Origin of the sequence: Propionibacterium sp. oral taxon 192 str. F0372, assembly GCF_000413315.1 — a bacterium.
In the GTDB taxonomy this organism is placed as follows: domain Bacteria; phylum Actinomycetota; class Actinomycetes; order Propionibacteriales; family Propionibacteriaceae; genus Brooklawnia.
The window spans coordinates 2194626-2418339 of sequence record NZ_KE340297.1 but is presented as its reverse complement, the minus strand read 5'-3'; the positions used below and the strand labels follow the sequence as shown (position 1 = coordinate 2418339).

The following is a 223714-nucleotide window of genomic DNA, read 5'->3' as shown; positions in this document are numbered from 1 at the left end:
TGTTGGTTTGGTCGCTGGTTCTGGGGTCTTTTGTGGTTCTGGGGTTGGTGGGTGTGAATTTTGAGAACTCAACAGTGTGCTTTACAGTCATTTTTTTGGCCTTGTCGGAGGAAGGTTTTTCTTCTTTCGTTTGGGTTTCTTTGAGTGATTGATTGTCCAGTTTTCGGATTGGATTGGTCAGTGATTCGGTTCTCTGTTTTTTCGATGGAGAGTTTGATCCTGGCTCAGGACGAACGCTGGCGGCGTGCTTAACACATGCAAGTCGAACGGTAAGGCCCTTTCGGGGGTACACGAGTGGCGAACGGGTGAGTAACGCGTGAGTAACCTGCCCCTGACTTTGGGATAACGGATGGAAACGTTTGCTAATACCGGATATTCAGCTCTTGAGGCATCTTTTGGGTTGGAAAGTTTTTTCGGTTGGGGATGGGCTCGCGTCCTATCAGCTTGTTGGTGGGGTAGTGGCCTACCAAGGCGTCGACGGGTAGCCGGCCTGAGAGGGCGACCGGCCACATTGGGACTGAGATACGGCCCAGACTCCTGCGGGAGGCAGCAGTGGGGAATATTGCACAATGGACGGAAGTCTGATGCAGCAACGCCGCGTGCGGGATGACGGCCTTCGGGTTGTAAACCGCTTTCAGCCATGACGAAGCGTGAGTGACGGTAGTGGTAGAAGAAGCACCGGCTAACTACGTGCCAGCAGCCGCGGTGATACGTAGGGTGCGAGCGTTGTCCGGATTTATTGGGCGTAAAGAGCTTGTAGGCGGTTGATTGCGTCGAAAGTGCAAACTCAGGGCTTAACTCTGAGCCTGCTTTCGATACGGGTTGACTTGAGGGATGTAGGGGAGAATGGAATTCCCGGTGGAGCGGTGGAATGCGCAGATATCGGGAGGAACACCAGTGGCGAAGGCGGTTCTCTGGACATTTCCTGACGCTGAGAAGCGAAAGCGTGGGGAGCAAACAGGCTTAGATACCCTGGTAGTCCACGCTGTAAACGGTGGGTACTAGGTGTGGGTCACATTCCACGTGGTCTGTGCCGTAGCTAACGCATTAAGTACCCCGCCTGGGGAGTACGGCCGCAAGGCTAAAACTCAAAGGAATTGACGGGGCCCCGCACAAGCGGCGGAGCATGCGGATTAATTCGATGCAACGCGAAGAACCTTACCTGGGTTTGACATATGCCGGAAGCATGCAGAGATGTGTGTGCCTTTTTGGTCGGTTTACAGGTGGTGCATGGCTGTCGTCAGCTCGTGTCGTGAGATGTTGGGTTAAGTCCCGCAACGAGCGCAACCCTCGTCCAATGTTGCCAGCGCGTTATGGTGGGGACTCATTGGAGACCGCCGGGGTCAACTCGGAGGAAGGTGGGGATGACGTCAAGTCATCATGCCCCTTATGTCCAGGGCTTCACGCATGCTACAATGGCCGGTACAAAGAGTTGCGAGCCTGTGAGGGTGAGCGAATCTCATAAAGCCGGTCTCAGTTCGGATTGGGGTCTGCAACTCGACCCCATGAAGTCGGAGTCGCTAGTAATCGCAGATCAGCAACGCTGCGGTGAATACGTTCCCGGGGCTTGTACACACCGCCCGTCAAGTCATGAAAGTCGGTAACACCCGAAGCCGGTGGCCTAACCTTTGTGGGGGGAGCCGTCGAAGGTGGGACTGGTAATTAGGACTAAGTCGTAACAAGGTAGCCGTACCGGAAGGTGCGGCTGGATCACCTCCTTTCTAAGGACCATTGACTGCTGCGTGTTGTGGTGGTTTTGTGGTGTTTGTTTTGTGGAAGGCTGTGGGGCGCACTGTTGGGTTTTGAGGGTTCAGGCCGTGTGGTTTGGGTTCTTGTGGCCTTGATTTTCTGGGATGGTTGTGTCCTGGGGGGTTTTGGTTGTGGGTATGTTGAGAATTGTACAGTGGACGCGAGCATCTTTGTAGGCGACAAGCTACTAAGTGCGATCGGTGGATGCCTTGGCACCAAGAGCCGATGAAGGACGTTGTAACCTGCGATAAGCCCTGGGGAGTTGGTAAACGAGCTGTGATCCGGGGATGTCCGAATAGGGAAACCTTGAAGTTACCGGAGTTATGTCCGGCGACCTCTACCTGAATGTATAGGGTAGTTGGAGGGAACGTGGGGAAGTGAAACATCTCAGTACCCATAGGAAGAGAAAACAATAGTGATTCCGTGAGTAGTGGCGAGCGAAAGCGGATGAGGCCAAACCGTGTGTGTGTGATAACTGGCAGGTGTTGCATGTGCGGGGTTGTGGGAGCATCGTGGTCGGGCTGTTGACTGGCCGGCGAGTGGAAATGTGTGGTGAAGTTGAAGTATCTGGGAAGGTACGGCGTAGAGGGTGAGACCCCTGTAGACGTAAGCTGCGCACTCGTTGTGTGTTTTCCCAAGTAATGCGGAACTCCTGGAATTTCGCATGAATCTGGCGGGACCACCCGCTAAGCCTAAATACTACTTGGTGACCGATAGCGGATAAGTACCGTGAGGGAATGGTGAAAAGTACCCCGGGAGGGGAGTGAAATAGTACCTGAAACCGGTCGCATACAATCCGTCGGAGCCTTTTTGTGGGGTGACGGCGTGCCTTTTGAAGAATGAGCCTGCGAGTTAGTGGTGTGTGGCGAGGTTAACCCGTGTGGGGTAGCCGTAGCGAAAGCGAGTCCGAAGAGGGCGGTTGAGTCGCATGCTCTAGACCCGAAGCGGTGTGATCTATCCATGGCCAGGGTGAAGCGACGGTAAGACGTCGTGGAGGCCCGAACCGACCAGGGTTGAAAACCTGGCGGATGAGTTGTGGATAGGGGTGAAAGGCCAATCAAACACCGTGATAGCTGGTTCTCCCCGAAATGCATTTAGGTGCAGCGTTGCGTGTTTCTTGCCGGAGGTAGAGCACTGGATGGTCTAGGGGGCCTACAAGCTTACCGAAATCAGCCAAACTCCGAATGCCGGTAAGTGAGAGCGTGGCAGTGAGACTGCGGGCGATAAGGTTCGTAGTCGAGAGGGAAACAGCCCAGATCATCAGCTAAGGCCCCTAAGTGGTGACTAAGTGGAAAAGGATGTGGAGTTGCGGTGACAACCAGGAGGTTGGCTTGGAAGCAGCCATCCTTGAAAGAGTGCGTAATAGCTCACTGGTCAAGTGATTCTGCGCCGACAATTTAGCGGGGCTTAAGTTATCCGCCGAAGCTGTGGCATTCAATGTTTTGTTGGATGGGTAGGGGAGCGTCGAGTGTGTGGTGAAGCAGCTGGGTGACTGGTTGTGGAGTGCATTCGAGTGAGAATGCAGGCATGAGTAGCGAATGATGGGTGAGAAACCCGTCCGCCGAATATCCAAGGGTTCCAGGGTCAAGTTAATCTGCCCTGGGTAAGTCGGGACCTAAGGCGAGGCCGACAGGCGTAGTCGATGGACAACGGGTTGATATTCCCGTACCGGCGAAACGACGTCCGTGTTGAATCAGATGATGCTAAGCATGTGAGTTGGTTTCCTTTCCTTTCGGGGTTTGGTTTCTGGTGAGTGTGTGAACCGATTTTGTAGTAGGCAAGCTGCGGAGGGACGCATGAAGGTAGCTGTACCCGGTGATGGTTTCCGGGGGTAAGCGTGTGGCGTGTTGGGTAGGTAAATCCGCCTGGCGTGTGCGTGAAGCGTGATGCATAGACATGTTGTGTTGAATTCAGTGATCCTATGGTGCCAAGAAAAGCTTCGTGAGCGAGTTGTGAGCCGCCCGTACCCTAAACCGACACAGGTGGATGAGTAGAGAATACTGAGGCGATCGAGAGAATCGTGGTGAAGGAACTCGGCAAAATACCCCCGTAACTTCGGGATAAGGGGGACCTGAGGGGTGAAGAGCCTTGAGGGTCGCAGAGACCACGCCCAAGCGACTGTTTACCAAAAACACAGGTCCGTGCGAAGTTGTAAGACGATGTATACGGACTGACTCCTGCCCGGTGCTGGAAGGTTAAGGGGAACTGTTAGCTTTTGCGAAGCAGTGAACTTAAGCCCCAGTAAACGGCGGTGGTAACTATAACCATCCTAAGGTAGCGAAATTCCTTGTCGGGTAAGTTCCGACCTGCACGAATGGAGTAACGATTTGGGCACTGTCTCCACCACGGACTCGGTGAAATTGCATTACGAGTAAAGATGCTCGTTACGCGCAGTAGGACGGAAAGACCCCGGGACCTTTACTATAGTTTGGTATTGGTGATCGGGACGATTTGTGTAGGATAGGTGGGAGACTGTGAAGCAGTCACGCTAGTGGTTGTGGAGTCGTCGTTGAAATACCACTCTGGTCGTTCTGGTTATCTAACTTGGGTCCATTATCTGGATCAGGGACAGTGCCTGATGGGTAGTTTGACTGGGGCGGTCGCCTCCTAAAAGGTAACGGAGGCGCCCAAAGGTTCCCTCAGCCTGGTTGGTAATCAGGTGTTGAGTGTAAATGCACAAGGGAGCTTGACTGTGAGACAGACATGTCGAGCAGGGACGAAAGTCGGGATTAGTGATCTTCTGGTGGCGTGTGGAAGCGCCAGAACTCAACGGATAAAAGGTACCCCGGGGATAACAGGCTGATCTTGCCCGAGCGCTCATAGCGACGGCATGGTTTGGCACCTCGATGTCGGCTCGTCGCATCCTGGGGCTGGAGTCGGTCCCAAGGGTTGGGCTGTTCGCCCATTAAAGCGGCACGCGAGCTGGGTTCAGAACGTCGTGAGACAGTTCGGTCCCTATCCACTGCGCGCGTAGGAATCTTGAGAAGGGCTGTCCTTAGTACGAGAGGACCGGGACGGACTAACCTCTGGTGTGCCAGTTGTTCTGCCAAGAGCACGGCTGGTTGGCTACGTTGGGAAGTGATAACCGCTGAAAGCATCTAAGTGGGAAGCACGCTTCAAGATGAGGGTTCCCTCACGTTGTGTGGTAAGGCCCCCGGTAGACCACCGGGTTGATAGGTCGGATGTGGAAGTGCAGTAATGTATGGAGCTGACCGATACTAATAGGCCGAGGGCTTGTCCTACAAAGATGTTACGCGTTCACTGTATGATTTTGAGGGTATCTGTGGTGATATTCTGAAGAGTGTTTCGGTGGCCATAGCGAGAGGGAAACACCCAGTTCCATTCCGAACCTGGTAGTTAAGCCTTTCAGCGCCGATTGTACTGCAGGGGGGACTCTGTGGGAGACTAGGACGCTGCCGGACTTTTAAGCAGTGTTCCTCTACACACGTGTGTAGAGGAACACTGCTTATTTTCTTTTGTGTATATCACCACACCCCAACCCAACACCTCACCCACCCTGGGGACCACCGAATCACACGCAACACCGGTGCGGATTTCGCAGATGAGCTGGCTGGGCGCGCCTATTTGGCTGTCCTTCCGGGTGGGTGCACCCGCCTCAGCACCACGACTATTCGCAGGCCACTCCGTCCCCGTCTCGGTCGAGCGCGGAACGATACCCGGGCTGACCCGCAAGGATGGGGGCCATCCCGGCGGCCCTGACCTCGGCGCAGTTCTTGTAGTAAACCTGTGCAGGTTGCGTCGCTGGGACAGGAGGCTGCACGGGCTTGGCCTGATTCTGCGGTTCAGGTGGCTGCTGCTCCACGGATGCGACTTCTGCTGTCGGTTCAATGGTCATGGTAACCGTCGGACCGGGCGTCATGATGGTGGAAATCGCGGTCATGGTCGTGGTCGCAGTGACAGCGACGGGAGAAGTGGCTGATGTCGGTGCTGTGCTCTCCTGGATCTCTACGCCGAGGATGAATCCCGACACTGCAGCGGCACCAGCCACCAGCGAATGACTCACCACGCGGTGGTGATGGCGTCTGGTTCCTCGCCCCCTGTCGTGCGCCTCGAGCAACGGCTGTTCCTCCGGCCCCCATTGCGCCGTAGATCCTGACCTTCGCATCATGAAAACCCCGTCTTTACTAATGCCCCGATGCACTGTCAACGCACAGTATCACGATGCGTCTCGGCATGCTTACGGTTCGTGCATGTCCGTCGAGGCTTTTTCCCATTCGCACTCGCCCGCGAGGTAGAGGACTGCACCTGCCATCCATCTGGGTCGTTTCGATGACACTCGATATCTGGACAGGTTTGTTTGTGAAAGCTGATCAGGTGCCTGCCGCATCAATCACCCGCACCTGGGTCGCCTTGATTGAGCACCAGAGACTCCCGGAAATCTGTCCGGTCAGCTCTGCCCATGCGGCGGTGGTGACTCGTACGTTCAGTGGAGAACCATCGGAGAGCTCTACGCGGACGGTGACCAGTCCCGAAGCTTGCGTTGCGGACAGAACCTTGGCAGACAGCATCGTCCGTGGAGAACCCGTGACCAGGTGAGGGTGGAGCGATACGGCCTCTGGTGGGAAGACCATCGTCGCGCGCTCGGGCCGACTCTCACCTTCTGTGGGGAACCAGGCAGAGACCAGTTCCTGTTGGCCGATGCCGATCGACAACAGACCGTCCGCTCTGGGTACCACAGGTCCTGAGACGATGTTTAGGCCGGCCAACCGAGCCGTGAATCGGCTCGTGGGTGATCGAAGCAACTGCGAGGGTGGACCTGATTCAACCACTCGCCCGGCGTCCATGATCACCAGCTGGTCCGCCAATTCCAAGGCCTCCATGGGATCATGAGTGATGAGGATCGTGGTCGTCGAGAGGGTGCACAGCCGGTGACGCAGCACCCGGCTCACGCGGTCTGTCGCCTGGACGTCCAGTGCGGCCGTCGGCTCGTCCAACACGAGCAGATCGGGTTCGAACACCAGCGCCCTCGCCAGCGCGATCCTGGCAGCCTGCCCACCCGAGAGCTGGGTTCCCCGTCGACCAGCCAGATGGGAGGCGCCGAAGAGTTGTAACTGTTCCATCGCCCGGGTCTCGGCGGCAGAGCGCGGAATTCCCCTTGATCGCAGGGGATAGGCGACGTTCGCCAGCACGGACATGTGTCCGAATACATTCGGTTGCTGCCCGAGTGCCGCTACCCGCCTGTCCCTCGCAGGGACGAAGACTCCAGGACCGTCCAACTTCCTGTCAGCGATCATCACCGATCCCGAGTCGAGCGCCAGTCTCCCTGCCAGGACGTCCGCCAGGGTTGACTTACCCGCACCGTTGTGACCCATGATCGCGACCACCTGACCTGGTGGAATATCCAGCTTCACCTGCCAGTCCCGTTTCAGGATTCCTCCGTCGACGAGGACGGAAGCTGCAGGAGGAGAGGAAGTCACCTGGTGCTGGCTCTCTCCCGGGGTGTCGTCGTCGGAATCATCGAACACCGTGTCTACGGTGTCAGGGATCCTTCGCCATTCGGTGGTTGCCACGATGATGGCGGCCACGACGACCAGGAGCATGCCTAGGACGAGTGCTTCACCGGGATCGGACTCACGGGCCAGATAGATCTGGAGTGGCAGCGTGCGGGTCGTTCCCTGCAGAGAGCCTGCGAAGGTGAGGGTGGCACCGAATTCGCCAAGGCAACGGGCCAGCGCGAGAGATGCGCCACGAACGAGCCCGGGTACCACTAGGGGCAGGGTGATGGTCATGAGTACCCGGGTCGGGCTTGCTCCGAGTCCCGCTGCAGTCTTCTCCAATTCGCGCGGTCTGACTCTGAGCGCGGCCTCGAGTGTCACCACCAGGAAGGGCAGGGAGACGAACACCTGGGCCAAGACGACGGCAGTGGTGGAGAAGGCGACCTGCCACCCCACCGATTCCAGCCATGGCCCAATGACCCCACGTCGCCCGAACACTGTCAGCAGTGCTAGGCCTGCGACCACTGGAGGCAGACTGAGGGGCAGGGCAACCAGCACCCGGGCGACGCGGACCCCTGGCCAGGGCCGGGACAAGACCACGGCCAGCGGGATGCCCAGCGTGAGGTCGACGAGCAGGGCTACAAGGCAGGTGCGCAGACTCAGCCACAGCGCGTCGACCGATGACCGGTGGCTCAGCGTTGCCAAAATGTTGCTCCACGGGATGCGGCCACTCATCAGGATGAGGGGCAGCACTAGGTAGACGATGCCGATACACGCTAATACCGTTAGCCACAGTGGCGCCGAGGATGCGCGGGGGCAAGACCTGTGCCATATTCGGGTGGGCGCCTTCGCAGGATCAGGACACATGCCATCGACTCGGTCGGAGCCTCGCGGAGAAGCCCTTCGTCGGATCACGGTTGGGCGCCGAAGCCGTATTCCGCCAGTCTCTGCTGACCTTCGGGGGACAACACCGCATCAATGAAGATCTGAGCCGTGTCGGAGTGGGAGGAGTCGGCCACCAAAGCGATTGGATACGTGTTCACCACATCATTCGCCCGGTTAATCTCTATCACTTCCACCTCATCGCCTGCAGAGATCGCGTCGGTCCGGTAGACGATGCCGGCGTCTGCTTCGCCCGACCTGACCTTGTTCATGACATCGGTGACCGACTGCTCCTCGGACACCGGGGCCAAGGAGACGCCGAGCAGCGCGGTGAGTTCGACGGTTGCCGATCCGCACGGTACCTGGGGTGCGCAGACGACCAAATTCTTGCCGTTCATAGAGGAGTCCAAGCCAGTGATGCCTGCAGGATTCCCGGCGGGCGTGACTAGGGTCAGCACATTGGTGGTGAAGGTTCTGGGAGCGGTGACGAGGTTCGCCTGAACAGCCTTGTCCATCGTCGACTGGTTGGCAGTCGCCAGGATATCTGCCCTCGCACCGTTGATCAGCTGGTCGACCAAGGACTGGGAACCGGCGAGATTGAGATTGACGGTCAATCCTGGGGTGGTGGCCTCCACATCGTGGCTGATCGCGGTGAATGACTTCTCGAGTGAAGCTGCGGCAAACACCGTGATCGTGACCTGCTCGTCCCCTGAGGGCTCGGAAGAGGAGACCGACGATGATGAACCACAGGCGAGCAGACCACCGATCAGGACTACCGCCATGAGATGCCACTTGGTCAGAATGCCTGTCATGGTTGGACTCCGATCATCTCCGGATTGTATGCCTGAAGAGGCAGTGCTCACCGACGGTCGCTGACGAAGACCTCTCGCGTGCACGCAGTGGTGAAAGTATACTCCATTTTTTCGGGGATCCTCCCTCGGAAACGGAATCGATTGTGCATTCGCACCGGTTCCGTGACGATCGTCGATTTTCCGGCTCCCACCTTGGGCTTGCAATGAGCTTGTCGTGTATAGGGCATCCCCGGTCTGCTGTCGGATCGTGAGTGGGAAGGATGATCGTTTCGCGCCCTGATGCCTTGCGATGAAGGCATGCGCCGTGCTGGGCTTACCCCGTTCTGTGATTCCGTTGATCGAGATGGGATGAAGGAGGATACCATGACCGGACGTGACTTCGACCTCAGTACGGTGTCGACGACCATCGTGGTCAGCAGCGATCGGGTTCTGCGGGGGGAACGTCCAGACAGGGCGGGGCCACAGGCAACTGCCCATCTGGAGGCCGCAGGCATCGGGCGGGTCGACACCGTTGTCGTGGCCGAGGGATTGGAGCCGGTGGCCACCGCAGTGCGGCGGGCACTGGGAGCAGGGTCCCGATTCATCCTCGTGCTGGGAGGCACAGGTTTCGGACGGGACAACGAGGCGCCTGAGGCGGTTCGCGGTCTTATCGAGGTGGAGATCCCGGGCATCGCCGAACAAATCCGGGCCCACGGCCTAGACAGTACCTCACTGTCGGGGCTGTCCCGGTCGGTGGCCGGTGTCACATCCCGGGAACGAGGAGCCCTGATCGTTGCTTCCCCCGGTTCCGTCGGCGGTGCGAAAGATACTCTTGATGTGGTGATACCCCTTCTCGGGGCCGTGTTTGCGCAGCTCGAGGAGGAACGCTGAGCTTGGTTCAGGGTTGTACCCGGCCGTGCCAGTCGACAACGTCCTGCCACGTGTCGATGTCCTGGCTGAACTCCGGTGCTGTGTGTACGGCTGCGACCTTGAGCACGCCCAAAGCCCGATGAACGCTGCAACCATGGGGAGGAACCAAGGCCAGGGCTCGACGCAGCGCTCCGAGACGATAGCAGGCTTGGAGACGTTGGATGAATGGTTCAGGAGCACCTCCGACCACCACGGCACCGTCCAGCCCCGATCTGCTGGTGGCCTCGACGAGATCACTGACAAAACAGACTGCCCCCGGGGTGTCAACAGCCAGGATCAGCACGAGGTCGCAGGGCGGAGCGTCCTCAAGCTCCGCGATTCCTGCACCGATACCCGCTACGGGACCACCCGCCGGAGGATCTTCCAGGGTGCGTGTCACCGTATCGGGGACGACCACGGAGTCCGGGGCCACCACGATCATCCGCCCATCCGCCACGGCGGCCGCGGCCTCAAGGACGATGTCCAGTACTCGGCGTCCTGACAGCATGATGTCTGCCTTGGAAACACCGCCCAGTCTCTTCCCGCGTCCGCCGGCGAGGATAACGGCATGAACGGTCGTCCTGAAGGAAGGCTGGGATGGACAGAGCATCGTGAACGTGTACCTCAAGGAATCTGAACGTGTGGAGTACTCGTCCCCATACGGTATCGTCGCACCCATGTCCGCAACAGACCGATCCGGGAGGACAGATACCCTTCTGCTGCGCGACAAGTTCGATCGCGTCGCACGAGACCTTCGAGTCTCCCTCACCGATCGGTGCAATCTACGGTGCAGCTACTGCATGCCACCTGAGGGCTTGGAATGGCTGCCCGACGAGTGCACCCTGACCGATGACGAAGTCGTCCGTTTGTGCCGCATCGGGGTGGAGATACTGGGAATTCGAGCAATCCGGTTCACCGGCGGTGAGCCTCTGTTGCGTCCGGGTTTGGAGGCAATTGTGCAGGAGGTATCCCAACTGCGCACCGATGAGGGCATGGTTCCCGACATCTCTATGACGACCAACGGTTTGGGACTTGCACACCGTGCCCACAGGCTCGCCGGAGCAGGGATGGTGCGGGTGAATATCTCCTTGGACACCATCGATGCGGATCATTTCAGACAGATCACCAGGCGTGACCGCCTACCCGATGTGCTGGCAGGTATCGCTGCGGCCGGTGATGCCGGGCTATCGCCTATCAAGGTCAATGCCGTGCTCCTCAAGGGAATCAACGATGAAGGTGCCGGGGCACTGCTGGAATTTTGCCTGAACCGTGGCATCGAATTGAGGTTTATTGAGCAGATGCCGATTGGTCCCCGTCAGGCTTGGGATCGCTCCAGGCTCGTGACACGGGACGACATCCTGGCCTTGCTCGGGCGGGACCACCGGCTTACACCCGTGGAACGCTGCGAGAGGTCGGCCCCCGCACGGCTGTGGCTCGTCGACGACGATCCGGAGAATCGGGTGGGGATCATCGCCTCGGTGTCTGAGCCCTTCTGCGCGGACTGTGACAGGACCCGACTGACGAGCGATGGGCAGATTCGCAGTTGCCTGTTCGCCACCAGGGAATTCGACTTGCGAGGGATCCTGCGCGGCGGTGGCTCCGACGTGGAGGTGGCAAGGGCTTGGGCGGATGCGATGTGGCTGAAGCCTTCCGCGCACGGCTTGGACGAGGTCAATTTTGCGACGCCATCACGTACGATGAGTCGGATCGGAGGATGAGCATATCCACCTCTTAGGTGCCCCTAACCTAAGTGATGATGAGGCTGCTCATCGACGCTCCCGATTTATTCTTGGTAATGTCCCTCCTAAATGAGAGACGGAAACTCCCGCTCGCTTGGCCTGAGGAGTGCGATGAACTCGACACGGTTTGTGCTTACGGAATGGGATGCCGAGGACGCGCAGTCCTGGGACTCGAGGTTGGCTTGGAAGACACTGATCATCTCTACCTACTCGCTGGTGCTGGCCTTCTGCGTGTGGTTCCTGGTCTCGGCCATCGCGCCCAAATTGACCCAGATCGGTTTTGATCTCACCAAGCAACAGCTGTACTGGCTCACTGCGATGCCGGGACTGTCGGGTGGCCTGATCCGGCTGCTCTACATGTTCCTGCCACCAATCATCGGTACGCGCAAACTCGTCGGCATTAGTTCCCTGCTGTACGTCATCCCGATGATGGGGTGGTTCTTCGCGGTGCAGAACACCGACACCTCCTTCGGGGTGTTGATGGGGCTCGCAATCTTGTGCGGCATCGGTGGTGGTACCTTCTCGGGATACATGCCCTCCACTGGTTACTTCTTCCCCAAACGTCTGTCGGGTACGGCCTTGGGCCTGCAGGCGGGAATCGGCAATCTGGGTATGTCCCTCATCCAACTGGTGGGCCCGGTGCTGATGGGGTTCTCGCTGTTTGGTATCACCTGGGTCGCCCCACAGCACAATGCCGATGGCGGCTCGATCTGGGTCCACAATGCCGCAATCTTCTTCGTTCCCTGGGCGGTTCTTGCTGCGGTTCTCGCCTTCACCCTGCTCCGGGACGTCCCTGTGAAGGCCAACTTCCGTCAACAGATCGACATCTTCGGAAACCCAAACACGTGGTTGATGACGCTGCTCTACGTCATGACCTTCGGGCTGTTCTCCGGTTTCAGCGCCCAATTCGGTCTGTTGATTAACAACACTTACGGTAGAGAGTCTGCTTTCGCGGAACAGGACGGGATCCCCCTGGGCGCTACCTACGCTTTTCTTGGGCCGCTCATTGCATCTCTCGTCAGGGCCGCATGGGGGCCGTTGTGTGACAAGTTTGGGGGAGCGATCTGGACCTTTGTCTCGGGCGTGGGCGTCACCGGAACTCTGATCTGGGCGGCACTGTTCCTGAACCCCACGAGTCTGGACCAGTTCCCGGGTTTCCTGTGGGCGATGCTCGCCTTCTTCTTCTTCAGCGGTATCGGCAACGCAGGCACCTTCAAGCAGATGCCAATGGTTATGCCGAGGCTTCAGGCTGGGGGAGCGATCGGCTTCACCGCGGCAGTCGCTTCCTTCGGTCCGTTCTTCGTCGGTATCGCCCTATCCCAGATGCAGGCCGCCACGTGGTTCTGGATCTGTGCCATCTACGCCGCCGTGTGCTCGGGTGTCTGCTGGTTCCAGTACGCCCGCCCTAAGGCCCCCTTCCCAGGTTGAGTTCGCCATTGGCCGATCTGAGTTCAACAAGGAGAGACATGACCGAGACATCGACTTCCACTGGAGGATCACCTCTGCTCCGTATGGGATCCTGGCTGCGTCGCGGCAGGGCCAGCGAGGACACCCGCCAGATCTTCCTGGAAGGTGGCCGTCAGGCCGACGCCTTCTACCGGCAACGCTGGAGTCACGACAAGGTGGCGCGGTCAACCCATGGGGTGAACTGCACTGGATCATGTTCGTGGAAGATCTACGTCAAGGATGGAATCATCACCTGGGAATCCCAGCAGACTGACTACCCCACCACCGGGCCTGATATGCCGGAATACGAACCCCGCGGATGCCCCAGGGGGGCAGCATTCTCCTGGTACGAGTACTCTCCGACTCGGATCAGGTTCCCTTACGTCCGTTCGGTCCTGCTTGACTCTTTTCGTGAGGCTCGCGCCCGGCTCGGGGACCCTGTAGACGCCTGGGGGGAGATCGTCTCCGACCCGGTGCGTTCCCGAGCCTACAAGTCGGCACGTGGCACCGGTGGGATGGTCCGGGTGAGCTGGGAGGAGGCCACCGAGATCATCGCTGCTGCCTACACCTACACGATCAAGACCTTCGGTCCCGATAGAATTGCTGGCTTTAGCGTTATCCCTGCCATGTCGATGATCTCCTACGGGGCGGGCTCCAGGTTCCATGAACTGCTCGGTGGGGCCATGCTGTCCTTCTACGATTGGTACGCCGACCTTCCCCCCGCATCACCGCAGGTCTTCGGGGACCAGACCGACGTCCCGGAGTCCGGGGACTGGTTCAACTCACAGTTCCTCATCATGTGGGGTTCGAATGTTCCGGTCACCCGAACCCCGGATGCCCATTTCATGGCGGAGGCCAGGTACCATGGGCAGAAAGTCGTCGTGGTTAGCCCCGACTTTGCGGACAACACGAAATTCGCCGATGACTGGCTGAGGGTACAACCGGGCACCGATGCGGCGCTGGCGATCGCCATGGGACACGTGATTCTCAACGAATTCCACGTCCGACGCCGGGAGTCGATGTTTCTCGACTACATGAAGCGGTATTCCGACGCGCCCTTCCTGATCGAACTGGACTCCCACAGTCGACACGAGGCGTCCGGCTCCAAGCCATTCGTGCCCGGCAAATTCCTGACCGCGGAGAAGATGCCGATCGGGACTACCGCGCGCACCGAGAACGCAGCCTTCCGTCCATTAGTGCTCGACGTCGACGGCCGGGTCAAGGACCCAGGTGGGACCCTCGCCGATCACTTCGGCGAGCAGGGAGCTGGTCACTGGAACCTGGATCTCGACGGGGTCGACCCGGTGATGTCGCTGATGGACACTGACGATTGGGAGCCGGTCGAGGTGTTGCTGCCCAGATTCGATCTGCCGCCGTCGGCAGGGGAAGATTCCATCGGCGGTGGAATATTGCGGCGAGGCGTGCCCGCACGCCGGATCGGCGGACGGTTGGTGACCACGGTCTTCGACCTGCTGCTGGCCAATTACGCAGTCGCCCGTGAGGGACTGCCGGGCGAGTGGCCGACCGGCTATGATGATGCCTCAGCCCCGGGCACCCCTGCCTGGCAGGAGGAGTTCACCGGAGTGGCCGCGGGTGCCGCGGAGAGAATTGGTCGTGAGTTCGCTCTTAACGCCCTTGAATCCAACGGCCGCTCAATGATCCTGATGGGTGCGGGTACTAACCACTACCTGCACTCGGACACGATCTACCGCACCTTCCTCGCCCTGACCACCATGTGCGCTACTCAGGGGGTCAATGGTGGAGGATGGGCCCACTACGTCGGTCAGGAGAAAGTACGGCCGATCACCGGATGGGCCTCCTACGCCTTCGCCCTCGACTGGCACCGCCCTGCCCGGCAGATGATCGCCACCGGGTGGTACTACCTGACCACCGATCAGTGGCGCTATGACGGAGCCCGTGCCGACCAACTCGCGTCGCCGCTGGGTGCGGGAAAACTCGCGGGCAAGACCACGGCTGACACGCTCGTGGAATCTGCCAAGCGCGGCTGGATGCCGTCCTATCCGACCTTTGACAGATCTCCGCTCGTGCTGGGTGACGAGGCCAGGGCCGCGGGCAAGACCCCGGCGGAATACGTGGCGGAGGAACTGACTGCGGGGAGGTTACACTTCGCCGCGGAGGATCCTGACGCCGAGGGGAACATACCCCGCATCCTGGCGAACTGGCGGACAAACCTGCTCGGTTCCTCCGCCAAGGGCACCGAATTCTTCCTGCGGCACATGCTGGGGGCCAACAATGATGTCAATGCCGAGGAACTGGCCGAGGGGCGACGCCCGTCGACGATGGTCTGGCGTGACGAGACCCCCAGAGGCAAACTCGACCTGATGTGGACTGCGGACTTCCGCAACACCTCGACGACCCTCCACTCGGACATCGTGCTGCCTGCGGCGACTTGGTATGAGAAGAACGACCTCTCCTCGACCGACATGCACCCGTTCGTCCATCCGTTCACAGTTGCCATTGAGCCACCGTGGGAGGCACGATCCGATTTCGAGACCTACCAGACACTGGCGAGGCTGATCTCCATGATGGCGGTCAAGCATCTCGGGAGTCATGTCGACGCCGTGGCCGCGCCGCTCAACCACGACACCCCGGACGAACTGACCACTCCTGGAGGAGTCGTTCCCGATCTGGGGGAGTGGACCCCCGGTGTCACGATGCCGAAGATCGTCGCGGTGGAGCGGGACTATACCCGGATCGGGGAGAAATTCGACACGCTGGGCCCGCTGGCAGACGAGTTGGGCATGGTGACCAAGGGGATCGTTTTTCGCCCTGACCGGGAGGTGACCGAACTCGGTCAGATGAACGGGGTGGCGACCGACGGCGCCGGGGCGGGGCGACCCCTGCTGGATACCGATGTGAAGGCCATCAACTCCGTCCTGCGACTGTCCGGGACCACCAACGGGAGGCTCGCGACCGAGGGCTTCAAGACCTTGGAACAGCGTACTGGCACAAGACTCCACGACCTGTCCGAGGGCGACGAGGAGAAGAGGATCAGCTTCGATGACGTGGTCATCCAGCCCCGTTCGGTGATCACCTCTCCCGAGTGGTCCGGTTCTGAGCACGGCGGTCGCCGGTATTCGGCCTTCGTCCAGAACCTGGAACGTCACCGCCCCTGGCATACCCTAACCGGGCGCCCGCAGTTCTACATGGATCACGACTGGATGATTGATATGGGTGAGGCGATGCCGGTGTTCCGTCCGCCGGTGTCCCTGCCCCATCTATACGGCGAGCACCCGGTCGGTTACGTGGGAACTGCACAGGAGGACGTGGCCGAGGTCGCCGTCCGCTACCTGACGATTCACAACAAATGGGCCATCCATTCCCAGTACTACGACAACCCGCACATGCTGACGCTCGGGCGTGGTGGGCAGACCGTCTGGATGAGTCCAGCCGATGCGACGAAGATCGGGGTGAGCGACAACGAGTGGATAGAGGCCTACAATCGCAACGGCATCGTCTCGGCCAGGGCGATCGTCTCCCACCGGATTCCCGAGGGAACGGTGTACATGTACCACGCCCAGGAGCGCGTGGCGAACACTCCGCTGACCGAACGTTCGGGACGGCGCGGGGGTATTCACAACTCCTTGACCCGGATCCTGCTCAAACCAAGCCACCTGATCGGCGGTTATGCCCAGTTCTCCTACGCTTTCAACTACTACGGTCCCACCGGCAACCAGCGTGACGAGGTTACCCTGATCCGCCGTCGTGACCAGGAGGTACAGTTCTGATGAAGGTCATGGCCCAGATCGCGATGGTGATGAATCTCGACAAGTGCATCGGTTGCCACACCTGTTCGGTCACCTGCAAGCAAGCATGGACCAACCGCGAAGGAACCGAGTATGTCTGGTTCAACAACGTGGAGACGAAGCCCGGCGTTGGGTATCCACGTCGGTGGGAGGACCAAGACGATTGGCACGGCGGATGGCGGCGGACCAGTTCTGGCAAGCTCGTCCCGCGGCTTGGTGGGCGTCTGTCGACCCTGGCCCGAATCTTCTCCAATCCCCGGTTGCCGGTGATGGACGACTACTACGAACCTTGGACCTACGAGTACGACAAGCTGCTCTCGGCTCCTGCTAATTCGAAGAACATCCCGGTCGCCCGCGCGAAGTCCCGGATCACCGGTGAGTACATGGACACCATCAAGTGGGGACCGAACTGGGATGACGACCTGGGTGGGTCTTTGGAGACTTTGGACACTGATCCCGTGCTCACCAGAATGAATCTCGAGGTCAAGAAGACCATTGAGGACTCGTTTATGTTCTACCTGCCCAGGATCTGCGAGCATTGTCTGAATCCAACTTGCGTCTCGGTTTGTCCCTCCGGTGCCATGTACAAGCGTGCGGAAGATGGGGTCGTACTGGTGGACCAGGATAGGTGCCGTGGCTGGCGGATGTGCGTCTCCGGCTGCCCCTATAAGAAGGTCTACTTCAACCACTCGTCTGGCAAGGCGGAGAAATGTACCTTGTGCTATCCCCGTCTGGAGATAGGCCAACCCACCGTGTGCTCCGAGACCTGTGTGGGACGGTTGCGCTACCTCGGCGTCCTGCTGTACGACGCGGATCGGGTTGAGTGGGCAGCCTCACGTCCCGACGAGACTGAACTGTACGCCGCCCAGCGTGAGATTCTGCTCGACCCCTTCGATCCCCAAGTGGTGAGGCAGGCGAAGATGAACGGGGTGCCGCACTCCTGGATCGAGGCAGCCCAGCAATCTCCGATCCGGCAGTTGATCACCGACTTCCAGGTCGCCCTGCCGTTGCACCCCGAGTACCGCACCCTTCCGATGGTCTGGTACGTGCCACCGTTGTCGCCCGTCATTGATGCGGTCACCGCCAGCGGTAACGACGCGGAGAACCACAAGGTGATGCTCAGCGCGCTGTCACAGATGCGAATCCCTCTAGAATACCTTGCAGGCCTGTTTACCGCGGGAGACACCGCACCCGTGGAACGCTCCCTGCGGCGTCTGGGAGCCATGCGGTCGTACATGAGAGATGTCTTCAACGGCAGGCCCGGGGACGAGTCCGTCGCTGCTGCGGTCGGGATGACGGGGAGCCAGATCGAGAAGATGTATCGATTGCTGTCCATCGCCAAATACGACGACCGCTACGTCATCCCCACGACCCACCCTGAGACGCCACGGGGGATCGCCGAACTGGAAGGATGCCCGGTCAGCTACGACGCAGAAGTCTTCTACGACCCCGGTGCCCTCGCTCTTGGCGTCGGCCAGGCAACTGGACGCGGGGCGAGGCTGCTACCCCTAGAGGTGATCAGATGAGCCGTACACTCGATCGGTTCCACCATCCTCAGGGCAGTTCTAGGCTAGCCGGGGCCGTCCACGTCTCGTTGGATCGGCCAGGTCGTCAGATCGTGGAAATGGCCTGTTCCCTGCTTCTGGACTATCCAGAAGAGGACATGACGGAAGAGGTCGCCCAGGTGCGTGCCGAATTGGGATCGTTGCCGAGGGCGGTTGCGGCGTCCATTGAGGAGTTCTGTGCTGCCGCTGAGTCTATGGGGGTACGGGCGAGTCAGGAACACTATGTGCGTACCTTCGACCACCAGCGTCGCTGCGCACTGTATCTCAGCTACTTCGTGGAGGGGGACACCCGTGGTCGGGGACAGGCGATCCTGGCCTTTCGGGAGATCATGCAGCGGGCCGGGTTTGAACAGGTGGGCAACGAACTGCCGGATTACGTGCCGGTCTGCCTTGAGTTCGCCGCTCTGGATGACAGCGGCACCGGGGAGGAACTTGTCGCATCACACCGCGAAGGCCTGGAGGTGGTCCGCTCCGCTCTCACCGACAGCGGGTCACACTACGCGAGGCTGCTTGATGCGTTGTTGATGATCCTTCCGTCACCGTCCCGGGACACAGTCGCGACAGTACGCCGTCTGATTTCCCAGGGCCCACCGACCGAACTCGTCGGACTCGGAATGCCGGGGGTCGGAGCCCCGGTTCCCGATCCGCTGAACGTCCAGCCAGTCCCTGTCGGCTTCAAAGAAAGGTGAATGCCATGTCGGTGGGCTTGATTCTTGCGTGGGCGGTGCTGCCTTATGTGTCGATCGTCATGCTCGTGGTCGGATTGGTCTGGCGATTCCGCACCGATCAGTACGGGTGGACGAGCCGATCCTCGCAGTGGAGGGAGTCCGCCATCTTGAGGTGGTCCTCCCCGATGTTCCACTTCGGTGTGCTGTTCGTGGCCATGGGGCATGTCCTGGGTCTGGCGGTACCGCAGTCGATGACTGATGCTCTGGGAGTGTCCCACCACGCCTACCATCTGATCGCCACCGTCCCAGGTTCCATCGCTGGGGTGGTCACCATCATTGGCCTGCTGGGGCTGCTGTACCGGCGGATCTTCGTCAAGTCGATCAGACTCGCGACGACGCGCATGGACGTCATCGCCTACATCCTGCTCGCCATTCCGATCCTGCTGGGTGCTGTGGCGACCTTCTCCACGCAGGTGTTCGGGCCTGATGGAGGGTACAACTACCGTGAGACGATATCTGTCTGGTTCCGTTCCATCCCGGTGCTCAGCCCGAGACCGGAGTTGATGGTAGGTGTGCCGTTAGTTTTCCAACTGCACATCATCGCGGGCATGCTGCTGTTCTGCATCTGGCCGTTCACCAGACTGGTCCATGTGGTGTCTGCTCCTGTGGGATACTTCACCCGGCCCTATGTCGTCTACCGCTCGCGCAGACCGGCGGATGCGACCCAGCCGGTTCCACGCGGCTGGTGAGGAAGATACGGCAGATCAGGAAGGAGATACGCCCCCGATGCCGAGTACTCCGGATCTAGACACCCTGTTTGACCGTCTGGCTCAGCTGACTCCTTCCCAGAGTTCCCTGTTGCGTCGTATCGCGAGTCATGCCGAGCCTGTGACGGTGGCGGGCTTGGCGGGCGAGGCTGAGCTGCACACCTCCAGTGTCCGGGAAGTCTTGGACGCCTTGGTCGAGATGGGCCTGGTGAGGAGCGTCAAGCTCCCATCCCAGGGCAGAGGGCGCCCTGCGCTGGGATACGCGGCGAACACCGAACCTCAGGTTCTCTCGCCGACCAGCATGATCCGTATGCTGACCGACTGCTATTTCGAGTGGTTGCACGTGACCGGGATCAATCGATCGGAGGCTGCCGAGCAGATCGGTGCTTTGATGGCCATCCGGGCACTGGGATTGATGCACGTGCCGATTCATCATGCCCCGGCACTGGGGTTCGACCTTGATGCTCACATGAACAAGATCCGGATGTTCTTCACCACTTTTGGCATGGGGGCATCTCCGCATCCCAGCGTGACCACTGCATTCGTGCTCAACGCCTGTCCCTTTGATGACAGTGAGGTGCCGAGCTCCGTGGCCCTCACGCTGCGACGGGGGTTCGTTGAGAAAGCGATCGAGCTCACCGCCTGCGGCATGGTGGAGACACGGTTTGAACCCGACGAGAAAGATTCCCGGCGATGCACGGTCCTGCTGTCGACCAAAACTGTCGATGCAGACGAGGAAACTATGATCACGATCAAATATTTCGGGGGCTCTGCCGATGCGGCAGGCTGCTCCAGCGAACGGACGGAGTTCCGTCATCGTCTGGGCGAGGTTCTTGCCGATGCGGTGGAACGGCACCCTGCGCTGGAGCCGATTATCGCGGTGAGCACCTTCTTGGTGGGCCAGCGTCCGGCGGAACGCGACCGGGAACTTGGGCCGGATTCGACGGTAGAGGTGCTGCCCCCCTTCGCCGGTGGCTGATGAGTCATCACCATCGACTCGCCACACCCTGACAGCCTAGAAAGGACGGCATTGACGAATCACGTGCGCACCGCAGTGGTCGAGACACCACTTGACGCTGCTGCCATCACCGCGAACATCGAGAATCCCCGATGCGGGGCGGTCGTCACCTTCTGCGGGGTAGTGCGCAACCATGACGCCGGTCTCGACGTCATCGCCATCGACTACTCTGCTCATCCCAGTGCGGGTCCCATCATGAAGGACATTGCCGACCGGGTCGTGCAAGACCACGGGGTGCATGCGATCGAGGCATGGCACCGGGTCGGTCGGCTAACGGTCGGTGAGGTGGCCATGGTCGTGGCCGCGGCTGCCGAGCACAGAGCGCAAGCCTTCGCGGCCGTGCAGTCCCTGGTCGATGAGGTCAAGACATCGGTTCCGGTGTGGAAATGCCAAATTTTATCCGATGACAGCCGCAGGTGGTCTGGGTTGTGACGGGAGCAAGGATTCCTCTGGGGACACCGGTCGGTCTTCGTCCAGATGCTGAGACCGCGTGGCAACGGCATCGTCGCAACTGGCTCGTATCGGGCATTGGCGTGGAGGGGCAGGCCAGGTTGCACGCTGCCAGGGTACTGGTGGTCGGTGCGGGAGGTTTGGGCTCTCCGGTCCTGCTCTATCTGGCTGCGGCGGGGATCGGACGACTGGGGATCGCCGATTTCGACTTGGTGGAGGTGAACAATCTCGCCCGACAGGTGCTCCACGGTCATGGTGACGTTGGTGATGCGAAATCAGCCTCGGCACGGCGACACTTGCTCCGACTTGATCCTGACCTGCGGGTAACTGAGCTCGGGAGGGTCACCTCCGAACTCCTGGACGGGCAGCGGAACGAATGGGACCTGATCGTTGAGTGCTCCGACAATTTCCCGACCAAGTACTTGGTCGGTGACTGGTGCGAACGCACCGGCAAACCGCTGGTGTGGGGCACCGTGGTGGACATGGTCTGGCAGGTGTCGGACTTCTGGTCCGATCCTCCACAGGGATGGCCGGTGACAAGCTTACGAGGTCTCCATGCGAGACAGCCAGCACCTCGTGAGACTCCTACGAGCACCGAGGTCGGAGTGCTCGGACCGGTGGTGGGTCAGGCGGGATGCACTATGGCGACCGAGGTAGTGAAGCTGATCACCGGTGTCGGTACCCCACTCATCGGGCAACTCCTTTACGGTGACGCTCGACGCAACCGCTACGAGACGCTGACCTTCATGGGCGGTTCGTGATGTCCAGCAGTTGGCAGGTAAAGACACATCGAGAATTCCTCGAATCACTGATCCGGGTGACCTCGACCATAGAGGTCGACGTGTCGGATCCCGAGAGCTGGGGTTGTGTGCTTGCCGCGGATATCCAGGCTAGGTTCGACACTCCACCATTCACGAATTCGGCGATGGACGGCTTTGCCGTCCGACATGCCGACCTGTCGTCGGCTCCCGGCTGCTCGGTGCAACTGGAGGTTAGCGGCGACGTGCCGGCCGGAGACTGCGCTAGTCACCGACTAGAACCTGGTAGAGCACTGCGTATCATGACCGGGGCCCTGCTCCCCAGGGGTGCGGACACCGTGGTGCGTGTCGAGGACACCGACCACCTGCCCGGGGCTCCGGAGGCGCCTCGCTGGGTTACGATCCGAGCCCCGTTCCCCGTGATCGGCTCCAACGTTCGTCAACGAGGTGAGGATCACGCTGTCGGATCCCTCGTCCTTGCCTCCGGAACAATCCTGGAGCCCGCGGCGGTGTCCGCCCTGGTGTCGGTGGGCGTTCCACGGGTACCGGTCCACCGCAGGCCACGGATCGGGATCCTGACCACCGGACGGGAACTGGTCATCCCGGGGGAGACCCCTGTAGCGGGTCAGATACCCGATTCAAATTCCGTCTTGCTCGCGGGGCTGGCCATGGCTGCCGGGGCGGAGGTGGTGGTGACAGAGCGCGTCGGCGACAATCCTGGACACCTGAGATCCACCCTAGCGGCGTGGCCGCAGGTGGATCTGGTCATCACCGCAGGGGGAATATCGGCGGGTGCCTTCGAGGTGGTGCGGCAGGGCCTGGAGTCCGAGGATGTGAGGTTCCACCACGTCGCCCAGCAGCCGGGCGGGCCCCAGGGGGGCGGTATGGTGCGGCTGAGCGGTATCGACGTGCCCGTCGTGTGCCTGCCGGGGAACCCGGTCGGGGTCTTCGCCAGTTTTCACCTGTACGTTGCGGGATTGATCGCCATGCTGGCTGGTAGGCAGGATCACAGCAGCCCTGCGACACTGACCGTGGAGGCAGGGGAAGAATGGAGTTCCCCGTCCGGGAAGGTGCAGCTGTGCCCGGTCCGTCGGATCGGTGCCGTGGTCCATCTCATTCATCGTCTGGGTTCAAAATCGCACCTGGTGGCGTCCCTGCCCCGTGCCGATGGGCTGGTGATGGTGCCGATAGGAACCGAGTGTGTGCGAATCGGAGACGCACTGGAATTCATCCGGACGAGGGGAGGAAACCGTGGTTGGTGAGTTGACCCATATCAGAGGTGACGGCAGCGCTCACATGGTTGATGTGACGGGCAAGCAACCAACAGTGCGCAGCGCTTCGGCAGTGGCGGAGGTAAGGTGCGCCGAGTCAACGCTGGATGTCTTGCGCCAAGGGGAGGTTCCTAAGGGAGATGTGATGGCGGTGGCGCGCATCGCCGGGATCCAAGGAGCCAAACGGGCTTCCGAACTGATTCCATTGGCCCATGTGATCGGGGTTCACGGATGCGAGGTGGATCTGGAACTGCTCGGGAACGGAATCAGGGTCCAGTCCACGGTGCGCACAGCGGATCGAACAGGGGTTGAGATGGAAGCCCTCACCGCGGTTACGGTGGCTGCCCTCACCCTGGTGGACATGCTCAAGTCGATCGACCGGACTCTGGTGATCCGTGAGGCGAAGATCGTCGCGAAGTCCGGTGGACGGTCTGGGGACTGGGTCAGGCCGCACGAGGATTGAAAGTTTCAGTGGTCGCTGCCACGGCGCTGTTCGAGGATGTGGCCGAGGACCGGAACCAGCGTCGCGATTGCATCCTTTACACCCCCGACCGAACCGGGCGCGTTCACCACCAGGCTGGCATCGGGCTCGCGGCTGGTGAGTCCGACGAGTCCGCGACCAAGCATCGCTCCCGGGACACCGGGCAGTCCGGCCCTGCGGATCGCATCGGCAACCCCAGGAATCTCGCAGGTCAGAAGAGGTGCGGTCGCCTCCGGGGTCACATCGCGGGGGCCGACACCAGTTCCCCCCGTGGTGAACACCAGATCAACCCGGTCCGAGGCACCGGTGATGCAGCCACGGATCAGGCCCACGTCATCGGGCACTATCTCCACAGCAACGACGTCCACACCTGCGGCCCTCAACAGGCGTGCGGCCAGGGGCCCCGACTCATCGGTTCTCCGCCCGACGGCGCAACGATCCGAGACGGTGATCACGATTGCGGTGATTGTGGATGCCATGTCCCGAATCTAGTCCATGGGCGGCGGGCTCCGGTCGTGGGCGACCGAGCGTCATATGGATCGCTCGGAACTCCGGACTAGACCGTCACCGGGCCTGCCATAGGCCTCCCCATCCTCAGTGAATCGGTCAGGGTCTAGGCCCAGTCATTACAGGGATCGGTTAACCTTCATGTGCCGATGTCTCCGGACGCGTTCCGGCTCGTCAGCAAGCACAGATACTCGGATAATGTGAGGCGCGCGTTCTGTGTCAGGATGTCGACCGTAGACTGAGCATCACGCATTCCGGCGGACGGAGGACCATGGTGCAGCAGGGGTATCGAGCAATGGCTCGGGTGTTCGGTGTCGTGTTCCCCATAGTCGGTGCAGCTGCCATTGTTGGTGGCAAATTCGCGGAGCATTTCGTCGCCGGACAACTGCGCTCCGAGGAGATCACCATGCCCGGTGCAGAGGACATTGAGCGTGAAGTGGGCATCGGACTGGTCAGTGAACAGGATGCCACCCGTCTCAGGCCCCATGCTGGGATGACCCTGTCCAGCGGCGACCAGGCGAGGATTTACGCAGACCACTACGTGCTGTCGCACATGATCTTCGCGGCTGAAAAGGCCGGCGTGCCCAGGGACAAGGCCACCTATGCCGGGGTAGGGGATTTCGCTCAGGAATTGACCCTCGAACTGCGCGACGAGGTACGTCGGGACAACCCGGAGCTTGGCCCCGGGGAGGTCAATGCCTTAGCAAGGGCCGAAATCAATGATCCAGAATCGGACTACTCACTGGCCAGACGGATCAAATCCCTCCACGAGCTGCGTGCCGAGAATTTTTTCATGGGCAACTCGATTCGGGGCATGCTGCTCAACGCCTACGGATGGTGGCTGCTGGGGCAGATCGCCAAATGGGCCGGCTGCGGGTTGATCGGGCTCGGCGCGGCCCTGTTCGGCGGTAGCTGGTTGGGTCGGCGTGACTGATTGGGCGGGTGAGCACTTCGCGGTCATGGCGCGGTTCATGGGATGATTGAGTGACTGAACCCAGCGGTTGACGAATGTTTCGATGTCCGCTGGCCACCCGAACTTGGAAAGTGTTGATGACCGCTCCACAACCCGGCCGGACCGATCCGGCGCTGATCCGAAATTTCAGCATCATCGCCCACATCGACCATGGCAAATCGACCTTGGCCGACCGGATGCTTCAACTCACCGGCGTCGTCGATGAGCGTGCCATGCGGGCCCAGTACTTGGACCGGATGGACATCGAACGAGAGCGGGGCATCACCATCAAGTCCCAAGCAGTCCGCATGCCGTGGAGTCATGCGGGCAAGCAGTACGTACTCAACATGATCGACACGCCGGGACACGTAGACTTCACCTACGAGGTGAGTCGCTCCCTGGAAGCCTGTGAGGGCGCGCTGCTCCTCGTCGATGCGGCCCAGGGCATCGAAGCCCAGACCCTGGCGAATCTCTACCTTGCGTTGGAAGCCGATCTGACGATCATCCCAGTACTCAACAAGATCGACCTTCCTGGCGCCCAGCCCGACAAATTTGCCAAAGAACTTGCCTCGATCATCGGTTGTAATCCCGGCGAGGTACTGCGGGTGAGTGCCAAGACAGGGGAAGGGGTGAACGGTCTGCTTGACGAGATCGTCACTCAGATGCCGCCACCCGTGGGAGAGACCGACGCGCCCACGCGAGCATTAATCTTTGACTCGGTCTATGACGTCTTCCGGGGCGTCGTCACCTATATCCGGGTGGTTGACGGGAGAATCAGCCACCGTGACCGGATCACCATGATGTCCACCAATGCCACGCACGAGGCCCTTGAGGTTGGCGTGATCTCGCCCGAACCAGTGAAATCGGCGGGCCTGGGCGTCGGTGAGGTTGGCTACCTGATTACTGGTGTAAAGGATGTCCGCCAGTCTCGAGTGGGCGACACCGTGACCCTTTCCCGGCTTCCTGCCGAACAGATGCTTGCCGGATACCGTAACCCCAACCCCATGGTCTTCGCCGGGGTTTTCCCGATCGACGGTAATGATTTCCCCGCGCTGCGGGAGGCCTTGGAAAAGCTACAACTCAACGATGCGGCGCTCACCTTTGAACCGGAGACCTCCGCGGCCCTCGGTTTCGGTTTCCGGGTCGGCTTCCTCGGACTGCTGCACATGGAGATCGTCCGAGAACGCCTTGAACGGGAGTTCAACTTGGATCTGATCTCCACCGCACCCAATGTCAACTACACCATCGTCATGGAGGATGGTAGCGAGCACCATGTGACGAACCCCTCCGAGTTCCCCGATGGCAAGGTGGCCGAGGTGTACGAGCCGATGGTCAAGGGCACGATTCTCACCCCGGCCGAGTTCATCGGGGTGGTGATGGAACTGTGTCAGAATCGCAGGGGAATCCAGAAGGGGATGGACTACCTTTCCGAGGATCGTGTGGAGATGCGCTACGAGCTTCCTCTCGCTGAGATCGTCTTCGACTTCTTCGACGCCCTCAAATCACGCACCAAGGGATACGCATCCCTCGACTATGACGAGGCGGGTGCGCAGTCGGCGGATCTGGTCAAGGTGGACATCCTGCTGAACGGGGAACCGGTCGATGCTTTCAGCGCTATCGTCCACAAAGACAAGGCCTACCAATACGGGGTGGCGATGACCGCCAAGCTCAAGGAACTCATTCCCCGTCAACAGTTCGAGGTGCCGGTTCAGGCTGCGGTTGGTTCTCGGGTCATCGCACGGGAGACGATCAGGGCCATTCGCAAGGATGTCCTGGCCAAGTGCTACGGCGGTGACATCACCCGTAAGCGCAAGCTTCTGGAAAAACAGAAGGAAGGCAAGAAGCGGATGAAGATGGTCGGGCGCGTCGAAGTTCCCCAAGAGGCCTTTGTCGCTGCCCTGTCCACAGGTGAAGGGCCGAGGAAAAGAAACTGAACCGCTGACCTCGGTGGGTGGCCGATTCAGCCCACCCACCGAGGTCGATCGGTCCGGTTAGCCGGGAAGCACCACGTGCTGGACCCTGGCTGAAGTCGTCGCCACCACCGTTCGACGGGCACCGGGGGCGAGATAAACCACGTCACCTGCTACCAACTCGGTTCGACGGCCATCAACGGTGAAACTGACCTGACCATCGAGAACGGTCCAGATCTCTGGGGTCGGTTCGGCATGATCGGTCAGCTCCTGTCCCTGATCGAAGCTGAACACAACTACCCGGGCAGTCGGATTCTCCACGACCAGCCGGGACAGGGTGGAGTCTTTGACCGTGGGTAGCTTCGCGGCGAGACCGGAGATGACGAGACTCTCATGGGATGAGGTGGGTTCCATGGTGTGCTCCTGTGCGAAGTGATCAGCGGGGGTCAACGAGGAAAAATTCTTCGTCAGGCAACTTGCCGCCGATGATGTCTGGGGAAAGGGTTGACAACCGAGTGAAGAAGTTAGTGAGTTCCTGCTTCGCATCGTTGGCGGGAACCATCTCGAGTTGCAGACGAGGGATCACCTGTTTGACGATCCCCGCGTCCACTTGTGTGGTTTCCGCGATTTTGGTGACTGTCGCATCCTCGGCGGCGTTCACTTGGGCGACGGCCGAGCCCAGGTCATCCAGGATGGCACCAAGCAGGGAAGTGTCGGTTGCGATCCGCTGAGATACAGCAATGCCTGCCATCGGGAAGCGGGCTTCGCCCCCGGTAACCTTCGCCCATACCTTCTGCAGATTTGCCACTCGGGTGACTTGACGTCCCGCCTGGGTCGCCTTGGCAATCGCCACGGTGGCCGGATGCTCCAAGAGAACAGCAAACTCGATTCCGCCCTGGACGAAGGCGTTGAGTAATTCTTGGGGCTCGGTGAATGGAACGATCTCGAGTTCATCGGTCGGCACAGATTGTTCCTTGAGAAGGTAGCGGAACACCAGATCCGGCATGTTGTTCGGCATCGGTACACCGACACGCTTTCCTCTGAGGACACCCAGATCGTCAGTCTCCGTCACCTCTGATGGACCGAGCAGATACAGCATGCCCCACACTGTGATCGCGGCCAGCCTGAGATCGGCACCCTTGTTGTACAGATTTGCCGAGACATAAGAGGGCGTGGCGGCCACGTCAGCCTCGCCGTTGACCAGCAGGGAGGTTAACACGTCCACAGAGGCCCATGTCTGCACGTCAACCTTGCCAACCATGCCGTTGGCCTCCAACTGCCTGCCAAAGCCCACCATCGGAGCAGCGAAGGCCAGAGTACTGGGAATCCAGGTGCGCAAGACCTCCATCGGGCTGGGCGTGCCACGATCGGATCCAGGCGCGGAGGAGCCCTTACCGGAGCCGGAAGCAGAGCATGCGACCATTCCGGATGCGGTTGCCAAGCTGGCCAGGGTGAGTAGATGGCGGCGGGAGAGTTTCACTTGTCCTCCTGGATGCTATTGGGCTTGCGCAGCACCATCGCCACGGCTGCGATATGGTCCTGATGGGTTCGGAAGACCTTGCGCATGGCGAGGATCCGTTCCCTGGCTGCAGGATTGCGGCGCACATTGTTGAAGAACTTCAAGGCCCCGATCAGGCCCTCGTCGGCGATGATCCGACTTGGCTCGACTAACCGCATGTCATTGTGGTCTACCCAGTCGATCTCGAAACCAGCATCGGTGAACACTTTCGTCCATCCTGCCGTCGTCAGCGGGCGGGCCCCCACCTTGATGGTTCGCGACAATGCCTTGCTGACATCGGTCGCCACCTTTGGGTCGACGTCGTCGGGGCGAAGGGACATCTCATGGATGCCCCATCGTCCGCCGGGGGCCAGTACCCGGAACACCTCCGCGGCGATCGCTGCCTTGTCCTGCTCGGACTGCATGGTGAGCATAGCCTCGGACACGAGAACCGTAGCTGAGTCATCGGGTTGCCCGGTGGTTTGGGCGTCACCCTCCACGACGATCGCATTATGATGCCCGGCCAGAATGCTCCTGATCTGTTCCCGTGCCTCGGGATTGGGTTCAATCCCGGTGTAACTGGCGTGGGGTCCGGAAACCAGGATCTGGGCGGTGCGTCCGATACCGGGTCCCAGCTCGACGATTCTGTCCTGGCTCTGCGGGGCTAGCCGCGACAACATGCGGCGGGTCAGTTCAATGCCACCGGGACGCAGCACCTTCTTTCCCATCCGAGCCAGCAACCAGTGGCCAGGAGCCCGGTGTTCTTCCGCGGTGCGGGGGCCTGTTGCAGTGTTTTCCTCTTCGGTCATTGCATGCCTTTCGTTGTTGAGGAGTTGGAGCCCATACGGGCCATTCGATTGCGCAGCGGGGTAAGCACGATGGCATCGATCCCCAGAGCCACCAATGCCAGGACGACGGCCTGGGCGAAGACATCGGCGGTGTCCAGATTGACTCTGGCTCGCTGCATCTGGGCGCCGAGCCCGGTGGATGTGACGAGAAGCTCAGCCATGACTGCGATGCGTATCGACTGTCCGGCCGCCACTGTGACAGCCGACAGCACTGGTGGTGCGACCGAGGGAACGATCACGTGACACCACCGCCACATTGAGGACCGGCCGAAGACATGGGCCATTTCCAGCAGGTCCAGATCCACCCCGGCGATCGCATCGCGGCACGTGGTGGTGAGCAGGGGAATCGTGACCAAGACGATGACCAGGACCACGACCTTGGCATCAGGGCCAAAGCCCAACATGCCGATGACCACGATGACAATCGGCGGAACGGCCATCAGGAGAGACAGCCACGATTTGGTGAATAGATCGACCCATCGCTCGACTGCGCAGACCGCGCCCCACGCCAGCCCGACCACAATGGCAATGGCCATGCCTATCACGGTGCGTAACAGCGTGGTCGCGAGCGGCCCCCACAGATGACCTTCGCGGGCCTGACTTACCACGGCCGACCAGGTATCGGCGGGGCCGGGCAGAACATACGCGGGTTGGGATGATGCCACCCACCACCAAGCCGTAATCGCAGTCAGCAGCCCGAGGATCATCACGATCAAGCGGACGGGCGTTGAAGCCCGGCGGGTTGTTCGGATCATGGTGCCTTAGCCCAGTGTCCAGGCGCCGTCGTGACCAAGGAGATGCAGGCAGTGGTCGCCGATGGCTGCATCACGCGAATCGTGGGTAACCCACGCCGTCGCGATGGATCCGGCGTGCACCAACGCGAGCAGGTGGGTGCGTAACTCGTCAGCCAGCGCCCGGTCGAGGGATGCGAAGGGCTCATCGACCAGTAAGAGCCGAGGATGGGTGACCATGGCCCGGGCCATTGAGACCCGCTGCCGCATACCACCCGACAGCTGAGCTGGGTACAAGTTCTTAGCGTCTGCCAGTCCCACCCGATCCAACCACTCATCGGCATCGAACCATCCAGTCACCTCGTCGGCGGCCATCAGCGCCACATTGCGGTGAGCGGTGTACCAAGGCAGCAGTCGTGGTTCCTGGAAGACGTAGCCGATTCGAGGATCGTGGTCGATCTTTCCAGCGCTCACGGGAGCAATTCCCGCGATCGCCTTCAACAAGGTGGTTTTGCCGGTTCCCGAAGCGCCCGTGACCACCAGGATCTCGCCCGGACGCAACTCAAGGTCCAGGTCACGCAGCAGGGTGATACCGCGCCGTTCTAGGTGTAGCCCACTCAGACGCAGTGACGGTTTGCACGGCTGCGAGGTGTCGATCTCGGTGGCCGCCGGGTGCATGGGGAGAGCAATCATTGCTGGGGATCCACCATGACCAATTGCATGCGGCAGGGGCTTTTGGCTGTCAAGGCATGCGGGGCATCGGGGGCCATGTAGAGGACATCTCCGGCATCCATGAGGTGCGGTTCGCCGTCGAGGACGAATTCCATCTGGCCCTCCAGTATGGTCACCACGACTGCTCGTGGTGAGGAGTGGGTGGTGAGGAGCTGTCCGGTGTCGAAAGTGAACATCACTACGCGCAGCAGCGGGTTGTCGAGCAGGGTGCGGGAGGTTGTGGAACCCTCCACAATGGGCAGTTCCTCATTGAGGCCGAGGGAGACGACGCTTTCTTGAACAGTGTGCTTGCTCATGAGGACAGGCTAATCAAAGGGAAAGGTTTACGGAAGATTTTTCACATGTTTGACCTAGGAAAAAATGACGTAAGTTCCGGCCATGGCTAGACAACCTGATGCAGAACCTGCTCCAGCCGATGGTGCGTTGCCGGCATCGGCCCTTGAGGAACTGCCCGCCCAGCCGTTCGGGTGGTACATCCACGTTCCCTACTGCCGAGTGCGCTGTGGCTACTGCGACTTCAATACCTATCTGGCGTCGGCTATGCCTGCGGCGGGGCAACCGGATGCCTGGGAGATCGCTATCCACCGGGAGATCGACCTTGCCCGAAAGGTTCTGGGTGATCGCGATGTTCCGGTGTCGACTGTCTTCTTCGGTGGGGGAACTCCGACCCTGGTACCGCCTCGGGTCCTGACCGGGATCATTGGGCATCTGTGTGAGACATTCGGCCTGCTCCCTGATGCAGAGGTCACCACCGAGGCGAATCCCGAAACCATCGGGATGGCGGAACTCGAGGCACTACGGGCAGGGGGAATCAACCGGTTGTCGGTCGGCATGCAGTCGGCTGATGAGCAAGTCCTAGCTGTGCTCGACCGGATGCACACCCCGGGGCGGGTGGAAGAGGTCGTCGACTGGGCGCGTCGTGCCGGTTTCGACCAGATCAGCCTGGACCTCATGTACGGCACGCCGGGGGAGTCGGACGAAGATTGGATGGCCTCCCTGGAAGCGGTCGTTGCGATGCACCCGGCTCATGTGTCCGCCTATGCCCTCACGGTGGAACCCGGTACCGCGATGGGACGCCGGGTCGCGTCCGGAGAGCTTCCCGACGTGGACCCGGATGTGCAGGCCGACCGCTACCTGATGGCTGAGGAACGGTTGGTGGCTAGCGGATACCTTAACTATGAGATATCCAACTGGGCGCTGGGGCAGTCGTCGGTCTCCCGGCACAATCTCGGCTACTGGCGCGGCTACAACTGGTGGGGGGCCGGGCCGGGCGCCCACTCTCATATCGGTGGGGTGCGGTGGTGGAATGTGAGGCATCCGGCGCGATACGCGGCTCTCTTGAATGCGGGAAAGGCGCCCGCCGAGGCAAGGGAAACACTCTCTGCGCAAGAACGGAGACTCGAGCACCTGTTCCTCGGGATCAGAACCATTGACGGGCTGACCCCGGAGATGCTGACGGCCTCCGAATGGGCGCGGTTAGACGATCTTGTTGCTCGTGGCCTCATTGTTGCCGACGACCAGCGTGTGGTGCTTACCCTTGCCGGACGACTGTTGGCCGATGCTGTCGTTCGCGATCTCCTCGACTGATGGAGTGGCAGGAGCATTGCGGCCCTTGCTGGGGTAACCTCGCAATGATGAGCGACAGATATGGCCACGACGTCCTCGATCCGGGGGCGCAATGCAATCAGCGGCCCCGCACCACCGACGTGCCTATGGAGATCGGCATGGTTGTGGAGGATCCCACCACGGGATACGTGGGGGAAATCATGGGATGGGAGAACGGGCTGGTCATCATGGAGGACCGGGGCGGACATCGCCGCTCCTTCCCGGTAGGCCCGGGTTGGTGGCTCGACGGGAAACCGGTCAAATTGTGCGTGCCCCCACGTACCGGGGCCACCACCGCAGGACGCGGTGCGGTCACCACCCAGCGCACCCCTTCCGGTGCTAGGGACACCGGGCGGACTCGGGCCAGGACCGCACTGCCGTCGCGGATCTACGTCGAGGGACGACACGACGCGGAACTCGTCGAGAAGGTGTGGGGTTCGGATCTCAGGCATGTCGGGGTCGTCGTCGAATACCTCGGTGGCATTGATGATCTCGTTGGAATCGTCGCGGAGTTCCGCCCGGAGCGTGGGCGGCGACTCGGTGTGCTCGTCGACCATCTCATCTCCGGCTCGAAGGAACAGTACATCGCTGGTGAGGTGGCCAAGGGTGGTTATGGGGAGATGGTGCAGATCTCCGGTCACCGGTTCGTCGACATCTGGCAGGCCATTCGTCCAGAGAGCATCGGCATCAGGGCCTGGCCCGCAGTCCCTCGGGAAATTGACTTCAAGAAGGGCACTCTGGCCGCGCTGGGTATGCCCCACAGTGACCGAGCCGACATCGCGCGTGCTTGGCGGTATTTCCTGTCCAAAGTCAACACTTTCAAGGACCTTGATCCAGACTTCACCCGCGAAGTGGAGAAGTTGATCGATTTCGTGACCCAGGACCACTGGGCAGACATCGACCCGGACCTGGAGTCCTGACCGCCACGTGAGAAGGAGAAGACCATCATGTCCGTGCATCCCGCGGCAGTGATCAATGACGGTGACGGCCCGGTCAAGGCCTACGCACCGGAGGTATGGGCCGTCGGAGGCTGGGGGCTCGGAGCAACCCATGACCCGGACAGCGGACTCACCTCCTTCGCCGTCTATGCGCCGGCGGCGACGCGAGTCGTGCTAGAGATCTATCCCGCCGATATCGGTGCCGATGCCTCGCATCGTTTCGACACCGTCAAATCCCAGGACGGGAGTTGGCGGGCCCAGTTGTCCGGTCTGAAGCCGGGGGCCTTCTACGGCTACCGCTGTTGGGGCAGCAACTGGGAGATAGACGAAGACTGGGTGCCGGGTTCCCTTGAGGGCTTCCTGACTGACCGGGACACCGAGGGCAATTTCTTCAACCCAAACAAGGTATTGCTCGACCCCTATGCCCGGGAAGTTTCCCACGTCCCACTGTCACCGCGCATCACGGCCGTCGGCGCAGATCGGGGTGTTTTCGCGACCGGTGGCGGGGATTACCAGGGCCTACCACGGCGCAGCGTCGATTCCGGCCGTTTCGCGCCCAAGGGTGTCATAGTTTGCGACACCACCGACACCGGTGAAAACCCGGAGCGCGCGGCGAAAGACAGCATCATCTACGAGGGGCATCTCAAGAACCTCACCATGCACCCGAGCGCCTCGCGGTTGGGGGACATCTTGGCTGATGAGAAGTTCTACGACAAGGTCGAAAACGTTCCCATGCATCTGCGCGGCACCTATGCCGGTGCCGCCTACTTGGCGCCTTATCTGAAGGGGATGGGATTCACCGCGCTGGAATTGCTGCCCGTCCACGAGACCGACTCCGACCAGGTGGGCGACCACAACGGGACGACGAACAACTGGGGTTACCAGACCATTGGTTTCTTCGCACCCAACCGGGACTATGCCTATGACAAGTCGCCTGGGGGTCCCACCCGCGAGTTCAAGCAGATGGTCCGTACCTTCCACGAGCACGGGATCGAGGTCTATCTTGATGTCGTCTACAACCACACGGCTGAGGGCGGCAACTGGGACGGTGACCCCGACACTGTGGCCTTCGTCTCCTTCGGTGGATTTGCTACTACCCACTACTACGATCTGTCCCCGGATGGAAGAATCATTGACGGGGCGACAGGATCGACAAACCAGACGAATTTTTCCCAAAGGGTCACCTGCGATTTGGTCATGGACTCGCTCATGTACTGGCACGACGTGATGGGGGTGGATGGGTTCCGATTCGACTTGGCGACCGTCCTGGGTCGTTTCCCGGCAGCCTCTGACAAGGATGACTGGGGCGGCCGCCGTCGCTTTTTCAATGCCCATCCGCTGCTGCGCGAGGTGGCCGACCTGGCCAAGGACCGCAACATCGAGGTCATCGCGGAGGCCTGGGACCTGTGGGGCTACGAGGTAGGCAATTTCCCCTCCGGCTGGGGGGAATGGAACGGACGGTTCCGCGATGCCATGCGCCACTTCCTCAAGGGTGATGGCAACACCCGCGCCTTCATGGACCTGTTCAATGGTGACTGGTTGCATTTCAATGACAACGGCGGCCCGCAGAAGTCGATCAATTTCATGACAGCCCACGACGGGTTCACCATGTTCGACCTTGTCTCCTTCAATTTCAAGGAGAACTCTCAACCCTTCCCCTTCGGACCTTCCGACGGCGGGGCCGACCAGAACACCTCGTGGGATTCCGGTGGCGATCATGGCCTGCGCCGGACGAGGTGGCGCAACAACTACTTGGTCACGATGATGTCGCGTGGAGTACCGATGATCGTGAGCGGTGACGAGTATGGGCGCACCCAGAATGGGAATAACAACCCATGGAATCTCAACACGGTGGGTATCTGGAACAACTGGGCGCAGGCCGCCTCGAATGCTCCAACGCGTCTTCCAGTGGATCCTTGGCGTCCCGAAGATGCTGCCTACTACGACGTCGTCGGGCAGATGGATGCCCCGAGCGGGGTCAGCCCGATGTTCCGGTTCGCGCGCTACATCACCCAGCTGCGCGAACTCGACCCCACTTTGCGGCAGAAATCATGGGGGGATGAGAAACTCGGCTCCGACAACGTGACTTTCTTCTACTATCGGCCTGATCTCAACGGCATGCCCGGGCCCACGGACCGTTGTCTCACCGTGCTGCTCAATGGTGCAGGCGTTGGGGGAACCGATTACCTCATGTTCATCAACATGGATGTGTCACCGCTCACCTTCAAGGTGCCCGGGCCGGACCACGAGGCCGGGTCGGAGCTCTCCTGGCACCGGCTGGTCGACACTGCTGGCTGGGCCGAGTGCCACAACAACTGCTGGAACCCTGCCGATAGCAACGTGATCACCGGTCAGTACTCGGTGGAACCCTGGTCCATCGTCGTTCTGGCGGCTGCATCGTCGACCTCGCCGTTGTTCAGCCATTGGCCAGTGGAGTGAATAACCCCCGGAACTGGAACAATTGGGGTCATGACCACCGACGAGATGCTCGAACTGTTGCAGCGGGTCGCCGAATGCGTCATCAACCCGCGGTTCCGCACACTCGTTGACGACCAGGTGGATGAGAAACACCCGGGAGATTACGTGACTGTCGCTGACCGCGAGGCGGAGGCGATGATCACCGAAGTCATCTCGGCTGCCTATCCAGATGCGGTGATCGTGGGGGAAGAAGCTGCCTACAGCGACCCGGGCATCATCGCTCATTTCCAGCAAGCTGACCACGGTTTCACGATCGATCCCATCGATGGCACATCGAATTTTGTGAGGGGCGATGACCGCCACGCCGTGATGGTCGCAGAGACCAGGGATGGATCGGTGATCCGCTCATGGATATGGCAACCTCGTTCTAGCCGTGCCTTGGTTGCCGAGCGTGGCCAGGGTCTATGGGTTAACGGTCAGCGCATGAGTGGTCGGCTGCCCGGGTACCCGGCCTTTGCTGCGGGGTCCCGGCGCTCCTGGAGCGATTTCGATCTAGGGGAGGGGATTCATCCCGTGCGCACCAATTCCTGTGCTGGTTTCGACTACTGGTCAGTGATCAACGGGGAATTCGATGCCCTCACCTATCTGCGACCCATGCCGTGGGACCATCTGCCTGGTTCGTTGATGTTGCAGGAGATCGGCGGGGCGATGTACGAGGTGAACGGCAGACTCTATCGTCCAGCTACCGATGTCCGGACTCCCATCGTCGGTGCAGTCACGGAGGAACTTGCACGATCGCTGGTCGTGAAATACGACCTGACCCGGATAGCTTTGCCTGATCGCCTCGACTGATCGGCTCTGCGGATATGCATGCGTTTCATCATCCGCGCTAGCATTGGCACTCGTTGATCATGAGTGCCAGCTGGGTGAGGAGGATGCCGTGGACAACCGGAAGCTGGAGGTCCTCAAGGCCATCGTCACCGATTACGTTGCCACCAGGGAGCCCGTGGGCTCCAAAGCCTTAGTCGAACGTCATGGCCTTGATGTCTCCCCGGCCACTATTCGCAACGACATGGCAGTGCTGGAGGAGGAAGGATACTTGGTCCAACCCCACACATCGGCCGGGAGAATCCCGACCGACAAGGGGTACCGCCTGTTCGTTGACCGTCTCACGGCTATCAAGCCATTATCCGGAGCAGAGAAGAAGGCGATCTCGACATTCCTCACCGATGCTGATGATCTGGACGACATCATCCACCGCACGGTGCGGATGCTGGCCCAGTTGACCCGCCAGGTGGCCATCGTCCAGTACCCGGTGACCCGTTCGGCCACCATCCGGCACATCGAACTGGTTTCATTGTCGGTCGACCGGGTGATGGTCATCGTGATCGATTCTATGGGCCGGGTCGATCAGCGTCAGTTCATTCTGGAGGCCCATGATGACGAGGAACTGACTTGGTGGCGGGACAGGCTTAACGCGGAGATCGTCGGAATGACCCCTGAATTGGGGTTGGCTACCCTCGGTACTGTCGATCCGAACTCCATGAGGGATCCATTACGCGGCCGTCACATTCTTGAGGTCGTCTCGGCCATGCTCATTACTGATCCCTCGACCGAAGTAGTCGTCGCGGGGGTGCCCAACCTGATCCGCTATGGGGCCGCATACGAGACCGCTATCCGCTCGGTCCTAGAAGCTCTTGAGGAGCAGGTCGTGTTGCTGAAACTGCTTGGTGAGGCCGCAACTGATCAACCTGGCGATGTCTCTGTGCGCATCGGCGTGGAGAATCCCTACCAACCGCTACACACGACCTCCTTGGTTGCATCCAGCTATGGCCCTGACGAGAGATGGGCCTCCATGGGCGTCGTCGGGCCAACCCACATGGACTACCCCTCCACCATCGCGGCGGTACGCGCCGTGGCCCGCTACGTCGGGAAGTATCTGGCAGAAGGATGAGCTGAACACCACATGGCTGATGATTACTACGAGATCCTGGGGGTTCCCCGGGATGCGGATGCCGAACAGATCAAGAAGGCGTATCGCAAGGCGGCACGTACAGTGCACCCCGATGTCTCCAATGACCCGAAGGCCGAGGAAAAGTTCAAGGCGGTCAACGAGGCCTACGAGGTGCTGTCCGATCCTAACAAGCGGGCCGTTTTCGACCGCGGTGGAGATCCGATGGGCCCCGGCGGCAGCGACCCCTTCGGTGGCATGGGCGGTTTCGGGAGCTTCGCTCAGCAAGGTTTTGACCTTGGTGACCTGTTTGGCGCGATGTTCGGTGGGGCCGGAGGAACCCGGGGACCGAAGTCCCGGGTACGTCGTGGACAGGATCAGTTGATCCGTACCAGGTTGAGTCTCTCGGAAGCCGTCTTCGGGGTAACCAAACTGGTCGAATTCGACACCCACGTGGTGTGCTCGGGTTGCCAGGGAAAGGGGGCAGCCAACGGCGCGGAGCCGGTGCCCTGCACCCAGTGCCAAGGGCGCGGTGAGGTCACCACCACCCAGCGCTCTATCCTGGGGGATATTCGCACAGTGCAGGCCTGCCCAGCATGCCAAGGCTTCGGGAATGTCATCGCCGAACCGTGCATCGACTGCTCGGGTCAGGGCAGGGTGTCCAAGCGGCGGACCATTAACGTGCAGATACCCGGCGGGGTAGACACCGGGAACCGAGTCCATCTACAGTCCCAAGCCGAGGTCGGGCCCGGTGGTGGACCGGCTGGCGACTTGTATGTGGAGATCCAGGTGAAGCCCCACGACGTGTACACCCGGGACCGGGCAAATCTGGAGATGGTCGTGCGGCTGCCGATGGCTCTTGCAGCCTTGGGTACTGAGGTGGACATTCCAACCTTGGAATCTGAGGTGGAAGGGTGCCCACCCGATCGGCAGACCGTGCATCTCCAGGTGCCTTCCGGAACCCAGTCCGGCACCAGGCTGGTCGTGCCCGGCCACGGTGTTCCCTCGCTGCGTCCCAATCATCGTGGAGAAACCGCGCGGGGCGATCTGGGAGTTACCCTCGTTGTGGAAACCCCGACGAAACTCGATCAGAGCCAACGTGAGTTGCTTTCCCAGTTCGCGCAGATGCGCGGTGAGGCTGGCCCCGAAATTGCCAATCGTTCGGAGAGCAAAGGATTTTTCGACCGGTTGAAGGAAGCCTTTAGCTGATGACCGATGCTCTCTACCTTGCCAGGCTCGATGGTGCCGTGGTGGAGATCACCGGGGATGAGGGCAGGCATGCGGCGACGGTCAAATGGACCAGCCCCGGGGAGCGACTCATGGTGGCCGATGGATGGCCAAGGTCACGCGATCCGCGGCGAGGCCATTGAGGTGGACAGATCACGGGTCGCGGGTGCGGGGCAAGAAGCTGCTCGCAGCCAGCAACGGTCCTCATCACTGGACCGCGGTGCAGGGGCTGGCGAAGGGGGAGCGTGCTGATGTCGCTGTTGAGGCGCTGACCGAGCTCGGCGCCGACGAGATCATCGCTTGGCAGGCGGAACGTTCAGTGTCTCGATGGGACGGCAAGGTAGCCAGGGGCATTGCCAAGTGGAGCGCAACCGCCAGGGAATCCACTAAACAATCCCGGAGGTTCACTGTTCCCAGAATCAGGTTCGCATCTACCGACATCATCGAGGTGCTCCACGACCACGACATGATTCTCGTGGCCCATCAGGATGCGGTAAAGACCCTGGCCGGTCTGGAGCTTCCGAAATCAGGGCGCATCGCCGTGGTTGTTGGCCTCGAGGGTGGTATCAGCCTCGTGGAGATCGAGCGATTTATCGATGCCGGGGCACACATCATCAGGCTTGGCAATGGGGTGCTGCGGACCTCCTCGGCGGGTATGGTCGCCCTGGCCCAGCTGAAACTACTCGCTGCCCAGCAGATCGGGGAGCCGTCGTCCTGATGGCGAGTACCGGTGGCCTCGGTCATCGGCGCGCATCGGAAAAAATTCGATTCTGATCCGGAAGCCCCGATGTGCTTGGTGCGAGAGGTCCCAGAAGGGCTTGTGAGACCCGAATGAACTGAACCCCGTCAAGATATGCTCGACTGCGCTTCTTGTTCTGTTTCGGTGTGATACTCAGGATACCCAGCATCATGGTAACAACCAGGATGAACATCTTCTATGAGGGGTATACCTTGAGATCATTTCTGCGGTGGCTGTGGAGGACAAAGTGTGTGTCTTGAACTGCTGGGGCAGGATGCGAAATGCATGATTGGCGATTGCTAATGAACCAGATGCGGCATTGGAAGAATTTATAGAAGTGTAAGCGAAATTCTGGTCGCTGTCAGCTTCAATGCCCGCTCAGGCAGATCCAGCAGGGTGCAGACCGGACATGTCGGCCAATACGACGTGGTTGCGATCATGCACACTGCCCAGCATAATATGCGCTCCGACTGACAGCGATTGCCAACGGGAACGGAACATCCACTCGCGTACCCGGTCATCGTCGGGACGATGGAAATTGACCATGAAACCGCCCTCGTGCACTTGGACCAGGGTGTACCCGCCGGGATAGGCCGCGCAGGCCGCGTTCTCCCAATGATGCACCCGGTCACCGATATCTCGGCGGTTCACTTTCATCCGATGTGTATGCCCTGTGACATGGGCAAAGACGCCCTGCGCGGAATGTTCCAGGGACTGCAGACGGATACGATCCCGGCTGCGCAGCATGAACCCCGGGCCCGACGGTGAAGACCAGGCTGCGTGATTGGTTGCCGGATGATGGCTGGTCACCAAGGTCGGGCGATCTGGATCTGCGAGAAGTACCGAGCGGATCTGCTCGTATTGATCATCGCGGATCCACCCACCTCCCGAACCCTTTGTGGAATCGATGCCCAAGATCCGCAACCCGCTGGAATCCTGCAAACTCTGGAGACTCTGGTAGGGACAAAAGGTCTCGCCGAAGGGATCGGTCCGGCCCGGATGATCGTGGTTGCCCCGGGTTGCGAGCCAATCGGTCCCGGCAACACCATAGGAATCCAGTAACTGCTTCGCGGTTGCCACCTCTTCGGGGCGGTTGCCGTAGGTAATGTCCCCGTTGACTACCAGCACCGGGTGGCCAGCGGCATGCAGTTCCTGGAGCGTGGCCCCGACCATCATCTGTGGGTAGTCACACTGCTGCGCGGTCGGAGCCACTGAAGTGGGTAGCGGGCCGAGCACGATGCCTTGGCGGTGCTCCCCGATGTGGATGTCGTTGGTCACCGCGATGGTGGTTAGCAGCCGTCCGGGCGGAGGGACCAAGGTGGTGAACTGTGATCTGGCTTCTGGTGCGGTCGGCGAACGCGTGGGACGCAGGCTGGGGCGGGCTTCGACGCCCGCAGAAACGGCCCGGAAGCGATAGCTGCATCCCGGCTCGAGTCCCGTCAGATGGACTCGGTGATGGGCGGTCGGGGTCGGATCGTCGTGGACCAGCCGTAACGGGGCACCGGAAGCAGAACACCACAACTGTGTGTCTGTCTCGAGGGGATAGGGCACCGGCCCACACCAAGTGGAGCGGGTCGTCCAAGTGATCGTCGCCGATGTTGGCGTCACGGTCAGGACTTCGAGGTCACACACGTTCACTGGTTCACGTCTCGGCACAGACACAACGGTACCGGGCCAAGAATCACCGTCGGCGGACATGCGCAGGTAGAGTCCCGATCATGGATCGCATGGTCACGTTGGTGGTCAATCCCCGATCCGGCAATGGTCGAGCTGCTCGCGCCCTGCCGAGGGTTCTCGCGTGCCTGCGCTCGGGGATGCCGGGAAGCGCGATCAAGGTCATCCGCACTACCGACTACGAATCGGCGCGAGTTCAGGCCTTCCGCGCCGTCGCTTCCTCGGTGTTGGAGCGGCGAACTGAGGATGTTCTACTCGTGATGGGCGGCGATGGCATGGCGAGCCTGGGAGCCAACGCCTGTGCTGACACCGACGTGTGCTTGGGTATCATCCCGGCCGGGACGGGTGACGACTTCGCGCGGGGGGTTGGTATTCCGCGTCATATGCGCGATGCCGTGGAAGCCATCATCGCTGGGCGACGCCGCACCATCGACCTGACTCTTGCCCAAGGAATCATGTCTGACGGGGCGGATCGTCGCTACATCGGCAGCGTCGTCTCCTCAGGCTACGATGCGCGGGTGAACCGCCGCGTGAACAATTCGCGCTTTAACATGGGTATCTTCTCCTACGGGGCAGCCATACTCACCGAACTGGCCGGGCTGGGGCCTGTCGACTACCGCCTTGTGGTGGACGGCGAACTGATGGAAAGGTCCGCACTGCTGGTGGCAGTGGGCAATGCAGGTTGGGTTGGTGGTGGGGTCCACCTGTGCCCACAGGCAGATCCTGCGGACGGGATTCTCGATGTGACGATCATCGATCCGGTCTCCCGCGGCACTTTGGTGCGGCTGTTCCCCAAGCTGTTCGGGGGAGACTTCGTTTCGCATCCTGCCGTACACCACATGCGGGCCAGGGAAGTTCTTCTGGACGGAAAAGGACTGATCCCCATGGCTGATGGTGAGGAATTGGGGAAGGCACCATTGCGGCTGAGTTGTGAACCGAATTGTCTGCAGGTGATTGTGGGATGACTGCGAACGATCACTTCGAGGATTTCCGCGCGGGATTTGATTTTGCGTTGGATGATTTCCAGATCAAGGCATGTCATTGTCTGGCGGCAGGACACAGCGTGCTGGTTGCAGCGCCGACCGGAGCCGGAAAGACGGTCGTTGGCGAGTTTGCTGCCCATCTTGGGCTGTCAACTGGCAAGAAGTGCTTCTACACCACACCGATCAAGGCCCTCAGTAACCAGAAGTACCACGATCTGGCGGCTCGATACGGTTCGGATGCGGTGGGTCTGCTCACCGGTGACCAGTCGGTGAACTCGAATGCGCCGGTGGTCGTGATGACCACCGAGGTGCTGCGCAACATGATCTATGCGGGATCCACGGCTCTGACCGGCCTAGGGCATGTGGTGATGGATGAGGTTCACTACCTCGCCGACCGGTTCCGTGGGGCGGTCTGGGAAGAAGTGATCTTGGGGCTCGCGCCCAGTGTCTGCCTGGTGGCTCTGTCAGCGACGGTGTCGAATGCCGAAGAGTTCGGCGAATGGCTCAATGAAGTGCGCGGCGAGGTCGACCTGGTTGTCTCGGAAAAGCGACCAGTTCCGTTGTTCCAGCACGTCCTGGTGGGGCGTCGACTCAACAACTTGTTCGTAGGTGATGCCATCGCCGGGACAGCCTCGACGAAGGTGAATCCCGAACTGATCTCGCTCGCCAAACAGGAGGCGAGGTTCCTGCGCGATGATTCCCGGGCATCCCGGTCCCGGCACACGCGCGGACGTATCGCGGCCCGCAACTCGGGACGGGGCCGTGACCTACCGACAACAAGGTTACGCCCGCCCCGGCGCGACGGCGCCGTGGAGGCGCTGCATGACCGGAAACTGCTGCCTGCTATCTTCTTCGTCTTCTCACGCCAAGGTTGCGACCAGGCGGTGGGCCAGATCATGGGATCGGGAATCGTGCTGACCACCCAGGACGAGGCGAGACAACTGACCGAGATCGCCGAACGCCACGGTGCGGTTCTCGGCAACGCTGACCGCCGGGTTCTGGGCTGGGATGGCTTCTGTAGCGCGCTGATTCGCGGGATTGCGGCACATCATGCCGGGCTGCTCCCGGTATTCAAGGCCATCGTCGAGGAGGGTTTCGCTCGTGGCCTGATCAAAGTGGTCTTCGCCACTGAGACTCTCGCCCTGGGCATCAATATGCCGGCCCGTACGGTCGTCATCGAGAAATTGGTCAAGTACAACGGGGAGACCCATGTCGAGATTACCCCTGGTGAATACACCCAGCTGACCGGGCGTGCAGGACGTCGCGGCATCGACGTCGAAGGACATGCAGTGGTCTTCTGGCAACCAGGCATGGATCCCCGCCAGGTAGCAGGACTGGCGTCTCGGCGTACCTACCCGCTGCGGTCTTCCTTCACTCCCAACTACAACATGGCCGTGAACCTCGTCGCATCGGTGGGCAGGGTACATGCGCGAGCCATGCTGGAGCAGTCCTTCGCCCAGTTCCAGACTGACCGCAAGGTCGTCACCTGGGCTCGTCAGGCGGCACGTTTCGAGGAACAGACCGCGGGACTGTGGCAGCGGGCCGCCTGCAGCCTTGGTGATTTCCGGGAGTACGCGATGCTGCGCGAGCAAATCCGGGAGATGGAGAACGAGGCCTCACGGTTGCGGCGACTGGACCGGGCCACTGAGATCGCGGAATCGTTGACCGGACTGGAGGCTGGCGACGTCTTCTGGATTCCTGCGGGAAAGCACCTGGGGTGGGCGGTGGTGGTGCGTCCGGGGAATGGGACTCGGGGCCCATTGGTGATGACTGCGACTCATCAGTTGGTGATCGTCTCCGTGGATGACCTCAATGCTGTGGTGCGGACGGTTAGCCGGATCCGGATTCCCAAACGGATGGACGTGCACTCTGCTGCCGATCGTCGCCGACTGGCGAATTCATTGGACGGACGCATCTCCTCACTCGGAGATACCCATCCCGCGTCCCCCAAGCTTGGTGCCGATGCCCGGATGATGGAGGCCATCGCCGAGTTGCGTGCCGAAATGAAGGCGCACCCTTGTCACCGCTGCCCGGACCGGGAGATCCATACCCGGTTCGCCGAAGAAGCCGTGCGAGCTGATCGGGAGTTCAGCCGCACGCGGATCAAACAGCAGGCCCGGGCCAATTCCATCGCCACTCGCTTTGATCGGATCTGCGGAGTGCTGGACGGGCTCGGCTACCTGGAAGGAGATCGGATCACCCAGGTCGGTCGATTGCTATCGCGGATCTACAACGAGCTCGACCTGCTGGTGGCCGAGGCGGTACGTGCTGGGTTGTTTGATGGCCTTGACATACCTCAGTTGGCGGCGGTCCTGTCATCGCTGGTGTATGAATCGCGGATAGATGGCGAGCCGGCGCATCGGATGCCCGATGCTGGATCGGAGGCAGCTCAGTCCCAGCTGCGTCGTCTGTGGATCGAACTGGGAAGGATCGAACGCGACAACCGGGTGGAACGCGGACCAGCGCCCGACATCGGTTTTGCCTCTGCAGCCTATGCCTGGGCAGGGGGCGCAACACTTGCCCAAGTACTGGAGGAGACCCGGATGCCTGCGGGAGATTTCGTGAGATGGGTCCGGCAGGTAATCGACTTGGCGAGCCAAATTTCCAATGCTCCCGGAGCAGGGACAGCTGCCGAGACCTGCCGCGGGGTAATCAACGCGATGCGCAGGGACATTGTCGATCTGGACACTGGGTAAACACTGGGTAAGAGGTAGATCCTCATGGTTGCTCCGGCAGCGGCCGATAGGCTGTGATCATGAGCGTTGCCATCCGGGTCATCCCCTGTCTCGACGTGACCGATGGGAGGGTCGTGAAGGGGGTCAATTTCACCAATCTTCGCGACGCGGGGGATCCCGTCGAGTTGGCTGCCCAGTACAACGAGCAGGGTGCCGACGAGGTGATCTTCCTGGACATATCGGCTTCTTCACGTGGGCGGGAAACCACTAGCGATATGGTTCGTCGTTGTGCCGGACAGGTGTTTATTCCGTTGACCGTGGGCGGGGGAGTACGAACTCCCGAGGATGTCGACCGGCTGCTGCGTAGCGGGGCTGACAAGGTGGGCATCAATACCGGTGCGATCGCCGATCCCGGGGTCATTGACGCGATCACTCGTCGTTTCGGCAACCAGGTGCTGGTCCTGTCCGTCGATGCTCGCAGGGCCGGAGCAATGCCATCCGGCTTCGAGGTCACCACCCACGGTGGGACTCGTTCTGCAGGTCTGGACGCATTGGCTTGGATCAGGGAAGCGGTGGAGCGGGGAGTTGGGGAGATCCTGCTCAACTCCATGGACGTCGACGGCACCACCGACGGATTCGACATTGAGATGATCAGCGCGGTCAGGGAACAGGTGGATGTCCCGCTGGTCGCATCCGGTGGTGCCGGGCAAGTGCAGCACTTCGTCGAAGCGGTTCGTGCTGGTGCGGATGCGGTCCTGGCCGCTTCGGTGTTTCACTTCGGGGTACTCACCATCGCCGAGGTAAAAGATGCCCTTGCCGATGCCTTGGAGGTCCCGGTGCGAATGTGATTTTGTCCGTATGATGGTATGCGTCTGTCCGCCATGTGTCGGCGATGTCATGATTGGTTCGTGATGAACCAGATGATTCTCGTACTGACATAGCGCTTCGGAAGTTCTGACGAAGCGCTCCCTCGTATGCCGCAGGCATCGGGGGTTTTTTGTTGTCGAGAACCATGAGGATCCGGAAAGGATGAGGTCAATGGCCCCCAGCAAGAAGGACCTGCCCATGATGACCGGCGCGCAGGCCGTCGTCGCTTCCCTGGAGAAGTGCGGCGTGGAGGTGATGTTCGGGCTTCCCGGAGGTGCCGCCCTGCCGATGTACGACGAATTCCATGACTCCTCCATCCGCCACATATTGGTTCGTCATGAGCAAGGTGCCGGTCACGCAGCAGAGGGGTATGCGCTGGCCACCGGGCGGGTCGGGGTCTGCGTGGCCACTTCCGGACCCGGCGCTACCAACTTGGTCACCCCGCTGGCTGATGCCTACATGGATTCGGTGCCGATGGTGGCTATCACCGGACAGGTGAACAGCACCGCCATTGGCACCGATGCCTTCCAGGAGGCCGATATTCGCGGGGTGACTATGCCGATCACCAAGCACTCTTTCTTGGTGACTAGGACCGAGAATATTCCCGAATCGATCAAGGCTGCCTTCCACATCGCATCGACCGGGCGTCCCGGACCGGTGCTGGTTGATATCAGCAAGGATGCGCAGGCCGGAACTGCGCCCTTCGATTTCTCGGACACGATCAAGCTGCCCGGCTACAAGCCGACGGTCACCCCGCACAACAGACAGATCAAAGCCGCAGCGAAGATGATCGTCTCTTCCTCGCGCCCGGTGTTGTACATCGGTGGTGGTGTGGTGCGTGCGAGGGCCTTCCAAGAGCTGAAGGACTTGGCAGATCTCGCTGGAATTCCGGTGGTGACCACGCTCAATGCTCGCGGCGCGTTGCCCGATTCGCATCCGATGCACATGGGTATGCCGGGTATGCATGGTACGGTTGCCGCGGTCGGGGCATTGCAGAAGGCGGATCTGCTGATCGCGGTCGGGACCAGGTTCGACGACCGGGTCACCGGCAAGGTCGATTCCTTCGCTCCCGAAGCCAAGATTATTCATGCCGACATTGACCCCGCCGAGATCGGGAAGATCAAGCCTGTGGACGTTCCCATCGTCGGCGATGCCAAGGCCTTCCTCGGTGGACTGCTGGAAGACATGCGCTCGGAGAAGATCCCGGACTGGAGCCGATGGACCACCTATCTCACCAACACCAAGCAGCGTTACCCGTTGGGGTGGAGCGAACCGGGTGATGGCAAGCTGTCCCCCCAAGCGGTGATCAAGCGGCTGGGAGAGATCGCTGGTCCCGATGCGATCTACGTGACCGGTGTTGGTCAGCATCAGATGTGGGCCTCCCATTTCCTACCGTTCGAACGTCCGGCTCATTGGGCCACCTCAGGTGGGCTGGGCACCATGGGTTACTGCATCCCCGCAGCCATGGGGGCCAAGGTTGGCGCGCCGGACAAGGTGGTGTGGGGCATTGATGGGGACGGCTGTTTCCAGATGACGAACCAGGAACTGGTCACCTGTGCGCTCAACAGCATCCCGATCAAGATTGCCCTGATCAACAACAACGTCCTGGGCATGGTTAGGCAATGGCAGACCCTGTTCTACGAGAAGCGGTACTCGAACACTGTCCTGGACAGCGACATTGTTCCTAACTTTCCTGCACTGGTCGAGGCAATGGGGGCCGTCGGGATCCGAGTCACCACTGCTGAGGAAGTCGATGATGCCATCCAACGGGCGATGGAGATCAACGATCGCCCTGTTGTGGTTGAGTTCATCTGCAGTTCCGACGCCATGGTGTGGCCGATGGTAGCCGCAGGCACGAGCAATGATGAGATAAAGATCGCCCGGGATATGGCTCCGGAATGGGAAGAGGAGAACTGGTAATGAGCAGCCACACTCTGTCAGTCTTGGTCGACAATAAGCCCGGCGTGCTGGTTCGCGTCTCGGCGTTGTTCTCGCGACGTGGGTTCAACATCGAATCCTTGGCCGTGGGGCCGACCGAGAACCCCGATGTTTCGCGCATCACCTTGGTGACCGAGGTCGAGGACACCGCTGTGGTCGAACAACTGGTCAAGCAGCTGAACAAGTTGGTTGAGGTGTTCAAAGTCATCGAACTTGAACCCAACTCGGTGCAGCGGGAGCTGATCCTCGTCAAGGTGCGGTGCGACACCACCAACCGGGCTGCTGTCATCGATGTGGTCTCCCTATTCCGGGGAAGGGCAGTCGACGTTGGCCCGGAATCCGTGACCATCGAGGCCACAGGCTCAACCGACAAGCTCGCAGCCCTACTGACCATGCTCGAGCCTTACGGCATCATTGAACTGGTGAAGTCCGGGCAGGTTGCCCTGGGCCGGGGCAACAAATCCATTAATGAGAAAACCAAGTCCGCTCTGCGAACGGCGCACTGAGAATCTGAAAAAGATCAGGAGAATGTGAACATGGCAGAAATCTTCTACGACGACGACGCGGACCTCTCGGTCATCCAGAACCGCGCGGTTGCAATCATCGGTTACGGTTCCCAGGGCCATGCCCACGCGCTCAACCTGCGCGATTCAGGGGTAGATGTCCGAGTCGGGCTTGCTGAGGGATCGAAGTCCCGGGCGAAGGCCGAGGCCGAGGGGTTGCGGGTACTCAGCGTGGCCGAGGCAACCAAGGAGGCCGAGGTGATCATGATCCTCGTGCCGGACCAGGTCCAGCGCAAGGTCTATGCCGAGGAGATCGCCCCCAATCTGGCCGACGGCAATGCCTTGTTCTTTGCCCATGGCTTCAACATCCGTTACGGCTACATTGAGGCCCCCGCCGGAGTTGATGTATGCATGGTTGCGCCCAAAGGACCCGGCCATATCGTGCGTCGTGAATACGCCGATGGGCGCGGGGTCCCAGTGCTAGTGTGCGTCGAGCGCGATGAGACTGGCTTGGCCTGGGAACTGGCCAAGTCCTATGCCAAGGCCATCGGCGGGCTGCGTGCTGGCGGTATTCGCACCACCTTCACCGAGGAGACCGAGACCGATCTGTTTGGTGAGCAGGCCGTTTTGTGCGGCGGTATGTCGCACTTGGTCATGGCTGGTTTCGAGACTCTGACCGAGGCCGGCTACCAGCCGGAGATGGCCTACTTCGAGTGTCTCCATGAGTTGAAGATGATCGTTGACCTGATGATTGAGGGCGGTATCTCCAAGCAGCGGTGGTCGATCTCCGACACCGCCGAGTACGGTGACTATGTCTCCGGGCGCCGCGTCGTGGATGCCCACGTCAAGGCCAACATGAAGGCCGTGCTAGAGGACATCCGCTCGGGTGCCTTCGCCGAGCGGTTCATCGCCGATCAGGATAATGGGGCCCCCGAGTTCTTGGCGCTGCGCGCCGAAGAGGCCGGGCACCCGATTGAGGCCACCGGTAAGGAACTACGCAAGATGTTCTCCTGGCTCAAGGAGGGCACCGATACCGACTATGTCGAGGGTTCGGCGGCTCGCTGATCCGTAGACAACTCGATGGCCCGGGGATTTCTCCGGGCCATCATCGTGTGCTGGGTCCCCTAGGATTGGATGATCAGGCGAAGGAGCAGTCATGACGGTCTTTTGGATATTGGGTGGAATCGGTATCGTCCTGCTGATTCTGGCCCTCACGGTCGGTGAGGTGCTTGACGGGATGCTGGGACTCGACTCATTCAACATCCTCGATTCCGATGTGGTATCGACTGCCGGGGTGGCGGGGCTGATGGGCGGTTTCGGTTTCGCTGGGGCCGTCGCGACCTCGTTGAGCGATTCGGTGGGTGTGGGCGTCGTGGTCGGTGTGCTCGTCGGCGCGCTGCTTGCCTGGGGGGCGGGGCGCCTGACCCGACTGCTGCGCTCTCAGGCCAACGAGGTGACCCATTCCACCGAGTCCCTCATCGGGGCCGAGGGACAAGTCATCACCGACATACCCAGCGAAGGCTATGGGCAGGTTCGTATCTCTTCAGCCGGGAGTCAGCATGTGCTCAACGCCAGATGCCCTATCGAACTGAACAGCGGATCCCGGATCTGGGTATCAGGGGTTCTATCGGCTACCGCCGTCGAGGTACGCCCGGTCACAGAGTGCTGACCGACAGGAATTATCTCTTGTTCTGAGCCTTGTGAGGAAGGATTTGGGCTCTCGGCATTCTACAACTCAGTGGGCCCCGTGCACGTGATGGGAAGCAGCTCCAGTCGACGAAAACTTCGCGGGAGACATCGGTCGTCTCGACGTACTTCTACTTCTTCAGCACGGTGAGGATTTCTGCAGATGATGACGCCTATTGCCGAACAAAAGATCTGTTGGTAGAGGTTTCATTGATCTTTGTAAGATTGATTTTTTGATTTATGAAGGTCTGCGGATGCCTCGATTGGAGCTGAAATCTCGAGAGTGTTGCTTATTTTTCAGCTTTGCTGGGGATCGGAGAAGCTGCGGATATCTTTGATCCTTCAGTCGTCGCCGTTGGGGTGCGCCTGGTGAACCGCCAATAGTTCATTCGATGAGGTGGTAGTGGTGATAGATCAGGGCAAGGACAGGGTCACCTGAACCAGCGATCTCGCTAAGGTGATCCTCACAAGTCAAGAATTTAAGGAGCAAGCATGTTTGACGGCATATCGCCGGTCGCTCTCGGGATCATCGGTTTGGTCGCCCTGGTGGTACTGATCGGCCTGCTGATCGCCAACCGCTACAAGGTGGCCGGTCCGAACGAGGCTTTCATCGTCACCGGGCGTAAGGGCAAGGAAGTACGCAACCCGGAGACTGGCGAGGTGTCCGCGGACCTGTCCGGCCAGAAGGTCGTGATGGGTGGCGGGGTGTTCATCATCCCCTTCATTCAGCGACTGTTTATCATGGATCTCTCCTCGCGGCGCATCTCGGTGCAGATCCGCGGCGCGGTCTCAGGTCAGGGCATCAAGCTGAATCTTGATGGTGTGGCCATCGTCAAGGTCGGGGGTAATGAGGACTCGATCCGTGCAGCCGCCCAGCGTTTCCTTACCCAGCAGGAGGAGGTTGAAACCTTCACCCAGGAGACCCTAGCTGGCTCACTGCGTTCCATTGTCGGTTCGCTGAGCGTCGAACAGATCATTAGGGACCGGGCAGCCTTTGCCCAGCGAGTGGCCGATGAATCGGAGGCCTCACTCACCGGGCAAGGTCTGGTGCTCGACACCTTCCAGATCCAAGACATCACCGACGACGGCACCTACCTAAACGACCTCGGTCGCCCCGAAGCTGCCCGGGTACAGCAGCATGCAGCGGTCGCCGAGGCAGCAGCCCGTCAGGAAGCCGAGCAGGCCCGTATCGACGCCCAGCAGCAGATCGCCATCCGTGAGCGGGAGCTGATGCTGAAACAGGCCGAGATCAAGTCCGAGACCGATGCTGCGAACGCCCAGGCTGCTGCCGCCGGACCGCTGGCTCAGGCCGATCGGGATCAAGCCATTCTCACCGAACAGGAGAAGGTTGCCGTCCGGCAGGCGGCACTCAAGGAACGGCAGCTCGACACTGAGGTGCGCAAGCCTGCGGATGCCGAGCGGTACCGTCTGGAGACCGAGGCCGAGGCACGTCGCAATGCCTCCATCTTCCAGGCTGAAGCGGACAAGGCCGCGGCCATCGCCAAGGCAGAAGCTGATGCTGAGCAGGCCCGACTAATCGGCGTGGGTGAGAAGTCACGACGTACCGCCCTCGCGGAGGCCGAAGCGATTGAGGGCGCCAAGCGCGGTGAATCGGAGAAGGCACGGCGTATCGCCGAGGCTGAGGCAACCCGGGCCGAGGGCGAGGCGTCTGCCGCAGCCATCCTGGCCACTGGCGAGGCCGAGGCAGAGGCGATGAACAAGAAAGCCGATGCCTATGCGCGGTACAACGACGCAGCCATCATTGAGATGCTCGTCCAGGCCCTGCCGAAGGTCGCCGAGCAGGTCGCGGCTCCGATGTCCGGCATTGACCGGATGACCGTGATCTCCAGCGACGGCGCCGGGGAACTGCCCAGGAGAGTCACCGACGGTGTGACGCAGACCATCCAGTTACTCAAAGACACCACCGGAATCGACCTGGGGCAGGTTGCGGCCACCAAGCTGGGAGCAGAACGTGCACCGGAGGTGGAATCCGCCCCGCAGCAGTGACCGAATGACGAAGGGCGGTCCGTCGCACCATCGCGAGACGGACCGCCCTTTCACCTTCGTCGGCGCAGCTTTCCCTGCTTAGTGTGGCGTTTGTTCGTAGTACTGGTACAGCAGGAGCAGCGCAATCACAATGGCCACGCCCAACAGCACCAGCAGGGTGATCTTCACCGCACTCCACGGGCGCTGCCCCTGGACCTCTCCGGTGACTCCGTTGACCATCACTTGGAAGGGCTGACCTTTGAAGGTGACGGTGAGCATCCAGACCGGCAGGGCGAGTTGGGCGAAACGCAGCATGTGCCACAGCACCCGCATCGAGTGGATCCGCTGAAAATCACCACCGATGTCGCTGCAGATGGTCTGCTCAATGACCGATTCCATGCGTGGCTCCACCAAACGGTCGAACACCTGACGAGGATCGGCGTCATAGGTGCGCGCTAGATGACCGGCGACGAACTGCGGCGAATAGGGATGGGCTGCCTCCATCGGCCACGGTTCGAGCTCGGTAACCTTCTCGTCCTGCAGCCCCGCGGTGGCATGACCAGTGACATCGGCGAAGGCATTTTTGACCACACCCGCGACCGGATACCAGTCGACATGAGTGCGGGTATGGGTGTTGCCTTCGGAATCGGTGTAGACCTCGACCCGGGTAACTCCACGGGCCCCGTCGTAGCGAGTCGTGGTGGCCGCATCGTAGCTGAAATAAGGTAGATAGACCGAGGTGAAGGAACCTAGCTGTCGATATTTCTTGAAGGCACTAGGTGCCAGCCGACGGGTGTTGATCCATTTCTCGATGGCCTGGGTTGCGGTGTCCAAGTCGATGCTGAGCGGAAGCACCGCATCAATCGGCAACCTGAGTGGAGAATCCTGCACGTCATCGCGTTGAATCGGAGTGTTGCAGTAAGGGCAGCGTACCGTGGTCAAGGTGCCGGTGAACAGCGTGTGCCCACCACAGTTTTGGCAAACAATCTCCTTGTCAGCCTGGAATTGGGCAGTCTGGTTCTGGGCCGTGAAAGCCTCCATTGTGGAATCTAGATCGCGTTTGATGACCTGCGTGGGCTCCGCGACGTCTGGGGTGAGTGGCAGATGGGTGCCGCAGGCACCACACCCCAGATCCTGTGAGGTTGGATTCCACGCGAGGTTGGCACCGCAGTTTGGGCAAGGGTAGGTGCGGGTTGCCTCAGTCAGGTGGAGAACTGCCCGGTCACTGGTCCGCTCCCGGGTGTGCTCGACGAGCCCCTCGATCCCCGTCCTGGCAGGGATCGAGGGTTGTCCTGTGCTCATCGGGCTTGCGCTCCTTCACCAGGAAGTGGGGGTGGAGTCTGGAAGAGCTGGGACAAGGGGCCCACCTGTGATGCGGGTAGCCAACCAGCCATGCCAGGGGCCCAAACCTGGGAATTGGGATTGATCTGTCCAGCGGAAGCCATGGAGGACAACTGCTCCATGGTATAGGGACCGGCTGCCTGTCCGTTCAATTCCACATGGAAGGACTGCCCAGAAGGGTTCAGCGGTGGGGGAGCCGGTGTGGCGGTTGTCTGGCTGGCCATCTGCTGGGCGATCCCGAAACCGATCCCGGCTCCCATTGCCTCTCCCATGCCGCCACCGGGATTGCCTGCCGCGGTAGTCATGGCGTCGGCCTGCTTGGCCTGCTGGTAGCGGTTCATATCCTTGATCTGGTTGATCCAGCCCTGCTCCTCGACGCCCTTGGCTACGCCGCGGGTCATCGCCTGGGTGATCTCCTCGGGTAGGGAGACGTTCATCGTGATGGAATCAATGCCCAGCCCGAATTCGTCGTCGACGCGGGTGCGCACGATCTCGGCGAGTTTGGCCGAGAGCTCGGCCTGCCTGCCCTGCAAGTCGATAGCACCCAGACCAGTCGACATGATCATGTCGGAGAAGCCCTGGGAGATCTCCCTGCGCAGTAACTCGGTGATCTCGTCGATACCCACCTGGGAATCGGTGCCGATGACCTGACGCAGGAAGATGACCGGATCTATGACCCTGATGATGCACAATCCATTGGCCCTGATCTGCACCATCCCGAAGTCCGGGTCACGCAGGGTGATGGGATTCGGGGTGCCCCACCGCAGATCGGTGACAGGACGGGTGTTGACGAAGTAGACCTCAGAACGGAATGGCGAGTTGAAGCCGTACTGCCAGCCTTGGAGGGTCGACATGATCGGCAGGTTCTGGGTATTCAGGGTGTAAGTGCCGGGCCCAAAAGTGTCGGCAAGCTGACCCTGGTACACGAAGATGGCCATCTGGCCCTCGCGCACGATCAACTGTGCGCCCTGCTTGATCTCGTTCTGGTAGCGCGGAAAACGCCAGGCCAGCAGCGTCCGGGAATCCTCCAGCCACTCAATGATGTCAACGAGTTCTCCACGCAGTTTGTCCATAAGACCCATGGGCGGCACCTTTCGTGATGATGTGTCTGTCACCGAGCATATGGGACCACGGGTGAGCGGACCCTCAAGGTCGGGAGATGATCAGGGTCAAACCGTCATGTCGAGGTAGTAACCGTGGTTCGATGGTTGGGATACCTGGACGGTGACCTTGGACTGGAAGCGCAAGGCGCGTTGGTAGGTGCTGCTGATGTGACTGTGCAACTGCTTGGCCACATCAGTGTTCGCGGTCCCAGTCCCTGGTGCAGTCCACAACGGTCTGTCGTATCTGTGGGCATGTAGAACCCCGGAATCTGGGAGTTCAATGCGGCTGGCTGGCGGTAGCTATCGGCTAGGTCAGCTTTGCTGCTGGATGCCTCGGTAAGTGGTCCTCGACTGACCCCGGGGACGGTGGGGTTGAGCGGGGAACTATTGTCATCTGGGTGATGTCCAGACGCGCTGTTGTGATGGCCGGGGTCGGGGTGGCCCTGGCGGGATGTGGTCATGCCCGGTCCAATGACCTGCCGAGCACTGAGCCGTCTGCCTCGACATCCCCGGGAACCGACGTGAATTCAATGCCCGCAACGTCTGCTCCGCCCCCGTCTGCGGGGGCCTTGGAAGCCGCCTGGGTCGACGGCTTGGGTTACGCCCACTCAGATCTGCCTTCCAGCGGAACCTTCGTGTACAACACCGTTACAGTGCCGACCACCGCGACTAACCCGGATGTGCGTGCTTGGGTGCTGCAGATGGAGGACGCGATTCCGTTGCCGGTCGATGAGATCGCGGCCCGGATCCAGACCATCCTGGACGACGAGCGTTCCTGGCGATGGGACGGGCGGATCGCTTTCTCCCTAATCAACGAACCGGCGCGGGCAGATCTCACCATCCAACTCGCTACGGGCCGTACGACCGATGTGGGCTGCGGAGAGCTAGGAACCTCTCAGATCTTGTCTTGCCGCGTGGGCAACACCGTGTATCTGAACGTCGACCGATGGGCCTTCGGCACCCCGACTTGGGCTTCTCAGCCGGTCGAGGAGTACCGCGGTTACTTGGTTAATCATGAGGTGGGGCACTACCTGGGGCTGGGGCATGTCGGTTGCCCGGTGAACGGCGGCCCTTCACCGGTCATGCAGCAGCAATCCCTCAAGCTCGATTCCTGCGCACCGAATGCCTGGCCTGCGGTGACCGGGGAGACTGGGATTGGATGATGCCGCGGACAAGTTCTCCGGGACTCCATCTGCTCTGGCTGTCATCAACTTCGCACCGCAGCAGCGATTGCGTCGCCGATTTGTGAAGTGGAGCGCGTCGCCGTCGATATGTTATCCGCCATGTCGGCAGCCACAGCCTGCTCGATGCGCCGGGCATCCTCGTGATGGCCGAGATGATCAAGCATGAGGGCCATCGATGCGATGGCCGCGGTTGGATTAGCGATGCCCTGCCCGGCGATGTCGGGAGCTGAACCGTGCACGGGCTCGAACATGGATGGGAAGGTACGGGCGGTGTTGATATTCGCCGAGGGGGCGAGACCGATGCCTCCAGTAATGGCCGCGGCCTCGTCGGTGATGATGTCGCCGAACAGATTGTCAGTGACGATCACGTCGAAACTCCCGGGATCGGTGATCAGCTTGATGGTTGCTGCATCGATGTGTAGGTAGTCGGTGCGCACATCGGGGAACTGTCCTGCAGTTTCGGTGAAGATACGGGTCCACAGCCCCCCGGCATTGACTAGGACATTGTGTTTGTGGAGCAGGGTCAGGTGCTTGCCACGCCGCATGGCCAACTCGAAGGCATAGCGCACCACGCGACGAACCCCCATGGCAGTGTTCACCGAGACCTCCGTGGCCACCTCGTCATCGGTACCTCGGCGAAGGGTCCCGCCGTTGCCTGCGTACAGGCCTTCAGTGCCCTCACGCACGACGACGAAGTCGATAGGACCCTTGGCTGTGATCTGCTCGGTGAGCGGCGAACCGACCCCGGCGTAGGTTTTCGAAGGGCGGAGGTTCACGTCCTGATCGAAGGCGAAACGCAACTTGAGTAGCAGCCCCCGTTCCAGGAGTCCGGAAGGTATTTGGGTGGAGCCCGGGGCGGCTCCGACGGCTCCTAGGACGATGGCGTCCGCGGTGGCGAGTCCAGCCAGGGTGTCGTCGTTCAGGACCTCCCCGGTTTCCAACCAGTGCTGGGCCCCCAGACTGTAGTGGCGGAATGCGAAGGCATCCTCACCAACGGTGGCCGTGAGCACCTTGAGGGCCTCAGCCACCACTTCGGGGCCGATACCATCCCCGGGGATGACTGCGATGGTGGTCTGGGAAGTATTCATGCGTCGAAGCCTAATCAGCGCTCGTTGAGGGGCGCCGCTGATTCCACATGTGGGGACGAGAGCACATCGTGGGTTCACGATGTGTAACGGGAAATTCATGTGGCGCGCGCCAGTCTAGAGTTGCGCTCATGCTGTCATTCGAGCTTCCTGGCGACGCCACTTTCACGGAACAAGCGAGGATCGACGAGGTCTTCGCCGAACCCGGTTTCGGAGTACACTTCACCGACCACATGGCCGTAGCCGACTGGAGCATAACGACGGGTTGGGGAAACGACAGGATCGTGATCAACCAGCCTTTGGGGTTGGGTCCCGGTTCGGCGGTCTTCCACTACGCCCAGGAGGTCTTCGAGGGGCTGAAGGCCTACCGGCATGCCGATGGCTCGGTCTGGTTGTTCCGCCCAGAGAAGAACGGTGAGCGGTTGGCCAATTCGGCACGCCGCTTGGCCCTGCCGCAGCTGCCGGTTAAGGACTTTCTCACATCCGTGCGGAACTTGGTCACCCTCGACGAACGCTGGGTTCCTGCAGGCCACGAACAGTCCCTGTATCTGCGTCCCTTCATTGTCGCCAAGGAGGATTTCCTCGGCGTGCGTCCGGCTCAGGATGTCTCCTACATTCTCATCGCCTCACCAGTGGGCAGCTATTTCACCGGAGGCGTGGCCCCGGTGGACATCTGGGTTTCCCGGGAGTATTCCCGGGTAGCCAATGGCGGTACCGGTCATGCGAAATGCGGCGGAAACTACGCAGCCTCGCTGCTTCCCCAGGAACTGGCCTACGAGCAAGGCTGTTCCCAAGTATTGTTTGTGGACAACGCCCAAAAGCGCTGGGTGGAGGAACTGGGTGGCATGAATTTTTTCATGGTCACCGCATCTGGTCAGTTGGTTACCCCCAATCTGAACGGAAACATCCTGCCGGGGGTTACCCGGGATTCAATCCTGACCATCGCGCCTGAGCTAGGCCTTACCCCGGTGGAGCGCCCTGTCGAGCTAGCCGAGGTGACGACTGGTATCGCGGATGGCTCGGTGACGGAACTCTTCGCCTGCGGCACCGCGGCTGTGATAACCCCCATCGGCTCGCTGAAGGATGTCGACGGGACTCATCAGCTGGAGGTCCGCGAGGATTCAGTCACCATGGCATTGCGTAACTATCTGCTGGATATCCAGTACGGGCGCCGCGCCGACGAGCGGAACTGGATGGTGCGCGTCCGATGAGCCCGATGCCGGTAATGCCTGAGGTCTTCCACCTCTACGACACCACCCTGCGTGATGGGGCTCAGCAGGAGGGGATCACCCTGACCGTTGAAGACAAGCTGCGCATCGCGGGCTACCTTGATCGGCTGGGGGTGAATTTTATTGAGGGCGGTTGGCCTGGCGCCAACCCCTCGGATACCGAGTTTTTTACCCGGGCCAGAACCGAATTGAATTTGTGCAATGCCGAACTTGTCGCCTTTGGAGCGACGCGCAAGGCTGGGATCGGTGCCGCCGAGGATCCTCAGGTGCAGGCTCTGCTTGATGCCGGTACTCGCCACATCTGTTTGGTGGCGAAATCCCATGATGCACACGTCTTGGAGGCGTTGCGCACAACCTTGGAGGAAAACTTGGCAATGGTCTCCGACACCGTTGCCTACTTGGTGAGCAGGAGACGTCGGGTGTTCGTGGACTGTGAACACTTCTTCGACGGTTTTGATTCTGATCCCGGCTACGCATTGGAAGTTGTCCGGGTGGCTGCCGAGGCAGGCGCCGAGGTCGTTGTGCTGTGCGACACCAATGGTGGGATGCTGCCGTCTAGGATGGCTGACATCGTCTCCGCGGCCGCACAGATCGGAGCTGATCTGGGGGTGCATTGCCACAACGACACTGGTTGCGCCGTGGCCAACACCTTGGCTGCGATTGACGCTGGGGTGATGCACGTCCAGGGAACAGTGAACGGATACGGCGAACGCACCGGGAACATGGATTTGACAACGCTGATCGCGAATCTGCAGATGAAATACGACTGGCCGGTGGTCACCGCTCGACAACTCGCCGGGCTGACTCATGGTTCCCATGCCATCGCTGAGATAGCCAATCAGCCACACCTTCCCCGGCAGCCCTATGTAGGCGCTTCCTCCTTCGCCCACAAGGCCGGGCTGCATGCCAGCGCGATCCAGGTCAATGCGGATCTCTACCAGCACATCGCCCCGGAACTGGTCGGCAATGACATGCGGATGCTGATCTCGAACATGTCCGGACGGGCGTCGGTGCAGATGAAGGCCGCCCAGTTCGGTTTGAACCTTGATGACCAGGAACTTGCATCCGAGATTACCCGTACGATCAAGGACAGAGAGGCCCAAGGGTATTCTTACGAGGCAGCGGATGCCTCCTTCGAGTTGCTGGTGCGATCCATGACCGGCGCTCTCACTTTGCCCTTCAAGCTGATCAATTGGCGGGTGCATACTAGTAACGGGCCGACAGTGGGGGAGACCGACAATTCAGAGGCCACCCTCAAGCTGATGGCCGGGGGTGAACGTTATGGAGTCATCGGCGAGGGCAACGGTCCGGTCAACGCCTTGGGTGATGCCTTGGTCCGTGCCTTGACTCCGGTCTACCCGCAAGTAGCCGACTACCAGCTCACTGACTACCGGGTGCGAATCCTAGACGAGGGCCGGGGCACCGACGCCATCGTGCGGGTCCTCATCGATACCAGCGACGGGGAACACGGGTGGACCACGGTAGGAGTGGGGACAAATGTGATCGAGGCATCTTGGGAAGCGCTTTCCGATGCCTATCTCTACGGCTTGGTACGTGTACCGGCGGTGGTGGGCTGACCGTCTGGGTGGGAACTGAATGCGATTGCCTAGAATCAGGGCATGCGTATAGCTCGTTTCGCATCCGTGGGCGCCGACCCGCGCTTCGGGATCGTTGAACTCGCAGCGGACCAGGGGCAATACCCGGAAACGGTGGCCGTCATTGACGGCGATCCGTTGGCCGCACCGGTCAACTGGACGGGGGAGCGACTGGATCTCGCCGATGTGCGGTTGCTGGCACCGGTCATCCCTCGCTCCAAGATCCTGGCCGTGGGCCGTAACTATGCAGCCCATGCTGCGGAACTGGGTAATGAAGTTCCCCCGGAACCACTGATTTTCATGAAACCGAACACCTCGGTCATCGGCCCCGAAGAGCCCATCGTCCGGCCGACCCTATCCCGGGATACCCACTACGAGGGCGAACTTGCGGTGGTCATTGGCAGAATCTGCCGCCAAGTGCCGGTGGAACGTGCCGCAGAAGTCATCTTCGGCTATACGTGTGCCAACGACGTCACTGCCAGGGATCTACAAGGTACTGATGGACAGTGGACCCGCGCCAAGGGATTCGATACCTTCTGCCCGCTGGGGCCGTGGATTGTCACTCACTTCGGCCTCGAGGAAGCCGGTGATTTGTCGGTGGTCACCAACTTGGATGGGCAGGTGAAGCAGAATGGGTGCACCAAAGACATGGTCTTCTCGATCGCCGAACTGATTGCCCATGTCTCGGCCTTTGCTACCCTGCTGCCCGGTGATGTCCTGCTCACCGGGACCCCCATGGGAGTGGGGCCGATGGTTGCTGGGCAGACGGTCAGCGTGAACATCGAAGGAATCGGCGAATTGTCCAATCCAGTGGTCGATGACATCGTGGGGTTCCAGGAGTGAACAGATTCGGATGGTTGTTCGGCACCCGCATCGCCGATCCTAGTCCGGGGCTGTCATATCCGGCGGTACTGCGCCGCGAACCTTTGTCTACCTCGGCCGCGACTTCGTTGGGCGGAGTCTTGGCGATCCTGGCCGGTTATGTGGTCATCGTCCCCGGGCTTGCGTGGCTGCTCGTGGCCTGTGCTTGGGTGTTGAACGGAACCCCTGGGCATTTTGGGGTCTACCGGGAACAAGCGATAGGTTTCCAGCATCTATCCGGAATGGTTGCCACTCACTTGGCGATCGGGGCTCTGGTCCTGCTTGTCCTGGTGGTGGTCGCGCGGGTCCACCATCTCGCCCCGAAATGGGCGTGTTCGGTGCAGCCCGGTTTCAGATGGCGCTACGCCTTGGCTACGCTGCTGGTGGCTGTTGTGATGCTTAACAGTGTCCACTGGCTGTCGCGATGGGATGATCCTCCGACCTGGAACCCGGGCGCGGGATGGGGATGGTGGATGCTGGCAATCGTCCTCACGGCCCCCCTGCAAGCGGCCGGGGAGGAGTTCTTCTTCCGGGGATACCTACTGCAGGCCTCGGGCATCTTGGGGCGGGCTAATTGGGTCGCAGTGGTGGTCTCCGCCCTCATCTTTGCCGGGTTGCATGGAACCCAGGACGTCCCGCTCTTCGTCGATCGGCTAGGTTTCGGGCTGTTGATTGGCACCTTGGTGGTGCTTACCGGCGGTCTGGAGGCTGCGGTCGCCGTCCATGCGGTGAACAATGTTTTCGCCTTCGGCTATGCCGTGGCTGGGAACCGGGTGGAGCAGTTGCGGACGATCTCTGGTTCGCAGTGGTCTACGACGGCATGGAATCTCACGGCATATTTCCTTGTCGTTCTGCTGTGCTGGATTATTGGGCGCCGCATGAACGTCGCTACGGTGACCCCCGATTTGTCATGACCCCACCGGGACGCTATCTTTGGTTCTCGTTGCGCCACCAAGCGTGATGGACTGGGGTATGGGGTAATTGGCAGCCCGCCGGATTCTGGTTCCGTCAGTCCAGGTTCGAGTCCTGGTACCCCAACGCAGGCAGGCCTGCTTCCGGTTTGGAGAACCTTCGCCGGACCGCTAGGCTTCCCAACGCTGCGAACAGCAGTCAGCAACTGAACACATCTGGCCCCGTAGTGTAGTGGCCTAGCACGCGGCCCTCTCAAGGCTGTAACGGCGGTTCGAATCCGCTCGGGGCTACCAGATGAAATGCTCGGCTCAGGCCGGGCATTTTCGTCGGTACGATTTCCCGATCCAGCGGCCGATTTGATCGACGCGGTTCGGCTGCTTCCCTCTAGAGTTGCGGGAAATGGGTCTTGGTCAAGGAGGAAGATATGACCACTGTCGGTTTCGTTGGTTTGGGCACCATGGGTTCGCCCATGGCTCGTCACATGTTTGACTCGTTGCCTCCCGATGACACGATGGTGCTCCATGACCTGTCGGATGCGAAGGTTACTGACCTGCTGGCCGGTGGAGCCGTGTGGTGCGCCACCCCGCGGGAACTGGCGGCGAAGGCCGAGATCGTGTTCTTCATGGTTCCCGACATCCCACAGATCAAGGCTTCTCTTGATGGTGCCGACGGCCTGCTGGCGGGCATTGAATCTGAGACCCTGATTGTGGTGTGCTCCACCGTCGCTCCAGATGCTATCCGCACCTTGGACGCCGAGGTGGCCGAGGCAAGCAATGGGCTGGCCCATGTCATCGACGCACCAGTCTCCGGCGGGCAGGTTGGAGCCGAGGCCGGAACTTTGTCGATCATGGTTGGCGGTCCGGAGAAATTCGTCGAACGAGCAATGCCCTACTTGGGCTTGGCGGGTAATCCCGTCCATCTCGGCCCCACAGGTGCTGGTGAGGTCGCCAAGGCTTGCAATCAACTCATCTGCGCAGCCAGCATTGTCGCTAATGCCGAGGCCGCCGTCGTCGCGGAGCGTGCCGGGCTCGATGTTGCCAAGCTCTTTGATCTGATGTCCGGTGGCTATGCCTCCTCCAGGATCATGATCGACAAGGCCCCGCGTTACATCAACAAGGACTACACAGTCTCGGGTGCTGCGGCCTTCTGGATCAAGGATCTCAGGGCCTACTTGGAGGAGGCAAAGGTCACAGGTACCGTCACTGTTCAGGGTGACCGGCTGCTTGATGCCTTCCAAGGTGTCGTCGATGCCGGATGGGGTGAACAGGACACCGCGATCGTGCAGAAATTCATCGAGGAGAACCAAGCCTGATCGGTTTCGAATGCTGTTCAGTCCTCATCGGCATTTTTGCGGAGTACCTCAGAGAGCCGGTCTGCTGCTGCCATCACTGCGGGAGCATGCAGGCGTCCGGGCTGACGGGTGAGACGTTCGACGGGTCCCGAGACCGAGACTGCCGCAATTACCTTGCCACCGGGGGAGCGAACGGGGGCTGATACTGAGGCCACTCCCTGTTCTCGCTCGGCTACCGACTGGGCCCAGCCCCGCCGTCGTACTTGGGTGAGGGCGACCGCCGAGAAATTGGACGTCAGCAATCCGGCATGTAACTTGTCAGGTTCCTCCCAGGCCAGCAATGCTTGGGCGGCGGAACCGGCATTCATCGGCAGCACTGAGCCGACTGGTATCGAGTCACGAAGACCGGTCGGACGGTCGGCGGATGCGACGCACACCCTGGCGTCGGCCTGGCGGCGGAACAGTTGGGCAGACTCCCCGGTGATGTCACGCAGCCGGTTGAGGATGGGCCCGGCGACGGCCAGGAGGCGATCTTCCCCGGCCGACATGGCGAGTTCTGCGAGCCGGGGCCCTAGGACGAAACGTCCTTGCAGATCCCGGCCCACCAGACGGTGGTGTTCCAAGGCGACTGCGAGGCGATGGGCCGTGGGCCGGGCCAGACCAGTGGCTGCAACCAACCCAGCAAGGGTCATCGGCCCTTGTTCTAGGGCGGTGAGTACCATGGCTGCCTTGTCCAGCACGCCAACTCCCGAAGAACTGTCCATAAAATGAGATTAGCATCTCACGATTTGGTCGGCAATGACATGATGCCACCATGGGAAGAACTCTTAGTGAGAAGGTCTGGGCAGACCACGTGGTGCGATCGGCTGATGGCGAACCCGATCTGCTCTATATCGACCTCCACCTGTGCCATGAGGTGACGAGTCCGCAGGCATACGAAGGACTCCGATTGGCCGATCGGGTGGTTCGTCGCCCCGATCTTACTTTGGCCACTGAGGATCACAACACTCCCACTTGGGACATCGACAAGCCGATCGCTGAGCCGACCAGCCGCAAACAGATCGAGGCGCTACGGCGCAACACTGCGGATTTCGGGGTCCCCATCCACTCCTTGGGTGATAAAGACCAAGGAGTGGTACACATCATCGGTCCCCAGCTTGGGCTGACCCAACCCGGCATGACCATCGTCTGCGGTGATTCCCATACCTCGACCCACGGTGCTTTTGGGGCCTTGGCCTTTGGCATCGGCACCTCTGAGGTTGAGCACGTGCTGGCCACTCAGACCCTCCAGCAGGCGAGGCTGAAGACGATGGCGGTCACCATCGACGGTGTGCTGCCCGCCGGGGTCACCTCCAAGGATCTGGTACTGAAGCTGATCTCCATGGTGGGGACCGGTGGTGGTGCCGGATATGTCGCTGAATACCGCGGATCGACCATTGATGCGATGTCGATGGAAGCGAGGATGACCATCTGCAACATGTCCATCGAGTGGGGCGCCAAAGCCGGGATGATTGCCCCTGATGAGACGACCTTCGCTTACCTTGAGGGGCGCCCCAATGCCCCGCAGGGAGCCGAATGGGATGCGGCCTTGGAATACTGGCGCACCTTGTGCACAGATGACGACGCGGTCTTCGACCGTGAGGTGTTCATCGACGCTACCCTGCTGACTCCCTTCGTCACCTGGGGAACCAATCCCGGGCAGGGTGTGGGGCTGGGGGACAAGGTTCCGGCTCCCGAATCGTTCAACGATGAGGTGGCTCGCAATGCGGCCCAACGAGCCTTGGAGTACATGGATCTGCGTGCCGGCACCCCGATGCGTGAGATCGCCATCGACACCGTCTTCCTGGGATCCTGTACCAACGGGCGCATTGAGGATTTACGACAGGCCGCAGAGGTGCTCAGGGGGCGCCGGGTTGCCGATGGTCTGCGCATGCTGGTGGTTCCTGGCTCCGCGCGGGTACGCCAGCAGGCGATGGACGAGGGGCTGGACAGGATTTTCACCGATGCCGGTGCCGAATGGCGCTTCGCGGGATGCTCGATGTGTCTGGGCATGAATCCAGATCAGTTGGCACCCGGGGAACGCTCCGCATCCACCTCGAACCGAAACTTTGAAGGACGGCAGGGTAAGGGTGGGCGCACTCATTTGGTGAGCCCGGCCGTCGCAGCCGCCACCGCTGTCGCGGGGCATCTGGCCGCCCCAGCGGATCTGTGAGAAGGGACTGAAGCAATGGACAAATTCACTCAGCACACTGGGGTTGCGGTTCCGCTGCGTCGCAGCAATGTTGACACCGATCAGATCATTCCAGCCGTCTACCTGAAACGGATCACCCGCACTGGCTTCGAGGATGGCCTGTTCGCATCCTGGCGCAAGGATCCCGGCTTCGTGCTCAACCAACAGGTCTACTCCAGCGGAACGATTCTGGTACCCGGACCCGACTTCGGAACCGGATCCTCTCGAGAACACGCGGTGTGGGCTCTGCAGAACTACGGTTTCAAGGTTGTCATCGGGTCACGGTTCGGCGAGATATTCCGCAACAACTCCGGGAAGGCAGGGCTGCTGGTTGCCACAGTTGCCCAGGAGGTCGTCGAAGAGTTGTGGGAGTTCATCGAGGCAAATCCGGGTACCAAGTTGTCGGTCGACCTGCCCTCCCGCGCCATCACCGCAGGAGACCGTAGTCATCACTTCGAGATTGATGACTACACCGCCCACCGATTGCTCAACGGTCTGGATGACATCGCGATGACCTTGCAGCATGCCGACCAGATCGAGGCTTATGAGTCGCGTCGTCCCTCATTCAAACCGAAGACGATTCCGGTCCTCGTGTCCGACTGACCACCCGTATGGGTCATGATGGATCCATGGATTCTCCGGGGACCCCATCGTCGCATCCGCTTGCCCCCACTCGGGCCCGTTTCGATCGACTGTCGAGGGTTAACCGGGAATCCACCACGTGGGTTCTCAAATGCTTCGGGCCCATGCTGTGCGGAATCACCAGGCTGTGGACCAGAACCAGTTGGTCAGGCGCCAATCAGTTGGTTGCTCAGGGGCCCATGATCGTGGTGGCCAACCACATCTCTTCCTTAGATCCGGTACTCATCGGGATCTTTCTGGCCTACAACGGTCGTTGGCCACATTTCCTGGCTCGGGCGAATCTTTTTGACTCCAAGCTGCTTGGCCCGTTGCTCAAAATCGCGAGGCAGATCCCTGTCGAGCGCGGGTCGGTGCGCGCGAAGGATTCCCTGGTTGCTGCGCAGCGGGCCTTGGAGCAGGGACGGACGGTGGTCATGTACCCGGAGGGTACGATCACCCTTGATCCCGATGAATGGCCGATGGCAGTGCACTCGGGTGCCGCCCGGTTAGCCATCGCAACCCAAGTCCCGGTTATACCAGTGGGGCAGTGGGGAGCCAACCACGCTCTTCCCCCACGCGGAATCCATCGGTTCCGCCTACGCCGCTGGCCGGTGACCATCGTAGCCGGGGCACGGATCGACCTGTCCGAATATGGCACCGATCCCCGGGACCGGGGCGCAGTGAATGCAGCTAGCACCCGCATTCTTGACGAGGTGATCCGCTTGGTCGAGGTAGCTCGTAACGAGTCGGCCCCCCAGGAACTGTGGCACCCGAAATTGCATTGCAGAGTGCCCCGCGACCAAGCCCTGCAGTGATCCCAGAAGGCCAGTCGGATCGAGAGGATTAGGCTGGAGCCACCGGAGAAAGGTGAACAATATGACATCGCGAGCCTCAGTGGTACTGGTCTTCGGCGGCCGCAGCTCTGAGCATGAGATCTCTTGCCTGACTGCATCCGGTGTCGCGAGGACGATCGACACCGATGCCTTCGAGGTGCATCCAGTGGGGATCTCTCGCGATGGAACCTGGCACCGGATCTCCCTCGCCCAATTGCAGCAGCTCAGGGCCCGTGGCCGCGAACTCCCCACCGTTCCGGCCGACGCCGAACCCGTGGTTCTGATCAGCAAGGGCGACCGCGTGGTACTTGCCGGGCTGGTCGGTGGACATCTTACCGATGAGGTCGATATCGACGTTGCCATGACGATGCTGCATGGTCCATACGGAGAGGACGGTACCGTACAGGGCCAGTTCGAGATGCTCGGCATCCCCTATGTCGGCTCGGGAGTAGCGGCAAGCGCTGTTGGTATGGACAAACATCTGATGAAGGTTGTCCTGGAGGCGAGTGGGTTGCCCGTGGGCCCTCATGAGGTGATCCGTGATCTTGACTGGGTATCCGATTCCGAGGGCTGCTGCGAACGGATCGTCGTGGCCTTGGAATTCCCGCTGTTTGTGAAACCTGCCCGCGGCGGGTCCTCGCTCGGTATCTCCAAGGTTGTGGCAGCAGACCAACTGCCGCGGGCCATTGAGAAAGCACGTGTTCACGATCCGAAGGTCTTGGTGGAACAAGGATTCGTCGGTGCTCGTGAGATCGAATGTGCAGTACTGGGCCCCCTGCCCGGAACAATCACACCCCGGACTTCCCCCTGTGGAGAGATCGTCGTCAACAGTCAGGACGGATTTTACGACTTCGACGCCAAGTACCGTCCCGCGGCCAATCAAGTGGATCTCCAGGTCCCGGCCCGGATTCCTGACTCGGTTTCGGATACCGTGCGGCAACTTGCGGCACGTAGCTTCGATGTACTGGGCTGTGAGGGACTTGCCCGGGTTGACACCTTCGTCACTGCTTCGGGAGAGGTCTTTGTCAACGAAGTCAACACCATGCCCGGATTCACCGAGTTGTCCATGTACCCCAGCCTGTGGCAGGCAGCCGGAATGGACTACCGTGATCTCATCACAGACCTGATCACCCAAGGTTTGTCCCGCCCCAACACCGCCGTTCGCTGAGTCGAGGACAGATGACCGAGCAGACTATCGCCGAGATCGGTGAGTTCGAACTCATCGGTCAGATCGCGCACCGTGTACCACTGCCTCCCCAGGTGTCTGTTGGTCCAGGCGACGACGCCGCGGTTTTTCTCACCAATGGATCGGTGGTGACCAGCGTCGACATGATGGTCGAGGGAGTCGACTTCCGACGTGATTGGTCGAGCCCCCAGGATGTCGGGCACAAGGCCGTCGCCATCAATCTCTCCGATTTGGAGGCTATGGGGGCAACACCGGTCGGCATGGTGATCGCCTTCGGGGCCCCCGCTGATCTGCCAGTGAGTTGGGTGCGTGGTTTCATGACAGGCGTCAACGAGGAGGCAGAAGCTGCGGGGGTGGCTCTGCTGGGTGGGGACCTGAGTTCCGCTCGCGACATCACCGTGACCGTCACGGTCTTCGGGGGACTTGACGGTCGGTCCCCGGTACTGCGTAGCACCGCGCGGATTGGGGACCAGGTCTGCCTGTGCGGGCGACTTGGCTGGGCATCTGCGGGATTGGAGGCCTTGGGACGCGGTTTCCGATCCCCGCGAGCGGCCGTCGATGCGCACCGGCGTCCGCTAATTCCTCACGGCCAGGGGAGAATCGCGTCCTTGGCTGGGGCCACTGCCATGATCGATATCTCCGACGGATTGATCGCCGATCTGGGCCATGTGGCCAAGGCCAGCGGCGTGGGAATCCAGATCGACCCGAACTTGCTGGTCGTTGACGAGCCCGTCGCCACCGTTGCGCGGGCCACGAACTCGGATCCGCTGCGTCACGTGCTGGCTGGGGGAGAGGACTACGCCTTGGTGGCTACTTTCCCGGTCGGAATAGTGCCGGAGTTCTGGCGGGTCATCGGGCAGGTGGTAGCCCCCGATCCCGAGGAGGGTCCAGCGGTGAGTGTCCATGGGCGCTCACTGGATGATTTGGATGGGTGGACCCACTTCCGGCGATGACCAGCTCGGCGTGGTAGCCGGAAGCGACCCGGTGAGTGCGTTATGGTCGAGATCATGGCGACCCGTGCGTCTTCCCCCGCCCGGTCTCGCGGCATGGCCTCCCGGAAGAAGGGCGGATCCAAGTCGTCGAGTCCGCGCGCGTCAGGAAGTTCCAAGAGATCCTCGTCCGCGACGAGTGCTGGTGACAACCAGCCCAATGTGGTGCTGCGTACCGCAGCAGGCATGTGGCGGGCCGGCGCGTCAGGGCTGGGCGGGCTCACGCGTTCCTTCGGTGGCGACCCGCAGGCCCTGGACCCCGGGATCCGCAGGGACGGTGTGGGGTTGTTTCTTACGATCCTCGCCCTGTTACTCGCGGCCTCTGTTTGGTTCCGGATGCCTGGATTGGTGGGGGAGTGGATCCGTGGAGGTGCCACTTGGCTGGCGGGTCTTGGTGCCTGGGTTGCCCCGATACTCATGTTGGTGATGGCATGGCGCACCCTGCGCAACCCGCTTAACAATGGCCCAGCAGGACGCCAGGTAGTCGGTTGGGTCGGCCTAGGGATGGGCGGGCTCGGGGTGGTGAACTTAGCGGCCGAACCGCTGCCCGGGCCTTCGGACGTCGCAGCAATGAGTGCCCATGGGGGCGTCGTCGGCTACATCTCTTCTTCCTTCATGCTTGAGTTGGTGCCGACCTGGTTGGGGGCCTTCGTGCTGTCCATGGTCTGCTTATTCGGGATGCTCGTGGTGATTGGTAAACCTCTGTCCGAATGGGCTGAGATGTTCCGTGACATCCAGGAATGGATCGGCGGCAAGGTTGCCGAACAGCGCGAGGCTATGGCTGCCCGGCAGGAATTCCACGACGAACCTTATGAGTCGCCGATCGTCGCTGGATCCGATGAGCCCTCGGTTCCCCAGATCTCGCCGGTCACATCCAACGGTGAGTTCTATGACATCGACGCCGATCCCATTGATGACCCCGACGAGGCTTCTAGCCAGTCGGCTCCGGCCCAAGATTCGCTGTCGATAGGCCGAGCCCCGGTTACCGCCGGTCTGTCCCAGGTCAAGGTCGCCGAACCGGCCGAACTTCAACCACCGGCTCACACTGAGCACCCGGCACGCAGCGAGCAACTGATGCTGTCGGGTGATGTGGTTTACACTCTTCCGGATTCCGCCCTGCTCAAGGCGGGGACCATTCCCAAGGCGCGGACTGAGGCCTCGGATGCGGTTGTCGGGAAGCTCCAGGAAGTCTTCGAAGAATTCGACATTGACGCCAATGTAACCGGCTACACCCGTGGCCCGACTGTCACTCGGTACTCGATTGAGGTGGGCAGCGGTGTCAAGGTCGAGAAGGTGATCGGTCTCACCAAAAACATTGCCTATGCAGTCGGCTCGGCCGATGTGCGGATCTTGTCACCCATCCCCGGTCGTTCTGCTATCGGCATTGAGATCCCCAACCGCGACAAGGAGATCGTCTCTTTGGGTGATGTTCTGCGTTCCCAGAAGGCACGCAACGATCATCATCCGCTCACCGTTGGGCTGGGCAAGGATGTCGAGGGCGGATATGTGCTGGCTAATGTAGCCAAGATGCCCCACCTGTTGGTGGCTGGAGCCACCGGATCGGGCAAGTCTTCGTTCATCAACTCGTTGATCACCTCGGTGATGATGAGGGCCACCCCCGACGAGGTACGGATGCTGTTGATCGACCCGAAACGGGTGGAACTCACCCAGTATGCCGGTATCCCTCACCTGGTGACACCGATCATCACCTCGGCTAAGAAAGCAGCCGAAGCCCTTCAATGGGTTGTCCGGGAGATGGATCAGCGCTACGACGACCTAGCCAATTTCGGGTTCCGGCATATCGACGATTTCAACGCTGCAGTGCGGGCCGGGGAAATCCAGCCCCTGCCGGGCTCCGGACGAGAACTGATCACCTATCCCTATCTCATGGTGGTCGTTGATGAGCTGGCCGATCTCATGATGGTTGCCCCGCGCGACGTCGAAGACTCCGTCGTGCGCATCACCCAGCTGGCCCGTGCTGCGGGCATCCACCTGGTGCTGGCCACTCAGCGGCCCTCCATCGACGTGGTCACTGGTCTGATCAAGGCGAATGTCCCGTCACGTCTGTCCTTTGCGACTTCCTCAATGACCGACTCACGGGTCATCCTCGACCAGCCAGGTGCGGAGAAACTCGTCGGTCAGGGCGACGGTTTGTTCCTGCCGATGGGTGCAGCTAAGCCGATGCGTGTCCAAGGCGCCTGGGTCGCGGATTCAGAGATCCACGAGGTGGCAGAATTCCTGAAGGCACAGGTGAGCCCACAGTACCGTTCCGACATCGACGACGCGGCTTCCTCGGCTCCCAAGGTTGCCGAGGACATTGGCGATGATCTGGAACTGGTGTTGGATGCAGCACGCAATGTAGTCGAACTCCAATTGGGGTCCACCTCGATGCTGCAGCGCAAGCTGCGCATCGGTTTCGCCAAGGCCGGTCGCATCATGGACATTCTTGAGAACCGGGGGGTCGTCGGCCCATCCGAGGGATCGAAACCACGAGAGGTGCTGGTCAAACCCGATGACCTCGACGAGGTCTTGGCTAACCTCGCAGGAGAGCAGTGAACACATCGGTCCACCTGATCAGCCTCGGATGTGCTCGCAACGACGTCGATTCCGAGGAATTGGCAGCCAGGCTCGACCAGGACGGCTTCTGCCTGGTCGATGACCCGGATGCGGCTGAGGTCATCATGGTGAATACCTGCGGGTTCATCGAACAGGCGAAGAAAGACTCGATCGACACCTTGCTTGCTGCCTCCGATCACAAGTCCAGCGGGCGGGCCAAGGCAGTAGTGGCTGTTGGATGCATGGCCGAGCGTTACGGAACCGAACTGGCCGAGGCATTACCCGAGGCGGATGCGGTTCTCGGTTTCGATGCTTACCCGAAGATCGCCGGAAAGCTGAAGTCTCTGCTCGACGGGAACCGTCTGGGTTCCCACACTCCCGTTGACCGTCGGACTCTACTGCCCGCTGCGCCTAATGCGCGTCAGGATTTGGTCTCTGCAATCGTGCCTGGCCATTCTGGCATTGCAAACCTACCGACTGGGCTGGCCCCGGCCTCCGGGCCTAGGGTGTTGCGCCGACGACTGCACACCGGGCCATTCGCCCCACTGAAGATCGCATCCGGTTGCGATCGGCGCTGTGCCTTCTGCGCCATCCCATCCTTCCGGGGCTCCTACCTCTCCCGGCCCATTGATGAAATCGTCACCGAAGCCCGGTGGCTGGCCTCTCAAGGAGTTCGTGAGGTGATGTTGGTCAGTGAGAACACATCCTCCTACGGGAAAGATCTCGGCATCCGCCATCCACTGCCCACCCTCCTGGAACGACTATCAGGCATAGAAGGGCTGGAGTGGATCCGAGTCTCCTACGTGCAGCCCGCGGAGATCACCCCCGACATGCTGACCGCCATCACATCGACCGAGAAGGTCGTGCCCTATTTCGACATCTCTTTCCAGCATGCATCCCAGCGCGTACTACGCAGGATGAGACGATTCGGCGACCCGGAATCTTTCATCAAGTTGTTGGGGGGTATCCGGGAAGCCGCACCGAATGCCGGGGTCAGATCGAATTTCATCGTTGGCTTCCCGGGGGAAGAACCGGAGGACGTGGAGATCCTCGCCGATTTCATCTGTAATGCCGCATTCGACGCGGCAGGGGTCTTCGCCTACTCCGACGAGGAGCACACTGAGGGGGCATCCCTCGACGGTCACGTCGAGGTGGAGGAGATAGCGCAACGTCATGCCAGGATCGCCCAGTTGATTGATGAGGTCTGCGACCAGCGCGCCGCTGAGCGTGTAGGTGAGCGCGTTACTGTGCTGGCGGAAAGCTTAGATGACCAAGGCGTGGTGGGCCGGGCAGCGCACCAAGGTCCCGAGGTAGACGGAACCACTACCTTGCTCAACTCCACCGCAGCGGTCGGCCAGTTCGTCGATGCGCTCGTCGTGGACTCGATTGGGGTGGATCTGCTCGCCCGCACCGTGGACTGACGTAGAGTTCAAGGCACCACAACGATGGAGGCCACATGTCCCAGGATGTCCCGGGAGACAATCAGCTCACCTTTGCCTGGAACCTGCCCAACATCCTGACCATCGCACGAATGGTGATGGTGCCGGTTTTTGTGGTCGTCTTTCTGGCTGCTCCCCATGAACAGTCGCAACGTCTGTGGTCCACTCTTGTATTCACCTTGGCGATCCTCACTGATATGGCGGACGGAAAGATTGCCCGCAAATACAACATGGTGACCAATTTCGGGAAAATCTGGGATTCCATCGCCGACAAGGCGCTGACCGGGGTTGCTTTCATTGTGCTGTCCATTATCGGCGAGCTGCCCTGGTGGATGACGATCATCATCTTGGGGAGGGAATGGGGTATTACCGCCATGCGCTTCGCCATTCTGAAATATGGGGTCATGGCGGCCAACAAGGGTGGCAAGCTCAAGACACTGATCCAGTCCTTCGCACTCATCGCCTTCCTGGCGTGGGCGCCATCGCTGGGAACTTTCTTCGAGGTGACCAAATGGACCCTAATGTGGGCTGCCTTCCTGCTGACCGTGTTCACCGGAATCGACTACCTGTGGGAGGCCCACAAGCTGCGGCAACGCTGGCTCTCCGAACAGGCTGGTGATATCCCAGCCGCTGCCGAAGATGTCTGAAACGACTCACTTGTTGGCGGCCCAGGTCATCTGGGAACTGCGGGCCGCACGGCTTAGCGTCTCCACCTGCGAGTCACTGACCGGCGGCGGACTTGGAGCGATACTCACATCGATTCCTGGAGCCTCAGCGATCTTCCGGGGCGGACTGATTACCTATGCCAGCGATCTGAAGGTCTCCCTTGCCGGGGTGGATGCACACACGGTGGTCACCAAAGGGGTGATCAACGAGCCTACTGCTCGGCAGATGGCCGTCGGTGCAGCCTGGACCTGTCGCAGCGACATCGGCTTGGCCACTACGGGGGTTGCCGGTCCGGATTCCCAGGATGGGGAGGAACCCGGAACTGTGTGGGTGGGGCTTGCACTGCCTGCCCGCTGGTCGGACAGGGTGCGCGCCCGGGAATTCCGTTTTGCCGGGGATCGTGCCGAGATCCGGGAACAAACCATTCATGGAGCCTTGTCCTGGCTGCTCGTATGCCTGAAGGAAAATTTCTCATGATTGCCGGGAATAATCCTGCTCCGAGCAGTTGTTGAATGTTGTACACGACCTGATCGGAGGCGCTGACATGGCACTGACACGAGAACTGCTCGGAGAGGTTCTGCGCGCCGAGAGAATGCGCCAGGGCCGCACTCTCAGGGAGGTCTCTCTCGCAGCCAGGGTGAGTCTGGGATATCTCTCAGAGATCGAGCGTGGCCACAAGGAGGCGTCCTCAGAACTGCTCCACGCAATCAGCGATGCTCTCGGTGTACCGCTATCGGCCATCTACGGTGAGGTGGCGCGGCTGTTCGCGGTCACCGAGCGAGTCCCGGAACCAATCGCTGCTTGAGGCAGGAAGACGAGAGCGTTAGCAGGGTTTAGTCGCTCAGCGAGCCGCGACGCAATCGCCACCCTTGGGGAACCATCACCGCTCCTGCGGCCTCGAAGAGCCCACGACGCGTGGATAGGGCCGGGGTTCCATTCACCTTTGTGATCGTCAGGTCACCCAATTCGGCGCACAACCTGCGCAGTGCCGAAGCGCCTTCCTCGTCATCAGTGAGCACTAGCATCGTTTTGTGCCCACGCTCCAGATGGGCGACCAAATGCCCATCGTTGATCACCACCACGCTACCCGCCGAACGGGTGGGATGGCAGTCAGGATCTGTCGGCCATGCCAGCACCGAACCGTAGGGATTTGCTGGGTCGCTAGCAGCCAACACGACCATCCCGGTGGGATCCTGATTGCGTAGCCCGGCTGCCACTTGACCGGTGGTGAACTGGACCCCGCCTAGTTTGGGGCAATACCAACCTCGCTGCAATTCGCCGCGCTCCTCCAGGCGAGTCGCCAACCGACGTACATCGGAGAAAGTGGTTGGCAGGTGGTGGGTCTCGAAACCCGGACGGCAAATGATCCCTTGACGGTCGATAAGCAGATCGAGATCGCGTAGAGCGAGAGTGGCTGGATCGGATTTGTCATCCGACCAGGCCCGCCAGGTGGTTGCCAGTATGGGATCGGTTGGTGGAATACGCAATAAGCGCCGGGATCTTCTCGCCCCCGGGCGCGGATCACGGACCCGTACTTGGGCAGCAGAGGTCCCACACAGTTGCCGTAGTGTGGACAAGGAGGCCGAGGTGATGCTTCCAGACCAGACGAGTTCCTGTACCACAGCCCGGGTCGAAATATGGTCCCGAGCATCAGCGAAGAGTTCTGCAATGGTCCACGACCCACCACCCTGCAGCCGTTCAAGGATTGTGGTGGCTTCTGGCGACAATTCTGAACAGCACTCGTGGGCCGGTATGCCGACTGCCCACAATTCGATCCACCCATCGGTGGCACCAATCGCGCCTGCCCCTCTCCAACGAAGCATCCCAGAGGACAGTAAGGCATCAAGCGCGGCTGGGTCGTAGTCGGCGATACGCCCGGACAACACGAGATCCAGCTGGGACAACGGCAGGCGCACCCCACTGAGCTGGCTGACCACCTCACTTAGGGCGGCGGCCCCGCTGGACGGTTCGTCAAGCCCGTGCCAGCGGGTGAGAAAACGTCCGACGTCGTCGGCGGTGACGGGGCGCACTGTGGCACGCCTCCGGGCCACTGTACGGGAACGGACTTTGGCCAAGTTGGCTGATGTGATGTGGGCATTGCCTATCACATTCCATGATTGCTCTGCGGCCACAGTGGCCACCGCTTCGGCCACCAAATCCATGGGTAGTTCGAAACGTTCCGCAATGTCGGTGGCCCGGATCATGATGTGATTCCGGGCCCATCTGGCGATCAGCCGCTCCAACCCTTTGCGGTCACCGTCCAAGGCATTGGGTAGCCAGGAGAAATCCTGGGTGGTCATTAGCCACCGGCCCCACACCATGACGCGGGCATCATTTCGTAGTTCGGTCAACCACCCCCCGGCGGACTGCTGCTGTGGGGGATCGCAGCGATGTTCCACCTCGTCAGGGGTCAGCGGGCCGATCCGGGCGAGCATGTCCCACACGGCCTCTACATCATCGCAGATCCATCCTGGGGCCAAGTTCTGCATCTGTGCAGTGAGTTCATCGGCCACCTCCGGATCCAATAGATCAGTGGTGGCCGGGCGCCCCAGCAAATCGTCGAGGGCCTGCGGGGACAAGTCGAGGACAGCTCCCCCCTCGGGGGTCAGCTGCTGGTCGGTGTCGTAGATCGCCCCCAGCCCAGCGAGCAGGTTGAACATCATGCCCCGGGCCATCGGGGATGCGGTTTCGGTGTACACGTCGACCACTCGGACAGTTCCCTCCCGGATACCGATGAGCAAATCTCTGAGTGCGTCCAGGTCGAGGACGTCCTCCAGGCACTCACGCATCGTCTCCAAGGTGATTGGGAAATCAGGATGGTGCCGGGCTACATCTAATAACTGTGATGCCCGCAGCCGCTGCTGCCACAAGGGTGACCTGCCGCCCTTGAAGGAACGCGGAATCATGAGGGCTCGAGCTGCGCATTCCCGGAAACGTCCGGCGAACAGCGCAGAGCAGGCCACCCGAGAAGTGAGTACTGTCTCGATCTCGGTGGGCAGATCCATGAGCAGTTCTGTGCCCGGTGCCACGGAATCGGAATCTGGGATGCGCAGCACAAGGCCATCGTCGATGGCCGTCACCTGGACCGGGGGCCCCGCACGGTTACCGAGCACTGACTCCATGACCATCCCGAGTCCGGTGGTGATCGCGGTACCAAGACCACAATGGATGCATACCTGCCAGTCGCCCAACTCATCGCGGAACCGTTCGATGAGGATGAGATTCTCACCGGGCAGCACCCCGGTAACCTCTACCTGCTGCGAGACGTGTGCAGTCAGATTGTTTATTGCCCATTCGTCGAGACCGAGCTTTGCCAGCCGGGACCGGGTTGATTTCGGATCGGTGAGTAGCTGATCGGCAATCTGTGTTCGGGTGCCGCCTATGGCTAAAGGGCGCGAATGGGCGTCCGAGCGCCAGAAAGGCAGCCGACCCACCCGACCGGATGCCGGGGAGACAACGACATGATTGGCGGTGATCGCATCGACGAGCCAACTGCTGGTTCCCAAAGTGATGAGATCACCCACCCGTGATTCGTGGACCATCTCCTCATCAAGTTCCCCGATGCGTTGGGTGGGATGCCGTAAATCGGTTCCGTCACCTGATAACAGAACGGGGTAGAGGCCACGGTCGGGGATAGTCCCGGCATTGCGCGTGACTACTGACCGCATCCCGGTGCGGGCCCTCAACCGGTCTGAGGGATCCCGGACCAGTCGGGCACGCAGGGCACTGAACTCCTCTGATGGGTAGGCGCCGCACAGCATGTCGACGACTGCATCGAAAAGGGATCGCGGCAGCGTAGAGAACGGGTGTGCGCGTTTCACCAAGACATACAACTCGCCAGGATCCCAGGATCTGTCGAGACACATGGAGACGAGCTGCTGGGTAAGCACGTCCAGCGGATTGCTGAGCTCGTGCATCGGCTCCACCGCGTTAACGGTCATCAGTTGCAGTACTGCAGTGGAGGTGAGCAGGTCATCACGGGTGATGGGAAACCACACGCATCGCGATGTTGCACCGACCTGGTGCCCGGCACGGCCGACCCGTTGCAGTGCAGAAGAGACCGAAATGGGTGCCCCCACCTGAATGACCAGGTCGATGGTGCCCATGTCGATGCCCAGTTCTAGGGAGGAAGTGGCCACGACACATTTGAGCTGGCCTTGCTTGAGCTGATTCTCGATCCAAGCGCGGTGTTCCTTGCTCACTGAACCATGGTGCGCCATCGCCATTACTTCGATGTCCCCACCCCGACAGGTGGCATCGACACCTACGAAGCTGGAGGGCAACTCGTCGGGCAGTCGTTGTCCTTGACGCTCTAGATGGAGTTCGTTGATCTTCGCCGTGAGGCGTTCTGCGTGGCGCCGAGAATTGACGAAACACAGGGTGGAGGTGTGTGTCTCGCAAAGATCGAGGATCTGCTCGGCGATGAGTGGGTGGATCGAGTTCGAGCGGCGGGTGGTGAGGTTGACGCCGAGGTCGGTCATGTCGGGAACGGCACTGCGTATCTGCACGTCCCAGTCATGACGAATCGGTGGACTTACCACCGTGCAGAGGCGCTCACCTGACAGGAACCTTGCTGCGGCCTGCGGTGGCGACACCGTCGCGGACAGCCCGATACGTTGGTGAGGGTGCATTTCGGCGAGTCTTTCCAAGCTCAGCGCCAAGTGGGCGCCTCGCTTGGTGCCGACCAGGGTATGCACCTCGTCGACGATGACCGTCGACACCGACCCCAAGGTGCGGCGTGCGGCGCTGGACAACATGAGGAATAGGGATTCGGGAGTGGTGACCAAGATATCGGGGGGATGGGTGACTAGTCGTCGGCGCTGGGCCGCGTCGGTGTCGCCGGTGCGCATACCGACCCGTACCGGTGGTCTGGGGGCACCCAGTTGTCGGGACGCCTCCTCGATTCCGCGCAGGGGAATGGCGAGGTTTTTTTCCACGTCGGCGGCCAAGGCCTTGAGCGGAGAGATGTAAACCACGCTGGTGGTCGGGTTATCCCAGGTTCCGGTGATGCGGTCGATAGCAGTGAGGAAGGCCGCGAGGGTCTTGCCCGATCCGGTGGGGGAGATGACCAATACATCGTCCCCACCAGCGATCGCCTGCCAGGCGCCGCACTGGGCCGGGGTGGGTGCGGGGAAGCGGGAGGTAAACCACGATTTGGTGGGTGTCGAGAAACCTTGCAATGGGTCTCGGCGATCCGTCATGGCTTCATTGTGACGCTTTGCTGTGACATTCTGCGATGCGATGTGGCGTGAGTCGCCCAGTATGGTGGTGACCATGCGTGAGGCAGAGCTGTGGAGCAGACTGGAATCCCATCTCGGCTCCGGCTATGCCTTAGTGTGGGCCGAGCAGGTGGTGCTCGCCGATCTGCAGGGGCGCACGGTGTGCGAGGCATTGCATGATGGGGTGGGGTGCAAGACCATCTGGCGTGCAGTGTGGGCGCACCTCGAGCTGCCTGCCCGGGAACGTTGAACTAGAACACGCTCGTTCGCAACTTTTTTTCGAACAAATGTTCGTATACTGTTCCATGTGTTGACCCACCGGGTTGTCCACAGGTTTGGCGCAGGATGAGCATTTGTCAGTCCCGCCGCCTATCTTCTCGGTGTCGGATTACCACGATTTCCTCAGCACTGCTGACCACAGGAAGGACTCGAAGATGGCTGCAACGGATCGCACCAAGGCGCTGGAAGCCGCTCTCGCCCAGATCGAGAAGCAACACGGCAAGGGATCGGTCATGCGTCTGGGAGACCAGACCCATGCTGCCATTGAGGTAATCCCGACCGGGTCGATCGCCCTCGACGTCGCTCTCGGCATCGGTGGGCTACCCCGCGGTCGAATTGTCGAAATCTATGGCCCGGAATCCTCCGGAAAGACGACAGTAGCCCTGCATGCCATAGCGAATGCGCAGGCCGAGGGCGGCATCTGCGCCTTCGTCGATGCCGAGCACGCCTTGGACCCAACCTATGCCGCGGCTCTTGGCGTGGACACCGATGCTCTTCTGGTCTCCCAGCCAGACAACGGTGAGCAGGCCCTAGAAATTGCCGACATGCTTATCAGGTCGGGGGCATTGGCCCTCATCGTTGTCGACTCCGTGGCTGCCCTCACTCCACGGGCAGAGATCGAGGGAGAGATGGGTGATTCGCACGTGGGCCTGCAGGCTAGGTTGATGAGTCAGGCGCTGCGTAAGATCACTGGTGCCCTGAAGTCGGCCAACACCACTGCCATCTTCATCAACCAGCTACGGGAGAAGATCGGCGTCATGTTTGGTAGCCCCGAGACCACCACCGGCGGCCGGGCGCTCAAGTTCTACTCCTCGGTGCGCCTTGATGTGCGGCGCATCGAGTCCCTCAAGGATGGCAGTGAGATGGTCGGCAACCGTACTCGCGTGAAGGTTGTCAAGAACAAGGTGGCCCCGCCGTTCAAGCAAGCTGAGTTCGACATCATGTACGGACGGGGCATCTCGCGCGAGGGTTCGCTGATCGACATGGGCGTGGAGGCCAACGTGATTCGCAAGGCCGGTTCTTGGTTCACCTATGGCGACGACCAGCTTGGGCAGGGCAAGGAGAATGTTCGCAACCATTTGATCGCCCATCCCGAAATTGCCGACGAGATCGACCGCAAGATCCGTGATGCCCTGGGAATGGGAGAAGTACCCGAGGGAATTGACCCAACGACCGGTGAAGTTATTGAGGAGGACTTCTGAGTCGGCGAGAAGTCCCGGAGCCGACCGGGCCTGATCAGTCGGCAGATCCTTGGATATTTACCCGTGAGATGGCGCTTCGAGCACTGGACCGCCGGGCCTACTCGCGTGCCGAGCTCACTTCCTTGCTGATCCGTAAGGGAGCCGACGAGCAGATCGCTGGGCGGGTTCTGGACCGGTTGGAGGAACTGGGCCTGGTCGACGATCTCGAATTCGCCAGACAGTGGGTGGAATCACGGCACCGGGCCCGCGGTCTTCCGGCAGGCAGGCTGGCGATGGAACTGCGGCGAAAAGGCATTGCCCCCGAGACCATTGATGAAGCTATCTCGGTGGTGGATCACGGCGCAGAGTACCAAGCTGCCCTCCAAATTGCTCGGACAAAAGCCAGCACGATGGCCAAACTGGACCACGATAAGGCGCTGAGACGACTGGTCTCCGTGCTCGGACGCAGAGGTTTCTCCCCGGAGATCTCCTGGGAGTGCGCGCGGCGTGCCCTGAATGGTGACGACTGATCCGGGTGCTCTCCCCGCTACTCGGATTGGGTGATCGTTGCGGTGGTGGGTATTAAGGACGAGAATCCCTCACCCACCAAGATGCTCAGGCGGTCAGCCAAAGATGATCGTTATGCCGAGGAACCCAGCCCACAGCACCGCCCAAGTCCGCAAATCTCCTGCCACATCCAGCCTGAGGAACCGTGATGCGACCCAGAAACCAGAGTCATCGATGTGCGGCAGCAAGGTGAATACCATACCGGTGGTTTAACACTTCGATCGGGATTGAAGGAGGATTTCGTGGATCGTGATCCTGCCTGGTTCGTCGAGACGGACACGGCCTTCCACCGCTACCCGCTGCATACTTCGCATCAGCTGAGCGGTCCGACTACAGTGGTCGGGCCATGATTACCACACAGCCTGACCTCGCATCGCCCCGCACCTATCAGGTGATCACCCACGGGTGCCAGATGAACGCGCATGATTCCGAGCGGATCTCCGGCCTGCTGGAGCAGGCCGGTCTGGTCCCGGCACCGTCGAATAACCAGGAACTGGCGGATGCCGACGTGGTCGTCTTCAATACCTGCGCTGTGCGGGAGAATGCGGACAACCGCCTGTACGGGAATCTGGGTCACATGGCGCGGATCAAGCGTGAGCATCCCGGGATGCAGATCGCGGTGGGTGGATGCATGGCTCAGAAGGATCGCGAGGAGATCACTCGCAGGGCGCCGTGGGTCGATGTCGTCTTCGGAACCAACAACATTGGTTCCCTGCCGGTGCTGCTGGAACGAGCACGCATCGAGCAGGAATCCCAGGTTGAGATCGTCGAGGCCTTACAGACCTTCCCATCCAATCTGCCGGCCAAACGTGACTCGGCCTATGCGGCCTGGGTATCGGTGTCAGTGGGCTGTAACAACACCTGTACCTTCTGCATCGTGCCCTCGCTTCGCGGTAGGGAATCTGATCGCCGCCCGGGCGACATTCTTGCTGAGATTCGGATGTTGGTTGACCAAGGCGTCCAGGAGATCACCTTGCTGGGGCAAAACGTCAACACCTACGGGGTGGAATTTGGTGACCGTGGAGCCTTCGCGAAATTGCTGCAGGCCTGCGGGGAGATCGCGGGCTTGGAACGTGTCCGATTCACCTCACCACACCCGGCGTCCTTCACCGACGACGTCATCAAGGCCATGGCCGAGACCCCCAATGTGATGCACTGCCTGCACATGCCGTTGCAGTCGGGTTCGGATGCCGTGCTGCGGGCCATGCGCCGCTCCTACCGGCGCGACAGGTTCCTGGGCATTCTCGACCAGGTACGTGCAGCCATGCCGGATGCCGCGATTACCACCGACATCATCGTTGGTTTCCCGGGTGAGACGGAGGATGACTTCCGAGCAACAATGGAGGTGGTCGAGGCCGCGCGGTTCTCCGCCGCCTATACCTTTCAGTACTCCATCCGCCCTGGTACTCCGGCTGCGACCATGCCCGATCAGGTGCCCGCACCGGTCGTCGCCGAGCGCTACCAGCGTTTGGTCGAGTTGGTCGACGATATCGCCTGGCAGGAGAACAAGGCCCTCGTCGGTACCCCTGTCGAAGTACTGTTTGCCATTGGTGAGGGACGCAAGGATGCTGCCACCGAACGGATCACCGGTCGCAGCCGGGACAACAGACTCGTGCACGTGGCTGCACCCGAGGACCCCGCCGCATGCCCCCGGCCAGGAGATATCGCACGGACGGTGATCACCCGGGCTGCTCCGCACCATCTGGTGGCCGATGCCCCGATCACCGACCTGCGCAGAACCCGCGGAGGAGACGCCTGGGAGGCCGCAAATCAACCAGGTGAACGTCCTCGCGGCGTCGCCTTGGGGATACCGAGCCTCGGGAGAAGCTGAGGTGGTTGAGGCCGAATCCCTTCCTCTGCTGGTGATCGTCGGCCCGACCGCCAGCGGCAAATCCTCCTTAGCCATCGAGGTCGCTCGACGATTGATTGCCGACGGGTGCAAGGCCGAGATCGTCAACGCAGATTCCATGCTGGTTTACCGGGGAATGGACATCGGCACTGCCAAACCAAGCCGTGCCGAACTGCAGGAGATACCGCATCACCTAGTGGACATCATGGAGGTCACCCAGACCGCCACCGTGGCCGACTTCCAGGCAATGGCGCGCCAGATCATCGACGCTCTGCGTTCCCGGCAGGTGGTGCCCATTCTGGTAGGCGGGTCGAGTCTGTACATCAGGGCCATCATCGACGACTTCGACTTTCCCGGAACCGAACCGGTGGTGCGTCAGCGTTGGCAGGAAGAATGCGACAGGATCGGGTCGGTGGCCCTGCATGCCAGACTCCGCGAGATCAACCCCGATGCGGCCGACGCGATCCTACCTGGCAACGCACGCAGGGTAGTCAGGGCCTTGGAGGTCATCGAACTCACCGGAACCTTCCAACCCCGGCTCCCACAGCCTCGATATGCCTTGGCGCACGTGCACCAATTCGGACTGCGTTTGGAACGTGCGGAGATGGACCGGAGAATCGATGCCCGGGTTGGGGCTATGTGGCGCCAAGGGCTGGTTGCTGAGGTGCGGGGCCTCGTTGACAAAGGTCTTCGGCAAGGTCTCACGGCCTCCAGAGGATTGGGCTATCACCAGGTGCTGGGCCACTTGGCGGGGGAGTATGACCAAGAAGTGGCGCGTACCTTGACTGCAGACGGGACCCGGCGTCTCGCGCGCAAACAACTTGGTTGGTTCAAACGCGATCACCGGATCACATGGCTGTCGGCTGATGACGAGAACAACGCGGGTTTCATCGCCGACCTGTGACCCGGATCAGGAGACAAGCCAGTCGGATCATTGCACGGTACCCGGGTGCTATGAAGGAACCCGGTTGTGGCGGTGCGACTTCGCCGTGGTTGACCACCGGTGGGACAATTACGGAGTGCAGACTCTCAACTTCGCCAAGGGCCACGGCACCCACAATGATTTCGTGATTCTCACCGATTACGACGACTTGATCAGGCTTGATGTCCCCACCGTCGCTTGGCTGTGCGATCGCCGTGGCGGTATCGGGGGCGACGGGCTGCTGCGGGCGGTTCGTGCCGGGCTGGTTCCCGAATGGCAGGGTGATCCGGATCTATGGTTCATGGATTACCGCAATGCCGATGGGTCCATTGCTGAGATGTGCGGCAACGGGTTGAGGGTCTTCGTCCGCCACCTCGACGAGCAGGGTCTCATCACCACCGGTGTTCCGGTTCCGGTTGCCACCAGGGCAGGGGTCCGCACCGGACAGGTGCTGCCCGACGGAGTGGTGCGGATTTCCATGGGGGCGGTGACCCTTCATGAGGAACCGACCTGGGTCACCCACGACGGTAGGCAGTGGTCAGCGACCGTTGTGGACGTCGGCAACCCTCACGCTGTCGTCTTTCTTGATACCTTGAATCAGTTGCGTCAACTCAACTTGGAGCAAGCACCCGGCTTCGATCCGGTTATTTTTCCGGCGGGAGTCAACGTGGAATTCGCTGTCGTTACCCCGCAAGGACTCCACATGAGGGTCTTCGAGCGCGGGGTCGGGGAGACTATGTCATGCGGTACCGGGGTCGTCGCCACCGCTGTCGCCCACGCCCGCAGCACCTTCGAATCACCAGATGAAATACGGGTTAGTGTGCCAGGTGGGAGTCTCAGTGTCTCCCTGGGAGAGGAGATCTGGCTGAGCGGACCGGCCGTTGTCGTCGCCCATGGCACCGTGCAGGTTCCCGAGCAGGGGGCGCGATGAGCCGGAAGACCGATGAGTCGGCCGACATCGGAGAACTTGATTTGGCCGACCGGAGGTCCCTGCGTCGCGTCCAGGGAATGTCCACCGAACTGGAGGATGTTTCCGAGGTTGAGTACCGACGTTTGCGCTTGGAGCGAGTGGTGCTCGTCTCTGTGTGGACCGTAGGTTCCCAGGCCGATGCAGACAATGCGATGTTTGAGTTGAAGGCCCTCGCCGAGACCGCGGGTTCCCAGGTACTGGCGGGTTTGGTGCAGCGACGCCAGTACCCCGATCCAGCCACCTATGTCGGATCTGGGAAGGTGGCGGAGATCGCCGATGAGATACGAGTACACGGGGCCGATACTGTCATCTGCGACGGGGAGCTTTCCCCGGCTCAGCTGCGCACTCTTGAGGACCGGCTGGGCGTCAAGGTCATAGATCGGACCGCGCTGATTCTCGATATCTTCGCCCAGCACGCGAAATCGGTGGAAGGCCGTACCCAAGTGGAGCTGGCGCAGCTTAACTATCTCAAGCAGCGGCTGCGTGGCTGGGGCGGCAATCTGTCACGTCAGGTGGGTGGCCGTGCCTCCGGTGGCGTTGGTATCGGCGGTAGGGGCCCGGGTGAGACCAAGATTGAAGCGGATCGCCGCCGGATCAGCCATCGCATCTCGGTGTTGCGATCACGGCTGCGCGATATGGATTCGACCAGGGCGATCAAGCGGTCTGACAGGTTGCGCCGCAAGATGGCATCAGTGGCCATCATCGGCTATACCAACGCCGGCAAGTCTTCCCTGCTCAACCGGCTCACCGGCGCCGGGGTTCTTGTCGAAGACGCGTTGTTTGCCACCTTGGATCCGACCACCCGCCGCTCGACAACCGCCACGGGCCGGGTGTTTACGCTCACCGATACCGTCGGATTTGTCCGGCACCTGCCCACCGACTTGGTCGAGGCCTTCCGTTCCACATTAGAGGAAACCCTTGATGCTGACCTGTTGGTGCACGTGGTGGATGGCTCCGATCCGGACCCGCTAGGACAGATCGAGGCGGTCCACCGGGTTTTGGGCGAGATTGGTGCCCGGAATCGCCCGGAACAACTTGTGATCAACAAGATCGATGCCGCCAATCCCGATACCCTAATGATCCTCGCATCCCATAATCCCGATGCGGTGTTTTGCTCAGCCCGGACTGGGGAGGGAATCGACGCGGTGCGCCGGGCCGTGGAATCCGGCCTACCGGTGCCCGGCGTCGAGGTGGAATTCGTCATTCCTTGGACCCACGGCGAGTTGATTAACCGGGTGCACAAGGAAGGCGAGTTGATCCTCGTGGAGCACCGGGAGAATGGAACCTACATCCATGCCTGGGTGTATCCGGACCTGGCCAGTGCCCTGGAGAATGCGAGTGAGTGATCCGCAACTCGACGACGTCTTAGCCGAGGCCGTTCGCGGAGTCGCAGGCACATCCCGCATCGGTCAGCAGCAGATGGCGCATGCCATCAGCAAATCCCTTGATGACGGTGGTCATCTGCTCATCCAGGCTGGTACCGGTACCGGCAAATCCTTGGGGTATCTCGTCCCGGCGCTGAGCTGGACGGTACTTCATGACCGGACCGTGGTCGTGGCGACGGCGACACTGGCCCTGCAGAATCAGCTCGTCCACAAGGACATCCCGGTGGCTGCCCGGGCGGTGGCCGCTGTCGTGGGTCGTACCCCGCGCACCGAGATCCTCAAGGGAAGATCCAACCATGTGTGCCTGCTCAAGGTGCGTGACCAACCTGGTGCTACCCAGGACTCGTTGCTGGGTGGGACGGATCTCCTTGATGCCACCCGTGCGGCAGGCAGCGACGACGCCTCGGTGCTGGGCGCGGAGGTGCTCACTCTTCGGGAGTGGGCGGAGCTTCAGGCCGGATCCGCAGAACTGGGGGATCGCGACGACGCGCCATCCCATTCGGCGCGGGCTTGGGCGCAGGTCTCGGTGTCCAGCCGGGAGTGTATCGGCGCAAGTAAATGCCCTTATGGCGCAGAATGTTTTGTGGAGGAGGCCAGGGCGCGGGCCCGGCGGGCAGATCTGGTGGTGACGAACCACGCCCTGCTGGCCATCGAAGCCATGACGAACAGCAGTATCCTGCCCGAACACGATGCGGTCATCATCGACGAGGCCCACGAGCTCGTCGCCCGGGTCACTAATGCCGCGACCGCGGAACTGAATCCTGGACTTGTCGAACGTACCACCCAACGATGTCTGCCGTGGCTGGATGATGACCTTGGTGTGGATCTGCTTGGTCTCGCCGATGAACTCCGGGGTGCCTTGGCCGCTCGCGATCCGGGACGTGTGGAGGCCCCGGAGGAAGCACTGGGCGGGGTGCTTGAACGTTTGCGTGAGGCCAGTCGCAGGGCCGTCTCCCAGGTGTCAGCTTCCTTAGACAAGGATCAGCCGGATGATCCGGGACGGGGTCTGGTGGCCGGGGTAATGAAGGACCTCTTCGAGACCAGCGAACGGATGGCGAAGCTCAGCGAGTTGGATGTGGTCTGGACCACCAGGTCGGAGCGTCTCGGTGATGGGCTCAGCGTCGCCCCGCTGTCGGTGGCAGGATTAATGAACCAAGCGGTGTTGTCCCAGCACACCACCATCCTCACCTCAGCGACCCTGACCCTGGGCGGAAGATTCGACGCAATTGCTGGGTCGGTCGGGTTGTGTAAAAATGACCGGATCGCCTTGGATGATGAGGTGGTCGACGAGAGTTCCTGGCGGGGTCTCGACGTTGGATCTCCCTTCGACTATGCCCGGCAGGGAATCCTCTATGTGGCGGCGGGGCTGGGCAATCCGAGACCTGAGGGAATATCAGCCGATGCCCTAGAGCAACTCGCCGGACTCGTATGGGCTGCAGGAGGCCGCACCTTGGGATTGTTCGCATCCCAGCGTTCGGCCGAGGTTGCAGCGGAATATCTACGGACAGCTTTCCCCACTCTTGAGGTGATGTGCCAGGGACAGGATCACCTCGCAGAGTTGACTAGGCATTTCGTTGAGGATGAGAGCTCGGTGCTGGTCGGCACGATGAGTCTGTGGCAGGGGGTTGATGTCCCTGGCGACACCTGTCAGCTGGTGGTCATCGACAAGATCCCCTTCCCGCGCCCCGACGATCCGTTGATGCAGGCCCGTCAGCAGGCCGTCGCCCGGGCGGGAGGCAACGGGTTCATGCAGGTGGCGGCCACTCAGGCGGCTCTGTTACTCGCTCAGGGGGCGGGGCGGTTGATCCGTCGCGATACGGACCGTGGTGTCGTTGCGATTTTGGATCCACGGCTGGTTACCGCACGTTACGGCGGTTTCCTGTTGTCCTCACTACCACCGTTCTGGACAACGACGAACCATGAAGTGGCAATCCGGGCGTTGCAGCGGCTGCGTGGTGGGTCCTGATCAAAGGCTGCGCAAAACGGCGACGACCTTGCCGAGAATGGTCGCCGCATTCCCGTCGATCGGCCGGTATGCGGGATTGTGCGGCATCAGCCACACTTGCCCCGGGGTGCGGTGCAGGGTCTTGACCGTGGCTTCCCCGTCGATCATCGCGGCGACGATTTCCCCGTTGTCCGCAGTGGATTGCTGGCGAACAACTACGTAGTCGCCGTCACAGATCGCGGCATCGACCATCGAATCGCCGTGTACTTCTAAGGAAAACAACTGTCCGGGGCCGACGAGCTGTTTGGGTAACGGCAGCACTTGTTCGATCTGTTCTTCAGCGAGGATCGGCGTCCCTGCAGCGATGCGCCCAAGCACTGGTACATGGATCGCGGCCGGGAACTCGTCGCCGACCCCTGTGGGATCAGTAGCCTGGCTAACCGCAGGGTCGACAGGGTGGATGACCTCCAAGGCACGGGGACGGTTCGGATCGCGGCGTAGGAAACCTTTGGCCTCCAGCACCTTCAACTGGTGGGAAACCGAGGAAGGTGAGGCCAGTCCTACAGCCTCGCCCAGTTCCCGGATGGAGGGCGGATAACCACGTGTCGCGACGGTCTCTCGCAGTACCTTGAGGATGCGACGCTGACGCGGACTCAGGCCATCGGTATCGCTTGGGCTGTCCGGCAGTCCGGTGACCTGGGCCGAAGGAAAGTCGGATGACGCATCGGTAACGTGGTTCGCGATGCCTACCCGACTGGGACGATCAGCTCCTCTGGAGTTCTGTGCTGTGATGCGCCGAACGGTGACCATGGAATCACGCTAGGGGAATGTCGCAACTGAATCAAACACATGTTCGAGAATGTCCGGTCTTGTGGGAACTGCCGATGCCTGGTGATTGGGATCGGCGACGCCCAAAACCCGCAATCGAACACTTGAACGATCCGTGTTGAGCGATTAGGGTATTGATCGAACAAAAGTTCGACGAACATCTGTTCGTTCATGGACGGCTGTCCGATGGATGGAGGAAGATAGCATGCTTACCGGTACCCGCCGATTGCACCAGCACCGAGGACGCGGTGTTCGCAGCATCACTGTGCCGACCATTCGACGCGGACCCATCACCCGTGCTAACCAACCTGTTCTTCCTGGTCGGCGTCCCGCCCAGCCCTCGTTGCCCATGCGCGACGGCAATCGACCGCTGTCCCTACTGCAGGCCGGAACGATCGTTCGACCGGCAACCCCAGCGCAGCGGTGGCAGTTCACCGATCGTGGCTTGGCGCTCATCATGGGAATCGTTGCCGTCATCTTTGGTGCCGCAGTGGTCTTCATCATCACCCAGTTCATTGCGTTGGGTGCCCCTCTCGCTTGAGAATGCTCCAACGGTCAGGCATGGTCTGGCACGTCCGATGACATTGAAGGGGTGGTCCCGCATTATTGCGCGGGACCACCCCTTCATCACGTGTTGGCCGATGATCGGAGCGCTGTGTGTAACCCCGTCGGATCAGTAAGAATAGGGCTGCTGAGGCGGCGTAGTGGGCTGCTGAGGCATGTCGTAGCCAGTCGTTCCCATGGATGATTCATCCACCACCAAGGAGCCGACGATCTTGTCGGCAATAGTCTGCCTCTTGGCATCCCACAGTGGGAACAAGTAGCCAATATCGCAGATGATGCCGTCAACCGCGTGAGCCAACTGGCGTAGGAAGGCCATGCCCATGCCCAGCGGCTGGCCGGTGGCCTCGCTGAGCAGACGAGTCTTGGCGACCTTGCGGCCCCAGCTCTGGCCGGTGGTGCCGCCCAAGTACACGGTGTTGTACAGGAACCAAGCGAAGTAAGCACCATACCCAATGAGGGTCAGGACGCCGGCCAGGGTCTCTGAGCCGGTAGCTGTACCGATTCCTGCGAGTGTGTACGCAACAATGCCGGGAGCTGCGAAATCGACCAAGTAGGACAGCACTCGCTTGCCGAAGGAAGCGAGGGGCTGGCCATTGGGGGCTACCGGACCGGTGAGTGCTGTCCCGTAGTTCGGCGTGGTGTAGCCGTAGTTCCCGGCCGATGCGTACTGGTCCTGCGGGGTCTGGGCATAGCTGTTGTAGCCCTGGGATGCGCTGCCGTAGTCGGTGGTGGCGCCATAGCCCGGGGTCGGGGAGTCATAACCTCCGCTCGAATAAGGGCCATCGGCGGGCTGGGTGTAGCCCGACTGGGGAGTCCCGTAGCTCTGCGTTTGGGGAGCGGTCGAGGGGTAGGAACTCTGAGCACCGAGATCCAATGGGGATCCGGTCGATCCCGTCTCGCTAGTGCCATAGTCAGTGGTCCCATACCCAGATGACTCCGGGGTGGAGGTTCCGTAGCCGACCTGCGAAGCAGAAGTGCTGCTTCCATAATCGGAGGTGGAGCCATAGCCGGTGGAGGCGTCGGTTCCGTATCCGGATGGCTGTGGGGTTCCGTAACTGGAAGAAGAGCCGTAACCCGAGCTGGGGGTGGATGGATCGGTTCCGTAGCCTGACGAGGCGCTCGGAGCGGGCTGGCCGTTGTCGGTCGATCCGTAGCCGGTGCCGTATGTGGGCATACCCTGAGCAGGTACCCCGTAGCTGGGGGTGGATGGTTGTGCGGGTTGCTCCGGCTGCGCTGGGGTTCCGTAGCCTGGGGTGGTCCACCCCTGGGCGGAGGCCTCACTCCCGGGCTGGTCGGTGTTGGCCGACTCCTGCGGTTGAGGAGTGGGGTAGTTGGTGTTGCCGGCCGGATTCTGGCCGCTGGGCTGCTGGCCGTCGGGACGACCCCAGTATTCACCGCTCAAGGGATTCTCCGTTCAGATTTCGGTACTTACGCAATCATCCTAGGTGTTCTTGAGGCCAGAGCGAACTGGTGTCCGCGGCACAATGGTTGCGTGTTGCATACATCTAGGTCCGATCCCAGAACCCCCTTCGACGCACGAAGAGCCCTGGCAGGTGTCGGCGGTCTTACCTGCGCCGGGGCTGCAATCTTGGCCGTCCACGCCTTTTTAGGGGTTGGGTTACCCTGCCCGCTGTTCACCCTTACCGGAATCCAATGTCCGCTGTGTGGCACGACCAGAGCAGCCAGTGCCGTGCTCAATGGCGACCTTGCGGGCGCTTGGTCGCTGAATGCCTGGACGACTTGCCTGGGTATCGTGCTAGGGGTCTGCGTGCTGGCCTGGATCGTCGAGGCAATGGGTGGGCCACGGCTGCGTCCGCCACTGTGGGTCGGACCAGTTACCCAGAACCGGGTCTACCGGTGGTTGGGTGTCACGGGCCTAATCTTCATGGTCGTCAGGAATCTCGTGTGAGCCCCTTGCGCAGCCCTACCGATGGTGCTGTGTGATCGCGTGTGGTGCATCGCCGATGAGATCGACACAACACGCCCGCGATATCCCCGACAGGGGGCGGTTCGGGTGTACGGTAACTACATCTAGTAGTTTTATGGATGCCTTTCATCAACAAGTTGTGTTTTTAGGGTGCTCTGTGAACCGCTTTCGCTGACCCATAGGAGATGCATGTACTGCCCGTTTTGCCGGAACACGGACACCCGTGTACTCGACTCCCGTGCCACCGAGGACGGGTGCTCGATCCGTCGTCGGCGGCAGTGTGCGCAGTGTGGTCGGCGATTCACCACCATTGAGCAGACACAGCTGGTGGTAATGAAGCGTTCCGGGGTCACCGAAGCCTTCAACCGACAGAAGGTCATCGACGGGGTGCGCAAGGCCTGCAAGGGCCGTCCGGTCACTGAGGCAGAACTTGCCAGGCTGGGGCAGAAGGTCGAGGAGAGTCTCCGGGCCTCGGGTCAGGCTGAAGTTCCCACCCAAGACGTGGGAGTGGCAATCCTTGGGCCGCTGTCGGAACTTGATCCGGTGGCCTATCTGCGCTTCGCATCTATATACAAGCACTACGAGTCGGCCCAGGACTTCGTTGATGAAATCGAACGAATGGAAACCGAAGGGTCAGTCACCGACTGATCGGAATGCCGGTGGCTTGCGGCACGGTGATGTCCTGGCCCCGGCCGTCTAAGAACCAGAAACAGGTATGCAACCACCCAGGAGATGAGTGTGACCGAGAAAAGCAGCAAGACGGGATCATCCCGGACGCCGAAGTCTAGGGGACTCGTCGTCGACCGTGTCTTCACCACCGAGGGCGTTCATCCCTATGACGAGGTGACTTGGGGGAAACGCGATGTCGTGCAGACCAACTGGAAGACAGGGGAGACTGTCTTCGAACAGCGGGGAGTTGAGTTCCCTGATTTCTGGTCGGCCAACGCGTCGACCATCGTGACCACCAAGTATTTCCGCGGGGCCCAGGGTAGCACCGCTCGAGAGGCGAGCCTGCGCACCCTCATCGACCGAGTGGTGAACAAGTACCGTTCTGCTGGTCTCGAGGCCGGCTACTTCGCCTCCCAGAAGGATGCTCAGGTGTTCGGGGAAGAACTGACCTGGCTGCTGCTCAACCAATATTTTTCCTTCAATTCGCCGGTGTGGTTCAACGTCGGCACATCAGCGCCCCAACAGGTCTCTGCCTGTTTCATCCTGTCGGTAGATGACTCGATGGAATCGATCCTGAATTGGTACCGCGAGGAAGGAATGATCTTCAAGGGCGGTTCTGGTGCTGGACTCAACCTGTCGCGGATCCGTTCTTCCAAGGAACTGCTGCGCTCCTCTGGTGGCACCGCTTCGGGCCCGGTTTCTTTCATGCGTGGGGCCGATGCCTCGGCCGGAACGATCAAATCGGGTGGGGCCACCCGCCGGGCTGCCAAGATGGTCGTACTGGACATCGATCATCCCGACATCGAGGAGTTCATCGACACAAAGGCGCGCGAAGAGGACAAGATCCGCGCCTTGCGTGATGCAGGTTTCGACATGGATCTCGGTGGGCAAGACATCACCTCGGTTCAGTACCAGAACGCCAACAACTCGGTGCGGGTCTCCGATGAGTTCATGCGCGCCGTGATCGATGGCGAAAAGTTCGGTCTTCGCTCTCGCACCACCGGCGAGGTGATTGAGGAGGTGGACGCCAAGGAACTGTTCACCAAGATCGCCAGGGCTGCCTGGGAGTGCGCCGATCCCGGCGTGCAGTACGACGGCACCATCAACGACTGGCACACGAACCCCAACACCGGACGGATCAACGCATCCAATCCCTGCTCTGAATACATGAGCTTGGACAACTCCTCGTGCAATCTCGCCTCGCTGAACCTGATGAAGTTCCTACGCACGGATGACACCTTCGACGTCGAGAAATTCGCCCGGGCCGTTGAACTGATCATCACCGCGATGGACATCTCCATTACCTTCGCCGATTTCCCGACCGAACCGATCGGTGACACCACCCGGAAGTTCCGTCAGCTGGGCATCGGCTATGCCAACTTGGGAGCCTTGCTTATGGCTCTCGGCAAGGGTTATGACTCCGAGGGCGGACGTGCCTTGGCAGCTGCCATCACATCTTTAATGACCGGCACCGCCTACCGGCGATCCGCAGAACTCGCCGGAATCGTGGGTCCTTATGAGGGATACACGATCAATGCCGCCCCGCACAACCGAGTGATGCGCAAACACAAGGCGGCTAACGATGACCTGCGCACCTTCAACAGAATTGACTCTGAAGTACGTGATGCAGCTGGAGAGCAGTGGAGCCGGGTGGTCGAACTGGGAGAGATCCAGGGCTTCCGCAACGCCCAGGCCTCTGTGCTCGCGCCCACTGGCACCATCGGCTTCATGATGGACTGCGACACCACCGGCGTTGAGCCGGACTTCTCCTTGGTGAAGTTCAAGAAGCTGGTTGGTGGATCGTCGATGCAGATCGTCAACCTCACAGTCTCCAAGGCGCTTGCCAACCTGGGCTACAACCAGGATCAGAGCACCGAGATCGTGGCATACATCCAAGAACACGGCAACGTCGTGGGCGCACCACACCTGTCAAAGGACCACTACGAAGTTTTCGATACTGCCATGGGAGTGCGCTCCATCAAGCCGATGGGGCACGTTCGGATGATGGCTGCGGTGCAGCCCTTCTTGTCTGGGGCCATCTCCAAGACCGTCAACCTCCCCGAATCGGCCACCGTCGAAGAAATTGCCGACGTCTACATGGAAGGGTGGCGCCTGGGGCTGAAGGCTATCGCCGTCTATCGAGACAACTGTAAGGTCGGTCAGCCGCTGTCCGACGCCAAGGCGAAGTCGGCGACTCAGACCGCTGCTCCCGAGGTCCGGATCGAGTACCGGCCTAGACGTAAGCGCCTTCCGAAGTCCCGTAGCGGTCGCACCACATCCTTTGCTGTCTCCGGGGCCGGAGGATACATGACCTCGGGCGCCTATGATGATGGTCGGCTCGGTGAGGTTTTCCTGAAACTAGGCAAACAGGGTTCCACCCTGTCGGGTGTGATGGATGCCTTCTCTATCGCGGTATCCATCGGCCTGCAGTATGGGGTACCGCTGGAGAGCTTCGTACAGAAGTTCACCAACCTGAAATTTGAGCCGGCGGGCATGACTGATGACCCGGATATCCGCATCGCCCAGTCGATCATGGACTACATCTTCCGTCGCCTCGCTCTGGACTACCTGTCCTTCGATGAGCGGGCTGAGTTGGGCATCTTCACCTCAGCCGAGCGGGCCCGCTATGTGGAGACCGGCTCCTACCTGTCCGAGGAGGACGAGGCCCAACTACCCGAATACGAACAGCTGAAGAATGACGCGGCCGACAACCTTCAGGTGGACGAAGCCGGTCCCATCCAGCCCTCGCTCATCGATGCGAAACCGCACACCACTTCGGAATTGATGGAGTCCATCACTGGGATGGCGGTTGATGCTCCGTTGTGCATGACCTGTGGTACGAAGATGCGCCCGTCGGGATCTTGTTATGTCTGTGAGGGCTGCGGATCCACCTCGGGCTGCTCCTGATCGATCACTGCTCGGGGTGGGTCACCGACCCGCCCCGAGTTTTTTTCGTCGTCAGTGGCGATCAGCCCAAATTTTTCTTACATGATGACCAATAGGTGGCGCATACACAACAACCTTTCCGGTCTGCATTATCATCACATGACACTGACCGCGTAGGAGGAATGACAATGCGTTGCATCATGGCTGTGGGCCTTCTGGCCGCCCTTTCCCTCACCGCCTGCGGAGGCGGTTCTGCAACCACTTCCGAGACACCCTCGGGTGGAACTCCAGGTACTGCCGATCGTTCCTACGACGTCTCGGGGATCGTCAAGGACGACAACATCGCAGCTATGCTTCCGGCTGGGGTGACCTCCAAGGGCACCTTGGTCATCGGTGCGGCAACCGACTACGCTCCGGCTGAGTTCCGTGGCGAGGACCTGCGTACCCCCATCGGCTATGACGTCGATCTGGGCAAGGCAATCGGTCGGACCCTTGGGCTGGAGTCGAGCGTGGAGCACGGTGAATTTGCATCTCTGCTGCCGGGCATAGGAACCAAGTACGACATCGGGATCTCCTCGTTCACGGTGACCTCGGAACGTACCGCGGCCTACGACATGATCGCCTACATCACCGTGGGCTCCTCCTTCGCTGTCCAGAAGGGTAACCCCAAAGGCTTCAACCCCGACGACGTGTGTGGCGCCACCATTGGTGTCCAGACCGGCACGTACCAGGTCGAGCAGCTTGAAACGCTGACCGCCGAATGCTCCAGTGCAGGCAAACAGCCCGTCGAGGTGCTGTCCTACCCGCTCCAATCCGATGTGACCACCAATCTGGTGGGTGGCAAGCTGGATGCACTGTACGCCGACTCGACCGTATCCGACTACGCTACCGTCTTGACGAGCGGCCAGCTTGAAGTGGTTGGCGGAGTGCGCGAGGCCGCTTCGCAGGGAATCGTCGTCTCCAAGAACGATCCGCAACTGACCGCGGCGATCCAGGCTGCGATGCAGAAGCTGATGGATGACGGCACGTGGTCAAAGATCCTTGAGTCCTGGGGAATATCCACCGAGGCCGGGCTCAGCACGGCCGAACTGAACCCGCAAGCATGACCGACGTGCCGACCCCGACCGGCAAACCGGAGTTGATCAAGCCAAAGCCGGTGTTCCGCCTTGATCTGTGGATTTGGGCGGGCATTGTGCTGGTTCTCGGCGCAATGCTCGTCCATGCCCTGTTCACCAACCCCAATTTTCGCTGGGATGTGGTCGCCCAGTTCCTGTTTGACGCCAGAGTCATAAAAGGCGTGGGATGGACGCTGCTGCTGACCCTAGCGGCGATGGCAATCGGCATCGTACTCGCTGTGACCACAGCGGTGATGAGGATGGGGACCAATCCAGTGCTTCGCGGGGTTGCCTGGGCCTACATCTGGTTCTTCCGCGGAACCCCGATCTACACCCAGTTGGTGTTCTGGGGGCTGCTCCCGGTGCTGTATCCCAAACTCTCGCTGGGCGTCCCCTTCGGCCCTGAGTTCTTCGTATTCACTACCCAGGAGGTGATCAACGCTGCGGTTGCTGCGATCCTCGGATTGGGACTCAACGAGGGTGCTTATCTGTCGGAGATTGTTCGGTCCGGGTTGAACTCGGTGGACAAAGGACAATGGGAGGCGGCCACCGCGCTGGGCATGAGACACGGCACGGTACTGCGTCGGATTATCATTCCCCAGGCCATGCGGGTCATCGTCCCCCCAACAGGCAACGAGACCATCTCGATGCTGAAAACCACCTCGCTGGTGCTGGCGGTGCCGTTCACCTACGAGTTGACCTTTGTCACCAACGCGATCGGCAACAAGAACTTCCTGCCAGTGCCGTTGCTGTTGGTGGCGGTTATCCACTACTTGGTGATCACCTCGGTGCTCATGGTAGGGCAGACCCATCTGGAAAGGTATTACGGGCGTGGATTCGAGGGACAGCCCTCAGGCAGGCCCCAGAACAAGCGCGCTGCACGGCAGCAGGCGATTGGCGCATCGGGAACGGTCAACGACGTGACGAATCTGGAAGTGACCCCATGACCCAGCAACCAATGGTGGATATTCGTGGAGTCCACAAATTCTTCGGTGACTTGCACGTACTCGCGGGCATCGACCTGCAGGTCGCTCCGGGCGAGGTCTGCGTGCTGATGGGCCCATCAGGCTCGGGTAAGTCGACCTTGCTGCGATGCATCAATGAGATGGAGCAAATCAGCGCAGGGCGGGTATACGTCGATGGCATGCTGATGGGACTACGGGAGGTCGTCAAGGACGGCAGGTCAGTGCTGTACAGGTTGAAGGATTCAGAGATTGCCGCTCAGCGTTCCCGGATTGGCATGGTCTTCCAACGGTTCAACCTTTTCCCGCACCTCACCGCTGTGGAAAATGTCATGGAGGCCCCTGTTCAGGTCAAGAAGATGCCTAAACCCCAGGCGCGCGAGATGGCCATGACCCAGCTTGAACGCGTCGGGTTGAGTGATCGCGCCGATCACTATCCAGCCCAGCTGTCTGGCGGCCAACAGCAGCGGGTGGCCATCGCCCGGGCGTTGGCGATGACTCCCGAGTTGATGCTCTTTGACGAACCCACCTCCGCGCTAGATCCCGAACTCGTCGGGGAGGTGCTGGGCGTTATGCGGGAGCTTGCGGCATCGGGTATGACGATGATCGTGGTTACTCATGAGGTTGGTTTCGCCAAGGAGGTTGCCGACCATGTCGTGTTCATGGATGGGGGAGTGGTGATCGCGGACGGTTCCGCGGCCGAGACTATCGAGAATCCCACGCACCCCAGGGCCGTTGAATTCTTTGGCAAGGTACTGTGAGTCACCGGTAGCCGCCGGGCAAATCGGTGGTGTACGCGAAGACGGATGTGGGACGGACCATTAGGTCCGTCCCACATTGCTTCGACGTTCAGGGTGATATGACCCCGATCACACCGTTGTCAGGCCTTATCAACCTGGTCCTTGAGGAAGTCTTGAGCCTGATCGACCTTGTCAGCAAATTTGCCATCGGTCTTGTCATCAATGACATCGCCAACCTTGTCGATGGCGTCCTTGACCTGGTCCCCATGATCGTTCACGGCGTTTTTGATCTCGTCGAAGGCTCCCATGAGGCCCTCCTTCCTATCGACTGTGGCCGGGCTGATGCACTCGGCCCATCCACAAGCCTAGGGCTAACAGGGGACAAGGTCGCAGCAAGTGCCGACATCATCCGATATTCGGCTACCATGCTCCCACCGCACAGATGACTCCGATGAGCACGACTACGAGAAATGGGACCCGAAGTCGCAGTAAGGCATTGGCTGCCATCAAGGAGATGACCCGGGCTTCCAATGAAAACTCCTGTTGTGCGCACATGTTGTTCGTCACGATAAGCGCAGCCAGTACACCGAGAATCCCCAGCGATTCACCCGCCTAGGCGCCGACGAAGGTGAATTATGACCTATCGGTGACCATAAAGGCGCTGAGCATCTGTTCTTGTCAGCGAGCTAATGCGGCAGTAACGACTAAGACGCCGAAGGAGATTTGGACGCTGTCGTCCCATTGCCCACCGGTCTCAGAAGTCCTCGTGGTCAGGGGATTCTAGAGAACAGCCTGGGTGCGGAGCACGAATCAGTCCTAGGGTTGGGGCGTGGGACAGGTGCTGCACGGATTCGCGATGATCTGGTTGATCATCGGTGTCGGTTGGTTCGTAGGGCACCTGAAGGTCATGGATGATTCCGCGCAGCGTGTGCTGACCCGGGTCGCCTACTACGTGGGGCTCCCGGCTATTCTCTTCCACTCATTGCAGTCAGCAGATTTGGGGCGGATCTTCTCCAGCAACGTCATCGTCTCCGCTGGAGCTGTCGCGACAACCCTCGGTATCTACCTTCTGCTAGCCACCTTCTTGTGGCACAGATCGCTGCCCCACAAGATCATCGGGGGGTACACGAGCTGTTATGTGAATGCCAATAACATGGGGCTTCCGGTCGCCGCCCATGTCCTGCACGACACTTCCTGGGTGGCTCCAGTGCTGCTCATGCAGGTAGCTTTCCTGCAGCCAGTCGGCCTTGCCGTACTTGATGCCTCCCGGGCAGCTCGTGAGGGACATCGGTCATCGCTGTGGTGGAGCATCAGCCTGCCGTTGCGCAATCCGATGACCCTGGGCGTATTCGGCGGGTTGGCCAGTAATCTCGTAGGGCTCCCGGTACCCAGGTTGTTGTTGGAGACTAGTGAGCTGATGGGTGGCATCGCGGTGCCCGCGATGCTGCTCGGTTTCGGTATCTCCCTGCGTCTTGGGCCGTTGCCCGGGAAGAGCAACATGCCCGAAACCCTCACGGTCATAGGGCTAAAGGCCATCGTCCAGCCGCTGATCGCCCTGCTGCTCGCCGAATTGCTGCGCCTGGATGCAACCACCACCTTGGCGGTGGTGGTCATGGCGGGGCTACCTACCGCTCAGAATGTCTTCGTCTTCGCGACATGGGCCGATGAATCCGTCACGTTGGCGCGCGATGTGATCTTTATCACTTCGGTGGTCTCAATCGTTTCGGTGACCGCCATGGTGTGGGTCGTCTCCCTGTGATCGGTGGCGTCCACCGGATTGGCACTCCCCTGAACACTGTACGGCTTTCGTCGGAGTAACATCCGTGAGCAGGGCGGTAGCGGCCAGGAACGGTGACGACAACAGGGCTGTGGCTTCACGGTGCTTCCAGGGCATTTGAGGCAACGCCCGGCCGCTGTCGGGTGCAGGTATCATGAAAGGTAGCCAGGCTAGGATTGATGGGCTATGACCGATGACAGTGTTCGCCTCGATTTCGACCCGTTATTGCCGATCAGTGCCCACGTCGACGAAATCGCCGCACTGATTCGCGCTCATCCGGTCGTAGTCATCGCGGGGGAGACCGGATCGGGCAAGACAACCCAATTGCCCAAAATTGCGATGCTTGCCGGGCGCCAGTCGATCGGACACACTCAGCCGCGACGCATCGCAGCCCGTTCTGTGGCCGAGCGCATCGCATCTGAGACGGGCACCGACCTGGGCGAGATCGTCGGCTACCAAGTGCGGTTCACCCGACAGGCCTCGAAGGCCACCCGGCTCAAGGTGATGACCGACGGCATCCTGCTCAACGAGATCGCCCATGACCGTGATCTGAAACGCTACGACACGGTGATCATCGACGAGGCCCATGAACGGTCACTCAACATTGATTTCCTGCTCGGCTACCTGAAACAGCTGATCTCGCGACGTGCGGACCTGCGGGTAATTATCACTTCAGCAACCATCGATACTCAGCGCTTCTCGACCCATTTCGACAACGCGCCTGTGGTCGAGGTATCAGGACGTACCTTCCCGGTCGAGATCAGGTACCGGGAACCCGTCGACGCGAACGGGGAACTGATCAATCAACCTGATGCGATCGTTGCGGCTGTTCGGGAGTTGAGTGCCGAAGCACCGGGGGACATTTTGGTTTTCTGTTCCGGGGAGCGGGAAATCAGGGATGTCATCGACGCCCTGGGCGACGCACGGCTGTCGGCGACTGAGATTCTACCCCTGCATTCGAGGCTGTCAGCCAGCGAACAGCACCGCATCTTCGCATCGCACCCGGATCGTCGCATCGTGGTGTCCACCAATATCGCCGAAACTTCGTTGACCGTTCCGGGAGTGCGCTATGTGGTGGATGCCGGAACCGCGCGCATCTCCCGCTATTCGAATCGCACCAAGGTACAGCGGCTGCCCATTGAGCCAATCTCACGAGCCTCAGCCGACCAACGTTCCGGGCGTTGCGGCCGGGTAGGCCCGGGGGTAGCAATCCGTCTCTACTCCCAAGAGGACTACGAGTCACGACCCGCGTTCACCACTCCCGAGATCCTGCGTACCAATCTGGCCTCGGTCATCTTACAAATGGCTCGGGCAGGGCTGGGAGAGATCGTCGACTTCCCCTTCGTGGAGGCTCCCGACTCGGCACAGATCGGCGACGGACTTCGGCTGCTCACTGAACTCGGTGCGCTCAGTGCTACGAAACCAGTGCGTCTATCACGGATCGGACGAGGACTGGCGCAGCTACCGATCGACCCTCGGCTTGCCCGGATGCTCATAGAGGCCCATCATCGCGACGTGCTGCGTGAGGTGCTGGTCATCACATCCTTCCTGGCGATCCAGGATGTCAGGGAACGACCTGCCAAGCATCGCGAGGCAGCCGACCAACTTCATGCGCGGTTCTTCAGTGACGAAGCCTTGGCTCAGGCTCAGCAGACCGGTTCAGGATCCGCCCGAGGGCTGCGGACTGCGGGCACCTCAGTGCAATTCAGTCTGCAGCGAACGACCGGGGCACCTGCCAGGCACACCCCGCACACCTCGAAGTCGGTTCGCTTCGCATCCCGCGGCACATCCGTCGGGCTGAATCCTGCGGCAGATGCCGGTGGCGACATCATGGCGGTGGTGCGGCTGTGGGGTTACCTGCAGGACCAGCGCAAGGCCCTGTCCGGGAACCAGTTCCGCAGGCTGTGCCATGACGAGTACCTCAATCATCTGCGAATCAGGGAGTGGCAGGACCTGCATACCCAGCTGAAAAGCGCTTGCAAGGACCTCGGTATGCGGCGCAACCGTGGGCCGGGGGCGGTCGACCAGATTCTGGTCTCGGTGTTGTCCGGGTTGTTGTCCCATGTGGGGCTCAGACTTCCGCATCTGAAGAAGGATCCGGCACAACGCCGACGCTCGCAAACCGAATACTTGGGCACCAGGGGAGCTCGTTTCGCCATTCAACCAGGGTCGTCGCTGTCACGTCGGCAACCCGAACTGGTGATGGCGGTCGAGCTGGTGGAGACTAGCCGATTGTGGGCCCGCACCGTAGCCGGGATCCGACCCGAATGGGTGGAACAGGTGGGTCTCCACCTGGTGCGTCGCCAGTACTCGGCACCTCACTGGTCAACGAACTCGGCATCGGTGCTCTGTTACGAGAAGGTCACCCTGCTGGGAGTACCGATCATCGTCGACCGGCTCGTCGATTATGCCCGGGTTAACCTGGCCGAGGCTCGCGAAATCTTTATCAGAACCGGATTGGTCGAGGGGCAGTGGCGGCCTGACCGCGGCCCAGTCGATTACCACTTCCTGAAACACAACGACCGGGTATTGGCCGAGGTAGGCGAGTTGGCCGACCGGGTGCGATCTCGCTCAGTGCGGATCAATGATCAGGACATCTTCGAGTTCTATGACATACGCATTCCTGCCCAGGTCTGTTCTCAGGCAAGTTTCGACGCCTGGTGGCGGGAATACCCGGATAAGACCTTCTTGGAATTCGACGTGGGCATGGTGGCCGACCTCGGTGAGGTGGCCGAGGCAAGATCCAGCTTCCCGGACCGCTGGGTCATCGGTGAGCTCAATCTGCCGGTCAGCTATGTCTTTGAACCAGGTCACGGTCGTGACGGGGTCAGCATTCGGATCCCGATGGCTCAGCTGAACCAGCTCAGCCCTGAGCCCTTCAGCTGGCAGGTACCGGGACTACGCCAGGAACTTGCGGTGGAGCTCATCCGCCACTTGCCCAAATCTCTGCGTACCAATTTCATCCCGGCCCCGGACCACGCCCGCGACGCTCTGGCATGGCTGGCCCACAACGATCCCGACAGATCCAAACGATTCTGTGACGAGCTGGGCCGTGCCCTGACAGCCCTCACCGGAGTGGTGGTGGAACCTGCCCAGTGGAATCCGCAGGCCGTGCCCACTCACCTGCAGGTTGGTTTTGAGATCACTTCTCCGGGAAAGCCCGCGCGTTACTCCCGGGATCTGGGAAAACAACGAACTGACCTGTCCGACCATGTCACCCGAACCATCACCAGAGCCGCGCCGAAGATCCGTGATGCCACAAACTGGGAGTTTGGAACCCTCGACGTCCAGACCACATCGCGCAGTTCGGGGATCACCGCGATCGGGTACCCTGCCCTGGTGGACCGCGGTGACCGGGTGGGGGTCGTGCTGGCCGGAACCCAGCTTGCCGCGGCCAGTTCCCAGCGCCTGGGGCTGCGTCGGTTGTTGGTACTCACCAACCCCGATCCCACCCGCTGGGCGGTTTCCCATCTCACCGCAGCCGAGAAGCTAGCCTTACCAGCGAGTCCTTACTCTTCGGTTCCGCAGCTGCTCGCCGATGCTCGGTTGAAGGCCGTTGAACAGGCGATGCTACGGTTTGTCGATCCCGTCGAGGTGCGTGATCGGGCGGTTTTCGACGCCTTGGCAGTCAAGGTGCGTCAGGTGCAGGCCGACCAGATGCGCCATGTCGTGGCAGTAGCAGCCAAGGTCTGCGATGCAGCCCGGGAGGCCCGCGATGCGATCAATGCCTCACCCATCGCAGCCGAACTCACAGAGCAATTGGACAACTTGCTCTTCGAGGGATTCATCTCCTGGATCAGGGAACCGTGGTATGACCATTTGCCCCGCTACGTGGATGCGATCACCCGGCGTGCTTTGGCCGCACGCATCGACCCGGCCCGTGACGAACGCTTGGTCGCCCCGATTGACGGGCTCCTCGACGAATACGATACGTTGTGTGCTGTGCAACCCACCGGCCGACTGCCTGATGCTGTCGATGACATCGGATTCATGATCGAGGAACTGCGGGTGCAGATCTTCGCCCAGACGCTGGGCACCTCAATCACTGTGTCACCCAAACGGATTCGCAAGGCAATGGCCCAACTGCAGGTCACTTGAGCACCGTGATCGTGAGGAACCCGGTAGAGCCCTGCCGTGCACTCGGCGATGCAACAACTGGGGGTTCGCTCGCATTGGTCCCCACCAAACCAAGGCGGACAGCTAAGCCACGTTGACCCGATGATGCCGGGTGAACCAAAGAATGGGAGCTTGCCACCGCCATCGCTGCCATCGTGTATCAGCCTCCATCCGATGCTCACTCCTTAGGACAGGGGATATCGGGTTCGTATCGAGGCACCTGCTGATGCGGGCGGTGTCATTGACCGGAGTGCTGCTGATCGGATGAACTCTCATTCCCCCAGAACTGCGACACTGTGGGTTCCCATCGACACACTCTGGTCTCCCACCGTCACCTCACCCCATGACGCGAGGAGCCTACCCCGGGATTCGGCGGGTGAACAGGGGTGCTGGCCAGGATTCACGATGACAGTCAACGGCCCATTGACCATGCGGAACCAGCCGTGACCGTGGTCGGTGACCACCGGCGTGCCGATTCCCCGCAGATAGGCCCGGCGCAGAGCGATCAATTGCTTGTACCAAGCGTACATCTCGGCATGGTACGGCTCATCGAGCTCGTTCCAGTCGATGTGAGAGCCCCGGAAGGTCTCCGGATCCTGGGGGTCGGGGAACAGTGCCTCGGTACCATAGACCGAGGCCCAGTCATGGGTAGCGAATTCCCTCAGACGACCCTGGGTAACAAGCGCCCCTAGTTCTGGGTCGTGGTCGGTGAAGAAGCGGAAGGGTGTCCTGGTTCCCCATTCCTGGCCCTGGAATAGCATAGGAGTGTAGGAGGACAACATCACCAAGGCGATCCCGCCAGCAACGGCCCCGGGGGGGATGGCCTCATCAGGGCGATCACCCATTCCCCGGTTCCCGATCTGGTCGTGGTCCTGGGTGAATACGACGAATCGCCTACGGTCCACGGTGGTGTCCACCGGAGCCCCCCAGTTGGTGCCCCGGAAGGTTGAATACCCACCGTCGTACACGAAGACCTTCTCCAGAGCCTTGGACAGTACTTCAGGTGATCCGAAATCCACGTAGTAGCCGAAGCTTTCGTCGGTGAGGTAGGCGTGGATGGCATGATGTACATCGTCATTCCACTGCGCATCGATGCCGAGCCCACCATCTGACCGTGGGGTCACCATGCGCACCTGGTTCAGATCCGATTCGGCGATCAACACCACCTGCTGGGGCAGGCTGTGCCGAGCTGCCTCGACCCTGCGGGACAACTCGGCCAAGATGTGTTCGGTGGAAGAGTCGTGCAGGGTCTGCACCGCATCCAGCCGCAAGGCATCAATGTGAAACTCAGTGAACCAGCGCAGGGCATTGTCGCAGATGAAATTCCGGACCCCGCGGGAATGTTGCCCGTCGAGGTTGATTGCATCGCCCCACGGGGTGGTGTATCGGTCGGTGGTGTAGGGCCCGAAGGTGCTGGTGTAGTTTCCGGCAGGTCCGAAGTGGTTGTAGACCACATCCAGGCAAACCGCGATTCCGTGAGCGTGGGCAGCATCCACGAACCGCTGCAGTGCGGCCGGCCCGCCGTAGGCCTCGTGCACCGCGTACCAGAAGACTCCGTCGTAACCCCATCCATGGTCCCCGGCAAAGGAGGCCAAGGGCATCAATTCGACGGTGTCCACTCCCAGATCGACCAAATGATCAAGCCGGGTGATTGCCGCGTCGAGAGTACCCTCAGGCGTCCATGTGCCGACGTGGACCTCCTGAATGACTCCGCCCAACACCTCGATTCCGTTCCACGATGCGTCGGTCCAGCTGAACTGTGAAGTATCGAACACCCGGGAGGGTCCGTGAACCCCGTGTGGCTGATGGGCACTACGCGGATCGGGCCGAGGAACCCCACCATCGACGCTGATCAGGTAGTCGGTTCCGTGGGCGAGATCAATGCGCCAGTACTCTCGACCGTCGGGGGTCATCGGTTCTGTCCGCTCGCCGATGATCGCATCCACATGTGAGGCGAAGGGGGCCCACACCCTGATTCCGGTCATCCTTCCAGTCCTTCCCGATCGTTGCCCTCAGTCCTGTTCAGTCGTCTGGTGAGCCACCCAAGGATTCCCTGCCCATCATTGGTTGACGGTAGCCCTTGACGGTGTGGGGGAGCTGTGATGGCTCGGAAGGATGAGGTCCGTTCTGCCGAGGAGACCTCTTCTAGCACCGCGCACGGGAAATGGGCAAGCAGTTCCGCCAAATCGATATTTCCGCCATTCCAGTCGTGACCGCTCACCACGTCGTGCCAGCTACCTTCGGGCAGTACCACCGAGGCACCCACTAGGGCATCGCGTTCCAGCACCGGGCGCGGCAGCCGGGTGGCTACCACGATCACCCGGGCATCCTCGCCCCGGGAATAGGCCACGACATGCCCTGAAGAGGTCGGAACCGCGCAGTAGGTTGCCTGCTTGCCGACGAAGGCTTCCGGGCGTCGCCTGCGCAGTCTCATGATCGACCTGGTCAGGTGGAGTTTCTCCTCGGCCAGCGTGACCGGATCGCGTCCTGCGAGGTCCTTCACCGTCCGATAGATTGCCCTGAAGTCAACTGGGCGGCGGTTGTCCGGGTCCACCAGGGTGTTCTGCAGAGTCTCGGTGCCCTGATAGTTGTCGGCTACTCCGACACAGGTCAGCTGGATAGCCTTCATAGACAGGACCGTGTCGCGGGCCGCATCCTCGGTCAGTGCATACCAGTCGGCGAAGGTGCCCATTACATCCTCGTTCGCGCACAGTGCCTTGATCCGGGTGGTCATCCGATCCTCAGCCTCGAGATCCGGGGAGGTCCACGATGTCCAGATCTTCTGTTCTCGTACGACCTTGATCATGTACTCCACCAGCCGCCCCACCTCGATCGGCCCGCTATCGGTCCATGTACCTGCGATCGTCTGCCACAAGAGATTTTCCGCGTGGCCCTCAATGTCCTCGGCGAGCAGGTGCAGGGAGGTAATCATCTCCCGCCATTCCGAGGCATATTGGGAAATAACCAGCTGTCGCGCTCGGACATCCTCGCTGCGTTTCGTGTCGTGGGTGCTTCCTGCGGTCATGGTCGCAGGCCAGTTGCTCGCCGTGGTGGCGCACCAGTGGTGGAAGTCGTCGGGACTCAACCCCCAGGTCTGCGGGGATCCACCCACCTCGTTCAGTGCCACGAGATGGGTCCATCGGTAAAATGCGGTGTCCTCCAGACCTTTCGCCTGCACAGCGCCACATACCTGCTGGAAGCGAATGACCAGTTCGTCGCGTAGCGGCTGTAACCGGTGGTCACCCGATCCCACGTCGTGCCCACTCACCAGGTCGAGCACCACCTCCAATGTGTCGTGGAGGTCTTCGTCCAACATGTTCTTGGCCTTGGCGGCTGCGGTCTCCAATACTTCGGTGGATTTCTCGGGAGCGGGTTCCCCGGGCACTATATAGGCCCGGTAGCGGTCGATGGCCACCACCATTGCCCCCAGACAACTGGCTATCCATCCTTGGGTGTGATCGCGTAACATGATGTCGGCTGAGCAGATCTCATAGGCCAAGGAAGCGATGCGGTGTACCTCGGCCATCAACGATGAATTCATCACCTCGGACTTGGCCTGTTCCACAACCTGCGGGAGGGTCCCAGGAATATCCCCAGCTACCATGTGGCTCACTGACGCTAGTTCCCCGTAACCGTTTGGGTCGCATAGCAAAGCCCCGATGCGCCAGGTCGCGTCGTAGCCCGTCGTCCCGCAGACCATCCAGTCATCGGGCAACGTTTCCTCGGCCTCCAGGATTTTCTCTGCCGCAATCCAGGCTCCTTTGGTGGCAGTGGAGAGACGACGCATGTAGTCACGAGGATTCGCCAGACCATCGGGGTGATCGATGCGGAAGCCGTCAATGTGACCTGCCTCATACAGTTCAAGCAGCAATGCATGGGTGGCGTCGAAGACCTCCGGATCCTCCACACGCACCGCCACCAAGGTGTCAACATCGAAGAACCGCCGGAAGTTCAGTTCCTCGGCTGCCACTTTCCAGTAGGCGAGCCGGTAATATTGCTCAGCGACGCAGACGTCCAACGGCAGGTTCTCGGTTCCGGCACGTACCGGATACACCTGATCGTGATGGACAAGTACCGGCTGCGGTCCTTCGTGTTCCAGTCCGGGAACCACCAGGTTGCGGCGAGTGATCTCGCCATTGGCCAGTGCTGTTCCGATCCGTGATCCCAGGAAGGGCATTAGGATTCCTTCACCCTCGCCAGTGCCATCGAACCACTTGGCATGCTGTGAAGACGGTCCGTAGCGCAGTACCGACCACAAGGCACGGTTGTGATACAGCGGGGTAGGAACCCCCATGTGATTCGGGACGACGTCCACCACCACACCCATCCCACGGCCATGAGCGGCGGACGCGAATCTCTCGAACCCCTCCCGCCCACCGAGCTCGGCAGAGATCCGGGTCGGGTCGACAACGTCGTAGCCATGGGTGGATCCTGGGGCTGCCTGCAGGATAGGAGAGCAGTAGACATCACTTACCCCTAGGTCCTGGAGGTAGTCCAGGGCTGCGGTGGCCGCGTCGAAGTCCAGCTCTGGGCCCAGCTGTAGGCGATAGGTTGTCGTCGGTATGTGTCGTCCCGCCGAGGGGAGGTGGGCGATATCGTGAGAGATGGGTGCCTTGATGGGAACGTTTGTCATCGGGCCTCCGAGAAGATCTGTGTATCTCCAAAACTACCTGCCGCAGGTGGCACCGGGCATCGGCGTCTGTTGCTGACAGGGGCGCACTTGGGAAAATCATCAACACCCCTTGGCTTACGACCCTGGGGACCGCTACCGTCAAGGACAGGACCACGATTGAGGAGATACCACATGGACCTCAGCGAGAAATTCGCCGAATTCGCCCGCACCACCCAGGAGAAGCTCAACGAGTTCACCGACCAGGTGAAGCAGAAGTATGAGGACTCCGATCTGGACGAGAAGTGGGAGTCCTTCCGTACCGATGTTGCAGCCCACTACGAGAGTTTCTCGGGGACGGTGAAGGACAAGCTGGACGATACCGACCTAGACGAGAAGTTCTTGGGATTCACCGCCACCGTGGCTGACAAGTACCGGTCGATCGCCGATGATGTGAAAGCCAAGTACGACGATTCAGACCTGGATGACAAGTTCGAGAATTTCAAGGGCGAGGTAACCGCCAAGTTCAACGAGTTCAAGGGTTCCCTCGGCAAGCGTGACGAGCAGTCCTGAAGACACCGAACCAGGGCCGGGTACCGAGCGTGCCCGGCCCTTTGTGTGAGTTGTGGCACAGTGTTGATGTGCCAGCAACAACACAGGCGGTCGTCGACCTGCTCACCCTCACCGGCCCGGACCGTGATCATTGCGTCGGGGCCCATCCGCGAACTCTCATGCAACGCACCTACGGTGGGCAGGTTCTCGCCCAAGCACTGATGGCTGCTCACCGAACCGTTCCTGATGACCGTCAGGTGCATTCCCTGCACGCTTGCTTTGTCCGCCCGGGGGCCCCGGATGCCGACATCTGCTTCGCCACCGAGAACATCCGGGATGGTGGCTCGTTCAGCACCCGCCAGGTGATCGGGCGGCAACTGGTCACTGACCAGGACAAAGAAATTTTCCGGATGACGGCCTCCTTCCACATCACTGAGCCCGGCTTGGACCACGCCGATCCGATGCCCTCCGATGTTCCCGGCCCCGAGGACTGCCCGACTTTCGTTGAGTACATGGATGCCACCATCGGACCCTCACCGCTGTGGCGGGAGTGGGATGCCCTCGACGTACGTTTCGCGGGGGATTCGGCACCGGGTGGAGTCATCAAACCGGGGCGACATGTGGCCTCGATGAGAATCTGGATGCGCACCCGGGACATGCTGCCCACTGATTCGCGGATCCACCGGGCGATGCTGGCCTACATGTCGGATCTGACGCTGCTGTCGGTCTCGGCGGTACCGCATCCCGTTGCATTCATCTCGAAGCAGTTGCAGACTGCCTCACTGGACCACGCCATGTGGTTTCACCGCGATTTCCGGGCCGATGAGTGGTTGCTCTACGACATGTACTCCCAGTCGGCCTCCGGCGGGCTGGGACACGGGTCGGGACGCATCTTCCAGAACAAACTGTTGGTGTCTGCCACTGCCCAAGAGGGACTCATCCGTCCGGTCGAAGACCGTGCTGTGCTCAGTTGAGGCAATGTAGACCTAGGGAACAACCAAGTTGGGTGGTGTTGCAATGTGCAGCACCACCCAACTTACGTATGAAGTCAATTTTCGTCAGCGGGTCGCGGGAACTGCTCCGGTCTGCCGCAGCACCACCAGGGCAGCCCGCTCAATCTGGCGTACCCGCTCCGCAGTGATTCCCCAGATCTGACCAATGTCGGCCAGCTTGGCCTGTCTGCCATCGACGAGCCCGTAACGACGTCGTACGACATCTGCCGAGCGTTCGTCGAGGCCCTCAAGCATCGCGTCGAGACGATCCCGGTCTTCTTGAGACAGTACGACCTCGTCGGGTCCGGGTGCGGTCTCCTTAGCGATCAGATCTCCCAAGGAGGTATCACCATCCTCCTCAACGGGAGCATCCAGGGAGACATGTTCTCGGGAGTAACGGATGAGGTCCACGACCTTGTCTTCTGGCAGATCCAGTTCGGCAGCGATCTCGCCGATCTCTGGCTCCCGTCCAAGTGTGCGCTCCAGATTGCGGCGCACCGCGGAGATCTGGTTGACCTGCTCGGCGACGTGCACCGGGAGGCGCACTACCCGGCCCTGCTGGGCGATGCCCCGGCTGATCGCCTGACGCACCCACCAAGTGGCGTAGGTAGAAAATTTGTACCCTTTGGCGTAGTCGAACTTCTCGACGGCGCGAATCAACCCGGTGTTGCCTTCCTGAACCAAATCCAGCAGTGGCATCTGGGAGCGCCCGTACTTACGGGCAACCGATACCACTAGCCGCAGATTCGCGCGGACGAAATGCTGCATGGCCTCCTCACCGTCGGTTACCAAGAACTCGAGTTCCTCGCGTGAAGCCTTGTTCGAGGTGGCCACTCGGCCCTCCAGTGCTGCCTGCGCGAACAGGCCGACCTCAATGCGCCTGGCGAGTGAGACCTCCTCGGCAGCACTCAACAGGGGAGTTCTGGCGATGGACTCCAGGTACAGACCGACGGAATCCTTGCCGTCGATGCCCTCGTTAGTACGAATTCTGCTCTTCGAATCCATGCTTCCGCCTTTCCTTCGTGCATCCGGTGTAACGCACCGAGGTGCCCGATTTGTTTCTGTTTCATCACGGTGGCCATGACAACGGGCCACCGTAGGGGCTGCGATGGGACCATGGTCGTAGACTGTGGCGGTTAGTTCGGTCCTAAGGGTGCACAGGCCGATTGGCACACCGATCGGGTGACCCAGTTGGGTTTTGGTAGGTGGTGCGTGGCACTATTGACGAAGCGCTTGACGCCTTCGACGTCCGGCGTGCCCAGAATCATCGGTTCTCCGAAAGGCCCCCCGTGACGACCAGCACCACCAAGAAGGCTGCACCCAAGTCTAAGGCCACCAAGGCAAAGGCATCCGGGACGGAAGAGGAACAGGAGTCGACCACCGCTCGTAGGACGACCCGCCGCACCACCGCCGCGAAAAAGTCCACCACCGCTTCGAAAAAGAAGTCAGCCATGCAGCAACCCACCGTCGCTGATGCCGTCCAGCAGGTCGTTGAGGTCGAGGTGAAGCGTGACGGCGACGATGTCGTGCTCACTGTAGGCGGTAAGAAGCGCAATTTGGACGATGTCGATGACTCAAACTTCGACTCAGTGGAGGCCGCCAAGGATGAGGCCGAGATCAACGCCGAGGAGCAGGCATTCGATGTCTCCGATTCAGATGACTCCGACGAGCCGGAACAGCAGGTGGTTTCCGCTGGCGCCACAGCCGACCCGGTCAAGGATTATCTCAAGCAGATCGGTAAGGTCGCCCTGCTGAACGCCGAGCAAGAGGTGAGCCTCGCCAAGCGCATTGAAGCCGGACTGTTCGCCGAGGAACAGATGACTCTGAACAACGTCGCCGACACCGATCTCGATGACTATGAGTGGATCACCGAGGATGGTCACCGAGCAAAGAACCACTTGCTCGAGGCTAACTTGCGATTGGTGGTCTCCTTGGCCAAGCGCTACACAGGCCGGGGTATGCTCTTCCTGGACCTCATCCAGGAGGGCAATCTGGGCTTGATCCGCGCCGTCGAGAAATTCGACTACACCAAAGGTTACAAATTCTCTACCTACGCCACTTGGTGGATCAAGCAGGCGATTACCCGGGCGATGGCCGACCAAGCACGTACCATCCGGATACCGGTGCACATGGTTGAGGTCATCAACAAACTGGCCCGAGTACAGCGTCAGATGCTCCAAGACCTGGGGCGTGAGCCGCTGCCTGAGGAATTGGCCGCCGAGTTGGACATGACTCCGGAGAAGGTCGTTGAGGTCCAGAAGTACGGTCGTGAGCCGATTTCCTTGCACACCCCGCTGGGTGAGGATGGGGACTCCGAATTTGGTGACCTGATCGAGGATTCCGAAGCGATCGTTCCGGCCGATGCGGTGAATTTCACTTTGCTTCAAGAACAACTCCACGATGTCCTTGACACCTTGTCGGAGCGCGAGGCCGGTGTCGTGTCGATGCGTTTTGGGCTCACCGACGGTCAACCCAAAACCTTGGACGAGATCGGCAAGGTCTACGGTGTCACCCGTGAGCGGATCCGCCAGATCGAATCCAAGACCATGTCGAAGCTGCGTCACCCCTCGCGTTCGCAAATTCTGCGCGACTATCTCGAGTGATCGGACACGGTCGGTCACCAGGAGGTCGCGGAGCCGAGTAAAGCACTGACTAGGAATGACGATGCCGAGGGACATCGGGAACCTCAGGCCAAGATCCGATCACGGAGGCATTGCTCGGAGGGCCACGCTGTCGAAGGGTGCTCATCACGTTGTCGGCTTTCCGCACCGTCGAAATGGTGATCTGGGCCAACCATGTCTCGAAGTTGCAGAATGAAATCGTCGCATGCGGACCGTGGTGGCTGTGATCCTTGACGTGGCTACTCACATCTTCGCTCTCCGACTGGATGTAGGCACCGACACCGATTGCACCAGACGACCCACTCATCGTGTCGGCGGATCCAATCTATATGGGAAATCACGATTAAACGTGGACGCAAGTACGCCCTGGGTATGGGAACGGACCGGTTTCGTTGCGCCGTCGTGTGCTAACCAAGGATAACCTTATCCGACTCGAGATGGTCGATGCAGCGGAATGTTGCTCACATCCTGGCTGACTGCCAGATTGGTGCTGCTGGGCGCAGAGAGCAGGAGAACGACCAAAGCATGTCCACGATGACAAAGACCACCTCCACTTCGGATACCGGATCACCGGGGGATCAGTTGCCCGCCGACCATGCACTGCGCGACGAGCGGACCTTGAATTCCCCTTTCATGCGTGCCTGCCGTGGGCGGCGTGGGGCACCGACCCCGGTATGGTTTATGCGCCAAGCAGGTAGATCCCTGCCCGAGTACCGGGCGATACGACGTGGAACCGCGATGCTGGAATCCTGCCTGAACCCTGAGATGGCAACGGAGATCACGCTGCAACCGGTACGCCGTCACCATGTCGACGCGGCGATCCTGTTCTCGGACATCATGGTGCCGCTGAAGCTGGCGGGAATGGATGTGCGGATCGAGCCCGGAACAGGCCCGGTGATTGATGATCCAATCCGCACCCCGGCCGATGTTGCGGAGTTACCCGATGTAGGTTCCGCGGACATGTCAGCGATCATTGAGACTGTGCGATTGCTCACTGCTGAGCTCAATGGCACCCCACTGATCGGATTCTGTGGAGGGCCTTATACGGTAGCCTCCTACCTAGTTGAGGGTCGTCCCTCGGCGTCCCACTCTGGGATCCGGGCGATGATGCATACCGATCTCGATTCCTTCACCCGGCTGATCGACTGGGTTGCCCGGCTCAATGAGATCTTTCTCACGGCCCAAGTGCTTGCCGGGGCAAGCGCGGTGCAGGTCTTCGATTCCTGGGTGGGAGAATTAACCGAGCAAGAGTACCGCAGTTGGGTGATGCCTACTGCTAGCCGGATGCTGAATGCAATGCGAGGGTTCGGGACGCCTCGGATCCATTTTGGGGTACGCACCGCCCACCTGCTTCCCGCGATGGTCGAAGCCGGGGCCAATGTCATCGGGGTGGGCTCTGACATCACTTTGTCGGCTGCGTCGCAGAATGTGGGAGCCTCGGTGCCCGTTCAGGGAAATCTCGATCCCGGGATGTTGTCGGCTCCGATGGAGTGCATCGAACAGGCCGTGGCTGAGGTGCTGGCCCAGGGACAGGTAGCCGCAGGACACATCTTCAATCTCGGACACGGCGTGCCCAAACAGACCGATCCAGGGGTACTCACCCACATTGTTGATCTGATCCATGAGGCGGGCGTGTGATCTCCTCGCAACCCGCTCGGGTCATCGTGGTGGGCGGCGGCATCACCGGGTTGTCGGCCGCCTGGCAGTGCACTCGCCGGGGAGCGCGGGTATGCCTGCTGGAACGAGATGACCGGTTTGGTGGCAAGATCCACACCGTCACCGATCACGGCTTCCTCATTGAGACAGGCCCGGATTCTTTTATTGACCGCAATCCGGCCCTGATTGAGTTGGCCACTGAGTTGGGTATGGCCGACCAGGTGATCGCTGTCCAGACCGGGCGCCGGGTGAATCTGCTGTCACGAGGTCGGATGCAGGATATGCCGGCAGGCATGGGGATGGTATTGCCCACCAGAATCGGTCCCTTCATGACCACCAGAATCCTCACTTGGCGACAGAAGCTCAGGGCTGCCTGCGATCTGGTGGTCCCCAGAATGCTCATTCCCGGTCGCGACGAATCCATCGGTGTCTTCCTGCGTCGCCGTCTCGGCGACGGGATAGTTGATGGCTATGCGGAGGTGATGGTCGGGGGAATCTATGGCGCCGGGGTTGATGAGTTGAGTCTGGACGCGGTCCTGCCATCTTTGCGTCGCAACGAGGAGGAGTATCGCTCGCTGTTGCTGGCCTCACTGAGTGCCGGACGTGCCGCAGCACGACGCACATCCCCGGCAGGTCCCCCCTTCCATTCCTTGGCGAGGGGACTGGGCTCCCTGATTGATGAGCTAACGGCCCAGCTGGAACAAGCCGGTGTCGAGATGCGACTCGGGACTCCAGTGGATCGGATCGGTTCCTGCTGGATCGAGGCGGCGGGAGAGCGGATCGAGGCTGATGCCATCGTGCTGGCCTGTGATCCCGGTGCCACGGCCCGGCTGCTGCAACCCGGGATGCCGGATCTGGCAGCTGTGCTGGATGAGATTCCGCTGGGATCCACAACGGTGGTCACCCTCGGTTACCCGACCTCGGCAATGGAGCATCCGGTGAACGCACAGGGGTGGCTGGTCTGTGACCGGGGGCCGATCAGCGGGGTGACCTTGTCCTCAGCCAAATTCGATGATCGTGCTCCCGCGGGCCACTTCTTGGTGAGAGTGTTCATTCCGGCAAAGCGGGGACCATTGGTCGATGCCCCCGACGAGGTGGTGCTGCGCGAAGTCACCGCACACCTCACCAAATACTTGGGGGTGCAAGGAAATCCGTTGATCACCAGGATCGACAGATGGCAGAAGGTGATGCCGAAATACACCGTCGGGCACCTGGAGCGGGTGGCCAGGATCGACGGGGAACTGGAACGGCTCTGTCCTCAAGTGGTGGTTGCCGGATCAGCGTTACACGGGGTCGGGGTACCTGACTGCGTGGCGGATGGGCGACGTGCCGCCGACCGGGTCCTCGACACCATCGGTGTAATGGGAAATGCAACGGCGGGCCCGCCCAAAAAGGACGAGCCCGCCGATCAAGCGCGCGTCATCTGAGCTGCTGGGTCTCATCCTGGATGTGTAGGGCGACCTGGTTCAGCTTCTCATGATGGACCTTCCCGTGGTGGGCACAGAACAACAACTCTCCACCGGAGGGCAGGGTGACCCGCATGTATGCTTGGGCACTGCAACGGTCACAGCGATCTTCGGCCGTGAGCTGTCGGTCCAGAGTCATTGCGTCCATGGTTCCTCCTGTAGCGGTGACGCCCTGTCATCCACTGTTGGAATGCTGACCGTGCGGAGAACATTCCCGCTCGGCTGCTTCCCTGCATTGAGACTACCTCGCGAACGAACCACTTCGGAGCACAGATCACAGCTCGGGGCAACATTGCCAACCAACTGGTGCTGGTGGCGTGGTTCTCGGACAAAGCTGTACCCGGTTGATTATGATGCCCGCCGTGCCAGTGACCAAGTCGAACAGCCAGCAGGGCTCTGCAAGGAACTACGAGGCGAAGAATCTCTTGGTCCTTGAGGGCCTGGATGCGGTGCGCAAACGTCCTGCCATGTATATCGGTTCCACCGATACCCGCGGATTGATGCACTGCCTGTGGGAGATCATCGACAATGCGGTGGATGAGGCGCTGGCAGGCTTCGGCTCACACATCGAAGTGGCCCTGGAATCCGACGGCTCAATTTCTGTTGCCGACCGGGGACGCGGGGTACCTGTTGATGTGGAACCGCGCACCGGGTTGGTCGGGGTCGAGGTGGTGTACACCAAGCTGCATGCCGGCGGAAAATTCGGCACCGGGAACTACAACGCCACCGGCGGCCTGCACGGAGTGGGGGCCTCGGTGGTCAACGCGCTGTCGTCCCGGTTGGATGTCGAGGTCGACCGCAACGGCGTCACGTGGGCGATGAGTTTTCGTCGGGGGATGCCCGGGATCTTCGATGGCCCGGGCCCCGACGCCCCCTTCACCCCCGAGCACGGGCTGCGCAAGGTCGGGAAGGTGAGCAAGGACCGTACCGGGACCAGAGTCCATTACTGGCCGGACCGTCAGATCTTTCTCGCCGGTGCCGAACTGTCTGTCTCCCATCTGCTCGATCGTGCTCGGCAGACCGCCTTCTTGGTGCCAGGTCTGGAGCTGGTGGTCCATGATCGTCGTAGCGGCGAGCCCGTCACTGAGACCTTCCGCTTCAACGGAGGTATCTCCGAATTCGTCGACTACTTGGCCACCGACGAGCCGATCACCGATGTGCTGCGCATCCGAGGCAGGGAATCTTTCACTGAAACGGTGCCAATGCTCGACAGTAATGGTGCCATGACCCCCACCGACGTGGACCGTGACCTGGACATCGATATCGCGGTGCGTTGGGGCAACGGCTACGACACTGTTGAACGATCCTTTGTCAACATAGTCGCTACTCCTAAGGGCGGAACCCATATCGCCGGTTTCGAACGGGGATTGTTGCGTGCCTTCCAGACTGGGCTGGAAGGCACCAGGCTGCTCAAGGCCAGCGACGAGATTGTCAAGGACGACGTCCTGGAAGGAATGACCGCGGTCGTCACCGTGCGTCTTCCGGAACCTCAGTTCGAGGGCCAGACCAAGGAGGTGCTTGGCACCCCGCCAGTGTCCCGGTTGGTGACCGGGGTGGTCGAACGCGAGTTGGGGGAGTTTCTCTGCTCGAACAAGACCACCGAACGCCCCCAAGCGCGCACGGTGATGGAGAAGGTCGTCAATGCCTCCCGCACCAGGATCGCTGCCCGCATGCATAAAGAGACCCAGCGTCGCAAGACAGCCCTTGAATCGGCATCAATGCCGCCCAAGTTGAAGGACTGCCGCATCTCCTCGACGGAGCGTGCCGAGTTGTTCATCGTCGAGGGTGACTCGGCCTTGGGTACAGCCAATCTCGCCCGGAACTCGGAGTTCCAGGCCCTGCTCCCCATCCGAGGCAAAATTCTCAATGTGCAGAAGGCCACCGTGGCCGACATGCTCAAGAACCAGGAATGCGCGGCGATCATCCAGGTCGTTGGTGCTGGATCCGGACCCAGCTTCGATATCGACGCGGCCCGCTACGAGAAGGTCATCTTCATGGCCGACGCGGATTCAGATGGAGCCCACATCCGTTGTTTGCTGTCGACCCTCTTCTTCCGCTACATGCGTCCGATGGTCGAGGCCGGGAAGGTCTACTCCGCGGTTCCTCCGCTTCACCGCTTTGAACTCACCAACCCGCGTAAAGGGCAGGAACGTTACATCTACACCTATTCGGATCCCGAGTACCGGCGCAAACTTGCCGAACTGACTAAGAAGCGGATCGGTTTCAAAGAACCGCAGCGTTACAAGGGCCTAGGAGAGATGGATGCCGACCAACTTGCGGACACGACGATGAACCCGCGGCACCGGATGCTGCGGCGACTGACCGTTGACGATGCCGTGGTGGCCGAACGTACCTTCGAGATGCTCATGGGCAATGAGGTGGCTCCACGCAAAGAGTTCATCGTCGAGGGTGCCTATCAGCTCGATGAGAAGCGCATTGATACCTGAGGCATGTCAGTGTGGGGGCTGGACCTTCCTCACGAGATGCTTGAATGCGACTACAGTGCCCGTTGTGAGTGAGACTCTCCTAGACACCGCCCTGACTGCTTCCAAGCAGACCTCACGCTCTAAGGTGCTTGCCTGGGCGATGTGGGACTGGGGTACCCAGCCCTTCAACACGGTGATCACCACCTTCGTCTTCTCGGTTTACATCACATCTGCGGCTTTTGGGGAGGTCAATCACACCTCGCGGGCACTGGCCGTCTCGACGACGATCGGTGGGCTGGTGGTGGCCCTGCTGGCTCCGGTGCTGGGGCAGATGACCGATCGCTCGGGACGGTGTGTGACGGTGTTGCGGGGACTCACTTGGAGCCTGTCCTTGATTTCAATGAGCTTGTTCCTAGTAGCTCCACAACCTGATTTCCTCTGGTTCGGGCTCGGGGCGTTGGCTGTCGGTTCAGTGATCTCCGAGATCGCCGGGGCCAGCTACAACTCACTGATTGAGCAGGTCGCCTCGGACAAGGACGTGGGCTTGGTTTCGGGTTTCGGCTGGGGAATGGGATATCTGGGCGGCATCGTCGTGCTGGTGCTGCTGTTCTTCGGTTTTATCTCGCCCGAGGTCGGGCTGTTCGGGGTGAGCGATGACAACGGCATGGACGTGCGGGTTTCGATGGTTGTCTGTGGTTTGTGGACCTTGGTGTTCACCATCCCCACCTTCGTCAAGCTGAAAGATCCCCCCAGAACCGAGTCGGTGCCTGTACCCGGGGCCGAGCGGTGGGCTGGACGCAGGCCGGAGCTCATCTGGCTGATGCTGGCTCCGGTGCTGGGGGCGTATGCCGGGCTGATCGACACGGTGCGTCGGCTCTGGGCTACGTCACGTTCCACGGTGTGGTTCCTCATCGCCTCTGCTTTGTTCCGCGACGGGTTGGCCGGGGTATTCGCCTTCGGCGCGGTGATCGCATCGGGCACCTTCGGATTTTCCTCGGGGCAAGTGGTCATCTTTGGGGCTGCTGCCAATATCGTCGCCGGTGTCTCGACGATCATCTTCGGGCTGCTGGATGATCGGATCGGCCCCAAGAAGGTGATCATTTTGTCGTTGATCGCCTTGATCGTTTTTGGCACCGGGATCTTCGTCTTCCACGCGATCGGACCGGGCCTGTTCTGGGTGGCTGGTCTGGGCATGTGTCTGTTCGTCGGACCAGCCCAGTCGGCCTCACGTTCCTTCCTCGCCAGGATGATTCCACTAGGCAAATCCGGTGAAGTCTTCGGTCTCTACGCCACCACCGGACGAGTGGCCTCCTTCCTGTCGCCGCTGCTCTTCGGCGTGTTCATCACCATCGGTGGCTGGATGACCGGAGAGGAGAACACCCAGTACTGGGGAATCCTGGGGATTGTCGTGGTGCTTCTCATTGGCCTGCTCGCCATGATTCGGGTGAGGGAAAACAGTCGGCTTCCATCGTGTGCTGATGACAAAATCGGCCGCTAAGTGACGTCAGTTTCGTATCGTTCCTGCTGCAATCCTGCTACCGGATGCAGCACGATCATGGAGTCCGGTAGCCTCGGTGCGTTATCAACCCGGTGCGTGACCGGAGGTGGCGGGCCGGATCTTCGCCGTCCGCAATGGGCGACGTTGCACGTGCTCTTGATGAGGAGGACTCGATGAAGAAGACAATCATCGCAGCCGGAGCAGTTGCCATGGCGCTGTCGGTGGCAGGGTGCAACCTCGGCCCCGTCACCACGGGCAGCGCCGGTTCTACCACGATCAAGGTGGGCAACATCTGGGCCGCTAGCCACCCGATGACCCAAGCTGTCAACGAGGTGTTCAAGAAACAGATTGAGGAGAAGACCAACGGTGCCATCATGGTCGAGGCCCACCAGGACGATGACCGAGGCAACGAGGCAGATCTGTGGTCGAGTGTGCGTGAAGGAACTATCGAGGTCGTGGTGATCGGTTCAGTGATGAACCAGGAATACCCGACCATGCTGATCTCCGACTGGCCATGGCTGTACCGCGACGCCGAGCACGCCAAAATGGTGTGGACCGGCGAGATCTCCGAGGAGGTCTCGGCTTCCTTCAACGAGAAATTCCCAGCCGTTGAGATGCTGGCCTGGGGTCCCAACTCGGCCCGTACCTTCACCTCGAACAGGCAACTGAGTTCGCCCTCGGATTTCGCCGGGCAGAAATTCCGGATGCCCTCAAACCCGGTCCACGTCGGACTGGCGGAGAACCTGGGCGCTTCCTCTCAAGTCATTCCGCTCGGTGAGCTGTTCAGCGCGTTGGAGACCGGAATCGTCGATGGTCAGGACAACGGCATGGTGACGGTGCGCTCGGAAGGTCTCTATGAGGTGCAGAAGTACGTCTACGAGACCAACCACATTATTGCCACGATGGAGATCATTGCCAACAGCGAGTGGATGGAGAAGCTGACTCCCGAGCAGCAGACGATCGTGCGGGATGCAGCCAAGGAAACCTCGGTGGTTGCCTGGGACAAGTACATCGCATCGATCGATGAGGACCGGGCCTTTTTGCAGAGTGAGGGCCTCACGGTCACGGCTCCCAGTGAGCAGGACAGGTCGAAGCTCGTGGAGATGACTCAGCCAGTCACCAACAAGCTATTGGCGGACAATCCCGATTGGGCTCCGCAGCTGGTCGAGAAGATCACCAACGTCAAGTGAGCCATGTGGCGCATCGCGACAGGACGCTGGGCGAGGTTTATACGACCGGGCTGCGGGAAGTCCCGTTGGAACCTAATCCTCAGTCAGAGTAACGATGGGGCTTGCTAGCCGTGATCCATCTCATCAGAACCATCATCGCGAAGAGCCATAAGCCGAGCAACGCCCTATCCGGGTGCTCGACGCAAAGGCTAAGCACAAGGAATGCCGCCCTGGTCAACACTGGAATGATCATTCATCGAGGGGGAACAGCCTCTGCTTCAGCCCTTGTGTGAGCAAGTGATGCCCTACAATCCCCAGGCCATGACCACGCAGGAGGAGCGTCAACGACTGACAAAGCCATGGGCGCGTAGGTGACAGAGGCGAAGGTGACCAGAGCACGGCACACCTGGCACAGCTGTCATCCGGTCCGGTACCAGTCACGGTGCACATCTTACGAAAGTGCGGCCCTGACGCCGCGGATATACGCAGAGTAGGGCGTCATCATTCGGCTGGGTAAGAGCCCGGTATCCGGCCAAACTCATATCCACTTGCAAAAGCATTTCCCCATCCGCGAGGAAAGATGGTACTGGCCCGGGTTAGGACGCGCCGGGCCAGCGGTTTATGTAGAAAGGCATCGGCGGATCACGAATGCACTGATGCCTCCAGGGCCTCGCGTTGCACCGAGACTCTGTCCTCAAGCCTTGAAAAGGCCCAGGAAGCCAGCGTTCCCACCACGAACAAAGCGATTGCAAAGGCTACGGCCGGTCCCATGGACAGCCCTTGGGCGGCCAGGCCCTCGGTGTTGAAGCTGGGGAAGACGACCGCAGGGAAGATCGCCAGCGATGAACCCACGACCATGCCCAGGATGAAGTGATACATGCCCCCGTAGTAGTTGTCAAAGGCCCAGGCGGCCCCCTTGGCCAGCAGCAGTACGCAGGCGAATAGGCCAATGACCAGGGGAATGATTACTGTCAGGTCGAGGGCTGCGATCCCGGAGGCCATCTTGTCGTAAAGGCCGAAGTAGATGAGGAAATTCGACGGAGACATCCCCGGAACGATGACACCCAAACCGATCAGGGCTCCGGACATGACCCAAACCAGGATATTCGGGCTGACGTTCAGTGCGAGAGAGTTCCCGGCAACCATAATGATGAAGATGACCACGGCAGCGATGCCCATCAAGATCCAATGCACGATGGTGCGACCCTGCTTCCCGGCCTGACGGAACAGGGATGGAAAGGTGCCCACCACGAAGCCGATAAACAGGCAGATGAACTGCGCTGAAAAACGCCCGAAGGCTGCCTCGACAACAATGGAAAACAACAACACGCCGATCCCCATTCCGATGGCGATCGGGATGAAGTACATGACATTGCGCCCGAAGCGATGGAAGGGCTTGGCAAGGAAACGGATGATCGGGTCGTAGATGCGGAAGATCACCGCAAGCACTCCACCGGACAAGCCAGGCAGGATGAAGCCAATGCCCACGAGGATGCCTTTGAGCAGGCGGATGAACCATGCCCCGATGGATTCAGGCTCGTCCAAGTAGGAGGTCGTGGTGAGGGTGGGGTTCGGTGTCGATTCAATCATTGCTGTCCTCGTATGCGATGTTTTCGGGCGTGGCCCATGGTAGACAATCGGTCCGCATGGAACTGCTTCGTGGCTGCCTGAGCCGGAGCGCCGACTCACAGGACTTGTGTCAGATGACCCCAGTCGACGTCGTATATGAAACCACCGACCTCTGCGTGACCAGCGATGAACTCGTTGTCCCGCAGGGTGGCGATATCGCTGGCTAGGTGACCCCGTTGGTTAGTGTCGGCTCCTAGCACGAGATCATCGGCGGGCCTGCCAGCTGATGATGCGATGATCTTGCGGATCGCATCATCAGTGCTGGATGCCATGGCACAGCGGGTGTGCTGGATGACCATGATCCGGTTCACCCCCAGTTTGTGGATGCCTACGATGCAACCGACCAGTGATTCCGAGGTGAGGAACCCGCCGGGAGTCCGCAGGATCTTGGCATCGCCAATGCCCAGCCCCATCATCGCAAGCGGCTCGATCCGTGAATCCATGCAGGTGAGCACGAGCACCCCACGGCGGGCCTTCCCATCGAATTCGTGGTCGTGGAAGGTCTTCGCGTATTCGGCATTCGCCGCCAGCAGGTCATCAAAACCCATGGCTAGCAGTGTAGTGCTGTTGCGCAGGTAGGCGTCTTTGGATCAGAGCAATTCCGGTTGTCCCAGACTCTCTTGATCATCAGATACCCCACCTGATAGCAGATCGGTCGAGGCCGCTGCCGACGGGGCCTCGCCACCTAGCCCGGTGTGAGCCAGATGGCGAGATGCCACGGCGACGATCGGCTGGGGAGCGGGAGCACCGGAACCATCGCGTTTGCCGGTGGGTGCCGGCAGATCGATCGGGGCGCCCGAATCGGTCGCGGCGATTGCCGGATATGCCCCGGCCCAACCGAGCATCAGGGCACCTTCCCCCTTGAGGAAACGATGACATCGCACTCCGCCGGTGGCCCGCCCCTTTGCTGGGAACTCGGAGAACCGGCTCACCTTCACAGATCCTGTTTCCGAGCTCAGCAGCGAGTCCACCCCGCCCGAAACGGTGACTACCACGGCATCATCTTCCGGGTCTACGGCCCCGAACCAGATCACTCGCGCTTGGCCAGAGCATTTGATTCCTGCCACTCCGGAGCCTGCCCTACCCTGTGGGCGCACCGCAGAAGCGGGGTAATGGAGCAGTTGAGCGTCATCGGTGATGAACACCAGGTGGAGATCCTCGTTGGCCAGCTCGACTGCACCAACCACCTCGTCACCGGGTGCCAGGTTGATGAACTCCCAGGATTCCTTGGAACTCAGCACTTCCGGATTGACCCGCTTGATCACACCCTTGGCGGTTCCCACGGCGAGCCCGGGCGAATCGAGACGCAAAGAGGTGATACCGATGATCCGTTCCTTTTTCTCCAACTTCACCAGCTGATCGAGGCGTACTCCTCCCTGCAGGTTGGGGGCTGTGGCGGTCACTGGCAAGGCGGGCAGCTCAATCGCTTTTGCCTTGATGAGCCGTCCCGAGGAGGTCAGCACCCCGTAATCGGCATGGGCGGTGGTGTAGATCGCAGCGGTCACCGCATCGTGGTTGGCGCGCCCCTCATCGGCTCTCGGGACCTCGGTCGTGTCCATCCGGGCGATCAGCCCAGTCGAAGACAGCATCACCCAGCAGGGAGCGTTGGGGATCTCCAGGGGAGTCGCAGCCGAGGCCGAGGTGACACCGGAGCCGTTCAGCAGGACCGTGCGGCGTGGTGAACCGTGGGTGCGCGCCACTTCATCCAGTTCTCGAGCCACCAAGGCGTGCAACACCTCGGGGTTGTTGAGAATCTCGCGCAACTCGGTAATCCGGGTGATCAGGTCATTACGTTCGGTCTCCAATTCCAGCCGTGACAAGCGGGTGAGCCGACGCAGCTGGAGATCTAGAATGTAGTTGGCCTGTATTTCAGACAGCTCGAAGGTCTCCATCAACCGGGATCGGGCCTGAGCGACATCGTCGGAGGTCCGGATGATCGCTATGACATCGTCGATGTCCACCATGGCCAGCAGCAGCCCTTCGACCAGATGGAGCCGCTCGGAAGACTTGCTCAGCTGGAAGCGGGTGCGTCGGGTGGTCACCTCCAAGCGGTGATCCAGATAGACCTGCAGCATTTCGAGCAACCCCATGGTGCGGGGCTGCCCATCGACCAGGGCAACAGCGTTTATCGAGAAATTGTCCTCCAGCTTGGTCAGTTTGTGCAGCTGAGCAAGCAGAGCCTCGGGATTGATCCCGTTCTTCGCCTCAATGACCAGCCGGGTGCCATTGGTCAGGTCGGTGAGGTCCTTGACGTCGGCGATGCCGGTGATCTTTTTCTTGGCGATCAGATCCTTGATCTGTTCGATGATCTTCTCCGGACCCACGCCATAGGGAAGCTCGGTGATGACGATACCCCGTCGTCTAGGGGAGGTCTGCTCGATACGGGAGGCTGCGCGCAGCTTAAAGGAGCCACGACCGGATTCATAGGCGTCTCTGATCCCATCGAGACCGATGATCGTCCCGCCGGTAGGGAAGTCGGGGCCGGGAACGAACCGCATGATGGCATCCAGATCTGCATCGGGATCAGCCAGCATGTGCTTGAGGGCACCGACCAGTTCACCAAGATTATGCGGGGCTATGTTTGTCGCCATGCCAACAGCGATACCGGTGGCACCGTTGACCAGGAGATTCGGGAAGGCTGCGGGCAGGACCCCGGGTTCGGTTTCCTTGCCGTCGTAGTTGGGTCGGAAGTCGACGGTGTCCTCGTCCAGCCCGTCCACCATTGCCGAGGCCGCCGGTGCCAGTCGGCATTCGGTGTAGCGGTATGCGGCCGGGCCGGCATCCAGGGAACCGAAATTTCCGTGTCCGTCGATGGTGGGCAACCGCATCGACCAGCCCTGTCCTAATCGGACCAAGGCGTCGTAGATGGCGGTGTCACCGTGGGGATGCAGCTGACCCATCACCTGTCCCACGACACGGGCACATTTGACGTGGGCCTTGTCGTGGCGCAACCCCATGTCGTGCATGGTGTACAAGATCCTGCGCTGGACGGGTTTGAGCCCATCGCGTGCGTCGGGCAATGCCCGGGAGTAGATCACCGAATACGCGTACTCGAGGAAGCTGGTCTCCATTTCCGAGGACACGTCGACGTCGATGATCCGCTCGTCGAAGTCATCGAGTTCGGGGGCTTCCTGCTTGGCCATGCCGCATGATCTCCTAGTGGTTGGTCGACGGATTGCATTGTGCCCTGCGAATCACGGTTTGTGGTGGTGCGACCCTCGGTACGGGAGCACACCGTGTCCGAGATGGGTTACTCAGGTTGCGCATTGAGTACCGAGCACAGTTTCGGAGCTAGCTCGTCCCCGGTCTCGCCAGTTACCTCCGGCACCACCGGTGGTGACCAGCTCAGGTCTGCCGAATCCCGCAGCACGGTGACCGTACCGTGGGCCAATATCTGCTCGGAGGCGGACAACTCGCGGATCGCGATGGCCCGTACCCTGCCGGGGCGTAGCTCGGCGAACTCACGGTAGATCACTGGATCGTGCTGGCCATCATCGCCGATCAGCACCCAGGAGATTCCGGGAAAGTCCCGCGCCAACTCGGCCAGGGCACGTCTTTTGTGCTCCCGACCACTGCGCATCCACGAGTTTTGGGTGGGGCCGATATCGGTCATCAGCATTGGTCCTTGTGGAAAGCCGTGACGTTTCATGAACCGGCGTAGGAAAGGTAAGGTGTTCCAGGCTCCGGTGGAGACGTAGACCAGCGGAGCCCCAGGATGTTCGGCCAGCAACTGCTGGTACAGCCTGGCCATCCCCGGCACCGCCTGCCGGTTGCCCTCGGTGCGTACGAAGGAGTTCCAGGCGGCCAGGAACAATCGGGGAAGGAAGGTCGACAGGATCGTGTCATCAATGTCGGAGATCAACCCAAAACGTACGTCTGATGCGATGACATGCACCGGTGCCGCGACCGTGTCGGCGCCCTTGCTGCGTACCTCCACCGATCCCCAGCCTGGGGTCATACCTTCAGTGCGTACTGCGATGTCGAAATACCCGCCTCGGTCGGTGAGCAGGTCTATCTCCTTGTCACTCACCTTCACTGTCACCTGGTGGCGGGGTACTGCCACGGAGAAAAAGTTGCGCCATCCCCGCTGGTTCAACATGTTCTCGGCATACATGCCCAAGAAGGTTCGTGGTTTCGCCGGTTGCAGCACCAACCGCCCCAGGACCCGGACGTGTTCCGGGGTTCCGTAACCGGTAAACGGAATGATCGTGAGTCGCCAGCCTCGTCGACCGAGGGTCTTGGCCAGCGCGACGGTGAGCAGGTCGTCGATTCTGGCCCCGAGAAATTGGCGTGACTTCATGGTCGTCAGCCTAGCTGCGAAGTGGGGCTCACCCTCCCGCAGCCTGCATGAAGACGACGAAGGTGGCAAGATTGGCCCGTGAATCCACCCGTGTTCTCCGGACCTTCCGCTGCAGCCTTGGACAAGGCGATCATCGACGCCGGCTTCTACCCGGGGCTGGTCGCAGATTCGGCTGCCCTCGCCTTGGGCGGGGAGCCAGTTGAGGGTTTTCTCGTCCATCACGAGGCGACTTTCGCCCACGACGCCTTGGGTCGGCACATATCGGTGTTGGTGCTCACCCCGACCAGACTTGTTGTCGTGCACACCGATGACCGCACCGATGATCAGGGAAAATCGGCTGCCATCTCTTCTTCGGAGACCGTCTCCCTGGACTCGATCCGCAGCGTCGCCCTGACCCGGGCGGTCTCCGCACCGGAGGCCTTCGGTACCAGCGGATGCGAGGTCACCGAGACATGGTTGTCGGTGGTCTGGGGAAATCTGAACAAGATTGATCTCGAACCAGCTTCGTGCGGGGATCCGAATTGTGACGCCGACCACGGATATGCCGGCGCCGGGGTTGCCGAGGATCTGGTGATCCGCATCTCCGCCACCGGCGACGGTAACGATTCGGTGGCCCAGTTGGTTGCTTTCGCCACCCAACTCACCCGAAGGGTTCGCTGATGACCGACATTTTGGTGCCCGACTACGGACACTCCACCTTGGCCGAGGTCTTAGGATCGATCGCTTCGGCTATTGACCCGCAAACCTTCACTCCCGAGGGCAATGCACTTGACTTGCCGATTGCGCGCCGCTACGTCCTAGTCATGGTCGACGGTCTGGGTCATGAACTGTTGCGCACCAATCGGAGGTGTGCCCCTTACCTGGCCGGACTCCTTAATGGTGCCCGGTCGCTGACCAGTGCTGTGCCCTCGACCACCGCAACTTCCCTGACAACCCTGGGCACCGGGCTAGTCCCCGGGATCCACGGAATGGTTGGGTACTCGTTCCGCGCCCTGGGTTCCATCATCAATGCCTTGGCTTGGGATGAGCGGTTGGATCCGCTGACCTTCCAGCCGCACCAGACCTGGTTCGAGCGGATGACTGCGGCCGGGATCATGACGAGCACGGTGTCAATCGCCGACTTCGAGAGATCTGGACTAACCCGCGCGGGACTGCGTGGCTGCTCCACCTTCCGGGGGTTCACCGATGAGGAGGACTCCACCGATCGGATCACTGCAGTGGTGGAGTCCTCCCGTGCCAAGGAATCATCTTTTGTCTATACCTACGAACGTCGTTTGGACCACGTCGGGCACGGGCGTGGGGTTGCCTCTCACGAATGGGCCTCGGTCCTCCACCAGATCGACAACTGGATTGAGCAGCTGCGGGCATCCTTAGATCCCAGCACGGTGCTACTGATCACCGGCGACCACGGGATGGTTGACGTACCGAAGAAGCACCAGATCGTCATTGAGGATGACCCACAGTTGGCCGGTGACCTTGACCTGATCGGGGGAGAGGGGCGGCTGCGCCAGCTTTACACAACAACTCCCAGGGCTGTTGCCCAGCGGTGGGCGAAGGTCATGGGGGAACGGGCAGTGGTGTGCACCCGAGCAGAGGCCATCGAACGGGGCTGGTTCGGTCACGTCGGCGAACTTGCCCATGACCGGATCGGCGATGTCCTCGTCGCGGTGCAGGAGGATTGGGCAGTGATGACCCTGTCCAAGCCCAAGGAACTGAACTTAGTCGGTCAGCATGCCTCACTAACCAGCGTCGAGATGAGCGTTCCCCTACTCATTGACGCGGGTGATCACTGAGGATCCCGAGGCCCCTTGTGTGGGCGTCGTGGCGCCTTGGGGTTCTTGCGGGGCAAAGTCCAATCGCGTGCCTCGGGCAGGCTCCACTTGAACCACTTGGCGGCCAGTCCCAAGCACGAACAGGTGAGGATAGCCAAGCCCATGCCCAGATCCGACATACCCAACCGGACGAAGACCAAGGCCTCGACGGCACCGATGAAAGCAGGCAAGGCGTACAGAGTGTTGCCGCCGAAGATACTCGGAACCCGACCGGTGAGCACATCACGCATCATGCCTCCACCCACCGCGGTGATCACCCCCATGAGGATTGCAGGCAAAGGCGACAATCCGAAGGCCAACCCCTTGACGGCTCCGGTGGCTGCCCAGCACCCCATCGCCAAGGAATCCGCGAGGATCAGCAGGCGTCTCAGCCACCTGTCATGGAGGGTGATGAGGAAGGCCACGGCTGCCGAGATGAGAACACCCACCAGATAGGCGGGATCGGTGAGCATCACGGGGCGGGTGGTGAGCATCAAGTCACGCAACACTCCGCCGCCCAACCCAGAGATCATTGAGATCGCCATGAACCCGATAATGTCGAAACGCATCTGCCGAGCAACGATGCCGCCCAGCAGCCCATTGGCGACAACACCCACGACGTCGACGAAACGGTAGAGATTCGTGGTGGTGAGAAGAGTGACCAAATCATCCATGTCGGTGTCATGTGGTTGGGTTCAGGACCTCGAAGGCCCGCCGAACATGATCTCGTCCCAGCTGGGAACAGAAGCCCGCTTGCGTTTTTTGCTGCTGCTCTTGCGAGATTTCGAAGCGACCTTGGGTTCGGCGGTGGCCAAGGCATCTTGGTCGGTGGTCGTTTCCTCGACCAAATCCGAAACCTTGGGATCCTGCCCCGCCTTGGCCAGTTCCGGCGCTGAGGGAGCGGGCTCGAGTGTTTCCTCCGAGGCCGGACCGGATGCGTCGTCGGGTTCCTGTTGGATGCTGGGAGAGAGATTTTTTCCGGGTTCGGTGGTGGCCTCGATATGCACGGTGCGGGTTACCTCGACGGTCATCTCCTCGACCGCTGGCTCGGCAGGAAGCTGCGGGGCGACGGGCTGGGTGAGCCCGGAGTAGATCCGCACCGAGTCCTCGTTGAACCCGGCGAGCATGTCATACAGCACGTCCATGTCCGAGTCAGGGTTAGGAACGATGTCGTAGATACCGTCTACCTCGGCGAGTTCCGCCTCGGCGTAGTCGGCGGGCTCGAAGGTTTCGGGCAGTTTGACGATGCGCGACGAAGGCACGTCTGGCAACACGGTGACCGGCACCTCATCTTGGACGGCCCGCACGATCGCCAACTCGTCATTGAGGTCGACAGTGGGTTCCTCGTCCTGGTTAACTACCGTGACGGTACTCGGCTTGGGGGTATCACCGATGAGACCGCGAGCTCCCTCGTCTGCCGCAGTGGCGAAGCGTCCCCGCTGGTCGTAGTTGAAATTTGCCTCTTGAGGTTGGTCATCCTGCTGCCAGGTCACCCGTACCGTCCAGCGACGGTTTTCGTCCCGGCGTGCAGTCCAGTTCACCGTCTCGGGATCGATCTCCTGCTTGGTCATCATGGTGTCCACCACGTCGCCGAGGAGTCTCTGGGCACTGGCCTCACCCCGCCGCCGCACCTGGGACTTACGGGCAAGGTGCACCAAGTAGTCGAGTTCGCGGAGGATAGGGGTGGCATAGTCGGCGATGCTGGCAACAGGGACACCTGCGACAGCAGCCACCGATTCGAGGGACTCGCCCCCGCGAATCCGGGCCTGAATGTCGCGCGGAGTGAGTGCGCTTTCCATCAACCGATCTCCTGAACTGTACGAGCTGCGACCGAACCTTGGCGAATCCCACGGAGTCCTGCCACGTGACGTGCGTCCTGCCACGTACCGTACCGCTGTGTCACAAAGATGTGACCTCGGACTCACCGAGTCCGAGGGAATCGTGCAGACTGGGGCGGCGAGCCTTGTGCCGGTATGGTACAACAAGCTTCGTCGCATCGAACGGCAGGATCTGGTGCGGCCAAGTCATCGAGACGTGATGAAAGGGCGAAATGGCTACTGATTACGACGCCCCTCGCAAGAATGAGGAAGATGCCAGCGAGGATTCCCTCGAGGAGCTCAAGAATCGTCGCAATGACAAGGCATCGGGCCAGGTGGACGAGGACGAGGTAGAGGCCGCGGAGGCATTCGAGCTTCCCGGGGCCGATCTCTCGCACGAGGAGTTGACGGTTCGGGTCCTTCCCAAGCAGTCAGACGAGTTCACCTGTGGGTCGTGCTTCTTGGTCAAGCACTCCAGCCAGTTGGCGGAGACCCGTGACGGGATCGGGTACTGCGTCGACTGCGTCTGAAACCTCCGCGCAAGAAACACGAATAGGGGCTCTCACCGACCAGTGGGAGCCCCCATTCGTCATGCGTGTGTCGCAATCAGAGAGTGTCGATTCGTTTCTTGATGAGTTCTGCGCACTTTCCCAGAGTGAACCTACGGATGATGACTTGGGCAACAGCAACGCCGAGGGCAGAGGCAGCGGTCCAGGTCACCACGGAAGCGGTCGATACCTCCATGTCCTCGGGGTCTGGCGGCTCAGTGCCAGTGATGGTCTTCCACGAGGCGTGGATGAGTTTCTGGACGATCATCGTGGTCACCGCGCCCAGGACGCCAGCCGCGATCTTGTTTCCCAGCGACGATGCTTGGATCTGGTCTTTGCTCACGATGTCATCCTAGATCAGTTGGGTAGCTGCGGTGACTGGGAGGCGATATGAATCATCCACGGGCACGAGATCATTGTGGCCGGTTGGTCTGGGCCATCCCTGGTCGTAGAGGGCTTGTCACTGTGAGGGATCATGGGACGACCGGCTGACCTAGTCTTGGGCGGGTGAATGACATCACTGTTCGGATCTTGCGGCTCGACAAGGACCTGCCACTGCCCAGTTACGCCCATGCCCTGGACGCCGGGGTCGATCTATTCACCACCGTTGATATCGTCCTGGCTCCTGGTCGGCGGCAGTTGGTACCCACCGGCATAGCCATTTCCCTGCCCACCGGCTATGCGGGTTTCGTCCTTCCCCGATCGGGACTCGCAGCCAGAAACGGTCTGACCATTGTCAACACCCCGGGTACCATCGATGCTGGCTACCGTGGTGAACTAAAGGTCTGCCTGATCAACACCGACACGAAAGCTGCCATTGAACTGCGGCGTGGTGACCGGATTGCCCAGTTGGTCATCCAGCGAGTAGAGACCGTGAACTTCATTGAGGTTGACGTCCTCGACGATACCCAGCGCGGGACCGGTGGCTACGGTTCCAGCGGTGGGGTCGCCAGTTGGTGCTGAGTTGTGGGGCAGCGAACGCTGGAGGATAGGCTGTAGATACCGAAGAAGGGAAGACAACGTGATGTTTGGCCGTCGCAAGCGCGCTAAGGAATCCGTCGTGGAACCGGATCCCGAGACGCTCGACGAACTGGACGAGGACGAGGTAGAGGCCGGTGAGGCAGAACTCGACGAACCCACCGACAAGTGGGCGGCCCTTGATGTGAGCCGGGACTGGCGCTCGGAGGGCCCCTTCGATATCGAGGAGGTCGACTTGGATGCCGATGAGATCGAGCGACTTGACTTCGGCTGCGTGGTTCTGACCCCCTTTGATGGGATGCAGTTACAGCTCCAAGTGGACCAGAAGACCCAGCAGGTTCAGGCCGCCTTGGTCATGTACGAGAACTCTGCCATCGAAATTGCCCTGTTCGCAGCCCCAGCGCATACCTCCATGGTCGGCGATGTACGTGACGAAATGGTGACAACTACCCAGTCCCACGGGGGTCGGGTCGCCCTGGCGGAAGGCCCCTTCGGCACCGAGGTGCGACGCGCAGTTCCGCTGAAGGATTCCAAGGGAAACGATGCGGTCCACGTGTCACGCACCTGGTTCGCCCAGGGGCCACGCTGGTTGCTACGTGGGGTCGTCATGGGCGAAGCTGGGCAGGTCTCAGGAATCGATGGGCCCACCGAGATGCTTTACGAATTCTTCGCCAACACTGTCGTACGCCGGGATTCCTCACCCAAGGTCCCCGGCGATCTGATCCCGATGACTCTTCCCACAGCCCTAGAGGCCGCAGCCACCACGGCCAAGGGCTGACCTTCCGGTGACCGACATCGGTCCTCTTGTTCTGGGCCCGATCGCCCATGGCGGGCACTGTGTCGCGCACATTGACGGGCGAGTCGTGTTCGTGCGCCACGGAATACCAGGGGAGATAGTCCGAGTGCGGATCACCGACGACTCGAAACCCCGTTTCTGGTGGGGTGAGGTGGCAGAGGTCATTGAGGCATCCTCGGATAGACTGGCCTCACCGTGTCCGGTGGCTGGAGTGTGCGGCGGATGCGCTTTCCAACACATCGCCCTCGACCGTCAACGCGACCTCAAGGCACAAGTCGTCGCCGAGCAATTGCACCGGTTGGCAGGTATCGACCGCAATGTACAGGTGGAGGCTGCTCCCGGAGAATCCGACGGTCTGGGGTGGCGCACCCGGATGCGCTATCTGACCGATGAGGGCCGGTTCGGTCTGCGTGCTTGGCGGTCCGATCAGATGGTTGACCTGAGCGATGTTGGCTGCGCGATTGCCCATCCCAACGGCAGATGGGCCGCCGCTCACCATGCTCAACGTAACCGGGAGATCCAGGTCATCGTCGCAGACTCCGGGATCAGCGTCATCGATGGCTCCGGCTACTGCCTCAGCGGAGCACCAGAGGTAACCCAAACGGTATCGGGCAGGAGATACCGGGTACGCGCCGACGGATTCTGGCAAGTTCACCCGAGCGCTGCACAAGCGCTCACTGATGCCGTCGTCGATATGCTGGAACCATCTCCGGGCGAGCTTGCCCTCGATCTGTACTGCGGGGTCGGTCTATTCGCTGGTCGTCTCGTCGACGAGGGATGCCAGGTGATTGGGGTCGAGATTAGTCGCGCAACCATCGCCATGGCGCGCTACAACGTGCCGCAGGCAAGATTCCGGGTGGGACCGACCGAACGTCTGCTGTCTACCCTGCCCCGATATGTTGATCTCATTGTGCTGGACCCACCTCGTTCCGGTGCCGGTGCCAAGGTGGTACGTCACCTGTCCCATCTGGGAGCCCGCGCGATAGCTTATGTCGCCTGTGACCCGGCAGCCCTTGCTAGGGACTTGGCTACCTTCGCCGATCACGGCTACCGACTTGCCGACCTGCGCGCCCTCGACCTGTTTCCGATGACCCATCATGTGGAATGCGTGGCACTACTGGTGAACCAGCAGATCTGAGGACTCATCCCGAGGACCCTAGACGAGCAGGCGCCAACCGAGCAGGATGGGTCAGGAACCGCCTGGTTCACAGAATGACTGATGACCGTTTCACCATTGTCGGCTGAAGATCTGAGTGGAGATGAGCCATGGAGGCTGAATACAAGAACTGGGTTCCTACGGGAATGATCATCGGCGTGGGTACCGGAGCTTTAGCCATTACTGTGCTGCTGGTGGGTGTATCGGCAGCCGGTGTCGCGACCGGCGCGGTGGGGAAGATCCTGTTCGGTTCGTTGATCCTGCTGCTAGTAGTTCTTCTGTTTGCAGTGGTGGTTCTGGTGCGAATGTACAATGCCTTTTCTTGGACCGGGAAATGGCAACTGGCCAAGCGGATCATCGAAGGGGTGTCGGCTCGAGTGGAGACCGGTGCTGGCGGTAAGATCCTTGATGTCGGTTGTGGTAGTGGCGCGCTGTCCATCGCCTGTGCCAAGCGCAACCCCGGGGCCCAAGTGATGGGGATAGACAGATGGGGCGCCGAGTACGCATCCTTCAGTCAAGCGCTGTGTGAGCATAACGCCCAGGCTGAGGGGGTCTCAGCGCGAACTAGTTTCCTGCGGGGAGACGCCCGGAAACTGCCCTTTGACGATGAATCATTCGACGCGGTGACAAGCAACTATTGCTACCACAACATCCCCGCCAATGACCGGCTGATAATCATCCTGGAAACCCTGCGGGTGCTGCGAAAAGGCGGGACCTTCGTGATCCATGACATCTTCTCGGTATCCAAGTACGGAGACCCTGATGTGCTGGTGGACAGGCTGAGGAAGGCAGGCTGTGCACAGGTGAAGTTCACCGACACCACTGATGGGACGTTCATGAGCCGATGTGAGGCGCACACACTGCTGCTGAGCGGATCGGGGCTGTTGATGGGGACCAAATGATGTGACGAGGACCGTCGGTGGGTGAACCAGTGTCCTCGTCACGCATGTGGGCGTATTGTTCGACGCATCATGAAGCACAAGAAGCCGTCTGCTGCTCGCTGTCCGCTGCGTCCGGGCGACCCTTGTTCGCTGTGCCAGCCCGGAGCCGACGGCCCGCACAACTGCGGGCTGGTCTACCTGGTGATGGATGACCCCGAACTACGCGAACTGTATGCCGAGCAGTTGAAGCGCACCCGTAACCGGCACGAAAGGAACGACAAGAAGCCGTAGATTAGTTCTTGTAGTTCTTGTCATAGGTCGTGATACGCCACTTCATGAGGTAACCCGCCACGACGGCGAGACAGGTGATGGCAGGGGCTACGATGAACCCCACAACACCCGCTGCGACGCCCCACGTGATGGGGATGTCGAACAGTTCCTTGCCGTTGTTGTCCCGCAGAACCATCTGCTTGTTGGTCTTGCCCGTCACCAAGAACTGTTTCATCGCCGAGTTGAAGTTCTGGCCACCTTTAGGGGAGCGGTATTCGCCACTGTCGGATTGAAAGCTGTCGTTGACCATGTACTGACGTTATCCGGGATCAGAAGGACGACCAACCGATATACACCCCAGATCCGGGGTGAACCGGGGGCAGGGATCAGGGAACATCGGGAGGGGCGCAGGAGCTTGCAGCATCCACGATCTTGATGCGCAGCAGTTTCTGCGGCCACAGATCTTGGGTCCCGTTGAGGTGGACGCCTGTGTCAGCAGCGGCTGGTCTGCTGTGATGCGGTACAACATCTTGCCGATTGGCGTTCCGAAGTAACACACACCACGAAGTCTTCGGCTTTCCCGGGCTTCTCAGGGATGTGCTATCTATCGATATGTCTTACGCTGCCCGTACTCCGCCAGGCCGAGACCTTGGTATGAGTGCGATGCACTCAGGCACACCTTCTCCCGAAGTAATGGGGTACAGGCCGAACCAATGATAGTTTGATGTCAAGACAATATCGACGGGAGTCTGAGTGAGTATCGACAGTTTTGGGGCAAAGGACGTTCTCGAGGTCAACGGGACCTTCTACACCTACTATCGAATCGATGCGGTGCCTGGGCATGAGCGCCTGCCGTACTCGCTGAAGGTTCTCCTGGAGAACCTCCTGCGCACCGAGGACGGAGCCAACATCACCCATGAGGACATCACCTTCCTGGGCAACTGGGTAGCCGATGCCGAGCCCGATCATGAGATTCAGTTCACCCCAGCGCGGGTGATCATGCAGGATTTCACCGGTGTGCCCTGTATCGTCGACTTGGCCACCATGCGTGAGGCAATGGCCGAACTCGGGGGAGACCCCGCGCGAATCAATCCGCTATCGCCTGCGGAAATGGTCATCGATCATTCAGTGATCGCAGAGGCCTTCGGTACCCCGGCAGCACTTCGTACCAATACAGACATCGAGTACGAACGCAACCGCGAGCGCTACCAGTTCCTGCGATGGGGCCAGAATACTTTCAACGACTTCAAGGTGGTTCCCCCGGGCACCGGTATAGTTCACCAGGTCAACATCGAACACTTAGCACGGGTCGTCTTCTCGCGCATGACTGACGACGGTGAACTGACTGCATACCCAGATACCTGTGTTGGTACCGACTCACACACCACTATGGTCAACGGTCTGGGCGTGGTCGGCTGGGGAGTGGGTGGTATTGAGGCGGAGGCATCCATGCTGGGCCAGCCCGTTTCTATGCTCATCCCGCGAGTCGTCGGTTTTAAACTTACCGGGCAACTGCCCCAGGGGGCGACAGCCACCGACTTGGTACTCACCATCACTGACAGGCTGCGTGCCCACGGCGTCGTCGGAAAATTCGTTGAATTTCACGGGCCCGGTGTATCAGCGATCCCGCTGGCCAATCGGGCAACTATCGGAAATATGAGCCCGGAGTATGGCTCCACCATTGCAGTCTTCCCGATCGATGACCAGACCCTCGACTATCTGAGACTGACCGGGCGTGACGAAACCCAAGTGGCACTCGTCGAGGCCTATGCCAAGGCTCAGGCACTTTGGTTCGATCCTTCCGCCACCCCCGAGTACTCGGAATATCTAGAACTGGATCTTGGCGAGGTAGTCCCATCAATCGCTGGACCGAAACGTCCCCAGGACCGAATCGCGCTGTCCGCAGCCAAGCAGGCCTTCGCTGAAGCGTTACCCGTCCAGTCGGCCGCACCCGGCGCTTCGGTTCTGACCACCATCGATGGGCAATCGGTCGAACTGGCCGATGGTCTGGTGGGTGTGGCCGCGATCACTTCATGCACCAACACATCCAATCCCTCGGTCATGGTGGCCGCCGGACTGGTGGCCAAGAAGGCCGTTGAGAAGGGTCTCAAGCGGGCGCCGTGGGTGAAGACCACACTGGCTCCGGGCTCCCAGGTAGTTACCTCCTATCTACGCGAATCGGGCCTCAACAAGTACCTCGAAGAGTTGGACTTCGATACCGTCGGCTACGGATGCACCACCTGCATCGGAAATTCTGGTCCGCTGATTCCCGAGGTGTCCACCGCTGCCAACACCAACGGGATCGTCGTCACTTCGGTGCTGTCAGGCAATCGCAACTTCGAGGGGCGAATCAACCCCGATGTGAAGATGAATTACTTGGCATCACCGCCGCTGGTTGTTGCTTATGCCATCGCAGGAACCATGGACATCGATATCACCACCGACCCAATTGGCACCGGTGCCGGGGGAGAAGAGGTTTTCTTGGCCGATATCTGGCCCACCCCCACCGAGATCGAGGAGGTTATCGGATCGGCCATCAATGCGAGGATGTACGCGGATTCCTATGCTGACGTGTTCACCGGTGACGAGCGATGGCGTAGCCTGCCCACCCCGGCGGGCAACATCTTTGAATGGGACGAAGATTCCACCTATGTGCGCAAGGTGCCCTATTTTGATGCGATGCCCCAGCGCCCCGCACCAGTCACCAACATCACGGGCGCCCGGGTGCTGCTCAAACTGGGGAATTCGGTGACCACCGACCACATCTCCCCGGCTGGGGTGATCAAGGAAGATTCGCCAGCAGGCCGCTACCTGACCGAGCACGGGGTAGATCGCAAGGATTTCAACTCCTACGGCTCCCGCCGCGGTAACCATGAGGTGATGATCCGGGGGACCTTCGCGAATATCCGCCTGCGCAATCAGATCGCGCCCGGAACCGAGGGTGGTTTCACCAGGGATTTCACCACCGATGGCGGGCCGGTGACCACCGTTTATGAGGCGTCCGAGAAGTACCGGGAGGCCGGGGTACCGCTGGTGATCCTGGCAGGCAGGGAGTATGGCTCGGGTTCCTCGCGTGACTGGGCCGCCAAGGGCACCATGTTGTTGGGGGTCAAGGCAGTCATCGCCGCATCCTACGAGCGCATCCACCGATCGAATCTGATCGGCATGGGCGTGCTGCCCCTGCAGTTCCCGCAAGGCCAAGACGCCGACACCCTGGGACTGAGCGGTGAGGAGATCTTCGACATCGTCGGGATCACCCGGCTCAACCAGGAGGTGACACCCAAGACGTTGAGCGTCATCGCGACATCTCCTGAGGGAAAGGTGACCACCTTCGAGGCCATCGTCCGCATCGACACTCCTGGAGAGCGCAGCTACTACCTCAACGGCGGCATTATGCAGTACGTGCTGCGCAGCCTGAAAAACGCCTGACTGGCATTTAATGACGGAACTGGCAAGCTGAAGCCCATCTGCCTCCGTCGTCCTGTTGGCTTACTGCTGGTCGATGATCGGCAGGGCTCCCAGGTCGTCGGCAGCGGTGTGCGAATCGGTTTCCACCTCGGTGGTCGAGCGCACCCGGTTCGGATTGCCGATATCGGTGGAGGTCTGCGTCGCGGTTCCGGTGCGGTCGGTGAGTACGAAGAACCCGTTATCCAGATCTACGGGCTTCGGCCCCTCGCCACCCTGCTCAGCGTCGATGAGGAGCATTTTCTCGACCTGTTTCACCTTTTCCCAGTGCGCAGCACCCGGCATGAAGATGCTGAAGACATCGCTCATCAGATCCCCTGACCACCTCGCGTCCATGGACAAGTCCACCATACGCACTCCGCAAGCGTTTCAACAGTCAGTGATCTGTTGGTGTCGTGCAACGACAGCAGAGCTGGTGCTCGGCTGCAAGAATCAACGCACGACACGGGATGCGTGGACCGACGCTGGGGATTGCACTCGTGAGCCTGATCTGGCTGGCCACCATCCCCGACCGGGTATATCGGTGCTGCCAGCACCCGCGATACCAGATAGGCTTGTGGGCATGTCCTTGCTGGAGACGATCAACCAACCAGCCGATCTGCGGAAGGTGGATCGCGAACTGCTACCCGAGTTGGCAGCCGAGATCAGGGCATTCCTGGTTGACAACGTCAGCAACACTGGCGGGCATCTGGGACCTAATCTTGGTGTGGTGGAACTCACCATGGCCCTGCACATGGTCTTCGATTCCCCACACGATCCGATCATCTTCGATACCGGGCACCAGTCCTACGTGCACAAGATCCTGACCGGCCGCGCCAATCGCTTCGATACTCTGCGCCAGAAAGATGGCCTATCAGGTTACCCGTCCAGGGCCGAATCCGAGCATGATTGGATGGAGAACTCGCACGCTACGACCTCGCTGTCCTGGGCCGAGGGAATAGCCCGTGGGTTCCGGTTACGTGGAGAGAACGACCGGGTGGTCATCGCGGTCATCGGTGACGGAGCTCTCACCGGGGGGATGGCCTGGGAATCACTCAACAATATCGCTGTCGATGACGACCTGCCGATCGTTATCCTGGTCAATGACAACGGTCGTTCCTATGCGCACACGGTGGGCGGGCTGTCGCGCAGGCTATCTGCCATCCGCTCCGATCCCCGCTACGAACTCGCCTTGGACAATCTCAAGCATCAAGTCAAGCGGGCTCCCTTCGGCCAGCAGGCCTATGATCTGCTGCACGGTATGAAAGTCGGAATCAAAGATGTTCTCGCCCGCCAGGAACTTTTCGGTGATTTGGGCATCAAGTACCTCGGCCCAGTCGACGGGCATGACGTGCAGATGATGGTCGAGGCATTGGGGCAAGCAAAGAAATACGGTGGCCCGGTTATCGTGCACGCCGTCACTCGGAAGGGCCATGGCTACGAGGCCGCCGAAGCCGACCAGGCGGATCATTTCCATGCTGTCGGGCGGATCGATGCCCGCACCGGACGACCTTTATCAAATTCCACCGCCACTACTTGGACCAAGGCCTTCTCCCGGCACTTGGTGGACATAGCGGAAGCACATCCCGAGGTCGTCGCGATCACTGCAGCCATGCTGCATCCGGTGGGCTTGGGGGAGTTTGCCCACAGATATCCCGAGCGGGTTTTCGACGTCGGCATCGCCGAACAGCACGCCGTCGCATCGGCTGCCGGAATGGCCGCGGCAGGTCTGCACCCGATAGTCGCGGTCTACTCGACGTTCCTCAATCGAGCCTTCGATCAGCTACTGCTGGATGTCGGAATGCACCAGCTTGGGGTGAGCTTCGTCCTTGATCGGGCCGGGGTTACCGGTCCTGACGGTCCCTCCCACAACGGTGTTTGGGACGTTTCGTTGATCGGAATCGTGCCAGGTATTCACTTGGCCAGCCCACGCGACGAGCAGCGGCTAGCCGAGGCGTTGGAAAATGCGGTGAGCATCAATGATGCCCCCACCGTCATTCGTTATTCGAAGGATCCGCTGCCTGCACCGATCCCTGAGATCCGCACCGAGGGAGGCAACGAAATAATCTGGGATGCAACAGATCCACAGGTGTTGGTCGTAGCCTGGGGCGCGATGTGCTCGACGGCTCTTTCAGTTGCCCAGATCTTGGAAGGGCGTGATATCCCGACGATGGTGGTTGACCCGGTGTGGGGGTTGCCGGTCAATCCTGCGCTGGTTTCCATGACTAGCGGCCCACGACTGGTGGTTAGCATTGAGGACAATCTCGTGGTCGGTGGGCTGGGGTCCCAGCTGCGGATCGCGATGGACGAAGCCGGAATCAACACGCCTACCAGACAATTTGGCATTCCTTCGCGGTATCTGCCAGCTGCCACCCGCGCCGAAGTGCTCGCCGAAATCGGCCTGGATGCCAGAACTATCGCGGAGCAGATCCTCACCACAGCGAGTGCGAGAGAACTCGGCTAGCATCGAAGGGCACAGATACCACTCACACCACTTCAGGAGATGCCGGCCAGGATGATCGGAACCACCAGTTCCCGCTGCCAGGCGCGCACATCAAGACCCTCGAGTTGAGTCGCAATCCCTGCATCCTCGGTACTCTCCGGGGCCCATAGCACTTGGCGCAGCGAATCCGGGGAGATCAGGTTCTCCACGGGCAGGCGCAGTTCCTCGGCCAGGGTGACAATCGCGGGACGCACCGCCTCCCAGCGTTGATGGGCCTCGGGACGTAATCGCTCCCAGTTGCGCGGCATCGGAACGCCCTCGGAAGGTCGCTTCATCGGTGGCAGATCGGCCTCCGGCATATCTGCCACTTCGTCCATGGCCTCAAGCCACGCCTGTTCATTGGCTCTGGCTCGGCGCCGCTTGAACCCATCAATGCGCCGCAGGGCGGCGACACCGGGAACTTCCGGATGGGAACGGGTGATCATGGACGCAAGTTCGGTGATGGCCTTGTCGTGCAGGATTTTTCCGTGAGCGGTGTCGGTTCGTTCGGCTATCCGTTCCCGCACCGTCCACAGCTGCTTCACCAAGGCCAATCCGCGTCGGGACCTCACCTGGTGACATCCCGAGGTCTTGCGCCATGGATCAGGCCGCGCCGGACGTTCGGTGAGCGCACAACGGCACAGATGGTCGAACTCTTCGCGTGCCCAACGCTGTTTGCCCGTATTAATGAGTTCAGTGAGCAGGTGATCACGCAGTTCATGAAGCAACTCGACGTCGAGAGCGGCATAGGCCAACCAATCCTCGGGCATCGGACGCCTCGACCAATCAACAGCCGAATGCTCCTTCAGCAAATGAACCCCACAATAGGCCTCCACCATGGAGCCCAAACCGACTCGTTCCAGCCCCAGCAGGCGACCGGCCAACTCGGTGTCGAAGAGTTTGCTAGGCCGCAACCCGAGCTCGACCAGATTCGGCAAGTCTTGGGTGGCAGCGTGGAGGATCCATTCCTGGTCACCGATGATCTCCTGTAGCTCAGTGAGATCGGCCACCGCTTCACCGGGACCCTCTAAGGCCACTGGATCAACGAGGTGGATTCCCGCACCGTGACGCTTCAACTGGAGCAGATAGGCCTTGCTCAAGTACCGGTATCCCTGAGCACGTTCGACATCAATCGCGATCGGGCCCGACCCATTCGCTAATTCGTTGAGGGTTACCCGCCAAGTGTGTGGATTATCGGTGACATCGGGAACGCCGTCGGCCGGTTTGGTCAGCGTCGGCAGTCCAGAGGCCGCGTCGACCGTCATTCAGCGAGCAATTCTGCTAGTCAGAGGAACAACGCCCTCGGGAAGCTGAGGCAGGCCGGTGGTGGTGCACAGCAGGTTCTGCCAAGCTCGCAGATGGGATGCGATGTCCTCGGGTTCGGTGACCTCCGGTGTCCAGGATGCGCGGATCTCGACCTCGGCCCGGTCGGGTTCCCCGGACAAGTCACCGAAACATCGAGACGACACGGCGGTGACCGTCCCCGATACGTCGTGGTGATCAGCTCCCGCGTGCTCGAGAGAGCCGATCAACCATGTCCACCCCACTTCGGCAAGCAGAGGATCGGTGACCATTTCCACCTCCACATCCGCCCTGGCGAAGGAGACACATCGGTGGGTGCCACTCCACGAAGAATTGCCTGCGGGATCATGCAGGATGATCAACCGACCGGTGCCCAGTTCCTGGTTCTTGTTGATGATGACATCTGCCTCGATGGCCACGGAATGGGGGGCGATCCTCTGGGGTGCGGGAATCCTCTCCACCGACAGTTCCTTGCGCCAGCCGAAGTTCTCGACGACGGACACGAGATCGTCGAAACGACCTCGTCCCACAAGACTTCCCAGCTCAGAAACCACACTTTGAGCATATGGCCTCCGAGCGAGGAATCCGCAGTGGCGCGCCGGTCGGAATCAGTCTTCGTCAGGTGTCAGTGTGAGAGAGACCGAGTTCATGCAGTACCGCAGACCCGTCGGGGTGTCATAACCCTCACCCTTGAAGACGTGCCCAAGGTGAGAATCACAATTGGCGCAGCGCACCTCAACCCTCGGGCGCCCGGGGATCGAGTCATCATCCAGATACCTGACCTGTTCCTCTGCCACGGGAGCGAAGAACGAGGGCCACCCGCAGTGGGAGGCAAATTTCGTCTCGGAACGGAATAGCTCATGCCCACAGGCCCGGCAGGAATAGACCCCGTCGGTGGTGGTATCGGTGTACTCACCGGTGAAGGGAGCCTCCGTCCCGGCCTCACGCAGGATGTGGAACTCCTCGGGCGACAGGTACTCCCGCCATTGCTCGTCTGACAAGAAGAAACGCCCATTCCCGGGAAAAAGTTTCGTCATGTGTGCTCCTTTCTCCGGCCAGTCTATGTGCCACATCGGAGCCCGGATTACTGATAGATCACCGCTGGATCACTGATACTTGAGTCATGAAGAACAACATCTCGTCCCTGCTGCGTTGCCCGGTCGCTCCCGTCGATACAGGCCATTGATCTGAGGCCATTCCCGGACTACCCAAGGATACGAGCAAGAAGGACCCCCAAGATGCTGGAAGATCTTGGCATAATGCTCAGCAATCTCCACATGCGAGTGGGCTCTCCATGAGATATCAGGCCCCGTCGGTGCTGCTCATCCTGCAGGACTGGACACCTCGGGTAAAAGAGGAGTGATCCGCCATGTAGTCGGGCAGGTCGACCCTCAGGAGATGCACATCGCATCATTCAAAGTACCCACTGCCGAGGAACGCGCACGCGACTTCCTGTGGCGCATCGAACCGAAACTACCGGCCCGGGCATGATCGGCGTCTTCGACAGATCGCGCTACGAGGACGTCCTCATCCAGCGGGTTGAACAAATGGCGCCTCCGGAAGAAATCGAGCGACATTATGATGTTATCAACGAATTCGAGTCGATGGTTACGGCGCCCAGAACTCGCATCATCAAGTGCTATCTCCATGTCTCGCGGGCGGAGCAGAAACCAGCGTCTTGCCCAGCGGTTGGCTCATCCCGAAAAGTACTACAAGTACAACCCGGAGGATGTCGATGTCGCGAAGCGTTTCGACGACTACGTCGCCGCCTATAACATCGCTTTGACCAGATGCAACACAAAGACATCGCCGTGGTACGTGGTTCCCTCCCACCGGAAGTGGTACCGAAGCTGGGTGGTCGCCAAGCTCTTGGTCGAAGCACTCGGCTCATTGGATCTCGGCTGGCCCGCGCCGAGTTTCGATGTGGAGACCGAGAGACACCGGGTCTCGGCACTGCCCGAGAACTTACCCGACCGAATCCGTACCCGGTGACAGGACTCAGATGACCTCGGCCGTATCAAGATCCTCACCGATGAGAGCTGCGACCATATCCATGGATGCGAAGGCGTAGCGGGCCATGGCCAATTCTGCGATGCGCACGTCGGCACCCAACGGGGCGCTGACGGCGATTGCCCCGCTGGCCAAGGCGATCTCAGCCTGCGCCCGGTAGGACTGGTCGGCTGCGATGTGCAGAGAACCGACCGCGATTGATCGGCGGCCGGTCGATCGCAGGGATGCAATGGCCGCGGCCACGTCAGCTCCTCGTCCGTCGGCGTGGGCGACGAGCGTGGGCAGTTTGTGGTGGGAAGACCACTGCCGGGCGCGACGGGCGATGAGTGCATTTCCTCTTGTATCACCTGCGCTCGGGGCGCACAGGACCAAGGCGTCGAGTTCAGTGGCACGGATGGAATTCAGGGCGCTCCGCAGGCGAGCATCGACGACATTCAGTAATTCACTGACAGGCCCGATTGGCCGGGCCATGGCGAACCTGAGTTTGGGGTAAAGAGTGCAGAGCTGCTGGTAGGTGGCCTGCATGGCTTCGGAGGCCTCGCATACCCTGGCGACATCCATAGGGGCTAATACGACCTCTTGGGCGCCGCGGTGGGCAAGGGTTGAGACGACCTGCTGGGCGGTGGGGTGATTTCCCCCGAGAAAGGCGAGCTGGATCTCCAAGTGGGGATGCGCCGACTGCATCTCGCGGCGCAGGGTATGAAAGACGGAGGCAACCTTCGGGTCCTCAGAGCCCTCCGCGAACAAAATCATCGCCGGTGCAGTCATCGTGCGCCCACCTTCTTCCATCGTCGTGTGCAGAAGCTCGGCGCCTTTGCCGCGTTGCTGCTCAATCCTCCGTCGATCCGCTGGCCAGTGCAAGCCGAATGACCGTATAGTGAGACAAGATCTCGCCATGTTTTCTTGCAACAGGCGGCCAGTCAGCGTGTAATTGTGGCAAGAAGAGGCAAAGAAGAGGTCAAGGTGCGGAAAGTTGTGTCATCCCGTGATCGATGCGTGGACACTAGTCCGAATCGTGGATGTAGTGATGGTCTGGCTGGGATGCTGCCTGGGTGGATCAAGCCACAGTGTCGGGAATCTATATCTGGTCGGATGCATCGATGGATGGGGAAACATCGCACATAGCCTGATTTCCGAGGGATGCTGGAGGCAAGACGATACTCGACGTGGATGGGAGAGGCTGAAAGTAACCAGAGTGGGCGATACTGGGTTCGAACCAGTGACCTCTTCGGTGTGAACGAAGCGCGCTACCACTGCGCCAATCGCCCCTGCGAGGGACAAACATAGCGGATGGTTCGAGTAGGCGACAACTCCAGCTTCCGTCACGGATCGCTGTGATGCCGATTTGCAAGAAGCGACGACCCCCGCTAAGTTCTTCCTTGCGTTACAACGGAGCAAAGCTTCGGTAGGTGCAATGCGGACGTGGCTCAGCTGGTAGAGCATCACCTTGCCAAGGTGAGGGTCGCGGGTTCGAATCCCGTCGTCCGCTCGGAGAGGGTCTTGCGTAAGGCCGCGGCTCACACGCAGAATTCTCCGTGTGGTGGGTTGGCCGAGAGGCGAGGCAACGGACTGCAAATCCGTCTACACCGGTTCAAATCCGGTACCCACCTCGGGCGATTGGCGCAGTGGTAGCGCGCTTCCCTGACACGGAAGAGGTCACTGGTTCGAACCCAGTATCGCCCACCATCCACCGGCTAGCACGGTCAGTTTCTTCGCTTCACTAGGTTATTCAACGCCGCGACGAACGTTTGTCCCGAGTGGTCAGCACACCCGGGATAAACGTTCGCATCCCCCGGTAAGGGTCATTTCGGGTCGAAAGTCTGGGTCACTGGATCGGTTCCATTGTTGGAGGTCATGGACACGGTGATCTTCGTCCCATCGCCCGATGTGATCGTGACCGTCGCCAAGGCTCCCGGCTCATTGTTCGTCGCCTTAGCCACCATTCCATAAATGGCGTCAAGATCGTATCCGGCAAGGGAGAATGGCTGTCCGGCACCGCTCGGGGTGTCCTGAGCGCAGGAGACCGAATAGGGGGCCAGATCTGAGCCGGGAACCCCAACGCTCAGCACCGCATTGCAGGAACTGCCGTCCGCGAGCTGGGCAGTGGGAACGCCGATGCTGGTCAGCACGCCGCTGGCATGCCCGATCTTCAACTGTTGCGGTGCCAACACAGCTAGATAAGCAACCAGGTCATCCCAGGATTCCCGGACCGTGGGATCGAAGCTGGCCGGTATCTGCTGCCCGTTGACCTGCATTGAATTGGGTACTGGCTTCATGTCGCAACTCTGGTAGGAGACTGCACTGCCGAGGATCGTGGTAGTGAATCGCACCGCGGGGTTCTGGCAGCCGTTGATGGCCAGCCGGGACTCCTCTACGAGGACGTCCACCTGATCGGCTGCCCAGGTGGGGCCGACGGCCGTCGCCGGCCCCTGATTGACCGCAGAACTCACCTTGTTGCCAGCGACCAAACGGTGGGTGGTGAGCGTAGTTCCCTCCATGACCGTGGCGGACACCACACGAGTGCCGTCTTGCATGGCAATCTCATAGCCGGAGATCTGGGTGAGCTGGGCTTGTGATACCAACTCATCCCACAGCTGGGAGAAGGACTGCTCCTCGGGGGTCGGACTGGGGGTGGAGTCGCCGTTGTTGACGGGAGAACACGCTGCCAGCACCGAGACGACGGTGAGACCGGCTGCCATCAGGATGAGTCGCTTCATGCATCATGTCTAGCATCCGTCGGGAACCCAGTTCGCGCATCCTGCGACGGCCAGGCTCGATCGTGGTAGTGGGCTCCAGGAATTCGTCCTTCGTGGGAATGCAACGGTCTGCTGGTGATCGTCGTCCTGGTTCCTTGGCAGAGGATTGGAGTTGCGCACCACGAGGGCTGGTAAGAATGCGCCACTGGGGTGGATCTGAGGCACAATGGTGGGTGTTCGCCCGTCGAACTGTTCCCGTCGGATGACGGGAACGACGATGCGTGCGGCCAGGTATGCCGCCGAAAGGAATTGACGTGTCAGTGTCCGTAGTCCTCCTCGCCAATGGTTCGCAGGTCTCGAAGGAGGTGGACAAGGGGGCCACGGGCCTCGACCTGTTCGGCGACGATCTGACCGTCGTCGCCATGCAAGTGAACGGGATCACCGTCGATCTAGCCACCGAATTGCACGACGGCGATCAGGTGGCACGTATTCTCAGCACCTCCGAGGAGGGCCTGACCATCATCAGGCACTCTGCGGCCCATGTCACAGCCCAAGCCCTGCAATCCCTGTTCGCTGATGCCAAGCTGGGCATCGGGCCGCCGATCACCGACGGTTTCTACTACGACTTCATGGTCGATCCGTTGACTCCTGAGGATCTGAAGGCCATCGAGAAGAAGATGCAGGCAATAATCAGGGAGAGGCAGCGCTTCGTCCGTCGGGTGGTTAGCGAGTCAGAGGCCCTGGCTGCCGAGACCAATGAGCCTTTCAAGCTCGAACTCATCTCCGACAAGGGTGGATCTCACGATGACGGATCCTCGGTCGAGGTTGGTGGGCAGGAACTCACCATCTATGACAACGTTCGGCGCAACGGGGAGGTTGCTTGGTATGACCTGTGCCGCGGCCCCCACGTTCCGCACACCGGCTACATCAAGGCGGTCGCCCTGACCAAAACCTCAGCCGCCTATTGGCGCGGTAACCAAGCGAATCAAGGCCTGCAACGAGTCTACGGAACCGCATGGGCCACCAAGGAAGACCTCAAGGCCTACCAGACCCGTATGGCGGAGGCCGCTAAACGCGATCATCGCAGGCTGGGCACCGAACTTGACCTCTTCTCCTTCCCAGAGGAGATCGGCCCAGGTCTGGTGGTCTTTCATCCCAAGGGTGGCATCCTGCGCCATGAGATCGAGAGCTATGTGACCCAGCGCCACATCGAGTTCGGTTTCGACTTCGTGCACACCCCCGAGATTTCCAAGGGTGGTTTATTCCATACGTCAGGCCACCTGCCCTACTACGCCGACACGATGTTTCCCCCGATGCTCGCCGATGAGGAGCGGGACACCGAGGGCAATATCACCAAGGTGGGCCAAGAATACTACCTCAAGGCCATGAACTGCCCGATGCATAACCTGATCTTCAGGTCGCGCGGTCGTTCCTACCGGGAGCTGCCGTTGCGGTTCTACGAACTCGGGCACGACTACCGCTACGAGAAATCCGGAGTGGTGCACGGTCTCACCCGCATGCGCGGCTTCACCCAGGACGACTCACACACCTACTGCACCCCGGAGCAGGCCGCCGAGGAGATCCACAAGCAGATCAACTTCTTTCTATCGATCCTTGCGGGCTTTGGTCTCGACGATTTTTACTTGGAGCTGTCTACCCGGGATGAAGACGGGGCCAGGAAGGGCAAGTTCATCGGCTCCGATGAGGACTGGCAGACCGCCACGCGTATCTTGGAGGAGGTCTGCCACTCAACAGGGCTCGACTTGGTACCCGATCCGGGCGGTGCTGCCTTCTACGGCCCGAAGGTCTCGGTACAGGTCACCGACGCCATCGGGCGCACCTGGCAGATGTCGACGATCCAGTACGACTTCAACCAGCCGGAGCGCTTCGGGCTGGAATACGTCGCATCCGACGGCACCCACCAGAGGCCGGTAATGATCCATTCAGCCAAGTTGGGTTCGGTGGAACGGTTCATCGGCGTGCTCACCGAGCATTACGCCGGGGCCTTCCCGGTATGGCTGTCCCCGGTCCAAGTGGTCGGTATTCCGGTGGCCTCCGCCTTCGACGACTACCTGGCCTCGATATTGGATCGGTTACGGGCGCGGGGCGTGCGTACTGAGCTGGATGCTTCCGACGACCGGATGCAAAAGAAGATCCGCAACGCGCAGAGGCAGAAGATTCCCTTCATGCTGATCGCCGGTGAAACCGATGCCGGGGCAGACACCGTTTCCTTCCGTTTCCGGGATGGATCCCAGCGCAACGGGGTACCCATCGACAAAGCCATCGAGTTCATCTGCGAGTGGGTGGGCTCGCGCCGCAACGACGACCCGAAAGCGGAGGCCGAGGCCTGATGGCCGATTTTATTCCGGTCGACGAGTTCGAGGACCATCCCGGGATCCCCGACGGATTGCAGCGGCTATGGACCCCCCACAGGCTTGCCTATATCTCCGGGGAGAACCGGCCCACGGAACACAACGATGTCCGGTGTCCGTTCTGTGTGTCGCCGACTCATGACGATGCCGAAGCATTGATCGTGGCCCGCGGCGAACACGTCTTTGCCGTGCTCAACCTCTACCCCTACAACCCGGGCCATCTGCTGATCTGCCCATACCGCCATGTTGCCGCCTACATCGATGCCACCGAGGAGGAGGCGGCCGAGATGACCGCATTCACCCGCAAGGCCATCCGGATGATCTCGGCGGTGTCACAACCAGCTGGTTTCAATCTCGGCATGAATCAGGGATCGATCGCGGGCGCCGGGATCGCCGCACACCTCCACCAGCATGTGGTGCCCAGATGGGCGGGGGACTCGAATTTCTTGCCGATCATCGGACAGACAAAGGCCGTCCCATTCTTGCTTGGACAGACTCGGGAGATATTCGCCGGGGCATGGGACGAGGCCTGAGATGCTGGAGAGGATCAAATCCCGGTGGACAAAGTTCATCGAACCGGTGGCCCTCGGGTTAGTGAAGATTGGTCTTAGCCCCAACATGGTGACCTGGTTCGGCACCGCCGCAACCTGTCTGGTGGCGATTATCTGTTTTCCCCAAGGATGGCTGTGGCAAGGGGTGGTCATCCTTCTCGCCTTCATCTTCTCGGACTCCTTGGATGGCACTATGGCTCGCGCAACGGGACAAACGACCCGGTGGGGAGCCTTCCTCGACTCGACCCTCGACCGGATTGCCGACGGCGCGATCTTTGGGGGACTAACCCTGTACTTCTACAATACTGATTCCCAGCTGGGGGCAGCGGTCTCACTGGTTGCCCTGGTATTCGGGCAAGTGACTTCCTATTCGAAGGCCCGTGGTGAGGCCATTGGCGTGCAGGTGAACGGTGGCATCGCAGGTCGGGCCGACCGACTGGTAATCGTCCTGGCCGGGGCCCTGCTGACCGGCTTGGGCATCAACTTGGCCCTGCCAATCGCCATGTCCTTGTTGTGCCTGACAGGGGCGGTCACCGTCGCCCAACGGATGGCCATCGTTCACCGGGCACTCGGTGGGCAGTAATGGATATCCAGTTGCTGGGTTTCCGAGCCGCGGCACGCGTACCCCGATGGCTCTGGTGGCCTGCCGCGAAGTGGGCCGCCGCATGGTTGGGACGTCGTCCTCCGATTCCACTGCGGCAGTGGGCACTCAACGCCGAGGTCGTCACCGGCGTGACACCTGGTCCTGATGACCTGGTAGCTGCCCAGTTCTCATGGATCCGCAATACCGTCGGATCGCTGCAACTTGGCAGCCTTGATCGCGAAAGCCTGGTGTCGTTGGTCGAGGCCGACGAGACGCTGATGGACTGGTTGCGTGAACTCCATGCAACCCGGGGGCTGGTGTTGGCCTTGCCGCACCAGGGTTCCTGGGACCTCGCCGGCGCCTACGCCTGCCAAGTTGGGTTGCCAGTCACTTCGGTGGCCGAGCGCCTGCCCCGTGACCAGTTCGAGTACTTCCGATGGGTACGCGAACAACTGGGCTTTCGGATCCACCCTCACGACGCAGGCAATCTGGTGCCCACCTTGTGCACCGATCTGCGATGCGGCCAAGTTGTCTGCCTGATCGCGGATCGGGACTTCGGACGACGGGGGATACCGGTCAAGTGGCCGACCCCGAAGGGTCCCCGGGAACTCACCGTTCCGGCAGGACCACACCTCATTGCCCGCCAGACTGGTGCCGCACTGGTCGGCGCGGCAACCCACTACCACGGCGACCGGCTCAGGATCGAGCTTAGTGAGGAGATCGCAGGAGACATGGCCGACAGCGCCCAGCAACTGACCAATTTCTTTGCCACCCAGGTGCGCGCCCACGTGCACGACTGGCATCTGATGCAGCGCTTCTTCCCGGGGATAGTTGCATGAGAGCCGGAATCGTCTGCCCCTATTCCTTCGTCGCTCCCGGTGGGGTGCAGAACCACGTGCTAGGGCTGGCGGGGTGGCTGCACCGCAATGGTCACCACGTTGAAATTCTCGCACCCGGCCATCCTGCCCCCGGGGCACTGGCGGCCCACGGCCTGACCGATGCGCAGTTCACCACAGCCGGGAGGGCGGTGCCGATTCGCGCCAACGGATCGGTTGCCCGGCTCAATTTCGGTCCTTGGGTAAGTTCCCGGGCCAAGCAGTGGCTGGATGAGGGGGATTTCGATGCAGTGCACCTGCACGAACCAATCACCCCATCAGTAGCCATCAGCACCCTGTGGTTGACCGATCGTCCGGTGACTGCCACCTTCCATGCTAATTCCAAGGTGGTCAGGTCACTGGTATTGCTCAATCGGTTGTTACCCGGGGCGGTTAACAGGCTGGATGCGACAATCGCCGTATCACGGGCTGCTGCGAAACTCGCTAAGAGTCATTTCGGGGTCCATCCGGTGGTTATCGGCAATGGCATCGAGATTACTGATTACCCGTTCGCCCCGTGCGCCACAACTTGGCGTGGGGGAGACCACCCCAGGCTGGTTTTCTTGGGACGTTACGATGAACCACGTAAAGGTTTCCACGTGCTGACCGCGGCTCTGCCGCTGATTCGCCGGGTACATCCTGACCTGGAGGTGGTGGTCATCGGTCGGGGTGAAGAACTCAGCATCCCGGGTGTCACCTTCGTCGGAGGGGTTGACGATACCGAACGGAACCGGTGGCTGGGGAAAGCTGACGTCTACGTCGCCCCGCAGACCGGCAGGGAGAGTTTCGGCATCGTCTTGCTGGAGGCGATGGCCTGCGGTGCCCCGGTCGTCGCATCCGATCTTGATGCCTTCGCCGAGGTGCTTAGCGATGAGCAGGCGCCAATCGGGCACCTCTTCTCAAGGGGAGAAGCCCAGGAACTGGCCAATGCAGTCATTGAATCCTTGGCCGAGCCCCGGGACTTGAGACTACACCGTGGCCGGGAACGCGCAGCCTGCTTCACGTGGGACAGGATCGGCCCGCAGGTGGTGGCAATGTATCAGTTGGCAGCCGAGCGCCGGTTCACCGAGGTCGATGGCGCACTGGGAAGGTCACGCCGATGGATCGCATAGGCTAGGGGTCGTGACCGACCAGAAACCCGGTGTCCTTGAACATGCCGTCGCATCCCCCGCGACCGTGTCCAACCGTGTCTGGACGATCCCGAATGTCATCTCCTTCGCACGACTGATCGGCGTGCCCTTCTTCTTCTGGATGATCTGGGCGCACCATGACATCGCGGCGATCGTCTTGCTAGCCGTTGCTTCCTTCTCCGATCTGATCGACGGGCGCATCGCCCGGCGGTTCAACCAAATCTCCCGGCTCGGCCAGGTGCTTGATCCGGCCGCCGACCGACTCTACATCTTCGCGACGGTACTCGGGCTGGCGGCCCGTGGGATCATCCCTTGGTGGCTCGTCGCTCTGCTGGTGGGCCGCGACATGATGCTAGCTGCATTGGTCCCAGCGTTGCGCTCTCGTGGGTACTCCTCGCTGCCGGTCAATTTCATTGGCAAGGCTGCCACCTTCTGCTTGCTCTACGCCCTTCCGCTGGTGCTTGTCGGGGCTGGGGAATGGGCACTAGCCCCAGTATTCACGATCATCGGCTGGGCTTTCGCGGTGTGGGGGACTGCACTGTACTGGTGGGCGGGTGGCATGTATGTGCGCCAGGCGATCGAGCTAGTGCGGGCCGGGGCGGAGAACCGATGAGCGAACAAACCTACAGGCCGGATGCTTCGATGGAGCTGCTGAACTCCATTCTGAGGGAAACGATTGACCCGGATTATGTGCAAACCGCCGGACATGCCCGCAGATGGCATGATCGTTTCTTGGCTGCCGCTACTACTGCGCTTGCCGGTCTGATGCTTGCCACATCGGCCCTGCACATCGGGGGCACCTCGCTCGAATCAGCCGAGCGCACCGAGTTAATCAGGCAGGTCGAGGATGCGAGGCAACGGAACATGGACCTCCGGGCCCGCGCCGAGGCTGCCAGCGCCAGGATTGGTGAACTCGAGGCAAACGGCGATCCGGATTCCCAGGACACCACAATTGCCATCTGGGCGGGCTCCCTGGCTGTGAACGGGCCAGGCGTGCGCGTCGAAGTCGACGACAGCCCCGACGATGCGGACGGGATCATCGTCGACCAGGATATGCGGCAGGTGGTCAATGCCCTTTGGGCGGCCGGAGCAGAGGCTGTCGCAGTGAACGGGCACCGGCTGTCGAGCCGCACCGCCATCCGTCAGGCAGGTAACGCAATCACCATCGATTATCGTTCCATGACTACTCCCTACCGAATCGAGGCGATCGGTGATCCCAGTGACCTGGAGAAACGCTTTGAAACAGGCACCGGGGGAGCCTGGCTGAACTTTCTGCGACGCAACTACCGCGTGTCGTGGGACATTGAACGAGTGAATGGCCTCCATTTGGGGGCCGATCCCGGTCTCGGCCTTCAGGTGGCGAGGCCACGATGAGGAGGACACAGTGCTTGCAGTAATCGGGCTGATCATCGGTATCGTCATCGCATTGATGTGGCAGCCGGATCTCCCACCGTGGCTCCAGCCCTACCTACCGATCATGATCGTGGCTGCATTGGATGCCCTCATCGGAGCATGGCGTTCCAGTTTGGAGCACACCTTCTCCGACAGGGTATTTGCGGTGTCCTTCGTATCGAACGTGGTGATAGCCGCGATCATCGTGTGGATTGGTGATCTCATCGGAGTCGGCTCGCAACTATCAACCGCAGTTCTGGTGGTGCTGGGTATCCGGATCTTCACCAATGCTGCATCCATCCGCAGGCAGGTGCTCCATGCTTGAGTGGCTCCGGGGCGCCCTGCGCCCTTCCCGCAAACAGGTCTTGCTGGCCGTGGTGATGTGTCTGCTCGGCATGTCGCTGGTGTTGCAGATGAGAAACGGTGGCCACGGCAACCAGTATTCAGGGATGCGCCGTGATGATCTGGTGCAGTTGCTTGACACCCTCAATGCCGAAACCGAGCAGTTGAATCGAGAGGTTTCGGAGCTGGAAGCCACCCGTGACCAGCTTGAATCAGGTGCCGACGCCAACCAAGTGGCAGCCCATGAGGCCCAAGCCAGGGCCGACGAGCTGGCCATTTTGGCCGGCACCAGGGGTGCTTCCGGGCCCGGAGTTCGTATCACCATCTCGGCTCCCTCGGCAACGGTATCTGCCGATTTGCTCCTTGACGCGGTCCAGGAACTGCGTGATGCCGGTGCCGAAGTGATCGAGATCAACGACAGTGTTCGACTCGTCGCCCAATCATGGATCACCGACGAAGATGGCTTGGTGATCGATGGACAGAAGGTGCAGCTGCCCATAGTCATTGATGCCATCGGGGATCCCCATTCGCTGGCCGAGGGGGCTCGCTTCCGTGGTGGGCTGGTTTCCCAAGTGGAGTCCAGCAAGGTGGGAGGGTCAGTAGAAATTCAGACCCCCGACTCTATCGAGGTCACATCGATTCACTCCCTACACGCCCCAGAGCACGCAAGACCCGCATGAGTGGAAGAACATTTACCGAAGATCACCTGCGGTGTGGATCCCGGCCCTAGCATGGGATCATCACATACCATCACCGTCGGCAAGGAGCTAGACATGGACATTCCCGCGGAGTTGCGTTACAGCATTGAACACGAATGGGTCCGCATCGACGGATCTGTTGCCCGAATCGGGGTGACAGCCTATGCCACCAGCGCTCTCGGCGACATCGTCTACGTCTCTCTGCCCACCGTCGGCTCCTCGGTTGTTGCCCAGGATGCTTGCGGTGAGCTGGAATCCACCAAATCGGTGTCCGACCTGTTCGCCCCGGTGTCCGGGGTGGTCACTTCCGTGAACAACGCGGTGATCGAAAACCCCGAATCCATCGGAACCGATCCCTATGGCGAGGGATGGCTCTTCGACGTCGAACTATCCGACCCATCCCAAGTTGATACTCTGCTCAACGCATCTGGCTACGCGGCGCACGTCGAACAACAGGGTTGATCATTCCGCGCCCGACGGCGTGGTGGGATGCCTGAGCGTTCGCATCCACTAGAATTGTTCAGCAAAGGTCAGCCGTGTGGTGACCGTTCCGGACCAAGAAGGCGTCGATCGAATGCTCGAATGCAGCAAATGCGGCAGTTCCAATGCCGTGGGCAGCAATTTCTGCTCGAAGTGCGGCAATGCGCTGTCGTCTGCCCAGGCAGTCAACGACACGACACGAGTGTTGCTGATTCCTGAGGAGGATGCGCGCACCCTGGAGATCAGCGCTGAGGACGCCGATGTCTTGTCCAAACTGCCGGCCGGGCATGCGATGCTGATCGTCACCCGAGGCCCGGACGTTGGCGCACGTTACCTGCTTGAGAAACCAGTCGTCACCGTTGGGCGGTCAACCCGGTCAGACATCTTCCTCGACGACATCACGGTCTCGCGTCACCACGCTGAGTTCTCCCTGTCCGACGGGGTGATCTCCTTGGTTGACAAAGGAAGCCTCAATGGTTCTTATGTCAACCGGACCCTCGTTGACAACTCGGCCGTCCTGCGACCTGGTGATGAGGTGCAAATCGGCAAGTTTCGGATGCTCTTCTTCGTCAGCGAGCATGGGATGAAGTGATGCCACAGGCTGGCAAACTCACGATCGGTCAGGTCCTCAACGTCCTCAAGGGCGAGTTTCCGGACATGTCCATCTCCACGATCAGGTTCTGGGAGGAACAGGGTCTGGTCTCTCCGGAGCGTGAGGCATCCAGATATCGGCGTTACTCCGATTCCGACATTGAAAGGCTGCGGTACATTGCCCGCGTCAAGCGCGACCAATACCTTCCTCTCAAGGTAATTCGCGACAATCTGGAGATGATGGACCGTGGGGAGCAGCCGCCCACCGAGATTCCGGTTCCAGTTCCGGCCCAGTCTCAAGCAGCGATTGCCGCTGCGAATGCGACCGGAACCGCCGATCCGATCGGGGGAAACAAGAAGCCGCTCAAGCTCAGTCGCCGCCAATTGCTCCAGACCAGTGGGTTGTCGGAGGCCACCCTCATTGAGTTGGAACGCCAAAAGATGATTGCACCCCGCAAGGGCTCCATCTACTATGGCCGGGAGGCCCTGACCGTGTGCGTCGTTGCCCGCAAGCTGCAAGCCTTCGGGCTGGACAGCCGCCACATGAGGGTGATCAAACAGGCCGCCGAACGCGAGGCGGGCTTGGTGGAACAGACCATCCGTCCTGCACTGCGGGCCGCCGAGAACCCCGGACGGGCAATTCATGAGCTCTCCAGGCTGGTGGTGCACGCCCATGCAGCGATGATGTACACCCTGTTGGAGGGGTGATGATCGAACTCGACGTTGTGGGAGTGCGAATTGAGAAGAACACCAACACCCCCATGCTCCTGCTAAGAGATCCGGATACCGGACGGTGTCTGCCCATATGGATCGGTGCCGCGGAAGCGTCAGCCATCGTCAATGCCTTGGAGGGCGTGATCCCATCCCGGCCACTCACTCATGATCTGATGGCCGAGTTGTTGTCCACCCTGGGGCACACGGAACTGTCTGGGCACATCACCTCCACATTGGACGGGGTGTTCCACGCCGAACTCACCGTCGATGGGCAAACCATTGAGGCCAGACCCTCCGATGTGGTGGCCCTCTCTCTGCGCTGTGGTTTCAAGGTGACCTGCTCCGGGGAACTGATGGCTCAAGTAGGGGTTGAGATGTTCGAGCAGAACGAGGACGAGGTAAAGCGTTTCCGCAGCTTCCTAGACACGGTCTCACCGGATGACTTCGAGCAGTAAATCTGCTGGTCAAGTACTGGAAAACCAGAATTGACTGAGAGGTATGGGCAGTGCTTCGCCAAGACACGCTGATAGAACCGATGTTTGCTGCTTCGGATCGGGACACGTAGCGTCGGGTCACGTCAGCAACGGATGATCGAGGTGGAAATGGCTGTGCGCAACGCCGAGCGAGCGGTGGTGGTTCCCGGGGCACAGGACGTCCTGTTCGATGGTGATTTTGGCCCCCTTCCCGATGACCTCGGCTTCCGTGGTCCGCTCACCTGCCACCTCGCCGGAATCACTTACCGACAGCTCGATTACTGGGCACGTACGGGGTTGGTGTGCCCCGGGATTCGTAGTGCGGATGGGTCCGGCACCCAGCGGCTCTACTCTTTCCGCGACATCCTCATGTTGAAAGTCGTCAAGAAGCTCCTCGACGCAGGTATCTCACTGCAGCAGATCCGGATCGCCGTCGATCACCTGCGTTCCCGGGGAGTGCAGGACCTGTCTCAGGTGACGCTAATGAGCGACGGCGTGTCGGTCTACGAGTGCACTTCGGACGACGAGGTCGTCGATCTGTTGCGCGGTGGCCAAGGCATGTTCGCGATCGCTCTGGGCGGGGTGTGGCGTGACCTGGAAAGTACTTTGGTGACTCTATCCTCCGAGGATCATGTTGCGGCCTCCACTGACGCAACCGACGAGCTTGCGATGCGCCGGGCCCGCCGGATCAGGGCCTGAGAAACCTGTCTCCACGCATTAGTGCTGCCGCCGGTCGTAACCGGTCCCAACCTCTACGATTGATTCAACAAACCACGAGAGGTTGGAGTGTCAACGGTGTCGTCTTTTATCTCCCGTCACATCGGCCCCAATGCCGAACAACAGCACGCCATGTGCGAGACCATCCAGGTCGCATCGCTTGATGCCCTCATCGACGAGGTGGTACCCCTGACGATCAGGGATGAGCAGTTGAGTCTGCCCCCAGCACGGGACGAGGCAACAGTGCAGCAACGGTTGCTGGAGTTGTCACTGCGCAACAACCCGGGACGCAGTCTCATCGGCATGGGTTTTCATGGAACGATCACCCCGGCGGTGCTGCGACGCAATATTTTGGAGAATCCAGCCTGGTACACCGCCTATACCCCTTATCAACCAGAGATTTCCCAGGGGCGCCTGGAGATGCTGCTCAATTTCCAGACGATGATCGCCGATCTAACGGGGCTCCCGGTTGCCGGCGCTTCTCTACTCGACGAGGCCACAGCTCTCGCCGAAGGGGTATCGATGGCCAGACGGTTGAACCGCAAGGGGGAGTTGGTTTTGGTGGAGGAAGGAATCCTGCCCTCCTCGCTGGCAGTGCTGCGCACCCGGATGAATACCATCGGCATTGAGGTGGTCGTTTGCGAATCGGCTGCTACGGATCCGCGACTGGCTAGCGCCTTCGCTGTCGTCGTTCAGACCCCGGCCCTCGACGGACGGATGCAATCCACCGCAGAACTTACCGCATTGGCTCAAGCCGCCCACGATGCCGGGGCACTCGTCGTAACAGCCGCTGATCTGCTCGCTCTTGTCTTGGTCACTCCACCAGGGCAGTGGGGCGCCGATATCGCTGTGGGTACCACCCAACGATTCGGTGTGCCTCTGTTCTTCGGTGGCCCCCATGCCGCCTACATCGCAGCCAAGGAAGGAACCCAGCGCAGTCTGCCTGGGCGGTTAGTCGGTGTGTCGCTGGATGCCAGCGGGGCACCTGCGTTGCGGCTGGCCCTGCAGACGCGCGAACAGCACATCCGGCGTGAGAAGGCCACCTCGAACATCTGCACCGCCCAAGTACTGCTCGCCAATATGGCGGTTGGTTATGCCATCCACCACGGACCCGAAGGATTGAAGCGGATAGCCGCCACGATCCACAATCGCACAGCACGCCTGGCCGCAGCAATCACTACCGCAGGTTTCGGTGTCGTCCACGACAGCTTCTTTGATACCCTTCTGGTCGAAGTTCCCTCTGCGGCCGGGATTGTCGGTGCCGCACGGCAGCAAGGCTTCCATCTGAGACTGGCCGACGACACCCACGTAGGAATATCGGTGGGCGAGGACCTGACCGAAGAGGAACTGGCCGCGGTGGCGCGGCTCTTCGGAGCTGTGATCACCGAGGAGAGCTGGGGTGAAATGGGCGCGGATGCCCGGAGCGATACCTTCCTCACAACCCCGGTATTCCATGCCCACCATTCCGAAACCTCCCTGATGCGCTACCTGGCCTCCCTCGCCGATCGAGACTTCGCCCTGGACCGGGGAATGATCCCGCTCGGCTCGTGCACGATGAAGCTGAACTCGGCGGCATCGTTGGAGCCCATCACCCTTCCCGGATTCGCGAACCTCCATCCCTTGGTGCCGGCCCAGGATGCCGAGGGAACCTTGGAGATGATCACCGAGTTATCGGGATGGCTCGGTGAGATCACTGGCTACGATGCCTGCTCGCTGCAGCCCAATTCCGGTGCCCAGGGAGAATTTGCTGGTCTGTCGGCCATCCGGGCCTATCACCTGGCGAATGGGCATTCGCAGCGCACGATCTGTTTGATTCCCGCTTCTGCCCACGGTACGAATGCTGCTTCAGCGGTGATGGCCGGGATGAAGATCGTAGTGGTCGCATCCCAGTGCGACGGTTCGATCGATTTGGACGACCTGCGAGCCAAGGTGCAGACCCACCGCGACGAACTGGCCGCGATAATGATCACCTATCCATCGACTCATGGTGTCTTCGAGGACACTGTGACCACCGCCTGTGAACTCGTACACGAGGCAGGAGGACAGGTGTACGTGGATGGTGCAAATCTGAATGCGCTCATGGGACTGGCACGCCCGGGACGTTTCGGAGCAGATGCCTCCCATCTGAACCTGCATAAGACCTTCGCCAGTCCCCATGGCGGAGGCGGGCCGGGGGTCGGCCCGATCGTAGTGCGGAAACACTTGGCCGAATACCTTCCCGGTGATCCAGCTGCCGGGGGAGCCACAACTGCGGTGAACGCCGCACGCTTCGGCTCTCCCGGAATTCTGCCGATCTCCTATGCCTTCATCGCCATGATGGGCGCTGACGGACTGCGTGAGGCCTCCAAAACGGCTATCCTCAACGCCAACTACATCGCATCTCGGCTTGCCGAGCACTACCCAATCCTCTACACCGGTGCGTCGGGGCGAGTCGCCCACGAATGCATACTGGACACCAGGGCCTTGCTGGCCACAGCAGGCTTGAGCATTGATGACATCGCGAAGCGGCTCATTGATCACGGTTTCCACGCACCGACGGTGAGTTTCCCGGTCGCATCCACCCTCATGGTTGAGCCCACCGAATCCGAGAATAAACATGAGCTCGACAGATTCTGCGATGCCATGATCGCCATCCGCAAGGAGATCGACATGGTAATCGATGGTAGATACCCGGCCGACGACAACCCGCTGGTGAATGCCCCGCACACCCAGGCGATGATCATTGATGATGAATGGTCACACCCCTACACCCGCCGAGTTGCGGCTTTCCCGGATCAAGTCGCCGAAACCCTACGCGGCGGGCTGCTGGACGCCGGAGAGCACGGGAAGTACTGGCCCGGCTGCGCTCGGGTCAATGCCGCCCACGGTGACCGGCACTTGATCTGCTCCTGCCCTCCGGTGGAGGACTGCGCATAGTGAGCTATCGGGTATCCGGGCAACTCACCGGGTGGAATCCCGGTGAGTTGCCTTGCCGATTGGAATGATGAGGCAGTGGGCGCGCGACGGCCTGTAGGTAACAGGGTCCAGTCATCACCGGTACTGTCACACCTGCTGAGGGCCTTCCAACGGTACTGGAGCAGGCTGGGCAATCAGATGGCTGCAGCGATGGCCTTTTTCTCCATCCTGGCTATGGTTCCGGTGCTGATGTTCGTCTTTGCCGGAGTAGGCTTCGCCCTTACCGTGATCCGTCCCGACCTGCTGGGTGAGGTGCAGATCTTTGTCGTGGACAATCTGTCCGCGGGCCCGCTCCAAGACCAAGTGCTCATTCTGCTGTCGGCCTATCTGTTCGACTGGCGTCGTCTTGGTACGGTTGCCGCTATCGCCGGGCTGGCCATTGGGTCCACGTGGGTGGCCAATCTCAAGGGAGTGATCCGGGGGATGGTCCGCCCTGATTTTGATGAGGTTCATCTCAAGCATCACCCGGTGGTAGAGCAGATCATCAATTTTGGCCTGTTGTTGGTGATGGTGGTGCTGATGCTGGTCACCTTCGCTGCCAATGTCACCGGTACCTGGCTGTCCGGGACGATCGTGCGCCTGATGGGAGTGCAGAACCCGGAGATCTTCGCGGTACTCGTCGGGGCGGCCTCATTCGGGCTGGCATTGGCCACTTCTACCATGTTGTTCTGGCTGATGTACCGCTTTTTCCCGGTGGAAAAGCCGGAACATGTCCCGTTGCGGCGTGGGTCACTGGGAGCTGCGATCTGCTTCGTCCTGCTGCAGACCGGGGCATCGGCGGTCACCGGATTGTTCAGTCTCGGGCGAGCCGTTCAGGTGTTCGGACCGATCATCGTAGCCATGCTGTTTCTCGACCTTTTCGCGGCCGTCGCACTGTTCTGGGCAGCCTGGATCGCCACCTGGGATCAACCCGCCCTGTCAGGTTTCCTCAGCCCGGGGGATTCCATCCTGTTGCGCGACAGCGAATGAGGGGTGAGCGGCGCAGAGAGCCGCTCCTGCTGTCCTAGGCGCCGTCGCGGTGCTGTACTGCGGACTGCCTGATGGGTTTTCCACAGCAGTTGGTGGGGGGTTGTCAGGTGGGGTGTGGGTTGGGATGATGGTGGTGACGATGGTGTCGCCGCCCCCTTTTGGAGAGTGTTCATGAGATTCATGACCGCTGTGGTGTTGTTGGTTTTGTTGGTGCTGGTCGCTGGATGCAGCTCGAAGAAGGATGATGGTCCTCCGCCATGGTCACCGACTCCCCTGCCCTCGATGGCTACTGCTCCTGCGGCAACGCAGTCGTCGCCTAGTCAAGACGAACTGTTTGCTGAAGCAGAACGTGTGTTCAGACGCGCAGTGGAGATCTTGGATAGGTTCGAAGGCCAAGGTGATTTCTCCGGTTTCCCCACCGAAATGAACGAAGTCGCCATGGGCGAATACCTGGAGAATGCTCGAGCTGCCTACGAGTTCAGCGCCGAGAAGCAGTGGGTCGGGAAACCGGATGAGCACCCCATTATCAAAAGTGAACCCGCACCGGCATTGGCGGTCCATGGGTCGGTGATCGCCCTGCACGTGTGTACAGACTCACGACAAGCACCGCTGTACGACCAACAGGGAAACGTGGCCTCGCCAGGGCGGATCTTAGAGTCACGGTTCTACTTCAGCTATGACACAGACAAGCTACTGAAAATCTCCGTCGAGCAATACCGGGAGGTCGAATCATGCGCACTACTCGACTGAACCTGACCATCACGATGGCAGCAGCCATGCTCTTCGGGGCAGCAGTTCTGCCTGCGAAAGCCGATACAGACTGGGACAGAGGTCTCGGCTACGGACGCGGTAACATCACCACGTCCTCTTCTGGTGGTTCTGCTCGGGTGGGTGCTTCGGTTGGTGGTTCTACTGGTGGTGGGGTGGTGCCTGCCGCTAACGGGGAATACGTTAGTTATCCTGATGGGCCGGTCGGCGAGAACGCTCCGGCAGTACCCACCCAGATCTGCCGACTCGTGCATGCAGGAGAAATCGACTTCTCCAACGACCAAAAATCCATCACCGTCTGCTACGAACCCACCACTCTCACCACCCCAACTACCGACACACCCACCCCACCCACAACAGGTCTTTCACCCCACACAGCAGCAGCCTTTGCCCTCGCCCAACTCTCAGTCCCCGCCCCACAGCTGACATGGTCACCCGACCCAGCCAACAACGAATGGAACGCCTGGGCCATCGCACTACCCATCTGGGTCGACTTTCCTACCACTAACCCCATCACTACCACCACAACAGCCAGCGGAATCACCATCGACATGGCCGCCACCCAATCAGAAATCCACATCGACTGGGGAGACGCCACCACCTCCACCTGCACCCGATGGGGCCCCATGCCCCGCACCACCAAAATGGGCACCCAATCCCCCTGGTGCGGCCACACCTGGACACAACCCGCCACCTACACCGTCACCACCACATCCGCCTGGACAGTCACCTGGACAACCATGGGACAAACCGGCACCCTCCCCCTCACCTCCACCTCAACAACCACCATCGACATCGCAGAATTCCAAGCCATCGTCACCGGATAAAACCACAACCACCGAAATGGGTAAGAGGTCTAGAACCCACCCACATCAAGGAAGCTGTAGGCATTAGGGTTAGGTTGCGGAATCCATCGGTGTTCCTCGGCAGGTTTTCGAGGAGGCCGTTGATGTTTTCGGTGGGGTTGCTCAAGGACAACTTCGCTTATAGTGTTCCACGTCACTTCAACCATGTCGGCGCCCCTGGTGATTGAGGGGCAGTCAACAACGATCAGCTTCACCATCAGAGTGACCGCATCATGTGACAGCTTGTCTTCTACCTCCACACCCCATCGTAACCTTCACCTTGTTCCCGGAAAAAACGTATGACGGACCACCCTTACCCACGCGGAGAAGTGTGCATGAATCTCGTCGATTTACTGACAGCCAAAGTGAGCTGCGTTATACTTGCAGTGCAATTTACACAAACCATACTTTTGCTAGGAGCGAAGTGGACAAAGAATTAGAGCAGATGAGTTTGAAGGAATTGTGGCAACTGTTCCCTATATTCCTTGTGGAGCATAATAAGGAATGGGCAACCTGGTACTTAGAAGAGGAAAAAGCCATTTTGTCGTTAATACCAGAAAGATATATAACAAGAGTATCCCACATTGGAAGTACTGCCGTTCCATATATATGGGCAAAAGACATAGTAGACATACTGCTTGAAGTTCCTGAGCCAGAAGACTTGGAACAAGTGAAGGATTTTCTAATCAGAGACAGCTGGCTACGCATGAGTCAGAGTTTAGAACGAATTTCGCTAAACAAAGGGTACACGAAACAAGGTTTTGCGGATAGAGTATTTCATCTCCATATCAGAATCACAGGAGATAATGATGAACTTTACTTTAGAGACTACTTAATCGACAATATTGTCATTGCCGAAAAATACGAGGAATTAAAGTTGCATCTTTGGAATAAATTTGAACACGATAGAGACGGGTATACTAACGCGAAGAGTAGCTTTATTAAAATGTACACAGACATAGCCAAAGAAGAATACAAAGGGAGGTACTAATATCTTCAACCCGCCCGCTTTTAATCACCAAGAATTTATTTGAGCACCAACTGCTCCTGTCATCTTCCTAACCATCTCCCGGCCCAGCACACAATCGATGGAGCACATGAGTGAACAAGTTAGCTTCACCACGGCAGTTGCTTCGGTGGCCACAGCGCATCTGTCGCCAAAATCATCGTCAGATAGGTTAAAAATAGGAGACTGGGATGGAAACTTACTAACAACACCTTGCCGATACTTTTGACATGAGGCGCAGCAGGCAAAGGTGGCCCGTTCCCAGAAGAGAACGAGCCACCTGATAGGACCGATTTAGTGCCGAGTTGCGGCCACCGGCGCAGGCATGCCGATCTCTTCCGATAGTTCCACGAACCATGGCTGGGTGATGTCGAAGGGTTTATGTCCGGCAATCCGCGGAAAGGCAATGACCGACAATTTGTCGCCGTTCTCCTCGTCCATGCCGACCACACCGGGAGTCCCGGCCAAAGCAGCATCAACAGCCATCAGGCAGGTACGACCGATCAAATCCAAATCCTCGGCGTTGGAGGCCGCTGCCCTGGAATAGTAGCCCGATTTCTGCACCATGGTTTTCGCCGCACCAATGCGTGCAGAGAACTGCTTGCCGAACCAGGCACCCGGGTTGATCTTGTCGATCTGGACGTGTCCGAAGGCATCCCGCGGGATCTCCTCCCCGGCCTTCTCCATCTGCTCAACGATCTCCGCGACTCCGGCGCCCTCGGACAGGAAAATGTTGACATTGCCGACCTGATCCATCACCTTCGACAACCGCTCGGCCTCGGCCTCGATGTCGACCTGAACCTCCGGCAGATAAACGGCGTGTACGTCCCAAGCCTCCCGGGACAGTCCAATCTCCGGCAACCAGGCCTGCTCGGCCAGCCAGGCACGGTAGCGGCGAGTACTCTCGGCCGCTAGGTATCCGCAGTTGCGACCCATAATCTCGTGGATGATCAGCTCGCGGGGAACGGAATTGTGCTCGGCGATAACATTCTTAGCAAAATTGGCTGCATGGTCGGCGGCCGTCCAGGCGCCGAGCGACTGACGAATCGGCACGATGTCGTTGTCGATGGTCTTGGGCAGCCCGACGACGGTGAGATTGAAGCCATTGTTGGCCAGATAGGCAGCCAAATCGGCCGCGGTCGTGTTGGTGTCATCGCCACCGATGGTGTGTAGTACGTCGACGCCGTCAGCAACCAACTGCTTGGCAGCCACTTCGAGGGGATCTCGCCCCTCGGCGACTAGGCCTCGCTTAACACAGTCAGCAACATTAGTGAGCTTGACCCGAGAGTTCCCGATCGGGGAGCCGCCGAAGGCGTAGAGGCGGTCAGCGTGAGCTCGGACGTTACCGGTGACGGCGATGGAATCACCGGTTAGCAGACCTTCATAACCATGACGGTAAGCGATGATCTCGATCTGAGGCGCGATCTCGGTGTAACGCTGGATGAGACCGGCCACGGCAGAGGACAGACAAGGAGCAAAACCTCCGGCAGTGAGCAATCCGACCTTTTTGACCATGCGTGGATCCTTCCTGTGTGGCAATTATCCACAGCCTAGCCGCACCATACCGCGACACGTGACACACTAGTATGCGACACCATTGATGGAGACCCCATGCATCGTTCCCGCGGAGCCAGTCTCTCGGTGCTGTTTGCCGTGCTCATTCCCGCGTTGCTATTGTGCGTCGGCTTGGGCGTTGACGGCGCTGCGAAGGTGGCAGCCGCTCGCCGGGCAGAGGGGATGGCAGCGAGCGCCGCCCGTAGTGGTGTGGATGCCGCATCCGCGGAGCGCATCGCCTCGCGCCAGGAGGCCTCGCAGATCGCGGTCAGGGCAGCCGAGGAGAACCTTCGTGCCGCAGGTATAGAAGGCTCCGCCAGGGTAAGCGGCAACGATGTCTTGTTGGTCGACACCCGGATCAGCACGCCGACGGTATTCATGTCCCTGATCGGTATCGTCGAGGTGAGCGGGAAAGGTCATGCCGAGGTGTCCTTGCGCAAGCGGTGATCCCGTTTTGATCCCATCAGGGCATAGTCTTGGGCAATGGTCACCTTCATGGAACTGCACCCGGTTAATCCCCAACAGCGCAGCCTCGACCGTGCCGCGAAGATCCTGCGCGATGGGGGAGTGATCGCCTACCCGACCGACTCTGGTTACGCGTTGGGGTCACTGTTCGGTAACCACAGCGGAGCCGATCGGATCCGCGCCATCCGTAATCTCGACGAGCGGCACCACATGACGGTCGTGGTCTCCGAATTTGCCCAACTCGGCCAGTACGTTCACATGGATAATCGGGTTTTCCGCGCAGTGAAGGCTGCCACCCCCGGTGCATACACCTTCATTCTCCCGGCTACCCGCGAAGTACCGCGGGCGATGCAACATCCGAAGAAAAAAACCATCGGTGTACGGGTACCCGAGCACGTCACAACCTTGGCCCTGCTGGATACCTTGGGAGAGCCGCTGGTCTCCTCGACTCTCATCCTGCCAGGCAATCAGGAGCCGATGACCGACGGATGGGCGGTCAACGAGGAGCTTGGGCATCTGCTCGACGCGGTTCTCGATTCGGGCGATAGCGGCTCAACACCGACGACGGTCGTCGATCTGACGGGTGTGAAGCCAGAGATCGTCAGGCTCGGAGGCGGGGATCCGACCCTGTTCGAGGAATGATCCTCAGCCGACCATCGCGCGGCTATCCTGCGGGGCGGCAGCACCGATGAAAGCGGTCGGAGTGCCGATCTGTCCAACTTCCGCGACGACCACCGTCACATTGTCTTTGGTGCAGGGAAGCACCTCGTCGTGCAAGGCTTCGGCCAGTTCCGCCACAGGCAATTCGCTGGTGCACAGGGTCTCAAGCCTGGGGGCGGGAAGATAGCTCGACAACCCGTCGGAACACAGCAACCAGCGATCCCCGGGAATCATCTCAACCGGGAGAATTCGGATCGCTTCAAGATCGCGCCTGGATCCGGTGAGGCAGTGCATGAGCATGTTGCGCATGGGATGGTTGCGCAATTCCTCGGGGGAAATTTCGTTGCGCTCCAGCATCATCTGTACCCAGGACTGGTCGACCGAGATCTGTTCGAGGGCACCGTCATGCATCCGGTACGCGCGGGAATCCCCAACGTGTACCAGCCATCCCTGATCGCCGTCGACGATGAGCCCAGTCATCGTGGTAGCCATTCCCTTGCAGCAGGGATCCTTGACCATGCGTTCCGCGAGCTGCTGGTTTACCCACTGGACCCTGTCGGTCAGCACTTCGCGGGTCAACGAGTGCAGACCGTGCAGCGCATCGGCTAACGCGGTGACTGCGGTCATTGATGCGATGTCCCCGCAAGGGCTTCCCCCGACGCCGTCGGCTACGACGACAAGTTGGGAAGACATGTGACCGGAATCCTGGTTGTCACGGCGACGGGGCCCGACCACCGAGTACCCGGCGGCGTTGAGCGAGAGGTTCACGGATTGAGCCACTCGTCCACCCTAGTCCGTAGGAGCCCGTCAAGGGCAAGCGGTACCAATCGGTACTTGAGAGTTTCGCGCGATCACACCGTATAGCGCAAGAAGACGGCAAGCATTAAGGCTACTGCAAGGCCCACCACACCAAGGGTGATCCACCGTTGTGGATGTTCAGAGCGCCCACGCAACAACGGCCAAGTGATAGCCAAGGTTGTCGTTGCACCGACCAGCAGACCGCCGAGGTGCCCCCGCCAGGATATGGATGGGAACAGCACCGCTATCGCCACGTTGAGTCCCAGCAGCACCCACATTGAGGTCAGTGATCTGCCGGTTAGCCAGGCAAGCACCATGTATGCCCCGAACAGTCCGAAGATCGCCCCCGATGCACCCAAGGAAGACCCATACCAGCCCTCTTGATCGGCGAGTAGTACCTGGAAGATGGAGCCCCCCAGCCCGGACAGCAGGTAGACGAGAAGAAACCGCCGCGCGTGGAGGATGGGTTCTAAGTAGCGGCCCATCAGCCACAGAGTGAGCATGTTGAATCCGATATGGCTCAGCGATCCTGGGACGTGGGCGAAGGGAGCGGTGAAGAATCGCCACGGCTGAATGCCTGCCACGGCGGGGGTCATGACCACCCAGGAGGTGATAGCCGACACGAAGGTCTGCAACAACCACACGACAACGCAAATCCCCATCAGGGTAAAGGTCACCGGACAGTTGGAGGTCTGCAGAAATCCGGTCGCTAAAGATTCTGAAGGCTGAGCGAACCATCGTTCAGAATCGGATCCGCTGGATCGAGAGCCAGAGTGAGGGGCAGGCTGCCAGTCACGTGGACTTGGCGGAAGCCGCGAAGGCTGCGATCCCCAGCGAGGATTTCCCGAGGCATGCCACCCAACTGGACGGTTCGACGCGCTCGGCGGGATGCTCCGGCTGCCAACGTCGGGTTCCTTGGGAGCATCGTCGATGGAGTCGCGCAGATCCGGCGGAACGAAATCGGGCCAATTCCGTTCCTCATCGGATCCTGCAACACTCATGACAAGGATTCTATGTTCGTTGGCCGGACTCGGCAGGGCTTGCGGGCAACCCGCTACCTGCCCGCGCGCCCCGGGGAAGTTGAACCTGCACGACATAGTCTGGGGAAATGATCGAGTTCGAGTCGGTGTCCAAGATCTATCCCTCGGGGGCGATCGCGGTTGAGGAGTTCTCGTTGTTGATCCCATCCCACTCGGTGTGCACCTTGGTGGGTTCCTCAGGGTGCGGCAAGACCACTCTGCTGCGCATGGTGAACCGGATGGTTACCCCCAGCAGCGGCCGGGTGTTGATCGACAGCGAGGACATCGCCGCTGCCGATGCCGTCGAATTGCGACGCTCCATCGGTTATGTCCTGCAAAGCGGTGGGCTACTACCACACCGCACCATCTTGGACAATGTGATCACAGTCCCGGTGCTGAAAGGACGGAAGGGCTCGGCGACCAGGGCACATGGTTTGGAACTGCTCGAACTGGTGGGACTCGATCCTGCCATCGCCACCCGCTACCCAGCCCAGCTGTCGGGTGGGCAACAGCAGCGGGTGGGGGTTGCCCGAGCTCTGGCGGCCGATCCGAACATCCTGTTGATGGACGAACCCTTCGGGGCAGTCGACCCGATCATCCGCCGAGAACTCCAGACGGAGTTGACGCGGCTGCAGACCGAATTAGGAAAGACAATTGTCTTTGTCACCCACGACATCGACGAGGCTTTCCGACTTGGCGACCAAGTGGTGGTGCTGCGTAGCGGAGGCCACATCGCCCAACAAGGCACCCCGGAAGAAATTACCTCGGCTCCGGCCGATTCCTTCGTGTCGGATTTTGTCGGCGCAGACCTTGGCGGGCGGCGGCTGCACGCCATCACCGAATCCGACCGTACAGTCATCGTCGATGCGGACGGTAAACCACTCGGGGTGCTGAGATGACGTGGGTTCTCAATAATCTTGACCAGATCAGGACGCTATTAGCCGCCCATCTGCTGCTCTGCCTCCCGCCGATCGTCGTCTCCTTGCTGGCTGCCCTACCGATCGGCGTACTGACGGCACGCAGGCCCGGGATTGGACGATTCGTACGCACCGCCAGCAGCACCCTGTATGCGGTTCCCGCACTCCCGCTACTCATTGCGATTCCGCTGCTCTTCGGTTTCCCGTTGCGCTCTACCGCGACAGTGATCACCGCGCTGAGCATCTACGGGGTGGCACTGATGGTCGGCAGCACCGCAGATGCCTTCTCCTCGGTCGACCCAATGATCAGACAGGCCGCGGTGGCTGTGGGATACTCAAGAACGGCCCTGTTCTGGGCGGTAGACCTGCCGCTGGCCGGACCGGTATTGCTGGCCGGATTGCGCGTGGTGGCGGTGTCCACGGTCTCCTTGGTGACCATTGGGGCTCTGATCGGGGTCTCCGGGCTGGGCACCCTGCTCACCGATGGTTTCCAACGCGGCATCCTTGCCGAGGTGCTCACCGGGATCGCCGCTACGGTCGTGGTGGCGGTGGTGATCGACGGTCTGCTGTTGGCGATCGGGAGACTGCTCATGCCTTGGACCCTGAAGGACGTGGCGCGATGAAGATCCTCGGTCAGGCATTGCAGTGGTTGTCCGATCCTCAAGTGTGGGGCGGTGTAGAAGGCCTGTGGGCCCGGATCGGGGAACATCTGGGAGTCTCGGCGCTCACCGTGCTGTTGGCTGCGGTGATCGCTTGGCCACTCGGGGTGTGGATCGGTCACACAGGTCGCGGGGCAGGTATCGTCGGAGCGCTCACCGGGGCTGCCCGAGCCCTGCCGACCCTGGGGTTGCTGACGCTGTTCGGTCTGCTGCTGGGTATTGGGCTGGGGGCACCAGTGGTGGCATTGGTCATCCTGGCAATACCATCCCTGCTGGCCGGGGCGCACGCCGGGGTAAGTGCCGTTGATCGCACGGTGATTGACGCAGCCCGTTCCATCGGGATGAGCACACATCAGTTGGTCTGGGAGGTCGAGATCCCGTTGGCGGCCCCAGTGATCGTTGGGGGAGTGCGGACAGCCATGCTGCAGGTGATTTCCACCACCACGCTCGCCGCCTACACCGCAGATGTCGGGTTGGGACGTTATCTCTTCTCCGGACTCAAGACCAAGAACTACGCCATGATGATGGGTGCCAGCTTGGTGGTGGTCGTGTTGACCATACTGGCCGATTTAGGATTTTCCGTGGTGCAGCGTTGGCTTACCCGCCGCACTCACCAACTCAGCCGATGCCCAGCTGGTGAGTACTAGAGTGACCGGTCTCGGTGTCGGTGATCGTCACCTGCACGATGCCATGCGGGTCGATAACATAGGATTCTTCAATCAAGTGCCCCTCCTCGGTGCGCACCACCTCGATCCCAGACAGGTCAAGGTCAAGGGACTGGAGACGCTCCTCGAAGCCGAATCGCACATCGTTCATTGGGACAACATTCCCCGACGGGCGACCGTTGGCCAGCTCGGTGTACTCGACGAAGCGGTACCAACCCAAGTTGTGGGCTGCCCGGTACTGGCGTTGCACCCTAACCTCCATGGTGGAACTGAGCACTTGGGATCGATCGAAGATCGAGTCGAAGCTCTGCCCTTGGCCTCCGGCCACTTCACGAAATACCCCGAAGCCCCGCGACAGCCGGTCCGATAAGGTGAACTCGGAGGCTGGGTCGGCAGCGATAGCCAGCCCGATCGCGGTGGAAGCAGCCGGATAGGGGGAACGGTAGACCCGGCGACCGAAGTGCTCGCGCAGAGTCCGCGGCACCAGGGGCAATACCGAGGCACCGCCGACAAGATAAAATCCAGCGATCTCAGACAAGTCTGGTTCGCCTTGGTCAAGACCATCGACTAGATCACCCATGGCCGACAGAGTCTGGGCAACCAATGGAGCCGAGCGAGCATAGAAATCTGCCACCGGGACAGTCACCGAATGATCACCGACCTCCAGAAGAATTCGTCGCGACTGGGGCTGCAATTGTTCCTTGGCGGCCTGGGCTTGGGTCAGTAGGTCGAAATAGCCGTCCACTCCTAGCTCATCGGGAACGATGCCTGCAGTTTCGCAGGCCAGATCGGCGAGCACAATATCGAAATCGTCCCCGCCTAGGTGGTTTAACCCGACCGAGCCCAGCACTTGGTGAGAAGTGTCGATGATGGAGACCAAGGATGCGTCGAAGGTACCACCCCCCAAGTCGTAGACCAGTAGCCGACTCCGCTTGGCAGAGGGACTGGAGGTCAGCCGGTGGGTGTACTCGAAACCAGCAGCCGAGGGCTCGTTGAGCATACCGGTGACTGGGAAACCGGCGCGAGAGAAGGACTCCAAGGTCCAGAAGCGTTGAGCGCTGTTCGCATGAGCAGGTACGGCCACGACCACCGATTCGATCGGATCCCGGGCCAAGGCCTCGGCAATGGTGGAGGTGGTATGCAGGGCGGTGTATAGATCCTTGAGGAAGACGATCAGCACCTCGGACAACGCGATGTCTCGTTCCCCGATGCGCACTGTGGTGGATTCCGCTGCGACCGAATCGGCTAGTGCCCGCTTGACCGAGCGCAGTGCGGGGTATCCCTTCGCCCTGGCTGTGATGGCCGCAAAGCCACTGCGCAGTTGCCCGCCGACATCGGCGATCAGCGAGGGGAAATACTCGTGAAAGTCGCCGTCGTCGTCGGTGAAGGCCACCACGGGGTAGTTGCCGCGGTCGGCGTGGGCGACGACCGTGCGGGTTGTGCCGAAATCCATGCCCAGATGCATGGCGGCCAGCCTAGTTGGCGCACCGCCCGATGGCGTGGAGGTCCACATTGCATCAGAGGGTATTGCATTGGATCATCAGTGGGTGTTTCTGAGCATGCCGGGAACGGCGCCATAGCGCGCAACCCAGTTGGCTGGCAAGCTTGAGGTCCCCGTCCCCACACGAGCGCTCAGGCGATCACCATGTTCGAGGTCAGGGCGAGCAGCACACCACCGGCCATCGCCGAGGCCACCTGTCCCGCAGCGTTGGCGCCCATGGCGTGCATCAGGACGAAGTTGGAGTTGTCGGCCTTCGAAGCCTCCTGCTGCACCACCCGGGCGGCCATTGGGAAGGCCGAGATACCAGCTGCTCCGATCAGCGGATTGAATTTCCCGCCAGACAGCAGATTCATCAGCTTGCCAAAAAGCACACCGCAGACGGTGTCGAGGCAGAACGCCAGCAACCCGAGCAGCAAGATGAATAGCGTCTGCACCTGGATGAATTTGTCGCCAACCATGGTCGATCCGATTGCCAAACCTAGAAAGAGGGTGACGATGTTGTTCAACTCGTTCTGGGCGGCCCCGGTGAGTCGCTCCACCACCTTTGATTCGCGCATCAGGTTGCCGAGCATCAGGGTGCCGATCAGCGGTAGGGCGAAAGGAACCAACACCCCCACTACCACGGTGACGGCGATCGGGAAGATGATCCTGGTCTTCTGCGAGATCTCCCTGGAAGAATAGGGCATCTTGATGGCCCGCTCCTTGTGAGTGGTGAGTATTCGCATGATTGGCGGCATGATGATCGGCACCAGCGACATGTAGGAATAGGCTGCGACGGTGATCGGGCCCACCATCTCCGGGGCTAGCTTTCCGGACACGAAGATCGAAGTTGGGCCGTCGATGGCGCCTATGACACCGATCGATGCGGCCTCGTTGGGTGCGAAACCGAGCAGCAGGGCCAGAATCAGGGTGAGGAAGATGCCAAATTGACCAGCGGCACCCAGCAGCACCATCCTCGGGTTCTCCAGCAAAGGTCCGAAATCAGTCATTGCGCCGATGCCGATGAAGATGAGCAGTGGGAACAGTTCGTTGCCAACACCCATGTCGTAGAGCACTTGAAGCATGCCCGGGTTCCCGTCGCTAACCATCATGGTGGACAGCGGCATGTTCGCCAGGATGCATCCAGCGCCGATGGGCAACAGCAGCAGTGGTTCGTATTCCTTGGCGATAGCCAGCCAGATCAGCAGGCAACCCACCAGCATCATCACCAAGCCTTGCCAGGAAAGGTTCAGGACCCCGGCGAACAGGTTATTCAGGGTTTCGGCGTCCATCTCATGCCTTCTCGAAGCGCAGCAACAGTTGGCCGTACTTGACCTGGTCGCCAGAGGAAACATTCACCGAGGCCACCATGCCGGTCTGTGATGCATGCAGTTCGTTCTTCATCTTCATGGCCTCCAGCACCATGACGACATCGCCTTTGGTGACCTGGTCACCAGGGGTGACATTGATATCGAGGATCACCCCGGGCATCGGGGCAGTCATCGAATAAGCAAGATCGGTACCGCCGGTCACCGCTGGTGAGGGAGTGCGTGGTGTGGATTTCAGCTCCTGGGGAACCCGTGGGGCCCTGGCAGCCACCGGCGCGGTGACAGAAGCTGTGCGCCCAGCGCTCATCTGCGGGGTGATCTGTGCGTCAGCAGCGTCGCATTGTTCGTGGAGGGTTACCTCGACGAGTTTTCCGTCGATCTGCACCTGGAAATCGTTTGCTGAGATCTCCTCAATGTCGATCTCGTAGGGGTTGTCGTTGACGGAGAGCTGATAACGGCGCATGTCATCTCCTTGAGTTTTGCATCTGGGCCCCACGACCCATGGACACCCAGCGTGACGCCCACAGGCGCGATCCGGGGGAGTGGACGCGGTTGACCGCCGCACCTTGTTTGCGGCGCACATCGGCGTGCATCGCGACCGCCACCGAGATCGCCGCGATCTGTTCGGGTGTCAGCCCACTCGCATCGGCGATGGTCATCCACGCAGTGTCGGACGAACCAGATTCGGTCTCACCGGCCTCAATGGTTTCGGCGGCTCTGGGCCTGATTAACCTGGCCCTGCTCGGTCGATCCAGCAATCCCATGGCCATGAGCACGACCATCAGCACGAACAGCAGCACAAAGACCGTCCCCATGCCGAGGGCAAGCATCTCCAGACCCCATCCAAGATTGTTCATGCCGATCACACCGGGAATAATCCGTGCTTCTTGGGCACAGTATTGACGACCTTGGTCTGGAGCACCTCAAGAGCGCGGATGAGCCGAGGACGAGTCTCCCTGGGCTCGATCACCTCGTCGATCTGGCCAAGATCGGCTGCTCGGTAGGGATTGAAGAACCTCTCCCGGTACTCAGCGACGAACTCGGCTTCAGCGGCCTGCGGATCATTGGATGCCTTGATTGCCTTGCCGTGCAGCAGTTTCGCGGCACCGTCGGGGCCCATGACGGCAATCTGCGCCGAGGGCCAGGCAAAGGCGATGTCGGCGCCCATCTGTCTCGACCCCAGCGCCACATAGGAACCGCCAATCGCCTTGCGGGTAACGACGGTTATCTTCGGCACCGTCGACTGGCAGTAGGCGTAGATGATCTTCGCGCCATGACGGATGACCCCGTTGTACTCCTGCTCCACACCGGGCAGATACCCGGGGCAGTCGACGAAGGTGAGCACTGGTAGGGAATAGACATCACAGATGCGGATGAACCGCGAGATTTTGTCGGAAGAGTCGATGTCCAACACACCGGACATGACGGTCGGCTGGTTCGCCACCACACCCACCGGACGCCCGTCCAACCGAGCGAAGGCACAGATGACATTGGGCGCGAATGCGGCATGGACCTCCATGATCGAATCTGTGTCGAAAATGTCCTCCAAAACCCGGTGCATGTCATAGGCAATCCGGTCGTCGGTTGGAACCACCGTGTTCAATTCATCGGCCATGCGATCAGGAGAGTCGTCAGACACCAGGATCGGGGCATCCTCAGAGGTGTTCGCGGGCAAGTAGCTGAGCAGCAGCTTGGTCATTTCCAGGGCCTGAATCTCGGTTTTCGCCTCGAACTGGGCTACCCCGGAACGACCGGTGTGCACCGCGGCTCCGCCAAGTTCCTCGGCGGTGACCTGCTCACCAGTGACCGATTCCACGATCTCGGGCCCGGTGAGGAACATGTTCGAAGTCTGGTCGACCATGATCGTGAAATCGGTCAGTGCCGGAGAATAGACCGCCCCACCAGCACAGGGCCCCATGATGAGTGAGACTTGAGGTATGACCCCTGATGCCTCCACATTGCGTTGGAAGACCTCCCCGTAGGCGGCAAGCGATCGCACGCCCTCCTGGACACGGGCACCGCCGGAATCGTTGAGGCCGATGATCGGGATGCCCGATTCTAGGGCGAGATCCTGGAGTTTGTTGATCTTCTGAGCCTGCACCTGCGAGAAGGAGCCACCCAAGACGGTGAAATCTTGGGCATACACGGCCACCCGGCGCCCGTTGATCCTCCCGAATCCGGTGATCACCCCGTCACCTGGATAGCGTTTGCGGCCCATGCCGAAGTCAGTCACCTGATGGGTTGCCAAGGCGCCGAGTTCCTGGAAGGAACCCTCGTCGAGAAGAATTGACAACCGTTCTCGTGCCGTCATCTTCCCCTTGGCATGCTGGGCGTCGATTCGTGCCGTGCCTCCTCCTTGGAGGGCCTTGTCCCGCATCTCGCGCAGCTTTGCCAGGTTGTCAATCGACGATTGCTCTGGCGTCACGGTGCCAGTCATTGTCACCTCGCTGTAACGGTGGAAGGTTTTACTTGCTATGGAAATCGTCAGGGCCCCTGAAGGAGAGTGAGTTCGACCCTAGCAATCAGGACCTGCGGGAGGTAATGGTTCACAATGTGGTCCAAAAGTGGTACCTCATCGAGTGCCTGAGGTCCCCATGGTTGCCACAGCTTGCTCGTAGAACTCGACGAGGCGGCAGGTGGCAGAGATCCATGAATGCTTCTCAGCCTCTGCGCGGGCGGCTTGCCCCATGCGGGAACGTAGCCCAGGGTCATCAGCGAGTTCAGCGATCCTGCGGGAGAAGCCACCACGATCATGCGGGGTGACGAGAAAGCCTTCGATCCCGTCGTGGAACAAGTGGGGGATACCACCTGCATCGGCACCGACGACTGGCGTCCCGGAGGCCATTGCCTCCAACCCTGCTAGGCCTAGGGTCTCGGTCGTGGATGGGAAACAGAAGATGTCGGCCGCAGCATAGGCTGCGGCCAATTCCTCGCCGTGCAGGTAGCCGGTGAACACGGTATTGGTACCTGCATACAGCGAGGCCAGATGCTCGGCTGCAGGCCCGGAACCGACGAAGGCGAACCGCACCCCGGGCAGAGTACGCGCGGCCTCCAACAGATCGTCCAGATTCTTCTCGGGCGACAGCCGCCCGACGTAGACCGCCAGCGGAGCCTCAGGATGGCCGTTGGTGAGTAATGTGCGCATCCGGGTGGTATAGGCATCGGGTCGGAAGGCATGGGTATCAACGGCTTTGGGCCACAGGCTAACTCGTTGGATGCCCATCGAGTGAGCCCGCTCCACCATCTGCGGGGAGGTGCACAGGTTCACCTGCGCCATATTGTGCAAGGTAGTGACCCATCTGTCGGCAATCGGGGTGAGTGCTGACAAATGTAGGTCCGCGGTGTAGGCGGCAAGCTGGGTGTGCAGACTAGCCAGCAGGGGCAGTCGACGCCTGTGTGCGGCAAGCACGCCGTATCCGGTCAACCAAGCGGGATTCAATGCGTGCACCACGTCGGGTCGGAAGTGTTCCAAACGCCGACCGATCGCGGGAGTGGGCAGGGCAACGGTGATTTCTGGGTACCAAGGTCGAAAACTGACTCCACGGACCGCGACTACCTCAAAGCCTGCGTACTCGCATGGTGGCTTCCCAGGAGCGAACACCAGTGCCTCGTGACCGAGCCCGGCTAGCGCATCGAGGGTGCGCAACAGCCGGGTAACCACTCCGTCGATCTTCGGGGTGAAGACCTCTGTGAACAGTGCGATGCGCACGGTATCAATGGTCCTCCACCGATGCCGGAACCCCCGCCTGTTGGGCAGCCGTCCACACCGAACGTGCTGGAATCCGGGAGTGATCAGCCCGGTCGGCGTATTTGGCCGCGGTCTCGTTGATTTCCCGGAGCAGCCCCTCATTGAGGGTGATCGGTTCCAAGCCCAAACCCAGGAAGTTGTCGTTGTTCACAAGCAGTTCGTTCTCCTGGGCTTCCTTACGCGGATCGGGAACCATTTCGACGCTCGCCCCGGTGATTGAGGCCACCAGATTCGCCAGATCCCGCACCCGGTGAGTCTCGGTCATCTGGTTGAAGATCTTCACCCGTTCCCCGACCTGCGGCGGGTTGTCCAGAGCAATCGCCACGCAACGCACCATGTCCTGGATGTGTATGAAGGCCCGGGTCTGTCCGCCGGTACCATGCACGGTCAGCGGGTATCCCACTGCGGCTTGCATCAGAAAGCGGTTGAGCACCGTGCCGTAGTCACCGTCATAGTCGAAGCGGTTGATCAGCCGCTCGTCGAGATTGGTCTGGATCGTATTAGTGCCCCAAACGATTCCCTGGTGCAGGTCAGTGATGCGCAGTTCGTCGTTTTTGGCATAATAAGCGAACATTGACTGATCCAAAACTTTGGTCATGTGGTAAATCGACCCCGGATTGGTGGGGTAGAGGATCTCGGTCTCGACCACCGCATCGGTGGTAACAGGGATCCGCACTTCAAGATAACCCTCGGGGATCGCCATTCCGGCTGTTCCATAACCATAGACCCCCATGGTGCCAAGATGCACTAAGTGGATGTCCTGGCCTGAGTCCACGATGGCACACAGTACGTTATGAGTGGCGTTAACGTTGTTGTCGATGGTGTAACGCTTGTGCTTCGCCGATTTCATCGAATAGGGAGCGGCTCGCTGTTCGGCGTAGTGGACGATGGCATCGGGGCGTACCTCGTCGAGCAGTTCCTTCAGCCCTTGGTAGTCTTGAGCGACGTCAAGTTCGACGACATCAATTTGCTTGCCGGAGAGCTCCTTCCAGGCAGCACGACGTTCGACCATGGAACGGATCGGGGTCAACGACTGCGCTCCCAGTTCCTCGTCAATGCGTCGACGCGAGAAATTGTCGACGATCGTCACCGCATCGCCCCGATCCGACAAGTGCAGCGACGCCGGCCAGCCGCAGAAACCGTCGCCACCGAGAACCAGAACCTTCATCAACATCTCCATGTCACGTTGCTGCGCCCGGCGATGGACGCAGGGCCAGCGTAGCGGGAAAACCAGGTGTAACCATCATGGACAGGCTCACCCACCAGACGTGGAGGCCGAATCCGTCTGCTTCGGGCTCGGACCGTGACCACAGTCGGATCGTTGTGTGCGTGACGATAGCCTGTCACCGGTGGCTTGGCGATGTGCCCGGACCGGATGGTGCGATGCGTAAGGAGAGCAACCGATGATCCCAGAAGAAACACTGGAGTTGCGCTGGGTCGCTACGCGCCACAAGGAGATGGATCTTGTGCCGAACCACGCAGCTGCAGGACAGGACTGGTCGGTGAGACCGGGGCGGGGGAGTAGAAATACCATGACTACGTCTGGACGTTCGATGAACACACCACGCCACATCATTAGTAACAGAGCCTGGGAGATCTTCCCAGATTTTGCCCCTAAAAAACGATCCGGCTCAGGCTTGGTGTGGATGATCTTCAACGACTCCCATTGGGATTTAGACTGGTCAAATTCCGACGTACTCATCGAATCTGTCGACCTGCTGTGCTGGTTGACCAACGAGGAAGTCGAGGTGCTTCGGTTGGGATGACGTCGCCTTCATTTGGAAGCAGATGAGAACCAACTGTCAGAATCAACCTGATGTGCACTGCCTCACCGAGATCCTGCGAGTCTGTGTGTGGAACGCGGCCCCGGCTGTGGCCTTCAAGGCAGAGGCGATCGTCGCCCGAGGATTCCATCGCTTATCTGGGCACCAGCAGGCACCACGGACAGGTCTTTGACATGGCCTAGACGAGCCGATAGACCGCCGAGCTGTTGAGCGGCTACCACTACGATCTTTGCCCGTAAGGCCTCGACATTGCCGACTACCAGAGTCTGTGATTGGCGCGTATCTGAGGCCAACGAAGTTTCCAATTGGGCTGGGTCCGCGTATCAATGAACAACGTGACCGGATTACCCATGTATGGACCCCAGCGGTCACACTGGCGGGTAGTCATCAGGGGTTGCCCGGATCATCACGGTCGAGTCCTTTGAGAAACTCCTCGACTTCGGCACCAATCTCTTCGGGACTGGGGATCGCGGGTCGCGGATTGATGGCCCGCTCCGACATCCAGTGGTCGTACTGTTGTTCCAGCTGGGTGACTACGGCTTTGACGTCCTCGGAATCGCGCACCTGGGCCTCGGTCAACTCATGGATCTGCCGGGACTGCTGCATCAACGCATCCCCTGCGGGAAGATTCAAGCCGCTCACCGGGCGGATCTTCTCCAACAAGGCCATTGCCGCCTGCGGGTAGGGGCTCTCCGACAGGTAATGCGGCACATGCGCAACCAGTCCGATGACATCCTTACCGCGCTCGGTGAGCCGGATCGATAGCATGGCTGTGAAGGTGGAACCCATCTTGAACGCTCCGGGAATACCGTCCACCTCGGTCAACAGGCTCGGGTCAGATGCATAGCCAGAAACGAAAACCGGGCGGGTGTGCGGCGCCGGGGCAGGCATTGATTGCAAGAACACGGCCCGGTTGGCGCCCAGATCGTTCATCACCTTGTCGATGGTCCGCGCCAGGCGCTCCCACTGGTACGCCGGCTCTGGCCCGCTCAACAGGACGAAGCGTCGTCCGTCGGAATCCCGTACTTCGTGCAAGGTCATCTCCGGCGGCTCGTACTGGCGGAAATGGTCGTGGTCGAAGATCACCGGGGGACGGCTGCCCGCGTAGTCGACCAGTTGATCGACGTCGAAACTGCCGATCCGGTGATTGGTGAAACCCTCCAGCAGCCGCTTGTTGATCAGCTGTTGCGCTTGACCGGCATCACCGTATCCGGCCATGGTGATCACCAAGGTTGGTTTCTCGTCCTGTGGGTCCTCGTCACTGTTGCCCGGGTACTGCGTCGGTTTGAAAAGGGAGTCGGAATCGAACACTGTCATCACCTCCGGATGGTTTCACCCGCTCAACGGGGATCCGTTGTCTATTATTCCGTGTGTGGGCGATCCGGTTCGATATCTCGACTGGTGAGTAGCAGGATCGAGATGAACCGACCCACCCGCGCCAGGCTGCCAACAGGAATGAGGAGCGTTGTGGATGTCGAATCGATCGCAGCCGAAGCTGTCCGGATTACCCGAGAGTTGATCCGCTTCGACACCTCGAACCACGGACACGACCACCCTGGCCAGGACACCCAGGCCGCCGGTTACGTCATTGATCTGCTGCGCGGGGTGGGCCTCGAGCCTCAGGTCTTCGAACCGGACCCCGGCAGGGTCTCGGTCATCGTACGCATTTCCGGAGCGGACCACCAGCGTGATGGCCTGGTACTGCACGGCCACTTGGACGTCGTTCCGGCTGTCGCCCAGGAATGGACCCATGACCCATTCAGTGGTGAGATCCACGACGGACAGATCTGGGGCAGGGGAGCGGTGGACATGAAATCCATGGACGCCATGATCCTGGCCAATCTGCTGCACATCGCCCGGGAGAAGATCGTCCCACCCCGCGACATTGTCTTCGCCTTCTTCGCCGACGAGGAACAGGGTGGCACCTGGGGAGCAGCGTGGTGCGTGGAGAACCATCCGGAACTGTTTGCCGGATGCACCGAGGCGATCTCCGAAGTCGGTGGCTACTCGATTACCCTGCCCACCCGGGACGGAAACGGCAGCCGACGTGCTTACTTACTGCAAACCGCCGAACGTGGTTTCGCCTGGGCCCGACTGCGGGCCACGGGACGTCCCGGGCACGGTTCCCTGCCCAACAACGCCAATGCGATCGTGCGGCTGGCCGAGGCGATCACCCGGATCAACGATCACGAATGGGACCGGGAATTCGTCGCCAGCGTGGATGCCTTGTTCAGCGGCATCCATCGGATCACCGGAATCGATGCCCACACCGACCTGCCCACCGTGCTCGATATGATGCCCGGCGCTCGGAGCTTCGTCGAGGGTTCACTTCGCGACACCGTCAACCTGACAAGACTTGATGCTGGATTCAAGAACAATGTGGTGCCCGCCGAAGCTATGGCCCACATCGACTGCCGATTCCTGCCTGGGCACCGGGATGCGATGATGCGCACTGTGCGGGAACTGGCCGGAGAACACGTCGAGGTGATCGTGGACCAGCAAGTCGATCCCCTCGACTCACCCCGACAAGTTCCGCTGGTGGCTGCGATGGCCGAGGCCATCGCAGCCGAGGACCCGGGCGCCGAACTATTGCCGTACTGCCTGTCAGCCTCCACCGACAACAAACACCTGGCTCGGCTCGGAATCGCCGGCTACGGATTCGCCCCATTACAGCTGCCCCCAGACCTCGCCTTCGCCGAGCTCTTCCACGGCATCGACGAACGGGTGCCGGTCACCGCAGTGGAGTTCGGTACTCGAGTACTGCACCGGTTGCTGTCGATCTGCTGAGCCCACAACCGCGGCCACGGGAATTCAAGGAGAAACCATGAAGGAGACACGATGACCGACACTCTTCCAATCATCGATTTCAGTGGCGCCGATGAGAGAGCACTTACCGACGCTCTGCGCCCCGACAACGCTGTGGTCCGCAATTCCAAGGGGGAGTGGATACTTCTGCGCCACCGAGACGTAGTCGCAGCAGCAACCGATGACATCACCTTCTCCAGCGCGGTGTCCGCCCACCAGCAGATTCCCAACGGTCTTGATGGGGAGAAGCACACTGCCGCCCGTGCGTTGATCGACGCCTACCTGTCCGCGGATGCCCTAGCACCGCATGCAGCGTCCTTCGAGAAGATCGCCCACGACATGGTGGCCTCACTGCCGAAGGGCGAACCTTTTGATGCGGTGAATGAGCTAGGAGCGCATTTCGCAGTGCGGGCAATGACCGCGTGGCTGGGTTGGCCACAGGAAATGGAGCCACGCCTGCTCGACTGGGTGCAGGAGAACAACGACGCCACCCGTTCCGGCGACCGGAAACGCACGGCTCAGGTGGCCGCCGACTTTGATGCGATGATCCGTGAGGTACTGGAGCCCAGGATGACCGGCTCCGGCCACAACGATGTCACCGCACAACTCGTCGCCGATCGCAGCCTGGGTAGGGAACTTAGCGAGACTGAGCTCGTGTCAATCCTGCGCAACTGGACCGGGGGAGATCTCAGTTCAATGGCGTTGTGCGTGGGGTGCGTCGTCGATTTCCTGGCCCGTGCCCCGCACATCCAAGAGCGCCTGCGCTCCAAAGATGCGAGCGACGAGGAGATCGACGCCATCATTGATGAAATCTTGCGCATCGACGATCCGTTCGTCACCAACCGCAGACGAACCACCTGCCCGGTGAACCTCGACGGCATCGAGATTGGGACCGGGGAGATCGTGCGACTCAACTGGACCTCGGCGAACCGGGACGAACAGCGTTTCGGTGATCCGGCTGCTTTCGATCCCGAGAAGAACCGCCCGCACAATCTGGTCTACGGCATCGGTCGTCACGCTTGCCCGGGACGGCTGCTGTCCACCATGGAGCTGAGGGCCGTCGTGAAAGCCCTGATGAATGACAGATCCACACTGTCCATTGCCCCAAAGATGACTGGGGAACGGGAGATCTCACCGGTCGGCGGATACCGCCAGGTATGGGTGGTGCTGGGCTGAGCTGTCGTCATGCTCAATTTTTGTCGATGCGCAGCCTCAGCCTCAGAAGGGCCAGGCACAGCGCATCGGCCCGTCGACGCCACGCTCAATGTAGTACTCGAAACCCAGCAGGGCCTCAAATGCCGGGGACGGCAGGGAGGCCAGCATGGATGCGTCGTTCTGTGATGCGTGGGCCCGCAACGCCTGACGCTTGCGGTCGGTGAGGTCACGCACATCCACCTGCCAGGTGATCTCTGCTTCCGGCGTGCCGACCGGCAGCCCGTCGTCGCCCAGCCACTGCTCGCCCTCGGGCACATCCATCAACTCATTGATCAAATCTGATGCGATGGCGTCGGTGTTGTGCGTCGACTCCAGCACCCGCGGAGTGCGCCGGGCCAGCTCTGCGGCCCGGTAGGTGACGGCATGCACCTTGACGTGGTCGGGGTGTCCGTAGGAACCATGCCAGTCGTAGCCAACGAGTACATCGGCCTGCTCATCGTCGAGGAGCACGGCCAGTCGGCGAGCCGCCTCGTCCACTTCGGCCAGATGGAAGGAGTCCGGATCCTCGTTCTGCGACCAGCCGGTCATCCCGGAATCACGAAAACCCAGGAAAACCACCCGAGTGGTGCCCACCACCTCGGCCGCGGCCAGCGCCTCGGTCTGACGACGCTGCTCGACGGTCTCGATCTCACCCAGATCAGTCGGCACATTGCCGTGGGCACCGTCGGTGGCGTAGACCACAACCACCCGATGACCAGCAGCTACGGCTTTCATCATGGTTCCTGAGGTCGAGGATGCCTCGTCGTCGGGATGGGCATGGAAGAAGATGATGGTCGACACGGGACTATTTTTTCAGATCAAACAAGTAGTTCCGAATGTGTGTTGTCTCCATCACGGCAACAGGACCTCGGTGACGGTGAGTGTTGCATCGTTCACCCGGAAGCGGACGTCCATTCCGGCGAATACGACCCCATAGCTGCGCTCCGGATCATGCTGGTAGGCAGGTCGTGGATCAAGACCCAGCACCTGCACCAAAGCGGGCAACAACTCAGGGCCCACCACAGCAGCTAACTCATCGGGAACCACCACCGCCAACTGCCGAGGCTGATGTTCATCGGTAAAACCGAAATTCGCCTCGGGATGCACGTCGGGGGCCACATAGGGCTTAATGTCCAGGATCGGGGTACCGTCGACCAGATCGGCGCCACTGACATCGAGCACCGGACCCAGATCGGGATCAATATCTACCGAGAGCAACCGCACGCAAGACAAACCGATCGGATTGGGCCGGAAGGGGGACCGGGTAGCGAACACCCCGAGACGCTGGTTACCACCAAGGCGCGGAGGCCGTACCGTCGGGTGCCAGGAACCATGAGAGTTGGCCGAGAAATACCAGATCAACCAGATGTGGCTAAATCCCTCCAAGCCACGCACAATGTCCGGGTCGCGGAATCCGTGGGCGAGAACCACCCGACCGGGAGTACTGGGAGCAAGACCCGCCTGACGAGGTACGCCGAACTTGGTGGCGAACGGTGTCGCTATATGGGCGATCGGTTCCATGTGCATGCGGTGCACGCTACCGAACACAGGCCGGGGTAGGCTTCGGGGGCGAAAAGACACCATAGGAGGGCCATGTCCACCATCGGATTCGATCGCGCCAAGTACATCACCTTGCAGAGCGAACACATCCGGGAGCGACGGGCACAATTCGGGGGCAAGCTCTATTTGGAGTTCGGCGGCAAACTCTTCGATGACATGCATGCATCCCGTGTGCTGCCCGGTTTCACTCCGGATAACAAGATCACCATGCTCGAAGGGCTCAAGGACGAAGCCGAGATCGTCATCGTCATTTCTGCCAAGGACCTGACGAACAACAAGGTACGTGCCGATCTGGGAATCACCTACGAGGAGGATGTCCTGCGGCTGGTCGACGCCTTCCGCAACTACGGCCTGATGGCCAGCTCTGTGGTCATCTCCCAGATAACCGAGGACAACAAGGCGGCCCGGGCCTTTAGGCGTCGCTTGGAGCGCCTGGGTCTCAAGGTCTTCCGCCACTACATGATCAAGGGCTACCCCTCAAATGTCCCGATCATCGTCTCCGATGAGGGATACGGTCGCAATGAATACGTGGAAACCTCGCGCGATCTGGTGATCGTCACCGCCCCCGGACCCGGATCGGGTAAGATGGCCACCTGTCTTTCCCAGTTGTACCACGACCATAAGCGCGGATTGACCTCAGGTTATGCAAAATTTGAGACCTTCCCAATCTGGAATCTTCCACTCGATCATCCAGTGAACCTGGCTTACGAGGCAGCCACCGCCGATCTGGACGACGTCAACATGATCGACCCCTTCCACTTGGCGGCCTACGGGGAACAGGTGGTCAACTACAACCGGGATGTGGAGATCTTCCCGGTGCTGAACAAACTCTTCGAGCAGATCCTCGGTTCGTCCCCGTACAAATCACCAACCGACATGGGCGTCAACATGGCTGGGTTGTCGATCAGCGACGACGAAGCGTGCCGGGAGGCATCACGGCAGGAAATCATCCGCCGATACTATAAGGCTTTGGTGGAGGAGCAACGAACCGAGGCCGAACCCATCCAGTCCGAACGCATCGCCCTGATCATGGGTTCGATGGGTCTGGAATGCACCGATCGTGCCGTGGTGGCTCCGGCCCTTGAGGTGGCTAAGAAGACCAGGGCCCCCGCCGCTGCGATCCAGCTTCCCAACGGGGAAATCATCACCGGCAAGACCTCGCCGTTGCTGGGTGCCTGCTCGGCGATGCTGCTCGACTCGTTGAAGGCCTTAGCCGGAATCGATGACAACGTGAAGCTGCTCGCCACCGAGTCCATTGAGCCGATCCAGCGGTTGAAAACCGAGCACTTGGGCTCAAAAAACCCCCGGCTGCACACTGACGAGGTGCTCATCGCCTTGTCAGTATCGGCGAACCATGACGAGAATGCCCGCAAGGCACTTGACCAGTTGGCCAAACTCAAGGGCTGCGATGTGCATACCACGACGATCCTTGGATCGGTTGACGAGGGCATTTTCCGTAACCTGGGGATCCAGGTGACCTCTGAACCGGTCTTCGCCACCAAATCTCTGTACCGCAAGCGCTGAGCGGACCGTTGACTCACGGCGATAATCCATCGCAGGTACTGGGATATAGGTACTGATATTGGAAGGTCATCCGGACTGGCGACAGGTGTAGCGTGTAGCCTGATCGGGCCTTCCTGCCGAGACCCTGCGAGGACCTCATGCCCGAGACCGCGACCACTAGCCTAATTCGTCCATGGATCATCTGGGGGATCGGAGCCCTTGCCTTCGCGGTCACCCTGTTCTCTCGCACCTCCTTCGGAGCCCTGGGTACCCACGCTGCAGAACGTTTCGGCATCGGCTCTGGGCTGTTGTCGATCTTTATCGTCGTGCAAATGGTCGTCTACGCATTGATGCAGATGCCCGCCGGTGCCGCTCTGGACCGGATGGGTGGACGGACTTCCCTGGCGATCGGATTCTCGATCATCCTGATCGGACAGCTGGGACTCGCAGTCACCGACAACCTGGTGCTGGGCATCGCCGAGCGAGCCGTCATCGGAATGGGGGATTCACTCATCTGGATGTCGGCCATCCGCGGGATCCCCGAGTGGTTCCCGGCCCGGCGTGCACCAGTGCTTACACAAGTGACCTATGTGTTGGGGCAGGCCGGGCAGTGGGCCTCGGCAGTACCCCTCATCCGGCTTCTGGAAGGCTTCGGCTGGAGTACTGCCCACATCATCATCGCTACTACCTGCGCGGTGGTGGTCGTTCTCGACCTTCTCCTGGTCTGGGATGCACCGGGAATCCGCAGCCTTCGGAGAGCGCCCAAGAGACGGGGTAGCGGTTCAGGCTTCAGCGATGTACTGCATAATCCCGGAGCCCAACTTGGTTATTTCATGCACATGGCCACCGCCTTCGTGCCACTGGTCTTCACCGTGATGTGGGGATACTCCTACTTGCAGCAAGGACAGGGGCTGAGCAAAGACATCGCAGGGAACCTGTTTCTGGTTTATGTCTTCTCCGCCGTTTTGTGGGCCCCGCTGATGGGCTTGCTGTCGCACAGGATGCCCACCAAACGAGTGCACCTGGCCCTCGGATTCTCGATGGGTTTGGCCGCGGTGTGGCTGGTAATCCTGGCGCTGCCAGGACAGGCTCCCTTGTGGTTGCTGACCCTGCTGATGATCATCATGGGTTCGGCCTTCCCAGCCTCGAACATCTCCTTCGACATCAACCGCACCTATGTGCCAGTGCAGGACACCGGGAAGGGCTCTGGCATGGTGGTTATGGGCGGGTTCATGATGGCCATGATGCTGGTCGCCATCATCGGTGTGCTCACCCAGATACTCGGCGCCACCTTCGCCGGGTGGCGGATCGCGATGAGTACCCAAGCGCTCGGCTGGGCCATCTCGTGGACCATGGTTTTGGTGCTCAACCGCAAGGTAAAGCGCGAGATGAGCGACCTCATACCGGTGTGATGGTCGTTTGTGCGAGGATAAGGGACATGATTTTCATCGTCGTCAAGTATCAGGTCAAGCCAGAGTATGCCGATTCATGGATGGAGCGGGTCGCCGAGTTTACCCAGGCGGTTCGCGCCGAACCGGGCAACAAGTGGTTCGAGTGGAGCCGCAGCGTTGAGGATCCAAACCAGTACGTGCTGGTTGAGGGATTCACCCCCGAAGGCGCCAAACCGCATGTGGAGGCACCACATTTCGCTAAAGGGCTGGAGACTATGCGCCCACTGCTCGCCGAGACCCCGCGGATCATCTCCCGCAGCATTGAGGGCGATGACTGGGATCTAATGGGGGAGTTGCAGATCGACTGAGGCCGGACATGACGGAAAGGGATGCTAGGCATGTTCTCAGCCCGATATTATGACATAATGTCCATTATCGGACTAATGATCGAGGTGGCGCACGACCATCGCGGTCCCTTGCCCGCCACCGATCGCGATGGCGCCTAGGCCAATACCGGAGCCACGTCGCATGATCTGGGAGAACAGTCTCGTGGCGATGACGGCCCCCGATGCTGCCCATGGATGCCCTAGAGCAATCGCTCCGCCCTCAATGCAGATCCGGGTTTCGTCGATGCCAAGCCCATCGGCGCAGGCCAATACCTGCGCGGCGAAAGCCTCATTGAACTCGACAACATCGACTTGACCAATGTCGATGCCCGCCAATTCCAGGGCACGCTCCACCGCAGGGACAATTCCCCAGCCGGGCCATGCCGGGACACAGCCCACCGAGCATAATGACAGCACCTCTGCACCCGGGATCCCGAGAGACCTCCAGGTGGCATGGTCGACCATAGCGACAGCTGCCGCACCATCGTTCACCCCACAGGAATTCGCTGCGGTCACCGTCCCGCCCGCACGAAAAACCGGACGGAACCTGGCGAGCCGCTCAATAGTGAAGCCCTCCCGCGGTCGCTGGTCACGGCTCTGTCCCGCGACCTCGACGATCTCCTCGTCGAAAACACCAGCACGCTGCGCAGTAACAGCCCTGAGGTGCGAACGAATCGCGTAGCGATCTTGACGTTCCCGGGTGATCCCGCAGCGCTCGGCGAGCACATCAGCCGCAATACCCAACTCTGGATCCTCGAATCCTGTCGGCGCAAACGGCGCCTTAGTGAAAGATTCCCCCGCACGCGGGTGACCCTCAGGCCAGATAGTGACCGGCTGGGTGGAGGCAGCCTGAACTCCCCCGGCCAACACCAGTCCGGGCACACTGCGACATTTATGGAAAGCGTATTCCAGCGCTGCCATGCCCGAACCACACTGTCGATCAACACTCACAGCGGGCACCTCAACACCGACCCCGGCAGCCAGACCAGCGAGTCGAGCTGGGTTTCCGCCGGGGCCGCGGATATTGCCGAGCACAATCTCACCGACCACAACATCCGACACCGCCTCAGCCAATACCCGCAGAACCGGCGCGGCTAGATCCGCCACGCCGAGGTTTCGGAACACACCACCCGTCGTGCCGATCGGGGTCCGTCGAACCGCGACGATCACCGGATTGTCAGTCATGGCTCTTCCTCACCGCCATCTTGATCGCCTTGAGATCAATCTTCCCGGATGCGGTAAGCGGAAAAGTCGATAAGTGGATCCATCGACGTGGACGGTCGGCACCGGATAGGTTCTCCCGCGCCCAAGACCGCAGCCGCGGCAGATCCCTGCCATCGCTGACCACTGCAGTCAACACCTCACCCACCAAGGGATTGGGCGCCCCGACAAGAATAACCTCACCGATGGCCTGGGCCCGCAGACGATTCTCCAGGGGGGCCAAGCTGACCGTCTGCCCAGCTGTCGTCACCGCACCGGGTCGTCCCTCAATGATCAAGCGGCCATCCTCCATCCGGCCCCTGTCCCCCACGGTCATGAAACCCATCTCGTCGCACATCATCGACGCATCCTCATTGGGTTCCATGTAACCGCAGCTCAACCATGGGGATCTCACCCACAGCACCCCGTCACGCACCTCCATCTCGACCTCATCAAACGCCACGAGATCATCACTCGCCGAGCCTACCGCGACTAGCGAGAGCTCCGCGGCCCCGTAGTAGTGGTGCACCTGTAGACCAGCCTCCCGGGCACGATCACGCAGCCCGGCATCCAGCCCTGCTCCGGCAACGATCGCATGGCTCAGCGTTCCCGGATTGCGGTCGAGGAATCTATGCAGCGTCGCCGGAGTGAACTGGCCAATAGTCGCCCCACCGGGCCCCTGACCCCACTCGCTACCCAGATACTCGGCCATCACCGCGGCAAACAGATTCATCGTCGACGTCATCGGGCCTGGTATCCACCAGCGATGGCCTGAGCCCAGATTCCATTGCGAGGCCAATAGATCGAAGGAATCCACCCAAGACGACGTGGTGCGCACGATTACCCGACCTGTACCAGTGGAGGTCCCGGAAGTGCACAGCCCAATCAACTCGCCGCGGGCATGAGCGGCCCAGAACTGTTGTGAGGACGTAACGATCTCGGGCACATCATAGATTGTGGCTATCCCGAGGAAAAAGTGCACACCGGACTCAAAACACCCTAGCGGCCTGCTGGTCACCCGCTTCCGCAGGCGGTATTCCGGATAATCGCGTCGCTGGCTCAGGAAAGGTAACGAGCCAAGTGCTGACCGGTTAACGTGGTGGGTTCGGTGATTAGGTCACCCGGGGTACCGGTGAACACGACCTGACCCCCATCGGTTCCGGCACCGGGACCCATGTCGATGATCCAATCGGCACAGGCAATCACCGCTAGGTGGTGCTCCACGACGATCACCGAATGGCCCGAGCCGACCAGCTTGTCCAACAAGGTAAGCAGGTGATGGATATCGGCCATGTGCAATCCGCTGGTCGGCTCGTCCAGCACCAGTACCGATGCATCGCTGGCCATCCGGTCGGCCAGTTTCAAACGTTGCCTTTCCCCTCCTGACAAGGTGGTCAATGGTTGTCCGAGGGTCAGATATCCCAGACCTACATCAACGAGCCGCTGCAGAATCCGGGTTGCGGCTGCCACCTTCGATTCGGTGGCAGAGAAAAACGCCAGTCCCTCGGCCACCGACATCGTGAGGACCTGCGCAATGTTGCGTCCACCAAGCTGGTGCTCCAGCACTTCGGGGCGGAACCGTAGCCCGCCGCACGCCTCGCACGTCGACTGCACCGCGTCCATGAAACCAAGTTGTGTGAAGATGATGCCGTTCCCGTTGCAGGCGGGGCATGCTCCTTCGGAATTCGCGGAGAACAGGGCCGTTTCACACCGTTGACCTTGGCGAAGGCCTTGCGCACTGGCTCCAGAAGGCCCGTGAAGGTTGCCGGGGTCGAGCGCCGCGATCCCTTGATCTGATCATGGTCCAGCAGCATCACGTCATCGTGGTGGTTAAGCAGGGCATCCATCAAGGTTGACTTGCCCGAACCGGCAACTCCGGTGACAACTGTTAGTACTCCGCACGGGATGTCCACGTCGACCTCGTGCAGGTTGTTGGCGCTCACTCCACGCAGTTCAATTATCCCGGTGGGCTGACGTACTTCAGAGCGCAGCGACACTCGCTCAAACAGATGCTTACCGGTGAGCGTGTCCGAACCACGCAACCCTTTCGGATCGCCCTCGTAGATGATCTGCCCGCCACCGGAACCCGCGGATGGACCGAGATCAACGACATGATCGGCGATTCGCACCACTTCCGGTTTGTGTTCCACGACGAGAACCGTGTTCCCCTTGTCCCGCAGGGCCAGCAGCAGATTGTTCAACCGACCGATGTCATGAGGATGTAGCCCGGCAGAAGGTTCGTCGAAAACATAGGTGACGTCGGTGAGTGCCGAACCGAGATGGCGGATCATCTTGACGCGCTGTGCTTCCCCGCCGCTCAGCGTTCCCGAGGCCCGTGCCAAGTTCAGGTATCCCAGTCCGATGGCCACGAATCCTTCCAGCAGCCCAGCCAAGCCATCAATCAGCAGCTTGGCGGGGGGAAGACTCAGCCCGCGCACCCAATTCACCAAATCGGTGATCTGCATCTGACAAGCATCGGCGATTGAAACCCCGTCGATGAATGAAGTACGGGCGCCCTCAGCGAGCCTGGTGCCATCGCACTCAGGACAAGTCTGGAAGGTAACCACTCGCTCCACGAAGGCACGGATGTGCGATCGCTGGGGTCAAGCCTTCGAGACGATCCACGTCGGGGCGGTCGATCGTCGGCATGTAGCCCTGCAGGAAGGCCGAATAGGTCTCATTGATCATCCGCTGGGATTCCGCGGCGATCGTGTCGAAGACCAGCGACGACTTACCAGACCCGGACACTCCAGTGAACACCGTCAGCCTGCGTTTGGGTATATCGACATCAACCCCGCGCAGATTGTTCACCCGTGCACCGCGCACTCGGATGAGGTCACGACCAGCCGAATCATTCACGCCGTAAGACTAACCAACCATGTCTACCACTACGCCACTGAGAAAACGATTGGTGGCGCATCAACGTCCCGGACCTCGTCAGGCCAGTAAGCAGTGCGGAAACGGTACGGTTGAACAGTGATCGTGTTGCTCTCCCCTGCCAAGACCTTCGATGTGACCACTCCCGTCGTGCCCACTGTTCATACGACTCCGCGACTGCTCGATCAATCAGAGCAATTGATCAAGGTGATGTCGAAACAGTCGGTGGCCTCGATCCGGGAGATGATGAGAGTCTCCGAGAAAACCGCGGTGCTGACCATTGAGCGCTACCGTAACTTCCAGACCCCGTTCACCCCGGACACTGCCCGGCCGGCCATCAGCACCTTCAACGGCGATGTCTACCGCGGTCTGGACGCCCCCGCCACTTTCACCACCGAGGACTACGACCGCGCACAGCAGGTGCTGCGGATCCTGTCCGGGCTCTACGGGTTGTTGCGTCCCTTGGATCTCATCCAGCCTTACCGGCTTGAGATGCACATCAAGGTGCCCACCCGGCGAGGCAAGAATCTGCACCAGTTCTGGGGTGATCTCATCACCGACCTGATGGCCCAGGATCTGGCAGTGTCACCGGGGCAATGTTGCGTGGTTAACCTTGCCTCCACCGAGTACTCCTCCGCAGTCGATCTCGCTCGTTTCAGAACGGTCGTTTCCCCACGTTTCGAAGACGTCTCTGCCACGGGAGAACGCAAGCTCATCAGCCTCTATGCCAAACGGGCCCGTGGGCTGATGGCCGGCTGGATCATCCGCAACCGCATTGATGACCTTGATGCTCTGAAGGATTTCGCCATTGATGGCTACAGCTATGACAAGAACGCATCGACCCCCGAGATACCGGTCTTCTTCCGTCCATGAGTTACGTTGTACTGGTTCCAGACCAACATTTCACCTGCGAGATCGAGATCAAACGATCCAGGTTCATCGGTCACGCTCGACGAGTGGAGACTGAGGAACAAGCCCGCTGCTTTCTCGACGAACTGCGAGCCGCCAACCGGGAAGCCCGGCATGTGTGCCATGCCTTCGTGCTCGGGGCACACCGTCGAACCCAACGCTTCAGCGACGACGGTGAACCTAGTGGCACGGCCGGTGCCCCCATTCGCACCGCAATCACCGCCCGCCAAACCTCGCCCGGGCACACCGAACTGTCCGATGTCGTGGTAGGAGTTGTCCGCTACTTCGGAGGTGTGAAACTCGGCACAGGCGGGCTGGTACAGGCCTACTCACAAGCAGCCACCGAAACTCTTGATGCGGGCGACTACCTAACCCGGAGGATGATGCGCAAAGTCACCTTGAATCTCGCCTACGACCAAGTGGGACGCATCGAGAACATACTGCGTGCTCAGAGTATCCACGTATCCGGGATCGACTACGGCGCCCAAGCCAAGCTGCACACCTGGGTCGATGACGATGCGGCGGCGTTGGATGCCCATGCCGTCCTCATCGCAGAACTCACCAATGGTCAAATAAACGGCGAACCGGGAGAATCAGCCTGGGTTGACGTCGGCTGAACAGCACCGGCAGCTGATCTCAGGTCCCTTGAGCCAACCCCCGCATCGAATCTGGTGCGGGGGCTGGTGAAGGAAGGGATCGACGATCAGAAGTTAATCATGTGGCCGCCAATGCCCTCGGCGACCTCCTTCAATGCCTCAGACAGCGACGGATGGGCGTGCACCACACGACCGACCTCGTCGGCGGTGAGATCGTATTGTTGAGCCAACTGGTACTCAGGCAACAGCTCAGAGACATCGGGGCCAATCATCGTCAGACCGAGAATCTCGTTGTGGGTCGCATCGGCGATCAGTTTGACGAAACCAATACCATCGCCCAGACCCCAAGCCTTGCCGTTTGCTGCGAAGGGGAACTTGGAGACCTTGACGTTGAACCCGGCATCCTTGGCCTGCTGCTCGGACAACCCGAAGGTACCGATCTGTGGCTGGCAGTAGGTGGCTCGCGGGATCATCGCATAGTTCACCGGCATGGTCTCGGCCCCTGCGATGGTCTCGGCAGCGACGACGCCCTGGGCCTCGGCGGTGTGGGCGAGCATCATCTTCGCAGTGACGTCACCGATCGCGTAGATGCCCGGGACATTGGTCCGGCAGAAGTCGTCAATGTCGATCGCGCCGCGCTCGGTGATCGCCACACCAGTGTTTTCCAACCCGTAGCCGTCCACTCTGGGAGCGAATCCCATAGCCTGGAGCATCTTGTCGGCCTCAAGTACCTCCTGTTCACCGCCCGCTGCGGGTTCCACAGTAACCCGAACCCCTGAGCCGGTGTCCTCGACGGACTTCACCGCGGTCGCGGTCAGCACCTTGATACCGATCTTCTTGTAGGCCTTGAGCAACTCAGCTGAGATTTCCCGGTCCTCGGTCGGGACCATGCGATCGGCATACTCAACGATGGTCACATCAACCCCGTAGTTGACCAGCACATAGGCGAATTCGGTGCCGATCGCTCCGGAGCCGCCGATAATGATCGACGACGGCAACTGCTCGGCAAGGATCATCTCTTCGTAGGTGTACACATTCGCCGACTTCTGTGTTCCAGGCAGCAGCTTCGCGGTGGCTCCGGTGGCGATGATGCAGTTAGCGAAGGATACTTTCTGAGTACCACCATCGTCTGTGGTCACATCCAAGGTGTGGGCATCTACGAAGGTGCCCCAGCCGTTGAACTCGGTGATCTTGTTCTTCTTCATCAGGAAGTGAATGCCCTTGACCATCCGGTCGGACACCGCACGAGATCGGGAGAAGGCCTTCGAGTAATCCAAGGTGACCTCACCATTGATGCCGAACAGATCGGCCTCCTTGGTCACGATGTGGGCGATCTCGGCGTTGCGCAACAGGGACTTAGTGGGAATGCATCCCACGTTCAGGCACACGCCTCCCCACCACTGCTTCTCGATGATTGCCGTCTTCAGGCCAAGCTGGGCGGCTCGGATGGCGGCGACATAACCACCGGGACCAGCCCCAAGGACAACTACGTCGAAATCTGCGCTCATACCAACGAGTCTAGGACGATCGGGACGGTTTGAAGGACCGGAACGCAATCTCCTGAACTGGGTGTCTCTGAGTCTTGGAAGTGAACTCATATGTGAGTTATCCTCGACGGGTGACCGATACTCCTACTCCGCAGAGCGTGGGGCGTCTCATCCGGGATGCCCGAAAGCACCGCGGCCTCACCCAGAACGAACTGGCGTCGCTGCTCAACACCTCACAGTCTGCAATCACCAGAATCGAGGCCGGCAACCAGAATCTCTCCTTGGAGATGATCTCCCGCATAGCTGAGGTACTGGAATCACGACTGATCGCACCTGGCGATCGTCCCGTAACCCCCAATCTGCTGATTGAGGGCGAAACCTCCCTGTCAGGGTCGATCGAGACTCGCTCGTCGAAAAACGCTGCCGTCGCGCTGCTGTGCGCCTCGCTACTCAACCGCGGTCGCACGGTGCTGCGCGGCATTGCCCACATCGAGGAAGTTAACCGTCTGCTCGAAGTGCTGGAATCAATCGGGGTCGAGGTGTCCTGGTCCGAGGACGGCCGTGACCTCACCCTGCAGCGCCCGCAGCACCTGCTACTCGACGACATGAATATCGCTGCAGCTCGTCGTACCCGCTCAGTGATCATGTTTCTCGGCCCGCTGATGCACCTGCAGGATACCTTCAGGCTCCCCTACGCGGGAGGCTGTGATCTAGGGGCTCGCACCGTGGAGCCACACTTGCAGGCGCTGCGCCGCTTCGGACTTGAGGTGGAAGCCACCGACGGGTTCTACCGAGCCCACACCTGCGATGTTGGCGACCAGCAGCGCACCATCGTGCTGACCGAACGCGGCGACACCGTCACGGAAAATGCCCTAATGGCGGCCGCAATGACCCAAGGAGTCACCACGATCCGCAATGCTTCCCCGAATTACATGGTGCAGGACCTGTGCGTGTACCTGCAGATGTGCGGTGTGCAGATCGACGGCGTTGGTTCCACAACCTTGGTCGTTCATGGTCGTCACGAGATCAGCGCCGATGTCACCTACACCATCTCGGAAGATCCGATCGAGGCAATGAGTCTAATCACCGCCGCAGTAGTCACCCATTCCGAGCTGACCATTACCCGGGCACCCATCGAATTCCTTGAGATCGAGCTAGCACTGCTGGCCGAGATGGGGCTCAAATTCACCGTCGGTGGGGAGTATGCCTCCGGCAATGACTTCACCCGCTTGGTCAACATCACAGTGCATCCTTCAGACCTGCACGCTCATCAGGACAAGATCCACCCACTACCCTTCCCTGGGCTCAACATCGACAACCTCCCATTTTTCGCCCTCATCGCGGCGTGTGCGAACGGGCGGACGATGATCCACGACTGGGTCTACGAGAACCGGGCCATTCATCTGCTAGAACTCAGCAAACTGGGTGCCAATGTCCAACTGCTCGATCCGCATCGGCTCAATGTGACTGGGCCGACAAGATGGCGCGCCCGCGAACTATTCTCACCGCCCGCGCTGCGTCCTGCGGTGTGCATCATGCTGGCGATGCTAGCTGCCCGAGGCGATTCGATGTTACGCGACACCTACGTCATCAACCGGGGCTATGAGGATCTTGCCACCCGACTCAACAAATTGGGAGCCAAGATCACCACCTTCGCTGAATAACGATACCCGGGAACGAACGGCCTGGCTAACAACCCGATTGTGGCGCCGTGGGGGTCGCGGCGCCACAATTACGTCGTTACATGCGGCGTCACAAGGGATGGACGTCGAAGCGATCCACCGGGTCTGCCATCAGGTTCTGGCCCTGGACCAAGGCCAACTCCGGGAAATCGAGTTCCGCGGTAGTTTCCAGTACAGCATGCACGGCAGCCGCCGTATCGGACAGCGCGGCACCGAGATCGCCAGGATGGGCCTGCATCGCAGCCAGGAAACAGGCTGAGGTGAGATCCCCTGAACCAGTGAATTTGCGGTCGATCATCGGGGTCTCCACCACCCAGGTGCCGTGGTCATCCTGAGTGATCATGCGCATGCAGTCCGCGCCGAATCTTTCCCCGACCACCGAGGTGACCAGCACCGTGGTGGGTCCCATTGAGCGCAGTGTCTCGACAGCCGACACCACCTCGGTCAGTGAGCCGGGTTTGGTTCCGGTGAGGTATTCCAGCTCGAAGAGGTTAGGCGTGACGACGTCGGCCCGCGGAACCACCTCCGCACGCATGAACTCCGGGATGCCCTCCACCGCGTAGAAGCCACGGTCGACGTCACCCATCACCGGATCGCAGAAGTACTGGGCGGCAGCGTTACGTTCCCGGGTAAGCTCGAGAGCATCAAGGATGGCCCGTCCCATGGTGGGAGCGCCTTGGTAGCCAGACATGACGACGTCGATGTCTGCAAGGTGGCCACGCTCATCAATGCCCTGCACGATCTCCGCAACCTGGCCCGGGGTCATAACATCCCCACGCCAAGCTCCGTAGCCGGTGTGGTTGGAAAAGTTCACAGTGAACACCGGCCACACGTCAACGCCCAGCCGACGCAGAGCGAACACGACCACGGAATTTCCGGCGAATCCGTAGGACACGGACGATTGAATCGACAGGATCTGAACCATGGCGAAAGTGTATGCCTAGGTTCCACATGGCACAGTAGAGGGTATGGCCCTTGCTGAGACCCCTGTCCACGAGCCTGTCGTGATCCGTACCGGGGCCACTCCCTTGCCTCAGCGTGCTCCGGTGCGGGGTTGGCGGGCCAAGTTGCGCGCCCATCCCGTGGGCCGCTTCTGGCTGCGACTTTTCGTCGGGTTGCTTGGGACCGCGATGATCATCGCGGCTCCCCTGCTCGGCTGGCTTCCCGGGCCGGGCGGCATCCCACTGTTCCTGCTCGGCATGGCGGTTCTCGGTACCGAATTTGGCTGGGCCGCCAGGCTGAGGCGTCACTGCGTGCACGGGGTGCACCTCTACCTGACTTGGCCAAAACGTAAGCGATACCTGTTCTGGGTCTGCTTCTTCGCGGTCATCTGGATCTTCTGGTACGTTTCCCTGGTGATCACTGGAGTGCCGTCATGGGTACCCCGACAGGTCGCCGATCTGTTGCGGATGCTGCCTGGGGTGGATACGTCCCGGCCGTCCTAAACTTGATGCGTGAGCGCACATCCCGAATCCCACCCGTACTTCGACGTGCCTTTCGCCCCGATGGCCCACCGGGGTGGTTGGATCAGCGGGCAGGATGAGTCCAGGGAGAATACCCTCCATGCCTTCACCAGAGCTGTGAAACTCGGTTACCGCTATCTGGAGACTGACGTTCATGCGACCCGTGACGGGGAGCTCATCGCCTTCCACGATTCGGTTCTTGACCGGGTCACCGATTCGACGGGGATCATCGCATCGATGCCTTGGTGCGAAATCGCCCGGGCGAAGATTGCTGGGATCGATGAGATCCCCACCCTCGATGAGGTGCTGGAAACCTTCCCCAGCATCCGGTTCAACATCGACATCAAGGCCCCTAGGGCCGTCACCTTGCTGGCCAGAGCCCTACGCCGACATGCCGCCGAAGACCGGGTGTGCGTCTCCTCGTTCAGTGCGCGGCGGCTCGATCACTTCCGCCGCCTGTCCGCGGGCCGGGTAGCCACCGGAACCGCGTTGCCGGGCGTGGCGTGGGCCTCGAAGATACCCTGGCTTCCGGCTCGTCTGCCGATGCGAGGCCAGGCGATCCAGTTGCCGGTGAGCCAACGCATCAAGGGTATCCCGGTGCAGGTGCTGACTCCACGTCTGCTCGACACTGCCCATCGACACGGGATGAAGGTGCACGTCTGGACGATCAATGACGCCGAGACGATGACTGAACTCATCGAGATGGGCGTCGACGGGGTGATCAGTGACCGGATCGACGTGCTGAAATCAGTCGCTCTGGCCCACGGAGTGTGGCACTGACACACTCGGAGACCTCCCCACTTTCTGCCGGATTGCGCGGCAGGGTGGAAGAATCTGTGATGGGCTGGTGTTGGACGGGACGTCAGGCCGGTCCATGGATGAAAGGAGGAACCCCCATGGCTGATCGCGCATTGCGCGGCGTCGGACTGGGCGCCAAGAGTTTCGAGGACGAGGAAGGCATCGAGTTCGCCGCACGCCAGACATTGGGTTTTGACTGCGAAAAAGGCCATCACTTTGACATGACCTTCTCCGTCGAGGCGGACCTTCCCGCCGAATGGGAATGCCCCAAGTGTGGTTCCCTGTCTAAACGGTCGGACGGAACCCAGCCCGAGGAGAAGGACGTCAAACCTCCGCGCACCCACTGGGACATGCTGTTGGAGCGTCGTTCCGTCGACGAACTCGAAGTGCTGCTCGCCGAACGCCTCGAAGAAGTTCGGACCGAACGCATCTACTGAGCAAACCACTCGTTGCACACGGTGGCTTTTACGCTCAGGAGAGCTTGTCGAACAGCCTCCGGAATTGGTTCCAGCGTCGCTGAGCACCCCACACCGCGGTACGTCCGAGAGCTTCCTTGATGATTGAGCCGCTCATCTTCGATTCTCCGAAGGTGCGGTCGGGGAAGTAGATCGGTACCTCTGCTACGGTGCCTCCAGCCTCGATGACCTGTCTCGTCATGTCCACTTGGAAGGTGTAGCCCTTCGATGCGATCGCGTCGAAATCGATAGCTCGCAGGATCTGAGCACGGAATGCGTTGAATCCGCCGGTGACATCGTGTACCGGGAGATCCATGGCAGCCTGCACCCAGATATTCGCTGCTCGTGACAACAGTTCCCGGACAGGGCTCTGATCAGTGGCCCCGCCCCTGATCCATCGCGAACCTTTCACCATGTCGGCATGTTCGAGAGCTGCGAGGACATCGGGCAGCAACTCGGGCTGATGAGAGCCATCGGCATCCATCTCGACCAGCACGTCATAGCCGCGCTCTAGTCCCCAGGTGAAACCAGCCAGATAGGCGGCAGCAAGGCCTTGCTTGCCGGGACGGTGCACGACATGGATGTGATCATCCTCGGCGGCCATCCGATCGGCGATCTCACCGGTTCCGTCAGGTGAGTTGTCATCCATGATCAAGGAATGTGCCGAAGGAACTGCGGCGCGCAAACGCGCCACAATCGATTCGATGTTCTCTGCCTCGTTGTAGGTCGGCGTGATCACCAGGACCCGCGCATCGTTGCCATCAGCCATGTATCGAGTCTAACCAACCAGTGGTCGGTTACTGAACGTGGTACGTAGAACGATGGTGGTCTGAGTGTTGACCGACACTCCGACGCGAATGTCAGTGAGCAATTGGTCGAGAGCTTCCGTCGAGGCCACTTGGACGACGCACATGTAGGAAGCATGCCCGGACACCGAATAACAAGATATGATCTCCGGGATATCGGCAAGGAAACTGGGGATGGGTTCTTCCTGGTCGGCTGCCATCGGCGAGATCTCGATGATGGCTGTCAGCCCTCGTCCAACCATGGTGGGGTCAATGTCGGCCCGGTAACCGGTGATGATGCCGCGTTGCTCCAAGCGACGGACCCGCTGCTGGGTTGCAGAGGTAGACAATCCCACCTTGCGCCCCAGTTCGGTGAATGAGATGCGGCCATCCGTAGCCAGCAACTCGAGAATGCGCCGATCGGTGTCCTCCATGACTCCATCCTGACACCGAGGTAAGACATCATCCCTCACGTCTCAGTTTTTGACAGAAACTTCAACTGGTGCGACGCAGCATGTAGATGGCCGACGACGCCATGAGATTGGCGCCAAACTGGCCCAACCGCCGCGGACGCCCACTTGGGGAAAGCGGGATGCGTTTGTCAACTTCTAGTCCGATGTCGGTAAGCAGCGGTTCCAAGTCGACAAGGGTCGCGTGATGCAGGTTCGGGGTTGAGTACCAGGAATAGGGCAAATCCCGGGATTCGGGCATATGACCACTCAGCAGGCGCAGCCGGTGCCGCCACAGCCCGAAATTGGGCATGGTGAGAATCATCCTCGGGGCGATCGGCCGCAGCTGGGCCAGCACCTTGTCGGGCCTGGTCAGGGCGGGCAACGTACGCGACAGTACGACAACGTCGTAGGAATCGGGAGCAAAAATGTTCAGTTCGGTATCGACATCCAGATCTAGCAGCGGCACTCCCCTGGCGACGGCGGTCAACAGGGATTCCGGATCTTTTTCCACCCCAGTTCCGGTGCACTGCAAGCAACTGATCAGGTGGTACAGCAGTTCTCCATCACCACAACCGATGTCGAGCACCCGGGACCCGGGCTGTATGTGCTGGGAGATAACGTGCAGATCGGGGCGGATGCGCCAGGGTTTGGCACTCATCGTTCCCAACTCGTTCCGCGGTAAGTGGTGTCCGATTTCATGAAGGCGGCCACGGTGGCAAGGTAGTCATCGATGGTCAGCAGGAATGAATCGTGACCCCATGGCGAGCGAATGTCACGGAAGGTGACCGGCTGATCAGCCCTGGTCAGTTGGCGGACGATGTGACGCGATGCCTCAGTGGAGAACCGCCAGTCGGTGTCGAAACTCACCACCAGGAAACGAACTGGATCGTCGAGCAGCCGGTCCAGGCAGCCAGGCTCGGCAAATGGGTTGAAATAGTCCATCACTCTGGTCAGGTAGAGATAGGACAAGGCGTCGAAACGTCCGAGGAAGACTTCGCCCTGATGTTCCAGGTAGCCTTCCACCGCAAAATCGACACCGAAACCGTGGGACCACTCGTCGCGTTGCGGATTGCGCCCGAATTTGGACTCGAAGCCCTCCTCCGAGGTGTAAGTGATGTGTGCCATCATCCTGGCGATGGCCAACCCGGTGTCCGGACTGGTGTCATATTTCTGGAAATAGCCACCGTGGAAATGCCCATCACGCATGATGGCCTGACGGCCCACCGCTGAGAAGGCGATGTTCTGTGCGGTGAGACGGGCCGAGGATGCGACGATCACTGCTTTGTGCACCTGTTCGGGGTGATCCATGCTCCACTGCAGCACCTGCATGCCTCCCATGGAACCGCCTACCAAGGCATGCAAGTGGTTAATTCCCAGATGATCGAGCAGCGCCCGGTGAACGACGTTGAAATCACGCATGTCAAGCAATGGGAAGTCGAGGCCCCACGGCTCACCGGTGGCCGGATTGATCGAGGATGGGCCGGTGGTCCCTTGACAGCCTCCCAGCAGATTGTCGGCGATGACGAAAAACCGGTTTGTATCGATGGGTTTACCCGGACCAATCATGACGTCCCACCAACCGGGGTGTTTGTCGCCCTCATGCCATCCCGCAGCGTGGGCATCGCCGGTGAGGGCATGGCAGATGAACACGGCATTCGACCGGTCATCATTGAGAGTGCCATAAGTCTCGTAGGAAACGATGACCTCGTCCAAGCGCTCACCGTTGACCAAGTGGAGTGGGTTCCGGGCATCGAAGAGGGTGACGAATTGGGTGTTCGTCACCCCCACGCCATCACCGAACTCACTCATGGGATCCTCCTCGGACCCCCACAGGCTACCAGCGTCGATCAACCGATCGCGTCGGTGAACGCTTCGCTGACCACCACCTGGTTACCGAGCAGCCCGTGCGTAGCCATGAACTCGCCCATGGCCGCCCAGGTTTGCGGGTTCTGGATTCCGAACTCGGTTCCATACAAGGCATTGGTCGCCTGAAGCACCGCCAGAGCATAAGTCTTCTGCTCGTCGGATGACAAAGTTTCGACGTAGTTGGTGCACAGTTCGACGGTGTCATCTGGATTCTCGGTGCAGTAGGTGACTGCCTTGTGCACCGCCGTCATGAATTTGTTCAGTTGGTCGGCCCGGTCGGTAACGATCTCATCCGCTGCTCCAAAACCCAGGGCCACAAGCGGGAGATCCTCCACCTCCAGCACTTTAGCGGCAAATCCGGAGGTCCGCAGGCGCACCAGATCGGAGTTCGCGAAGCCGACCACGGCGTCCACATGTCCCTCGGTCAGTGCAGAAAACTGGGTGTAGCCGATAGAGGTGATGTTCACCTGAGCGCGGGACAGCCCCGCGGACTCGAGTGCAGCGAGTAGGAAGAACCAGTTCTCTCCGTATTCCCCCGGCAGCCCAATGGTGCGTCCCGCCAGATCCGCCACTGTGTTCACCGGGGAATCGGCAGCCACGATTAGTGACGACGGGTAGGTCTGGTAGGTGGTGGCAAAGTTCCGTATACCGACCCCTTGGGAACGGGCCTGTAGCATCTCATCACCACCCGCGTAAACGATGTGCTCATCACCGGACTGTAGCGCCCCGAACAGGGATTCCTGGGCTCCGTGGTGACGGATGGTGATCTCCAACCCCTGCTCGGTGAACCATCCAAAGTGATCAGCGACATAGATCGGGGCGAATTGGATGTCCGGTACATAGGTCAACCCGATTACCAAGGCATCGGACTGTTCCTTGGACGAAGGACCGGAGCCACCGCAGGACGGCAATGCTGCGGCGGCGAGAGCTGCTCCGAACCCGGTGAGCAGGGTCCGTCGGGTGGTATTCATTTTAGTCTCCTTCGACTCGCAAATGGATTGGCTAGCCATTCGACCAGCCGCATGGACAAGAAGATCGTCACAGCGAGCACGCTGAGCACGATGAGGGTGGAAAACAGTCCGATGGTGTCGACGGACTGAGACTGGACGGCAAGACGCTGACCGAGTCCCGATCCACCCATGACCAGCTCGCCGACGACCGCACCGGTGATCGACAGGGTGAAGCCGTTACGCAATCCGGTTAGGGTGGCGGGCAAAGCCAGTGGCCACTCCATCCAGCACGCCAACTGCCAGGCGGTCGCACCGTCGACGCGCGCCGCGTCCAGCAGTTCCTTGTCAATCGAGCGCAACCCCAGCACCGTGGACAGCACCATCGGGAAGAAGACCATGACCGAGCACAGCAGCACCACCGGAAGCATCCCGTAGCCAACCCAGATGACCATCAGTGGGGCGACGGCCACCGCCGGGATCGCCTGAGAGGCTGCCAGATAGGGCGAAAGCGCCGCATCGGCAAGCTTGGAGTGAGCTATCAGATAGGCGATCGGCATCGCTGTCAGGGCAGACAGTGCGCATCCAGCCAAAGCCTCAAGGGTGGTGACCCACAGCGGAAGCCACAAGCGTCCCGAGGTCAGATCCCGGCCAAGGCGTTGCAGCACATCACCCGGATCGGGCAGCAGGGTTGTCGGAATGCTGTGCGCGGCGGCGACAGCAAACCAGACCAACAACACAAGAGATGCTGCAACCACTGGAGCTACGATCCGCAGTCCCAGTGGCGAGTTGTCCTTGGTCACGTACACCTCCGGCTTGGACCGGGGCGACACAGAAACGGACACGTGAAGCATCCGACATGACGTGCTCTCCCATCCGGACTCTCACCGTCGGTACCGGAATTCCACCGGTTCAACCACTCACCGTGTGGATCGTGGGTCGCGGACTATCACCGCCGGTTCGGACTTTCACCGACCCCGGGCACATTGATTCTTGCGGAGTTCACTATAGCCGCTGGAACCTGTCGGATGGGTACAGAGCCCATACAGAGATCAACGAGACACCCACGCAAGCCGCGCAGACACCGAGCCCCAGCTGCATGCCCAGGACAAAAGCCTCGCGTGCCGCGGCAACCAACTGTTCGGCCTGCTGTCCAGGAAGAGCAGATGCCACCTCAATGGCGGATTGCAGAGACGTCGATGCGGCATTCTGCTGGGAAAGATCCAGATTCGCCCAAGTATCTGCGGAGGTGACCGCCCCCCGGTAGCGGGATGCCAGGATTGAGCCGACGACGGCCACCCCCAGTGCACTACCCACCTGCATCAAGGCGGTATTGGTGGCCGAACCGACCCCGGTCACGTCGCTGGGCAGTGAATCCATTACGGCTTGGGTGGCGGCCGGGACCAGCAGCCCGGCCCCCAGCCCAAAGCCAAGTGCCCCGATCAACAGGTACCCGAAGCCATCCTCGATCCCAGTCGTGGCCATCCAGGTGAAGCCACCGGTCACGAAGCCCAGCCCCACCATGACGGTGATCTTCAGACCCCGGCGCTGGATGGTGTGGGGAGCCATCACCGAACCGATCAGCACCGCTGCAGCGATGGGCAACACGCGCAACCCGGTTTCCAGTGGGGTGAAACCGAGGATCAGTTGTAAGTGCTGGGTAAGGACGAAAAGGGCTCCTGCGCCACCAGCAGTGACCAGACCGGCCACCCCCACGGCGACAGAGAACTGTCGGATGGTGAACAGGTCAAGACGCATCAGTGGCGCTACGACACGGGATTCGTGCCACACGAACAACGCGGCGAGCCCCAACCCGGCCATGAGCACTCCGATAACCAAGGGCGAGTTGATGCCCAGGCCAGGAGCAGAGATCACTGCCCAGCACACCATGGCTAGGCACACCATGGATCCCACACCCCCGAGGAAGTCGACCGGTTCCCCGCTGCCCGGTGTCGTACGTTTCGGTAACACCCAAGCCCCGACACCCACCACCGCCACTGCAACAGGCACATTCAGCCAGAAGATTGATGACCAGTTGAAATGCTCCAGCAGGATTCCCGACAGCACCGGACCGGCGGCCCCGCCGGCGCCATTGGCCCCCGACCACAGGGCAAAGGCCAGGGTGCGTTCCTTCGGGGTGGTGAACAATGCCGAGACTAAAGCGAGAGTAGATGGGGCCAGCAGAGCTGCCCCTATGCCCATGACAGCCCGGGCCCAGATGAGCATGGTGGTCGTCGTTGACAGGGCCGCCCCCATGGATGCCAGGCCGAAGACGAGAGCCCCGGCTAGGAAGGTCTTTGACCGCCCCCACCTGTCAGCCAGTGCCCCAGCAACCAGCAGCAGGCCTGCGTAGGTCACCTGGTAGGAATCCACTGTCCACTGCAACTGGTCCATGGTTGCGCCAAGCTCACGGGACAGCGTGGGAAGCGCCACGTTGAGGATCGTATTGTCCAAGGAAGCCATGAACAGGCTCAAGGACAGCACCGCCAAGCCCACCCACCGCAGTCGCAGGTGTCGTTCGCTCTCGGGGGTCGACGCATCTGGGGCTTGACTCACGTCGGACAACTTATCGGCGGTGTGTGAAGGACCCAAGCCGACACCCGGCCACCGTCCGGGAATCAGGGCTCAGTAGTGGGAGACAACAACGGTACCGATACTCGACCACTGGTGGATGAAACGGGCATCGGCGGTGGACATGTTGACGCAACCATGCGATCCTCCCGCACCGCTCCAGCCGAAGGAAGGCTGCCAAGGGGCTGCGTGGAAAGCGATGGAGCCGGTGAAATAGGAAACCCATTCGACCCCTTCGGCCTCATAGGTGGTGCCGTCCTCGTTGGTACCACGCATAGTCTGCGATTCGTACTTGAGATAGACGCTGTAGGTACCGGTGGGGGTTTCCATGCCAGGCCGACCCGGCACAATTCCAACAGGCCCGAGCACCACTTTGCTGCCCTCATAAGCGGTCACTGTGTTGTTGCCGAGATTCAGATCAACCCACTTCTCACCAGGAGCCGGCTGATAGATGAGATTCTCGGAACCTGCGGCGACCTTCTTCTCACGCCAAGTCGCCTTGATCTGATCGAAGGTGAACTCACCGGTGAAGTTTTGTCCGTTGGACACTGCGGCGGTGATCGCCTCAGCAACCTTGTCGTGGTTGTTCACCGCCCACCCATCGACCGCCTCAGTGGAGACCTTGACGAGCTTTCCGTTCTCGTCGATACTGCGCACACCGTTCACCGCTTCAACATTGGCCGACGCGGTGGTCTTGTCGACCCACTCGGTGACCTTGGCGGAATCAACGGTGGCAACGAACTCGGCAGAATCTGGGCCCGGAATCGTAACCCAGGAGGCCTTGTCGGCCCGTGTCGGTGAGAAGGCTACTGTGTCCTTGCCAGCGACGATGACATCAAGATCAACGATCTTATTCGCCTCAGCAGCGATGCGCTCGGCATCGGCGTCGGAGATTTTTGGTGCGACCTGGTGTTCCGCCAGGGTCAGCGAAGTTGACTGCAGGGTGGAGGCTGCCGTATTGACTGCCTGCACCAGCGGTAGAGGATCGACGGCCGAACCCACCAGACCGGGCGCCGATGCGAAGCTTCCGGTGTTCTCGTCGAAGGCCACCTTCGCATCAACGGAGGGAATATGGTTGGCCGCTGTGAGCTTTTGCACCGCACTGTCGGTGATGTTCTTGTCGACTGAGACGACCAGTGGCACCTGCTTCTTGCCAAGAGCTCCGGTCAACCGAGAACCTAGGGTCTGGTTCTCGGCGAACACTTGGGCGATGGTCGCGTCGACATCAACGGTTGCGCCCAATTCGCCGAGACCGTAGGCGGTGGTCCGGCCATCAACCGTGACATCAATAGCCACCTGGGAGGAACGCTCGGTGATCATCGTGGCGATTTCCTGCGCTGTTTTCCCGGTGACTGACTCCCCCAGCACCGATACACCCGGTAGGGCACGATCGGAGAAGTACGCCCCATAGGAAGCGGTTGCCAGCCCGAGGCACGCAACGACCCCGCTGATCACCCCGATGACCACCAGCCGACGCCGTCTTGCTACTTTGTTCACCCGGTGGATTCTAGGTTGGGACTCCGGAACGGACCAGCCCACCACATGGTATGGCGCCACATGGTGATGAAACTGTTGCCAACGCTATCCTCGTGTGCTCTCAATAGACCGGCATATGCTCCGTCGAAGGGTTGTCCAGGGCGATGAATTCCGCGAAACTCATCGGGTCGTGCCCGCTGAGAGTTCGAACATCGCCGGTGACCACATCCATGACCCCTGATGCGATCGCTGTGTAGGTGCTCACCCAAGCTTCGATCTGCCATTCGGGAACGTTGTACTTGTGCCGGGTCTCGTAAGCCTCGGCGAGGTCCTGGTTCACGTAGCTGGTAGGTCGGTTCGCAAGTTCCGTGATGATCGCGGCGATCTGCTCAAGGTCGATTGTCTCGGGGCCAGTGAGTTCGTAAGTTTTTCCGGTGTGGGCATCGGGATCATCCAGCACTCCAACGACCGCATCCACCACATCGGCCCTGGCGACTGCACCGGTTCTTCCCTTTCCTGCAGGCCCGGCGATCACACCGTCCACTACTGCCTTGGGGAAGAAGTCCATGTAGAAGGAGTTGCGCAGGAAGGTGTGGGCCATCCCGGAGCAGCGGACCGCTTCCTCTGTCGCCCAGTGGTCGCGAGCCAGAGTGAAGGTGGCATCCGGAGCCGCGCCAATGAAAGAGGTGTAGACGATATGCTTCACCCCTGCCTTCTCGGCGGCCTCAATGAACGCCTTCTGGTGAGTGACCCGGTCGGCGGATTCGGCCGCCGAGACCATGAACAGCACGTCGACGCCGCGCAGAGCCGAGACATTACCGATCTTATCGAAGTACCCACCGGTGCTCCGCACGCCCCAGTTGCCGGCTGGTGCCTTGCGTGCATCGCGGACGATGAGACGCAGATCCTTATGCTTGGCTGCAAGCCCTCGTGCGACGCCGCGCCCGATGAATCCTGTTGCTCCGGTGACGCCGATCCTCATTGATCCTCCTGTGCATTCGTGCATCCGCCGTGCTCTTTGCACAGCGTCGAGCAGACTGGTGCGTAGAACCTCTTGCATGCATGATGGTAGCGGAGGTGCCCATGCCGGATCTGGTGATCGGGGCAGACGGGTTGAGTAGACCTATCTGGGCCGAGTCGAGTGAGTTGATGCGTATCTACTACGACACCGAGTGGGGCGTACCAGTACGTGATGAACGCGGGGTGTACGAACGTTTGGTGCTGGAGGGGTTCCAATCGGGGTTGTCCTGGGCGACAATTCTACGCAAGCGTCCCGCATTCCGCACTGCTTTTGCCGATTTCGTTCCCGACCAAGTCGCAGATTTTAATGAGGCCGACATTTCTCGGCTTCTCAATGATGTCGGCATTGTCCGAAACCGCGCCAAGATCATGGCAGCAATCACCAATGCACGCGCTACCCTTGCGCTGCGCGAATCAGGCGGTCTACACAACCTGGTTTGGTCCTTCCAACCGAGGACCACTCCCCTACCAATCTCCCAGTCCGATGTGCCCACGACTTCTTCCGAGTCGATCGCGCTATCCCGGGAACTGAAGCGACGTGAGTTTAGCTTTGTAGGCCCCACGACAATGTTCGCGCTCATGGAGGCAATCGGGGTGATCGACACTCACCTGCTGGGCTCCCACCGCAGAGGTTGTTCCGGGCAGTGGACGGCAGACGGGCATCGACTTACCGACATATAGTCGATTGCTCTATTCTCTCGAGCAATGGAGGTTTCTTGATAATGGATCCCCGGCGTATCGAATTCGCCCGTCGTAGCTGGGAGGCCGGTGAGACGGTAGTGCCGGGCACCGAATCTGCGGAGATCATGCATACCCTGGCCACCGAAGCCATCGCCTTATGTATGCGGATCAACTCGGAGCCAGACCCGCGAATGCGGCACCGGCTATTCGAAGAACTTTTCGGCACAGAACTCGACTCCTCGTTTGTGGTCTTCCCACCTTTCAACACCGATTGTGGGAAAAACATCCATGTCGGACGCAATGTGTTCATCAATGCCGGCTGCAAATTCCAGGACCAAGGCGGTATCCACATTGCCGATGGTGTCTTCATCGGCCACAATGTGGTAATTGCCACGCTAAACCACGATCAGGACCCCACCAGGCGTGCCGCGCTCCACCCCGCGCAGGTGCACATTGGCAGGGACGTCTGGATTGGGGCCAGCGCTACGATCTTACCTGGGGTATCTGTCGGGATTGGCGCTGTCGTGGCCGCTGGGGCTGTGGTCACCTCCGATGTTCCATCCCAGACCATGGTGGGCGGGGTTCCAGCAAAAGTAATCAAGCAGCTGTGATTCAGCCGTTACTCCAGCGGTCCATAATCACCGGGCTGAGGTCGACGAGACCTTGGGTGGGATCGGTGGGGTGAACGAAAACGGTGATCAGATCACCAATCTCCCACTGCCACTTGCGGTCATCAAAGGGCTCGGAGCTAAACCGACGGCCGTCGGGCAACTGCACGTGAGCAATCTGGTAGTAAAAATTGTTGACACGGATTGACGAGGTTGACTTGTCAATGATTCGTCCCTGTGCAGGGACCCCATTGTTACGTAGCCAGGTCAGTCGCCGATGGGTCCGTCGGCCCCATTCCAGGAATACCCCGCCGAGCACGAGGAAAACGACTGCGGGGGCAGCGAAGCCGATCAACGCGGGGCTAAGGGTCTGTCCGGTCGCCATCATGACAAATAGCACCATGAACATCACGAGGACTGTCGTGCCGCCAATGAACATGAAGATGGTGCCCAAAAGACGGACCACCTGGCTTCCTACGTACATTGTCACCTCCCAGCAACCACACTAGAACGCGATGGGCTCATTACAGCATGAACATCATCGGCAGCGGCCCGAACCCGAACGCCTTCGGCATCAAGGCTGCAACGATCCAAGACGCCAGCTACCGCAAGCAGCCGCTACCTGCAGATAACCCTCATGCCGGTCCCGGTGAGTGAGTCGATCGGGTTGGAGACCGACCAGTTCCTACACATCAACGCCGGGCAGGGGCACATGTCTCAGCGCCGAAAACCTAGATCTCGCCCAGAAGGTCTCCGATTGCTAGGTCGTGCCAGGTACCCGCCAAGCGACGTCACGCCGGGTGTGCTGTGATCGCTCGGCGACCCGGGGCCAGCGGTCCGGATAGCTGATACCTCTCAGCGGGCCGCCAAGCGTTCGGCGACGAGTTCCATGAGAGCATCAGCCACTTCATCCTTGGTCCCCGATGCTTTGGCGACCTCCTCGCCCTGGGAATCGAGGATGACCAGCGCGTTGGGCACGTCGCCGAACCCCAGTTGCTTGCCCACGGCATTAACCGCAAGCAGATCGGCTCCCTTGCGTCGCGCCTTGGCGGTTCCATGAGCCAGCACATCACCGTTCTCATCACCGGTTTCGGCAGCAAAACCGACGACAAATGTCCTGGTGCCGTCGGTGCGGGGAGGACGGGCAATGAGCCCGGCCAGGATGTCAGGGTTTTCTATCAGCTCAATACGCATGCCGCCAGGGGAATCCGAGCCGCCGAGGCGATGCTTCTTGATCTTGGAATCAGCCTGCTTCACTGGGCGGAAGTCCGCGACAGCGGCAGCCATGACCACAACATCCGCCTTTGCCGTAGCGCTGCGCACGGCATCCTCCAGTTCCCTGCTGGTACCAACCGGAACAATTTCGACCGCTGCGGGCAGCAGGGCAAGTACTTCCGCGCCAATATTGGCGCTCACCAAGGTGACATCAGCACCTAGGCGATGGGCTGCGACGGCCAGCGCCACCCCCTGTCTACCGGAGGAACGATTGCCGATGTAACGCACCGGGTCGATCGGCTCACGGGTTCCTCCTGCAGAGACCACGACACGTCGCCCCTTTAGAGGCAGATCAGCGAGACGGGCAGCCGTCTCCTCCTGCCCGGTCACCGTGGCAAGCGCCTCGTGCACGATCCTGTCTGGCTCCGGCAGCCGTCCGACTCCATGATCGGAGCTGGTCAGTGGCCCGGAATCAGGGGTGATGACGACCAGCCCGCGTCGACGTAGTGTATCCACGTTCTCCACGGTGGCAGGGTTGAGCCACATCTGGGTGTGCATTGCAGGGGCCACGACCACGGGGGCTGACGTCGTCAGGACCGTGGCCGTTAACAGATCATCGGCACGCCCGGCGGCGATGCGGGCCAGCAGGTCAGCCGATGCCGGGGCAATGAGCACGAGATCGGCCCACTCCCCCACGGCGACATGTTCGATAGCGGCCGGATCATCGAAGACCCCGGTGGACACCGGGTAACCCGACACCGCAGCAAGGGTTGGAGCACCAATGAACTGTAGCGCTGCCTGTGTGGCGACGACTTTCACCTCATGGCCCGCAGCACGTAACAGTCGGATGATCATGGGGGTCTTGTAGGCAGCAATGGATCCCGAGACCCCGACGACGATGCGCATCGGCCTGGACAACCGATCCCCCCACGATGTCCTCTTCGGGCCGGAAAAGGCTTCGAGCATCTATTCGACCTGCTTTCTTTCGTGGGTTCAGGCGATGTCGCGAGGTGCCTCAGTCTACCGGGGCCGCTGGCGCTGTTCTCGTCACCGATGCCCTGATGGCTCGTAGTCCCCAACGTTCCAGCCGAGACAGATAGCTGCTTGACACACTGCTGCGGGATGTGCAGACCGGGGTGCTGTCTAGTGTGATCGACGACGGTCAGCCATAGGCGGTGCCCGTCCTGCACGCCCTTGATGGTGACAGATTGCTGTTCGACAATTCGACGGGCAAGGAATTGGCGACCACCGCGCCGTTCGCCTTGATAAAATGTACCATTCCCCGATTCAATGCAAGCGCTGTCGGGCAGGCGCCGAAGCCCCTTGAGGTTCGAAACGACCACTGCGGCTAGGGATTCCGTTCGGCGGTCATGCTAGGCTTACCGCGAAGTGGGTGGCCAGCATCATCGACTGCGCGGATTCATTCCTGTGGGATGAGGCCATGTCATCCCAGATCTCCCCAACCTCACCGACAGTCCCGAAAATCGTGGTCCAGGCCACCGATCTTTGCAAGACATTCGGTACACGAGGCCCCACAGTCACCGCCCTCGACCGTGTTTCGGTGTCATTCACCGCTGGTCAGTTCGCAGCCATCATGGGTCCCTCAGGATCTGGAAAGTCGACGTTGTTGCATTGCCTCGCTGGACTGGAGCGGCCAGACTCGGGATCAGTCGTTACCGCCGGAGCCGAACTGACGCGGATGTCCGCGGACCAGTTGACCATGCTGCGACGGGACCGGCTCGGGTTCGTGTTCCAATCGTTCAACCTGATTCCCACACTCACTGCAGCCGAGAACATCACACTCAGCGAACGGATCGGCGGTCCGCGAATCGATCGTGAGTGGGTGGATCACCTGGTGAGTGTCCTCGGTCTGGACCAGCGGTTGGAGTATTACCCGGCTGAAATGTCGGGTGGGCAGCAGCAGCGTGTGGCGATTGCGAGGGCGCTCGCCCATCGGCCAATAATCGTTTTCGCCGATGAACCAACCGGAAATCTGGACTCGCACACCGGCGGCGAGGTTCTTGACTTCCTGCGTCTGGCCGTTGAGCACATGGGGCAGACCGTCATCATGGTGACCCACGATCCGTTGGCTGCCACGCACACTCACCGCGTCGTGTTCCTGTACGACGGACAGGTGGTTGACGAGGCACAAAACCCCACTGCTCAGGACATCCTCGCCCACATCACCGCCCGAAGGATGGCAGTATGATCACACTGGCACGACGCAGTCTTCTCGCGCGGAAATCATCGGTTATCGCTGCATTGCTCACAGTTGTGTTTGGCGCAGCTCTGGTGACTGCCACCGCAATGATCAATGCCGCGCAACACAACCACGATTCTGCACATGTCACCAACTGGCAGTTCTCTGCGGTCGATGCAGTAGTCAAGCCGTCGGCACAGGTGGTGCTGGCGAACGGCATGCAACAGGACCTACCCACCATGCCCAGGCTCACCGAAGAGCAGGTCCAGGCGATCAGCACAGCACCAGGAGTCTCCTCGGTGTCGCTAGAGCGTCCCTTTCCGGCGTATGCCGTCACCGATGACGATCAGATCCTGGGTAATCAGATCACCCGCTCCTGGGGGCATCCGTGGACCACCGCGATCGCCGACGGTGCAGAACTGACCGAGGGCAGCGAGCCGGTGGAACCCAGCGATGTCGTCATTGAGGACAGCATTGCCCAGGCCGGGAGAATCAGCGTTGGTGACCACATACGAGTGAGACTCGCCGACGGAACGCAGGTGTTCACGGTAACCGGTATCACATCACGCCCCGGCTCCCAGTTCGAACATGCCCTGTTCTTCGGCAATGACACCGCAACTCAACTGGCTGCCCCAGTCGCGGCGTTGGTGTCCACCTCGGATGCCGATGCCCTGAAGGCTGCTCTGCCAGACATGGTCGTCGCCGTCGGTGATGCCCGGGCCCAGAGCCTCCAGTTAGATCCTCGACAGGCCGAGCTCGTCGGCAGCGGAGGAAATTTCCTCATGCTGGTGGCATCCCTTGCGCTGTTGATCGCGGTCTTCGTCACATCCAGTACCTTGAGCGTCTCGATCACCCAACGACGCCGCGAATTGGCGATGCTTCGTGTGGTCGGCTCCCGGTCGAATCTGATCCGCCGCATGATCATCTGGGAGGCCATTTTGATCGGGATATGCGGCGGGATCATCGGGGCAATGGTCGGAATCTGGCTTGCGGCCGCCGCGCAGGACTTCTTCGTGTCACAGAATCTGATGGCTCGAGGTATCACGGTCTCGGTTGATTTGCCTGCGCTTTTACTCGGTGTTGGTTCTGTTCTGCTCGCTGCCCTGGTGGCAGCCGTGCTCCCTGCACGCCGCGCCACGAGGATCGCCCCTCTTGATGCACTGCGCAACGCCGAGCTCCCCGCGACCTCCCCCAACCATGGTCGTATGGTCTGGGGCTGGATCTGTGCGGTGGGAGCGGCGGTATTACTCGTGGCGGTGTTCGCCTTGGGCGGTCCGGTGACCACGACCCGTGGGACGATCGCGATATTACTGCTGATGATGTCATTCCCCCTGCTGATCTCCGCCGTGTGGTTGTTAGGAGAAACTCTGCTGAACCAGATACCTTTCCTTCTTCGCCCGCTTCTCGAGCGCTGGTTCGGTGGGTTCATTGCGTTGCGATCGATTGGATCCGACCCGCGTCGGGCCGCAGGAGTGGCTGTCCCCATCACCCTGCTCGTCGCGGTCAGCTGCGTACTCCTGTTCCAGGACAGCGCAAATGCACAAGCTCAGGCCAAGAGCTATGCCCAGCAACTGACCGTCGACCTCGTGATCGGCGACACTGCCCACGTCGGCATCCCTCTTACAGTCGCAGACGAAGTCCGCAATCTTCCCGGTGTGGCTGCGGTTAGTCCGCGAGTAACATCCCAGCTGGTCATCGACCAGCCCACCACGAGCTCGGTGAGCGGAACCGTCATCGGTTTCCAACCCGATGATGTGGATCGACTCATAAAACTCGCGATCACCGAGGGTTCCTGGGAACAATTTGGTTCCAACAGCATCGGCATTTCCAACGCTATCGCCGAGAACAAGGGGTGGCGTATCGGGCAATCGGTGGATTTCCTCCATCCGGATGGATCATCTGGCTCTGCCGTGGTAGGGCTCGTATTCGATGACCCGACGGGATTGGCCGACATGGTGCTACCAGTATCCGTGCTTTCTCCTCATCTGCTAGAACCACTGGCACCAGCCATCTACGTCAAATTTGATGACGACGCCGATGCCGTCGCCACCAGGAAGGCGGTTGATGCAGTCGTGCAGCAATTCGCGCCGGGAGCACGCGCCCTTGATCGCGACACGCACCTAAAGCAGGTAGCCGATGAGACAAGCGGCGACGACTGGATTGTTCTGATGGTTGTCGTCATCCTGGGTGGCTATGCCGGTATCTCAGCCATCAATGTACTGGTCGGGTCAACTATGGCACGACGCCGGGAGTTCGCTCTGCTGCGCCTGGCCGGATCGCGACGCAGTCAAATCATCGGATCGCTAATGATCGAATCGCTCACGATCACACTGGTCGCAGGGGCTCTGGGAACGATGATCGAGAGCGTGACGATGATCGGCTACGGATACCTACTCACGGACACGGTGTGGCTACCATTCGTCGCCCCGAAGTTCTGGACGATCATCGGCTGTGCCTTCCTTGCAGGTGCGGTCGGTACTCTCGCACCTTCCCGTACGGCGATGAGGGCAGACCCGCTGGAGGCGATGAGCTGATGGTCGCGCGAAGGCACGGCAACACGCGTGACAATGAATGACATGCGAAGCACACTGGTCGAGATCGACAATCCCGGTCTTGCGCTGCGCCATCGCCCATTGTCATTGTTGGCCACTTCCTGGCCGTGGCGTTGTCTGGCCCACCTGCTCACCACACCGGTCGTTGCAGTTGTGTGGCTACTCACCTGCTGGATCCTGTTTCCCCTCGCTGTCCGGCCACTCGGTCGGGTGGAGCGGTGGCGGTTGAGGCTGGTTGACCGGCACGCTGCTCCAGACCCACACACCGAACCCGCTACCGGGGGAATCCACGAATGGGTTCGGCACCGATTGCACGAACAGATCACTTGGACCGAATTACTGTACGGGCTACTGCTCATCCTGATGTCGGTGCTCGAATGGGCCGTCCTGGTTCTTGCGCTACTCCTGCCCACAATCCTCGCGACCGCAGCCGGGCTCAACATTGCCCTCCTGGCATTAGGCGTGGAGCCATCCGTCGTGGACCAGACCTCGGGGCCACTGCAATATGACATGATCGCCCAGATCTGCCTTCTGGCTCTCGGTCTGGTTCTGCTCACCGCAGGCATGTATATCGTCACGCTCACCGCCGAGGCGCATCGACAGCTGGCCCGCTTCCTGATCTGCGTACCCGAATCGGGACTCGTCGAACAGGTTGATGGGCTGGCCCGCTCCCGAGAACGGGTCACCACCGCGTTTGATGCCGAGCGACGCCGAATCGAAAGGGACCTACACGACGGTGTACAACAACGACTGACATCACTCGTTATGACTCTTGGTGTCCTGAAATACCAGCACGAACACGGCGAAGATATCGTGCCCATCATCGACCAGGCCCGTAATGACGCACAGGACGCCGTTGACGAACTCCGCGAGATCGTGCACGGCATCTACCCATCTGCGTTACGGGAGCATGACCTCCCCGATGCACTTGATGATCTCGTCTGCCGGGCACGCGCCACCGGCCTGACAGTGACGTCGGACATTGACGTTGCCCAAGACCTCCCAGCCGACACAGAAGTCGGGCTCTACTTCGCCGTCAGCGAGTTGTTCACCAACATCATCAAGCACGCCGGGGCAGCCTCGGCATCGTTGACGGTGCGTCATGATCCTGACATGACCATCGTCGTCACTGTCAGTGATAATGGCCGCGGAGGTGCGCAGCCGAGAGGAAGCGGCCTGATCGGTGTCGTCGACCGCATCGAGACCCTCGGCGGCCGGGTCAGGATTAGTAGTCCCGCTGGTGGCCCGACCCGCATCATCTTGGAGGTTCCATGCGCATCGTCATAGCCGAGGATGCCACGCTGTTGAGAGAGGGGCTGGTACGTCTTCTCATCACCGCCGGTCACGATGTGGTCGCAGCCGTCGACAACGGCGACGCGCTGGTGGAGGCGGTCTGCTGCCATCAGCCAGATCTCAGCATTGTCGATGTGCGCATGCCACCGACCCATACCGATGAAGGCATCAGGGCTGCTCAACAACTGCGCCGTCGCAACCCCGCAGAGCCGATCCTGGTGCTCTCCCAGATCGTCTCCGGTCGCGCCGCAGCTGATCTGATCACCACCGGCAAGGGTGGCATTGGTTACCTACTGAAGGATCGTGTTGGTGAAGTCGATGAATTCCTCGGGACGCTTGAGACAGTCGCGACTGGGGGCGAAGTCATTGATCCCGAAGTCGTCCGCAAGTTGCTCCGCCGCCGATCAGGCTTGGATGAGCTCACTTCACGTGAATTGGAAGTTCTCGCCCTGATGGCCGAGGGGAGAACCAACGCGGCGATTGCCGCAGAACTCGTCATCACAGATGCCGCCGTCAGCAAGCACATCAACCGTATCTTCGCCAAACTCGGCCTCGGCGCAGACATCACCACTCACAAACGCGTTCAGGCCGTCCTCACTTACCTGCGTCGATGATCGCAGAGTCCCGAAACCGTGAACGACGGTGTCTCGGAGCATCCGTTGATGATGACTTGGGATACCACAACCGTCGGGACGACAGGATTTGAACCTGCGACCCCTTGACCCCCAGTCAAGTGCGCTACCAAGCTGCGCCACGTCCCGAAGGATCCGGCCTTCGGTATCGTCGCCAACTCGGAAGCCTTGATCCAGATGGGCCTCGTTGCCTCGACCCGGGGTGAAACCTTACCCGATCCAACCACCGGTAACCAAGTTTGGATCGCGCGCGCAAGCAGGTTCACGCAACTTCGCTCACCAGTTCGGCTTGGTCGCCCCGGGCAGGCGCTTGCGCAACCTGACCGGTGAGACATCCCTGAATATCTGGAATATCTGGTACACCGACCCGCCCAGACGCAAATCCAGTTGCGTTTGTGCTGGACGCTGACGTCCCAGCGGTGCTTGTGCATCGTCGGTGGGAGTGAGATATGGAGTGCCGGAGCCTGGTCGCGCTTTAGTCACTTGGTATTTGCGTGGCACGAACACTCCTGCTTAAATGAGAACGATTCTCACTAGAGAGATGCCTGCCAAACTGGAAGGAACCCATGAAGCGCAACACACATCCGCGGTACGGTCCTGTCATCTTCCGCGATAACGCTACCGGCGACCAGTTCCTTACCCGATCCACACTTACCTCAGAGGAAACCGCGGAGTTGAACGGCGTGAGTTACCCGCTCATCCGCATGGATATCTCCTCAGCCTCCCATCCCTACTGGACCGGCAGGTCACGGGAGATCGATACCGAGGGCCGCATTGAGCGCTTCCGTCGCCGTTACCAAAGGGGCATCAAGTGACCCCGGCCATCTTTTTAGTCACCGGCTTGGATGAAGCCGCGATGCTCTCCACCACGCTGGGGCTGCTGCTCGACCAGCCCTCCCCCGTGGTGGTTTCCTATGCCGTCGATGTCGAGCCCCAGGAACTCATGCGCACCATCTGCGATATGTCGGGGATCATCGAACGCAAGAACGTTGGTCTCGACCATGGGTGTGTGTCCTGCACTATCCGTGAGGATACGTTACGAACCCTGCAGCGGCTCGTCACAGCCGACCGATGGAAGACGATCATCGCCTGTCTGCCCGCCGGGGCCAACGCGATGCAGATCTGCCGCATCGTGGCCCAAAGCCCGGGCCATCTGCCCGGAGTGGAGATCTCGGCGGTACTCGCAGCCCTTGATGGCAAACAACTCGCCGATGACCTGACCGGCCCCGATCTGCTGTGCGAACGGGGAATGGGACTCCACGAGGACGACCACCGCGGCGTCGCGGAAGTGCTCGGTGGACTGGTGGAGCACGCCGATGTGATCGCCGTCATCGACCGATCACCGGAACCTGCCCACGCCGGGCTAGTACGCACGATTGCCCGCCCGGACGCGCTACTCGTCGAGGAGTGGAGTGACTTCGACTCGATGACTATCCGCTGCGGAGTGCATGACCACGATGCCGTCGAATCCTGGATCGCCGATGTCCCGGTCACCTTCCACCCGGAGGTGCCCGATGGGGTGTGGCGACTAATGCTGGATTCCAGCCATCCGATGCATCCCGTCAGACTCCAGGAACAGATCGGGGTGCTGGGTGCTGGTAAATTTCGGACCCGTGGTGCCTTCTGGCTACCGACCCGCCCACAATCGGTATGCCAGTGGGACGGAGCCGGCGGACAGCTATCCATCGGGACCGCCCGGTGCTGGGGCAACGGAGAATCCCCCTGCTCACGGCTCGTGATGACCGGCCTGCTCGAACACGGCGACCCCCGGACAGCCCTAACCCAGGCCTTTCGCTCGGCGCTGGTCTCCGACGAGGAAATGTGTACCCGGGGAAGAGCATGGGAAGTCATGACCGACGGATTGGAGCCGTGGTTGGGCATGGTCGGTGAGATTCCACACGACTTACCCTGACCCGTGTTGTCAGTGGGACTTTCGTTTGGCCCTGGCGCGTACCTCGATGTGCACCGGGGAACCCTCGAAGCCGAAGTCCTCACGCAGGCGGCGCTCCACAAAACGCACGTATTGGGCATCGAAGATCCCGGAGGTGAACAGGATAAAAGTGGGTGGTGCGGTGTGCGCCTGGGTGACGAATAGGATCCGCGGCTGCTTGCCGCCGCGCACCGGATGCGGATGGGCCGCAGCCACCTTGCCTAGGAAAGAGTTCAGCTGCCCGGTGGAGATCCGGGTCTCCCAACCCGCTAAGGACAGGTCGATTGCCTTGCGCAGCTTGTCGACATTGCGACCGGTCAGCGCGGAGATATTGACCCGCGGAGCCCAAACCCAGGCCACCAGGTCGCGTTCGATCTCCCGTTCTAGGTAACGACGGCGTTCCTCGTCGATGAGATCCCACTTGTTGTAAGCGATGACCAAAGCCTTCCCAGCCTCCTCCACATGGGCGAGGATCTTCAGGTCCTGCTCAGAGATCGGTTCACAAGCATCGATGACCACAATGCACACCTCAGCTCGTTCGATAGCTGCCTGGGTACGCAACCACGCGTAGTACTCCGACCCAGAAGCCTCCTTCACTCGCTTGCGAATACCTGCGGTGTCGATCAGCCGGTACTCCTCACCACCAATGAACACCGTCTCGTCGACGGGATCAACGGTGGTCCCGGACACATTCGAGACCACCGAGCGGGTCTGCCCAGCCAGCTTGTTCAACAGGGAAGACTTGCCGACATTCGGTTTCCCGACGATCGCCACACGCCGGGGTCCCCCTACGGGTTCCGCCCGTATCTCATCCGAGCCGGGCAGCACTTCCAGCAGGGCATCCAGCAGGTCCCCGGAACCACGCCCGTGCAATGCCGAGACCGGCCAAGGCTGCCCCAAGCCCAGGTTCCACATGGTGGCTGCGTCGGCCTCCCCACGCATGTCATCCACCTTGTTTGCCGCGAGCACCACAGGCTTCTTCGAACGACGCAGCACCTTGACCACGGCTTGGTCCTCATCGGTAGTGCCAACAGTCGAATCAACGACGAAAATCACCGCATCGGCCAGTTCAATCGCGATCTCGGCCTGCTCGGCAATCTGAGCAGCCATGCCGCTCGCATCGGAGACCCAACCACCGGTGTCGACCAGGATGAAATCACGGCCCGCCCATTCGGCGTCGTAACTAACCCGATCGCGAGTTACCCCCGGAGTGTCCTGGACGACGGCTTCGCGCCTGCCAAGGATCCGGTTCACTAAGGCCGACTTTCCGACATTGGGACGCCCAACCACTGCAACGACAGGACGAGGGGCCTGCGAGAGTTCGACGGAGTTGAGGTGGACTGGTTCATTCACCCTGCAAATCTATCCGAATCACCCAGTGCGACCGTATTCATCCTCGTGGGAAACGTTTTTCCTCCGGTACCAAGGCGATGACTTCCGCTACCACCTGGTCAAGGCTCATCATGGTCGAGTCGATGAGCTCCACCCCTGGTGCAGGAGTCTTGAACTGCGCATTGGCCGAATCCGCGGTATCCCGTCCGATCACCTGTTCGCTCACCGTGGCCGGATCCAGGGCTCCCCCCAGTTGGGCCTGCCTACGGGCGATCCGGCGCCTTGGGTCGGCCTGCAGCAGGATTCGGACATCAGCATCCGGGGCGACAACTGTGGTGATATCCCGTCCCTCCACCACGATGCGGCCCCGGTCGGCGATGATGGCGCGCATTTGCTTGTTGAGGATTTCCCGTACCCGTTGGTTGGAGGCATAACCTGACACGATGGCCGATACCTCTGGACGATGCAGATCGTCGGTGAGGTCGACACCGGAGATCGCGATGCGGAAATCGATGGGATTGGTGACTATCTCCAGATCCACATAGCTCGCGGTCCGGGCGACCGTCCCTGCATCGGCGGGGTCTATGTGCTTGTGGTGGCACCACACAGCCAGTGCCCGGTACATTGACCCGGAATCGAGGTAGTCGCATTCCAGTTGCTGGGCCACCAGATGGGAGGTTGATGACTTGCCCACCCCGCTCGGCCCATCGATGGCGATCACCAGTCGTGGTTCACTCGTCATTCCTTCTCCCCGGTCAGTACCGCACCGTTGTCCCGCAGCATCTTCCGCAGTCTGTCCGACTCAACTGTCGAGACCTTGATGGACAGGTAGCCGGCATCCCGGTCGGGATCGTGCTCGATGGACAGATCCTCAATGTTGACCCCCATGGCCGTCACATCGGTCATCATCCGGGCCAAGGCGCCAGGCTCATCGGGGATCTCGACGGTGACGGCGACCAGTTCGGTGCGACGCTTGCCGGATTTCTCAGGCAATGCCTCCACTCCCCGGTTGCCGCGAACCAGGAAACGGGCCACGACATCAGAGTCAGTGATCTGTACCAATAGTTCATCCAGATCCTCGCGCAGCCCCATCAGCTGGGCACGGATATTGTCGGTATTGGCCAACACGATCTGTCGCCACATCTCCACATCGGATGCGGCAATTCGGGTCACGTCGCGCACGCCCTGCCCGGCCAGCCGCAGATCGGCCGATGGGACCTGAGCGAGCCGTGCCGCGGTCAGAGTGGATACCAACTGAGGGAAATGAGAGACCTCGGCGACAGCCCGGTCGTGGTCGCCAGCATCCATCTCGACGATCCGCGCCCGGCATGTGGCCGCAAGCTCCCGTACCCGCTCAACAACCCAGTCTGGATTGGTCTCGGTGGGAGTGATCACCCACGTGCGATCCCGGAACATATCGCCCGCAGCAGTAAGCGGGCCGGCATGGTGGGACCCAGCCATCGGGTGCCCGCCAACATAACGGGAGACATCAACCCCACCGGTCTCCAGTTCCCGGGCAATGCGTTGCTTGACCGACCCGGTGTCGGTCACCACTGCATAGGGGTAGTTCGCCAGTGCCGAGGTCACCACAATCGGGATCGTCAACGGCGGAGTGGCGACGATCACCAGTTGGACCTTCTCGGGTACCGGATCATCCAGTGTTCCCGCCCCACGGGACGCCGCGACCACGGCATGGGAAGGATCTTTGTCCACCAAGTGGACCCGGACCCCGGCACTTGTGAGAGCACAACCTATCGAGGCCCCGAGCAGACCGGTACCGATCACGACGCACGGGGAAAGCTTGCCAGTCATGACTCCCCTTCGCCCATCGCACTAAGATCGAGACGACGAAAGCACCTGGTGCGAGCGCTGTGTCGGTCGAGCAGGGCCACCTCGACTGGGGTGCCGGAATCCAACAAAGACCGGATCGAGGCAATGGTGGTGCGCAGATCCATGTCCACCTGAAGACCGGTCAACCCCGTACTGATCGATTCGGTCCTGGCCCCCAAGACACACGCCGTCCGGTGGTCGCTGACCGTACCATCGAAACTGATGGTAAACAGCTCATCTGTCTCGGGCTCAAACCCTAGACCGGCCACCGCCAGTTCGACCTCAAAGGGTTTGTCACTTGAGGCAGCAAAGGCTGCCGACAGCGTCCTGGCATACTGATTAGCTAAGCCACGCGCAGTCACGTCGCGACGGTCATAGGTGTACCCGCGCAGGTCGGCGTACTGAATTCCAGAGATCCGCAAACTCTCGAACTCCGCATACCGACCCACTGCCGCGAAACCGATCCGGTCATAGATTTCCGAGACCTTGTGCAGTAGCGGGCTAGGATTTTCCGCGATGAAGACCACCCCCTCGGCGCAGGAGGCCACCACCACCGAACGGCCTTTGGCGATGCCCTTGCGGGCGAACTCTGCCCGGTCGCTCATCAACTGGTCGGGAGACACATACAGGCTCACATCGCCTCCAGCACTTGTTCGGTAATCCGGGCCACCTCATCGGTGGGCAATTGGCGCACCCCATCGACAGAAGCGGTGAGCACCACCGGAAAGATCTGGCGAGCCAGATCAGGCCCCCCAGTCGCGGCATCGTCATCGGCGGCGTCGTAGAGAGCACGGATGGCTGAGGCGACAGCAGCCTCGGCGGTCATGCCTGGATGATGAGTCTTTTTCAACGATCCACGGGCGAAAGCCGCCCCAGAACCGATCGCATGGAACCCGCTCTCCTCATAGTGTCCCCCGGTCGCATCGTAGGAGAAGATCCGGCCCACATCACAGGTGTCGTCCCATCCCGCAAAGATCGGCACGACAGCCATTCCCTGCATCGCCATCGACAGATTGGCGCGCACCAGCGATCCCAACCGGTTCGCCTTCCCATCAAGACTCAGCGCGATCTGTTCCACTTTCTCGTAGTGCAAAAGCTCAGTCTGGAAGAGCCGCACCAGTTCGACCGCCAGCCCCGCGGCCCCCGCGATCCCGATGACCGAGACCTCGTCGGCGCCGAAGACCTTCTCTATGTCACGCTGGGCGATGATAGTGCCCATGGTGGCCCGGCGGTCCCCGGCCATCACCACCCCACCTGCGAAGTC

Annotated in this window: 201 protein-coding genes, 7 tRNA genes, 3 rRNA genes, 2 pseudogenes and 1 riboswitch (1 of these 214 running past the window's edge); of the genes and pseudogenes, 137 read left to right on the top strand and 76 right to left on the bottom strand. The window is 60.5% G+C overall.

The window, feature by feature from the left end:
* The first annotated feature begins 201 nt into the window (after positions 1-201).
* The 3 genes from HMPREF1531_RS11265 (at position 202) to rrf (ending at position 5171) form a co-directional block, all read left to right on the top strand.
* Positions 202-1721, top strand: a 16S ribosomal RNA gene (locus tag HMPREF1531_RS11265).
* Between the two features lie 205 nt (positions 1722-1926).
* Positions 1927-4991, top strand: a 23S ribosomal RNA gene (locus HMPREF1531_RS11260).
* A 63-nt stretch (positions 4992-5054) separates the two neighbouring features.
* Positions 5055-5171: ribosomal RNA gene (rrf, locus tag HMPREF1531_RS11255) — 5S ribosomal RNA — on the top strand.
* Together the 16S, 23S and 5S rRNA genes form the textbook arrangement of a ribosomal RNA operon.
* A 206-nt stretch (positions 5172-5377) precedes the next feature.
* Here rrf and HMPREF1531_RS11250 read toward each other — a convergent pair.
* The 3 genes from HMPREF1531_RS11250 to modA all read right to left on the bottom strand — a co-directional run bounded on the left by HMPREF1531_RS11250 (position 5378) and on the right by modA (position 8899).
* The gene (locus tag HMPREF1531_RS11250; RefSeq protein ID WP_232210250.1) at positions 5378-5773 is read right to left on the bottom strand and encodes an excalibur calcium-binding domain-containing protein; all 396 of its coding nucleotides are present in this window, start codon (positions 5771-5773) and stop codon (positions 5378-5380) included.
* A 307-nt stretch (positions 5774-6080) separates the two neighbouring features.
* On the bottom strand, positions 6081-8072 hold the full coding sequence (locus HMPREF1531_RS11245) for an ABC transporter permease (RefSeq protein ID WP_016670081.1): 1992 nt from the start codon (positions 8070-8072) through the stop codon (positions 6081-6083).
* Positions 8073-8116: 44 nt separating this feature from the next.
* Positions 8117-8899, bottom strand: coding sequence for a molybdate ABC transporter substrate-binding protein (gene modA, locus HMPREF1531_RS11240; protein ID WP_016670080.1), 783 nt, complete (start codon positions 8897-8899; stop codon positions 8117-8119).
* 363 nt (positions 8900-9262) lie between these two features.
* On the opposite strand from modA, the gene HMPREF1531_RS11235 reads away from it, so the two are divergent.
* Positions 9263-9769, top strand: coding sequence for a molybdopterin-binding protein (locus tag HMPREF1531_RS11235; protein WP_016670079.1), 507 nt, complete (start codon positions 9263-9265; stop codon positions 9767-9769).
* A gap of 7 nt (positions 9770-9776) precedes the next feature.
* Here HMPREF1531_RS11235 and mobA read toward each other — a convergent pair whose 3' ends face one another.
* Positions 9777-10397: a molybdenum cofactor guanylyltransferase gene (gene mobA / locus HMPREF1531_RS11230; RefSeq protein ID WP_016670078.1), complete on the bottom strand. Its 621-nt coding sequence runs from the start codon at positions 10395-10397 to the stop codon at positions 9777-9779.
* 67 nt (positions 10398-10464) lie between these two features.
* Between mobA and moaA the strand changes: the two genes are divergently transcribed.
* The 11 genes from moaA (at position 10465) to moaC (ending at position 23699) form a co-directional block, all read left to right on the top strand.
* The gene (moaA, locus tag HMPREF1531_RS11225) at positions 10465-11505 is read left to right on the top strand and encodes a GTP 3',8-cyclase MoaA (protein WP_036899191.1); all 1041 of its coding nucleotides are present in this window, start codon (positions 10465-10467) and stop codon (positions 11503-11505) included.
* Between the two features lie 132 nt (positions 11506-11637).
* A complete protein-coding gene (locus tag HMPREF1531_RS11220) occupies positions 11638-12954 on the top strand; it encodes a nitrate/nitrite transporter (RefSeq protein ID WP_016670076.1) in 1317 nt (438 codons plus the stop codon).
* 38 nt (positions 12955-12992) lie between these two features.
* Positions 12993-16721 (top strand): nitrate reductase subunit alpha, encoded by a 3729-nt coding sequence (locus tag HMPREF1531_RS11215; protein WP_016670075.1) that lies wholly within the window; start codon positions 12993-12995, stop codon positions 16719-16721.
* A complete protein-coding gene (gene narH, locus HMPREF1531_RS11210) occupies positions 16721-18265 on the top strand; it encodes a nitrate reductase subunit beta (protein ID WP_016670074.1) in 1545 nt (514 codons plus the stop codon). The genes HMPREF1531_RS11215 and narH overlap by 1 nt, the downstream gene beginning before the upstream one ends.
* Before the next feature lie 98 nt (positions 18266-18363).
* Positions 18364-18993 (top strand): nitrate reductase molybdenum cofactor assembly chaperone, encoded by a 630-nt coding sequence (gene narJ, locus HMPREF1531_RS11205; RefSeq protein WP_198011096.1) that lies wholly within the window; start codon positions 18364-18366, stop codon positions 18991-18993.
* A gap of 5 nt (positions 18994-18998) precedes the next feature.
* Positions 18999-19721, top strand: a complete 723-nt coding sequence (narI, locus tag HMPREF1531_RS11200; RefSeq protein ID WP_016670072.1) for a respiratory nitrate reductase subunit gamma — start codon at positions 18999-19001, stop codon at positions 19719-19721.
* Between the two features lie 37 nt (positions 19722-19758).
* Positions 19759-20718: a MarR family transcriptional regulator gene (locus tag HMPREF1531_RS11195; RefSeq protein ID WP_016670071.1), complete on the top strand. Its 960-nt coding sequence runs from the start codon at positions 19759-19761 to the stop codon at positions 20716-20718.
* Between the two features lie 63 nt (positions 20719-20781).
* Positions 20782-21189, top strand: a complete 408-nt coding sequence (locus HMPREF1531_RS11190) for a molybdenum cofactor biosynthesis protein MoaE (RefSeq protein ID WP_442852416.1) — start codon at positions 20782-20784, stop codon at positions 21187-21189.
* Entirely contained in the window at positions 21186-21968 is a 783-nt protein-coding gene (locus tag HMPREF1531_RS11185; RefSeq protein WP_016670069.1) for a HesA/MoeB/ThiF family protein, read from the top strand. The genes HMPREF1531_RS11190 and HMPREF1531_RS11185 overlap by 4 nt, the downstream gene beginning before the upstream one ends.
* On the top strand, positions 21968-23227 hold the full coding sequence (locus HMPREF1531_RS11180; RefSeq protein ID WP_016670068.1) for a molybdopterin molybdotransferase MoeA: 1260 nt from the start codon (positions 21968-21970) through the stop codon (positions 23225-23227). Before HMPREF1531_RS11185 ends, HMPREF1531_RS11180 begins: the two co-directional genes overlap by 1 nt.
* Entirely contained in the window at positions 23217-23699 is a 483-nt protein-coding gene (gene moaC / locus HMPREF1531_RS11175) for a cyclic pyranopterin monophosphate synthase MoaC (protein WP_016670067.1), read from the top strand. The genes HMPREF1531_RS11180 and moaC overlap by 11 nt, the downstream gene beginning before the upstream one ends.
* A gap of 5 nt (positions 23700-23704) precedes the next feature.
* On the opposite strand, the gene HMPREF1531_RS11170 is transcribed toward moaC, so the two are convergent.
* Positions 23705-24196: a MogA/MoaB family molybdenum cofactor biosynthesis protein gene (locus HMPREF1531_RS11170; protein WP_016670066.1), complete on the bottom strand. Its 492-nt coding sequence runs from the start codon at positions 24194-24196 to the stop codon at positions 23705-23707.
* 323 nt (positions 24197-24519) lie between these two features.
* Here HMPREF1531_RS11170 and HMPREF1531_RS11165 point away from each other — a divergent pair, with 323 nt between their 5' ends.
* Both HMPREF1531_RS11165 and lepA read left to right on the top strand, forming a co-directional pair.
* Positions 24520-25158: a hypothetical protein gene (locus HMPREF1531_RS11165; RefSeq protein WP_156860261.1), complete on the top strand. Its 639-nt coding sequence runs from the start codon at positions 24520-24522 to the stop codon at positions 25156-25158.
* A gap of 116 nt (positions 25159-25274) precedes the next feature.
* Positions 25275-27110, top strand: coding sequence for a translation elongation factor 4 (gene lepA / locus HMPREF1531_RS11160; protein WP_016670064.1), 1836 nt, complete (start codon positions 25275-25277; stop codon positions 27108-27110).
* A 57-nt stretch (positions 27111-27167) separates the two neighbouring features.
* Here the strand turns inward: lepA and HMPREF1531_RS11155 are convergent, their stop codons facing one another.
* The 6 genes from HMPREF1531_RS11155 to HMPREF1531_RS11130 all read right to left on the bottom strand — a co-directional run bounded on the left by HMPREF1531_RS11155 (position 27168) and on the right by HMPREF1531_RS11130 (position 31191).
* Positions 27168-27500: a cupin domain-containing protein gene (locus tag HMPREF1531_RS11155; RefSeq protein ID WP_016670063.1), complete on the bottom strand. Its 333-nt coding sequence runs from the start codon at positions 27498-27500 to the stop codon at positions 27168-27170.
* Between the two features lie 22 nt (positions 27501-27522).
* On the bottom strand, positions 27523-28566 hold the full coding sequence (locus HMPREF1531_RS11150; protein ID WP_016670062.1) for an ABC transporter substrate-binding protein: 1044 nt from the start codon (positions 28564-28566) through the stop codon (positions 27523-27525).
* Entirely contained in the window at positions 28563-29393 is an 831-nt protein-coding gene (locus tag HMPREF1531_RS11145; RefSeq protein ID WP_016670061.1) for a class I SAM-dependent methyltransferase, read from the bottom strand. The genes HMPREF1531_RS11150 and HMPREF1531_RS11145 overlap by 4 nt, the downstream gene beginning before the upstream one ends.
* The gene (locus HMPREF1531_RS11140) at positions 29390-30097 is read right to left on the bottom strand and encodes an ABC transporter permease (protein ID WP_232210246.1); all 708 of its coding nucleotides are present in this window, start codon (positions 30095-30097) and stop codon (positions 29390-29392) included. Before HMPREF1531_RS11140 ends, HMPREF1531_RS11145 begins: the two co-directional genes overlap by 4 nt.
* A 96-nt stretch (positions 30098-30193) precedes the next feature.
* On the bottom strand, positions 30194-30856 hold the full coding sequence (locus HMPREF1531_RS11135) for an ATP-binding cassette domain-containing protein (RefSeq protein ID WP_016670059.1): 663 nt from the start codon (positions 30854-30856) through the stop codon (positions 30194-30196).
* Positions 30853-31191: a cupin domain-containing protein gene (locus HMPREF1531_RS11130; protein ID WP_016670058.1), complete on the bottom strand. Its 339-nt coding sequence runs from the start codon at positions 31189-31191 to the stop codon at positions 30853-30855. Before HMPREF1531_RS11130 ends, HMPREF1531_RS11135 begins: the two co-directional genes overlap by 4 nt.
* 82 nt (positions 31192-31273) lie before the next feature.
* Here HMPREF1531_RS11130 and hemW point away from each other — a divergent pair, with 82 nt between their 5' ends.
* The 8 genes from hemW (at position 31274) to HMPREF1531_RS11095 (ending at position 39752) form a co-directional block, all read left to right on the top strand.
* Positions 31274-32482, top strand: a complete 1209-nt coding sequence (gene hemW, locus HMPREF1531_RS11125; RefSeq protein ID WP_016670057.1) for a radical SAM family heme chaperone HemW — start codon at positions 31274-31276, stop codon at positions 32480-32482.
* Between the two features lie 47 nt (positions 32483-32529).
* Positions 32530-33420: a DUF3097 family protein gene (locus HMPREF1531_RS11120; RefSeq protein WP_036899177.1), complete on the top strand. Its 891-nt coding sequence runs from the start codon at positions 32530-32532 to the stop codon at positions 33418-33420.
* Between the two features lie 27 nt (positions 33421-33447).
* Positions 33448-35877, top strand: coding sequence for an alpha-amylase family glycosyl hydrolase (locus HMPREF1531_RS11115; protein WP_016670055.1), 2430 nt, complete (start codon positions 33448-33450; stop codon positions 35875-35877).
* A gap of 30 nt (positions 35878-35907) precedes the next feature.
* Positions 35908-36708, top strand: coding sequence for an inositol monophosphatase family protein (locus HMPREF1531_RS11110; protein ID WP_016670054.1), 801 nt, complete (start codon positions 35908-35910; stop codon positions 36706-36708).
* 88 nt (positions 36709-36796) lie between these two features.
* Entirely contained in the window at positions 36797-37810 is a 1014-nt protein-coding gene (gene hrcA, locus HMPREF1531_RS11105) for a heat-inducible transcriptional repressor HrcA (RefSeq protein ID WP_016670053.1), read from the top strand.
* Positions 37811-37822: 12 nt separating this feature from the next.
* Complete coding sequence (gene dnaJ / locus HMPREF1531_RS11100) at positions 37823-39016, top strand: molecular chaperone DnaJ (RefSeq protein ID WP_016670052.1); 1194 nt, start codon at positions 37823-37825, stop codon at positions 39014-39016.
* Positions 39016-39177, top strand: coding sequence for a hypothetical protein (locus HMPREF1531_RS14205; RefSeq protein ID WP_016670051.1), 162 nt, complete (start codon positions 39016-39018; stop codon positions 39175-39177). Before dnaJ ends, HMPREF1531_RS14205 begins: the two co-directional genes overlap by 1 nt.
* On the top strand, positions 39141-39752 hold the full coding sequence (locus HMPREF1531_RS11095; protein WP_016670050.1) for a 16S rRNA (uracil(1498)-N(3))-methyltransferase: 612 nt from the start codon (positions 39141-39143) through the stop codon (positions 39750-39752). Before HMPREF1531_RS14205 ends, HMPREF1531_RS11095 begins: the two co-directional genes overlap by 37 nt.
* A 399-nt stretch (positions 39753-40151) precedes the next feature.
* Here the strand turns inward: HMPREF1531_RS11095 and HMPREF1531_RS11090 are convergent, their stop codons facing one another.
* A complete protein-coding gene (locus HMPREF1531_RS11090; protein WP_016670049.1) occupies positions 40152-41471 on the bottom strand; it encodes a purple acid phosphatase family protein in 1320 nt (439 codons plus the stop codon).
* 20 nt (positions 41472-41491) lie between these two features.
* Between HMPREF1531_RS11090 and HMPREF1531_RS11085 the strand changes: the two genes are divergently transcribed.
* The 8 genes from HMPREF1531_RS11085 (at position 41492) to HMPREF1531_RS11050 (ending at position 52106) form a co-directional block, all read left to right on the top strand.
* Positions 41492-42412: a diacylglycerol/lipid kinase family protein gene (locus HMPREF1531_RS11085; protein WP_016670048.1), complete on the top strand. Its 921-nt coding sequence runs from the start codon at positions 41492-41494 to the stop codon at positions 42410-42412.
* On the top strand, positions 42409-45126 hold the full coding sequence (locus HMPREF1531_RS11080) for a DEAD/DEAH box helicase (RefSeq protein ID WP_016670047.1): 2718 nt from the start codon (positions 42409-42411) through the stop codon (positions 45124-45126). The genes HMPREF1531_RS11085 and HMPREF1531_RS11080 overlap by 4 nt, the downstream gene beginning before the upstream one ends.
* Before the next feature lie 59 nt (positions 45127-45185).
* Complete coding sequence (gene hisF / locus HMPREF1531_RS11075) at positions 45186-45953, top strand: imidazole glycerol phosphate synthase subunit HisF (protein WP_016670046.1); 768 nt, start codon at positions 45186-45188, stop codon at positions 45951-45953.
* Positions 45954-46143: 190 nt separating this feature from the next.
* The gene (locus HMPREF1531_RS11070) at positions 46144-47892 is read left to right on the top strand and encodes an acetolactate synthase large subunit (protein ID WP_016670045.1); all 1749 of its coding nucleotides are present in this window, start codon (positions 46144-46146) and stop codon (positions 47890-47892) included.
* The gene (gene ilvN, locus HMPREF1531_RS11065) at positions 47892-48416 is read left to right on the top strand and encodes an acetolactate synthase small subunit (RefSeq protein ID WP_016670044.1); all 525 of its coding nucleotides are present in this window, start codon (positions 47892-47894) and stop codon (positions 48414-48416) included. The genes HMPREF1531_RS11070 and ilvN overlap by 1 nt, the downstream gene beginning before the upstream one ends.
* A 30-nt stretch (positions 48417-48446) precedes the next feature.
* Positions 48447-49478 carry a ketol-acid reductoisomerase gene (ilvC, locus tag HMPREF1531_RS11060; RefSeq protein ID WP_016670043.1) on the top strand — a complete coding sequence of 344 codons (1032 nt, stop codon included), beginning with the start codon at positions 48447-48449 and terminating at the stop codon, positions 49476-49478.
* Positions 49479-49569: 91 nt separating this feature from the next.
* Positions 49570-50082, top strand: a complete 513-nt coding sequence (locus tag HMPREF1531_RS11055; RefSeq protein WP_016670042.1) for an NfeD family protein — start codon at positions 49570-49572, stop codon at positions 50080-50082.
* Between the two features lie 509 nt (positions 50083-50591).
* Positions 50592-52106 (top strand): flotillin family protein, encoded by a 1515-nt coding sequence (locus HMPREF1531_RS11050; protein ID WP_016670041.1) that lies wholly within the window; start codon positions 50592-50594, stop codon positions 52104-52106.
* 78 nt (positions 52107-52184) lie between these two features.
* Here the strand turns inward: HMPREF1531_RS11050 and HMPREF1531_RS11045 are convergent, their stop codons facing one another.
* Entirely contained in the window at positions 52185-53387 is a 1203-nt protein-coding gene (locus HMPREF1531_RS11045; RefSeq protein ID WP_016670040.1) for a hypothetical protein, read from the bottom strand.
* Positions 53384-54508 carry an SPFH domain-containing protein gene (locus tag HMPREF1531_RS11040; RefSeq protein ID WP_016670039.1) on the bottom strand — a complete coding sequence of 375 codons (1125 nt, stop codon included), beginning with the start codon at positions 54506-54508 and terminating at the stop codon, positions 53384-53386. Before HMPREF1531_RS11040 ends, HMPREF1531_RS11045 begins: the two co-directional genes overlap by 4 nt.
* A 422-nt stretch (positions 54509-54930) precedes the next feature.
* Between HMPREF1531_RS11040 and HMPREF1531_RS13080 the strand changes: the two genes are divergently transcribed.
* Positions 54931-55692 carry a DUF3152 domain-containing protein gene (locus tag HMPREF1531_RS13080; protein WP_016670038.1) on the top strand — a complete coding sequence of 254 codons (762 nt, stop codon included), beginning with the start codon at positions 54931-54933 and terminating at the stop codon, positions 55690-55692.
* Positions 55693-55736: 44 nt separating this feature from the next.
* On the opposite strand, the gene HMPREF1531_RS11030 is transcribed toward HMPREF1531_RS13080, so the two are convergent.
* Complete coding sequence (locus HMPREF1531_RS11030) at positions 55737-56801, bottom strand: 3-isopropylmalate dehydrogenase (RefSeq protein ID WP_016670037.1); 1065 nt, start codon at positions 56799-56801, stop codon at positions 55737-55739.
* A 128-nt stretch (positions 56802-56929) separates the two neighbouring features.
* Here HMPREF1531_RS11030 and HMPREF1531_RS11025 point away from each other — a divergent pair, with 128 nt between their 5' ends.
* From HMPREF1531_RS11025 to HMPREF1531_RS10995, 7 genes are all read left to right on the top strand, one after another.
* The gene (locus HMPREF1531_RS11025) at positions 56930-58009 is read left to right on the top strand and encodes a branched-chain amino acid aminotransferase (RefSeq protein ID WP_016670036.1); all 1080 of its coding nucleotides are present in this window, start codon (positions 56930-56932) and stop codon (positions 58007-58009) included.
* Positions 58006-59604 (top strand): citramalate synthase, encoded by a 1599-nt coding sequence (gene cimA / locus HMPREF1531_RS11020; RefSeq protein WP_016670035.1) that lies wholly within the window; start codon positions 58006-58008, stop codon positions 59602-59604. The genes HMPREF1531_RS11025 and cimA overlap by 4 nt, the downstream gene beginning before the upstream one ends.
* A gap of 42 nt (positions 59605-59646) precedes the next feature.
* Positions 59647-60465, top strand: coding sequence for a fumarylacetoacetate hydrolase family protein (locus HMPREF1531_RS11015; protein ID WP_016670034.1), 819 nt, complete (start codon positions 59647-59649; stop codon positions 60463-60465).
* Positions 60462-61397: a CPBP family intramembrane glutamic endopeptidase gene (locus HMPREF1531_RS11010; RefSeq protein WP_016670033.1), complete on the top strand. Its 936-nt coding sequence runs from the start codon at positions 60462-60464 to the stop codon at positions 61395-61397. Before HMPREF1531_RS11015 ends, HMPREF1531_RS11010 begins: the two co-directional genes overlap by 4 nt.
* 52 nt (positions 61398-61449) lie before the next feature.
* Positions 61450-61521: transfer RNA gene (locus HMPREF1531_RS11005), tRNA-Gln, on the top strand.
* 91 nt (positions 61522-61612) lie between these two features.
* A tRNA-Glu gene (locus HMPREF1531_RS11000) sits at positions 61613-61688 on the top strand.
* A 131-nt stretch (positions 61689-61819) separates the two neighbouring features.
* Positions 61820-62707, top strand: a complete 888-nt coding sequence (locus tag HMPREF1531_RS10995; RefSeq protein WP_016670032.1) for an NAD(P)-dependent oxidoreductase — start codon at positions 61820-61822, stop codon at positions 62705-62707.
* Positions 62708-62724: 17 nt separating this feature from the next.
* On the opposite strand, the gene HMPREF1531_RS10990 is transcribed toward HMPREF1531_RS10995, so the two are convergent.
* Positions 62725-63450 carry an IclR family transcriptional regulator gene (locus HMPREF1531_RS10990; RefSeq protein ID WP_036897787.1) on the bottom strand — a complete coding sequence of 242 codons (726 nt, stop codon included), beginning with the start codon at positions 63448-63450 and terminating at the stop codon, positions 62725-62727.
* 50 nt (positions 63451-63500) lie between these two features.
* On the opposite strand from HMPREF1531_RS10990, the gene leuC reads away from it, so the two are divergent.
* From leuC to HMPREF1531_RS10940, 10 genes are all read left to right on the top strand, one after another.
* Positions 63501-64898, top strand: a complete 1398-nt coding sequence (leuC, locus tag HMPREF1531_RS10985) for a 3-isopropylmalate dehydratase large subunit (RefSeq protein ID WP_016670030.1) — start codon at positions 63501-63503, stop codon at positions 64896-64898.
* A 15-nt stretch (positions 64899-64913) separates the two neighbouring features.
* Positions 64914-65519 (top strand): 3-isopropylmalate dehydratase small subunit, encoded by a 606-nt coding sequence (gene leuD, locus HMPREF1531_RS10980; RefSeq protein ID WP_016670029.1) that lies wholly within the window; start codon positions 64914-64916, stop codon positions 65517-65519.
* Positions 65520-65545: 26 nt separating this feature from the next.
* Positions 65546-66352: a lysophospholipid acyltransferase family protein gene (locus HMPREF1531_RS10975; RefSeq protein WP_016670028.1), complete on the top strand. Its 807-nt coding sequence runs from the start codon at positions 65546-65548 to the stop codon at positions 66350-66352.
* Positions 66353-66413: 61 nt separating this feature from the next.
* A complete protein-coding gene (locus HMPREF1531_RS10970; protein WP_016670027.1) occupies positions 66414-67538 on the top strand; it encodes a D-alanine--D-alanine ligase family protein in 1125 nt (374 codons plus the stop codon).
* A gap of 11 nt (positions 67539-67549) precedes the next feature.
* Complete coding sequence (locus tag HMPREF1531_RS10965; RefSeq protein WP_016670026.1) at positions 67550-68509, top strand: thiamine-phosphate kinase; 960 nt, start codon at positions 67550-67552, stop codon at positions 68507-68509.
* Between the two features lie 54 nt (positions 68510-68563).
* Positions 68564-71101, top strand: a complete 2538-nt coding sequence (locus HMPREF1531_RS10960) for an FtsK/SpoIIIE family DNA translocase (protein WP_156860260.1) — start codon at positions 68564-68566, stop codon at positions 71099-71101.
* On the top strand, positions 71098-72522 hold the full coding sequence (gene rimO / locus HMPREF1531_RS10955) for a 30S ribosomal protein S12 methylthiotransferase RimO (RefSeq protein ID WP_016670024.1): 1425 nt from the start codon (positions 71098-71100) through the stop codon (positions 72520-72522). The genes HMPREF1531_RS10960 and rimO overlap by 4 nt, the downstream gene beginning before the upstream one ends.
* Before the next feature lie 35 nt (positions 72523-72557).
* Entirely contained in the window at positions 72558-73187 is a 630-nt protein-coding gene (gene pgsA / locus HMPREF1531_RS10950) for a CDP-diacylglycerol--glycerol-3-phosphate 3-phosphatidyltransferase (protein ID WP_016670023.1), read from the top strand.
* Positions 73180-73683: a CinA family protein gene (locus HMPREF1531_RS10945; protein ID WP_016670022.1), complete on the top strand. Its 504-nt coding sequence runs from the start codon at positions 73180-73182 to the stop codon at positions 73681-73683. The genes pgsA (HMPREF1531_RS10950) and HMPREF1531_RS10945 overlap by 8 nt, the downstream gene beginning before the upstream one ends.
* A 67-nt stretch (positions 73684-73750) precedes the next feature.
* Positions 73751-74011 carry a helix-turn-helix domain-containing protein gene (locus HMPREF1531_RS10940; RefSeq protein WP_016670021.1) on the top strand — a complete coding sequence of 87 codons (261 nt, stop codon included), beginning with the start codon at positions 73751-73753 and terminating at the stop codon, positions 74009-74011.
* A gap of 28 nt (positions 74012-74039) precedes the next feature.
* Here HMPREF1531_RS10940 and HMPREF1531_RS10935 read toward each other — a convergent pair whose 3' ends face one another.
* Positions 74040-78407 (bottom strand): DEAD/DEAH box helicase, encoded by a 4368-nt coding sequence (locus HMPREF1531_RS10935; protein WP_016670020.1) that lies wholly within the window; start codon positions 78405-78407, stop codon positions 74040-74042.
* A 73-nt stretch (positions 78408-78480) separates the two neighbouring features.
* Here HMPREF1531_RS10935 and HMPREF1531_RS10930 point away from each other — a divergent pair, with 73 nt between their 5' ends.
* The 3 genes from HMPREF1531_RS10930 (at position 78481) to HMPREF1531_RS10920 (ending at position 80415) form a co-directional block, all read left to right on the top strand.
* On the top strand, positions 78481-78675 hold the full coding sequence (locus HMPREF1531_RS10930) for a DUF3046 domain-containing protein (protein WP_036897784.1): 195 nt from the start codon (positions 78481-78483) through the stop codon (positions 78673-78675).
* Between the two features lie 184 nt (positions 78676-78859).
* Positions 78860-79906 carry a recombinase RecA gene (recA, locus tag HMPREF1531_RS10925; RefSeq protein WP_016670018.1) on the top strand — a complete coding sequence of 349 codons (1047 nt, stop codon included), beginning with the start codon at positions 78860-78862 and terminating at the stop codon, positions 79904-79906.
* 68 nt (positions 79907-79974) lie between these two features.
* A complete protein-coding gene (locus HMPREF1531_RS10920) occupies positions 79975-80415 on the top strand; it encodes a regulatory protein RecX (RefSeq protein WP_016670017.1) in 441 nt (146 codons plus the stop codon).
* A gap of 93 nt (positions 80416-80508) precedes the next feature.
* Here the strand turns inward: HMPREF1531_RS10920 and HMPREF1531_RS13735 are convergent, their stop codons facing one another.
* Complete coding sequence (locus HMPREF1531_RS13735) at positions 80509-80652, bottom strand: hypothetical protein (RefSeq protein WP_156860259.1); 144 nt, start codon at positions 80650-80652, stop codon at positions 80509-80511.
* 146 nt (positions 80653-80798) lie between these two features.
* On the opposite strand from HMPREF1531_RS13735, the gene miaB reads away from it, so the two are divergent.
* The 5 genes from miaB to HMPREF1531_RS10895 all read left to right on the top strand — a co-directional run bounded on the left by miaB (position 80799) and on the right by HMPREF1531_RS10895 (position 87544).
* The gene (gene miaB / locus HMPREF1531_RS10915) at positions 80799-82283 is read left to right on the top strand and encodes a tRNA (N6-isopentenyl adenosine(37)-C2)-methylthiotransferase MiaB (protein WP_016670016.1); all 1485 of its coding nucleotides are present in this window, start codon (positions 80799-80801) and stop codon (positions 82281-82283) included.
* A 1-nt stretch (position 82284) separates the two neighbouring features.
* Positions 82285-83205: a tRNA (adenosine(37)-N6)-dimethylallyltransferase MiaA gene (gene miaA / locus HMPREF1531_RS10910; RefSeq protein WP_016670015.1), complete on the top strand. Its 921-nt coding sequence runs from the start codon at positions 82285-82287 to the stop codon at positions 83203-83205.
* 115 nt (positions 83206-83320) lie between these two features.
* Positions 83321-84154: a diaminopimelate epimerase gene (gene dapF / locus HMPREF1531_RS10905; RefSeq protein ID WP_036899140.1), complete on the top strand. Its 834-nt coding sequence runs from the start codon at positions 83321-83323 to the stop codon at positions 84152-84154.
* Positions 84151-85539, top strand: a complete 1389-nt coding sequence (gene hflX, locus HMPREF1531_RS10900) for a GTPase HflX (RefSeq protein WP_016670013.1) — start codon at positions 84151-84153, stop codon at positions 85537-85539. The genes dapF and hflX overlap by 4 nt, the downstream gene beginning before the upstream one ends.
* Complete coding sequence (locus HMPREF1531_RS10895; RefSeq protein ID WP_016670012.1) at positions 85532-87544, top strand: ATP-dependent DNA helicase; 2013 nt, start codon at positions 85532-85534, stop codon at positions 87542-87544. Before hflX ends, HMPREF1531_RS10895 begins: the two co-directional genes overlap by 8 nt.
* Here HMPREF1531_RS10895 and lexA read toward each other — a convergent pair whose 3' ends face one another.
* On the bottom strand, positions 87545-88333 hold the full coding sequence (lexA, locus tag HMPREF1531_RS10890) for a transcriptional repressor LexA (protein ID WP_016670011.1): 789 nt from the start codon (positions 88331-88333) through the stop codon (positions 87545-87547).
* 223 nt (positions 88334-88556) lie between these two features.
* Between lexA and HMPREF1531_RS10885 the strand changes: the two genes are divergently transcribed.
* Positions 88557-88892 carry a hypothetical protein gene (locus tag HMPREF1531_RS10885; RefSeq protein ID WP_016670010.1) on the top strand — a complete coding sequence of 112 codons (336 nt, stop codon included), beginning with the start codon at positions 88557-88559 and terminating at the stop codon, positions 88890-88892.
* A gap of 132 nt (positions 88893-89024) precedes the next feature.
* On the opposite strand, the gene HMPREF1531_RS13075 is transcribed toward HMPREF1531_RS10885, so the two are convergent.
* Positions 89025-90317 carry an RDD family protein gene (locus HMPREF1531_RS13075; RefSeq protein ID WP_016670009.1) on the bottom strand — a complete coding sequence of 431 codons (1293 nt, stop codon included), beginning with the start codon at positions 90315-90317 and terminating at the stop codon, positions 89025-89027.
* Positions 90318-90407: 90 nt separating this feature from the next.
* Here HMPREF1531_RS13075 and HMPREF1531_RS13985 point away from each other — a divergent pair, with 90 nt between their 5' ends.
* The 6 genes from HMPREF1531_RS13985 to HMPREF1531_RS10850 all read left to right on the top strand — a co-directional run bounded on the left by HMPREF1531_RS13985 (position 90408) and on the right by HMPREF1531_RS10850 (position 97235).
* Positions 90408-90824, top strand: coding sequence for a DUF2752 domain-containing protein (locus HMPREF1531_RS13985; RefSeq protein ID WP_198011046.1), 417 nt, complete (start codon positions 90408-90410; stop codon positions 90822-90824).
* Between the two features lie 207 nt (positions 90825-91031).
* On the top strand, positions 91032-91490 hold the full coding sequence (gene nrdR, locus HMPREF1531_RS10870) for a transcriptional regulator NrdR (RefSeq protein ID WP_016670007.1): 459 nt from the start codon (positions 91032-91034) through the stop codon (positions 91488-91490).
* An 84-nt stretch (positions 91491-91574) separates the two neighbouring features.
* Positions 91575-94418, top strand: coding sequence for a vitamin B12-dependent ribonucleotide reductase (locus HMPREF1531_RS10865; protein ID WP_442852407.1), 2844 nt, complete (start codon positions 91575-91577; stop codon positions 94416-94418).
* Between the two features lie 167 nt (positions 94419-94585).
* Positions 94586-95503 (top strand): ABC transporter substrate-binding protein, encoded by a 918-nt coding sequence (locus HMPREF1531_RS10860; RefSeq protein WP_016670005.1) that lies wholly within the window; start codon positions 94586-94588, stop codon positions 95501-95503.
* The gene (locus tag HMPREF1531_RS10855) at positions 95500-96459 is read left to right on the top strand and encodes an amino acid ABC transporter permease (protein ID WP_016670004.1); all 960 of its coding nucleotides are present in this window, start codon (positions 95500-95502) and stop codon (positions 96457-96459) included. Before HMPREF1531_RS10860 ends, HMPREF1531_RS10855 begins: the two co-directional genes overlap by 4 nt.
* 11 nt (positions 96460-96470) lie before the next feature.
* Positions 96471-97235: an amino acid ABC transporter ATP-binding protein gene (locus tag HMPREF1531_RS10850; protein WP_156860323.1), complete on the top strand. Its 765-nt coding sequence runs from the start codon at positions 96471-96473 to the stop codon at positions 97233-97235.
* A gap of 119 nt (positions 97236-97354) precedes the next feature.
* Here HMPREF1531_RS10850 and HMPREF1531_RS13405 read toward each other — a convergent pair whose 3' ends face one another.
* Positions 97355-97522 carry an antitoxin gene (locus HMPREF1531_RS13405; protein WP_016670002.1) on the bottom strand — a complete coding sequence of 56 codons (168 nt, stop codon included), beginning with the start codon at positions 97520-97522 and terminating at the stop codon, positions 97355-97357.
* A 521-nt stretch (positions 97523-98043) separates the two neighbouring features.
* Here HMPREF1531_RS13405 and HMPREF1531_RS10845 point away from each other — a divergent pair.
* Together HMPREF1531_RS10845 and hrpA are read left to right on the top strand one after the other, a co-directional pair.
* On the top strand, positions 98044-98973 hold the full coding sequence (locus HMPREF1531_RS10845) for an AEC family transporter (protein ID WP_016670001.1): 930 nt from the start codon (positions 98044-98046) through the stop codon (positions 98971-98973).
* A gap of 204 nt (positions 98974-99177) precedes the next feature.
* On the top strand, positions 99178-103089 hold the full coding sequence (gene hrpA / locus HMPREF1531_RS10840; RefSeq protein WP_016670000.1) for an ATP-dependent RNA helicase HrpA: 3912 nt from the start codon (positions 99178-99180) through the stop codon (positions 103087-103089).
* Between the two features lie 290 nt (positions 103090-103379).
* Here the strand turns inward: hrpA and treZ are convergent, their stop codons facing one another.
* Positions 103380-105092: a malto-oligosyltrehalose trehalohydrolase gene (treZ, locus tag HMPREF1531_RS10835; protein WP_016669998.1), complete on the bottom strand. Its 1713-nt coding sequence runs from the start codon at positions 105090-105092 to the stop codon at positions 103380-103382.
* Positions 105089-107740 carry a malto-oligosyltrehalose synthase gene (treY, locus tag HMPREF1531_RS10830; RefSeq protein ID WP_016669997.1) on the bottom strand — a complete coding sequence of 884 codons (2652 nt, stop codon included), beginning with the start codon at positions 107738-107740 and terminating at the stop codon, positions 105089-105091. The genes treZ and treY overlap by 4 nt, the downstream gene beginning before the upstream one ends.
* Positions 107741-107911: 171 nt before the next feature.
* On the opposite strand from treY, the gene HMPREF1531_RS10825 reads away from it, so the two are divergent.
* Together HMPREF1531_RS10825 and HMPREF1531_RS10820 are read left to right on the top strand one after the other, a co-directional pair.
* Entirely contained in the window at positions 107912-108289 is a 378-nt protein-coding gene (locus HMPREF1531_RS10825; RefSeq protein WP_016669996.1) for a hypothetical protein, read from the top strand.
* 68 nt (positions 108290-108357) lie between these two features.
* Entirely contained in the window at positions 108358-109242 is an 885-nt protein-coding gene (locus tag HMPREF1531_RS10820; protein ID WP_051123382.1) for an acyl-CoA thioesterase, read from the top strand.
* 84 nt (positions 109243-109326) lie between these two features.
* Here the strand turns inward: HMPREF1531_RS10820 and HMPREF1531_RS10815 are convergent, their stop codons facing one another.
* Positions 109327-110265: a sigma-70 family RNA polymerase sigma factor gene (locus HMPREF1531_RS10815; RefSeq protein WP_016669994.1), complete on the bottom strand. Its 939-nt coding sequence runs from the start codon at positions 110263-110265 to the stop codon at positions 109327-109329.
* Between the two features lie 284 nt (positions 110266-110549).
* On the opposite strand from HMPREF1531_RS10815, the gene HMPREF1531_RS10810 reads away from it, so the two are divergent.
* The 3 genes from HMPREF1531_RS10810 to hemG all read left to right on the top strand — a co-directional run bounded on the left by HMPREF1531_RS10810 (position 110550) and on the right by hemG (position 114964).
* Entirely contained in the window at positions 110550-111863 is a 1314-nt protein-coding gene (locus HMPREF1531_RS10810) for an RNA polymerase sigma factor (protein WP_232210244.1), read from the top strand.
* Between the two features lie 462 nt (positions 111864-112325).
* Positions 112326-113519, top strand: a complete 1194-nt coding sequence (gene hemE, locus HMPREF1531_RS10800; protein WP_016669992.1) for a uroporphyrinogen decarboxylase — start codon at positions 112326-112328, stop codon at positions 113517-113519.
* Positions 113516-114964: a protoporphyrinogen oxidase gene (gene hemG, locus HMPREF1531_RS10795; RefSeq protein ID WP_016669991.1), complete on the top strand. Its 1449-nt coding sequence runs from the start codon at positions 113516-113518 to the stop codon at positions 114962-114964. The genes hemE and hemG overlap by 4 nt, the downstream gene beginning before the upstream one ends.
* Here hemG and HMPREF1531_RS10790 read toward each other — a convergent pair.
* Complete coding sequence (locus HMPREF1531_RS10790; protein WP_016669990.1) at positions 114957-115151, bottom strand: DUF7455 domain-containing protein; 195 nt, start codon at positions 115149-115151, stop codon at positions 114957-114959. The genes hemG and HMPREF1531_RS10790 overlap by 8 nt on opposite strands.
* Before the next feature lie 205 nt (positions 115152-115356).
* On the opposite strand from HMPREF1531_RS10790, the gene HMPREF1531_RS10785 reads away from it, so the two are divergent.
* The 3 genes from HMPREF1531_RS10785 (at position 115357) to dctP (ending at position 120117) form a co-directional block, all read left to right on the top strand.
* Complete coding sequence (locus tag HMPREF1531_RS10785) at positions 115357-117450, top strand: DNA gyrase/topoisomerase IV subunit B (protein ID WP_442852406.1); 2094 nt, start codon at positions 115357-115359, stop codon at positions 117448-117450.
* A gap of 139 nt (positions 117451-117589) precedes the next feature.
* A complete protein-coding gene (locus HMPREF1531_RS10780) occupies positions 117590-118927 on the top strand; it encodes an MFS transporter (protein ID WP_232210274.1) in 1338 nt (445 codons plus the stop codon).
* 173 nt (positions 118928-119100) lie between these two features.
* Positions 119101-120117, top strand: a complete 1017-nt coding sequence (gene dctP, locus HMPREF1531_RS10775; RefSeq protein WP_016669987.1) for a TRAP transporter substrate-binding protein — start codon at positions 119101-119103, stop codon at positions 120115-120117.
* A 621-nt stretch (positions 120118-120738) separates the two neighbouring features.
* Here dctP and HMPREF1531_RS10770 read toward each other — a convergent pair.
* From HMPREF1531_RS10770 to HMPREF1531_RS10755, 4 genes are all read right to left on the bottom strand, one after another.
* On the bottom strand, positions 120739-121686 hold the full coding sequence (locus HMPREF1531_RS10770; RefSeq protein WP_016669986.1) for a DUF368 domain-containing protein: 948 nt from the start codon (positions 121684-121686) through the stop codon (positions 120739-120741).
* Between the two features lie 95 nt (positions 121687-121781).
* On the bottom strand, positions 121782-122273 hold the full coding sequence (locus HMPREF1531_RS10765) for a carbonic anhydrase (RefSeq protein ID WP_016669985.1): 492 nt from the start codon (positions 122271-122273) through the stop codon (positions 121782-121784).
* Positions 122274-122315: 42 nt separating this feature from the next.
* Positions 122316-124868 (bottom strand): DNA gyrase/topoisomerase IV subunit A, encoded by a 2553-nt coding sequence (locus HMPREF1531_RS10760; protein WP_016669984.1) that lies wholly within the window; start codon positions 124866-124868, stop codon positions 122316-122318.
* Between the two features lie 107 nt (positions 124869-124975).
* Positions 124976-126025 carry an App1 family protein gene (locus HMPREF1531_RS10755; protein WP_016669983.1) on the bottom strand — a complete coding sequence of 350 codons (1050 nt, stop codon included), beginning with the start codon at positions 126023-126025 and terminating at the stop codon, positions 124976-124978.
* A gap of 78 nt (positions 126026-126103) precedes the next feature.
* Between HMPREF1531_RS10755 and HMPREF1531_RS10750 the strand changes: the two genes are divergently transcribed.
* Positions 126104-126685 carry a DUF5998 family protein gene (locus tag HMPREF1531_RS10750; protein WP_016669982.1) on the top strand — a complete coding sequence of 194 codons (582 nt, stop codon included), beginning with the start codon at positions 126104-126106 and terminating at the stop codon, positions 126683-126685.
* Complete coding sequence (locus HMPREF1531_RS10745; RefSeq protein ID WP_016669981.1) at positions 126685-127818, top strand: alkaline phosphatase family protein; 1134 nt, start codon at positions 126685-126687, stop codon at positions 127816-127818. Before HMPREF1531_RS10750 ends, HMPREF1531_RS10745 begins: the two co-directional genes overlap by 1 nt.
* On the opposite strand, the gene HMPREF1531_RS10740 is transcribed toward HMPREF1531_RS10745, so the two are convergent.
* Both HMPREF1531_RS10740 and sepH read right to left on the bottom strand, forming a co-directional pair.
* A complete protein-coding gene (locus HMPREF1531_RS10740; protein ID WP_016669980.1) occupies positions 127812-128510 on the bottom strand; it encodes a trimeric intracellular cation channel family protein in 699 nt (232 codons plus the stop codon). The genes HMPREF1531_RS10745 and HMPREF1531_RS10740 overlap by 7 nt on opposite strands.
* Before the next feature lie 21 nt (positions 128511-128531).
* Positions 128532-129635, bottom strand: coding sequence for a septation protein SepH (gene sepH / locus HMPREF1531_RS10735; protein ID WP_016669979.1), 1104 nt, complete (start codon positions 129633-129635; stop codon positions 128532-128534).
* Positions 129636-129886: 251 nt separating this feature from the next.
* Here sepH and HMPREF1531_RS10730 point away from each other — a divergent pair, with 251 nt between their 5' ends.
* Positions 129887-130183, top strand: a complete 297-nt coding sequence (locus tag HMPREF1531_RS10730; RefSeq protein ID WP_016669978.1) for a DUF4193 domain-containing protein — start codon at positions 129887-129889, stop codon at positions 130181-130183.
* A gap of 76 nt (positions 130184-130259) precedes the next feature.
* On the opposite strand, the gene HMPREF1531_RS10725 is transcribed toward HMPREF1531_RS10730, so the two are convergent.
* Positions 130260-130544: a DUF4235 domain-containing protein gene (locus HMPREF1531_RS10725; RefSeq protein ID WP_016669977.1), complete on the bottom strand. Its 285-nt coding sequence runs from the start codon at positions 130542-130544 to the stop codon at positions 130260-130262.
* A 164-nt stretch (positions 130545-130708) separates the two neighbouring features.
* On the opposite strand from HMPREF1531_RS10725, the gene dut reads away from it, so the two are divergent.
* The 5 genes from dut to HMPREF1531_RS10700 all read left to right on the top strand — a co-directional run bounded on the left by dut (position 130709) and on the right by HMPREF1531_RS10700 (position 134303).
* Positions 130709-131164 (top strand): dUTP diphosphatase, encoded by a 456-nt coding sequence (gene dut, locus HMPREF1531_RS10720; RefSeq protein ID WP_016669976.1) that lies wholly within the window; start codon positions 130709-130711, stop codon positions 131162-131164.
* 61 nt (positions 131165-131225) lie between these two features.
* On the top strand, positions 131226-131957 hold the full coding sequence (locus HMPREF1531_RS10715) for a DUF3710 domain-containing protein (RefSeq protein ID WP_016669975.1): 732 nt from the start codon (positions 131226-131228) through the stop codon (positions 131955-131957).
* 7 nt (positions 131958-131964) lie between these two features.
* Positions 131965-133113: a class I SAM-dependent RNA methyltransferase gene (locus tag HMPREF1531_RS10710; RefSeq protein WP_016669974.1), complete on the top strand. Its 1149-nt coding sequence runs from the start codon at positions 131965-131967 to the stop codon at positions 133111-133113.
* A 128-nt stretch (positions 133114-133241) separates the two neighbouring features.
* Complete coding sequence (locus HMPREF1531_RS10705; RefSeq protein WP_016669973.1) at positions 133242-134033, top strand: class I SAM-dependent methyltransferase; 792 nt, start codon at positions 133242-133244, stop codon at positions 134031-134033.
* 69 nt (positions 134034-134102) lie between these two features.
* A complete protein-coding gene (locus HMPREF1531_RS10700) occupies positions 134103-134303 on the top strand; it encodes a DUF6767 domain-containing protein (protein WP_036897764.1) in 201 nt (66 codons plus the stop codon).
* Between the two features lies 1 nt (position 134304).
* Here HMPREF1531_RS10700 and HMPREF1531_RS10695 read toward each other — a convergent pair whose 3' ends face one another.
* Positions 134305-134592 (bottom strand): DUF4342 domain-containing protein, encoded by a 288-nt coding sequence (locus HMPREF1531_RS10695; protein ID WP_016669971.1) that lies wholly within the window; start codon positions 134590-134592, stop codon positions 134305-134307.
* 443 nt (positions 134593-135035) lie between these two features.
* Between HMPREF1531_RS10695 and acnA the strand changes: the two genes are divergently transcribed.
* On the top strand, positions 135036-137711 hold the full coding sequence (acnA, locus tag HMPREF1531_RS10690) for an aconitate hydratase AcnA (protein WP_016669970.1): 2676 nt from the start codon (positions 135036-135038) through the stop codon (positions 137709-137711).
* Between the two features lie 60 nt (positions 137712-137771).
* Here the strand turns inward: acnA and HMPREF1531_RS10685 are convergent, their stop codons facing one another.
* The gene (locus HMPREF1531_RS10685) at positions 137772-138056 is read right to left on the bottom strand and encodes a hypothetical protein (RefSeq protein WP_156860257.1); all 285 of its coding nucleotides are present in this window, start codon (positions 138054-138056) and stop codon (positions 137772-137774) included.
* A gap of 253 nt (positions 138057-138309) precedes the next feature.
* Here HMPREF1531_RS10685 and dxs point away from each other — a divergent pair, with 253 nt between their 5' ends.
* Positions 138310-140190: a 1-deoxy-D-xylulose-5-phosphate synthase gene (gene dxs / locus HMPREF1531_RS10680; protein WP_016669968.1), complete on the top strand. Its 1881-nt coding sequence runs from the start codon at positions 138310-138312 to the stop codon at positions 140188-140190.
* 32 nt (positions 140191-140222) lie between these two features.
* On the opposite strand, the gene HMPREF1531_RS10675 is transcribed toward dxs, so the two are convergent.
* From HMPREF1531_RS10675 to msrB, 3 genes are read right to left on the bottom strand one after another with little or no spacing between them, the layout of a single operon-like run.
* Positions 140223-141473 (bottom strand): HRDC domain-containing protein, encoded by a 1251-nt coding sequence (locus tag HMPREF1531_RS10675; protein WP_016669967.1) that lies wholly within the window; start codon positions 141471-141473, stop codon positions 140223-140225.
* The gene (locus HMPREF1531_RS10670) at positions 141474-142064 is read right to left on the bottom strand and encodes a DUF3000 domain-containing protein (protein ID WP_198011044.1); all 591 of its coding nucleotides are present in this window, start codon (positions 142062-142064) and stop codon (positions 141474-141476) included. It lies immediately after the preceding gene.
* Between the two features lie 54 nt (positions 142065-142118).
* Positions 142119-142547: a peptide-methionine (R)-S-oxide reductase MsrB gene (gene msrB / locus HMPREF1531_RS10665; RefSeq protein ID WP_016669965.1), complete on the bottom strand. Its 429-nt coding sequence runs from the start codon at positions 142545-142547 to the stop codon at positions 142119-142121.
* 322 nt (positions 142548-142869) lie between these two features.
* On the opposite strand from msrB, the pseudogene HMPREF1531_RS14455 reads away from it, so the two are divergent.
* Both HMPREF1531_RS14455 and HMPREF1531_RS13065 read left to right on the top strand, forming a co-directional pair.
* Positions 142870-143120 (top strand): annotated as a pseudogene (locus HMPREF1531_RS14455) (polyphosphate kinase 2 family protein); the annotation flags it as partial.
* A gap of 37 nt (positions 143121-143157) precedes the next feature.
* Positions 143158-143502, top strand: coding sequence for a hypothetical protein (locus HMPREF1531_RS13065; protein ID WP_016669964.1), 345 nt, complete (start codon positions 143158-143160; stop codon positions 143500-143502).
* Positions 143503-143508: 6 nt separating this feature from the next.
* Here HMPREF1531_RS13065 and HMPREF1531_RS10655 read toward each other — a convergent pair whose 3' ends face one another.
* On the bottom strand, positions 143509-144288 hold the full coding sequence (locus HMPREF1531_RS10655) for a sirohydrochlorin chelatase (protein ID WP_016669963.1): 780 nt from the start codon (positions 144286-144288) through the stop codon (positions 143509-143511).
* Between the two features lie 428 nt (positions 144289-144716).
* Positions 144717-144788, bottom strand: a tRNA-Val gene (locus HMPREF1531_RS10650).
* Between the two features lie 148 nt (positions 144789-144936).
* On the opposite strand from HMPREF1531_RS10650, the gene HMPREF1531_RS10645 reads away from it, so the two are divergent.
* The 3 genes from HMPREF1531_RS10645 (at position 144937) to HMPREF1531_RS10635 (ending at position 145206) form a co-directional block, all read left to right on the top strand.
* A tRNA-Gly gene (locus HMPREF1531_RS10645) sits at positions 144937-145009 on the top strand.
* Positions 145010-145059: 50 nt separating this feature from the next.
* A tRNA-Cys gene (locus HMPREF1531_RS10640) sits at positions 145060-145130 on the top strand.
* A gap of 1 nt (position 145131) precedes the next feature.
* Positions 145132-145206: transfer RNA gene (locus HMPREF1531_RS10635), tRNA-Val, on the top strand.
* 116 nt (positions 145207-145322) lie between these two features.
* Here the strand turns inward: HMPREF1531_RS10635 and HMPREF1531_RS10630 are convergent.
* Entirely contained in the window at positions 145323-146237 is a 915-nt protein-coding gene (locus tag HMPREF1531_RS10630) for a hypothetical protein (RefSeq protein ID WP_016669962.1), read from the bottom strand.
* Positions 146238-146530: 293 nt separating this feature from the next.
* On the opposite strand from HMPREF1531_RS10630, the gene thrS reads away from it, so the two are divergent.
* The 19 genes from thrS (at position 146531) to HMPREF1531_RS10535 (ending at position 163662) form a co-directional block, all read left to right on the top strand.
* Positions 146531-148567 carry a threonine--tRNA ligase gene (gene thrS, locus HMPREF1531_RS10625; RefSeq protein ID WP_016669961.1) on the top strand — a complete coding sequence of 679 codons (2037 nt, stop codon included), beginning with the start codon at positions 146531-146533 and terminating at the stop codon, positions 148565-148567.
* The gene (locus tag HMPREF1531_RS10620; RefSeq protein WP_016669960.1) at positions 148567-149121 is read left to right on the top strand and encodes an HIT family protein; all 555 of its coding nucleotides are present in this window, start codon (positions 148567-148569) and stop codon (positions 149119-149121) included. Before thrS ends, HMPREF1531_RS10620 begins: the two co-directional genes overlap by 1 nt.
* Position 149122: 1 nt before the next feature.
* Positions 149123-149722: a phosphatidylinositol phosphate synthase gene (pgsA, locus tag HMPREF1531_RS10615; RefSeq protein ID WP_016669959.1), complete on the top strand. Its 600-nt coding sequence runs from the start codon at positions 149123-149125 to the stop codon at positions 149720-149722.
* Positions 149722-150561 (top strand): LpxL/LpxP family acyltransferase, encoded by an 840-nt coding sequence (locus HMPREF1531_RS10610; protein ID WP_016669958.1) that lies wholly within the window; start codon positions 149722-149724, stop codon positions 150559-150561. Before pgsA (HMPREF1531_RS10615) ends, HMPREF1531_RS10610 begins: the two co-directional genes overlap by 1 nt.
* Complete coding sequence (locus HMPREF1531_RS10605) at positions 150558-151709, top strand: glycosyltransferase family 4 protein (protein ID WP_016669957.1); 1152 nt, start codon at positions 150558-150560, stop codon at positions 151707-151709. The genes HMPREF1531_RS10610 and HMPREF1531_RS10605 overlap by 4 nt, the downstream gene beginning before the upstream one ends.
* A 10-nt stretch (positions 151710-151719) precedes the next feature.
* Complete coding sequence (locus HMPREF1531_RS10600) at positions 151720-152340, top strand: CDP-alcohol phosphatidyltransferase family protein (protein WP_016669956.1); 621 nt, start codon at positions 151720-151722, stop codon at positions 152338-152340.
* On the top strand, positions 152337-153101 hold the full coding sequence (locus HMPREF1531_RS13060; protein ID WP_016669955.1) for a DUF881 domain-containing protein: 765 nt from the start codon (positions 152337-152339) through the stop codon (positions 153099-153101). The genes HMPREF1531_RS10600 and HMPREF1531_RS13060 overlap by 4 nt, the downstream gene beginning before the upstream one ends.
* Positions 153102-153111: 10 nt before the next feature.
* On the top strand, positions 153112-153444 hold the full coding sequence (locus HMPREF1531_RS10590) for a small basic family protein (RefSeq protein WP_016669954.1): 333 nt from the start codon (positions 153112-153114) through the stop codon (positions 153442-153444).
* On the top strand, positions 153437-154141 hold the full coding sequence (locus HMPREF1531_RS10585) for a DUF881 domain-containing protein (RefSeq protein WP_016669953.1): 705 nt from the start codon (positions 153437-153439) through the stop codon (positions 154139-154141). Before HMPREF1531_RS10590 ends, HMPREF1531_RS10585 begins: the two co-directional genes overlap by 8 nt.
* A gap of 93 nt (positions 154142-154234) precedes the next feature.
* Positions 154235-154621: a glycine cleavage system protein GcvH gene (gene gcvH / locus HMPREF1531_RS10580; RefSeq protein ID WP_016669952.1), complete on the top strand. Its 387-nt coding sequence runs from the start codon at positions 154235-154237 to the stop codon at positions 154619-154621.
* A 79-nt stretch (positions 154622-154700) separates the two neighbouring features.
* Complete coding sequence (locus HMPREF1531_RS10575) at positions 154701-155231, top strand: FHA domain-containing protein (protein WP_036899106.1); 531 nt, start codon at positions 154701-154703, stop codon at positions 155229-155231.
* The gene (gene ftsR, locus HMPREF1531_RS10570) at positions 155231-155938 is read left to right on the top strand and encodes a transcriptional regulator FtsR (RefSeq protein ID WP_016669950.1); all 708 of its coding nucleotides are present in this window, start codon (positions 155231-155233) and stop codon (positions 155936-155938) included. The genes HMPREF1531_RS10575 and ftsR overlap by 1 nt, the downstream gene beginning before the upstream one ends.
* Positions 155938-156399, top strand: coding sequence for a bifunctional nuclease family protein (locus HMPREF1531_RS10565; RefSeq protein WP_016669949.1), 462 nt, complete (start codon positions 155938-155940; stop codon positions 156397-156399). Before ftsR ends, HMPREF1531_RS10565 begins: the two co-directional genes overlap by 1 nt.
* Before the next feature lie 147 nt (positions 156400-156546).
* Positions 156547-157116 carry a MerR family transcriptional regulator gene (locus HMPREF1531_RS10560; protein ID WP_016669948.1) on the top strand — a complete coding sequence of 190 codons (570 nt, stop codon included), beginning with the start codon at positions 156547-156549 and terminating at the stop codon, positions 157114-157116.
* Positions 157117-157212: 96 nt separating this feature from the next.
* Positions 157213-160050: an aminomethyl-transferring glycine dehydrogenase gene (gene gcvP / locus HMPREF1531_RS10555; protein WP_016669947.1), complete on the top strand. Its 2838-nt coding sequence runs from the start codon at positions 157213-157215 to the stop codon at positions 160048-160050.
* 42 nt (positions 160051-160092) lie between these two features.
* Positions 160093-161058 carry a YihY/virulence factor BrkB family protein gene (locus tag HMPREF1531_RS10550; RefSeq protein WP_156860253.1) on the top strand — a complete coding sequence of 322 codons (966 nt, stop codon included), beginning with the start codon at positions 160093-160095 and terminating at the stop codon, positions 161056-161058.
* 171 nt (positions 161059-161229) lie between these two features.
* The gene (locus HMPREF1531_RS10545; RefSeq protein WP_016669945.1) at positions 161230-161808 is read left to right on the top strand and encodes a hypothetical protein; all 579 of its coding nucleotides are present in this window, start codon (positions 161230-161232) and stop codon (positions 161806-161808) included.
* Positions 161790-162653 (top strand): hypothetical protein, encoded by an 864-nt coding sequence (locus HMPREF1531_RS13055; protein ID WP_016669944.1) that lies wholly within the window; start codon positions 161790-161792, stop codon positions 162651-162653. The genes HMPREF1531_RS10545 and HMPREF1531_RS13055 overlap by 19 nt, the downstream gene beginning before the upstream one ends.
* Positions 162654-163095: 442 nt before the next feature.
* Positions 163096-163662, top strand: a complete 567-nt coding sequence (locus tag HMPREF1531_RS10535) for a GrpB family protein (RefSeq protein ID WP_016669943.1) — start codon at positions 163096-163098, stop codon at positions 163660-163662.
* Positions 163663-163971: 309 nt separating this feature from the next.
* Here HMPREF1531_RS10535 and HMPREF1531_RS10530 read toward each other — a convergent pair whose 3' ends face one another.
* Positions 163972-165192, bottom strand: a complete 1221-nt coding sequence (locus HMPREF1531_RS10530; RefSeq protein WP_016669942.1) for a pyrophosphate--fructose-6-phosphate 1-phosphotransferase — start codon at positions 165190-165192, stop codon at positions 163972-163974.
* Between the two features lie 96 nt (positions 165193-165288).
* Here HMPREF1531_RS10530 and HMPREF1531_RS10525 point away from each other — a divergent pair, with 96 nt between their 5' ends.
* Both HMPREF1531_RS10525 and HMPREF1531_RS10520 read left to right on the top strand, forming a co-directional pair.
* A complete protein-coding gene (locus HMPREF1531_RS10525; protein ID WP_016669941.1) occupies positions 165289-165678 on the top strand; it encodes a hypothetical protein in 390 nt (129 codons plus the stop codon).
* Between the two features lie 36 nt (positions 165679-165714).
* On the top strand, positions 165715-166338 hold the full coding sequence (locus HMPREF1531_RS10520; RefSeq protein ID WP_016669940.1) for an L-threonylcarbamoyladenylate synthase: 624 nt from the start codon (positions 165715-165717) through the stop codon (positions 166336-166338).
* A gap of 3 nt (positions 166339-166341) precedes the next feature.
* Here HMPREF1531_RS10520 and HMPREF1531_RS10515 read toward each other — a convergent pair whose 3' ends face one another.
* Positions 166342-167136: a PP2C family protein-serine/threonine phosphatase gene (locus HMPREF1531_RS10515; protein ID WP_016669939.1), complete on the bottom strand. Its 795-nt coding sequence runs from the start codon at positions 167134-167136 to the stop codon at positions 166342-166344.
* A gap of 71 nt (positions 167137-167207) precedes the next feature.
* Positions 167208-167831: a rhomboid family intramembrane serine protease gene (locus HMPREF1531_RS13975; RefSeq protein ID WP_198011041.1), complete on the bottom strand. Its 624-nt coding sequence runs from the start codon at positions 167829-167831 to the stop codon at positions 167208-167210.
* Between the two features lie 431 nt (positions 167832-168262).
* On the opposite strand from HMPREF1531_RS13975, the gene HMPREF1531_RS10505 reads away from it, so the two are divergent.
* The 3 genes from HMPREF1531_RS10505 to HMPREF1531_RS10495 are packed head-to-tail and all read left to right on the top strand — an operon-like array spanning position 168263 to position 170396.
* Positions 168263-169072 (top strand): ABC transporter ATP-binding protein, encoded by an 810-nt coding sequence (locus HMPREF1531_RS10505; RefSeq protein ID WP_016669937.1) that lies wholly within the window; start codon positions 168263-168265, stop codon positions 169070-169072.
* A complete protein-coding gene (locus tag HMPREF1531_RS10500; RefSeq protein WP_016669936.1) occupies positions 169069-169713 on the top strand; it encodes an ABC transporter permease in 645 nt (214 codons plus the stop codon). The genes HMPREF1531_RS10505 and HMPREF1531_RS10500 overlap by 4 nt, the downstream gene beginning before the upstream one ends.
* Positions 169710-170396, top strand: a complete 687-nt coding sequence (locus HMPREF1531_RS10495; RefSeq protein WP_016669935.1) for an ABC transporter permease — start codon at positions 169710-169712, stop codon at positions 170394-170396. Before HMPREF1531_RS10500 ends, HMPREF1531_RS10495 begins: the two co-directional genes overlap by 4 nt.
* On the opposite strand, the gene HMPREF1531_RS10490 is transcribed toward HMPREF1531_RS10495, so the two are convergent.
* From HMPREF1531_RS10490 to HMPREF1531_RS10460, 7 genes are all read right to left on the bottom strand, one after another.
* Positions 170368-171879 (bottom strand): Hsp70 family protein, encoded by a 1512-nt coding sequence (locus HMPREF1531_RS10490; protein WP_016669934.1) that lies wholly within the window; start codon positions 171877-171879, stop codon positions 170368-170370. The genes HMPREF1531_RS10495 and HMPREF1531_RS10490 overlap by 29 nt on opposite strands.
* A gap of 167 nt (positions 171880-172046) precedes the next feature.
* Entirely contained in the window at positions 172047-173186 is a 1140-nt protein-coding gene (locus HMPREF1531_RS10485; RefSeq protein WP_016669933.1) for a sodium ion-translocating decarboxylase subunit beta, read from the bottom strand.
* Between the two features lies 1 nt (position 173187).
* Complete coding sequence (locus tag HMPREF1531_RS10480) at positions 173188-173685, bottom strand: biotin/lipoyl-containing protein (RefSeq protein WP_016669932.1); 498 nt, start codon at positions 173683-173685, stop codon at positions 173188-173190.
* Position 173686: 1 nt separating this feature from the next.
* Positions 173687-174079, bottom strand: a complete 393-nt coding sequence (locus tag HMPREF1531_RS10475; RefSeq protein ID WP_016669931.1) for an OadG family transporter subunit — start codon at positions 174077-174079, stop codon at positions 173687-173689.
* A gap of 5 nt (positions 174080-174084) precedes the next feature.
* A complete protein-coding gene (locus tag HMPREF1531_RS10470; protein WP_016669930.1) occupies positions 174085-175659 on the bottom strand; it encodes an acyl-CoA carboxylase subunit beta in 1575 nt (524 codons plus the stop codon).
* A 135-nt stretch (positions 175660-175794) separates the two neighbouring features.
* Positions 175795-176931: a glycosyltransferase family 4 protein gene (locus HMPREF1531_RS10465; RefSeq protein ID WP_016669929.1), complete on the bottom strand. Its 1137-nt coding sequence runs from the start codon at positions 176929-176931 to the stop codon at positions 175795-175797.
* A gap of 4 nt (positions 176932-176935) precedes the next feature.
* The gene (locus tag HMPREF1531_RS10460) at positions 176936-178138 is read right to left on the bottom strand and encodes an NAD-dependent epimerase/dehydratase family protein (protein WP_016669928.1); all 1203 of its coding nucleotides are present in this window, start codon (positions 178136-178138) and stop codon (positions 176936-176938) included.
* Between the two features lie 385 nt (positions 178139-178523).
* Here HMPREF1531_RS10460 and HMPREF1531_RS13730 point away from each other — a divergent pair, with 385 nt between their 5' ends.
* Positions 178524-178736 (top strand): hypothetical protein, encoded by a 213-nt coding sequence (locus tag HMPREF1531_RS13730; RefSeq protein ID WP_156860252.1) that lies wholly within the window; start codon positions 178524-178526, stop codon positions 178734-178736.
* Between the two features lie 22 nt (positions 178737-178758).
* Positions 178759-178926 (top strand): hypothetical protein, encoded by a 168-nt coding sequence (locus HMPREF1531_RS13970; RefSeq protein ID WP_198011040.1) that lies wholly within the window; start codon positions 178759-178761, stop codon positions 178924-178926.
* 215 nt (positions 178927-179141) lie between these two features.
* Here HMPREF1531_RS13970 and HMPREF1531_RS10455 read toward each other — a convergent pair whose 3' ends face one another.
* On the bottom strand, positions 179142-180071 hold the full coding sequence (locus tag HMPREF1531_RS10455) for a proteasome assembly chaperone family protein (protein WP_051123378.1): 930 nt from the start codon (positions 180069-180071) through the stop codon (positions 179142-179144).
* Positions 180072-180173: 102 nt separating this feature from the next.
* Between HMPREF1531_RS10455 and HMPREF1531_RS10450 the strand changes: the two genes are divergently transcribed.
* Both HMPREF1531_RS10450 and HMPREF1531_RS10445 read left to right on the top strand, forming a co-directional pair.
* Positions 180174-181541, top strand: a complete 1368-nt coding sequence (locus tag HMPREF1531_RS10450) for a M20/M25/M40 family metallo-hydrolase (RefSeq protein WP_232210241.1) — start codon at positions 180174-180176, stop codon at positions 181539-181541.
* A gap of 51 nt (positions 181542-181592) precedes the next feature.
* Positions 181593-182735 (top strand): cytochrome P450, encoded by a 1143-nt coding sequence (locus HMPREF1531_RS10445; protein WP_016669924.1) that lies wholly within the window; start codon positions 181593-181595, stop codon positions 182733-182735.
* Positions 182736-182777: 42 nt separating this feature from the next.
* On the opposite strand, the gene HMPREF1531_RS10440 is transcribed toward HMPREF1531_RS10445, so the two are convergent.
* Both HMPREF1531_RS10440 and tsaA read right to left on the bottom strand, forming a co-directional pair.
* Positions 182778-183554, bottom strand: a complete 777-nt coding sequence (locus HMPREF1531_RS10440; RefSeq protein ID WP_036897749.1) for a PIG-L deacetylase family protein — start codon at positions 183552-183554, stop codon at positions 182778-182780.
* A gap of 51 nt (positions 183555-183605) precedes the next feature.
* Positions 183606-184280 (bottom strand): tRNA (N6-threonylcarbamoyladenosine(37)-N6)-methyltransferase TrmO, encoded by a 675-nt coding sequence (gene tsaA, locus HMPREF1531_RS10435; protein WP_016669922.1) that lies wholly within the window; start codon positions 184278-184280, stop codon positions 183606-183608.
* Between the two features lie 66 nt (positions 184281-184346).
* On the opposite strand from tsaA, the gene HMPREF1531_RS10430 reads away from it, so the two are divergent.
* The 3 genes from HMPREF1531_RS10430 (at position 184347) to HMPREF1531_RS10420 (ending at position 187575) form a co-directional block, all read left to right on the top strand.
* Positions 184347-185837, top strand: a complete 1491-nt coding sequence (locus HMPREF1531_RS10430; protein ID WP_016669921.1) for a DUF1846 domain-containing protein — start codon at positions 184347-184349, stop codon at positions 185835-185837.
* A gap of 137 nt (positions 185838-185974) precedes the next feature.
* Positions 185975-187228 carry an MFS transporter gene (locus tag HMPREF1531_RS10425; RefSeq protein WP_016669920.1) on the top strand — a complete coding sequence of 418 codons (1254 nt, stop codon included), beginning with the start codon at positions 185975-185977 and terminating at the stop codon, positions 187226-187228.
* Positions 187229-187254: 26 nt separating this feature from the next.
* The gene (locus HMPREF1531_RS10420; protein WP_016669919.1) at positions 187255-187575 is read left to right on the top strand and encodes a putative quinol monooxygenase; all 321 of its coding nucleotides are present in this window, start codon (positions 187255-187257) and stop codon (positions 187573-187575) included.
* A gap of 72 nt (positions 187576-187647) precedes the next feature.
* On the opposite strand, the gene HMPREF1531_RS10415 is transcribed toward HMPREF1531_RS10420, so the two are convergent.
* From HMPREF1531_RS10415 to HMPREF1531_RS10405, 3 genes and pseudogenes are all read right to left on the bottom strand, one after another.
* The gene (locus HMPREF1531_RS10415) at positions 187648-188778 is read right to left on the bottom strand and encodes a thiolase family protein (RefSeq protein WP_016669918.1); all 1131 of its coding nucleotides are present in this window, start codon (positions 188776-188778) and stop codon (positions 187648-187650) included.
* Positions 188771-189739: an AMP-binding enzyme gene (locus tag HMPREF1531_RS10410; RefSeq protein WP_156860250.1), complete on the bottom strand. Its 969-nt coding sequence runs from the start codon at positions 189737-189739 to the stop codon at positions 188771-188773. The genes HMPREF1531_RS10415 and HMPREF1531_RS10410 overlap by 8 nt, the downstream gene beginning before the upstream one ends.
* 113 nt (positions 189740-189852) lie before the next feature.
* Positions 189853-191652, bottom strand: a pseudogene (locus tag HMPREF1531_RS10405) (ATP-binding cassette domain-containing protein).
* Positions 191653-191769: 117 nt separating this feature from the next.
* Here HMPREF1531_RS10405 and yaaA point away from each other — a divergent pair.
* Together yaaA and HMPREF1531_RS10395 are read left to right on the top strand one after the other, a co-directional pair.
* Positions 191770-192543 carry a peroxide stress protein YaaA gene (gene yaaA, locus HMPREF1531_RS10400; protein WP_016669913.1) on the top strand — a complete coding sequence of 258 codons (774 nt, stop codon included), beginning with the start codon at positions 191770-191772 and terminating at the stop codon, positions 192541-192543.
* On the top strand, positions 192540-193196 hold the full coding sequence (locus tag HMPREF1531_RS10395; protein WP_016669912.1) for an IMPACT family protein: 657 nt from the start codon (positions 192540-192542) through the stop codon (positions 193194-193196). Before yaaA ends, HMPREF1531_RS10395 begins: the two co-directional genes overlap by 4 nt.
* 86 nt (positions 193197-193282) lie before the next feature.
* On the opposite strand, the gene lpdA is transcribed toward HMPREF1531_RS10395, so the two are convergent.
* The gene (gene lpdA, locus HMPREF1531_RS10390; RefSeq protein ID WP_036897746.1) at positions 193283-194683 is read right to left on the bottom strand and encodes a dihydrolipoyl dehydrogenase; all 1401 of its coding nucleotides are present in this window, start codon (positions 194681-194683) and stop codon (positions 193283-193285) included.
* Between the two features lie 110 nt (positions 194684-194793).
* On the opposite strand from lpdA, the gene HMPREF1531_RS10385 reads away from it, so the two are divergent.
* Positions 194794-196326, top strand: coding sequence for a helix-turn-helix domain-containing protein (locus HMPREF1531_RS10385; RefSeq protein WP_016669910.1), 1533 nt, complete (start codon positions 194794-194796; stop codon positions 196324-196326).
* A gap of 88 nt (positions 196327-196414) precedes the next feature.
* On the opposite strand, the gene pdxY is transcribed toward HMPREF1531_RS10385, so the two are convergent.
* Complete coding sequence (pdxY, locus tag HMPREF1531_RS10380; protein ID WP_016669909.1) at positions 196415-197269, bottom strand: pyridoxal kinase PdxY; 855 nt, start codon at positions 197267-197269, stop codon at positions 196415-196417.
* Positions 197270-197312: 43 nt separating this feature from the next.
* Here pdxY and HMPREF1531_RS13050 point away from each other — a divergent pair, with 43 nt between their 5' ends.
* The 3 genes from HMPREF1531_RS13050 (at position 197313) to HMPREF1531_RS10365 (ending at position 199042) form a co-directional block, all read left to right on the top strand.
* Positions 197313-197789, top strand: coding sequence for a PGPGW domain-containing protein (locus HMPREF1531_RS13050; protein ID WP_016669908.1), 477 nt, complete (start codon positions 197313-197315; stop codon positions 197787-197789).
* A gap of 9 nt (positions 197790-197798) precedes the next feature.
* On the top strand, positions 197799-198587 hold the full coding sequence (locus HMPREF1531_RS10370) for a glycerophosphodiester phosphodiesterase (protein WP_036897743.1): 789 nt from the start codon (positions 197799-197801) through the stop codon (positions 198585-198587).
* A 116-nt stretch (positions 198588-198703) separates the two neighbouring features.
* Positions 198704-199042 carry an RNA polymerase-binding protein RbpA gene (locus HMPREF1531_RS10365; protein WP_016669906.1) on the top strand — a complete coding sequence of 113 codons (339 nt, stop codon included), beginning with the start codon at positions 198704-198706 and terminating at the stop codon, positions 199040-199042.
* Positions 199043-199076: 34 nt separating this feature from the next.
* Here HMPREF1531_RS10365 and HMPREF1531_RS10360 read toward each other — a convergent pair whose 3' ends face one another.
* The 9 genes from HMPREF1531_RS10360 to HMPREF1531_RS10320 form a co-directional block, all read right to left on the bottom strand.
* A complete protein-coding gene (locus HMPREF1531_RS10360) occupies positions 199077-199829 on the bottom strand; it encodes a polyprenol monophosphomannose synthase (protein WP_016669905.1) in 753 nt (250 codons plus the stop codon).
* Positions 199830-199838: 9 nt separating this feature from the next.
* The gene (locus HMPREF1531_RS10355) at positions 199839-200279 is read right to left on the bottom strand and encodes an Lrp/AsnC family transcriptional regulator (RefSeq protein ID WP_016669904.1); all 441 of its coding nucleotides are present in this window, start codon (positions 200277-200279) and stop codon (positions 199839-199841) included.
* 61 nt (positions 200280-200340) lie between these two features.
* On the bottom strand, positions 200341-200955 hold the full coding sequence (gene metW / locus HMPREF1531_RS10350; protein WP_016669903.1) for a methionine biosynthesis protein MetW: 615 nt from the start codon (positions 200953-200955) through the stop codon (positions 200341-200343).
* Entirely contained in the window at positions 200952-202106 is a 1155-nt protein-coding gene (gene metX, locus HMPREF1531_RS10345) for a homoserine O-acetyltransferase MetX (RefSeq protein ID WP_016669902.1), read from the bottom strand. Before metX ends, metW begins: the two co-directional genes overlap by 4 nt.
* Before the next feature lie 38 nt (positions 202107-202144).
* On the bottom strand, positions 202145-203134 hold the full coding sequence (locus HMPREF1531_RS10340) for an ABC transporter substrate-binding protein (protein ID WP_016669901.1): 990 nt from the start codon (positions 203132-203134) through the stop codon (positions 202145-202147).
* Complete coding sequence (locus tag HMPREF1531_RS10335; protein WP_036897739.1) at positions 203131-203913, bottom strand: ABC transporter permease; 783 nt, start codon at positions 203911-203913, stop codon at positions 203131-203133. Before HMPREF1531_RS10335 ends, HMPREF1531_RS10340 begins: the two co-directional genes overlap by 4 nt.
* A 57-nt stretch (positions 203914-203970) precedes the next feature.
* A riboswitch (FMN riboswitch) is annotated at positions 203971-204099 on the bottom strand.
* 16 nt (positions 204100-204115) lie between these two features.
* Complete coding sequence (locus HMPREF1531_RS10330; RefSeq protein ID WP_232210240.1) at positions 204116-205666, bottom strand: MFS transporter; 1551 nt, start codon at positions 205664-205666, stop codon at positions 204116-204118.
* 69 nt (positions 205667-205735) lie between these two features.
* Complete coding sequence (locus HMPREF1531_RS10325) at positions 205736-207178, bottom strand: L,D-transpeptidase family protein (RefSeq protein WP_036899072.1); 1443 nt, start codon at positions 207176-207178, stop codon at positions 205736-205738.
* A gap of 100 nt (positions 207179-207278) precedes the next feature.
* Positions 207279-208139 (bottom strand): SDR family oxidoreductase, encoded by an 861-nt coding sequence (locus HMPREF1531_RS10320; protein ID WP_016669897.1) that lies wholly within the window; start codon positions 208137-208139, stop codon positions 207279-207281.
* A gap of 101 nt (positions 208140-208240) precedes the next feature.
* Between HMPREF1531_RS10320 and HMPREF1531_RS10315 the strand changes: the two genes are divergently transcribed.
* Positions 208241-208858 (top strand): DNA-3-methyladenine glycosylase I, encoded by a 618-nt coding sequence (locus tag HMPREF1531_RS10315; protein WP_016669896.1) that lies wholly within the window; start codon positions 208241-208243, stop codon positions 208856-208858.
* Positions 208859-208899: 41 nt separating this feature from the next.
* The gene (locus HMPREF1531_RS10310; RefSeq protein ID WP_016669895.1) at positions 208900-209469 is read left to right on the top strand and encodes a DapH/DapD/GlmU-related protein; all 570 of its coding nucleotides are present in this window, start codon (positions 208900-208902) and stop codon (positions 209467-209469) included.
* Between the two features lies 1 nt (position 209470).
* Here the strand turns inward: HMPREF1531_RS10310 and HMPREF1531_RS10305 are convergent, their stop codons facing one another.
* Positions 209471-209932 (bottom strand): hypothetical protein, encoded by a 462-nt coding sequence (locus HMPREF1531_RS10305; RefSeq protein WP_156860249.1) that lies wholly within the window; start codon positions 209930-209932, stop codon positions 209471-209473.
* A 65-nt stretch (positions 209933-209997) separates the two neighbouring features.
* On the opposite strand from HMPREF1531_RS10305, the gene HMPREF1531_RS14330 reads away from it, so the two are divergent.
* Complete coding sequence (locus HMPREF1531_RS14330; RefSeq protein WP_269593315.1) at positions 209998-210123, top strand: hypothetical protein; 126 nt, start codon at positions 209998-210000, stop codon at positions 210121-210123.
* Positions 210124-210321: 198 nt separating this feature from the next.
* Here HMPREF1531_RS14330 and coaBC read toward each other — a convergent pair whose 3' ends face one another.
* The gene (gene coaBC, locus HMPREF1531_RS10300) at positions 210322-211647 is read right to left on the bottom strand and encodes a bifunctional phosphopantothenoylcysteine decarboxylase/phosphopantothenate--cysteine ligase CoaBC (RefSeq protein WP_016669893.1); all 1326 of its coding nucleotides are present in this window, start codon (positions 211645-211647) and stop codon (positions 210322-210324) included.
* Positions 211648-212074: 427 nt separating this feature from the next.
* On the opposite strand from coaBC, the gene HMPREF1531_RS10295 reads away from it, so the two are divergent.
* The 4 genes from HMPREF1531_RS10295 to HMPREF1531_RS10280 are packed head-to-tail and all read left to right on the top strand — an operon-like array spanning position 212075 to position 217340.
* Positions 212075-212890: an ABC transporter ATP-binding protein gene (locus tag HMPREF1531_RS10295; RefSeq protein WP_232210239.1), complete on the top strand. Its 816-nt coding sequence runs from the start codon at positions 212075-212077 to the stop codon at positions 212888-212890.
* A complete protein-coding gene (locus tag HMPREF1531_RS10290) occupies positions 212887-215415 on the top strand; it encodes an FtsX-like permease family protein (protein WP_016669891.1) in 2529 nt (842 codons plus the stop codon). The genes HMPREF1531_RS10295 and HMPREF1531_RS10290 overlap by 4 nt, the downstream gene beginning before the upstream one ends.
* Positions 215416-215457: 42 nt before the next feature.
* Complete coding sequence (locus tag HMPREF1531_RS10285; protein WP_156860248.1) at positions 215458-216720, top strand: sensor histidine kinase; 1263 nt, start codon at positions 215458-215460, stop codon at positions 216718-216720.
* Positions 216705-217340, top strand: a complete 636-nt coding sequence (locus HMPREF1531_RS10280) for a response regulator (protein ID WP_016669889.1) — start codon at positions 216705-216707, stop codon at positions 217338-217340. The genes HMPREF1531_RS10285 and HMPREF1531_RS10280 overlap by 16 nt, the downstream gene beginning before the upstream one ends.
* A 73-nt stretch (positions 217341-217413) precedes the next feature.
* On the opposite strand, the gene HMPREF1531_RS10275 is transcribed toward HMPREF1531_RS10280, so the two are convergent.
* Together HMPREF1531_RS10275 and HMPREF1531_RS13725 are read right to left on the bottom strand one after the other, a co-directional pair.
* Positions 217414-217487, bottom strand: a tRNA-Pro gene (locus tag HMPREF1531_RS10275).
* Between the two features lie 147 nt (positions 217488-217634).
* Positions 217635-217859, bottom strand: coding sequence for a hypothetical protein (locus HMPREF1531_RS13725; RefSeq protein ID WP_016669888.1), 225 nt, complete (start codon positions 217857-217859; stop codon positions 217635-217637).
* A gap of 65 nt (positions 217860-217924) precedes the next feature.
* Between HMPREF1531_RS13725 and HMPREF1531_RS10265 the strand changes: the two genes are divergently transcribed.
* Together HMPREF1531_RS10265 and HMPREF1531_RS10260 are read left to right on the top strand one after the other, a co-directional pair.
* Positions 217925-218173, top strand: a complete 249-nt coding sequence (locus tag HMPREF1531_RS10265) for a type B 50S ribosomal protein L31 (RefSeq protein WP_016669887.1) — start codon at positions 217925-217927, stop codon at positions 218171-218173.
* Complete coding sequence (locus tag HMPREF1531_RS10260) at positions 218170-219270, top strand: GTP-binding protein (protein ID WP_016669886.1); 1101 nt, start codon at positions 218170-218172, stop codon at positions 219268-219270. Before HMPREF1531_RS10265 ends, HMPREF1531_RS10260 begins: the two co-directional genes overlap by 4 nt.
* Positions 219271-219279: 9 nt before the next feature.
* Here HMPREF1531_RS10260 and der read toward each other — a convergent pair whose 3' ends face one another.
* The 5 genes in view from der to prcB are tightly spaced (at most 37 nt apart) and all read right to left on the bottom strand, a layout consistent with a single transcriptional unit that may run on beyond the window.
* A complete protein-coding gene (gene der, locus HMPREF1531_RS10255; RefSeq protein ID WP_016669885.1) occupies positions 219280-220641 on the bottom strand; it encodes a ribosome biogenesis GTPase Der in 1362 nt (453 codons plus the stop codon).
* A 37-nt stretch (positions 220642-220678) separates the two neighbouring features.
* On the bottom strand, positions 220679-221362 hold the full coding sequence (cmk, locus tag HMPREF1531_RS10250; RefSeq protein ID WP_016669884.1) for a (d)CMP kinase: 684 nt from the start codon (positions 221360-221362) through the stop codon (positions 220679-220681).
* The gene (locus HMPREF1531_RS10245; protein ID WP_016669883.1) at positions 221359-222432 is read right to left on the bottom strand and encodes a prephenate dehydrogenase; all 1074 of its coding nucleotides are present in this window, start codon (positions 222430-222432) and stop codon (positions 221359-221361) included. The genes cmk and HMPREF1531_RS10245 overlap by 4 nt, the downstream gene beginning before the upstream one ends.
* Positions 222429-223085 (bottom strand): proteasome subunit alpha, encoded by a 657-nt coding sequence (prcA, locus tag HMPREF1531_RS10240; protein ID WP_016669882.1) that lies wholly within the window; start codon positions 223083-223085, stop codon positions 222429-222431. The genes HMPREF1531_RS10245 and prcA overlap by 4 nt, the downstream gene beginning before the upstream one ends.
* Positions 223082-223714, bottom strand: the 3' portion of a protein-coding gene (prcB, locus tag HMPREF1531_RS10235) for a proteasome subunit beta (protein WP_016669881.1). 114 nt of this gene lie beyond the right edge of the window; only the last 633 of its 747 coding nucleotides appear in the window; its start codon lies beyond the right edge, outside the window; its stop codon occupies positions 223082-223084. The genes prcA and prcB overlap by 4 nt, the downstream gene beginning before the upstream one ends.

Excerpts from the sequence above, each read along its gene's own strand:
- HMPREF1531_RS11245 (WP_016670081.1), bottom strand. The coding sequence starts at position 8,072 with ATGTGTCCTGATCCTGCGAAGGCGCCCACCCGAATATGGCACAGGTCT.
- modA (WP_016670080.1), bottom strand. The coding sequence starts at position 8,899 with ATGACAGGCATTCTGACCAAGTGGCATCTCATGGCGGTAGTCCTGATC.
- HMPREF1531_RS11235 (WP_016670079.1), top strand. The coding sequence starts at position 9,263 with ATGACCGGACGTGACTTCGACCTCAGTACGGTGTCGACGACCATCGTG.
- mobA (WP_016670078.1), bottom strand. The coding sequence starts at position 10,397 with ATGCTCTGTCCATCCCAGCCTTCCTTCAGGACGACCGTTCATGCCGTT.
- moaA (WP_036899191.1), top strand. The coding sequence starts at position 10,465 with ATGTCCGCAACAGACCGATCCGGGAGGACAGATACCCTTCTGCTGCGC.
- HMPREF1531_RS11220 (WP_016670076.1), top strand. The coding sequence starts at position 11,638 with ATGAACTCGACACGGTTTGTGCTTACGGAATGGGATGCCGAGGACGCG.
- HMPREF1531_RS11215 (WP_016670075.1), top strand. The coding sequence starts at position 12,993 with ATGACCGAGACATCGACTTCCACTGGAGGATCACCTCTGCTCCGTATG.
- narH (WP_016670074.1), top strand. The coding sequence starts at position 16,721 with ATGAAGGTCATGGCCCAGATCGCGATGGTGATGAATCTCGACAAGTGC.
- narJ (WP_198011096.1), top strand. The coding sequence starts at position 18,364 with ATGGCCTGTTCCCTGCTTCTGGACTATCCAGAAGAGGACATGACGGAA.
- narI (WP_016670072.1), top strand. The coding sequence starts at position 18,999 with ATGTCGGTGGGCTTGATTCTTGCGTGGGCGGTGCTGCCTTATGTGTCG.
- HMPREF1531_RS11195 (WP_016670071.1), top strand. The coding sequence starts at position 19,759 with ATGCCGAGTACTCCGGATCTAGACACCCTGTTTGACCGTCTGGCTCAG.
- HMPREF1531_RS11180 (WP_016670068.1), top strand. The coding sequence starts at position 21,968 with ATGTCCAGCAGTTGGCAGGTAAAGACACATCGAGAATTCCTCGAATCA.
- HMPREF1531_RS11170 (WP_016670066.1), bottom strand. The coding sequence starts at position 24,196 with ATGGCATCCACAATCACCGCAATCGTGATCACCGTCTCGGATCGTTGC.
- HMPREF1531_RS11165 (WP_156860261.1), top strand. The coding sequence starts at position 24,520 with ATGGCTCGGGTGTTCGGTGTCGTGTTCCCCATAGTCGGTGCAGCTGCC.
- lepA (WP_016670064.1), top strand. The coding sequence starts at position 25,275 with ATGACCGCTCCACAACCCGGCCGGACCGATCCGGCGCTGATCCGAAAT.
- HMPREF1531_RS11155 (WP_016670063.1), bottom strand. The coding sequence starts at position 27,500 with ATGGAACCCACCTCATCCCATGAGAGTCTCGTCATCTCCGGTCTCGCC.
- HMPREF1531_RS11145 (WP_016670061.1), bottom strand. The coding sequence starts at position 29,393 with ATGACCGAAGAGGAAAACACTGCAACAGGCCCCCGCACCGCGGAAGAA.
- HMPREF1531_RS11135 (WP_016670059.1), bottom strand. The coding sequence starts at position 30,856 with ATGATTGCTCTCCCCATGCACCCGGCGGCCACCGAGATCGACACCTCG.
- HMPREF1531_RS11130 (WP_016670058.1), bottom strand. The coding sequence starts at position 31,191 with ATGAGCAAGCACACTGTTCAAGAAAGCGTCGTCTCCCTCGGCCTCAAT.
- hemW (WP_016670057.1), top strand. The coding sequence starts at position 31,274 with ATGGCTAGACAACCTGATGCAGAACCTGCTCCAGCCGATGGTGCGTTG.
- HMPREF1531_RS11120 (WP_036899177.1), top strand. The coding sequence starts at position 32,530 with ATGAGCGACAGATATGGCCACGACGTCCTCGATCCGGGGGCGCAATGC.
- HMPREF1531_RS11115 (WP_016670055.1), top strand. The coding sequence starts at position 33,448 with ATGTCCGTGCATCCCGCGGCAGTGATCAATGACGGTGACGGCCCGGTC.
- HMPREF1531_RS11110 (WP_016670054.1), top strand. The coding sequence starts at position 35,908 with ATGACCACCGACGAGATGCTCGAACTGTTGCAGCGGGTCGCCGAATGC.
- dnaJ (WP_016670052.1), top strand. The coding sequence starts at position 37,823 with ATGGCTGATGATTACTACGAGATCCTGGGGGTTCCCCGGGATGCGGAT.
- HMPREF1531_RS14205 (WP_016670051.1), top strand. The coding sequence starts at position 39,016 with ATGACCGATGCTCTCTACCTTGCCAGGCTCGATGGTGCCGTGGTGGAG.
- HMPREF1531_RS11095 (WP_016670050.1), top strand. The coding sequence starts at position 39,141 with ATGGCCAAGGTCACGCGATCCGCGGCGAGGCCATTGAGGTGGACAGAT.
- HMPREF1531_RS11090 (WP_016670049.1), bottom strand. The coding sequence starts at position 41,471 with ATGTCCGCCGACGGTGATTCTTGGCCCGGTACCGTTGTGTCTGTGCCG.
- HMPREF1531_RS11085 (WP_016670048.1), top strand. The coding sequence starts at position 41,492 with ATGGATCGCATGGTCACGTTGGTGGTCAATCCCCGATCCGGCAATGGT.
- HMPREF1531_RS11080 (WP_016670047.1), top strand. The coding sequence starts at position 42,409 with ATGACTGCGAACGATCACTTCGAGGATTTCCGCGCGGGATTTGATTTT.
- hisF (WP_016670046.1), top strand. The coding sequence starts at position 45,186 with ATGAGCGTTGCCATCCGGGTCATCCCCTGTCTCGACGTGACCGATGGG.
- HMPREF1531_RS11070 (WP_016670045.1), top strand. The coding sequence starts at position 46,144 with ATGGCCCCCAGCAAGAAGGACCTGCCCATGATGACCGGCGCGCAGGCC.
- ilvN (WP_016670044.1), top strand. The coding sequence starts at position 47,892 with ATGAGCAGCCACACTCTGTCAGTCTTGGTCGACAATAAGCCCGGCGTG.
- ilvC (WP_016670043.1), top strand. The coding sequence starts at position 48,447 with ATGGCAGAAATCTTCTACGACGACGACGCGGACCTCTCGGTCATCCAG.
- HMPREF1531_RS11055 (WP_016670042.1), top strand. The coding sequence starts at position 49,570 with ATGACGGTCTTTTGGATATTGGGTGGAATCGGTATCGTCCTGCTGATT.
- HMPREF1531_RS11050 (WP_016670041.1), top strand. The coding sequence starts at position 50,592 with ATGTTTGACGGCATATCGCCGGTCGCTCTCGGGATCATCGGTTTGGTC.
- HMPREF1531_RS11045 (WP_016670040.1), bottom strand. The coding sequence starts at position 53,387 with ATGAGCACAGGACAACCCTCGATCCCTGCCAGGACGGGGATCGAGGGG.
- HMPREF1531_RS11040 (WP_016670039.1), bottom strand. The coding sequence starts at position 54,508 with ATGGGTCTTATGGACAAACTGCGTGGAGAACTCGTTGACATCATTGAG.
- HMPREF1531_RS13080 (WP_016670038.1), top strand. The coding sequence starts at position 54,931 with ATGTCCAGACGCGCTGTTGTGATGGCCGGGGTCGGGGTGGCCCTGGCG.
- HMPREF1531_RS11030 (WP_016670037.1), bottom strand. The coding sequence starts at position 56,801 with ATGAATACTTCCCAGACCACCATCGCAGTCATCCCCGGGGATGGTATC.
- HMPREF1531_RS11025 (WP_016670036.1), top strand. The coding sequence starts at position 56,930 with ATGCTGTCATTCGAGCTTCCTGGCGACGCCACTTTCACGGAACAAGCG.
- cimA (WP_016670035.1), top strand. The coding sequence starts at position 58,006 with ATGAGCCCGATGCCGGTAATGCCTGAGGTCTTCCACCTCTACGACACC.
- HMPREF1531_RS11015 (WP_016670034.1), top strand. The coding sequence starts at position 59,647 with ATGCGTATAGCTCGTTTCGCATCCGTGGGCGCCGACCCGCGCTTCGGG.
- HMPREF1531_RS10995 (WP_016670032.1), top strand. The coding sequence starts at position 61,820 with ATGACCACTGTCGGTTTCGTTGGTTTGGGCACCATGGGTTCGCCCATG.
- HMPREF1531_RS10990 (WP_036897787.1), bottom strand. The coding sequence starts at position 63,450 with ATGGACAGTTCTTCGGGAGTTGGCGTGCTGGACAAGGCAGCCATGGTA.
- leuC (WP_016670030.1), top strand. The coding sequence starts at position 63,501 with ATGGGAAGAACTCTTAGTGAGAAGGTCTGGGCAGACCACGTGGTGCGA.
- leuD (WP_016670029.1), top strand. The coding sequence starts at position 64,914 with ATGGACAAATTCACTCAGCACACTGGGGTTGCGGTTCCGCTGCGTCGC.
- HMPREF1531_RS10975 (WP_016670028.1), top strand. The coding sequence starts at position 65,546 with ATGGATTCTCCGGGGACCCCATCGTCGCATCCGCTTGCCCCCACTCGG.
- HMPREF1531_RS10970 (WP_016670027.1), top strand. The coding sequence starts at position 66,414 with ATGACATCGCGAGCCTCAGTGGTACTGGTCTTCGGCGGCCGCAGCTCT.
- HMPREF1531_RS10965 (WP_016670026.1), top strand. The coding sequence starts at position 67,550 with ATGACCGAGCAGACTATCGCCGAGATCGGTGAGTTCGAACTCATCGGT.
- HMPREF1531_RS10960 (WP_156860260.1), top strand. The coding sequence starts at position 68,564 with ATGGCGACCCGTGCGTCTTCCCCCGCCCGGTCTCGCGGCATGGCCTCC.
- pgsA (WP_016670023.1), top strand. The coding sequence starts at position 72,558 with ATGTCCCAGGATGTCCCGGGAGACAATCAGCTCACCTTTGCCTGGAAC.
- HMPREF1531_RS10945 (WP_016670022.1), top strand. The coding sequence starts at position 73,180 with ATGTCTGAAACGACTCACTTGTTGGCGGCCCAGGTCATCTGGGAACTG.
- HMPREF1531_RS10940 (WP_016670021.1), top strand. The coding sequence starts at position 73,751 with ATGGCACTGACACGAGAACTGCTCGGAGAGGTTCTGCGCGCCGAGAGA.
- HMPREF1531_RS10935 (WP_016670020.1), bottom strand. The coding sequence starts at position 78,407 with ATGACGGATCGCCGAGACCCATTGCAAGGTTTCTCGACACCCACCAAA.
- HMPREF1531_RS10930 (WP_036897784.1), top strand. The coding sequence starts at position 78,481 with ATGCGTGAGGCAGAGCTGTGGAGCAGACTGGAATCCCATCTCGGCTCC.
- recA (WP_016670018.1), top strand. The coding sequence starts at position 78,860 with ATGGCTGCAACGGATCGCACCAAGGCGCTGGAAGCCGCTCTCGCCCAG.
- HMPREF1531_RS10920 (WP_016670017.1), top strand. The coding sequence starts at position 79,975 with ATGGCGCTTCGAGCACTGGACCGCCGGGCCTACTCGCGTGCCGAGCTC.
- HMPREF1531_RS13735 (WP_156860259.1), bottom strand. The coding sequence starts at position 80,652 with ATGGTATTCACCTTGCTGCCGCACATCGATGACTCTGGTTTCTGGGTC.
- miaB (WP_016670016.1), top strand. The coding sequence starts at position 80,799 with ATGATTACCACACAGCCTGACCTCGCATCGCCCCGCACCTATCAGGTG.
- hflX (WP_016670013.1), top strand. The coding sequence starts at position 84,151 with ATGAGCCGGAAGACCGATGAGTCGGCCGACATCGGAGAACTTGATTTG.
- lexA (WP_016670011.1), bottom strand. The coding sequence starts at position 88,333 with ATGGTCACCGTTCGGCGCATCACAGCACAGAACTCCAGAGGAGCTGAT.
- HMPREF1531_RS10885 (WP_016670010.1), top strand. The coding sequence starts at position 88,557 with ATGCTTACCGGTACCCGCCGATTGCACCAGCACCGAGGACGCGGTGTT.
- nrdR (WP_016670007.1), top strand. The coding sequence starts at position 91,032 with ATGTACTGCCCGTTTTGCCGGAACACGGACACCCGTGTACTCGACTCC.
- HMPREF1531_RS10865 (WP_442852407.1), top strand. The coding sequence starts at position 91,575 with ATGAGTGTGACCGAGAAAAGCAGCAAGACGGGATCATCCCGGACGCCG.
- HMPREF1531_RS10860 (WP_016670005.1), top strand. The coding sequence starts at position 94,586 with ATGCGTTGCATCATGGCTGTGGGCCTTCTGGCCGCCCTTTCCCTCACC.
- HMPREF1531_RS10855 (WP_016670004.1), top strand. The coding sequence starts at position 95,500 with ATGACCGACGTGCCGACCCCGACCGGCAAACCGGAGTTGATCAAGCCA.
- HMPREF1531_RS10850 (WP_156860323.1), top strand. The coding sequence starts at position 96,471 with ATGGTGGATATTCGTGGAGTCCACAAATTCTTCGGTGACTTGCACGTA.
- HMPREF1531_RS13405 (WP_016670002.1), bottom strand. The coding sequence starts at position 97,522 with ATGGGAGCCTTCGACGAGATCAAAAACGCCGTGAACGATCATGGGGAC.
- hrpA (WP_016670000.1), top strand. The coding sequence starts at position 99,178 with ATGACCGATGACAGTGTTCGCCTCGATTTCGACCCGTTATTGCCGATC.
- treZ (WP_016669998.1), bottom strand. The coding sequence starts at position 105,092 with ATGACCGGAATCAGGGTGTGGGCCCCCTTCGCCTCACATGTGGATGCG.
- treY (WP_016669997.1), bottom strand. The coding sequence starts at position 107,740 with ATGACAAACGTTCCCATCAAGGCACCCATCTCTCACGATATCGCCCAC.
- HMPREF1531_RS10825 (WP_016669996.1), top strand. The coding sequence starts at position 107,912 with ATGGACCTCAGCGAGAAATTCGCCGAATTCGCCCGCACCACCCAGGAG.
- HMPREF1531_RS10815 (WP_016669994.1), bottom strand. The coding sequence starts at position 110,265 with ATGGATTCGAAGAGCAGAATTCGTACTAACGAGGGCATCGACGGCAAG.
- hemE (WP_016669992.1), top strand. The coding sequence starts at position 112,326 with ATGCAGCGGAATGTTGCTCACATCCTGGCTGACTGCCAGATTGGTGCT.
- HMPREF1531_RS10790 (WP_016669990.1), bottom strand. The coding sequence starts at position 115,151 with ATGGACGCAATGACTCTGGACCGACAGCTCACGGCCGAAGATCGCTGT.
- HMPREF1531_RS10785 (WP_442852406.1), top strand. The coding sequence starts at position 115,357 with ATGCCCGCCGTGCCAGTGACCAAGTCGAACAGCCAGCAGGGCTCTGCA.
- HMPREF1531_RS10780 (WP_232210274.1), top strand. The coding sequence starts at position 117,590 with ATGTGGGACTGGGGTACCCAGCCCTTCAACACGGTGATCACCACCTTC.
- dctP (WP_016669987.1), top strand. The coding sequence starts at position 119,101 with ATGAAGAAGACAATCATCGCAGCCGGAGCAGTTGCCATGGCGCTGTCG.
- HMPREF1531_RS10770 (WP_016669986.1), bottom strand. The coding sequence starts at position 121,686 with ATGATTGAATCGACACCGAACCCCACCCTCACCACGACCTCCTACTTG.
- HMPREF1531_RS10765 (WP_016669985.1), bottom strand. The coding sequence starts at position 122,273 with ATGGGTTTTGATGACCTGCTGGCGGCGAATGCCGAATACGCGAAGACC.
- HMPREF1531_RS10760 (WP_016669984.1), bottom strand. The coding sequence starts at position 124,868 with ATGGCCAAGCAGGAAGCCCCCGAACTCGATGACTTCGACGAGCGGATC.
- HMPREF1531_RS10755 (WP_016669983.1), bottom strand. The coding sequence starts at position 126,025 with ATGAAGTCACGCCAATTTCTCGGGGCCAGAATCGACGACCTGCTCACC.
- HMPREF1531_RS10745 (WP_016669981.1), top strand. The coding sequence starts at position 126,685 with ATGACCGACATTTTGGTGCCCGACTACGGACACTCCACCTTGGCCGAG.
- HMPREF1531_RS10740 (WP_016669980.1), bottom strand. The coding sequence starts at position 128,510 with ATGGATGATTTGGTCACTCTTCTCACCACCACGAATCTCTACCGTTTC.
- sepH (WP_016669979.1), bottom strand. The coding sequence starts at position 129,635 with ATGGAAAGCGCACTCACTCCGCGCGACATTCAGGCCCGGATTCGCGGG.
- HMPREF1531_RS10730 (WP_016669978.1), top strand. The coding sequence starts at position 129,887 with ATGGCTACTGATTACGACGCCCCTCGCAAGAATGAGGAAGATGCCAGC.
- HMPREF1531_RS10715 (WP_016669975.1), top strand. The coding sequence starts at position 131,226 with ATGTTTGGCCGTCGCAAGCGCGCTAAGGAATCCGTCGTGGAACCGGAT.
- HMPREF1531_RS10705 (WP_016669973.1), top strand. The coding sequence starts at position 133,242 with ATGGAGGCTGAATACAAGAACTGGGTTCCTACGGGAATGATCATCGGC.
- HMPREF1531_RS10700 (WP_036897764.1), top strand. The coding sequence starts at position 134,103 with ATGAAGCACAAGAAGCCGTCTGCTGCTCGCTGTCCGCTGCGTCCGGGC.
- HMPREF1531_RS10695 (WP_016669971.1), bottom strand. The coding sequence starts at position 134,592 with ATGGTCAACGACAGCTTTCAATCCGACAGTGGCGAATACCGCTCCCCT.
- HMPREF1531_RS10685 (WP_156860257.1), bottom strand. The coding sequence starts at position 138,056 with ATGAGCGATGTCTTCAGCATCTTCATGCCGGGTGCTGCGCACTGGGAA.
- dxs (WP_016669968.1), top strand. The coding sequence starts at position 138,310 with ATGTCCTTGCTGGAGACGATCAACCAACCAGCCGATCTGCGGAAGGTG.
- HMPREF1531_RS10675 (WP_016669967.1), bottom strand. The coding sequence starts at position 141,473 with ATGACGGTCGACGCGGCCTCTGGACTGCCGACGCTGACCAAACCGGCC.
- msrB (WP_016669965.1), bottom strand. The coding sequence starts at position 142,547 with ATGACGAAACTTTTTCCCGGGAATGGGCGTTTCTTCTTGTCAGACGAG.
- HMPREF1531_RS13065 (WP_016669964.1), top strand. The coding sequence starts at position 143,158 with ATGTCTCGCGGGCGGAGCAGAAACCAGCGTCTTGCCCAGCGGTTGGCT.
- HMPREF1531_RS10655 (WP_016669963.1), bottom strand. The coding sequence starts at position 144,288 with ATGACTGCACCGGCGATGATTTTGTTCGCGGAGGGCTCTGAGGACCCG.
- HMPREF1531_RS10630 (WP_016669962.1), bottom strand. The coding sequence starts at position 146,237 with ATGAAGCGACTCATCCTGATGGCAGCCGGTCTCACCGTCGTCTCGGTG.
- HMPREF1531_RS10620 (WP_016669960.1), top strand. The coding sequence starts at position 148,567 with ATGGCCGATTTTATTCCGGTCGACGAGTTCGAGGACCATCCCGGGATC.
- pgsA (WP_016669959.1), top strand. The coding sequence starts at position 149,123 with ATGCTGGAGAGGATCAAATCCCGGTGGACAAAGTTCATCGAACCGGTG.
- HMPREF1531_RS10610 (WP_016669958.1), top strand. The coding sequence starts at position 149,722 with ATGGATATCCAGTTGCTGGGTTTCCGAGCCGCGGCACGCGTACCCCGA.
- HMPREF1531_RS10605 (WP_016669957.1), top strand. The coding sequence starts at position 150,558 with ATGAGAGCCGGAATCGTCTGCCCCTATTCCTTCGTCGCTCCCGGTGGG.
- HMPREF1531_RS13060 (WP_016669955.1), top strand. The coding sequence starts at position 152,337 with ATGAGCGAACAAACCTACAGGCCGGATGCTTCGATGGAGCTGCTGAAC.
- HMPREF1531_RS10585 (WP_016669953.1), top strand. The coding sequence starts at position 153,437 with ATGCTTGAGTGGCTCCGGGGCGCCCTGCGCCCTTCCCGCAAACAGGTC.
- gcvH (WP_016669952.1), top strand. The coding sequence starts at position 154,235 with ATGGACATTCCCGCGGAGTTGCGTTACAGCATTGAACACGAATGGGTC.
- ftsR (WP_016669950.1), top strand. The coding sequence starts at position 155,231 with ATGCCACAGGCTGGCAAACTCACGATCGGTCAGGTCCTCAACGTCCTC.
- HMPREF1531_RS10565 (WP_016669949.1), top strand. The coding sequence starts at position 155,938 with ATGATCGAACTCGACGTTGTGGGAGTGCGAATTGAGAAGAACACCAAC.
- HMPREF1531_RS10560 (WP_016669948.1), top strand. The coding sequence starts at position 156,547 with ATGGCTGTGCGCAACGCCGAGCGAGCGGTGGTGGTTCCCGGGGCACAG.
- HMPREF1531_RS10545 (WP_016669945.1), top strand. The coding sequence starts at position 161,230 with ATGAGATTCATGACCGCTGTGGTGTTGTTGGTTTTGTTGGTGCTGGTC.
- HMPREF1531_RS13055 (WP_016669944.1), top strand. The coding sequence starts at position 161,790 with ATGCGCACTACTCGACTGAACCTGACCATCACGATGGCAGCAGCCATG.
- HMPREF1531_RS10530 (WP_016669942.1), bottom strand. The coding sequence starts at position 165,192 with ATGGTCAAAAAGGTCGGATTGCTCACTGCCGGAGGTTTTGCTCCTTGT.
- HMPREF1531_RS10525 (WP_016669941.1), top strand. The coding sequence starts at position 165,289 with ATGCATCGTTCCCGCGGAGCCAGTCTCTCGGTGCTGTTTGCCGTGCTC.
- HMPREF1531_RS10520 (WP_016669940.1), top strand. The coding sequence starts at position 165,715 with ATGGTCACCTTCATGGAACTGCACCCGGTTAATCCCCAACAGCGCAGC.
- HMPREF1531_RS10505 (WP_016669937.1), top strand. The coding sequence starts at position 168,263 with ATGATCGAGTTCGAGTCGGTGTCCAAGATCTATCCCTCGGGGGCGATC.
- HMPREF1531_RS10500 (WP_016669936.1), top strand. The coding sequence starts at position 169,069 with ATGACGTGGGTTCTCAATAATCTTGACCAGATCAGGACGCTATTAGCC.
- HMPREF1531_RS10495 (WP_016669935.1), top strand. The coding sequence starts at position 169,710 with ATGAAGATCCTCGGTCAGGCATTGCAGTGGTTGTCCGATCCTCAAGTG.
- HMPREF1531_RS10490 (WP_016669934.1), bottom strand. The coding sequence starts at position 171,879 with ATGCATCTGGGCATGGATTTCGGCACAACCCGCACGGTCGTCGCCCAC.
- HMPREF1531_RS10485 (WP_016669933.1), bottom strand. The coding sequence starts at position 173,186 with ATGGACGCCGAAACCCTGAATAACCTGTTCGCCGGGGTCCTGAACCTT.
- HMPREF1531_RS10480 (WP_016669932.1), bottom strand. The coding sequence starts at position 173,685 with ATGCGCCGTTATCAGCTCTCCGTCAACGACAACCCCTACGAGATCGAC.
- HMPREF1531_RS10475 (WP_016669931.1), bottom strand. The coding sequence starts at position 174,079 with ATGAACAATCTTGGATGGGGTCTGGAGATGCTTGCCCTCGGCATGGGG.
- HMPREF1531_RS10470 (WP_016669930.1), bottom strand. The coding sequence starts at position 175,659 with ATGACTGGCACCGTGACGCCAGAGCAATCGTCGATTGACAACCTGGCA.
- HMPREF1531_RS10460 (WP_016669928.1), bottom strand. The coding sequence starts at position 178,138 with ATGAAGGTTCTGGTTCTCGGTGGCGACGGTTTCTGCGGCTGGCCGGCG.
- HMPREF1531_RS13730 (WP_156860252.1), top strand. The coding sequence starts at position 178,524 with ATGAACACACCACGCCACATCATTAGTAACAGAGCCTGGGAGATCTTC.
- HMPREF1531_RS13970 (WP_198011040.1), top strand. The coding sequence starts at position 178,759 with ATGAGAACCAACTGTCAGAATCAACCTGATGTGCACTGCCTCACCGAG.
- HMPREF1531_RS10455 (WP_051123378.1), bottom strand. The coding sequence starts at position 180,071 with ATGACAGTGTTCGATTCCGACTCCCTTTTCAAACCGACGCAGTACCCG.
- HMPREF1531_RS10450 (WP_232210241.1), top strand. The coding sequence starts at position 180,174 with ATGAACCGACCCACCCGCGCCAGGCTGCCAACAGGAATGAGGAGCGTT.
- HMPREF1531_RS10445 (WP_016669924.1), top strand. The coding sequence starts at position 181,593 with ATGACCGACACTCTTCCAATCATCGATTTCAGTGGCGCCGATGAGAGA.
- tsaA (WP_016669922.1), bottom strand. The coding sequence starts at position 184,280 with ATGCACATGGAACCGATCGCCCATATAGCGACACCGTTCGCCACCAAG.
- HMPREF1531_RS10430 (WP_016669921.1), top strand. The coding sequence starts at position 184,347 with ATGTCCACCATCGGATTCGATCGCGCCAAGTACATCACCTTGCAGAGC.
- HMPREF1531_RS10425 (WP_016669920.1), top strand. The coding sequence starts at position 185,975 with ATGCCCGAGACCGCGACCACTAGCCTAATTCGTCCATGGATCATCTGG.
- HMPREF1531_RS10420 (WP_016669919.1), top strand. The coding sequence starts at position 187,255 with ATGATTTTCATCGTCGTCAAGTATCAGGTCAAGCCAGAGTATGCCGAT.
- HMPREF1531_RS10415 (WP_016669918.1), bottom strand. The coding sequence starts at position 188,778 with ATGACTGACAATCCGGTGATCGTCGCGGTTCGACGGACCCCGATCGGC.
- HMPREF1531_RS10395 (WP_016669912.1), top strand. The coding sequence starts at position 192,540 with ATGAGTTACGTTGTACTGGTTCCAGACCAACATTTCACCTGCGAGATC.
- lpdA (WP_036897746.1), bottom strand. The coding sequence starts at position 194,683 with ATGAGCGCAGATTTCGACGTAGTTGTCCTTGGGGCTGGTCCCGGTGGT.
- pdxY (WP_016669909.1), bottom strand. The coding sequence starts at position 197,269 with ATGGTTCAGATCCTGTCGATTCAATCGTCCGTGTCCTACGGATTCGCC.
- HMPREF1531_RS13050 (WP_016669908.1), top strand. The coding sequence starts at position 197,313 with ATGGCCCTTGCTGAGACCCCTGTCCACGAGCCTGTCGTGATCCGTACC.
- HMPREF1531_RS10365 (WP_016669906.1), top strand. The coding sequence starts at position 198,704 with ATGGCTGATCGCGCATTGCGCGGCGTCGGACTGGGCGCCAAGAGTTTC.
- HMPREF1531_RS10360 (WP_016669905.1), bottom strand. The coding sequence starts at position 199,829 with ATGGCTGATGGCAACGATGCGCGGGTCCTGGTGATCACGCCGACCTAC.
- HMPREF1531_RS10355 (WP_016669904.1), bottom strand. The coding sequence starts at position 200,279 with ATGGAGGACACCGATCGGCGCATTCTCGAGTTGCTGGCTACGGATGGC.
- metW (WP_016669903.1), bottom strand. The coding sequence starts at position 200,955 with ATGAGTGCCAAACCCTGGCGCATCCGCCCCGATCTGCACGTTATCTCC.
- metX (WP_016669902.1), bottom strand. The coding sequence starts at position 202,106 with ATGAGTGAGTTCGGTGATGGCGTGGGGGTGACGAACACCCAATTCGTC.
- HMPREF1531_RS10340 (WP_016669901.1), bottom strand. The coding sequence starts at position 203,134 with ATGAATACCACCCGACGGACCCTGCTCACCGGGTTCGGAGCAGCTCTC.
- HMPREF1531_RS10320 (WP_016669897.1), bottom strand. The coding sequence starts at position 208,139 with ATGAGGATCGGCGTCACCGGAGCAACAGGATTCATCGGGCGCGGCGTC.
- HMPREF1531_RS10315 (WP_016669896.1), top strand. The coding sequence starts at position 208,241 with ATGCCGGATCTGGTGATCGGGGCAGACGGGTTGAGTAGACCTATCTGG.
- HMPREF1531_RS10310 (WP_016669895.1), top strand. The coding sequence starts at position 208,900 with ATGGATCCCCGGCGTATCGAATTCGCCCGTCGTAGCTGGGAGGCCGGT.
- HMPREF1531_RS14330 (WP_269593315.1), top strand. The coding sequence starts at position 209,998 with ATGAACATCATCGGCAGCGGCCCGAACCCGAACGCCTTCGGCATCAAG.
- coaBC (WP_016669893.1), bottom strand. The coding sequence starts at position 211,647 with ATGCTCGAAGCCTTTTCCGGCCCGAAGAGGACATCGTGGGGGGATCGG.
- HMPREF1531_RS10290 (WP_016669891.1), top strand. The coding sequence starts at position 212,887 with ATGATCACACTGGCACGACGCAGTCTTCTCGCGCGGAAATCATCGGTT.
- HMPREF1531_RS10285 (WP_156860248.1), top strand. The coding sequence starts at position 215,458 with ATGCGAAGCACACTGGTCGAGATCGACAATCCCGGTCTTGCGCTGCGC.
- HMPREF1531_RS10280 (WP_016669889.1), top strand. The coding sequence starts at position 216,705 with ATGCGCATCGTCATAGCCGAGGATGCCACGCTGTTGAGAGAGGGGCTG.
- HMPREF1531_RS10265 (WP_016669887.1), top strand. The coding sequence starts at position 217,925 with ATGAAGCGCAACACACATCCGCGGTACGGTCCTGTCATCTTCCGCGAT.
- cmk (WP_016669884.1), bottom strand. The coding sequence starts at position 221,362 with ATGACGAGTGAACCACGACTGGTGATCGCCATCGATGGGCCGAGCGGG.
- HMPREF1531_RS10245 (WP_016669883.1), bottom strand. The coding sequence starts at position 222,432 with ATGACTGGCAAGCTTTCCCCGTGCGTCGTGATCGGTACCGGTCTGCTC.